Source organism: Brumimicrobium sp. (assembly GCA_023957385.1).
Classification (GTDB): Bacteria; Bacteroidota; Bacteroidia; order Flavobacteriales_D; family Crocinitomicaceae; genus Brumimicrobium.
Map to the genome: position 1 here is coordinate 1,038,086 of JAMLGZ010000001.1, position 230,686 is coordinate 1,268,771.

Sequence of the window (230,686 nt, forward strand, 5' to 3'; positions counted from 1 at the left end):
TTACAACTTATAAAAGGAAACGACGTATTATATTATATCATACCTAAAAATCAATTCATTCGGTATAATGAATAAGGCTGATAAAATAGTGCTATTCTTGGATCGCCATAAATATGGTATCTTAATTACGCTATTCTTACATATTGGATTGTTTATCTATCTACAAGTTACTACATATAAAGAAGGAGTTTTGTATGAACCTTGGAATTTTAGAGAAATGAATGCGGAAGCCCCAGATAATATTGAAATCACTGCTGAGCAAATTCAAACGGAAGCTGAACAGAATATATACCAAGAAAAGGAAGTTACCTCTTTTGTAAAAAATGAAAATGATTCTCGAAATAGAAGCAATGACGCTATGCAGTCATACACATCTTACAGTAACTATAAGAATGTAGAGAAGATGGAAGATGATTATGAGAAAAGTATAAAAGATAGGATAGCAAAAGAGAAGGAGGCAAAGGAACAAAATAAACAAAATTCAGCTACTTCAGATGTAGAAAATAAAAAAGAGGATAAAGGAGTAGATAAAGATAAGTTTAATTTTGGTCAAAACTCCAGTTCTGAGGCTGTTAGTGGGGAAACAATGGTTTCTTATTCTTTGAAAGATAGATATCCTTTAAATCATAATGACTGGTATATTAGAAATCCTGGATATACATGTGGCAATGTAAATGGTACTGTAAAAGTTGCAATTATTGTTGATAAAGGAGGGAAAGTGATATCTGCCACTTATATGGAAGTAGGGAGTCAGAATGCTTCAGAATGTATGCGTCAGAAAGCAGTGGAGTATGCCCTGAAGTCACGTTTCAATTATTCTGGACAGGCTTCGGATAAACAAGAAGGCATTATCACCTATAGATTTGTATTTAGAAACTAAGTAAAATTGTCAAAAATAAAATTAGAAATAGAGAAAGAATCGATGTTGATGGCCTATTTATTTGCCTTCTTCATTCCATTCTATCCTAATATATTGGGTGTATTGGTTTTGATGCTTTGGGTAGAACAATGGATTCGAAGAACCCCAATTAAGAAAGTTTATGTTTATAGTCAGTTGTCTTGGAAGAATCCAAATATTTGGCTATTGCTATTTTATGTGATGCATTTGGTTGGCATGATATACACACAGAATATGTCGTTTGCTATCAAAGATATTGGGATGAAAGCTAGTTTTGCTATCCTTCCTATTTTCTTTTTACTTTATCCCATTAGAATTAAATGGAACGTATTTATAAATGCTTTTATAGTTGGAACTTTCCTGTCTATCATAGTGAATTTCTCACATTCTATTTATTTGTATTCAGAATGGAAAGAATTTAATGCTTTTACGGGAACCCATATATCTACTTTCATGCATCGAGGATATTGGTCTGTCTATTTAATGTTGGCATACTACTTTGTATTGCAAAAGATGATTAGCTCTGGAGATAGAAAAACAACTTTTTGGGGTATCCTAGGAGCAGTAGTTATATTGGTGATGAATGTTTTTACAGAATCTAAAATTGGTATGTTACTGTTTATCACAATTAGTGTTTGGATGGGCATACAACTATTCCTTATGATGAAAAATAAACTAATATTAGGAGGAATTATTAGTGTCTTTGTAGTTGGAATATTTGTGATTTCGTTATTTCTTCCAACCACCTTTGAACGAATTACTAAAGCATTTAATGAATCATCTACCTCCATAGAACAAGTAAATAAAGAAAATCCTTCTAGCACTGAATCGCGTATGATGGTGTGGGATTCTTCTATAGAATTGATTAAAGAGAACCCTGTATTTGGTGTAGGAACAGGAGATATCAAAGATGTTTTAATAGAGCGAAATTATGAAAAAGGATATGTGGCAGTAGCAGAGCAAAAATTAAATTGTCATAATCAGTTTTTCAATACACAATTAGCTTTAGGTATGTTTGGAACGCTTTTTCTTTTGATGTCATTTGTAACAAATCTTTTTAAAAAATCATCGGACACCTATTATAGTTGGCGAGTGATGATATGTGTTTTATTATTTCTAGCAATACTTCCTGAATCCATGCTGGAAACTCAAGCAGGAATTATTCCTTTTGCCTTCTTATTAGGTATTTTGAGTCTGATTAGAGAGGAACCTTTAGTCGAGCACAGCAATATTAAATAAGGCATCTCCTTTATTTACGAGAGGCATTTCATTTACGTTGAAAATAAGCGCCTTACTAGGAGATTTGACTAAACGTTCTGATTTACCGTAAGGATCTGAAATTTTAGCTAGTACATCTCCTTTCTTTACTCTCTTTCCATTCTCTATCATTACATATAACATTCCTGAAATACCAGCTCTAATCCATTTTGAATCTTTGACAATGAAACTTTTCTTATCGGTATCCTTTAAATCAAATTTTCGAATACCTAAATGAGTCATCACTCGTTTCGCACCAAGAATTCCTGATTCAACAATATAATCATCAATGCTATGGGATTTCCCTCCTTCAAAAAGGATATAGCCTTTTCCTAGTTTAGTGCATGCACTACGTATAGATTTGGAAATTAAAGAAGAATTTACCATGAGAGGTGCGTTGAAAACTTTACAAAGCTCTACAGATAGTGGATGATTAAAGTCACAACGAGTTTGAGGGTAATTGTATCTTTGAGCTCCGCCTGTATGGAAATCAATAATCACATCTGCCAAAGGGGCAATCTTTTTCATAAAAATATAGGCGAATTGACTAGCAAGTGAACCATTTTTTGAGCCTGGAAAAACTCTATTTAAGTCTTTTTTGTCAGGAAATTCACGTGACATATTAAGGAAACCAAATATATTGAATACTGGGACACATATCACAGTTCCATATTGTGGTTTATTCCAGCCTTTCTTTATGATGCGTCGGATAGTTTCTACACCATTAATTTCGTCTCCATGCACTCCAGCTAGCAATAGAAGTGTTGGTCCTTTTCGAAGAGCATGACTTACAATTACTGGTATTTGAATAGGAGTGTTCGTGTGTAACTTAGCAATCTCTAGGCTAAGTCGTTCTGTTTTTCCAGGTTGTATGATGTTTCCAAGTAAGGAAAAAGGCTGTTGTTCGGTCATTTCTTTACTTTTCGTTCAATATATTTGACAATTTCACCAGCAATATCAACCTGAGTTGCTCCTTCAATACCTTCCAATCCAGGGGATGAATTCACTTCTAGAATTAAAGGGCCTCGATTAGATTGCAGCATGTCCACTCCAGCAATACCTAAATTTAAGGCTTTGGCGGCACGTATGGCAGTTGATTCTTCTTCTGGAGATAATTCAATTATTGTGGAAGTTCCTCCACGGTGTAAATTCGAACGAAACTCTCCTTCCTTACCTTGTCGCTTCATAGCTCCAACTACTTTCCCATCTACTACAAATGCTCGTAAATCTGCCCCTTTAGATTCTTTGATGAATTCTTGAACAATTACACGCGCTTTCAGTCCATTTAAGGCTTCTAATACCGATGTTGCTCCTTTTTTAGAGTCTGCTAGAATAACTCCTAATCCTTGAGTTCCTTCTAGTAACTTAATAACTGTGGGTACACCGCCGACAGCATCTATAATACCTTCTACATTTTTAGAATAGTTGGTGAAAACAGTTTTAGGTAATCCAATTCCTGATTTGGATAATAATTGAAGAGAACGCAATTTGTCACGCGAGTCAGACAAACCATTTGCATTTACAGCGGTAAAAACACCCATCATCTCAAATTGCCGAACTACAGCAGTCCCATAAAAAGTAACTGAAGCGCCAATACGAGGTATAACCGCATCAAAATCTTCTATATAGTGATCTATATAATGAATACGAGGCAATTCTTTTTCAATCACAATATCACATTTTAAGTGGTCAATAACTTCCACTTGATGTCCACGAGTGTGACAAGCCTCTACTAATCTGCGTGTTGAATATAAATTAGTATCTCGACTTAAAATTCCAATTTTCATTCGGATAATTTCTTTTTGAGTTTATATGATAAGTTTGTTTGAGATGTATTAATCAGGAATCCTTTATTTAATAATTTTCTTCCTAATAAGATGGGGAAGCGCATTAGTTTTCTGCTAGTGAGAGTAAATTCAGTATTAAAATTTTGACCAAATAACGTAATATTTCCCTTAACCACAAATCTTTCTTGTAAAATCCCATTGGAGCTACGCACTTTTTTTATTTGATAGTCTTGGAAATGAATTATCTCTCCTGAGTATCCTTTAGTTTTCTTTTCAAGAAAAATAACTTTTAACCCTTCTTCAGTTTTTTCTACTTTGGAGCAGTGTATTGTAGATGTATAAGCGCCAGAATCTATTTTCACTTTAACATTTTGAAGGTTAAAAGAAGGAAAATCGGCTATGTCATTTTTACCAATAATATGCCTTTCTTTTTTTATAGCCATTTTCTGATTTTAAAGAAAATAATCATACCAATGGTTATGATAACCATGGTGATCCATGTGAATAAATACCCGTAATGATAGGAAAGCTCAGGCATATTATGAAAATTCATTCCATATACTCCAACAATAAAAGTAAGGGGTATGAAAATAGTCGATACGATGGTCAGCAATTTCATAATATTATTCATTCGATTTGCTGTATTGCTATTGTATATATCCAATAAGCTATTTGCATTTTCCCTAAATGAATTCAGCATATCTAATATTTGAACAATATTTTCGCTCATATCTTTTGTGAATAATCGAGTTTCTTCATTCACTAAATTTGATTCTAATTTTGAAAATTGATTAGCCGCATCTAATATTGGAAAAATAGTTTGTCTTGTCTGGAAGATTTGTCTTCTCAAAGCAACTAGTTCAACAAAGAAATCCTGAGGATTCATTTCTTCAATACTGTTCTCTAGTTTATCGATTGTTGTATCAAAGAGTTCCACCGTCTTGAAATAATTATCTATGATAACATCCATCAAAGCGTATGCAAGATAGTCTGTTTTTCTAGTGCGAATATATCCTACAGAATCAAAAAGACGAGTCCGTACTTTTGTGAATATATCTGTTTTCCTTTCTTGAAAAGAGATTAGCACATTTTCTAAGAAGAGAATGGATATTTGTTCCTCGCCAATTTCATTCGGAAGAATTTGGATGTTTTTTAAAATAATATGAATATAGTGATTATAAAAATCGAGTTTGGGGCGTTGTTGTACGCTGACAATATCTTCGCCAGAAAGCTTGTGAAGTTTGAAATGAGAAACAATTTCTTCAATAAGATTTATGTTGTGTAAACCTTCAATATTTAACCAGTAGAATTTTTCGGATTGAGTTATTTTGGAAGTTGCTTCATCCACCGAAGTACAAGTATATTCTGCGATATCCGTTTCATTATATTCAATAAGTTGAATGGAAGTGTTTTCAGTTTTCTGATCCCCAGTAAAAAAGAGAATACCTGGAGGCATACCAAGTTTTTGATTATGTTTGGTGAATGTGGAATGTTTTTTTTTCTTGGGGTGTTTTTTCATACTGTCACTTAATTAGTGTGCAAGATATAAATTAGAAACATAAAAATAAAATGAAGATTCTATATTGCATAATATTCCTTAAAAAATTATACTTTTAACAACTGATTTAGGTATTTTATCGTCTTTGCTATTGAATATATGTATAAAATAATTTATTTATTATTAATTGCACTTACGTGTTCTGTTGCATTCTCTCAACGAGGAAAGGATGGGGATTATATATTAACAGGTAATGTTATTGTAAATACATATACTAACTTAACGGCAACAGTAAGTGCAGGATCTTCTTCTATCCAAGTTGCTAATGCCGCTATGACAGGCGCTAACTTTTCAGGTAGTTTGCAAACAGGAGATTTAATCTTGATTTATCAGGTACAAGGCGGTTTAGTTGATGTAAATACATTACCTTATGAGTGGGGATGGGGAACTTATACTTTTCAAGATTCATGGTTTAGCAATGGAAATGTGAATCAATTCACAGAATATGGTGATGTATATAATTATCAGAATGCAGGAGTTTTTGAGTATGCAGAAGTAAAATCTGTTACAGCAAACACAATCACTGTTATTTGCCCTTTAAAACATAGTTTTTATGTTGTAGATAATTCTAAAACACAAGTAATCCGTGTTCCAAGATATAAGAATCTAACTGTTCCGCTAAATGATACAATTAAAGCTAAAAATTGGGATGGAGTATCAGGAGGAGTTATTGCTATTGAGGTTGAAAAAGACTTAAATTTAGCAGGGGCAATTAGCGCTACTAAAAGTGGATTTCGTGGTGGAAATTCAACAGGAAATGGAAATATAGCAAGCTCTGCAGGTTCTGTCACAGACTATGGGAATAGAGGATTTTTAGGATCAACAGATCAATATGAAGGAGCAGAAAAAGGAGAAAGTATTTATGGAAATAAAGCGGATTATGATATAATATATTCCCGTTATTGTTATGGCTCTATCGCAAATGGTGGAGGAGGTGCAAATTACCACAATGCTGGAGGAGGTGGAGGTTCCAATGTAGGGATTGGAACTTTTTATGGATATGGGGTGCCTGATAGAGGTGCTGGAAATGTCTATGATGCTGCGTGGAACTTAGAAGATGTGAATATGAAGACAACTCCGTCATCAGGAGGAGGTCGAGGAGGGTATGCTCACGCTGAAGAAAATAAAAACCCACTAACCGTAGGCCCTCATAATAGTCAATGGGGTGTTGATTTCCGAAGAATTACAGGAGGAGTCGGAGGGCATCCTTTAACCTATGATGTAGAGAGAGCTTTTATAGGTGGAGGAGGAGGTGGTGGCCATCAAAACAATAACTATGGCGGAAAAGGTGGGGCTGGTGGAGGTGCCGTCTTTTTAAGTGCATATGGGAATATACTTGGAAATGGAACTATTGTTACGAATGGACAAAATGGAGGGAATTCAGAAGGGCCAACTCCTGGTTTTTCATCAAAGACTGGTGATGATGGTGCCGGTGGAGCCGGTGGCGCAGGAGCTATTGTGATAAATAATACAAAACCAATTCCTGCATCGATTAAATTAATTGCAAAAGGAGGAAAAGGAGGTATTCAAAATATTCAATTTGGAGGAAGCCCAACTGTTAAAAAACAAGCAGATGGACCTGGTGGTGGAGGCGCCGGAGGAATGATCTCATATACTATGGGAACTCCTACTGAAGATGTGTCAGGAGGTAAGTCAGGAACGACTAACTCACCCTATATGAATAATTTTCCACAGAATGGAGCTACAGACGGTGCTTCGGGACTAAAAACTTTACCTATACAGTCTATAGATTTTGTTGTGGCTGATGATACTATCTGTAGTGGGAACACTACAACACTCGTTGTAACTTTAGGGGGAAATATTTCATATAACCTGAGCAACCTTCAATGGTTTAATAGTTTGACAGATGTTTCACCTTTTGCTACAGGTAACTCTTATACAACTCCCGCTTTGACTGTAAATACAACTTATTACATAGGTGATTGTAGTGTACTTCCTATTCGAATTCCTGTTAGAGTGGTTGTTAGTCCTCCCATTGTTATTGCAGGACTGCCACCAACTATTTCCAATGAAACATGCGCAGGCAGTGATGGTTCTATCACAGGTATTACCGTGAGTGGTGGAACAGCTCCATATACGTATAGTTGGAACGGAACAACTACACCGGGTATTGATTTGACAGGAGCAACTGCAAACACATATACCCTAACAGTAACCGATGCCAATAGTTGTACAGCAACAGCAGGCCCTTTCACGATAGGATCAAGTTCAGGTATTACAATAAACTCTGCTGGAGTAACTATTTCCAATGAAACATGCGCCGGCAGTGATGGTTCTATCACAGGTATTACCGTGAGTGGTGGAACAGCTCCATATACATATAATTGGAACGGAACAACTACACCAGGTATTGATTTGACAGGAGCAACTGCAAACACATATACCCTAACAGTAACCGATGCCAATAGTTGTACAGCAACAGCAGGCCCTTTCACGATAGGATCAAGTTCAGGTATCACTATAAACTCTGCTGGAGTAACTATTTCCAATGAAACATGCGCCGGCAGTGATGGTTCTATCACAGGTATTACCGTGAGTGGTGGAACAGCTCCATATACGTATAATTGGAACGGAACAACTACACCGGGTATTGATTTGACAGGAGCAACTGCAAACACATATACCCTAACAGTAACCGATGCCAATAGTTGTACAGCAACAGCAGGCCCTTTCACGATAGGGTCAAGTTCAGGTATTACAATAAACTCTGCAGGAGTAACTATTTCCAATGAAACATGCGCCGGCAGTGATGGTTCTATCACAGGTATTACCGTGAGTGGTGGAACAGCTCCATATACGTATAGTTGGAACGGAACAACTACACCGGGTATTGATTTGACAGGAGCAACTGCAAACACATATACCCTAACAGTAACCGATGCCAATAGTTGTACAGCAACAGCAGGCCCTTTCACAGTAGGGTCAAGTTCAGGTATTACAATAAACTCTGCAGGAGTAACTATTTCCAATGAAACATGCGCCGGCAGTGATGGTTCTATCACAGGTATTACCGTGAGTGGTGGAACAGCTCCATATACGTATAATTGGAACGGAACAACTACACCGGGTATTGATTTGACAGGAGCAACCGCAAACACATATACCCTAACAGTAACCGATGCCAATAGTTGTACAGCAACAGCAGGCCCTTTCACGATAGGATCAAGTTCAGGTATCACTATAAACTCTGCTGGAGTAACTATTTCCAATGAAACATGCGCCGGCAGTGATGGTTCTATCACAGGTATTACCGTGAGTGGTGGAACAGCTCCATATACGTATAATTGGAACGGAACAACTACACCGGGTATTGATTTGACAGGAGCAACTGCAAACACATATACCCTAACAGTAACCGATGCCAATAGTTGTACAGCAACAGCAGGCCCTTTCACGATAGGATCAAGTTCAGGTATCACTATAAACTCTGCTGGAGTAACTATTTCCAATGAAACATGCGCCGGCAGTGATGGTTCTATCACAGGTATTACCGTGAGTGGTGGAACAGCTCCATATACGTATAATTGGAACGGAACAACTACACCGGGTATTGATTTGACAGGAGCAACTGCAAACACATATACCCTAACAGTAACCGATGCCAATAGTTGTACAGCAACAGCAGGCCCTTTCACGATAGGGTCAAGTTCAGGTATTACAATAAACTCTGCAGGAGTAACTATTTCCAATGAAACATGCGCCGGCAGTGATGGTTCTATCACAGGTATTACCGTGAGTGGTGGAACAGCTCCATATACGTATAGTTGGAACGGAACAACTACACCGGGTATTGATTTGACAGGAGCAACTGCAAACACATATACCCTAACAGTAACCGATGCCAATAGTTGTACAGCAACAGCAGGCCCTTTCACAGTAGGGTCAAGTTCAGGTATTACAATAAACTCTGCAGGAGTAACTATTTCCAATGAAACATGCGCCGGCAGTGATGGTTCTATCACAGGTATTACCGTGAGTGGTGGAACAGCTCCATATACGTATAGTTGGAACGGAACAACTACACCGGGTATTGATTTGACAGGAGCAACTGCAAACACATATACCCTAACAGTAACCGATGCCAATAGTTGTACAGCAACAGCAGGCCCTTTCACGATAGGGTCAAGTTCAGGTATTACAATAAACTCTGCAGGAGTAACTATTTCCAATGAAACATGCGCCGGCAGTGATGGTTCTATCACAGGTATTACCGTGAGTGGTGGAACAGCTCCATATACGTATAGTTGGAACGGAACAACTACACCGGGTATTGATTTGACAGGAGCGACCGCAAACACATATACCCTAACAGTAACCGATGCCAATAGTTGTACAGCAACAGCAGGCCCTTTCACGATAACTAGTGCACCAGGTATAACTCTAAATTTGACAGATATTATTGTGAGTGATGAAACTTGTATGGGGGATGACGGAATGATTAAAGGTATTATCATAAATGGAGGAACAGCTCCATTTACCTATTCTTGGAATGGGAATACAAGTTCAGATGTTAATTTGACGGGAGCTAATGCTGGAACATATACGTTAACAGTAACCGATGCCAATAGTTGTACTGCAACAGCTGGTCCTTTCACTATTAATGGTGTTGTGAGTTCTGATGTTGAAATTATTACAGGTAACCAAGTTATAACTGAAGGTGAGTCTTCAGATTTGGAAGCTACTGTAACACCAGTTGGTTCAACTATTAGTTGGAGTCCAATTGAATTTGTGAGTTGCGATACCTGTTTACTAACAACAGCGACACCTGCTACATCAGGATGGTATGTAGTGACTGCTATTTCGCCTGATGGTTGTATAGACAAAGATTCTGTTTATATTAAAGTAGAAGATATTTGTGGAACTGTTCAAGTTCCTGATATTTTTACGCCAAACGGGGATGGCTTGAATGATTATTTATGTGTTCTTGGTAAATGTATTTCATCTCTTCAGTTTCAAGTATTTGACAGATGGGGAGAAAAAGTATTTGAAAGTACGGATGTAAATTTCTGTTGGGATGGAACTTACAAAGGAGAAAAATTGAATGCAGGTGTGTTTGTATATAAGTTAAAAGGAGTGAGAACTGATGGCACACCAATTTTAAAATCGGGAAATGTTAATTTAATACGGTAATTAGCAACGTTTTCTTTCTTATCTTCGTCTTTTATATAAGAATACTTAACTAACAATGAAAATATATGTCCAATCAAAGGGAAATATTAGCAACAGACAATGATATTTTTGAAAGCTTATATAAAGACTTCTTAAATGCTAATCAAGGTCGTGTGGTGATGTCACATTTTGGTTCATTTTCCCAAGATTTTGTATATAGTTTAACAGAAGGACTAGAACAACTTATGTTGAATAATGGTACGCCTAAGAATATCATAAAGCGTATCTTTTCTATTATGATAGAAGAACTACAGAATGTTCGAGTTCATGGAGAAAAGAATGAACAAGGAAAGCAGATTGGACATGTTATGATAAAAGAGTATAATGGGATATATTCGATTTCTATAGGCAATCTGATAAAAGTAGAGAATCAAAAGCAATTAGCGGATTATATTCAATATTTGAATAGTCTGAATGAATCCGAAATAAAAAATGTGTATTTGGAGATTCTTGAAAATGGCTACATAAAAAATCATGAAGGAGCAGGTTTGGGTTTTGTTACCATTAAAATGAAATCCAAATGCAATGTTCAAACTCAATTTATAGAATACAGTAAAACGCTATCCTATTTTGAAATGAGACTCAGTATTATGGATTAATTCCTAGTATCATTTTACGCAGTAAATTTACAGCATATAGCGTTGTCACCTCAATGTTTCTCTCTCTATTTCCATTTAATTGAAATTTCTTTGTACTAATTCCATTTGGATGTGCTACAGCTACCCAGACAGTTCCAACTGGTTTTTCTATACTACCACCGTCAGGGCCAGCAATTCCTGTGACAGCAATGGTGTAATCGCAGCCGAGTTGTTTCTTTCCACCTAATGCCATTTCCTTTGCAACTTCTTCAGAAACAGCTCCAAATTCATTTAAGGAAGCAAGAGATACATGAGCTAGATTCATTTTCATTTTGTTTGAATAGGTTACAAGACCACCTACAAGATAATCAGAAGCACCAGGAATTTCAACAAAAGAATTAGCTATTCTGCCCCCTGTACAACTTTCGATAGTGCCTATAGTTTGATTCCTCTTTCGTAATAAATTTCCTACTGTTTCGAAGATGCTTTCCTCACAATCACTATATAAGTATTCGGGGATGAGTTTTTTTATGTCATCTATATAAGCTTTTATCTTTATTTTGTCTTTTTCTCCGTTATATGATGTGATTCTCAATTTTACAAGACCTGGGGAAGGAAGATAAGCTAGTTTAAGCTTATCTTGATACAAACGATTTTCCCAATCTTTGATTTTTTCTGCCAAGAATGATTCACCAATGCCTATAGTCATAATGGTTTCATGATATATTTCTGTAGTTAACCCCATAGAACTGAGTTTAGGAATTACTTGGTTTGCTAACAAACCTTCCAATTCATAAGGCACACCAGGTAGAGAAATTACAATTTTTTCCTCTTTAGTAAACCACATTCCTGGTGCTGTTCCTAATTTATTTTCAAGTACGGTAGCTTTTTTTGGTAGCATAGCTTGATGAATGTTTGATGACAACATCTCTTTGCCTTTTTTTGTAAAGAAACTTTCTACATGTTTAAGTACCTCCTTATTTAGTTCTAGTTCCGTTTTGAAATAAGCAGTTAGAGTTTCTTTGGTAATATCGTCTTTTGTAGGACCTAAACCACCCGAAATAATAACTAAATCAAATTCATGCATAAATAAATCGAGAGCATTAACTATAGCTTGCTTATCATCTTGGATAGTTGTGCTTTGTATGACTTTGATACCAATATTAGTGAGTGCTTTTCCAATACGAGCGATATTTGAATTTATAGTTTGTCCAATAAGTAACTCGTCTCCAATTGTTATAATTCCTGCTTTCATAAAAAGAGTTTGTTTTACTAAAAAAATAAAATTATTCGTAAGTTTGGAGAAAATCAAATAAAATGAAAAAACTTATTTACTTATTTATCGCAGGAGGTTTACTTTTTAGTGTTCAATCTTGTGATGTTTTAGAGGAAGCCGCAGGTGCATTAGGAACGAATTCTAGCTCAGGAACAAGTTCTAGCTCATTGACAAATCAAGAAGTTATCTCTGGACTTAAAGAAGCATTGAATGTAGGAATCAAGAATGCAGTGGATGTTACATCAATTACCGATGGTTTCTTTAAGAATAGTGAAATCAAAATACCTTTTCCAGAAAGTGCAAATGCAGTAAAGGAAAAAGCGATTGAATGGGGAATGAGTGGTCAAGTTGATAAAATCGTATTAACTTTAAATAGAGCTGCAGAAGATGCAGCTAAAGAAGCTACCCCAATCTTCTTAAATGCAATTAAGAATATGACTATTCAAGATGGATTTGCCATTTTAAATGGAGGAGACGGAGCTGCAACTAATTTCTTACGTAAGAATACGACGGATGCTTTAGTTACTGCATTCTCTCCAAAAGTTCAGAATTCGATTGAGAAAGTTAAATTAACTGAATATTGGGAGCCCGTTGCTACTAAATACAATCAAGCAATGATGCTTACAGGCGGTAAGAAAGTAGAGGTGGATCTAAATAAATATGTGACAGAAAAAGCTATTAATGGACTTTTTAATATGGTTGAAAAGGAAGAAAATAAAATCCGTAAAGACCCTGTTGCACGAGTTACTGAGATTTTACAAAAAGTGTTTGGTTCAATAGGAAAGTAATATGTCAAGTCTGTTAGCATCCGAATTAGTATTGACACCCCAAGGTGCAGTTTATCATTTAGGGATTAAGCCGGAAGATTTAGCTCATAAGGTAATTGTTGTAGGCGATCAGGACAGAGTAGCTTTGGTGGCTAGCTTCTTTGATGAAATAACTCACAAAAGTCAACATCGTGAATTTGCTTGTCAAACCGGAATTTATAAAGGGAAAAGGATAACTGCACTTTCAACTGGGATTGGAACAGATAATATTGATATTGTTGTCAATGAGTTAGATGCATTGGTTAATATTGATTTACAAACCCGTGAGGAAAAAGCTCAGCAAACCTCTTTAGATATTGTTCGAATAGGAACCTGTGGTATTTTGCATGCTGATATTCCAGTAGGTAGTTTTATTCTTTCGACTCATGCTTTAGGTATTGATAATGTAGGACATTTTTATAAAAGGAATCAATCTGAGGAAGTAAAGAAGCTTGAGCAAGAAATTGAAAAAAGAGTTAAATTACCTCAATTTGTGAAGCCATATTTAACGGAAGCATCTCCAGCATTATACACAAGATTGAATTCCAATAAGGTAGAGAGTGGAATTACTGTTACTAGTTCAGGGTTTTATGGTCCACAGGGTAGAAGATTGCGTATTCCTTTGGTAGAAGAAGGAATGCTAGATTCTTTTAGCGATTTTTCTTTTGAAGCTTATCGTATGACTAATTTAGAGATGGAATGTTCGGCGTTGTTTTCTATTTCTTCAGCACTGGGGCATCAAGCAATTGGCATTTGTTTAGGTATTGCAAATCGTAGAAGAAAAGAATTTATATCTGATTACTCTACGGAAATGAATGAATTAGTAAAGTATGTATTGGATAGAATTTAGAAGATATATTATAATCTTTTTTATAGTCCTTCTTGTTGTTGGATGTGATTCTAATACAAAAGTAAAGGAAGCCGATAAAGTAATTGTAACTATCGGAGGAGAAGAATATATCCGTCGAAAAATTGAAAGTAAGCTCCAAATTAGTTCAGTAGAAAAATACGATATACAGTTGTTTAGTGAATACCTAAATGAAGATACACTAAAGGATGTACTAATACTTGTGAACCGTAAAGATTTTGCTTTCCAGCATGCAAAAGCAAATAAATCAGAAGTATTTTTTGAAAAAACAATCTTCACAGCTCCATATAATTATGTTTTTGTATTAATGGGAGGAGATAAAGAATTAATTTCAACCACACCTATTGGATCGAATGTGAATTATCCTTTGAACATTCACTTTTTAAAATTGACTTCTGAAGCAAAAACAGATTTTTATATAGAATATCGAGTTCGAAATAGTTTATATCGAAATTATTATACTTTAAAAAAAGACCAATTATATTTAACTTTCAATTGTCCAGTATTTGATGAAATCGGGCGAAACCACCCAAAAGTATATGAAATAGAGCATGCTAAAAGCAAGGTGCGCATTGCAAAAGATATTGCGTTATACCAAGGAGAATTGGAAGGATACAACCCAAAATCAATTTCAGATACAAACTACTATACTCCTCAAGGAATACTAAGAACCGATAGTTTGGTGGCTTATTTTATCTTTAATGAGAAAATCATGAAATATGTCACCCCGATGAAACCTATAGAGAAAATCAATTAACAATACCCACTTTCAATTTTTATTCCGATAGCTATCGGCACTCAATTTTCAATTCTCCACTAATCCCATAGCTTATGTATAAGAAATATTTTTACATTTGTTATATACTATATAAAGCAGCTATTTTATTAAAAAAGTAAATTTTTATAAGATGAAATTCAAATCAGGCAACCATCTGATAAATGAAACGTTTTAAAATTGTAAAAGGAAAGTGGAAAACGATCAACTCAAGGAAATAATAAAGCAATGTGCGGAGCAGAATAGAACAGCTCAGGAGCGATTGTTTAAGATGTTCTACGGGAAGATGATGGCGGTTTGTATGAGATACACGAAAGATCGAGACCAAGCGCAAGAAGTTGTCCAAGAGAGTTTTATAAAGATCTTTGATAAGCTGAAGGATTTTGATTTCTCAGGTTCATTTGAGGGCTGGATGAGAAGAATCATGGTGAATGCTTCCATTGATGCATTGCGAAGAAGAAATAGACAACCTCTTCTTACAGATGAAGATTACGTTTTTGATAGTCACACCACAGAACAAGAACATGACTTTGGGGATGATTTAATGAAAATGAAAGCAGAAACTGCCATGCAAGCAATTCAGGAATTATCACCTGCCTATCGCACGGTTTTTAGCCTGTATGTAATTGAGAACTATTCCCATAAAGAAATTGCTGAAATTTTGGGGATTAGTGAAGGAACATCAAAATCTAATTTAGCAAAAGCAAAGATGAATTTGCAAAAAGTATTGATAGAAAAATTTAATAAGATAGAAAATGAGCGATAAAATTGAAAAAGCATTTAGAGAAAAACTTCAAAATTTTGAAGTTCCTTATGATGCATCTGCATGGCAGGCGGTCAATGCGCGCCTTGACGCGAATAGCGGAGCTCTTTCTTCAGGAAAATCATTTGGAAAAATGGCAAAATGGATTTCTGCTGCAGTTGTCGTAGGTGCAATTGTTGCCGGAGTTTATTATCTAAGTGGTAATAATAAATCTATTGTTGTTAATGATAAACAAGAAGTAAATAAGAACACAATTATTGAGAATGAAACTTCAGAGATAAAAAATGATAATACGGCAGTAGCCATAGAAGATACTCAGAAGTTAGCTAGTACTGAAAATGATAACCAACAAGTTGATAAAACAAATGTAGAAGTTGAAAAATCAGAATTAAATAACACTTCTAATGCAACTACTTCTAAAAATACGTCATCTTCTATACCAGTGCTCGAAGGGAATGATTCAGATGATAATCACTCAAAGGATAATGGAGGAGCAGGAACACTTATTCCTACTGAATTCGTTGTTGGACAATTCATAGAATCCACTGTGTGTGAAGGAGCAAATGTAACTATACAAAATCCAGAAGTAAAGAATGGAAAGGTTCGTTTCAAAATGGATAATAAATGGATAATGTTGAATCCAACTGAAAGCTATTCATTTGTTGCTACTTCTTCTACAACCATTGAATTTGTTAACAAAAATGGTGAAGTAATCGGTAAAGAGTACTTAAGTGTAATGGAGCGACCAACTGTTAACTTTAATTATAAAGCAAATATTTTTGATGAAGGACTTCCAGTAACTATGTGCACCGCTGATGGAAACTTTGTGTCATATACTTGGACTTTTGACAAAGATGTTATCTCAGGGAATGGAAATGCAAAATACTATTTCTTTGAGAAAGGTGATTATACAGTTAATTTAAAAGTAAAAGACATGAATGGTTGTGAAAATGAAATGAGCAAAAACATTCATATTAAAGACAACTATAATTTGATGGCTGTAGATGCATTTAGACCTAACGATGCAGATTTGAGAAATACGACATTTATGCCATATTCTCTAACCCAACGTGATGTGAAATTCCAAATGATTATCATAGACCCGACTGATAATGGAATCATCTTTACTTCTTCCAATGCTGAGAATGCTTGGGATGGAATGGATCAACGAACAGGTAAGATGACTCCTGCTAACAAAGAATTTATCTGGAAAGTTCAGATTTATAATCCAGTTAGAAATGAAAGACCTGTTTATACAGGAACTATTATCCATGATTAAATATTAGTTTTAGTTAAATACAACAACATAAAAAGCTTTAAGAAGTTAAAACCTTAAAGCTTTTTTTGTTTTTACACTCAAAGAAACATATTCCTAATTGGATTGTTTGTGCTAAATACTATCTTTAAGGTGAAATGTTAATACCTAAAAAAATATATATTCAGGAAGAGAATAAAGGAAAGTTTATAGAAGCTCTTGTTTATCCGCTTTTATTGATATTCGTACTTTGGATTGTGTTCTTTTTAGACCGTATCTTCTATTTAGATTTATATAGATTTGGGGTTAAGCCATATACAATAGAAGGATTGAAAGGAGTTCTGTTTATGCCTTTTATCCATAGCCAAAAGGATTATTCCCATATCATTAATAATTCAATTCCAACATTCATTTTGATGGCTACGTTAATCTATTTTTACAAGGAAGTAGCTTTGAAAGTGATTTTAAGTATTTGGCTAGGAACAGGGTTTATGTTGTGGTATATTGCTGTGAATACAGGATCTTATCATATTGGAATTTCAGGAATTATATATGGATTATTTGGATTTCTTTTTTTAAGTGGGTTTGTAATTCATTATCGCCCATTGCAAGCCATATCACTGTTTGTAGCATTTGTTTATGGATCTATGATCTGGGGAGTTTTACCAACAAAAGAGGCTATATCGTGGGAGGGGCATTTATCTGGACTAATAATTGGATTTTTCTTGGCAATTGTTTTTCGTAAAAAAGGACCGCAACCGCCTAAATATAAATATGAAATAGAAGCAGAACAAGACGAAGGAGAAGAGGATTTAGAAGCGTATTGGAAAGAGCCATCTCATGAATCTATAGATGATGAAATGACAATATCTAAACAAAAAAAAGAGCCGCCTTTTAGATCTTCATCCCCTGAAATTCAAGTTGAATACCATTTTGTGGAAAAAGACAAGAGAAAGGAAAGTTAAAAAACTAAAAAGATTCTTAATTGTATCAAAAGTAGCATAAAAAGCATTTGATTTTTTTTATTTTTGTTAGCGATCAAGGAAAATTTAAAAATTAAAGAATAAATATGAGTGATATAGAAAAAATCGACTGCCTGATTATAGGCTCTGGACCAGCAGGATATACTGCTGCAATATATGCTGCAAGAGCAGAAATGAAGCCTGTATTGTATCAAGGGATGCAACCTGGAGGACAATTAACCACAACGAATGAAGTCGAGAATTTTCCTGGGTATCCTGAAGGGATTAACGGACCAGAGATGATGATACAATTGCAGAAGCAAGCAGAGCGTTTTGAAACCGATATTCGATCAGGATTTATTGAAAGAGTAGATTTTTCTGGACAAGTGCACAAGTGTTGGGATGAAACAGGAAAAGAAATTCATGCCAAAACAGTAATTATATCCACAGGAGCTTCTGCCCAATATTTAGGATTAGAATCGGAGCAAAAATATCTTAAAATGGGAGGAGGAGTTTCTGCTTGTGCAGTATGTGATGGATTTTTCTATAGAAATCAGGAAACAATTATTGTGGGAGCCGGGGATTCTGCATGTGAAGAAGCTCATTATTTATCCAAGATTTGCTCTAAGGTTACAATGCTGGTTCGCCGTGATGAATTCAGAGCCTCTAAAATTATGGCAGAACGAGTAATGAAAACTCCAAATATTGAAATTTTATTTAATACAGAAACACTGGAAGTGTTAGGGGATGAACATGGAGTAACTGGAGCGCGTGTTATTAACAACAAAACGAAAGAAGAGAAAGACATTCCGTGTACTGGTTTCTTTGTTGCTATTGGACACAAACCTAATACGGATATTTTCAAAGATTATATCGAATTAGATGAAACAGGATATATTAAATACGCTCAACCAGGAACCTCAAAAACAAATGTTCCAGGAGTGTTTGTAGCAGGTGATGCAGCTGATAAAAATTATAGACAAGCGATTACGGCTGCTGGAACTGGATGTATGGCAGCATTGGATGCAGAAAGATATCTAGCTGCTCAAGAAGGATAAAATTTAAACAATAATAAGCTTACATTAAGAAGATTTATTATTTTTACAACAAACATTAGAATTATGGCTAAGAATAACGGAACTTATTTTGACAATACCACCATTGCATTAGGTACAATCTATACGGTATTTTTACTTGGGTTTATCGCAGCAATGCTAATTTGGGGATAATCCTCAAACTTATTTTGAAATAGAAAACAGTGGAAAATTTTTCAATGAATGTACTCTCTTATAATACTGAAAGAGGGCAATTGCTTATACCTGAATATGGAAGGAATATTCAGAATATGATTGATTATGCTACCAAAATCAAATCACGTGAAGAGCGAAATAAAGCGGCTAAAGCGATTATTGATGTGATGGGGCAAATTAATCCTCATTTGAGAGACGTGGAGGATTATAATCATAAATTATGGACTCATTTGTATATTATGAGTGATTTCAAAATTGATGTAGATTCTCCTTATGAAATTCCGGCTCCAGAGAAATTAAAAGAAAAACCAAAGCGATTACATTATCCTAAAAATAGTGGAAAATACGGACATTTTGGGTATTATTCTGAGAAGATTATTCAGGAGGTTACTAAGATGGAAGACCCTGAGGAAAAAGCATATTTTACGCAATTGATGGGAGACCTGCTGAAAAAGGATTATTTAACTTTCCATACCAATAATGTGGAAGATGTTGCGATTGTAGCTCACTTAAGAGAACTGTCTGGGGGGAAATTACATTTAGCACCTGAAGCTCTAACGGCTACTAACACTATTTTAAAACAAAGTGGCATCCAAATTTCTAATAATCCTAAACGACTTAAAAGAAAGAAATCTAAAAAACGTAAGAAGTAATTTTTATGGCATCATTTGAAATTTACGGAGGAAAGAAACTTAAAGGAGAAGTTTATCCACAAGGTGCAAAAAACGAGGCATTACAAGTTTTATGCGCTGTTCTTTTAACCCCTGAAAAGGTTACTATTTCAAATATTCCAGATATCATTGATGTCAATAAATTAATTGAACTTTTACAAGCGATTGGAGTAAAAACCGAAAAGATTGAAAAAGGAACGTATAGCTTTGAAGCAAAGGAGGTAAATTTAGAATACCTTAAAACAGAGGATTTTAGAAAAAGAGCAGGAGGTCTAAGAGGTTCAGTTATGATTATTGGCTCTTTGTTATCCCGATTTGGAATGGCATATATGCCAAAACCTGGAGGCGATAAAATTGGTAGAAGAAGATTAGACACCCATTTTGAAGGCTTAATTAAACTAGGCGCTAAATTCAATTTTGATTCGGTAGATCATTTTTATACAGTTGAAGCTAAGAAATTACAAGGTTTATACATACACATGGATGAGCCGTCTGTAACGGGAACAGCTAATATTGTAATGGCAGCCGTTTTAGCTAAAGGTAAAACTACTTTGTACAATGCAGCATGTGAGCCTTACTTACAGCAATTATGCACTATGCTAAATAGTATGGGAGCTAAAATTAAAGGTGCAGGAAGTAATCTGTTGGAAATTGAAGGAGTAACAGCATTGAAAGGATGCTCTCATAGAATTCTTCCAGATATGATTGAAATTGGTAGTTTCATTGGGCTTGCCGCTATGACTCAATCTGAAATCACTATAAAAAATGTAGGGTATAAACATTTGGGGATTATCCCAGATGTATTTAAACGTCTTGGAATAAAGATGGAATTAAAAGGGGATGATATTTATATTCCTGCACAAGAGCATTATGAGATTGACACCTTTATTGATGGCTCTATTTTGACCATTTCAGATGCCCCTTGGCCAGGATTTACTCCAGACCTACTAAGTATTGTATTGGTTGTTGCAACTCAAGCTAAAGGTAGTGTCCTTATCCATCAAAAAATGTTTGAATCGCGGTTGTTCTTCGTAGATAAGCTAATTGATATGGGAGCACAGATTATTTTATGTGACCCGCATAGAGCCACTGTTATTGGGCTAAATAGAGCTAATAAATTGCGTGGAATTCAGATGACTTCTCCTGATATCCGTGCAGGTGTAGCACTTCTTATAGCCGCATTATCTGCCGAAGGGAAGAGTGTTATCCACAATATTGATCAGATTGATAGAGGATATCAGAATATTGATATCAGATTAAAGAATTTAGGAGCAGATATTCGAAGAGTTTAACCAATTTCTTTGGATTGGTTTTTGTTATGATATTGTAAATTTTATTCCATGAAAAATATTCTAATTTTATTGTTCTTGTTTCCTGTCATCTCTTTTTCTCAAATTCAGAATGGGATGAAAGCTATAGACTTCACATTGTTAGACCCAAATGGAAAGCAAGTGTCCCTCTCAGATTATAAAGGAAAAGTGGTATTACTTGATTTTTGGGCATCTTGGTGTGGGCCATGTAGGAAAGAGAACCCAAATGTGGTTGAAGCTTATAAAAAATATAAAAATCAAAAATTTAGAAATGCCAAAGGTTTTGTGGTATTAAGTGTTTCTTTAGATAGGTCAGAGCAACCTTGGAAAGATGCAATTAAAGCAGATGGATTGATATGGGATAGTCATGTATGGGATAAAGAAGGAGTTGCTATGAATAAATATGGTGTTCGTTATATACCTCATGGATTTCTAATTGATGGCGAAGGTAATGTTGTGGCTCAAGGAGAAGCTCTGAGAGGTTTAGGACTTCATGTTGAAATCGAGAAATTGATTAAATAATAACTTTCTTTTTATTTCTAAATTTATTTCTATCTTCAAATTTATTATTTGTGAAGCTTGAAATTGAAGAAAAACTATATTCTTTTATTATTACTTTCTTTTGTTTGTGGAATTGTAGTTGATTACACCTTTCAATTTCATTGGATAATCCTTTTTACTATATGGGTTGTTGGATTGATAGGAACTTTACTTCTCTCTAATTTTGGGAAAGATTATTGGTCCTTTCGGAAATGGATTTCTATCGGAATTATTTTTATTACGTTTATGTCGGGTATGTTAGGATATTCGATGGCTACTCCTGATTTTTATGATAATAATTTTGAATCTATATACTTAGAAGACGATTATCTTTCGGGAGTGATAGAGGAGTACCAGCGAGGTCAGGGAGATTATGATAAAGCTATTATCTCATTAGAGAGTGCATATTATTATCAAAATCAACGAAGGGCACAAGGTAAACTTCTCGTTTATATAAAGCATATAGATAACACTTATTCTGTAGGAGACGTTGTGCTGTTTCATCCTACTTTACATCCTATTCAGAATAAAAATAACCCAGGGGAATTTGACGCAGAGGCATATTGGAAATTACGTGGTATTACGTATATGTGTTTTTTACATGACAATGCTGTTGAAGTTATTGGTTATCATGCCCAATTTACTAGGTTTTGGGATAAATCACGATCGGCTATTATACAAATCATAAATAAATATGTAGATGAAGAAAATAGAGGTTTAGCTATAGGTTTAACCCTAGGAGATAAATCTAGTCTAACAACAGAAGAAAAAACGCAATTTTCAAATGCTGGAGCTATGCATGTGTTAGCTGTCTCTGGTATGCATGTGGGTATTTTATTATTATTTATTCAATGGATCTTTAAGCAAATTAGAGTATTAAGGAAACGAAATGTGTATCTCCTTCTGGCTATTGCAATATTATGGTGTTTTGCATTTCTAACAGGAATGTCTGCTTCTGTATTGCGTGCGGTACTCATGTTTTCTATTTTAGCCATCGGTCAAATACGAGGGGAAAAGGTATTTAGTTTAAACTCCATCTTTGCATCAGCTTTATTTCTTTTGATATACAATCCCTTGTATCTCTTTGATATTGGTTTTCAATTATCCTATTTGGCTGTTATTGGAATTTCCTTGTTCTTTCGCCCAATAGCTGGAATATTTACTGTTCGGAATAAAATCATACGTTATTTTTGGGAAGGTACTGCACTTGGTTTTGCAGCTCAAATAGGAACACTCCCTTTTACACTTTATTATTTTCATCAATTTCCAAATTACTTTATTCTTACGAACTTAGGTGTATTAGTGATGGCATCTGCTGCTATGATTAGTGTAGTTATTTTGTGTCTCCTTTTTTGGATTCCCTATCTCAATTCTCTGTTAGGATGGGTAGTGGATATAATTTTTAGTTCTTTTTCCAATTTTATTAAATGGATTAATGAATTACCAGCAGTTGTGAGTACTGGTTTTACGATTAGTGTTTTAGAAACAGCTTTATTGTATTTGGGAGTCTTGTCCTTACTTTTCTTCTGGGATCGAAAAAAACTACATTATTTCCGAATGGCACTTATAGGTACATTTTTATTATGTTGTACCCTAATCTTTCAGCGAGAATATACTAAATTAAAGGAGGAGTTGGTTATTTTTAATAATACGAAGCGTATAATCAGTTATCAGTATAATAAGATGTTGTACGTATTTTATGATGCAAATGAAACAGCATCTGAGCAATTAGACTTTGTGCTAGGAGGTTATAAGACTCAGAGCGGGTGTGAGATAGTGAAGATTGCTATAGATAAAGGTACTTTCATTGAAATTGCTGATAAAATGAAAGTATCCAATAGGGATATTGGTCTAGAAATTCAATTTAATTCACACCGACTGCTACTTCCTACACATAGAAATAAGGAGTTAGGAAATCAAAAATTTCAACTTGTAAAGGGAGAATGGAGTAGGTTTTTAGATGATCAAGAAGCTGATTTTGACACGAAAGAGAAAGCTTTAATTATTTATAGATAATCTTCTCAAAATCATCTTTTTTTCCAATATGACTATTGATTGTAGCTTCTTTGATATTCATATTTTCATCTACTAAAACTATGTGTTCAATATAGTTGTACACATTCGAAGACATTTTGATATTTGCCCAGAAGCTAATTTGATAATAATCTACTTTCTTTCGGTTGAAATTATCTCGATTTTTAATAGCTGTTTCTTTCCTTGTTTCTAACTCACTAATGGATTTTTCAAAATCTTCTTTGCTCCCAGTAAAAGATCCGGAAGCATACATTTTCTTTTGTTCGTTTATTACTTTGTCAATATTCTTTACAGCAATAACTGTTAAGAAGTAATCATCAGTATAATACGGTATGAATTTATTAAATCGAGGCTCTGTATAGTCAGCAAATGTTTGATTAGCCCATTGAGTGACAGCAGCCTCTACCTTTTTCATGTCTGGGTGATTGGTCTCTTTCACCTGAGCGAAAATGTAAAGAGGGAGAAAGAAAATTATGAATAAAATGTTCTTCATTTTTGAGCCTCTTGCGTTATAACTTTTTCAATTTCTAAATAAGGTGATAGAAGATATGTTGATTTTAATAAGCCAGTGCTATTTGCCCGTTCCCATTCTACATCAATCTGATAAGATATGATCTTATCTTCTTCCTTATTGACGAACAATTGTGCTATATTATTAATTTTAATTGTAGAATCAAAACTTTTTATGTGTTGAATAACTAAATATTTTACAATTTCGTTGTAGTTTACTGACTGCATAAATTGTGCCGCTTCTAATAGATTAATCAAATGATTCATAAAGGATTGTAATTCTTTTTCGCCAGCTAATTGATTCTCCCTTGTTTTCATGAACTGTATAAAATCTAATTCTTCACGTGAGATGTAAAGGTCTCTATCTGTGATAAAATGCTGATTAAATTGATATTTATAGAATAAATTTATTTTGTCAGGAGCAAGGTTAAAATTATAAGTTTCGGAAATATTGATTAATTCATTTTTATAATTAAAAAGATAAAAAGCATGGTGTATTTGGATAGAATCTTTATTTCTTGTTTGGTAAATATGCTCAAATTCATACTGTACTTGATTGACTACCTCTTGCGCGGCCGCTTGATATCCCGGTATTAAGTCTTCTAGTCCAGTACGATACCATCCTCGATAATCATTATTTGATAAATAATTCTCTTTTATTGAATAAATGGAATCGAGTTGGTAGAATTGAATGGGTTTATATACCTTCATTTCACTAAATGCCAAAGACTTATATTCTTGATTTGCATATTTTAGAGCTGTAGTATCTTCAATTTGTTTATGAAAATCATTTTCTTGATCATCGATGGTGTTGATGCTCGTATTACGAGGGACAGCGCAACCTACAAGTAAGGTTAAAATAAAAATAAGATACACAAACCTTCTAACCATCTAATTAAGGATAAATTACATGTTTATAAAGGTAATAAATTTTGAGATGACATCAAATTAATTATTGATCATCACGGGCATTACTAGCATTAATATGTTGCCTTCAGAAGTTTTATCGTTTATTGGAACAATAAGACCTGCTCTATTAGGCTGACTCATCATCAATTGAATTTCGTCAGAATCCAAATTCCCCAACATTTCAATTAAAAAACGAGAATTAAATCCGATTTCAATATCTTCTCCGGCATAGTTACATGTAAGTCTTTCTTTTGCCTCATTTGCAAAATCAATATCTTCAGCAGATATTGCTAATTCAGCGCCAGATATTTTGAGAGATACTTGATGCGTAGTCTTGTTTGAGAAAATAGATACTCGTTTAAGGGAGTTGTAGAATTCTGCACGATCAATGGTTAGTACATTTGGGTTCTCTTTTGGAATAACTGCCTCGTAATTTGGGTATTTCCCATCAATTAGACGACAAGTTAGTTCAATGTTTTGAAAACTAAATACAGCGTTATATTCATTGTATGTAATTTTCACTTCAGTACCTTCCCCACTTGTTAAATTATTTTTTAAAATATTTAATGCTTTTTTAGGTAAGATAAAATCAATATTTACAGAAGAAGCAAGGGGTTTTCTAAAACGAACTAATTTATGAGCATCAGTTGCAACGAAAGTCATCTCATCAGATGTGAATTGACAAAATACTCCACTCATTACGGGGCGTAAATCATCATTACCCGCTGCAAAAATGGTTTTGTTAATAGCTTCTGCCAACATGTTTCCAGGCATTGATATAACATCTTTTTGCTTTACTTCTTTTATTTCTGGAAAGTCATTGCCATTATATCCAACCATTTTAGATTTACCATTGGAATAACTAATTTCGATTCCAAAGTTATCATCGTTAATGGTAAAAGTTAATGGTTGATCAGGTAAATTTTTTAAAATTTCTAATAATAACTTAGCAGGAATACATATTTTACCTGCTTCACTGGACTCGACTTCGAATTCAGTTTTCATTGTAGTTTCAATATCTGAGGCAGAGACTCTTAGAGATTGTTTATTAATTTCAAATAAGAAATTATCTAAGATAGGTAATGTACTATTTGTGGTTAATACTCCGCTAATGGTTTGTAATTGCTTTAAAAGAGTTGTGCTTGAAACTACAAAATTCATGTTTAATTTTTTAAATTCGTTATAGTAGCAAATATAGTTTTTTAAGCTAAACTTTTCTTACTGGATTTTAAATTGTTTTCAACAATTTATAGCTAGTTTTCTATAAAAACTAATTTCCCTTCAATCAGCGGTCCGACAGTATAATACTGAATTCTTACAATATCACCATCTTGCTTAATTCCCCATAAATAATTCACATCGTAAATAATTGAGTCACCTGTTTGTGGAGTGTCTGGATCTGGTCTTCTATACATTTTTAGGTGATAAGAAGAGGAAGTCCCTTTTATGTTGAGTTCATAATCTGCTTGATGAGCTTTGATGCTATCTACCTGAAAAGGTGAGAAAGTATAGTTCGCTTGATTGTAATGGATATTTTCAAAACCATTTAGATAATATGTTAGATTATCCTTGTTTACATTATTTAGGATAGTTCCATTAGAACTTACCGTGTAATTATCTTTCCCGATAGTCACTTTATAACTGTCTTGTGGATATACGCGGTTAATAACTTCGATTTCTTTTAATTCAGTCCTTTTATACGAAAATAAGTTAGTGCATTCAAATTTACGTGCATCAGCGAAGAATCGGGGTTCCAAGATTCCATAGAACCCTTTCATACCCATGATTACGGGATTATCGCTTTCCATTTCTGGCGTTTTTAAAAGCATGTGTGTTCCCATGTGGTCACGTGTAGAATGACCTACATACCAAGTTTTAACCCATTTCCCTTTTTGATAAATTTTCACTTCTTTGTGTTGTGCCATGAGTAATTTTTTCATGTTTTTCATAGCAGATTGAGGAACATATCCTTTTAAAGTGATTTTGTACATCGTTTCCAACATCATATTGGGAATTTCTTGTTGTACGCACATGTGGTCTGGACCTTCCCATTTCCCTTGTTTATTCCTAGTCAGCGTAAATTGCTGATTGTAGAAAGAGTCAAAAATCTCGATCTTATCAACTGATGCGGTGTCTTCAACTGCAAAAGCGATTAAACTTATATCGGTCGCTTTGGATTTAGTCTCTAGGTTCATGGCCCAGAAGGTAAGCCCTGCAATGAGTCCAACTCCAATAAATAAATAAATAATTTTTTTCATTTTTTTATTTCCTTACGTATTTATACCTTCTAACAACAGCCACAATGATAGCTAAGAGAATAATGATTGAAGTAGGGATGATAATATTTACAAATTTATAGAAAGAACCTTTTTCTTCAATCTTTAATTTGTCAGTTGGATGTAAATAAATGACCCTACTTCGGATGGCAAGTAGGGTGCTTTCACCTAACATATAGTCCACGCAGTTTTCAAAAAAGTCGAAATTTCCAATGAGGTTTCCTCCAAACAACTCATCTATCTCACGAGTTTTGGGTAGTCTTGGAATATATTTATAGGAATTAGATTCACGTACAAAGATGGAGTCATAATACGTATTTTTTAGAAATGTTCCATTTCCAATCACCAATAATTTCCCAGGTTTTATTGAATTCTCAATAAATTGAGCATCTGGATTATCTTTGTATTCAGTCACAATTCTATTTTTAAAAGCTGATTCAAAATTACCTTCTAGGAGTCCTGCCAGCATTAATTCATTTCGTTTATCTGTTGGATTTTCCTGAAAGACCGGATTTTCTCCAAATTGTTTTTCCATAGCTATGGATAATAATGGAACGTTTCCAAAAGAACGAGAGTTGGAAGAACTCGTCAATATTACGGAAGGTCTTACATCTTGTTTGGTTTGAACGAACTGTAAGCTTGATGCGTAGGGTAATTTCACGGGGTTTACCATACTAGAGATGGGATGGTCAGTCCCTAAGGATCTTACGTAAAAATACCAGTTTACATATCCTTTTGGAATACCAGGAAAGACAAAAGGGTCGTAATTGGCATCAATTACCAGATCTTCGTTAACCTTAATTCCGTAGTCGAAGATGAGCTCAGTTAAGCCAGTTCTTTTTCGCGTACTGTGTGTTTTCCCTGTTCTTCGTATAGTGTCGTTGTTAACTTCTAAAGGGTTGTTAAAAATCATGATATTTCCACCATTCATCAGATATTGATCAATAATGAATTTATCTTTATCGGAATATTTCTGATGAGGATCTGCAATGATGATTCCATCTATTCCATCTAATGCATTTAAAGCGTCTCCGAGTACAATATCTTTGATATTATATGAGTCTTCAATTCTTTTTCTAGCCCCCATTGTATTTGGGATTCTTAATTCTCCATGCCCATGAATAAAAGCTAGATTTTTCTTTGTTTTGCGTGTAGCTTTAGCAAGAATACGCATGAATTTATATTCCAAATCGTTGATACCCATTTGAACCATTTGTTCTAACTTGCTATCAAGATTGAATTGCCCACCTTCTAAAAATCGAATAGATCCTACTTTACCTCCTTGGTATTCTACAACGGCTCCCGGAAAAATTTCAACAATGTTGGAAGCTCCTTTAGTTCGATAGACGATATCCAAAGGGCGAATACCTAAGCCATTATCAAAAAGTTGTTCTTTGAGCGCTTCTTGGTCTTCGTTTGAGCCTTTGTTTGGATTGATAAATTCATATTCAATATTACTTCCCGCATAGTATTTAAATTCATTGAGTTTATCTCGAACTGCGCTTTGTAGGCGTTTGATTTCAGCAGGGAATTCTCCTTCTAAATAAATTTTAAATAATATTTTATCGGTTAATGCTTTATCATCTTTTAAGAATTCAACTGTAGATGGGGTGAGTGAGTAGCGTTGATCTTCTGTGAAGTCCACTCTGAAATCAAAAAATGAAACAATGATATTTAGTAGAATAACAACTGCTAAAGCAATAGCAGATATGATAACGTAGTATGCTTTATTGGAAATATTTTTTAATCTTTTTCTGGCCATACTATTTTCGGATTGAGATAAGAATGTTATGTGCTACAAATAAGAAGAAAATAATAACACTGAAGAAGTAAACAAGATCACTTAAAATAATAACACCTTTTTTAATTGATTCATAGTGGTAGTCTATACTCGCTAAGCGTATTATTTGGTCAAAACCTGCAAAAGTAGCATAGGAGCCTAATAGAGATAAACCGCTATAAGCAAACCAACATAAAAAGAGAGCGATAATAAATGCCACAATTTGGTTATTGGTTATAACACTTGAAAAAATTCCTATTGCTACAAATGAAGCTCCTAATAAAATCAACCCAATAAATGAAGTGATTGCTGCGCCGTCGTCCATAATTCCGACTGGATCGCCTAAATAATGCATGGAGATGTAAAAGGTGAATGTAGGAAGTAGAGAAATTACTACCAATGAAACTCCTGCTAAATATTTGGCAAGAAGGATAGAAATATCAGAAATAGGTCGGGTATACAATAATTCCATGGTTCCTGTTTTTCTTTCTTCAGCAAAGGATCGCATGGTTACGGCTGGGATTAAGATAAGTAGAATCAATGGTGCTAAGTTATAGAATGGAATCAAATCAGCGATTCCGCCATTAAGTAAATTATAATCTCCGTCGATAATCCATAAAAAAAGCCAACTTGTTACTACAAAAATGAGCATAAAGACATAGCCAATTATGGAACTCAAAAAACTTCGTATTTCTTTTAAATAGAGCGCTACCATAGCATTTTTAGAATTATTTTCAAATTTAATGTTTAAGTTGTTATCATACGAGAATAACTGTTAAAGTTTTTAAAACAGTGAATCAATTGTTGTTTTTGAGCCTCTCGGAGTGAATTCAATACGAATGATATCATTCAATTTAAGACCTAATAAAGTATTTGCTCCACCACCATTTTCAGGAGTTCCTTTGTTAATGGCAATTTCTAAAAATCCATTATCATTGAAGAAAGCAAGTTTTTCACCATGAGTAACTTCGTTATATCCCGTTGATATTCGATCTATATAATATTGTTTATCTCTAAAGAATATGGTAAAAGGAACATCTGGCCCAAAGTGGTTAAAATGTTCTTTAGTAATATTAGAAATTACATTACCGTAATGGTCAATATGAATAACAGTCCCTTTTAACATGTTGTTACTCATAATTGGAGATAGAGGTAGCGCTTTACGAATGCCATCTACAGGAGTTCCAATCTCATCTAGGGATTCTCCTGTCAAAATTCTACAGGCCGCAGGGACTAGGATGTTTTTTGCAGGGAATTTCATCATTTCAGGTCTAGATAGGTATTCTTCCAAGCGCCAAATCCCTTCAATATCTTGATCGTTTGTTAATAAACTAAAAAAACCATTGTCAGCGCCTAAGAAATATTGTTTTTTGTATTTTATAATCGTTGGAAAAATACTGTCCTCTGGATTTGAAAAATTAATGAGTGGTTCTGCATCAACACCTATTATGTGCACGGTATTGTCAGGGAAATCTTTTATACAAGCTTTTACTGTATAAGCGGCCTGACTAATTTTAAAAGAAGCAATATGATGTGAAATATCAACAATATGTATATCGGATAAAATCCCTATAATTTTTCCTTTGAGGGCAGCTACATAATAGTCTTTTACACCCATGTCGGTTGTCAAAGTGATGATATTTGCCTTCTTATTACTTGCCATACATATTTCTGTGAGTCAAAAATATTATTAATTTCAAGTGAAAAGATGAGGTATAATAGTTTTTCTCAAAAAGGAATAGTTGAAAACTATGCGTGCAGTAAAAAACGTGAATTCATTTGATTTTGATTATTTTCGCAATGTATAATTTGGTTGAGATGATATTTATGGAACAATACAAAAACAACAAATGGGTTATCTCATATATTTTGCTACTTATATTTTGCTTTTGGCAAGCATCATCTCTCCTGAAAATTGAAAAAGGAGAGGCATTAATGTATTGGATTGCTTTTTCTTCCTTTGTGTTCTACCTATTATTGCTTCAGATTAATGTGAAGTTATATAAAGCATCTTTGATTTTTTCCTTTTTAATAATACTTATTATTTATCCGACTTTAGCCTTGTATGGAGCAGTCACTCAGTCTTTTATTGCAAGCTTGTTATATACAAATCAAGGAGAGGCTACTTCTTATCTGAATGCTATCCCATTATCTGTTTATCTAAATTTATTAGGGGTCTTACTCATGGTTATTCTGCTTATTAAATTACCTTATAAAAGAGTGAGTTCCTCTTATTTTACTGTGGGGATAGCATTTTATTTGTTGTTCTTTCCAACTTTGCGCTTTATTCAGGAAGGTAAGAACGCAATTATCTTGAATAGATATAATCGCGTTTCAATAGTGAAAGTACCTATTCTTGTTGGGTATCTTAGTTATTTAGTGAAGAAAGATTTTGCGGAAATTGAGCGTGACTCTAAGTTGCCGGATAAATGGGAAATATTGAATAAAGATAGCCTTCTATTAAAGGATAATTTTATTATTGTGATAGGGGAAAGCGTTCGCAAAGATTTCTTACAATCTTATGGCTTCCCTATAAACAATACGCCGTTTATGGATAGTTCTGCTAGAATACAATTCGATAATTATCTTTCCGTTGGCTCTCATACGGTTCCTTCCTTGATGCGGACATTGGTGAATTCATCTGAGTTCCCTAAATTTTCATTGAGTGACAATATTGTAAAGCTATCTAACAAGATGGGATTTGAGACTTATTGGGTAACCAATCAAGGGTTTATTGGATTTTATGACACGCCTATTTCTAAAATGGCTATGGCAAGTAAACATACGGATGTATTGAATGGAGGTGGTTATCAATTGTCGAAACGAATGGATGCTATGATGTTACCCATGATTGATTCTATTCTTGCACAGAAAACGGCTAAACCGAAGATGGTGTTTATTAACATGATGGGTTCGCATCCGTTTATTAGTGATAGAACTGGAGGAGTGTATGACCAATTTATTTTGTCGGAAGATTTCTCTAATTATGTGCAAAGTATCAAGATTTTAGATGACTTTATGTCTCATCTTTATACTTCGCTTCAACATACAGGGAAAAGTTTTCAATTAATTTATTTGAGTGATCACGGACAATATATATTTCCAGATTATCACATTCGCCATGCGGAAGGGTATAAGCAATTGTATGATGTTCCTTTAATTGTTTGGGGAGATGATATTACTGATGTCAAACGAATCAAGGCATATAGAAATGGTCGCGATTTCTTAAAGTTATTTAGCGAACTCACTAATTTAAAAACATCGAGTATCTCAGATGACTTTCAATTTATTTCTGAAGAAAACAGGGATGAAAAGTCCTTTATGGTATTAGGAGCGAATTCAGAAATTATTGATTATCGAAAGCTAATTGATAATCCTATCCCAAAATTTCAAGTGAAGAAATAACTTATTTAAAAAATTGATTAATAAAAGTGACCAATTTTAAGGAGAAATCTTGATTATTGGTGCTATTCCAATTACCATGACCTTCACCCGCATACATGGTTTTCTCATTGTAAACTCCCATTTGATCTAATTTATCATGTAAACGATTCATTTGGGAAGAAGGTATTAAAGGGTCACTATCTCCATAAAAGGAAATAGTTGGAGGACAATTGCTATGAACATTGAAAGCAGGACTCACCTCTTGGTACAAGGCTGGATTGTCTTGAAAAGTGATGGGACCCACTAAATTTGCTAAAAAATACTGAGTAACAGGGTTTGTTCCATCTACATAGGCTGGATCTGTAAAGTCAACTGGTCCAACAATATTACAGATAGCTTTTACTTCATGGAGTTCATCAGATTTATAACTATATAAAAGGGAGAGGTGTCCACCAGCGGAAGCTCCCATTAATAGGAATTGGTTGGAGACATTGAATTTAGCTTGTTTGACGAAGGTTAACGCTGCTTTAATATCATTTAATTGCATTGGATAGCCAGGTTTTTGAGGAGAACCCAATCGATAATTAATATTGATGATAGCATGATTTGGATAAACTAATTGCATATTGTTAAACATGTAAGAAAAATCTTGCTTATCTCCGGCATTCCAGCCTCCTCCATGAATTAAAACAAATACCTTGGTAGAATCCAAACTTCGACCAGCAGGAAGGTAAATATCCATTACTTGCTGATTATCTGAACCATATTTCACATTTTTGAGTGTGTATGCCTGATTAGTTTTGTATTCTTGTACAGTTTCTTTCTTTGGATTCACACATCCGGAAAGTATGAATAAAGTGACTATACACGAGAGTAAAATTAAGTTTATACTTTTCATAAGTTCTATAATTTAAAAAACAAACTCTTTTCATAAACGAATAGAGTTTTATAATAGTTTGTTTTTTAGCAATATATTTTACCTATTATACCATCATCATCATAGGATTTTCCATGTATGATTTGAAGGTGTTTAAGAATTCTGCTCCCGTTGCTCCATCCACTACACGATGATCACATGATAAAGTTACCTTCATAACGTTTCCAGGAACAACCTGCCCATTTTTCACTACAGGAACTTGTTTGATTCCACCAATAGCTAAAATACAGCTATCGGGAGAGTTAATAATTGCTGTAAATTCTTCAATATTATACATTCCTAGGTTAGAGATTGTAAATGTATTCCCTTCCCAGTCTTGTGGTTGTAATTTTTTATCTTTTGCTTTGGCGGCAAATTCTTTTACTTCACTTCCAATTTGCATAAGTCCTTTGGTATCTGCAAAACGTACCACAGGAACTAGGAGTCCTTCAGGAACAGCAACTGCAACTCCAATATGAATATGTTGATTTCGTCTTATTTTATCACCTAACCAAGCACTGTTTACAGCAGGATGTTTGCGTAAAGCTACAGCACATGCTTTAATTACTAGATCGTTGAAAGAAATGCGCACGCCTTCATTTGAATTCACAGCTTTACGAGCTGCAATTGCATTATCCATGTCAATATCCATGGTTAAGTAGAAATGAGGGGCAGTGAATTTACTTTCAGACAATCTCTTTGCAATGGTTTTGCGCATTTGAGAAACTGGTTCTTCTGTATATGCTTCTTTTTGTCCTCCCATGTTACTCATCACAGCTGTTCCAGCAGGGCGAACATAAGGAATATAGTTTTCAATATCTCTTCGTACAATTCTACCATTTTCACCAGTTCCGATAACCGTACTTAAATCAATCCCTTTTTCTTGAGCCATCTTTTTAGCTAGCGGAGAAATGAAGATACGACTTCCATCTGCAGCCAATATAATAGTTTCTTCAACATCAGAAGTATGATCTATTACTGGAGTGGATTCTGTTTTGGGAGTTTCTGGAATTGGTTTTACCTCGGCAGGCTTAACTTCTTCTATTGGCTCAGAGGCAGGTTTGCTAGCAGCTTTAGGTGCTGTTTTTTGTTCGGCAAGAATTTTAGAAATATCTTCTCCATCTTTACCTATCACAGCTAAAATTTCGTTTACAGGAGCAGTTCCTCCTTTTTCTACTCCGATAAATAGAAGTTTTCCGTCATAAAATGATTCAAACTCCATGGTAGCTTTATCTGTCTCAATTTCGGCAAGTAACTCGCCTGATTTTACACTATCACCAACTTTTTTATGCCATTCTGCCACAACTCCTTCAGTCATAGTATCAGAAAGTTTGGGCATTAAAATAACTTCAGCCATTGTTTCTAAATTATTTAGTATTCTTTAATATATGGATAATCTTCTTGCATGTATACATCTATATAGAGTTCGCTAGGATCTGGTAGAGGAGATTCCTCAGCAAATTTGATAGCTTCTACAATTTCATTGTCCACCCAAGCTTCATACGCTTCAATTTCTTTATCTGTCATCAAGGAATTTGTGCGAATTATATCTAATGTATAGTTTATAGGGTCTTTTGCTTGATATTCTTGGACTTCCTCTTTGGTTCTATATTTTTGAGGGTCAGAAAGAGAGTGACCTTTATATCTATATGTTTTTATATTGAGAAGGGTAGGTCCATCACCTTTGCGTGCTCTTTCAGCAGCCATGGAAATTGCTTCATGTACTGTTTCCGGTTTCATTCCATCAACAGTAAAAGAGGGCATTTTGTATGAAGCGCCAATTACGGACAAATCATCTACGTTAGTAGTTCTCTCTATAGAAGTACCCATGGCGTAATTATTATTCTCAATAATGAATATAGCAGGAATCTTCCAATTCATTGCCATATTAAATGTTTCGTGAAGTATCCCTTGACGTGCTGCTCCATCTCCAAAGTAAACCAAAGTTACATTGTCGTTCTTTTTATACTTATCTGCAAAAGCAATTCCAGCTCCCATACCAATTTGTGCGCCTACAATTCCGTGCCCTCCCATGAAGTTTACTTCCTTGTCAAAAAAGTGCATAGAGCCACCTTTTCCTTTAACGATACCTGTCTTTTTTCCGTATAATTCGGCCATAAGTGGACGAATATTTGTACCTAAAGATATAGGGTGACCATGTGTTCTATATGCCGAAATGTGTTTATCTCCTTTTTTTGTTGCACTAGCTGCGCCAACCACAACAGCTTCTTGACCAATATATAAGTGGCAAAAACCTCCAAATTTTTGTTGAATATATAACTGACCGACTTTCTCTTCAAACTTGCGAATTAAAAGCATGTCCTTATACCATTTGATATATGTCTCTTTTGAATATTTTAGCTTATTAGGTGTACTAGCTTTTTTGGTTGCTTTTTTAGGAGTGTTTGAAACCTTTGTTGCCATAATTAAAAACTATTAATACAATCTTACAAATATAACGCTTATCTTATTCTAAATACATTTAAAGAGGTAAATTTTAGGTAAAGTGTAGGGTGAGATGAAGAAAACAATCACTTATTTCCAAAAATAAGAGGCAATAAATGATGAATTCCATCAAACAAATAAAAACTTCCATCTTGATTTTCTAATAAAATTTCAAATGGTTCTCCTTGTACATCTGCATATTCTGCCATAACTTGGCGACAAGCGCCACACGGTGAAAATATATCTTCTTTGCGCAATAGTTCTCCGCTACCTGATACAACTAATAATTTGATTTTATAGTGTAAGCTATGAGCTCCATAATTGTATAAAGCTACTCTTTCAGCACACATACTGGAAGGATATGCTTTGTTCTCTTGATTGTTGCCCGTAATTATTTCGTCATTTTCTAACAGTAAAGCAGCGCCTACTTTAAATTGAGAATAGGGAGCGTATGCTTCTGATTTAGCTTCGCGACAAGCGTTTACAGTTTTTTGATATGTAGTTGGAAGTGAATCAAAATTGGAGATGTGTTGATAGGAAAAGCTAAATTCTTTTTTCATATGATATCATTTCTTTAATTCGAGATCTAATAAAATGCCTTCTTCCCAATCATAGCATGATTTATCACAATTCTTGTATGCACCGTTACCTAATTCATCACTATCTATCACCATAATAGTATCTCCATTTACTACATATTTGGCAGTAGCCGTGTAGCGATTATCAATAGGCAATAAATAAGTTTCTTCTGTATTATTTGTAAAAAATTTATCAATCTTTTCTCCTTTGTCATAATATCCTTTATACATGCGTATCTCAACAGGTTTATTTGATTTAGAGATCTTAAGCTTGACATATAAGTCATCTGGTCCTTCCGTATAACAGATTTTATTCTCGTCACAAATTTCCTTTTCTTTTTTCTTAAAGCAAGAACTCAGAGAAATGCAGATAATACAGATAAGTGATATATAATATAGTTTTTTCATATCTTTTCCTTTTCGTTTATTCGTCTCTATTTTTACCTATGGCAAAATTTAGTTTGATTACAGCCATGTGTGGACTAGCACTTGGGATGGTGTTGAAGTACAAATATCCTGCATATATTCGGAATGCTTTTTTGAACTCAGCTTGAAATCCCCCACTTGGATGAATAATGAATTTTTGATTATGTGAATTGTAAAACCCTCGATAGCGTCCCCAAAAGAAGCTAAATTTTCCTAAAGCATACAGACCTAATTTATTCCCGTCGCCAAATTCTAAGAAATTAAATCGCTTTTCTAAATCAATAGAAAATTGATAAACCTTTTCTTTTGTTTGGATGAATAATTTGTCAGATTCTTCAAATAATATAGTTTTCTGATATGGTCTAAAAGCCCCATTGAAAGTCACGGTAAAATCATAACCTAATTCATCATAGCCCACTCCGAAATCTAGGATAAAGTCTTTGTTATGAAAAAAAGTTGCCCCACTAAATCCAAATTTAGGTTGCCAATAGCTTGCTCCAAAAGGGTTTGTTAAAAAAGCTTGTGCTTTTCCTTGTTGTATTGGAAAAATAAGTAGAAATCCTAATATAAATAATAGTAGCCTCATTATTTTATGAATAAAAAATAAAGCAAATATATATAAAACCTATAAAAGAAGTATAAAGTTAATCTATGACATTGTAAACACTCATGATTTCATTCATGATTTGATCCACATCAATCTTTTGGTCGATGATTCTTCCTGTTTTCATGTCAAACACCCAACCGTGTACTTGCACTTCCTTTCTGGATATAGCAAGTTGTACACTTTTGGTCTTAATAACATTGATTACTTGTTCATATACATTCAATTCTACCAGACGATCATAACGTTTTGCTTCATCCTTGATAGCGTTGAGTTCTGTCTTGTGTAAGCGATATACATCACGGATATTTCGCAACCAAGGGTTAAGCAAGCCATTATCTTTTGGCAGCATAGCAGCTTTGATGCCGCCACAGCCATAGTGGCCACACACTATAATGTGGGGAACTTTTAAATATTCAACAGCATAGTAAATAACAGATAGTACATTGAGATCATTATTAGGAGCCATGTTGGATATATTGCGGTGAGAAAATACTTCGCCAGGACCAACACCCATCATAGCTTCGGCAGTTACTCTACTGTCGGAGCATCCTATAAAGAGAAAAGAAGGGGATTGACCTTCAGCCATTTGTTTGAAGAATTCCGAATCTTTTGTTAGTTTTTCATTTACCCATTTCTCATTGTTTCTTAATACATCCGCTATTTCCATATCTTTATTTTTTTTAAAATTAGAAATTATTTCTCCTAATTCCTAAAAATGTGAATAAATAGAAGATAAAAGTTTATATCTTTATTCTCTAAATACATTCTTATGAAATTACGTTTTTTTCTATTCATATCATTCTTAATTCATTATTCCATTGTATATGTTCAGAATATGGACTTTTCCTGTGGAGCAGATGAAGTTAATACACATATTTTTTCAGAACACCCTGAATTACAGTCAGGATACCTGAGAGCTAAGCAACAATTAGATGCTTTTACAAAAGAATATGTACAAAATTATGTATTTGACAAGAGCGGGGCTACTTATATTATTCCAGTAGTTTTTCATGTAATCCATGATTATGGTGCTGGAAATATTTCAGATGAACAAATTTACGATGCAGTTAAACAAGTGAACATTCAGTTGCGCAAACTCAATGCCGACACCACAGAAATAGTTAATGATTTTAAGCATCTGGCGGCTGATGTAGAAGTTGAAATTCGTTTGGCAAAAATTGATCCAGATGGAAATTGCACCAATGGAATCACACGAACCTATTCTCCTTTGACAAACACGGGAGGTCATGTAGTGAAGTCCCTTGTCCACTGGCCACCTGAAAAGTACCTTAATATTTATGTATGTAATAATGTTGGACCAAATTTAGCGGGACATGCTTTGATGCCCGCTGTTGCCGATACTATTCCCGAATGGGACGGCATTGTTATGCAACACAGTTATATCGGTTCTATTGGAACTTCAGATCCTTTTAAGCAGACCGTCTTAACACACGAAATTGGTCATTACCTGAATTTATATCATATCTGGGGTGGAAATAATGTGCCTGAATTCTATTATTTACCTGTAGGGAATGCTGGAAACTGTGCCTATGATGATGAGGTGAGTGATACGCCCAATACAATAGGTTGGAGTAGTTGTAATCTGAGTTCTGTTTCTTGTGGTTCTTTAGATATGGTTCAAAATTATATGGATTATTCATATTGCCATCGTTTATTTACGGAAGGGCAAAAATTACGTATTCATGCTGCGTTAAATTCTTCTGTTGCTAATAGAAATAATCTATGGACCAATGCTAATTTAATCTCAACAGGGGTAATAGATGCGGATAATCTTTGTCACTGTGTATTTGATGCAAACAAGAAAGTGATTTGTGTTGGGGAATCGGTAACCTTTACGGATTTGTCTTATCACGGAATTACGGCAAGAGAATGGACTTTCCAAGGAGGAAACATAACTTCTTCTACGGATTCAACTGTTACGATTGTGTATAGTCAACCGGGTGTTTATGATGTGTCTCTAAAAGTTTATCAGGGAACAGAAACATTAACAGAAACAAAAACTGATTTTATACAGGTATTGGATAAGCTTCCTACATCTAATAAATTAATTGAGAATTTTGAAAGCGAAACAAATTTTGCAAATCGTTGGTGCATTCCAGAGAATGAGTTATTTGCATTTCAACGTACGCCATATGGTAAAGACAGTGATTATTCTCTATATGTAGATAATTTCAATGGTGTTCCCAATAGTGTTTATTCCATCGTGAGTAAACCATTTGATGTTTCTATGTACACAAAATATGTTGTTTCTTTTGATTATGCGTATGCCAAGTCTGGGGGAGGAAATGGTGAAAAACTTTATTTCCAAGTGAGTGAAGATTGCGGTGAGACTTGGGTGAATAAAAATGTCTTTGTTCTTTCAAATACTTGTTTGGGGGATGTAGAAACAGAATTCTTTCCCACTCAGGATGAATGGGAGCATGCCGAAAAACTAGTTGTAGTTGGAACAAATAAATCCAATCATGAAATGATACGTTTTCAATTTGGAAGTAAAAATGGAAATAATTTTTACATGGATAATATCAATATATACAACGAGGCAGAAATGGGGCTAGCACAAGAAAATAGTTCACATAATTTATTTGTATATCCTAATCCGGCATCTACACAGTTTGTACTAGAGTTGGGTGAAGGTTTATTGCTCGGAGAAGTTGAGCTATATGCTATTGATGGCCAGTTGATGTCTGTCACTCACGTTCAGAATCAGTCTGCTGCTAATATTGATGTTTCAATGTATGCAAATGGTACTTATTTTGTCCGATATGTATCTACAAACCAGGAACCTTTAGTACGTCGTATTATTGTTGCAAAATAGTTTATTTCTTAGGATTTATTTTTAAAAATCCTAGCAGAAATAATAGACCTATCCCGATTCCACTGAGCCAATAAGAGTATCCAGCTATTTTTGTGTAAAATGAAGTGGAAACTCGTTTGGGAAGGGGAACTACAAGTGCAGAAAAAGGCTTTCCGGTTTTGTATAGGTATTCAGTATCTCCATTGGGTTTTATAAATGCTGTATAGCCATAATTAGACGAGCGATAAGTTGGGATTCCTACTTGAATGGTGTTTGCTTTATTGATGTTTAAGTATTGATAGGAACATGTGTGACTTGTGTGCCAGTTTTCATTTGCTTGAATTGTTAAAAATGTGCTGCTTTGAGATCTTTCGGTTACAATGTTCGGGAAAATACTTGCATAGCAGAGCAAAATATTGAATCGTTTGTCTTTATATTTAAAATCATCAAATATATCCATTGGATTTACCTTCCGAGCATCTCCTACAGTAGGCACCCATTTGTTGATTTGTTGTGCAACAGCATTGCTAGGTATATATTCCAGAAAAGGAATGAATACTTGTTTGGATTTGATATGGATTCTTTTGTCCTTTAAAAGAGAAATGTTATGTGTGTTGTAGTATCTTCCTTCAAAAACTCTCGATTGAGGAGTTGGATGATTAGTAGGTCTGTAAATCATGGCACCAAGCAAAACTTGTTGATTATTAACTTGATTGAGAGAATCTATATATTGAATAGTCTTGTTTTTGGGAAGATATTCATACCAATCCAAGCGAGTGAAAAAACTCTCAGGTAAAACAATTAATGAATTCTTTGCTGCAACTTTTTGAACTTCATCTACTAGGATATTTGGATTTTCAACGTATTCTATTGTTGAAAAATTAATTTCAGAATGAAGAAGAGAAATCTTTGCTTCTGCGTCCCATTCGATATCTTTAACTGAGTAATACTTGATTATACTATAAGTGGTGAGCAATATAAAAATACTGAAAATAGCATAATTTAATTTACTGATTCTTTTGATGCGAATACATTCGAAAATAGCATAGTTCATTAAGTAGATCATCAAAGAACCACCTTCTACACCTAAGAGAGAATAGTATTGAATCAGTGAGATATGAATAGACCATGCATAACCCATTAAATAGAAAGGGGCAAGCATGAGTGAGTTCTGCATTAAATATTCAAAGAGTATAAAAAGAGGCACAATTATGCTAAAATGAACACGACGGATAAGGGACGGTATGAGTATTAAGGAAACCAAAATAACATCCGTACTAACTAAAATGATCAAAGCACCTACTGATACATCAAAAAGCCAATATAAACCTAGAGAAAGTGCAACTCCTCTAAATACAAAAGTGATGAGTAGCAGATTTAGAATCTTTTTTAAAAAACTCTTAGACGATTTCCTTACAGCTAAAACAGCAAATAAAAATGGAACAAAACCAATAATTTGTAAAGGAAAAAGATAGGTGTTTTGCCATGCTACAGCAGTAAGTATTCCTGCCAAAACAGAAAGTAAAATTATTTTGATATAATATTGTTTCCAAAAAGCCATATTGAGTATCATCTATTTAACTTGAATCAATTTCTTATCTTTGTTAGAATAATAGTATCTCTTATTTATGAACAAAATTAAATTTTTATTTGATATTCCAAGGTTTAATGCACAAAAACATCCTTTAGAGAAACTCCTTCTGCAGAAAGAAAAAAAAGAATGGAAGGCGGTTAGTTCACATGAGTTTATTCGATTAATGGATGCTTATTCTGAAAGGCTTCTTTCCTTAGGTGTGAAAAAGGGAGATAAAATTGCAATTATGTCTTCGGCTTGTATCGAATGGAACTTATTGGATTTAGCCATTCAACAAATAGGCGGAATTGTAATTCCAATTTTTCCTAATATGATAGTTGATGACTATAAGTTTATATTGAAACATTCTGAATCTCGTTTTTGTTTTGTAGAAAATGATGGCTTGCTGCAATCTGTTTCTGAATTGGCAAATGAAATCCCTTCATTAGAAGAAGTCTTTCATATAAAGTTATGGGGATTCCCTTCAGGAGAGATAGAAAATAGTATGGCTATTGCCGAAATAAAGCAAATACTCCAAGAAGATGATATTGCAACGATTATTTATACTTCTGGAACAGGAGGAGATCCCAAAGGAGTAATGCTGACACATCGCAATATGTTAGCTAGTGTTTTTGGCGGGAGTGAGCGAATACCGGGTTTCCCTGGTTGTCGGGTTCTATCCTTTTTACCTATAAGCCATGTGTATGAACGCATGATGATATATCTCTATATGTACATGGGATATTCTGTGTATTATGCGGAGAGTTTGTTGAAAATAGCAGATAATGTGAAGGAAGTTAAACCACATCTATTTTCTGCAGTACCACGTTTTATAGAAAAGGTTTACGAGAAATTTATTGCAACGGGAGGCCAATTAGGTGGATTTAAGAAAATTATATTCTCATGGAGTATACGAGTAGCTGAGCGTTTTGACTTAGCACATAACTCCTTTTGGTATAAAATCAAACTGTTCTTTGCTCGAAAGTTGGTGTTATCTAAATTTAAACAAGCATTAGGAGGAGAAATCATAACTATATCATCTGCTTCAGCAACGCTCCCGATAGAGATAGCACGTGTGTTTTTTGCTGCGGATATCCCGATAATGGAAGGTTATGGATTAACGGAAACCTCTCCTACTATTTCAGTGAGTTATGCTCCTGATGGACTTAAGCTAGGAACTACTGGCCCAGTCTTAAGTAATATTGAAATTAGAATATCTGAAGAGAGTGAGATATGGGTAAAAGGAGATGCTGTCATGAAAGGTTATTATAAGCTTCCTGAATTATCTCAAGAAGTCTTTACACCTGATGGATGGTTTAAAACAGGAGATTTAGGAGAAATAATAGATGAGAAATTTTTGAAGATAGTAGGTAGAAAGAATACATCTTTTAAATTGTCAAATGGAAAATTTATCCATCCAGAAAAAATAGAGTCACTCCTAGCAAATTCTGTATGGATAGATTATGCACTTATCATAGGAGAAAATGAAAAACAACCCTCAGCCGTTGTGTTTATAGCAGAGGATTATGTAATTGATAGGCTAAAGAAAATGGGAGAATTCGTAGATGATATTTATACAAATAGCAAATTATTGGGGGAATTAAGAGCTTTGATAAATAGTGTAAACAAACAACTGAATTCCTGGGAGAAGATAGCTGATTTTAGGCTGTTACCCATTGTTCCAAACATAGAAAATGGTATGCTGACTCCTACTTTGAAGTTAAAGCGAAGTGTGGTAATCAATTATTTGAAAGCTAAATAGCACCGAAGTTAGTTGTCGGGAAAGTGAAATTTAATGAGTGTTCCTGTTCCTTTACTAATTTCTGAAAATGAAGTAAAAGTAGGAAAGTCAATTAAGAGCATACCACAGGTAGGTAGTACTACATTCTCATTTAAAAGATATGATGCAAGCTCAGAAATTCCATTATTATGTCCAATAAATAGCATGTTATTTGGCTGTTTATTCTCCCAGAAGAATGTAAGTAATTGATTCAACGAGGCAAGATATAATTCATCTTTATAAGTTGCTGTGTCAATAGTTTCTCCTTTGATGATATTCCATGTATCTTTCGTTCTTTGAGCATTCGAGCAGTATATGCTTGCATCATGTAGGAAGTTTAGTGCATCTATTTGTTCTTTTACAAGTAAAGCTTGTCGTCTCCCCACTTCTGAAAGTTTTCTATCAAAATCTTTGCCTGTGGTAGATTTGTTTTCAGCATCGCCATGTCGTAATAAAAGAAGCTTCATCTTTAATAATTTATAAAGTAAATTTCTTATTTTTAAGCGAATATCCAACTGTTAAGGTTCCTTTTTCGTATTACTAATGAAAGTATTTGTGAATAAAGTAATAGATAGACTGAGATTACGTTGAAAGGAAAGGTTGACATACGAAGAGTTAATAATTACATGCACGTTGATACGGACTTATTAAAAGCTTGCATAAAGAATAAACGCAAGGCACAAGAGGAACTTTATAAAGCTTGCTTTAGTTTTCTTATGCCTATATGTCGACGCTATCATCGCAATAATGAAGATGCTCGGTCCATGTATAATCTAGCTTTTGTAAAAATCATTGACAACCTTCCTAAGTTGAATATAGATGAGATTCCATTTGCATCTTGGGCGAAACGAGTGATGACAAATACACTTATTGACGAGTATCGAAAAAATAAAAGATATACGGATAAAGTTGGATTACACGAAGATGAACGTATGTTGGAGTATTTCTCTACACCCATAGAGAATAAAGCTGAAACTAATTTTAATGAAAGTAGCGTTTTACGTTTGTTAGATTATCTGAAGCCTGCAACACGTCAGGTTTTTATGCTATATGTGATAGAGGGATATAATCACAAAGAAATTGGAGAAATTATGGATATGTCGGAAGGAACTTCTAAATGGCATTTATCTATAGCAAGAAAAGAATTGAAAGAAATGATTGAGAAACAGCAGGAAGGTGTTTCTAAGAATGTAGCTATATGAGTAAAGAAGAATTAGATATAGACCGTTTGTTTAGCGATGCAGCTCATGCAGAGAAAGCCCCCCAGTATGACACGGCATATTGGAAGGAGATGAAGGCTGTATTGGATGAAAAAGACGCCAAAAGAAGAGGACTTATTTATTGGAGTATCGCAGGTACTTTAGTCGTGATTCTGTTAATAAGCGGAATTTTTCTTCGTAAAAATAATTTAGCATCAACTCCTGTTACAACACTTCCTACACAATCAAATGAATCACTGCAAAAATCTTCTTCTACAAGCACAAATATACTCGTTGATAAAGAACCAACTACAGAGCAAACTACAACTATAGATGATACACAGCAAACTAGGGTTGCAAAATCGGCATCATCTACTGGAAAAGATATGCATAGCACAAATTTAATACAAAGTTCAACAACATCCTCGGTAATGGAAGCTCCTGTAAATGAATCCTCATCTGCAACAACACCGGCTATAACTAAGGAAGTTCGTACAGAACAGCAAGTTTCGACTACTTTGGATGTCTCTCTGCCTTATACTCCGATATCTGCTCTTTCCAACCAAGCTATTGCAGAGATAATTCCTTCTCAAGCAAAAGAAATCCCTGCGGCTAAATATTTAGTGTTTGCCCGATTAAGTGGAGGTGTAATGGAAAATTACAAGTCCAAACGTGCATTCAAATCAGGAATCTTAGATTTCTCTGTACAGACTGAAATGAAGATAAAATCGTTAAGCTTGAAATTTGGTATTGGGACTCAGTATATCAATCACTCTGATTTAATCTTATCTAAAAGAGAAACCATTATGGAATTAGGAGTGCCTGTTACAAAGCAGCATGATTTAAGTTATCAGAATTTCTGGGATTTATATATTCCTGTAGAATTTGGATATCGCATCAAATCCTCTTCCTTTGGAGTTGGCTTGCAAGCAAATTATTTGATGTCAACAAATATGACTCTAAATCAATATAAGAATCATGCACTGATGAGTACCGAAAAATTTTCTGGACGAACAGATGGATTAAAACGATTCTCTATGCAAGGTTATGTTTGGTTTGAACAACGATTTACACCTCGTTTGAGCGCAGGCTTACGCATAGGAACAAATATCGCTGGTAGAATTAATATCAATGAAATGGGTTATTTCAATGAGTCATCTACTACGAATCCAATGTATGGTCAATTCTATCTTCGTTTCGATTTCTTGAAATAAAACGAAACACATTTATTGACTTCTTTCTATTCTAAAATTATTTCTTAATTTTGAAAAATCAATGCTAATCAATAAGTTGTTGATTTTCAATGCATTGATTTTAGAAATAGTATATAAAAAAGAGAAGTACATAACATGGGTAAATATATTCTTGATTTACAGACGATTGAATTAGACGCATTGTTTAATCTTATTCATTCAGGAGATGAAGTAGTATTGGGAGAAAAAGGAAGGGTTGCTGTGCAAAAATGCCGTGATTTCTTAGATCAAAAGATGGCAGCGTCAGATGGTAGTATTTATGGAATAAATACTGGTTTTGGTTCCTTATGTAATGAGTCTATATCTAGTCATGAATTATCACAATTACAAGTAAACCTTGTTCGCTCGCATGCATGTGGTACAGGCGAGGAAGTTCCTACTTCTATAGTAAAAACTATGTTGCTTTTGAAGGCAAAAGGGTTACATTATGGCCATTCAGGGGTGCAAGTAGAAACTGTAGAGAGACTTCTTTTCTTCTATAATCAAAATATTATACCTGTAGTTTATCAACAAGGTAGTTTGGGCGCATCAGGAGATTTAGCTCCTTTGGCACATATAGCTTTGGCGTTAATAGGAGAGGGTGAAGTGTATTATCAAGGGTGTAAAGTAGCTACGCACGAAGTGTTTACCAAATTAGGATTACAGCCTATTCGATTACAATCCAAGGAAGGTTTGGCTTTATTGAATGGAACTCAATTTATGAGTGCATTTTTAGCACACGGAGTGTATGAGGCAAAGAAACTATGGAAGCAAGCCAATATCAATGCTGCACTATCTTTAGAGGCCTATGATGGACGAATGGATCCATTTACTCCTTCAGTAAATGCTATTCGTAATCAGGAGGGGCAAATAAAGACTGCCAAAGAAATGAGAACTCTTTTACAAGGAAGTCAATTGATTCAGCAGGTAAAAGTAAATGTACAAGATCCATACAGCTTTCGATGTGTACCTCAAGTACATGGTGCAAGTTGGGATGTGATAGAACAAGCAGAACGTATTATTATACGAGAGATTAATGCAGTAACCGATAATCCAACGATTTTCCCTGATGAAGACGTGATTGTGTCTGCAGGTAATTTTCATGGTCAACCTTTAGCATTACATCTTGATTTCTTAGCAATCGCACTTGCAGAATTAGGAAGTATTTCCGAAAGAAGAATATATAAACTCATGGGAGGGCAACGTAATTTACCTGCATTTCTGGTAGCAAGACCTGGTTTAAATAGTGGTTTTATGATTGCACAATATACGGCTGCATCTATTGTGAGTCAAAATAAGCAATTATGTACTCCAGCTTCCATAGATACAATTGATTCTTCGAATGGACAAGAAGATCATGTGAGTATGGGGGCTAATGCTGCGACTAAATTATACCGTGTCATTCAGAATACGTGGCAAATATTGGGGATAGAATTAATGGCTGGAAATCAGGCGCTTGAATTTAGAGATGTAGCTAAAACTTCTCCTATTTTACAAGATATACATCAAAGTTACAGAAAAGAAATTCCTTTTATTCAGGAAGATGAATATATGTCTGCACATTTAAGACAGAGTAAGCAATTTATTATGCAACTTAACAAATCTACTTTATGATGAATGAAGAACATTCTGATAAGCATTTCTTAAATGCCAGTGAGCCTCGAAAACGTCCTGTATTCTTGGTAGTACTTTGTATATTGAGCATGCTTTATATTTTCTCTACTACAGTGGGAGTATTAACTTCATTGGCAGATGGTCCACTCACTGAAGATCAAATGATGGTAGAAGAGGCGAAATTTTATGAATCATTGGCTCAAATAGAATCCACCGGAGCGCGTATTTCGGATGATATGCGTAGTATGTTTAAGGTTATGATTGAAAATACAAAGTATATTAATAATGAAAAACATTATATAAATAGTGTTGTAAATTTGATTAGTCTGATTATTGGCGCAGTAGGAGTGATGTTTATGTTCAATTTAAGAAAGATTGGATTTCATTTCTATTTGGTGTATTCACTTCTCCCAGTGGTTATGATGTATGTATTAGTCCCTATGTATCTGGTTTCAACTGTTGTTGTCATCTTATCTTTGAGTGTTGCTACCATTTTTGCCTTGTTATATGGTAGTCAATTGAAGTGTATGAGGTAATTGAAATTGCTTGTACTGTCTCTCAAAACTTAAAACCAGCGGTAAGTACAACGTGATGGACATTTGTTTTGAATTGTGTGCGGTTTTCTATTTTAGAAGGGTCGAAAGCATAATAATCACTATGCGTTTGGAGTAGGCGGTAACTTACATCGATATACACAAATTTGTTTTCCCATCCCAAACCACCGGAATAAGTTAAATCAGGAGTTTTTATGTTTCCAATGCTTTTCTTATATGGCTGAGGTAACAAAGCAAAGCCGGCTCTCAAGTATAGGTCATGAGCAATCATATATTCAATCCCAATACGTGTATTAAAAACTGTTCGGAATTGATTTTTAACTTCTTGATTTTCGATATCGAAATTGTATAAAGGTCCTGTTTGGTTGTTAGAAACAGCCTGTGATCTTAGTTTTCCTCCTGGTAAATGAGACATTTCAACATCTATATTAATGGCACCGCGCATACCAAAAATATACGCAACAGAGCCACGCAGTTTCATAGGAGTTTTGATACGATAACTAAATTTACCAATGGGCACATATTCTGGAAGGATAGATTTTACTCCATCAGCGTGTTCTGCTGTCATATTTGTCGACCATTTATCTTCAAATCGAATGATGGAGGGAGTTTCAAAGGCTAAACCCAAACGAATTTCATTGATTGGTAAATACAAAATCCCGAGTTTTAGATTAAATCCTGTTCCTTTTGTCGTTTGGTCGTATGAATAAGTGAAACTTCGTAGGGAAGTACCAACTGTATCCAATAACCTTTCAGTGTGATCATAACTTTCGTTGTATTTTACCCGACGAATGCCTAAACTAGCGCCATAATATAAAATATTTGCATAATTTTCAGAATATCCAATATGGTATTCACCTATTCCCCCTCCGTTTGTGATTTCTCGATGATGATACATGTCGCCATTGGTGAGTCGAGAATAATATTGTCCGGATATATCATCCCAATCAACAGCATACGTGTCATACGCCAATCCCGTTGTGAAAGGCCTATAATCATAAATCAGAGATGGGTCAATGCCTGCACCATCATTAGCTAATACGTCTAATAACGAATAAAATTCCTGTCCTTCGTAAACGCGATGATTTGAGAAATTCTTCAATCTTGTATAAGCAAGCGTAATCTGGTTATATCTTCTACCGTTGTTTTTGGTGCTTAAATCATTAGTGAATACAACGCCTAGTGTGCTTAAGGCTAATTTATTGTAATTACTATTGGTTGTTGTTTCATTGAATATAGCTTTGTTTTGGAGAAAACTCATGTTTAGACTGGCACTAGCAGTTGACCTTGAGAATCTCCCTATACTAGCTGGATTTATTTGAATCGCACTAATATCTGCACCTAGAGCTCCAAAAGAACCAGCCATCGCTTCAAAACGTGCAGAACCAAATATGTCTGTTGTACTATAGCGAAGCACGTCTTCTTCGTTTTGTGAAAAGACGTGCATGCTGCATAAAATCAGTATTATAAAACCAACTATTTTTTGTGTCATCGTTTTTAGCGATTACCTTCTACCAGGATATGAACTATTACTTGAACCTGAACCAGAAGTACCATAGTTTCTATTGCCTGAGCTTTCACGGGAAACTCCCATTCCTTCATTAGAATATCCCGAACTCATTCTACTTTGATTGATTTCTCTTGTAGAAGTGGTGTTTCTGCTATTATAACGGGTATCGTTTCCACGTGTGGCTTCAGAAGAAACTCGGGTAGAGCTAGGATTTGATCGTTCAAACGAATTACTTGGTATATATCTTGGATTACTAGCTACAGTTTGTGTAGTTCGAGTTGCAGTCGAAGCATTATATTTTTCACGCGTTCCTCTGCTTGCTTCAGGAGCGGAAGAGCTTGAACTATTTACTTTGCTAGTTTGATACGGATTCATACCAGGCTGTTGTGTTTGAGGATAGCTACTGCTTCTATGAGAAGAAGAGGAAACGGAGGTGCGTGGACCATTGTAATATCCATTATTAGTGGATGTATTATTTGGACTTGAAAATCCATAATTTGGATAATACGGATAATAACTATTGCCATAATAATAAGCAGGGTAAGAAGAATATGGATACATTCCCCACATATCATAATAGTTATATCGATTATAATATCCATAAGGTCCCCACATGCTGTTTTGGTAGGCATATAACCAATAATTGCTTCCTCCATACGCCCATGCGTCAAAACCATAATCCCAAGGAGTTTGGCCAACACCTACAAAACCGATAGGACGTACACTATACCAGTAGGGTCCCGCCATTAAGCCATACGAATAGTGCATGGCTCTTGCTTTATTTGTAAAACGAGGATCTACATATTCATCTTGATAATGCCCCCTTTGGCGCGCCATAAATGAGTTGAATGAGGTTAAATCAGTTTCATCTTGATTCAGTACGATTTCTGTTGGTTTTTGCAGATATACATCATTTTCCGAAATATATCCGTAATTGGCACAACCGCTCAAGGTTAGTAAAGACCCTGCGACCCAAAGATATTTATTCAATGTTTTCATGGCGCTATTTTTTATAAAGTTACATACAATAGTGTATAATTCAAAGAGAACGTTTATTTTTGCCCATAAATTATGCCAAATTTGGCAAATTTTAAGAAAAATTTAACAATTCTAATTTTTGAAGTGATTTATGGCAACAACAAGAGCGGAAGATTATTCTAAATGGTATGGTGAAGTGATAGAAAGAGCTGGAATGGCTGAACATTCTGATGTACGTGGATGTATGGTTATCAAGCCTTATGGATATGCTATCTGGGAGAATATTCAAAAGATTTTGGATAAGAAATTTAAAGATACAGGGCATACGAATGCTTATTTTCCTCTTTTTATTCCAAAATCATATTTGAATAAAGAAGCACAGCATGTAGAAGGTTTTGCCAAAGAATGTGCAGTTGTTACACACTATCGTTTGAAGAATAATGAGGGACAATTAATCGTTGACCCCGAAGCAAAATTAGAAGAGGAATTAATTGTTCGTCCAACCTCTGAAACCATTATTTGGAATTCATATAAGAATTGGGTGCAATCATATAGAGATTTACCTATCTTAATTAATCAATGGGCGAATGTGGTGCGTTGGGAGATGCGAACTCGTTTATTTTTACGTACAACTGAATTTTTATGGCAAGAGGGTCATACAGCGCATGCTACACGTCAGGAAGCCATTGAAGAAGCAGAAAGAATGTTGGGTGTGTACACAGATTTTGTACAGAATTATATGGCAATGCCTGTGGTGCAAGGATTTAAAACAGCAAATGAACGTTTTGCAGGCGCAGACGAAACCTATTGTATTGAAGCAATGATGCAAGATGGAAAGGCCTTACAGGCGGGAACATCTCACTTTTTAGGACAAAATTTTGCCAAAGCTTTTGATGTGAAATTTGCCGATAAAAATGGCTCTTTGGATTATGTGTGGGCTACTTCATGGGGAGTTTCTACTCGACTAATTGGAGGATTGATTATGACTCACTCTGACGATGAAGGATTGGTATTACCTCCAGCTATTGCTCCTATTCAAGTGGCTATTGTACCTATTTATAAGAGCACTGAGCAATTGGAAGAAATATCAACTAAAGTAGCCGTATTGAAAGAAGCGCTTCAATCAAAAGGAATAACGGTAGTTTATGACGATGATGATAATCGAAGACCGGGATGGAAATTTGCAGAATATGAAGCAAAAGGAGTTCCTGTACGTGTAGCTATTGGTCCGCGTGACCTAGAGAACGGTCAGGCAGAGGTTGCACGTAGAGATACAAAAACCAAAGAAACGGTAAACTGGGACGGTATTGAAAATCATATAGAGCAATTATTGAACGATATTCAACATTCTCTTTTTGCAAAAGCAAAGGCATATAGAGATTCTCATATTACTGAAGTTAATTCATACGATGAGTTTAAGAAAGTGTTAGAAGAAAAAGGAGGATTTATTTCAGCTCATTGGGACGGCACAAGTGAAACAGAAGTGAGAGTAAAAGAAGAAACAAAAGCGACTATTCGCTGTATTCCGCTGGATGCAAAAGAAGAGGCTGGAACATGTATCTTTACAGGAAAACCTTCTTCCAAGAGAGTACTTTTTGCAAAGGCATATTAGAGATTTTTTCCACTCCCCCTCTGGAGGGGGGCAGGGGGGAGGACACCTCAAAACAATATAGAAGAGGACACCTCAAAACAATGTAGGAGAGGATTCCTTAAAACAACTAAGGAGAAAAACCCTTACCCAACTTTCTACTAATTAATTTTAGTAGTTTTTTAAATAAACAACGGGCTAAACTCTTATATTTGTATGTATGGAGTTCTGTTTTCAAGATAAAGAAACCAGTTGTAGAAGGCAAAAGAAAGTATTTTTTGTGCCTCTACTACAAGTTCAATTAGATATTTTGGAATTACAACATCTCAGTAAATTATATTAATCCATGGCAGAGCAAATTGAAAGAGAATATTTGGAGCAGTTTGGAAATCTCGAACTCCTTGCTAAACAGGTGGTAGAAGGATTTATCACAGGAATGCACAAAAGTCCCTTTCATGGTTTTTCAGTTGAATTTGCTGAACACCGTTTATACAATGCTGGTGAATCAACCAAACATGTTGATTGGAAGTTGTTTGCACGTTCAGATAAACTATTTACCAAGAAATATGAGGAGGAAACGAATTTACGCTGCCAGTTTGTGTTAGATGCCTCTAGTTCCATGTATTTCCAATACGATAAGAATTGGTCTAAACTAAAATACAGTATATATGCCATTGCATCTTTAATGGAAATCTTGAAGAGACAGCGTGATGCAGTTGGCTTATCTGTTTTTACCAATAAATTGGATGTACATACAGAAAACAAATCTTCCAATGTACATCAACGTATGGTTTTGGCAGAATTAGAGAAACGACTTACTAAATATGAACCTAAGGAAGCGAAACCAACTGAAATGGTGCAGGTGCTTCACGATATTGCAGAACTCACGCATCGACGTAGTTTAATTGTGATTTTTTCAGATATGTTGGAAGACCCCAATAATCAGCAGGGTTTATTTGAGGCTTTACAACACTTAAAGTACAATAAACATGAAGTTATTCTATTTCATGTGGTCGACCAACAAAGAGAAGTTGATTTTCAATTAGAAAATAGGCCATATACTCTGATTGATATGGAAACTGGAGAGGAGATGAAATTGATCCCTGAGGAAATTAAGGAGCAATATACAAGCGGTATTCAACAATATTTTACAGAGATTAGACAAAAATGTATTTCTTATCAAATAGATTTTCAAATCATAGATACAAATAAACCATTAAATGACGTGCTAGTCAAGTTTCTAAGTCGTCGACAAAAAATGAAATAACTAGATACTTTTAACTCATTGTGCATTTAGAATAAAATACAGACTAGGCGGTCGGCTTTGCCGACCGATAGTAGCCCCCAACAATTGTCACCCCGAGTAACCAAGGTTGCTCGGAGCCTATTTGTAAGTTATTCTTATTTATTACATCTTTACAAATTAAATATACTCCATATACAGTAGAAGTTATTGATTATATTTATTTTTGTAAATGCACAATGGGTTACTTTTAATAAAATTCACACACATGAAAAACGGGATATTTTTACTTTCTTTTTTCTTTTTTTCACTCTTTCTGCACGCTCAAGATAATCACCATGAAATTGGAGTGGATATTCAAGCAGCATCTATCTCTAATCGAGGAGGCGCATTTGGAGGCGCTGTAAAATATGCGTATGTATTGAGTGAAGATATTGCCTTTGGTCCTAGTTTCCGTTTTCAATATTTATGGTCTAAGGATTTGTACTATGGAACTCAAGGGAAATCATTTACTTGGGGCGGGGGAGCTTTCTTTCATTATCGCTTTTTACAATGGTTATATGTAGGAGCAGAAGTGGAAGTGCTTAAAAACCCCTTCACTTGGGTAAGACCTGACAAGAGATGGTCACTGACAGCCTTTGTAGGTGGTGGATTTTCACATGATTTTGGACCTATTCGACTTAATTTTGGACTTTTGTATGATATTGCTGATGCAGTTCGTGACCCATACACTTCCAACCCTTCTCCGTTGAGTCGCGAGTATTTCATTAAAGTAGTTGATCCTAAAAAGCCTAATTTTGGGAAATATGTTCCGTTGATTTACAGACTAACTTTCTTTATCCCCATTCGACCAAAAGTGAGTGCTAAAGAAACTGATGATTATGAATAAAGATCTTAAATTACAAGAAGGAGATTACTATAAATCTCCTGAAGGATATATTATTTTCACAGCACAGTATCTTTTGCGAAGAGGATATTGCTGTAAAAACGGATGCAAACACTGTCCATACGGATATGATCCAAAGACTGACCGTATAAAGAAAAGGTGAGAATATCTTCCGTTTTTCCTTTATTCGAGAATCATCTGCCTAGTCTTTTCATATAAAACAATCCCGGTAGAAACACCTACGTTATATGAAGCAATAGTACCAAGCATAGGAATTTTAGCACGTTGATGTGAGATTTTCAATAATTCGTCTGAAATCCCATCTTCTTCAGATCCCATGATGATGGCAGTTGGACCAGTGAGTGTGCAATCAAATAGAAATTTATCTGTTTTTTCAGTACACGCAATAATCTTTAATCCAGAATCTTTCAGATAACGCACGGATTGATTTAAGTCACGTGTTTTACACACAGGAATTTTATGCAAAGCTCCTGCTGAAGTTTTGATTGCATCACTTGTGATTAATGCAGAGTTTTTATCTGGGATTAAAATAGCGTGTACTCCGTTACATTCAGCTGTACGAGCAATAGCGCCGAAATTACGCACATCTGTAATGCGGTCTAGTACCAAAATATTTGGAACATCTCCTTTATCAAAAACTTCTGATAGAATATTTTCGATGTCGTAATACTCAACAGGAGAAATAAATGCGATGACACCTTGGTGGTTTTTCTTCGTGAGGCGATTGATTTTCTCTGCTGGAACAAATTGAAGTGTATAATCTTGCCCAGCTAAAGCTTCTTTTAATTCTTTGAAAAGCGCTTTATCCATGCCGCGCTGAATCATGATTTTATTAATCTCTTTTTGGGCGTTCACTGCTTCGATGACAGCTCGTACCCCAAAAATTAAATCGCTAATTTCTCCGTGTCCTTTGTTCATATTCTTTCTAATCTGGCAGCAAAGGTATGACTACTTTTAGGAAAATGAGTAAACTTATTTTTATTTATTAGCTTTATTATGTAAAATATTTCTTAAAAAGTGGAAAATACCAATATCCACGCTATTTTTGCATCACGTATGTCAGAAAGGAAGAAGATACTCGATTTTTATATCTTGAAAAGATTGTTTGTTTATACAAAACCGTATAAAATTTATCTGTTTCTGGCATTCATCTTTACCATTGGACTCGCTATAGTGCAACCTTTGCGTCCAAGTGTAATGGGAGATATTGTCGATAAATATGTCGTAAAATCTCAAGATGGAAAATCTTTGTTGTTTTGGACTATTATCATCATAGGTATGTTGCTTGGTGAAGCTATTTTTCAATTCTTTACAACGTATTATGCCAATTTATTAGGACAATCAGTTATCAAAGATATCCGAATAAAACTCTTTAAACATATTATGTCGTTTAAGATGAGTTATTTCGATAAAACACCAATTGGTTCTGTTGTTACCCGTATAGTTTCTGATTTAGAAGCCATATCGGAAGTGTTTACGCAAGGTCTGATTAATATGTTTAAGGATATTTTGGTGCTGGTAACTATTGTGATTTGGATGTTTATTGAAAACCCCATTCTTTCCTTGTATATTTTACTTCCCATACCTTTATTAATTATTGCTACACGTATTTTTGCGCGAGCAATGAAAGATGCTTATCAAAAAGAAAGTGTGGAAGTGAATAAGCTCAACACGTTTGTGCAAGAACGTATTGTGGGAATGTCTATTCTTCAAGTATTTAGCCGAGAAGAAATTGAAAAAAAGCGTTTTGCAGAAATCAATGCACGTCATAAACAAGCACATATAGATACCATTTGGGCAAACTCCATCTTTTTCCCTGTGGTAGAATTTTTGACTTCTTTGTCTATTACGTCTTTGATTGTATTTAGCGCTTGGTCACTAGCTAATGGTTCGGTGGTATCGGTTGATTCTACAGGAATTATTGTGAAATATACCTTGTGGGTGCACATGTTATATCGCCCGATTCGACAATTAGCAGATAAGTTTAACGTGTTACAGCGTGGTGTAGTACGTGCAGAGCGTGTATTTAAAGCTTTGGATTATCATGAGGTGATACAAAATGATGGCACAAAAACTAGCTTAGATTTTCAACAGGATATTCGGTTTGACCATCTTTGGTTTGCTTATACAGATGAAGATTGGGTACTCAAGGATATCAATCTGACTATAGAAACAGGGAAAACAATTGCCTTTGTAGGTGCTACGGGAGCAGGAAAATCCTCAATTGTAAACATGGTTTCCCGATTTTATGAATATCAAAAAGGAAATATCTTTATTGGGGATACAGAAATCCGAGCATTGGAATTGAGTTATTTGCGTAAGAATATTTCTGTTGTATTACAAGATGTGTTTTTATTTTCCGATACTGTGCATAATAATATTACACTAGGAGATGAATCTATTAGTCGAGAAACTATTATAGAAGCAGCCAAAATTGTTGGTGCTCATCATTTTATATCTAAACTCCCAGGTGGATATGATTACCATATTGGAGAACGAGGAGGTGTACTGTCTGTGGGACAAAGGCAACTACTGGCCTTTATTCGTGCGTATGTATTTAACCCTCATATTTTGATTCTGGATGAAGCCACCTCAAGTGTAGATAATGAAAGCGAAGAGTTAATTCAAAAAGCTACTGAAAAATTGACACACGGTCGAACCTCCATTGTTATTGCCCATAGATTATCCACCATTCAGCGTGCCGATAAAATCATTGTAATGGATCATGGAAAAGTGATGGAACAAGGGAATCATCAGGAACTATTGGCGAAAAATGGTTTCTATAAAAACCTCTATGAAAAGCAATTCTTAGGAGAAAAGAAAGAGGTAAGTTAATAATGTATAGCATGAAATAAAGCAATATGCAGAAAGGAAGTGATAAAAAAGGAGTAATTCAATTGGCGGAAATCTTACATCGTCAGGGGGTGAAATATGTTGTGTTTTCTCCTGGCTCGCGCAATGCTCCTTTGATGATTACTTTTGATAATGACGAACGTTTTACATGTTTTGTTATTCCTGATGAACGAAGTGCCGCTTTTTATGGTTTAGGATTGGCTGAGCAGTCTAAAACACCTGTTGCTATTATGTGTACTTCAGGTTCTGCTTTGCTGAATTATTATCCTGCGATAAGCGAGGCATTTTATCGTAACATTCCGCTGGTGATAGTTTCCGCGGATAGACCCAAAGAATGGATAGATCAAGGTGACGGGCAAACCATTCGCCAAGAAAATGTTTTTAGCAACCATATTTGTGGTTATGCCGAGTTGCTAGAACATCCAAAGGACTCTCAAGAAATACAGCAAAATGAAAGGGCAATTATGAACCTAATGACTCAAGCAAAACAAGCAAATGGAGGTCCTGTTCATATCAATTTCCCTTTTGAAGAACCTTTGTATAATCAAGTAGAAATTACACAATCTGAATTGCAAACCCAAGTTGATACAAGAGATGTGAAGCAATTTACCAAAGAGGAGCTTGCTGAACTTAAAGCGATTTGGGGAAATGCATCCAAGAAACTGATTCTATGTGGGCAAATGCCTAAGAATGACCGATTAAATGAGCAATTAAAAAGGTTGGCAGCTGAAGATAAGAGTGTGGCAATTGTAGTAGAAAATACAAGTAATCTACAAGATCGTAATTTTATTCATTGCATAGATCGAACGATTGAGAGCTTTTTAGAAGATAACCCAGAATTGTATCGCCCTGATTTACTGATAACCATCGGAGGGGCGGTAATTTCTAAGAAAGTTAAATCCTATTTTAGAAAGTATAAACCAATACACAATTGGAAGGTGGGAGAAGCATTCCTGGAAATGGATACCTATAGATCTTTGACCAAATCATTACCCGTATCTGGAAATTACTTCTTTGATTGTGTATTAGATCAATTTGAAGGTAATCAGTCACGTTTTGGAGAACAGTGGAAACAATTGGACTATTTGGTGAGAGAGAAACATGACAATTTCTTGATGCAAGCACCCTATAGTGATTTATCTGTATATAATTTACTCTTAGATAGTGTGCCGGATTTTTCCAATTTACATATATCAAATAGCTCTACTATTCGTTATACACAACTGTTTGATTCTGTATCGACTATATCTTATTTCTGTAACCGGGGTACTAGTGGAATTGATGGATCTGTTAGCACAGCCATAGGAAATGCTTTAGCTTCTTCTGCTAAGTTGAATATTTTAATCACAGGAGATATGAGCTTCTTTTATGACAGCAATGCCTTGTGGAATTTGCACCTTCCTACAAATGTGCGTATTTTTTTAATTAATAACAGTGGAGGAGGGATTTTTGACATCATACCTGGACCAAAAGATACACTTCAGCTAGATGCTTACTTTGTAATGAATCATCATTTTTCTGCAGAGCATCTTTGCAAAACTTTTGATGTAAATTACTTCAAAGCTTCTTCGCTAGATGAAATTGATACACAATTAGATGTGTTCTTAGAAGTAGCCGAAAATGAGCGACCTGGAGTAATGGAAATTTTTACACCACGGGAAACCAATGCACAGGTATTGGCTAAATATTTCGAAGCTATAAAAGTAAAGGAAGCGCCTGTTCTTACGCTTTAAACCAAAAAAAACTCCCAATTACTGGCGCAATTGGGAGACTAAAAAAAAACGTTGGTTTATGTAGCTTATTTTCAGCTAAAGCAAATGTATAAATAAAATAAAGCTACTATTTTAATTAATATTTATATGGCTTATATTAATGATAAACGGCATTTGGTTGATTTAAGGTGATCCCAACTCCCCCTTTGGAGGGGGGCAGGGGGGAGGACACTACATAAAAAAATAAGGGGAAGACCCTGATAACACTAATAGCTGAACTCCATAAGCACTAAAGAAAGATACGGAAAAACAGATGGGAGGAGCATTTCCCACTCCCCCTTTGGAGGGGGCAGGGGGGAGGACACTACATAAAAAAATAAGGGGAAGACCCTGATAACACTAATAGCTGAACTCCATAAATACTAAAGAAAGATACGGAAAAACAAATGGGAGGAGCATTTCCCACTCCCCCTTTGGAGGGGGTAGGGGGGAGGACACAGTAAAACAGTAATAGCTGAACTCCATAAGCACTAAAGAAAGATACGGGAAAACAGATGGGAGGAGCATTTCCCACTCCCCCTTTGGAGGGGGGAGGGGGGAGGATACTACATAAAAAATAATGGGGGAGGACACTACATAAAAAATGAGAGAAGACACCACAATACACTAGAAACACACCTCTCCTCTCAAGAAATATTTCCTTTTATTTTAATAAGTTCTGATGCTGTCAAATCGCGCCATTTCCCAACAGGAATATCTAATTGGATATTCATTATCCGAATTCGTTTCAAGTTCTTCACCTGATAATCGAAATACTCGCACATACGACGAATTTGACGATTTAGACCTTGTGTCAGAATAATTCTAAAGGAATACGTATCTATTTGTTCAACTTCGCATTTTCGCGTGATTGTATCTAAAATGGGAACACCATTGCGCATACCTTGTAGAAACTTTTCGGTGATTGGCTGATCAACTTCAACAATATATTCTTTTTCATGAAAATTACGTGCACGCATCAATTGATTCACCCATTCTCCATCCGTTGTCAAAAGTATCAGTCCTTCACTCATTTTATCCAATCTTCCCGCATAGATAAGTCGTTCAGGATGATTGATAAATTCAATGATATTATTCTTTTCTCTTTTAGTGTCAGCGGTACATACTATTCCTACTGGTTTATTGAAGGCAATATAAATCTGTTCTTTTCGTGTAAGAGATACTACTTTTCCATCTACTTCTACAGAATCGTTTTCTTTTACCTTGGTTCCTAGCGCTGGAATCTGTCCGTTGATGGTCACACGTTGTTCCTCAATCAATTTATCAGCTTGTCTGCGAGAACAATACCCAATTTCACTAAGATATTTATTAATACGTGTACCTTCCATGCAACAAAGGTATTGAAAACTTGTTTATAATCGGTTAAAAACCTATGAATAGTGTGTGGATAGGTTGTTTATTACTTTAATTTCTTGTATTTTTAGAATAAAACACAGATTATAATCTTAGACCCCGACACTCCTTCGTCCGTCGGGGTGACAATACATTGGGAGGGATAAGGCGGTCGGCAAAGCCGACCGATAATAGCCCCTGTAAATTGTCACCCCGAGAACCTTGGTTGCTCGGGGTCTATTTGTAAATTATTACTATTTCTAACATCTTAACAAATTAAATGCAATCCATATTCAGTAGAAATTAGTGATTTTATTTGTTTTTTATAAATATATAACGGGTTTACTTTAATTTATGGTTATTATGATGCCGCTCGTGATCACGGTTAGTCTTCTTATCTAAATTTCTTTGAATGGCTTCGGTTAAATTGATTCCTGTTTGATTTGCTATACAAGTTAAAACGAAAAGGACATCGGCCAACTCATCACCAAGGTCTTTATTTTTATCAGATTCTTTTTCACTTTGCTCACCATATCTTCGAGCCATTATACGTGCAACTTCACCAACTTCTTCCATCAGAACTGCGGTATTAGTGAGTTCGTTAAAATAGCGAACACCATGTTTCTGGATCCATTGATCGATAGTTTCTTGTAAGTTTTCTATAGTCATTATTCTTTCATTTTGGTGTCTATAATAATTGTAACCGGGCCATCGTTGATGAGAGAAACTTTCATGTCACCTCCAAATTCACCACTGGCTACATTTCGCCCACTGATTACAGCTAATTTCTTTTTGAATTGTTCATAAAGTGGTATAGCCACGTCTGGTTTGGCAGCATGTATGAAGCTTGGTCGATTTCCTTTTTTGGTTTTTGCATGCAAAGTAAATTGGGAAACAACTAAAAAATCTCCTTGAATATCTTGGATGTCGAGATTCATTTTACCTTCTTCATCAGAAAAAATGCGTAAACCACTAATTTTGTTGCATAACCAATCGATATCTTCCTCTGTATCTTCTGTTTCTATACCTAATAAAATCATTAATCCATGCTGGATGGCTCCTACAATTTGTTGGTCAATAGATACGCTTGCTTCAGAAACTCTTTGTATAACTACCCTCATTATCTATACGTTTCATTACGATCCTCCATAATTAAATCTACATAGGTCTGGTAGCGTGATTCGGAAATTTCACCATTTTCGACGGCTTCTTTTACTACGCAATTGGGTTCATTTATGTGCTGACAATTATGAAATTTACATTTGTTGAGAAGTTTTCTCATTTCTGGAAAATAATGACCTATAACTTCTTTCTCTAAGTCAATAATTCCAAATGCTTTAATACCCGGTGTGTCGATGATATATCCACCGCTTGCTAATTGGTGCATTTCAGCAAAAGTTGTTGTGTGTTGACCTTGTAAATGCGTTTTTGAAATCTCTGAAGTTTTTAATTTAAGCGTTGGGTCTAAGGCATTAACAAGGGTGCTTTTCCCTGTACCGCTATGTCCTGCAATCATCACTTGTTTGCCATCTATTTCTTTTCGAAGAAAATCGATATTAGTTTGGTTGAGTGCTGATATCTCGTGGCAGGGATATCCAATTTTCTCATAAATTGACATCATATCATGAACTACCTCTATGTCTTCCTCCGTATATAAATCAATTTTATTGAATAATAAAGTTGTTGGGATACGATAGGCCTCAGCAGCGACTAAGAAACGATCAATAAAAGCGGTAAACGTTGTTGGTGCAACTAATGTCACTAATAAATAGGCTCTGTCAATGTTGGCGGCTAAGACATGAGTTTGCTTAGATAGATTAATGGAGCGACGAACTATATGATTCTTTCGTGGTAAAATCTCAGTAATTCGATACGTTCCGTCTTCTATATTTTCAATCAATACTTCATCTCCTACAGCCACTGGATTTGTAGATTTACTGCCTTCCAAACGAATCTTTCCACGTATGCGTGCATCCACGATTTGCCCGTCTTCCATTTCGAGAAGATACCAAACCCCAGTTGACTTTAAAACCCTTCCTTTTTTCAAAATCTATGATTGAATTCCAAATGTAAAGAAAAATATTTAACTGCGATGATTTAGTTTGAACAGGGATATTGTCGGTTGACTTTGAGACCACTTCATTCTTTCTTTGTAACCAAATGGTAAACTTTTCACTCTAATTGTTAAATCTGATTTGCAAAAAGGTTTTTTAACAAAATATGGCATTTCATTTACTAGAAACTCTTATTTTTGCAAGTCTTTAGAACGAAAATTGAATGAAAAATATACTTCTTGTTTTCCTTTTGGCAATTTTGTCTTTCTTGAGTTTTGGACAAGAAATGAAATTTACAGGAACAGTAAATGACACCACCAATCAAACTCCACTTTCGGATGCAGTTATTATGGCTGTTCGGTTAAAAGATGGGTTATTGTTAGGATTTACACGTTCTAATGCAGATGGATCCTTTGAATTAAGAGGTGTTCCAATTGATACGATGGAATTAGTAATTTCTCATTATTCATTTGATGAAAAACGCTTTTACATTATTGGCTCAGCAGATAATTATGAAATAAATATCCCTAATATTATTTTACCAGAGCAAGCAACAGAACTTGAAGAGGTGATTGTTTATGCCAATAAAGAACCTATTTACTTTAGAGGAGACACCTTAGTCTATGTCGCAGATTCTTTTGCTGTAAAAGAAAATGCAGTGGTGGAAGATTTATTAAAAAATCTACCCGGAATTTCAGTAGATGAAAATGGAAATGTCAGTTCACAAGGACGGCAAGTGACTAAAGTGTTAGTAGATGGGGATGAGTTCTTTGGTTCTGACCCAACAATTGCTACCCGGAATTTGCGCGCCGATGGCGTAGATAAAGTTGAAATATACGAAACTGAAGATGATAGATCCGGTGGAAATACAGAAGAGAAAATTCAGGTCTTGGATGTCAAACTGAAAGACGACGCAAAAAAAGGTTACTTTGGAAAAGTGGCTGGAGCAGGTGGATTCAATACCGAATATTTTGATAAGAAACCGAATGGCCGCATCTTTTATCAGGGTGAATTATTGGCAAATTATTTCAATAAAGATTTGAAAGTTTCCGTATTTGGATTGGGTTCAAATACACCCAATACCGGTTTTAGTTATCGAGACGCTTCTCGCTTTGGTTTAACCAATGAAATGAAAGGAGGATGGATGTCCACGTTAACTCCAACACGTGTAAATGGTTTGCCTGAAAACTACAAAGCAGGTTTTTATTTTTCGAATAAACTCGGTAAAAAGGTGAAATTAGGTGTCAATTATACGTATAACGATAGTAGAATAATCACTGAAGATATACGAGATGGTCAATATTTCTTTAAAGGTTTTGAGGGAATCACAAAAGATTCTACCTATAATAAAGTTGATTCTACCTACAATTCTCAAATGCAGCAATCACATACAGTAAATCTTCAATTAGACTATGATATCAATGATAAAACAACGCTTACACTTAAGTCTAATTTCGTGTATAGAGATGAAAAGCAAGAAAAGAATAGCTTTACAAATTTTATAGATTCTAAAGATAACCGTTTTAGTGCCAACGATATTCATAACAAAAATAAGGCAGATGGAATGGATGCTAATATTGAGCTAAACTTTAATCGAAAATTTGAAAAGAAATACCGTGAATTCAATGCAACTTACCAATTTGGATATACACAGATGGAAAGAGAAACAGAATTAAATTCTAATTTGTATTTTATTCAGTTTGTTACGCCAGATTCTACTTTTGATCAACAACGCCAAATGAGAAATAAAACGACTGGACATCGTTTGTTATTAGACTATACAGAACCTATTTCACGTCAGTTCCGTTTGAAATTTCAGTATCGTTTGGATTATTTCTATGGTAATCAAATTACGGAAACTTTTGATAGAACACCAACTGGTTATGATGGTTTCTCACCTATGTATAGCGCAGACTTTACCAATGACCGTATTGAAAATAGAGGATCTGCTGGAATCTATTTTGCGAACACCAAACAAACGTTAGAAGTAGGTGCCCGTATTCGAAATGTATTGATTAATAATTTGAATAATACCCTGGAGGTGAATATTAATCAGAATGTAACTGATGTGTTACCTTATTTAGAATATCAATATAAGTTTTCCAATGCACAACGTTTGCGGTTAACATATACCACAAGTTCTGACCAACCAAGTTTAGATCAGTTACAACCAATCCGAGACAATACCGATCCGAACAGTTTGGTAATAGGTAATCCTGATTTGAAACCTAATTACAATCATAGTCTGCAATTATTCTATAATAAGTGGAATGCTATTAACCAAAGTTTTATCTATGCAGGAGGTTATTATACGTATATGAATAATGCATTTTCAAATGCTATCTTTTACCTTCCAACAGGTCACTCAGTTTCTACTGCAATTAACGTAGATGGGAATATGCTTGGAGGATTCTATGCGGGTACTGGATTCCCTGTGTTTAAGAAAATATTACGTATTCGTCCACAAGCATCTGGAGGATACTCCAATTTTAAAACTGAAATTAACAAACAATTAAACATTATTCAAAATTATAACTTGGATGGTAGCTTGACTTTAGAAGTAAGAAGTGATACCATGGAGGTGAGTTTGAGTGCCAGTTACAGTTATAATTATCCGATGAGTAATTTATCTATGGGCTTAAACGAACCGTATTTGGTGCAACGATATAAGGCTTCCATTTATTTTGATTTACCATTCCGATTTATTATTGAAAGTGATGCAACTTACGAAATTAATTCACGCCGAGCTGAAGGATACAATTTAAAACCTTTCATTTGGAATGCTAAGTTGAGTCGCCGCTTTTTAAAAACAGGAAACTTAGTTATTCACTTTGAAGTGAACGATATCTTTAATAAGAATGTAGGCATTTCAAGAAATGTAGGAACTAATGTGATAACTGATATGAGAAGTAGAGTAATTGCTCGTTACTTTATGATTGGGGCAACATGGAGATTTAATAATTCTAAAACCAAAGAAGATGAGGGAAAGAATATGTGGTTCTAAGAAAATTTTGGTTGTGTTGGTGTTATTTCTAACATCATGGGCCTACGGACAAGTGATTACTTCTGGAGAGATAAGCTATACCCGGAGAACCAACCTTGAAAAGCGATACAAAGGAAACAAACGTATGGCTGGGCAATCTAAAAAATGGTTGCAAGAACCTAAAGTTGATAAATATACACTGTACTTTGATGAAAATGCTTCATTGTTTATGCCAATGCCTGTGATAGCAGGGGAAGAGGACAGAGAATGGACTACTACTAAAACAACTACCCTTACAGATTTGCGTAAGGGCACTGTAGAAAGGCAGTTTAACTTTATGGGCTCAGAAATTTATTTGAATGATACGATTACCAAGCGTGATTGGATTATTACAGGTGGAACACGTGACATTGCTGGATACAAAACAAAACAAGCTATGTGGATAGCGAATGATTCTACTAAAATTTATGCTTGGTATTCTGAGCAGATACGACCTTCTGTAGGACCTGAGACTTATTCCGGACTACCTGGGGCTATCTTAGGTTTAGCTATTGAAGATGGGGGAGTAGTGTATTTTGCTGAAAAAGTTACCCCTCTAAAATTGAAGGATTTTAGGAATAAAATGCCAAAAGGAAAAGATAAAAACACTTATACCAAAAAAAGCCTCTATGATTTTATCATCTCTCGTTTTACTAAGGAAGATTACGGTGGAAGAATTTTGGATGATATTCTAATTTGGTAAAAAAAGTATTTACAAAAAAAAATGGGACAAGCGTCCCATTTTTTTGATTTTTATTTATTTCTCGTTCATCTTTTTTAATTCATCTCGAATCTCGGCAAGTAAATCCTCTTGACTTGGCGCAGCCGGTGCTTCTGGTTCAGCCGGTGCATCTTCTTGTTTTTTCTTGGCGATTTCCTTAACGCGTGAATTTAACTTCACAATTAAGAAAAGGATAAAACCAACGATGGTTAAATCAATTAATACATTGATCCATTTTCCATACATGATGGCATTTTCTGGTTTCACTACTTCACCTCCAGCACCTATTACAGCATCATCCAGAATAATTTTGAGATCTGAAAAATCGACACCTCCTGTGAAATGTCCTACAATAGGCATCATAATACCATTGGTGAAATTAGAAATTACAGCTCCTACTGCTGTGGCAAGGATTACGGCAACTGAAAGGTCAATTACGTTTCCGGTCATAATGAAATCACGGAATTCTATCAAAAGTTTTTTCATTGTTTTTTTAAAATTTAAGCGTTAAAACTGCAAATCTAAAGAAATATTAAAAGAATTACTTCAAAAACTCACATTGATTTTTTCTAATTTCTTATTTTTTTCGACTTAAAAAACAAAAGTTTCTCTTATATTTGAGACGTTTGCTAACTAAAAAACAAATATACTATGTCAACTAACGAAGAATCGTGGGGATCGAGAGTCGGTTTAATCTTGGCTATGGCTGGAAATGCAGTTGGATTAGGAAATTTCCTACGATTCCCTGCGCAAGCAGTACAAAATGGAGGAGGAGCTTTCATTATTCCCTATCTTGTATGTTTTCTTTTAATGGGAATTCCCCTGTTATTTGTAGAATGGTCAACCGGACGTTTTGGTGGGAAATTTGGACACCATAGCACTCCGTTTATCCTGGATTCTATGGACAAACGCCGCTTTTGGAAATATGTCGGTGTTTTCGGTATATTCACCAATATCGCAGTAGCCTCTTATTATTGTTATTTAGAATCTTGGACACTTTCATGGGTATGGCATTCAATTGGTGGGAGTTTTGCTGGAAAAACACAAGCTGAAGTTGCTGGCTTTTTCGGTGAATATGTTGGACTATCAAGCGTTGAACCGATTATTTTTTGGTTAATCTGTTTGTTTATCAATACATGGATTTTATCTAGAGGTTTAAGTGGAGGAGTAGAAAAAGCTGCTAAAATTGGTATGCCTCTACTTTTGATTTTTGGCGCTTTCTTAGCTATTAAAGCTATAACTATTAAAGCAGGAGAAAGTGGGGCGCTTTTTTCAGGAACGGAAGGACTTAATTTCTTATGGACGCCACAATTAGATTCGATTTGGTCCACCAAGGTATGGTTAGCAGCTGCGGGACAAGTATTCTTTACTTTGTCATTAGGAATGGGGTCTATCCAGTGTTATGCTTCCTATATAAAAAGAAAGGATGACATTGCACTTAATTCCATGAGTGCAGGTTGGATGAATTCCTTTGTCGAAATTGTTTTGGGTTCTTCTATCCTAATTCCTATTTCAATAGGCTACTTAGGAGTGGATCAGGTGGTTGAAATGACAAAAAACGGTGGTTTAAGTTTAGGATTTAAAACCTTACCTTATCTATTTGAACAGTGGGGAAGAGTGCTGGCAGCTTTGGCTGGTTTAGCTTGGTTCGGACTCTTGTTTTTTGCAGGTATTACTTCTTCTTTGGCTATGGGAACACCTGTGATGGGATTCTTACAAGATGAATTTAATTGGAAGCGAAAAAATGCAGCTTATGCTTTGGGTGCAATTGTATTGTTACTCGGCCTTCCAACCGTTATATTCTTTGATTACGGTGTGTTTGATGAATATGATTATTGGGCAGGAACTGTTTCATTAGTCGTATTCGCTCTCCTAGAATTGATTCTATTTGCATGGGTATTTGGAATGGATAAGGGATGGAATGAAATCAACACAGGAGCAGATATTAAAGTTCCAACTTTATTTAAATATGTGATTAAGTATATTACACCTATCATTCTTGGGTTTGTGTTCTTTGCAAGTATCCCTGAAATTTGGGGTAAAATCACCAATAAAGAAATATATGCTGCAATTGCTGCAGCAACTTCACAAGGGGAAATTGATGCCTTGGAAACAAAAATGTTATTTGTGAATATCTCTCGTGCAGGACTTCTTCTTGTCTGGTTGGGTATTGCATATTTTGTACATGTTGCCTACCGTAAGCGTATTAGAGAAGGCAGGTTTACATCCTAATTAAATAGAATTGAAATGAATACAAGTGCTTTAATAATGATGATTACGACAGAAGTGATAGTGACCACTGTTACTATTTATTTCTTTATTCGCGTGTTGAGAACTCCTCCTAAATCAGAGCCAGATTCTTATTCCGAAAATGATGAGGTGGAGAGATAATGAACCTATTTGTATTATCTTTGTTAGTATTAAAAAGTAGTTTAATCGTTTAACATATAACTGATGAAAAGAAAAGTATTTTATATCCTAGGCGCTCTTTTGTTTGGCGGATTGAGTATGAGCGTGGCATTTAACACCAAATCTTCAAATAATGTAACTGCTGTACAAGAAGGAGAACCTACTAATTTACAGGTGTTACCTAAAGAAACATCTATGAAAGATGTGAAAAAGATCATGTGGGGCTTCAATCAAGCATTGGGTGTAAAATGTAGCCATTGCCACGCACCAAAAGCAGATGGAAAAGGACTTGATTTCGCAAGTGATGATAACCATAAGAAATTAATTGCTCGTGGTATGATGCACATGACAAAAGGAATCAATGAAAACTATTTCTATAAATACCAAAGTAGCGATGTAAAAGTGGATAAAGTAAGTTGTGTGACTTGTCACAATAAAAAAGCACATCCAAAAGTATAATAAGCTTAACATAATAGTTAGAAAATGGGGAGAGTCCAGACTTTCCCTATTTTGTTTTAAATAAAACTCGCATGCAAGATCAATTTAAATACGACGATGAGGTTACCAAAGATTTGATGGTTTCCTATGAAAATATTCTATCAAAAATTGGGGAAGATACCAAACGTGAAGGTTTGCTAAAAACTCCAGAGCGAATTGCAAAAGCGATTCAATATCTCACTAAGGGATATAAACAAGATCCAGATGCCATTATGAAAAGTGCCATCTTCCACGAAGATTATTCAGAAATGGTGATTGTGAAAGATATTGAAGTATATTCTCAATGCGAACATCACATGCTACCTTTTTTTGGCAAAGCACATGTCGCTTATATTCCTGATGGAAAGATTGTTGGATTGAGCAAAATTCCACGTATTGTGGATGCATATTCACATCGCTTGCAGGTACAGGAAAGATTAACCTTGGAAATACGTGATTGTATTCAACGGACACTTAAACCTAAAGGAGTAGCAGTGGTTTTGGAATGCCATCACATGTGCATGCAAATGCGTGGAGTTGAAAAACAAAATTCAACAACTACCACTTCCGCATTTAAAGGTTTATTTATTACCAATGATAGCACGCGTAAAGAATTTATTCAGTTGGTAAATGCGAATCTGCATTAAAGCAAGGCCTGACAATCAATTGTGCTAATTCCTTAATCAAAGAAAATATTGATTCCTCCGCTTAACGCATAGTTAAAAGTCTTGCGGTTATAATTTCCGTAAACCTCTGTAAAGCTTTGATCGAAACGCATGAATCCTTCTATGTGACGGAAGAAATAAAGTCCCATTGCAAAAGAATAACCCAAATCTAAGGCTTTAAAGTTTGTATGAGCCAACTGAACACTCTCTCTTTCTTTGCTTAAATCAGCTTGTCCATATTGCACAACACACCCTCCAATCTTTGGACCTCCCATAATCATAAAACGTTTTACAGGAGAAGTTGATTTAAAACTGAAATAGTATTTTATGTATAAAGGCAAATTGATGTAATCATTAAAATATTTATTGATAGTTCCATCCTTTAATTTGGTTCTTTCTCCTTGCATGCTGTACTCTAATTGAGCTACAAAAAATATTTGAGCAGGTTTTAATGCTATAGGATATACTTTTTTACGAGGCTCTATCTTGATTTGCGCAAAGACTCCAATGGCTGTTCCGTAACGACCAATGGATGCATTATGTATGTTTCGAATTCTAGAATGAATAGCCGTTTGACTAAGTCCGAATCGCGTAATTTTATCAATGCTTAATGTCTGTGCTGTACTAGCTGTAGGTCCAATTAGGAAAAAGATGCTAATAAATAGAAGTAGTAATTTATTCATTTTAAGTTATTTTGATTAGGGCAAATGTAATAAAAAAATGTTTTAACCACAAAGAGAGCGCAAAGTTTTTATGCAAAGAACACAAAGCTTCGTGCCTCTACATCATCTATGTTCCCTATGTACCTATGTGTTTAACGAACAGCGAATAATTAATATCAAACACATAGAAACTAGAACACATAGAAAAAGGACTATGTTCCCTATGTACCTATGTGTTTAACGAACAGCGAATAATTAATATCAAACACATAGAAACATAGAACAGATAGAAAAAGGACTATGTTCCCTATGTGCCTATGTGTTTCAAAAAAAACCTTCGCGGCCTTTGCGGTTAAAGCTACGGTTATCTCTTAATATACTTATCAATAAACCTCCTCACATACCCCTTCTTAGTTTCGTCTCCGTACACATACCCATACCCATATCCATATCCGTAACCATATCCATACCCGTATCCATATCCATACCCAAACTTCTTCATGTCTATATCGTTCACCACAATACCTACATTTTTTAATTTACCTTGACGTATTAAATCCATTGGAATTTTTAACATACGCTTATCAGTTTTGTTGGCACGGACAGTATAAATAGTAGCATCAGCTAAATGATTAATTAAGATGGTGTCAGTAACTAAACTTACAGGCGCTGTATCGATCAAAACAAAATCATATTCATTTCTTAGTTCTGTAATGAGTTGGGTTGACTCCGGACGCATCAACAACTCTGAAGGGTTAGGAGGAATTGGACCGGTAGATAAAACATCCAATCCATCTATTCCACAATCTTTGTGTAAGAGTGTATGCCAATCCGTATCTTCTCCTATCAAATAATTAGAAGCTCCTTTATTTTCAGTGAAATTAAAAATACGACCTAGTTTAGGGTTTCGCAAGTCTAAGCCCAGTACAACCACCTTCTTTCCAGAAAGTGCAATGGTATAGCCTAAATGGGAAGAAACGTGGGTTTTTCCTTCTCCCGAAATAGAAGAGGTAATCATGATGACATGCCCTTTCTCGCTTTTAGGAAGCATAAAGGAAAGGTTAGTACGTAAAATACGGAAGGCCTCCGAAACTGAAGTACGCTTGGCTAAATTCCTTACATCAATCTCTTTATTTCTGTCTCTTGGTATGGAACCTACACATGGGATCTTGGTATCCTCTATATCTTTTGAACTCTTAATTAAGGTATCTAGTAAATTCTTCAAATATATTCCACCTACAGGAAGTAAGATTCCTAAGATAAATGCAGCTAAATAGATAATTTGTCGCTTAGGAGATACAGGAATAGGATTGGTAAAGGCATAATCTACTACTTTAATATTGGAAATGGTAGCGGCAGATGCAATCTCATTTTCTTCTCGCTTTTGAAGTAAATACAGGTATAAAGTTTCTTTAATTTGTTGCTGACGCTGAATGTCTACATATTCCTTTTCGTAGTCTGGGATTTGGGAAAGTTTACCCTTGTATAGGTCCAACTTAGCTTGTAAAGATTTTAGCTCCATTTGGTAGGAAGTCAGCATGTTGCTCAAACTTGTAGTGATGTTGGCTCGTAGTTGCTCTATCTGTTCTTCCAATTCTAATACCATGGGGTTCTTCTCCGTAGAGTTGTAAATTAACTTACTACGATTAAGTACTAACTCATTGTATTTCCCAATCAAAGCAGCAATGGAGTTGTCTTCAAAGCCTAAATTAGCAGGGAGTACCTCGTACTTGTTTGGATTTTGTTGGAGGTAGTCATTGACAAAATGTGCTAATTCAAGTTGAATACTTACCTCGATCACTCGGGATTCATACGTACTCTCTTTTCCAATCGAGCTTTGAACATCTGTTTGAATGTCTATCAGTTTATTATCCTTCTTAAAACTCAAATTCAAGAAATCTACATCCGATAATTCCTTAGAGATAATACCTATACGCTCGTTGATAAATTCGCTAGTTTTGACAGCAATTTCATTTTTATCAACTTTTTTATCTAAATCGTGTTGACGAATTAACTCGTTGAGTATGTCTTCATTTTTTTTAGGAGTAATATCTTTATAGGTGAGTGCTAAAACCGATGATTCTTTATTAGCTGTAGAGACATCTAATTTCCCCTGTAAACTCTTAACAATGCTATTATCCGTAAAATAGAAGATGTTGTATTCTTTGCCTTTGCATTTTTCAGTAAAGAAATCAGTTTTACTAATTAGGATGTCTCCGAAAGGGAAGGAAAGTTTTTCTCCAATTTTTACCGAGCTGGTTTTAGATTCTTTTTTACCTATGGTATAGTTTAGTGCCAGAGTGTTTTCATCTTTTACAACTACTGTAAAGGCAATGTTGTGTCGAATCGAATCTTTGTGAAAGAGAGTTAACTCCAACGGAGAATTGAGGTATAACTCCGATTGACGAATTTGTGTAAAGGAATTGTTATCGAAATAGGCAGTATTCAGATTGAGTTCTTGCACTACTTTTCCCAGTAATCGTCTGGATTTAAGAATTTCTATTTCATTCTGTACGTTAGAACCGCTTTTAAAAAGCCCTAAATCACTAAAAATATCCAAATCAGGCATCCCTGCCCCTGATTTCTTATCGTCTTGCAATAAGATTTTTCCTTCTGTTTGATATACAGGAGTTGTATAGCGAATGTATAAATAAGCAGCTGCAAGCGTAATAACTAAGGAAAATATAAACCACCTCCAATGAAAGAGGTATTCTTCCAGTATTTCTTTGATATTTATATTTTCTTGGTCTTCGTTGGCCAAGTGATTATTGTAGTCTTCCATGTTTATTTGACACGTATTAAAATACTAATGGTAGATAGGATTACTGCTGCTATCGAGGTAAATATCGTAGCGGTAGATCTCCAAAATGTACCATTCACTTTTTCATTTAGGTTAGGTTCTACGTAAACGACGTCATTTTGTTGTAAATAATAGGCAGGAGATGCAAAAACTTCTTCTGTTTTGGTTAAATCAATGCGGTATTGTGTCTTTTTTCCGTCTATATCTCGAATGACCAATATGTTTTTTCTCATCCCTGTAATCTTTAAGTCACCGGCTAAGCCAATGGCTTCCAGTACAGTTAAACGCTCATTGGGTATCTTGAATGTCCCTGGATTTTTCACGTCTCCTAATACGGTTACCTTATAATTCATGATTTGTAAGTTCACCACAGGGTTCTTTAAATAATCTTCTAAGGTTTTAGATAATTGATCGACTGCTTCCATACGTGTCAATCCAGCTACGTGTACTTTGCCAACCACAGGAATATGGATATTCCCATTTCCATCAACCAAGTAGCCATTTCTTTCTGGGTTACCTGTGGTATATCCATTGGCACTGTTAATATTATTGGTGATTGGGAAATTAAAAGGAATAGCTGTTTCAGGGTTATCAGCACTTATCACAACTGACAAAATATCATCTACTTTGATCGTAGGGGTGAAGTTGGATGCTGTGCTATCTGTCACATCCGTTTGGAAATACACCATACGCTTACGAAGATTACAAGATGTGCTTGTGAGTAGAAAGCAAAAAGCTAGGATGAAAAGTATGTTTTTCATATACTGAAAATTTGAAGAGGCAAAGGTAAGGAAAAAGTTTTAATTTAACCGCAAAGGTCGCTAAGGTTGCGCAGAGAACGCGGAGGTTTTTTTTGAAACACATAGGTACATAGGGAACATAGATGATGCAGAGGACGCGAAGTTTTGTGTTTTCTTTGCGTGAAAAAACTTTGTGTTCTTTTGCGGTTAAATTAAATTTTATTCGTAACTTAATATTTTAACCACTGAATTATGAATGAAAACGAATTATTGACTATGGCCGCCTTCAGTAACAGCCGCCTTCGGCTACGCTCAGTCGGCGGTGTTAACCCGATCGGTCGCCTTCGACTACGCTCAGTCGGCGGGATAAATCGGAGGTCGACGGTGTTAACCCGATCGGTCGCCTTCGGCTACGCTCAGTCGACGGGATAAATCGGAGGTCGACGGTGTTACCCCGATCGGTCGCCTTCGGCTACGCTCAGTCGACGGGATAAATCGGAGGTCGACGGTGTTACCCCGATCGGTCGCCTTCGGCTACGCTCAGTCGACGGGATAAATCGGAGGTCGATATCTAAGTAAAATCAATCAACAACCATTAAAACTATGATAGGATATATTTACATACTAGAATGTTCAGACGGAAGTTACTACACAGGTAGTACTAAAGATCTAAAACGAAGATTGGCTCAACATCAATTAGGGGAAGGAGCAAATCATACAAAAAAACGTCTTCCTGTAAAATTGGTATATTATGAAGAATATAATCGAATAGATACCGCATTCTATAGAGAGAAGCAAATCCAAGGATGGAGTCGAGCTAAGAAAGAAGCTCTAATCAATGGACAAACCAATTTACTTAACGAACTCTCGGAATGTCAAAATGATACACATTTTAAAAATTATATAGAATATAAAGAGGAGTGACGATCGCCTTTGGCTTTGTATATCGCCGCCTTCGACTACGCTCAGTCGACGGGGGAACCCGATCAGTCGCCTTCGACTACGCTCAGTCGACGGGGGAACCCGATCAGTCGCCTTCGACTACGCTCAGTCGACGGGGGAACCCGATCAGTCGCCTTCGACTACGCTCAGTCGGCGGGGGAACCCGATCAGTCGCCTTCGACTACGCTCAGTCGACGGGGGAACCCGATCAGTCGCCTTCGACTACGCTCAGTCGGCGGGGGAACCCGATCAGTCGCCTTCGACTACGCTCAGTCGACGGGGGAACCCGATCAGTCGCCTTCGACTACGCTCAGTCGACGGGGGAACCCGATCAGTCGCCTTCGACTACGCTCAGTCGACGGGGGAACCCGATCAGTCGCCTTCGACTACGCTCAGTCGACGGGGGAACCCGATCAGTCGCCTTCGACTACGCTCAGTCGACGGGGGAAATCAAACGGATAATCAACGGATAAATCGGAGGTCGACGGGATAAATCGGAGGTCGAGCGGAGTCGAGACCGGAGTCGAGACCAAAGTCCCCAAACCTTTGCTGTTAGTTAAAGAACCAGTTCAACCCAGCTGCTAAGAAATACTTATACGTATTATGCTTATCGTAATTTCCATACACCTTCGTAAATCCATGATCATATCGGAAATACCCCTCCAATTGAGGAATAAAACGATAGCCTATCCCCACAGAAGCACCAAAGCTAAATTTCTTAAAGTTACTATGTGCAATCTGAACCACCTCTCTCTCTAATGTTTTATCTCCTACATAATTTTGATATACAGAGAAACTAGCCATAGGACCACCCATAATCATAAAGTTTGGTTTTGCCCCTTGCCCAAATCCGAAGTTATACTTGATATACATCGGAATATTGATGTAATCGTATATATATTTGTTAATTTCCCCTGTTTTGAATTTAGTTTTTTCTCCTTCCATGCTGTATTCAACTTGTGCTACAAAATAAATTTTTGCAGTACTAATCCCTTGCATGGTTTTATTGGGAATTAAATTGATTTGCGTATAGATACCAAAAGCAGGGGCGTAACGTCCTAAGGATTGATTATGAATACCACGAATGTGCGAATTATGTCCGCTTATAGCTAAACCAAAACGTACGTTATTTTCCAAATTTAAAACCCCTTGTGCATGGGAACCAGTCATTCCAAGGATTATCGCAGTAAATATAAGGTATAATGCTCTCATTTTCATAATCTTAGTTTGTTGTAAAGAACAAATATATAGTTATCTTTTTAAATTTTTGCTGTTTTTTTATAGTTTTTTATAAATAGTTTTACATCTTCTGAAGTATTTCTATGATTCTCTCTGAAGTTTTTCCATCCCATAAGTGTGGAATACCTCCTTTTTTCCAATTCCCAGAGAATAGCTTTTCCATAGCTGGTGCAATGGCTTTAGGATCAGTTCCCAAAAGCTCGTTGGTCCCTTCTGTGATTGTTTCGGGTCTTTCGGTATTGTCTCGTAAGGTCATGCAAGGAACTCCCATAACGGTTGTTTCTTCGGTGATTCCTCCGGAGTCGGTGACAACCACTTTTGCATGTTGCGATAAATAATTAAATTCCAAATACCCCATAGGCTCCACATAGTGCATTTTAGGATCTTCAATCCCTAAATTCTGTAGTATTTTAGCTGTTCTGGGGTGCACAGGGAAAATCAATGGTAAATCGTGTGTATTCTTTACAATTTCACTAATTAATTCGCGTAGTTTATCTTCCTCATCCACATTGGCTGGACGGTGAAGTGTCATTAATACATATCCTTTTTCTTTTAGGTTTAAGGTATCCCAAATAGCAGGTTTTGTAAAACGTGGTTGCTGTTTAAGTAGCGTATCAATCATCACATTTCCAACGTAGAAAATACGTTCTTCTTCTATGCCACTTTTGCGTAAGTTTTCATTGGCTACTTCTGAAGTGGTAAAGAAGTAATTGGTCACGGCATCAGTTGCCAATCTATTGATTTCTTCGGGCATGGTCCAGTCGTTGGAACGAATACCTGCCTCTACGTGTGCTACTTTAGTGTGTAACTTTTGTGCAGTGATAGCACATGCCATCGTAGAGGTTACGTCTCCCACAACTAATACTAAATCGGCAGGATTTTCCATCAGTTCCTTTTCAAAACGCATCATGATGTTCGCAGTTTGCTCAGCTTGAGAGCCACTTCCTGATTCCAAATTAGCATGTGGTTCTGGAATTTCCAACTCTTCAAAAAAACTACCTGACATATTTTTATCGTAGTGCTGACCCGTATGCACTAAACGATAGTCTATATCCTTTCCTTCTTTTTGTGCTTTTTGAATGGCATGAATTAAGGGAGCTATTTTTACAAAATTGGGTCGCGCTCCGGCGATGAGGGTTATTTTTTTCATGATTGTTTGTTTTTAATGTTAATGAGACTCCGCTCTCGACTCCGCTCGATCTCCGTTTGGATTATCCTGCCGACTGAGCGTAGTCGAAGGCGGCGATTACTGAAGGTAACTGCACTCCGCTCTCGACTCCGCTCGATCTCCGTTTGGATTATCCTGCCGACTGAGCGTAGCCGAAGGCGGCTATCCCCTCCAACATCTCAATCGCTATCTTCTTTCGATCAAAATCTTGAGCAAGTTTTTTACATCCAACTTGAAATTGTTTGTAATTTGATTCTTCTAAAATAGAAATAGCTTGTTGGATAAATTCTTCTTTATTTTCTGGTTCAAAGCACAATCCTGCGTTGAATTGTTCTATAATCCCTTTGGATTCTCCTTCTAAGCCTAATAAAATAGGTTTTTCCATTGCGGCTGCTTCAAAAATTTTAGAAGGTATAACTGTTAGAAATGTATCACTTTTGCGTAAATTCACTAAGGCTACATCCATTAAACTTAAATACTTGATAACCTCTTGTTTAGAAACAGAAGCTAAAAATGTAGTATTCTTTAACTGTAATTTTTCATTTAATTCTAATAGATTCTTTCGTTCTGCTCCGTCTCCTATGAATAAAAAATGAAAGTTAGGATGGGAATCTTGAAAGTCACCAATACTATTTAGGATAAAGTCTAAACCATGAGCCATTCCATGTGTACCGATGTAGGCAAATACTTTTTTCCCTTCTAGATTCAATTCTTTTAATAACTTTTGATTTTTTTCTTGGGGTACAAACAGTTCTAAATTAGCTCCGTTTTTATGAACGAGTATTTTATCTTCATGGATTCCTTTTTCAATAATCTTCTTTTTAAAAGCATCTGTAACAACTACAATTTTAGTAGCACTCTTATACAATCTTTTTTCTACCCATTCAAAAAATCGAATAAAAGCATTCTTCTTCATTGCACCAACTGCAACTATGGATTCTGGCCATAAATCACGTACTTCCATTATCCAAGGCTTACGTTTAAAGAATGAAAGCCAACGTCCAGATATAGCCGTAAAAAATTGGGGGGAAGTAGCGATGATGATATCTGTTTTTATAAATAAACCAGCAAAGAAAGCCATCATGGCATAACTGATATAATCCAATATACGTTTGATAAATCCTTCATTCGCTGTGATATACGACCATACACGTATGACTTTAATGCCATCTATTTCTTCTCTTTGATAGAATTTGTTTTTGTATCCATCATATACCTTTCCTTTTGGAAAATTAGGTGCGCATGTGATTACGGTAACATCCACCCCTTGTTTCACCCATTCTTTGCAATGTTCATACGTTCTATTGGCAGGAGCATTAACTTCTGGAGGGAAATTATCGGTAAGAAAAAGGAGTTTCATTTATTGTTTAGTACTTTTATAGTTCATTTTTTACTTTAATTTATTCAATTCTTGTGTGAAATCGATTTAAATTCTATCTCTTTCACTCATTACATCTTCGATTATCATATCATCCGTTAACAATAGAGCATTATAACAAATTAGCATATAAAATCTCTGTAATTTTCTTTTGTGACTACAAGTTTTTCTGCTGGGTTGTAAGTGTTTACAAAATCGTTTGGAAATTTTACTTTTGATGGACTCCACTTAAATTCAAAAGCATCTAATTTTCCATTGTTTTCTTCTACATAATCAATTTCCTGTTGGTTATTATTTCTCCAAAAATATATGTTGGTATGATAATTAGAATAAGCATTTCGTTTCATACGCTCTACAATCATAAAATTTTCCCACAAAGCACCAACATCGTTTCGCAAACCTATAGGATTAAATTGATTGATTATTGCATTACGAAGACCATTGTCATAAAAGTAAATCTTTCGAGACTTTTTCAGTTCATTTCGTAAATTCCTGCTGTATGCACCTAAACGAAAAACAATAAATGCTTTTTCGAGTAAGTTGATATAATGCTCAACGGTTTGATTATCCAATCCACTCATATTGCCTAACTCATTGTATGACACTAAATTTCCCACTTGAAAAGCAATCGCTTGGACTAATTTCTCCATTCTATCGGGCTTTTGGATTCGCTCCCAAGTCAAAATATCTTTATAGAGATAACTGTTTGCTAGTTGCTTTAGGATATCTTCGGCTTTATTTGGATGATTAATAACATCCGGATAATAACCATAAACAAGTCGATGTTCAAGCAATCGATTTTCTTCCAAAATACTTGTGTGATTTGCCATTTCTGAAAAGCTAAGCGGAAACATACGATACTCCCACTTACGACCTGTGAGAGGTTCATTGATTTTGTTTGCCAATTCAAAAGCAGAAGAGCCTGTAGCTAAGACTTTTACATCTTTGATTTGATCATATATGATTTTTAAACATAAACCAATGTTTTCGATTCTTTGCGCCTCATCAATTACTAAAATTTTATTATTACCAATTAAATTTTTAATTTTTGTAGCATTCGGGTTGGCAAAATATTCGCGTGTATCCGTATCGTCTCCATAAAGCCACAAAACTTTGCTTTTATCTTCGGTGAGTTTGGCTAAAAGTGAAGTTTTACCAACTTGCCTTGCTCCTAATAGTACTATAACTTTGTTATCTTCAAAGTTCTTTTTTATTTCATTTTCTAATTGTCGTATAATCATCTTAATGAATCTTGCGAACATAATCGCAAATATAATATTAATTTTGAGAATATAATCGCAAAATTAATGTTTTATATAAATGCTTCTCATAATATCAAAGGCAATCTATACTTCATATAAAATCTTGATAATTATTTTTTTATTCATTTCTATCTTTATCTTTTCTGCTCTTCTTAATATGTTATACCCTTCCGCAAAGTTGTATTCCTCCAAGGTAATAGCATGTGCATTTTCTATCGTTAATTGTAAAACGTCATTTATAATAAAACCTTGCTCTATTTGCTGTATAGAAGCATCAGGATGGAAATGAAGGATTCCAACACTTCCCCTTTGGAGGGGGCTGGGGGGAGGATTCGTCATCTTTTCAGCTAAAGGTTGAGGATTCTTCGTCTTTCCAATATTATTGATTAAATCATCAATTATAACTTCTGTTTCATTCAAAGTAAACGTACGTTGATGAATGATGTTCTGATGTTTATATCCATCGTGTGAAGCTATAACTTGATTGTTGTTTTCCAGTAGAACATTTGTTTTTGCTCGTTTCCCTACTCTGAAACCACTCCATACGTCCGAAGAATTAATGTTATTTACAACAACTGTATTATGAGCAGAAGTAGCACGCTCTGATTGTCGTTGTGAATTCTTTTCATAGGTAGAGATTCCGGTATCTACTATGATTGGTTTTCCCTGAAAATTGAGAATAAAATTCAAACTGTCTGCATGAGAATGACCGGGTTGATAGCTTGGTGAAATTTGCCCTACATCTATAAGTAATTCAAAGTATTCATTAGAAAAGTGACGATACCCAGAATCAGTCAATGATAATTCTTTTGGTTTAATCTCCAATTTTGCAGCATATTCAAACAATTCTTTAGTAGTAGGCGCAACACCTTTTGCAGCATCATTCACCATGGGGATATCCCCGTTGGAAAAGGTCATGTTTTTTAGCCATGCAAGCATTTTGGCTGCTTTTTCTCTTAGGAAATGTTCAAATTGTTTTTCTTTTTTCTCGTATGTTGAGTACCAATCAATGAGTTCTAATACACGATTCAACATGATTTGGTGATACATAGGGCTGAGCTCAAAATGAGCTCCATCATTTAAAATCTGTTCATCCAATTGCTCTATGAGTAGTGCGTGCGCTTTTTGTATCCATTTTTCTTCTTGGAAAAATACGCCTCCCATCATTAAGGCGAATAGATTTTCTAGTAAATGATTCCCTAAAATATGAAATTCTAAACGTTTGGAGAGAAAGTTGAGTTCACCATACAAGTTTTCAATAAGCGAGCTATCTTGTATTTCCTCGCGTAAAATAAAGCGAATAGTATTTATAGAACGTAGGGAAATAGGGTAGGGCTCTAAAACTACATTGCTCTGATAAAAATCCTTCAGTAAGCATAGCTTTTCTTCTTTCGTAATATTTTCTTGTGCGAGGTAATTGAAATATTGAAGGTTGTAATTCCATAAAGCACCATATTCTTTATAACTCCAATCGATTTGTTGACTAAAATCCTTTTCTTGGTTTAGAAAGGTGAATTTATTATTTCCTAAGTAGGAGGAGTAGTGGTAGGGTGATTGGATGAATTTTAATGGAGTTGTTTCTAGGGGATTTATGCTATTTTTATAATGAGATAGCGGTTTTGCCTTGAATAAACGGTAAAGTAGCTGATACTTAATTTGTATCGGTTTGAGATATTTGAGAGTATGGTAATATGTGGAGATATGTTTCATGTGTTTAACTGAAATTTAACCGCAAGGAGGGCGCTAAGGTTGCGCAGAGGTCGCGAAGCTTTGTGTTCGCGGTTAATCAAACAGACATGTTTTAAATATTTTCACTTAATAAAAAATCTTTAATATGTAAATGCTCAATACCTTCAATATTATCTTTCCAAAATTCATCCAGACTTACCACATATTTCGGAAATTGATCTTTGATTGCTAATAAATTTCCGTATTCTCTATTAATAGTGTCTTCCTTTTCTAATTTGTAAGCCACCTGAACATATACCTTTCTCCCCTGTTTTTCGGCTACAAAATCAATTTCGGTGGTATCTAATTTCCCAACATATACGTTGTAGCCTCTTCTTTTTAATTCCAGAAAAACAATATTTTCTAATATTCCAGCTATCATGCGGTCTCGATTTCCTAATAAAGCATAGATAATTGAAATATCACTCACATAAAATTTTTCTTGTGTTTTTAAAATTTCTTTACCTTTGATATCATAACGAGGTACTCTATATAGAATAAAAGCACCCTCCAAAGCGGTTAAATAATTATATACTGTATTGACGTCGATTTTTCGCTGTTGACTTTTGAAGTAATCTGCTACATTTTTCCCTGAAAAGGTATTGCCTATATTGTCAAAAGCATATTTAATTACACGTTCCAATAACTCAATATCCCTAATTTTATAACGCTGAACAGTATCTCTTAAAATAACTGATGAATAAATATCATGAACCACCTTATATGCTGTCTCTTCTGGATAATCCAATGTGTGAATCACAGGAAATCCACCAAGTCTTAGATATTTATCAAAAACATGTTCTATCTCTTCATCAAAATAATATGCCCTAAAAGATAAGAACTCACGATAGGAAAGCGTAAAAATAGGAATCTCTACATATCTTCCTGCCAAATAAGTAGCTAATTCAGAAGATAGCAAATGAGAATTTGAGCCTGTTATATAGATATCTACATTAAAATCTACCAAAAAAGAATTAACTGATTTTTCCCAATCTTCTACTTCCTGGATTTCATCTAACAAAAGATAATATTTTTGAGATGTCTTTATTTCTTCCTTAATGTATTTATATAATTTCTCTGCTTTAGTCAATTCGATATAAGATAAACTCTCGAAGTTCAATTTTATAATTTGATTTTCTTTCACTCCTCTTTGTTGCAGTTCCTTCTTGAGTAAATCCAATATTACCGACTTGCCAGAACGTCTAATTCCAGTAATTACCTTAATTTGAGGTTTATCAATAAAAGGTAACAATGCCTGTATGTATGTCGGTCTTAAAATCACACTATTTGTATTATAAGCACAAAAATAAGTATAATTAATAAGTTTTTATAGGTATAAGCATAAAAAATGTTTGCTTTTTCACGCGGTGTTCGGGGTTTTTTCACGCAGAGTTCGCGGCGTTTTATCGCGGAGCTCGCAGCGGTTTTTCACGCGGCGCTCGCAGCGTTTTATCGCGGCGCTCGCTACGTGAACACACTTACAAATTATTTACTACCCGATGAATTCCTTCTTTCATTAATTTCACATTGAAGTTCAGTAATAGTCCTAATTTTAAATCTGTCATTTTTAAATAGGTCAATGTTTGGGCATAGTGTACTGGTGCAAGTTTTTCAACTGCTTTTAATTCTATAATAACTTTGTTTTCTACTAATAGATCCATTCGGAATCCTTGGTCGAATATTATTTCCTTATAATTCATTCTTACTGGAACTTGGGTTTGAACATCTAAACCTGCTTCTATTAATTCATATTCTAAACAACGTTCATATACAGATTCTAATAGCCCAGGGCCTAATTCACGATGTATTTTGAAAGCTTGATCGAGAATAATTGTAGCGATTTCGTTTTCTATCTTTTCCATGGTGTGTTTTTTAATTCGCTTTGCTCATTGGTTGTTTCACGCGGTGTTCGGGTTTTTTTCACGCGGAGATCGCGGCGGTTTTTCTCGCGGAGTTCGCAGCGTTTTTTTCACGCGGAGCTAGCAGAGGTTTTTTTCACGCGGAGCTCGTAGCGTTTTTTTTGCGGCATTCGTGGTTTTTTTTTGCGGCGTTCGCTACGTGATCCCCTCACATATCCTCCATCGAAAGACCCTGATACTCCAATTGGTAATCTTTGAATTTCTGGGTTAGAAGTTTCGATTTTTCTTTTAATTTCTCAAGGCTGATTTTATTTTTATTTCTTTTTACTTCGACAAATAAAACAGTTTTATCTAAATCATTAATTGCTACGATATCAATTTCATTTTGATTCTTTTTCTCCCAATAAGTGCCGATATTATTATATTTTTTTTGAGTTTTTAAATGCTCCGTGAAATATTTTTCTAATATTCTTCCGCTGAAAGTTGCATAATCTCTTCGAATAATTTCTTTAAGGTAATCCAAGTTTCCAATTTCTACTGCACTACGGAATTTATAAATGAAACGGAACCAGAATTTTAAAAAATTGTCTTCTATCGTGTATTTCACATTCCGACTGTTGGATTTAGCCAAAATTGGACGAACTTTCTTTATCAATCCATATTCTTTTTCTAGACGTGTTAAAAAACCACCAGTTTGCATTTCCATAATGGATTCTATCTCAACTCTTGACGTTTTCCCAGAGGCAATGAGTGTTAAGATGGAAAAATAATTTCCGTAATCTTTACCAAATTCATCAATCAACACGTTTTTACCTTCTTCTAAAAATAGAGAATTTTCGGTTAATAAGGTATTCAATATTGCCTCAAAAGTAAAAGCATTATTTTGTACTAATAACTCTACATATTTTGCAACACCTCCTGTGAATAGATAGAAAGCAAGTAAGTCTTCATTACTATAATTAGGAGAATAATCAGTTAAAATTTGTTTGATGGTTGCGATATCAAATGTTTTTAGATGAATTCTTTGTGTGGCCCTACCGAATAGTGGCTCTTTGGTATTTTCAAAGATCTTGGTCATCATAGAATACACTGAACCGCAAAGTATTAAATTGATTTTACTTTCTTCTTTATAACTGTCCCAACTATTTTGCATTTCAGAATATATGGCAGGATTAACCGTAGTAAATTCTTGAAACTCATCGATTATCAAGGTAAAATGATGCATTTTGGAATGATTCATTAGAAAACCGAATAACTCTTTAAACGTTTTGATTTCGCCAAAGATAGGTAGATTTAACTTTTGTTTAATTTCCTCCATCCATTCTGCACAAAGCAAAGATTCATTTTTTTTTGCTACAAAGAAATAGAGAGTAGGTCCATTTTCCGTTGCTTTCACCAAAAGACTTGTTTTACCAATACGTCTTCTTCCCACTACAAATGTCATTTGTGCAGATTTATAGGAAAGTTTTTCAATCCTACGCAATAAAGCTAATTCATTCTCTCTATTATAAAACTTCATATTTTATCGTAACGCAGATTACCGTAACACAGGTTGCGATAGCAAATGTACGCAAATATTTTAATAATACATTATCTTAGTATGGGTTTCACTCCACTCATCTTAGTTTCACGTGGTGTTCGGGTTTTCTTTCACGCGGTGTTCGGGTTTTCTTTCACGCGGAGCTCGCGGTGGTTTTTCACGCGGAGATCGCGGCGGTTTTTCACGCGGAGATCGCGGCGGTTTTTCACGCGGAGCTCGCGGCGGTTTTTCACGCGGAGTTCGCGGCGGTTTTTCACGCGGAGATCGCGGCGGTTTTTTTGCGGCGTTTGCGGCGTTTTATCGCGGCGCTCGCTACGTGAAACATCCCTACACTTCCACCCATCTACCTGTTTTTAAGCTTTCTATCGCTGCAAAACTGGCTTGGGTTGTATTGATGATATAAATAGAGATAATAACTTTGTTTTAATTCGTTGAAACTATTGAAGTATGTCTATTTTAATGTAATAAATTAATAGTTTCATATTGGAAAATCCTGTTAATTTGAAAAGTTCTTTAACCAATAAGACAAATATAAAAGTTGATAAATTTTGTAGGTATTATTTCTTTTATGAGAGAAATGTTCGAATATGACACTTTCAACAGCACTTTGATTTATAAATTTGAAAAGACCGTTTTTTAAAAGAATATCTAGGATTTTATCTGAATCTAACCGATTTATAAAATCATCAAGAGGCGCGTTAAAACCTGCTTTTTTACGATCAACTATTGATCTCGATATTTTTTTTAAGAGAATATTGCGTAATGGTTTTTTATTTCGCCTTATACTTAATAATTGTTGATCTTTCAAGTTCCATGCAAATTCAAATAATTTTTTTGTTGCCAAGGGAACTCTTAATTCAAGGCTAGCGAGCATACTCGATTTGTCTGCTACTAAAAAATTATGAGATAAAAAACCTGTGAGATCTAAATACATAGCTTTTTTTAGATTCGTTTGATTCTTAACTTCACATAACTTTTTTTGTATTTTCTGTTCGTAACGAAATATTCCATCTTGGGATTTTAATTTATCTGTCAGATTTTGAACTTCATTTTTACTAAATACCCCAATAAGTGAAGTATATTTTAGACCAAAGTCTCTTTCTTTAAAAAAGGAGTTAAATCGTTCTATTTTCTTTGAAAACCATTTATTCTTTTGTAAAAGGAAAACAAAAGGTTTGCTTAGTCTAAAAAAGGATTCATATCTTACAAGTTTATAGCGAGGATATCCTGCAAACAATTCATCGGCTCCCATTCCACTTAGCATAACTTTGTACCCTTTAGATTGGGCATATAATGAAAGTGTTTTTGAACTTTGAAAAGTAAAGTCGGACATCATTTCCTCATTACCAGTGGCAACTTCATTAATTAATGATAAAAAGTCATCATTGGATAACGTAACCAAATCTAATCTCACTTCATCCAATTGTATATTCACTAGGTCGGCAATCTGTTTAGCATAGGAATAATCATTTGACATCCCGGAGTTTTTATATTGAATATCTGAAGATTTAATTGTAATTGGCTTAATCGTTCTATTTATTTTAGTTAAAATTATGGATGAATCAATTCCGCCACTAAAAAATAATCCAACAGGTACATCTGCTACTAAATGCTCTGCTATAGTTTGGTCAATTAGTTCTTCTAATTTATTTATATCACTTGGAAGAGATTTTACTGAATTAATATTCCAATATTCTACGCGTTCAATCAGATTAGAATGAGAATCATAGATTTCGTAACTTCCGGGTTTTACTTTAAAAATATTTTTAAACCCAGTATCCGGCTCATATAAAAAGCCATTTAATAAAAACTCTGTTATTTGACTTTCATCAATTTCTTTTATATCTGGTTTTACTTCAAACATTGCTTTTATTTCGGAACAAAAAAGCAGATCTGTTTTCGAATGATAAGTATATAGCGGTTTTATCCCTAGTTGGTCTCGACATAATATTAGTCTATTGGTATCTTCTGAATACCAAGCAAAGGCAAACATACCTTCAACATCTGAGATTCCTTCAATACCTTGATTGATTAGCCACTGTAAAAGAACTTCAGTATCACTGCTTGTTTTAAATTTGATTCCTTTTTTTTCTAAACGAGTTTTTAGTAACTGATAATTGTAGATTTCGCCATTGAAAACAATTATTTCATTATTAATTCTAAATGGTTGATTAGCTCCTTCATTTAAATCGCGAATACTAAGTCTCACATGACCTAGGACAACTTGTTCACAAGTATATATATTCTGTGCATCAGGCCCTCGGTGATGAAGTTTATTCAATCCCGTTACAATTTTATATTTTTCAATATTTATTGAACCAATAATACCACACATAAGGTCTAACCAATTTTTAGTGTTTCAGGAATTATTTCTTTGAATAGTTTTCCATGAACAATAGATGAATCAAAATTATTAAATGCAAACAATGCATTTTGAGAAAATTCAGAATAGTTGTCATCATTAAATAAAAGAATGGCATTCAGTAATTCATCTGAATTTTTTGGAGAAATTAAAATTCCTGTCTTGCCATTTTCAACTATTTCAGGAATAGATTTCCAATTTGTCGAAATTACAGGCAAACCTTCCCTATAAGCCTCAATAATTACACCTGGATATCCTTCTCCATCATAATAGGTTGGTAATATGAGGACATCGTATAGGCTTAATATAGGTATTACCTCTTGAGGTTTGAGTTTACCTTTATAATTTTCATTATTTATTAAGAAACTTAGTCTTTCATCTATTATTTCACCATAAATTGATAATTTATATTCATCTGGCAATTTAGCGAACGTATCTAGGAGTTCGATAATACCTTTATCTGTTTTTATATGCCCTAAAAAGATGAATCTCTTTTTAAAATCTTTTCCTCTTTTCAAATCTTCTAATTCTTCTATGGATCTAGATTTTCTAGTATTTGGAAACCATATAGTATTAGGGTTTATTTTTTGAAACTTATCTACTAAAAATTGAGTTTCTAAAAGTAATATATCAACTTTCGGGATAATTAGTTTTAATATTGGTTTGAAAATTTTAGATTCAATATCGCTATCAAAATGAGAACCAAAAACACGTAATACTAGCTTTAATTTTAAAATTTTTGCCATTACAAAAAAGGTAGGCCATAAAACTTTGACTCCAAAAGAATTAACATTTAATATAACAATATCTTTTCTTTTGATTTTAAGGAATGAAATTAATATCAAATAAAAAAAAGAAAGAATGCGGCTTTGATATCTATTTGACGGAATTACTGTAGAAATTATCTTTTCATCATTTTGCAGAAATGTTACCATTTCCTGAAATAAAATCGTAGCACCACCTATTGATTTTTTTCGGTTAAAATAAGGCAAGGGACCTATCAGGATTAGATTTCTTTTATTTAAAGGCATTTTGTTATATGATAAAAATATTTTTCAAAGCTTTCGCAAAAGATTTCATATACTACACCTCTCTATTAATATACCCTTCTGTTGCATTCTCTCTTGGAATTATCTTTGCAGGGTTACCAATAACAATTGAATTATCGGGCACATCAAAATTCACATAGGTCAACGGAGCAATTAAAACATTATTTCCAATATTTATACCTCCAACAATAACTGCACCCGTTCCTATCCAAACTTGGTTACCAATAATAGGTTTTCCTTTTAACTTACCTCTATTTGCTTGACCGATAGTAACATTATGTGCAATATTACAATTATCGCCGATTTTTGACTTTATATTTACGACAATTGTTCCAAAATGACCTATATAAAATCCTTTTCCGATTTGAGTCCCTGCAGGTATTTGTATTCCATATTTGAATTGGTAATGTCGGAGGATAACACGATATACCCCCCCCCCCGCAAAGAGGAGCGTTTACAAGTACTTGCTTTTCTAAAGAAATACATATACCGGAAGCCTGGAATTAAAATAAATGCTTTTATGAAAGCTTTAATTCCTGTTTGGCCGAAGTAGCGGTATAAATCGGATCGGATGAGTTGATTTGTGGTCATTTGGATAAAAGGATTAAACATATTCAGATTTCAAAATCCCCGTTTTAATCACCTTTGCGGGAACACCAACTACTAAACAATTATCAGGAATATCCTTAACCACAACTGCATTTGCCCCAATAACTACATTATTACCAATTTTAATTGGTCCTAAAATTTTGGCGCCGGCACCAATATAAACATGATTGCCTATAGTTGGAACTTCTGTTTTCTTGGATGTTCCACCTATGGTGACATTCTGGTCTATATGTACGTCATTCCCAATTTTGGTAGCACCATGAATAACAACACCCAGACCACCATAACCTAAAATAAAATTATTTCCAATTTCGACCGTATGTGGCAGGTAACAGCTGAAAAAAAAACGAATAAAATAAGTTATCATCTTAGGTATGAATGGAATACTCCTCAGTTTATATGAAAGACGATATAATTTAATGGGATTTTTCATTTCAGCAATCTTAAATAATCATTTATTACAATTTCTTTATTAAAATTCTTAAATGCGGTATCGTGATTTATAATACCCATTTTATTCCGTTCATTCTCTGTAGAATTAATCGCTTTAATTATTGCTCTGGCAATAGATGCTGAATCATTAGCTTCGCATAAAAACCCGTTCACATCTTCTTTGATAAACATAGGTATGTCTGAAACTTTAGTACAAATAACTGGCTTTCCAATTGCCATAGCTTCACATATAACATTTGGAAAGCCTTCGAACGTACTGAAAAGTCCTACTAAATCACATTCGTAATACTTCTGTTTAATATTAAGTGTGCTCTCATTCAATTTAATAATTCTCTCCAAACCATGCTTAGTAATTTGATCTACTATAGTTTCAAAATAATCAGGTAAAACTTTTTCGCCATACCAATTAATTATCAATCTATTTTTATAACTTTCAGAAAGTGATATAATTGCCTTAACTAAATTGTCAAAATTCTTCAAAGGGTGATACCTTCCAATAATTATCAAATTCAATTTATCACTAATTACCTTCTGACCTTGGTTTAATTTCCATATCGAAAAGTCAATACTATTATAAATTACCTTACCCTTTTTCTTACTTAGAAAAGGATTGATTTTATAAACCATATCAAGGTTAGTTTTTGAGTTTGCTACTACATAATCTGCAAAACAATGAAACCATCTAAATATGATTTTTTTTGGACTCTTGTATATCATGGGGTTAGCGCTTCTTTCACCAACTACCAATTTCCATTTTCGAAACGGTAATCCGGCCAATGTCGCCATAAAATTAGCCGGCTCTAAAAAGGACAAAACAGCATCGGGTTTTTCTTTTCGAATCACTTTTCTTATTTTAAAGATTCGCTTGAGATAATTTGGTTCGGAAACTATTTTAATAGGAATATTTACCGCATCTAAGTCAGGTTTAAAAAAGGGTTCATCATGATAAACCAGAAATATAACTTCATGTCCTTTTTCTTTAAAGCCTTTGCCGAGCTCGACGAGTTGGCGTTGGGCACCACCAGAACCGAGGGAGTCTATGAAGAGGAGAAGTTTCATTTCAACAATTATTTACGTCCAATAAGGTAAGCTATTAGCATGGATTGAAAAATAAAAGATTCAGTATATATTCCCATAGAAAATAATGTTTTTATAATCCAAGTGATTATCAAAGTGTATCCCAACATCTTAAGCATAAAAGAACCTTTATAGAGTATTATAAATTTAAATAAATAAATAAATAAGAATAGATAGATAGATACCCCCAATAATCCAAAGTTAGATAACAATTCAAGCCAATCATTATGTGCCAGCCCCATTCCACTAAGAATTGTTGAACCAGCAAACCCAAATCCTAATAATAGATGTAGAAAATTGTCACTATTCAGCCAGCCATTCCAAATATTGTAATAAATGATATTTCTTTGGCTAGAATCCCCTTCTTTAGTTTGTTCAATTCTTTGAAGTAAAAAACTATCATTTTCTATTAAATTAGAAAGGAAATAATATATGCTAATAATACCAATAAGAATGAGAATATAACTAAAGAAATTATTTTTTCTCTGGCTCCTTATCAAATAATAGAGATAAAGCAATGCTGAAATTATACCTATAAGAATAGCACCTCTCTTTGTGCTCTCTACAATAAAATACAAACAAATTAATAGAATTAAAAGTGGGATTATCTTAGATTTTTTATGAAAGAAAAGAAATGGAATGATGGAAACAAAACTATATCCAACATTATTTACGACATTCTCTTTTCCAAAACGTTCTAAAACTAAATCATGGTTAAAATAAAACTCTAGAACAATAACAGGTAACATAACGAGCCCAAAAATTAAAATATATCGTTCACTAATCAAATTCCTACTTGAAAAGTAATAAAATGGATAAAATGAAAGAAGTGCCATCATAACGACTTTTAACATGGAAAAGTGGACTTTGTTCATAATATCTCCTGTGAATAAAAAACCAATCAGGTTTAAAAAAACAAGAGAAGACCAGAGAATAAAAATATTATTCTTTTTTTCATTAGAAAAGAGTAACCGTATAAAATAATAGAGGGAAATGAATAGAATTACTAATAAAGAAACTTGAGATATTATTGACCCGCTTTCATACACAGATCCTTGCAAAAAATATGCAACAATTAGAATAAACAGTGTATTACGAGCAAATATGTTTTTATTTATTTGCATTCAAAAGTTTTATTAAGTCCTCGACCATCCACTCCTGTGGATTAAATTTTCCTTCGTGCCAGTTCAAATTGAAATCCCAATATCCAGGACAAGCATCATAAGCTTCAACTGAAAATCCGTAGCTGAGTTCTACTATTAATGGTTTGTTGTTTTCATCAAACACAAAATCATAAGCAATAGATTGGGACTGAATTTTTTTATTCATTTCAAATGCTATTTTCACACATTCAGTGGGAATTTCTTCCTTTTCATAAACAATTCTGCCACTACCTGAAGCTCTAAAATCATTTTCACGTGTCATTCTTTTTAAGGCAAAGGCTTTGTCATCAATAACAATCACACGTATATCAAAGTTATTATTTGGAATAAATTCCTGAAAATACGCATAACCTTTTTCGTTAGGTTGGAGTTTCCCAAATTCAGTAGTCAAAAACAAACGGTAAATTCCTTTTGCAATTCCCTTTATTCCTTCTTTTCCTTGTTTTACTCTTTGAATTCTTTCCATGAAGTAACCCCATTTGTCAAAAGCAGGAAATCCCTTGCCAAAAGCTTTATGAATTAGGTGTTTTGCTTCAGATTTCGTTCGTACTAATTTTACATTTGCAGACCCAGCTCCACCTCGTAATTTCCATACTTTAGGAAAAGTTGTTTTCTCCACCCATTGCATTGCTTCTTGTTTGTCATAAAAGACATAGGATGGAACTAGGGGTGCGTCAACTGCTTCCAATAAATATTTTTGAGCCACTTTGTCATCGAAATGCCAATCGGTGTTAAAGTCAGGAAACACTTTGATTCCAGCATGTTCCAAGGCAAAAAGGGTTCTCTTCGCAACCAAAACATCTTTAAAATGCCCGTGATGATGATGCCACATTAAAGCATCGCAATCTTTTAATTGTTCAATGATATTCGTATCAAAACAATTCACAATTTTAAACGGAATTTCTTCACGTTTGCAATATGCTATCCAGCGATCTGAAAAACTACTGGGTCGGTGATGAATGGCGAGTTTCATTTTTCTAAATATTTTCTCAATACCTCCTTAGACAAATCTCTATGCGCTTCACATCTTGTCAGATTAAGATATAAAGCGCTTGCTTTCTTATTGGGCTTAGCAAATCCCAAAAGAGAAAACATTTTTCTAAAATATTTATTGCTTATAAAACTTAATATTGACCAATAGTTTAGATATTGCTTTTCCTTTTGTTTTATAAATCTCTGCCAAGCGCCTTGCAAAAGGCTATTGTCAATTATTGTTTTATTAAATACCTCAATGCGTTTTTCAACTTCCACAATATTTTTACTTAACGAAAGAGAAAACGTTTCTTTTTCTTGTTGGATGGCTATAAATTTAGCACCCAATTCTCCTGATATTATTTCTACTTGTAATATTAAACCATTATACCAATCATCGATTTGACTGTTGTGCGTAAATAAAAAATTACCTAAACTATAATAAATAGGAACATCTTTCCATGTTTCAAATCCACTAATACAATGTGTATGATGTCCCACAATTAAATCAGCACCTTCTTCTGCATAAAAACGATATTGTTTTTGTATTCTTGGACTTGGTAAGTTATAATATTCATGTCCGCCATGTATAATAACAATCACATTCTTTGCATTCTTTTTTGCTTCTCTAATTTGTTTTATATTTTCGATAACATCCATTGGATTTGCTCCAGCATAAATAGACGTAGCACTTGCCCATTCATTTTCAGCAAAATTCACAATGGCTATTCTCCCCTCATCTGATTCAATATATAAAGTTTTGGATGCCTCTAGTAAGTTTTTACCTGCACCAACCGTTTGAATATTATTTTCTTTACAGAATTCTAAAGTATTTTTTACACCTTTTTCATCATAATCTAAAATGTGATTATTAGCTAAAGTAACTGCATTTATCTCTAATGTTTTTAAAACATCTAAAGTGCTTTCTCTTTCCGCCTTTAGATTAGGGCCTGTTTTTGTGATTTTGGACATTGAATTTGTTACAGGAGCCTCTAGATTTACGATATTATAGTCTGAAGACTGAAATAAATCTATTAGAGAAGAATCTATCCTTTCTTTTGTATTGTATACTCGATCAATAACTAAATCACCTGTTATTAAAATTCTCATTTTCTACCATTTAAATAAAAGTGATATAAGGTTCTTAAAATAAATATTGAATCTTTAAAAATATTATGCTTTTTAAGAATAGCCTTTTTATATGCTTCAATATACTTATTTGACACCCTCTCAATATCAAAATAATGTTCAAAAAAATTCTGTGCTTGAAAAGCTTGTTCACGATACCTAATTTCATCAGAGATAATTCTTATTATTAAATCCAAACTTTTTTGCACCTCCTTTTCCTCAAAGACATTCCTTTCAGAGAAATTTGTTTCAAAAGCTACTTTAAAATTATCCTTATCCAATAAAACCGGTAATTCCCCTTGGCTATTAATAGCGAGTATAGGTATAGAAAGTGACGCTGCTTCCATTAATCCCCTCCCAGTTCCGATTACAGCATCAGCTAAATATAACATTTTTGATGCTTCTTTCGTCGAATATTCATCGAATACAAAAATTATCTTACCCTCTTTAACGAATCTATTTTCTTGAAATTTATCAAATATCTCATAATCCTCTATTGTACCTATTATTAAAAGTCTTATATTAGAAATATTTTTGTTTAGTAAAACTGAAATAAGATTTATCGAATCAATGATACTCTTTAAATAGGCTTTCCCAACTCTACATATTCGAACAAATGTGAATAGATCGTTATTTCTTTCGAGTTTTTGTTCTTCCCCTTTATAAGGTGAAACTGCAACAACTCTGTTGGGAATTAAGTTTATATTTGAATTTCTAAATTTATATTGATTTTGAAACCAGTTTAGATTTTCAAGACTAAACAAAACAAGATTTGGGATATATGGATAGCTCGCAGGATTCGGCCCCCCACATTTATTTACAAAGACATTATATTTCTTAAGTGAAAAAAAAAGTCTAATCAAAAGGTATGAACCTAAATCAAAACAATGTATAATATCAAATTCTTCCCCTTTCTTTATTTGGATTAATTCTTTACGAAGTTTAATGATATTCGTTCCATGAAAAGGTAGATGTTTCCGAAAGTTAGCATTATCTCGAATGACATCACTTTTTCCCGGACCTATCGTATATATCTCAATCACATTCGATTTGGCTAAGGAATTAGAAATATGATTTAGTGAGTGAAAATGTCCACCTCTTCCGTGTCCCATAACCGAAATAAAAAAAATAATTTTCATATCACTCTTTGTTCTACTTCTAAGTCAATATTGAATTTTTCTTTTACCTGTCTTTTTACTTCAACAATAATATCTAGTATATCTTTACCAGAAGCATTGTTAAAATTTATAATAAATCCCCCATGTTTTTCTGATATTTTCGCTCCACCTACTGTATATCCTTTTAAGTTTAACTCATCCATCAGAGCACCTACATAATGTCCTTTTGGTCGTTTAAAAACACTTCCGCAATTAGGATAGTTCCGTGGTTGCTTTGCCCAGCGTTTTTCCTTAATCGTTTCCATCTTTTCTACAATATCATTGCGCAACCCCTTGGTTAATTGAAGCCAACATCTCAGAATAATCTTGTCAGTATTTTTCTGAAAGAAACTATTCCGATATTCAAAACAAATATCTTTATTAAGCATTTCTTTGACCTGCATATCCAATAGGTCTAAATATTTAACCTTAATTAAAATATCCTTAATTTCTTCTCCACTCGAACCTGCATTCATAATCACCGCTCCCCCTATGGAGCTTGGTATATCATAAAACATTTCTAAACCTGACAATTCTTTATCCAAAGCAAATTCACAGACTTGTTTTGTAAAAGCTCCAGCTTCAACTTCGATTACATCGTTTTCTAATAATCTTATTTCACTATAATTCCCGTTAAAAATAATAATAGGCTTTTCATAATACTCTTTTGATAAAATTAGATTATGCCCACTCCCAAAAAGTAAATAATCTTTTCTTTCCTGATAAAGATTTATAATCTCTTGTTTGTTGTCCGGGAAAAACACCTCTTTCCCAATAGCCTGTATTCTATAGGCATTGAAGTTGGTCAAATCAAAATCTTTATACTGTTTCATTATCGTTTGATGATTTTCTTGATAATTCCTTTTATAGGGGCAAAATCCTCTCTTCTAAATTTTAAAATTTCTTTAATTGGTATTTTAGTCTCCTTACTGTAAAAATATAAGAAAAGGACTCCTGCTACACCGTAACTAATTGTTGACGAATAAGCAGCACCGTTTGCTCCATATTTTGGGATGAAAAAATAATTTAAAATAATATTTACACCCAATGCTGGCAGCATTGCCCACATAGCTATCCAAGGTTTTCCTCGTCCGGCTAAATCCATATTTATTACTTTAAAAATAGTTAGGGCCAATATTCCAGGTAATAAATAATTTAAGACAGAGACACTTCCATAAAATTCCTTCCCGTACATCAATGGAATAATATATTCAGAAAGAAAAAGGAGCACCAAAGCTCCCAGTCCCACACCGATAAATGAAACTCTTAATAATCGGATTACTTTATATGAAAATTCTTTTTGCTTTTTTGAAACAGCCGACCGCGCAAAAACTATTGAACTAAATAACATTGGAATTTCCCATAAATATTCTGCAAAACCTGCTCCTTTCGAATAAATTCCTAATTCGAATGCAGTGCTGAGCTTGTCAATCATAATCACATCAACTCTATAATTCAACCCTATAACCAACAATGATAGGGCATATATCATACCTAAAGAAAGCATGGACTGAATCACTCTCCATTCAAATTTTAAGCTAAAAGATTTTAGAAATTTATTTTTAAAAAGTAAAACAATAGACATAAATAATCCACCTAAAATAGTGGCTAACATTGCTCCAGCGATATCCCAATGAAGCAAAATGACAAATATAACAGCACCCAATAATACAATAAGAGTTGGAATCCAGTTAATCCTATTATACGTTTTAATATCATTTCTACCTAAAAACAAACCTGAATTATACTTATTAAACAAAGTAAATGGAATAGGCAATAAAGCCAAACTAACTAATAGTAAATTATCTCCAGAGTTACTAAAGTATCTCATCAATAAGTAACAAGTTACTAAAGAAATAATAACTGTTATCATCCAAATTTGCGTTATCGCAGTTTTAATTTGTTCTTCAGAAAATATTTTCTTTCCAGTATAAAAAGTAGTTGCTTGGCTTATTCCAAGAGATCCAAAGGATAGAAATAATGAAGGATAGACCGTTAGTGCAGCTATTGTTCCATTTCCTGATGGTCCTATATATCGTGCAATAATGATAGAACTACCTAAACCAAAGCTTATGATTAATATTTTTGAAAAACCAATCGATAAAAAATCTTTAAAAAATGATGCCATTTATTTATTGATAATTTTACAAGGTATTCCGACAGCAGTTGCTTTTTCTGGAACATTAATATTCACGACTGCATTAGCGCCAATAACTGCATTTTGTCCTATAATTATGCCTCCGATTAATTTTGCACCAACGAAAATTTTTGCTCCTTTCTTAACAATGGGATAATTAAACTCTACCCCCTTTCTCCCATGACTTCCAAAAGTAACGTATTGAAAAATAGTCACATTATCCTCAATTACTGTTTTGTCACCAATTACAATTCCAATAGGATGTGCCAATCTAATATTTTTACCCAAAATAGAATTGTATGATATTTCACAGCCTCTTTTAGAAATCATTTTGTACCTTAATCTTGAGGCAACAAGATGTAGAATCTTAAACTTACTTTGATAGCAATACTTTCCAATTCTATGATTTAATAAAACTCTAAAACTTGGATTAAAATAAAAAGCTTTTAAAAATACTATAAATCCATGCTTTTTACCCAAATCTCCTTTTATTTCATTAAGTAATTTTTTTATAGTCATAATTTCACTCCTAAATTATTTAGTTTCTTTTCTAGACTCTCATATCCCCTTTGAATTTGCCATGCATTATCAATAATTGTTTCGCCTTCTGCAGTTAAACCTGCTAATAATAATGCAATTCCTGCTCGTAAATCTAATGCTGTAACTTGTGTTCCTTTTAATTGTTCTCCACCGTCTATTACTAACAAATCACCTTTCACTTGATATTTCAACCCCATCTTTGCTAATTCTTCCGCGTAACCATACCTACCAGGAAATCTTAAATCGATAATTTTAGATATTCCTTTGGACATCGCTCCATAAACCGCAAATAAAGGCTGCATGTCTGAGTTTATCCCAGGATAAGGACCAGTACTGATTTCAACTGGATATGTATCACTTCCTTTGACAATTATGCTATTATTTCCTTTGTATAATATCATTCCACTTTCTCGCAAAAACACCATAGGAACCTCAAGATGCTCAAATGGAAAATCTTCAATTTCTATTTCTCCTCCAGTAATAGAAGCGCCTATTGCCCAAGTTAAAGCTTCCATGTTATCAGGAATAACAGAATGTTTAACTCCATTTAGTTTATCCACTCCTTCAACTACGATGCATTTCTGACCATAAACTTTTATTTTTGCTCCCATTTTATTGAGCATGGTTATTAAATCAATTATTTCAGGTCGGATGTGTGGTCCCCAAATAGTGGTTGTTCCATGTGCTAATGTTGCACAAAGGATACTATTTTCTGTTGCACCTGTGGAACGCATAGGTAGAAAAATATCTGTCGCTTTCAATTGCTCCTCAACTTTGGTACATAAGTATCCTTCCTCCTCCCATACTTTAGCCCCCATTCTTTCCCATATCATCACATGCAAATCATACTTTCTATCACCTAATTTACATCCACCTGGTAGTGGAACTTTACCTCCTCCAAATCGAGTTGTTAGACATCCGAGGATTAATAACGAATTCCTAATAGAACGCTCATCCCAAATTAAATCGGTATCAACATTGTTTTCCGTTATCTTTATAAAATCATTGAAAACTTGGCAGGGCTTTCCCATCTTTTCCAACATTTTTATATGCACCTGCATATCTAATAATCCATTTGGTGCATTAAAAAGCTCAACTGGTTCGTCTGTTAGTAATGAAGCTGTTAATAGTTTAAGCCCTGAATTTTTCGCACCGCTTACTTTAATTTTACCTTCAAGTTTAGATTTTGATACTTTTATAATAGTTTTCTTTTCCATGTTAATACATCATTCTATATTTTAAACGTGAACATACTGATGATATAATCTTTGATATGTTCGTCTCAAATTATCTTCAAAATTCCCAATCCTCTCAATACATCAACCCAAAATGCCATAACGGAATAGTATTTAAAAATCCGCTTTCTATGTCGGCTTTAACGACAAAGCCATTTTCTGCATTTTTAATTTGCTTCAGTCCTTTATTTTTCCGCCTACCTCAAAAACGATGTTATCTATTTTAAAATCTGCTATTGATGAAGAAAAAATGGCGTGTTGTACTTTCAATTGATTCAAAAAGAATGTTTCTCGAATGTTTCCAATATTCTGATTTTCTTTGGCTAGACCATACATCAGGTTAGTGTTGTCTAAATAGATTTTTTCAACCTTTCCTAAACTTCGTATGCCTTCCGTTTCAGTTCGTAATTGTGCGAGCATGCCCGCCTCTTCCATGAAAAGAAGATAATCGGGAATATTGTTTCGACTAACGCTAATCATTTCTACAATTTTGCTCATATTTGGTTTAAACGGAACACTTTCTGCAACAATGGCCAACAATTGTTTCAATTTCCTGCCCGTCGATACATTCATATCTGCATAGGTTGGAATATCGCTTTCTAAGGTTTGATTAATCACCTGTTGCAATCGCAAATCAAAATCATCTTCTAAAGCAAATGGATAATATCCATTCTTGAGGTAAGCATCAAACAACGGCAGAGGATGTTGAATTTGTTCCACTTTTATTTGATGATTCAGTATTTCTTCTAGCGTAAAGGTTGGGGTTTTTATTTGGTGAAAAAGTTGTAAATACTCCCGGAAAGACAAACCTTGCATGTTATAGATTATCGCTCTTCGACTTAAATCAGAACTTCCTTTTTTAATATCCAATACCGAGGACCCCGTAAAGACGACTTTTAATTCTTTGTGGTAATCAGAAATTAATTTTAATTCTTTAGACCAATTCGAATATTTATGGATTTCATCTATGAAGAGATATTTTCCGCCATATTTCACAAAGATATCCGCTAAATCAATCAAACGATTTTTAACAAAATAAAAATCTTCAGCGTTAACATATAATGTTTGACGGGTATTAAGATGATTTTTGATGTATTGTAACACCAGCGTTGTTTTTCCCACACCTCTTGGTCCAATGAGTCCAATTAATCTATTTTCCCAATTAATCTGCCGATAAGCATATCGAACGAACGTGGTATCCGTCTTAGCTATTAATCGATTTGAAGATTCAAATAAGGCGTCCATTTTATATATTTTCTACTAATGTAGCTAATCTTGCACTATTATAGTGCGATTTTCTAAATATTTTGCACTACATAAATGCATTTCACTTCAAATTCTCCCAATACCACCCCGTCGCCTCCTTCAATCCCTCTGCAATTTTGTGGCTTGGTTCATATCCCATCAAGTTTTTTGCTTTTTCTACACTTGCCAGCGAATGCGGGATATCCCCCACACGGTTTGGTCCATGTACTGCTTCTATATGCGCAATTTCTGGGTCGTAAGCGCTCAAATTTTCTTTGAGGTACCTCACTAAATCGTTGAGCGTCGTTCTATCTCCAACAGCTGTATTATATATTTGGTTGATAGCTACAGGGTTTTCTGTGAGCATCGCCAGTTCGTTCATCTGTATTACATTATCAATATAGGTGAAGTCACGGGAGTAAATCATTTTCAATTTATTACTCTTTCTGCTTAACAATTTTCCAAATTCCCGTTTTATCAGCACCCACTCTTGTAATTAGTTTTAGTTTTCTTATCCTCTGTAAGGATTTTTCGATAGTACTTATGGATACGCCTACTATTTTTGCCATTTCTTGTCTGGTAATGCTTGGGAATAATGCTATGAGTAATAATACATTACCCTCTCTTTCCGATAAAGATTCATTTATAATTTTGTCATTTACCCCGTAAATACCCCGTAAATACCCCGTAAATACCCCGTAAATACCCCGTAATCTATCTAAGTTGAATTCGGGAGTTGAGTTTAATAACTCGGTTATATTTTCAAAACCTTTTTTCCAATCGATAGAAGAATGAACATCAGCATCTTTGGTAGTATTTGTTTTTAGCTGCATACTTACTATTACGGAATCAAAACTCATATCGTATTCAGGTGTTGTTTGGTTATAATCCTTCCAATTTTGCTCCATTTTATCAAACCCAAAACCTGCATTTTCTGCCAACTTAACCATTCTAAAAAGTTTTGCAAGAATTGGATTTCTTGGAATGGAAAGGTCTTTTTCTTTTAATTCTGATAATAGTTTGGGTAACCCACCTGGATTATAAAACTCAATTCTATTGGAAAAGATGCGAACCCTCGGACAACTTTGAGCATAATAATCAGCATGCATCAACATGTTAACCAATGCTTCCCTTACCGCTTTAAGACCTGTAGAAAGTTCTTCCCCAAATCCCTCATTAGATAGTTGAAATTGGATATCAACTACCTTTCTAATACGCTTAAAACATTCAAAATATGCTTCCCACAGATTTTCATAATCATCCTCCGTAAGCCGGAAAGTATATCTTGATAAGGAATCCCCATAATTGGTTCCTGGAATTTCTAATAAATCTATCCGAAAATCAGGAAAGAATTTCTCAATCTGATTGCGCTGACCAAAAAATAGCAAACCTGCCACTGTACATTCTTTTGAGGAAGAATCGATTACACGCATACTTGTTAAAAAATCGTCTAATTCTTTCTGATTGTATCCTACGGTCGGATTAAACCTACTCATATAGTCGCGATACTCTCGAATAGATTTTGATTTTAAGTTAGTTACAGAAGTGTTTTTAACAGCTTCGGATGTTTTTACACCAAAGGATTGATCCCGAAACATAGCGTCTATTTCTTCGGAGCTTGCTCTTAAATCACCACTTCCTTTACGAATAAAAGTATTTGCTTGATTGTTGTAATAGACAGGTTTTTTAGAAGAGGGAGGAATATAAAAACCCAACACCTTTTTATCCCCTATTTTGTAAAATTTACAGTTGGGAAGGATTGGAATGTTAAACTTCTGCCCTCCACGAAGGGTCGCTAGGAAATCTTGTTCTAATTTTTCAGCATTATTCACTCCTTCAATAAGAAAATCTTTGCCTTTCTGTTGAATTCCTAAAATAATCCATCCTCCAAAAGAATTAGAGAAAGAACTTACAGTTTCCCATACATCTTTTGGAATGGTTGATTTTGCAGCCTTTACTTCAAAATCCTCCCATTCAAGATCTGATAATTTTTTAAGTAATTCCTTTTTAGTCATTATTCCTACCTCAAATTCTCCCAATACCACCCCGTCGCCTCCTTCAATCCCTCCGCAATTTTGTGGCTTGGCTCATATCCCATCAAGTTTTTTGCTTTTTCTACACTTGCTAAGGAATGCGGGATATCCCCCACACGGTTTGGTCCATGTACTGCTTCTATATGCGCAATTTCTGGGTCGTAAGCGCTCAAATTTTCTTTGAGGTATTTCACTAAATCGTTGAGCGTTGTTCTATCTCCAACAGCTGTATTATATATTTGGTTAATAGCTTCGGGATTATCCGTGAGCATTGCCAGTTCGTTCATCTGTATCACATTATCAATATAGGTGAAGTCACGGGAGTAATCGCCAGAACCGTTAATGGTAGGAGCTTCGTGCGCCATGAGTTGTTTTACAAATAAAGGAATTACCGCTGCATACGCTCCATTGGGGTCTTGTCGCCTTCCAAATACGTTAAAGTAGCGCAATCCAATAAATTCCAGTCCGTAGGTGCGTGCAAAGATCTCTGCATAGAGCTCGTTTACGTATTTTGTAATCGCATAGGGAGAAAGCGGTTTACCAATCACCTCTTCTACCTTAGGAAGACCTTGGGAGTCACCATAGGTGGAAGAACTTGCCGCAAAGACAAAGCGTTTAACTTTTTCATCACGAGCTGCTACGAGCATATTTAAAAAGCCAGAGATATTGACCTCGTTGGTGGTAATAGGGTCGTTGATGGAACGCGGTACAGAACCCAGTGCTGCTTGGTGTAAGACGTAATCGCAACCGGCTACGGCTTTTTTACAGGTATCGAGGTCACGGATATCGCCTTCGATTAATTTGAAATTATTATTGGTTAAAAAAACCTCAATATTAACACGGTGTCCTGTGGAAAAATTATCTAAACAAATTACTTCGTGACCTTTGTTTAAGAAATGTTCTACTAGATTGGAGCCGATGAAGCCGGCTCCGCCGGTTATTAAGATTTTATTCATTTTTTGTATTCTATTTGTTTATGTGTTGATCAGGGGATAAACGTAGCCCCACACGACCGGTTATTAAGATTTTATTCATTTTGATTTTGGATCGATCATTCTGGGGATAAATGTAGCCTCACACGGCCGTGTGTGGCTACATATACCCCAATGACACATACATCCCCAAAACCGAATTAGCAAATTTACAACCTTCCATCCGCATTTTTGGTTACCCCCTTCACATCGAAGACAACTGCCTTATCTTTTTTGAGTTTTTCTAAGTTTAATTCTGCGAATTCTTTATGTGCTACAGCGACGATGATGGCATCGTATGTATCTCCGTTTATTTGGGGTAAGATATCGATGTTATATTCATGTTTTACTGCAGCTGCTTCTGCCCATGGATCGTAGATATCTACGTTTACTCCGTACTCTATGAGTCCTTCGTAAATATCAATGGTTCGTGTATTTCGTATATCGGGACAATTTTCTTTAAAGGTGATTCCCAGCATCAGCACTTTGGCGTTGTTTACGTTAATTCCTTTCTTAATCATCAATTTCACGGTTTGGCTAGCTACGTATCCACCCATGGAATCGTTCAATCTTCTACCAGCCAAGATAATTTCAGGATGATAACCCATTTCTTGCGCTTTTTGAGCTAAATAGTATGGGTCCACACCAATACAGTGACCACCGACTAGCCCCGGTTGGAAGGGGAGGAAGTTCCATTTCGTACTCGCAGCCGCTAATACCGCTTGTGTGTCAATTCCTAGCGTATTAAAAATCTTAGACAATTCATTCACAAATGCGATATTGATATCCCGTTGAGAGTTTTCAATAACCTTTGCAGCCTCAGCTACTTTGATGGAAGGAGCCAGGTGAGTTCCAGCTTCTAGTACACTGTTGTATGTATTGTCAATTATTTTGGCTATTTCAGGTGTTGAACCCGAAGTAATTTTTAAGATTTTCTCAACGGTATGTTTTTTATCTCCCGGGTTGATACGTTCAGGGGAATATCCTGCGAAGAAATCCACGTTGAATTTAAGTCCGCTCACCTTTTCGAGAATGGGAACACATATTTCCTCTGTAACTCCAGGGTAAACTGTAGATTCATATACAACGATATCGCCTTTTTGCAGCACTTTCCCTACAGTTTCACTCGCTTTTTCCAGCGGTGTTAAGTCAGGACGTTTGTACTCATCGATAGGAGTAGGGACAGTAACCACGTAGAAATTACTATCTCGGATATCCTCCAATTGATTGGTACAATAGAGTCCGGTCTCGTCGTTATTCGAAGATTTCAGTACAGCCTTTAGAACGTCGTTATCCACCTCTAGGGTAGAGTCAACCCCACTTCTTAGTTCATCAATACGATGTTGGTTAATATCAAAACCAGTAACCTTGTACTTAGTAGCAAATAGGCGAGCAAGCGGTAAACCCACGTAGCCTAATCCTATAATTGTTATTTTCATTTAATATATTTTTAATTTCCTACTCCTCACCCTGAGCCTGTCGAAGGGTGAGCCTGTCGAAGGGTGAGCCTGTCAAAGGGTTAACTCACCCCACGGCTTCGCCGCTCTCAGTCCCATCTTGGACTACAGTAATTTTAGGTATTATATCTCGGTTTTCGCAATGAAAACCATTGTTTGTAGTGGTGTTTCTAATTTTTAGTCACCTTTACAATTTTATTTTTAGGTATGCTCACGTTGTATCCAATTCCCAATGATGGAATTTCGATTAACACACGGAAGTTACCAGTTTCTTCTACTGCATTAGCAAAGAGTCCACGGAATGGACCGCTAATAATTTGTACCTCTTCACCTTTTTTATAGGAATCGAGTTTCACTGCATCGAAATCGAGTTCTTCAGAGGTCAAGATGCGCAGATGTTCAATTTCTTGCGGCGTCACCTTTCCCAGTTCTCCGTTTAATTTCAGAAAATTACAAAACCCAGGGATGGTATAGATCAGGTCTTTGCTAACGTTTGGATTTTGTATAAAAACGAAAGAGGGGATAAGGGGCGTTTGAATTTTTTTCTTTCGATCGCTCCAGATACGTATTTTAGTTTCCAGAGGCAGGTATGTTTGATACCCGAGTTCAGTTAATTGTTGAGCCACCTTCTTTTCGAAGCGAGCTTTTGTTCGAACAATAAACCATTGTTGATCAAGTTGTTTATTTGGTTGGTTATCAATTTGTTGATTAGTTAGAATTTCCATTCCTATATAGTCTCTTTATTTGTAGGTTTTGTTAAAAATAAATTATGCGCATAAATATATGATATCTTTATCTCTATTACTACGTAAATGGTCGGGAAAAGTTATTTTTATTTTGAAATGACTTATTCCATTTTCAATATTTGTTAGAATAAGGAGTGTCACGTTCTATTGTTTTTGCAGTGTTTGTAATGTCCTCCCCCCAGCCCCCTCCAGAGGGGGAGTTTGGGTTTTTTATGCCTTTGCTCCGATAGCTTTTAGGTGTTTCAAATGCGAAAAGAAAGCTCCTTTGAAGTTGGCATATTCATGGTAAGAAATATCGTATTTTACGCATACTTCTTTCACAATTTTGTTGATTTCAGGGTAGTGAATATGGCTAATTCGTGGAAATAGGTGATGTTCCACTTGAAAATTAAGACCTCCGATCATCCATGACAGCACTTTATTTTTAGTGGCAAGATTGGCAGTTGTTTGTAATTGGTGAACGAACCAGTTTTCTTTAATTTTAAGGGAATCAGTTTCGGGGATAGGAAAATTGACCTCTTCTACCACGTGTGCCAATTGAAATATTACGCTAATTACAATTCCCGTTACACCCGCCATGATAAAATAGCCAACTAAGGCATGCTTCCAGCCAACCATGTATAGTGGAATCAAAATAAAGAGGGTAACATATACTAATTTTGTAGCCCAAAAACCGATATGATTTTTCAATTTCATTTTTGCCACTTTCTTTTGTGCGATTTTTCCAGTAAAATACTTTGTGAAATCGTTGTATGCAACCCAGAAAAGGTAGGTAATGGAATATAGGATTAAGGCATAAACATGTTGAAATTTGTGAAAGAAATAGCGCTTTTGTTCGTGGTTTGTACGTATAAACGGTTTGATATCAATATCATCATCAAAGCCTTCAATGTTTGTGAAAGTATGATGTATGATGTTGTGTTTAATCTTCCAATAATAAGTACTTCCTCCCATGAGGTTTAAAGAATATCCCATGATACTATTTAGCCATTTTTTATTAGAATAGCAGTCGTGTCCGCCGTCGTGCATCATGTTAAATCCTATGAAGGCAAAAACAAAACCTAGAACGACACATAAGATGATATTCACCCAAGTAGGAAGGGTTCCGAAAATAAGGGTAAAATAAATAGCAATCAGAGCGCACATTAGCACGATCGATTTATGGAATAGTCTCCAGTCTCCTGATTTCTTTTTATTATTCAGTTTGAAATATGCATTTACTCTTTCTATGAGTTCATTGGAGAAATTCGTATGTATATCGTTGGAGAAAGAAATCTTTTGTGCCATGAGCTTTAAATTTTGTCAAAGGTAGAAGTAAAAAGAAGAAATAAGTAGATAATCAGTATAAAATTGAAAAAAAATCCCCTTTGTAATTTTAAAGACTGAAACTTAAAATAGCAGATGCATTTTACTTTTTTCTTTCCATTCAGCATCGTATTTACTCTTTACAAAATAAATTTTCAGATCTGCATCGTATTTATTGTCGGTAAAATAAATAATTTTATCAGCGTCGTATTTGCTTTCCACAAAGTACCAGAATCCTTTATTTCCGTCAGCATCATATTTACTACTTACCTTATATACTAATAAATCTGCATCGTATTTGCTATCCACTACAAACACTTTCACTTGTGCATCGTATTTGCTGCTGGCAGAATAGATTTTTTGACTAAATACAGAAGTGTTGACAATAAGAACAATAGTTAGTAATATTCCAATCTTCATGGTTTTTCACTTTTTAAAATATTTTCTAAAACCACTCTTTTTTCTTGAGAAACCCACCCGGCCTCCTCACGAGAATATACAGGAAACACGTTTACATCGGCTTCTTCTTGATTAAACACAAATGTGGCTATTATGGGCATTTTCTTCTCTTCTTTTTTATTCTTAGGAAAGTACCAGATTCCCTCTATCCAATTCACGTCCTCTTTGTTAAAAGTCAGGTACACTTTCAGGTTTGCATCTTTTTCCTTTTCTACCCTGTATATATGAATGACGGTTTGATTCATAGATGTTTTTTTTATTTTTTTCTGAGCAGCCGCAAATGTTGTTATCAGTAAGAAAACACAAAGAATGAGTGGGGTTGCTAATTTCATTATTTATTTGTTAGAGATGTAAAAATACAAAAAAAACCTCGTAGTGTATGTATAAAGAACTAATAATTAATCAAAACAGTCAACCCTTTTTAGGGAAGCTCATCGTTCAACTTTCATGCTGATAGATATCAGTATTCCGCTTCTCCTATCGATGACTTCCGACATAATCTGTATCTTATTCTAAAGTAAGTATCAGAGCTGCTCCCGCTATTGGAAATATTTTTTTTAAAAACCTTTGAATACTCCAATTTATTACTATTTTTGCAAACTCAATTTGAGATAATGTTTAAACGAAAGCATTAAAATTTGACATTAGGAGGGATGGGTGAGTGGCTGAAACCAACAGTTTGCTAAACTGTCGAACCAGTAATGGTTCCGGGGGTTCGAATCCCCCTTCCTCCGCAGGTAAAACGGAAATAAGGTGAAGAAGTGAAAAACTTTGCAAAATCTTCTTATAGAATCCGGGGATGAGAACCCGGGGTTCGAACCGTAGCGGAATGCAATGGAGCGGAGCTCACGAAATCCTGGAACAGGATGAGTAATCCCCCTTCCTCCGCAGGTAAAACGGAAATAAGAAAATTTTATAAAAAATAACTTCACTTTTGTTACTTTTAAAAAGAGTTATTATCTTTGCCTCCGTTTTGAAAAACATTCAATATAAACGATATTGAATTTTGAAAATTTTAAATGACCCGTTCGGGGTGTAGCGTAGCCCGGTCATCGCGCCTGGTTTGGGACCAGGAGGTCGCAGGTTCGAATCCTGCCACCCCGACAAGGGGATGATTTATTTCATCCCCTTTTTTATTCTAACTTGGGAAACCAAGGGATGGTCGCGTAGCTCAGCTGGATAGAGCAACTGCCTTCTAAGCAGTAGGTCACTGGTTCGAATCCAGTCGTGATCACAACAAATGAAAGCCTTTCATTCAGAAAGGCTTTTTTGTTTATAAATAAGTGATATTTCTAAAAAAAAACTAGTTATTCATTGATTACGGACTTCTCATAATCTGAAATCTGGAAACTTATTTAGTTGAATGCTGGTATTTTACTTTAGCTATTTAGTTCATTGATTATTGCTACTTGTCTAAATAATGTCCTATTGCAGAAAGAACTTCAACAGTTACAATTTTATCTTTTACTTCATAGATCATCCTGTCTTTATTGTTTATCCGTCTTGACCATTTGCCGGATAATTGATATTTCAAAGCTTCAGGTTGCCCAGTTCCAGTGTAAGGATGTTCTTTTAGTTCTTCTAATATTTTCTTAATTTTCTTTTCAGAAGATTTATTTCCTGACTTTTTATGTAAAGCAATATCTTTTAGAGCTTTTTCGGTTAATTCTACTATAAACTTTCCCATAGTTTGTCCACATCATTAACCCTATATCTTTTTTTACTCGAAACTGATTTATTTATCATTTTTACAAATTCTGGATTATAAGGACTTTCTTCACGAATAACCTGAACTCCAGGTTTATCGGAAAACATTTCTAATAAATCTTTAAGCATTTTTCCTGCTTTACTGTTTGAATTAATTTTTATTGTTATCGTTTCCATAATCCCAATCTTTATACAAAGATAACGTATTTTGATGAGAAAAGTTGTTATTGGAGGTTTACTAATTAATACCCCTTTTCTACAATGTAATATCCTCAACAAGGATATTTATATTCTTCTGAATAATTAAATATTTGCTATGTCTCGTTGTGCATTTAGCATAAAATATTGATTGTGGTATCGAGGAGTGACAAACAGTACCAAGGGATGGTCGCGTAGCTCAGCTGGATAGAGCAACTGCCTTCTAAGCAGTAGGTCACTGGTTCGAATCCAGTCGTGATCACAACAAATGAAAGCCTTTCATTCAGAAAGGCTTTTTTGTTTATAAATAAGTGATATTTCATGGTTGAAGAATAGATTCCGTTCGCTTCGCGTATGCTACAAACGATAATCATAGTTGAAGAATAGATTCCGTTCGCTTCGCGTATGCTACAAACGATAATCATGGTTGAAGAATAGATTCCGTTCGCTTTGTGTATGCTACAAACGATAATCATGGTTGAAGAATAGATTCCGTTCGCTTCGTGTATGCTACAAACGATAATCATGGTTGAAGAATAGATTCCGTTCGCTTCGCTCCGGAATGACACTTAATCCTTAAATAATAAGGGAGAGGGGGCGGCGAAGCCGCCCTCTCCCTCTGACTACCTTGACGGTTGTCATTCCGGAGCAAAGCGAACGGAATCTAAATCCCTTTTCCGTAACGGTGATTGAGAGCCTGCAGCGAACGGAATCTAAATCTCTTTTCCGTAATGGTGATTGAGAGCCGGTATCGAACGGAATCTAAATCCCTTTTCCGTAACGGTGATTGAGAGTCTGTGTCTTGTCCTGAAATAGGTTTACACATTTATTAACCATAAAAAGTGTAAACAATGCAAAAAAGTAAAGTCAATTTAGGACTAAAATCTTCGGGAGAATTTAATTTAGAAGAACGGAGGCAAATCATTGAAGAATATCTTCAATCAGATTGTACTAAAAGAGAAATCTGGTATAAATATACCGGTCAAGAACATGAAAAAGGTTATCTTTTAAATTGGATGCGTCAACTAGGTTACCAAGTTCCAGAGAAAAGAGTTAAATTTGTTTCGACTAAAACACTAGCTATGAGCAACAAAGCCAAAGAATCGGTAGAAGTAACTCAATTAAAGGAAAAAATTAAACAGCTAGAAAAGGCACTAGTCAGCTCTGAACTAAGAGCCACTGCGTATGAAACAATGATTGAAATTGCAGAAAAGGAGCTAAAAATAAGTATTAAAAAAAGTCCAATACCAAACAATCTTTACGATAAAAATGCGTCAACCTAAAATAGGATTAAGCAAATTATGCTGGTTGTTTGGTGTTACTCGTCAGGCATATTATCAGAGTTTTTATAGAGCAGAATTTCAAGAAATTGAACAAGCTTTAGTATTAAAAGAAGTCATTTCTATTAGAAATAATCATCCAAGAATAGGAACTAGGAATTTGTACATTATGTTGGAAAGTTTTCTGCTAGAGCACCAAATAAAAATGGGGAGAGATGCTTTGTTTGACTTGCTTTCCCTACATACTTTATTGATTAGAAGGAGAAAAAGAGTCATCAGAACAACCCAGTCTAATCACTGGATGAGAAAATACCCCAACTTAATAAGAGCATTTATTCCAACTGCTCCTAACCAGTTATGGGTAAGTGATATAACTTATTGGAAAACAGGATTTGGTGTTTTGTATATTTCTTTAATTACAGATGCTTTTAGTCATAAAATAATTGGTTATAACCTAGCTCAATCTCTTGAAGCCATTGAGAGTTTAAAGGCTCTTAAAATGGCATTAAAGCAGGATATATTGTCGCAAAATCTTATTCATCATTCTGACAGAGGGAGTCAGTATTGCAGCTATAAATATGTAAATCTCTTAAATAGTTATGATGTTCAAATAAGTATGACTGAATCTGGAGATCCGTTAGAAAATGCCGTTGCAGAAAGGGTTAATGGAATACTAAAAGAAGAATATTTAGAGTATTATAAAGTAAGAACTTTTAAGCAGGCTAAGGAGTTATTTGACAAGGTGGTTGTTCTGTATAATGAACATAGACCTCACATGAGTATTGGGAATCAAACTCCTAATAAGGTTCATTTAGGAGAGGTGGAAAAGGGCGAAAGGAAATGGAAAACATATTATAGAAAAGTAAATCAAGAACAAAAAAGTGAAGAGTGTGTATAGGTTTTTTTTAGGCATTAAGACCTCTAAAGTATTTAGAAAAGGGCTAACAAAAGTTAGCCCCATAACAAAGTTTAATACTTCGTCGGTCGTCGATTTATCCCTGATAAGTTGCTCCTCAGCAGAGCTTATTTCCGTTTCCATCGATAATGCAAAAATAAATAAAATGTAAATGAATTTTAGGATTAAAATAAAATGTAAATTTATAACAGGATTAAAGAGAAAAAGTGTAAACTTTTTTTAGGACGAGACACTGCATCGAACGGAATCTAAATCCCTTTTTGTAATTGTGTTTGAGAGTCTGCATCGAACGGAATCTAAATCCCTTTTCCGTAACGGTGGTTGAGAGTCTGCATCGAACGGAATCTAAATCCATTTTCATAACGGTGATTGAGAGCCGGTATCGAACGGAATCTAAATCCCTTTTCCGTAACGGTGATTGAGAGTCTGCATCGAATGGAATCTATTCAATAGCCATAACCGTTCTTTGTCTGGTCTGATTAAAATGCTTCCATTGTTTTGGAAGTCTATTCCTTGAAAAAAAACATCCACAAATTTTTTTTATTGCGAAATATATTCGTACATTTCTAACATCAAATAAGAACATACGGTGTTCATCTATTTGAAACCGATCATTCGGTTGCCCATGTAGCGTTGTTTGAAACTTAAAAATATTTATTTAGAGTGACACTTGATTTGTCTATGGCGAGCCTCCCTTCGTTCCTTCTACAGGAAAAAGGATAACCCAGAGGATTACAGAACCAAATAAGAAACTCTAGAAATGCTTAATCAGAGGTTTAAAATTTTTAGCTACATGGGTTTTTTTATGTTTCTGATTCTTTTCTCTTTATATTTTTTCCCAGAGGTGTGCCCAAGGATTCATTCTTAATTTGTAATATTGTCCTCCTAATTAGCGTTGATACTAATTTGAAATTGCACGTGGATTTAAGAAAATCAGTTGTACTCCTTTTGCTTTTGTTGCCTAATCTTTTGTGGGGACAAGAAAAATTCTTTTACCCTAGAGTAGATTCTATTACAATTGATTATCGCTCAGATAATCATTGGCTGGATTCAATTGACGCAGGTTTTATCGGTGATATAAATCTTCGTCCTGCCGCTGGATTTGAGCAGTTGATGGAGCATAATCTTGCAAAAAATATCTTCTCAAATACGGGTGGTTTAGCCTATCTATTTGAAAGTAAAAAAGTGATTCCAAAGTTTTCTGGACTTCCTTATGTGGGTTTCCAATATGCATTTGGCACCAAAGTAACGCAGGACCTAAAAGTTGAATATCAACAATTTTATCGCCCTCAAACGCATTTACATTTTATGTATAACCGCAGAACAAGTAATGGCCTGTTAAGAAATAGCGGCTATACCTTGAATGATTTAAGTTTGCTGTTTTATCATCAGAAGAAACGATATGCAACAAATGTTGATGCTTATTTTGGAGCGTATGATTATGCTGAAAATTTTGGAATTGCTACCGATACTCTTTTGCAAGATTTTGCGATAGAATTTACGCCTATTAATAATGAAACAGCCCAAACAAAAGTTAGAAAATTAGACGTAAAATGGGATAACTATTTTCGGATTATTGGAGATTCTTTAATCGGAACAGGATTGAAAACAAGACATCAATATACTTTGACAAATCGTAAGTTTGAAGACCAGATTTTCAATGACTCTCTCTATGATACCTTGTATATAGATACCCTTGCTACACGAGATCAATATCAAACAGGACGCATTTCAAATGGAGCTGGTTTTTATTTTAGTTCGCCTTATTTTCAGATTGATGCCACGATTAATCATTCCTACTGGAGAAATCAGAATTTAGGTGTAAATAGAGATACAAATGAGTTGTTTGTACATTCCAACCTTTCGGCAACTTTTAAAAACAAATTCTTCTTAGGAAATGAATTCTATTTCAATATACTTGGAGCTATTGGTGAAATCAAAGATTATGTGCGCTTAGATTACCGAATAGTAAAGAATCTTGATTTTCGAGGAAAAGTTAATTTTGAAAATGTTTATCCAGACCCTTATCAACGCTTTCATCAAGCCAATTATTACCAATGGGAAATTGATAAACTGAAAATGCAACAGAAATTACAAGTATCAGGTGGAATTAAGTACGGAGATACCAGTTTTGTGCAAGCCAATGTCTTATGGACCACTATAACAAATGGACGGTACTTTATTGGTAATCAGTGGCGACAAGATACGTTGGATGTAGTTAGTGTAGGTGCTATTCAAGTAAAAGGAGCTATAAGACTCAAGTGGTTCGCTTTTTACCCATCAATTACCTATCGTTTTGGTTCTGCTAATTTTGCTTATCAACCAGTATTTTCTACTATGAACCGTATTTCTTTCTCTTTTAAATTGTTTAAAGCCAAGAAACTAGGAATGGCTGTTGGAACGGATGTAGGCTATGAAACAGCATATCAATATATGGCATACAATAATGTGCTGGATGTGTATGCACCTCTCCAAAATGGAGCAAAAGCTGGAAATATGCTCAAATTGAATGCCTTCTTGGCTTTGTCTATCGATCAATTTCGATTTTTCGTAAAGGCTGAAAACCTTTCGTCACTGTGGAATGATGCTACTACACGCATAGATGTAAATTATCCCATAACGCCCATGATGATACGTATTGGAATTACGTGGGATTTCTTTAATTAATAAGGGTTAATCTCTTCACGTTCTTTGCAGTTAAATGAGTAGCATTTTAAATCATCTACCACTTAAATATTTATTTTTGTAAAAAACAGAATATGCAATTTACATTTGACATTCATAACGCCAACCAACAATATCTGCAAATCACTGCAAAGATTAAAGTAAGTAAAGCACAAACCCAATTATTCTTTCCTGCATGGCGACCAGGAAGGTATGAATTAGGAGATTTTGCAAAAAACGTCAACCATTTCCAGGTTTTAGATGAAAAGAAAAAGCCGTTAAGTTTTGAAAAGACGAGTAAAAATTCTTGGCTCATTCAAACGAAAGGAGTCAAAGAAATGACGGTGAAGTATAGCTATTATGCTGCCGATTTGAATGCAGGTTCCACCTATTTGGATGCTACTCAGTTATACGTAAACCCTGTGAATTGCTGTGTGTTTACCGATGAGACGTTTAATGATCCTATTACCGTTCAACTGAATATTCCTGACAATTGGAAGATTGCCCATTCTTTAAAAGGAAAAGGCAAAAAATTAGAAGCCAAACATTATGATGAACTGGCAGATTCTCCATTTATTTGTTCTGCTGATCTACAACATAATTCATATACTGTAGCAGGAACACAATTTCATGTATGGTTTAACGGTATCATAAAGCCCGACTGGAAGCGTTTACTCCAAGATTTTGAAGGATTTACCAAGGCGCAAATCGATAAATTTGGAGCATTTCCTAGCAAAGAATATCATTTCTTGTTTCAGATTTTACCCATAAATGCCTATCATGGCGTGGAGCATTCTAAATCGACTGTTATAGCGTTTGGACCAAGTTACTCTGTGTTTGAAGAGAATTATAAGGAATTGTTAGGCGTAAGTTCGCACGAATTATATCATACATGGAATATCAAGGCTATTCGTCCGAAAGAAATGTTTCCGTATGACTTTAAAAAGGAGAATTATTCTCGTTTGGGTTACATCGCAGAAGGAGTAACAACCTATATGGGCGATTTAATGCTCTTAAAAGGAGGCGTGTTTACCATCGCCCAATACCTATATGAAATGGATGCACAATTGCAAAAGCATTTTGACAATTTTGGAAGATTGAATTATAGCGTAGCTGAGTCTTCTTTTGATACATGGTTAGATGGCTACGTGCCTGGAGCACCGGGAAGAAAAGTGTCTATTTATACCGAAGGATGTTTACTCGCTTTTATAGCAGATGTTTACATTATGAAGCAATCCAAAAACAAATACTCCTTGGATACTTTGATGCGTGTAATGTATGAGAAATACGCTTTAAAAGGAAAGGGAATTACTGAAAAAGACTACCAAAAAGAGATGGAGAAATTAACAGGCACATCTATGCAGTGGTATTTTGATGATTATGTCAATGGCACTAAAAGTTACCGCGAAATCTTGTTAACTAGCTTTGATTATTTAGGTTTAACGATGAGTGAGTTTCCTTTGAAAAGTGAGTTCGCAAGCTATTACGGTGGAAAATTAAGTGAAAATACCCACCCATTTATCACAGCTATTTATCCAGATAGTCCTTTAGATTTATCAGGAGCGATGTTGGGTGACCAAATCGTTGCAATCAATGGAATCGCAGTGAATAATAATGTAGATCGTTGGTTGAGATATTTTGGAAAAGGGAAAATCAAATTGACAGTTCTTCGAAAAGGAGTTACACTAAGTCTGAACATGACTACTTCCAACAAAAAGGATCAAACAAAAGATGTTTATTATCAAGGTTATAGCGTAACTATGAAACCCGAACTTACCCAAGAAGAGAGGGATGCACTTCAAGTATGGGTAGTAGCATCTGATTGTAAATAACTTATTGAGTAAATCCACGAATAAAAATCATTATATTTGCACCCATTCATTTTGAAAGATTATGGAGAAAATAGAGCCTTATAAACCCACTAACCACATACGAATTGTAACCGCAGCGTCCTTATTTGACGGACACGATGCAGCCATTAATATCATGCGTCGTATTATTCAAGCCTCTGGTTGTGAAGTGATTCACTTAGGTCACGACAGAAGTGTTGAAGAGGTTGTAAACTGTGCCATTCAAGAAGATGTGCAAGCAATTGCTATGACTTCTTATCAAGGCGGACATACAGAATATTTAAAATATATGTATGACCTTTTACAAGAGAAAGGTGCGCCACAAATCAAGATATTTGCAGGAGGTGGGGGAACTATTTTACCCAGTGAAATTGAAGAATTAGAAGCCTATGGAATAGCTCGTATCTACCATCCGGATGATGGAAGATCTATGGGTTTACAAGGAATGATTAATGACTTGATGGAGAAATCAGATTTTCCAGTAGGAAAAGATGTGACCATTGATCCACAAATATTAGTCAATAAAAATGAAACGGATGTTGCACGAGTGATCTCAGCAGCTGAAAATTTCCCAGAAGAATCTAAAAGTCTTTTGGAGGAAATACATGAATTAGCGAATAAATCTAAAACTCCTGTGCTTGGTATTACAGGAACAGGAGGAGCTGGAAAATCTTCCTTAGTAGATGAATTGGTGCGTCGTTTTCTAACAGATTTCGATACGAAAAAAATTGCAATTATTTCGGTGGATCCTTCTAAGAGAAAAACAGGAGGAGCTTTGCTAGGAGATAGAATCCGTATGAATTCTATTGCAAACGACCGTGTATTTATGCGTTCTTTAGCTACTCGTCAGGCTAATCTTTCCCTTTCAAAATATGTAGGAGAATCAGTAGCTGTATTAAAAGCAGCTCAGTACGATTTGATTATCTTAGAAACTTCAGGGATTGGTCAATCGGATACTGAAATCACCAGTTACTCAGATTTGAGTTTATATGTCATGACTCCAGAATATGGGGCTGCTACTCAGTTAGAGAAAATTGACATGTTGGATTTTGCCGATGTGATTGCTTTAAATAAATTCGATAAACGAGGTGCCTTAGATGCCTTGAGAGATGTGCGTAAGCAATACCAGCGTAATCACACTTTATTTGATGAACCAGTGGATAGTATGCCTGTTTTTGGAACGATTGCTTCTCAGTTTAACGACCCGGGAATGAATCAATTGTACAAGGTAATTATCAATAAAGTACATGAGAAAACGGGAGCTGATTTAGTTTCTACTTATCACATCACCGATGAAATGTCGGAAAAGGTATATGTTATCCCGCCAGAAAGAACACGTTATTTGTCAGAAATCTCTGAAAACAATAGAAATTACGACAAATGGGTGAATAAACAAGTGGAGGTAGCTCATAAACTTTTCGGTTTACAGAAATCAATAGATACGATTCAAGCAAGTGAAACAGCAGGTAAAGATGAGTTAGTAGCAAGCTTGATTCAAGTGTTTGAAAAAACCAAAATGGACTTAGATCCGCACAACTGGGAAGCACTTCAAAATTGGGACGCAAAAGTAAAGTGTTATAAAGATCCAGAATTCATATTTAAAGTACGAGATAAAGAAATTAAAATACAAACCCATTCGGAATCGCTTTCTCATTTGCAAATTCCTAAGATAGCACTGCCAAAATATAGTTCTTGGGGTGATATCTTAAAATGGATTTTACAAGAAAACGTACCGGGAGAGTTCCCATATACTGCTGGACTTTTCCCATTCAAGCGTGAAGGAGAAGATCCAACGCGTATGTTTGCCGGAGAAGGGGGTCCAGAAAGAACCAATAAGCGTTTCCACTACGTAAGTTTGGGAATGCCAGCCAAACGACTTTCTACAGCCTTTGACTCGGTTACTTTATATGGTCACGACCCAGCTTATAGACCTGATATTTATGGAAAAGTAGGAAATTCAGGAGTATCTATTTGTTGTTTAGATGATGCTAAAAAACTCTATTCAGGGTTTGATTTGAGCGATCCTAAAACTTCGGTTTCTATGACAATTAATGGTCCTGCGCCTATGATGTTAGGATTCTTTATGAATGCTGCCATTGACCAAAATTGTGAGAAATATATCAAAGCAAATGGAATGGAGGCTGAGGTCAAGGCTAAGATTAAGTCCATTTACCAAGCGAAAGGTCAAGAAGTTCCTACTTACAATGGAGATTTACCAGAAGGAAACGATGGTTTAGGTTTGATGTTGTTAGGTGTTACCGGAGACCAGGTATTACCAGCTGATGTTTACGGACAAATCAAAAAAGACACTTTAGCGACAGTCAGAGGAACCGTACAAGCTGATATTTTGAAAGAAGACCAGGCACAAAACACCTGTATTTTCTCTACTGAATTTGCTTTGCGTTTAATGGGGGACGTGCAAGAATATTTCATTCAAAACAAAGTAAGAAATTTCTACTCTGTTTCTATTTCAGGTTACCACATCGCAGAAGCAGGAGCAAATCCAATTACACAGTTGGCATTGACGCTCTCCAATGGTTTTACCTATGTTGAATACTATTTAAGTAAAGGAATGGATATCAATGAATTTGGTCCGAATTTATCCTTTTTCTTCTCCAATGGAATTGACCCAGAGTATGCGGTTATTGGTCGAGTAGCTCGTAGAATTTGGGCAAAAGCAATGCGTGAGAAATACGGAGCAAATGCACGTTCACAGATGTTAAAATATCACATTCAAACCTCTGGACGTTCACTCCATGCACAAGAAATTGATTTCAACGATATTCGTACTACTTTACAAGCCTTGTATGCGATTTACGACAACTGTAACTCATTACATACCAATGCTTATGACGAGGCGATTACAACGCCAACCGAAGAGTCTGTACGTAGAGCTATGGCAATTCAGTTGATTATTAATAGAGAATTAGGTTTAGCTAAAAACGAAAATCCAATTCAAGGAGCTTTTATCATCGAAGAATTAACAGATTTAGTAGAAGAAGCAGTTTTAGCAGAATTTGATCGCATCAACGAAAGAGGAGGTGTATTGGGAGCTATGGAAACCATGTACCAGCGTTCTAAGATTCAAGAAGAATCCTTGTATTATGAGCGTTTAAAGCATACAGGTGAATTTCCGATAATCGGGGTGAATACCTTTAAGAGTTCCAAAGGTTCTCCTACCATTATCCCGAAAGAAGTCATTCGAGCAACCACAGAAGAAAAAGAATTCCAGATACATACAGTCACTCAATTGAAAGAGCGTTACTCAGAAGAATCTCAGCAATGGTTGAAAAAATTAAAGGAGACTGCTATTCACAATAAAAACATGTTTGAGACTCTGATGGAAGCTACAAAGTATTGTTCTATTGGAGATATTACCACTGCCTTTTTTGAGGTTGGAGGTCAGTACAGAAGGAATATGTAGAAGAGGAGTCAATTTCCAAAGTAAAGAAGTTGAGGAACAGATTGCGTTCGCTTTGTAAGGATCCCAAATAACGATTGAAGTAAGAGCAAAGCCTCGTTCGCTGCGCGTATGCTCAAACGATAAACATGGGAGAAGAATAGATTCCGTTTGCTGCGCGTATGCTCAAATGATAAACATGGGAGAAGAATAGATTCCGTTCGCTCCGCGTATACTCAAACGATAACCATGGGAGAAGAATAGATTCCGTTCGCTACGCGTATGCTCAAATGATAAACATGGGAGAAGAATAGATTCCGTTCGCTTTGCTCCAGAATGACACTTAATCTTTAAATAATAAGGGAGAGGGGGCGGCGAAGCCGCCCCCTCTCCCTCTGACTACCTTGACGGTTGTCATTCCGGAGCAAAGCGAACGGAATCTAAATCCCTTTTTGTAATGGTGGTTGTTAGTCCTTAGCGAACGGAATCTGCATCCTTTCTATTTCGGCGATTGTTAGTCCGTAGCGAACGGAATCTGCATCCTTTCTATAACGGTGATAGACATGGTAAATGTTTCAGAGATAGACTAAAAAAAACATCAAATGTTAGTTTTTAAATATTATTTTTTTATATTAGTCCTGAAAAGGAGGAATCTGAAAATCCTTAAGAGTAAGAACTAACTAAAACTATAACTTATGGAATGGTATTTAAAAGTATTGAAGCAATACGCTGTATTTGAGGGTAGAGCGCGTAGAAAAGAATTCTGGATGTTCTTTTTATTTAATTTAATTTTTTCAACAATAGCTGCTGTTTTGGATAAGGTTTTACACCTAGAAATCACAGAAACTTCTGGGGTAATTCAAACACTTTATGGGCTTGCTGTTTTAATACCAGGTTTAGCTGTATTGATTCGAAGATTACATGATATTGGAAACAGCGGTTGGTGGTTTTTTATCGCGTTTATTCCAGTCATTGGTGCGATTTGGTTAATTGTCTTACTTGCAAAAGATAGCGTGCCTGGAGCCAATGAATACGGGGCTAATCCTAAGGAAGATAACGCCAACGTAGATTTTTAAGATTTACTTTTGTAAAGAATTGATAAAAGCCATGAATTTCATGGCTTTTTTTATTGGTCAGACAACCCCATTCACTCATTATTTAACATCATTTAAAAAACTTTCCATTCTCCATTCTTCACTTTCAACTATTTTACCTATCTTTGTACACATTGTAATTTTATGGAAGAAGTACAACAAGTCATATCACAAATTCAGTTGAAAATAAGTAAGATGCAGGATTCTATGTCACAAGTTAAGACAGAGAATGAAGCGTTAAAATCTGAAGTTCAATTACTTAATGATAAGTTGGTTCAACGTGTAAAAGAGGCAGAAGACTTCCAAGAAAAGTACAATGAATTAGTGCGTCAACAAGTATCAAAACCAGTTGGAGATTCTATTTTCCCAATTGATAGAGATGCTGAAATTGACGCTTTAGTGAGGGAAATTGATGATTGCATAAGCAGATTGAAAGCGTAAAAATGGGTAAAGTATCAATTAAAATCGTAATAGCCGGAAGGAGTTATCCTCTTACAGTAAATGAAGATGAAGAAGTTTTGGTGCAGAAGGCGGTGAATGATATTAATAGCAACATTCAGAAACTTCAAGAAAATTATGCAGTAAAGGATATGCAGGATTTATTAGCAATGACTTCTTTGCAATTGGCAACGCGTTCAAATAATACTAAGACTTCTGTAACTACAGTTGCGGGAGGTTTAGATAAAGCGGATGTTTTAAAAGCATTACAGAATTTGTCTGAGAGTTTAGATTCATAAAATAGATTAGGCTGCATAGGTGATTGTGTTCCCCACTTTTTAAAGGATTCCCCCTTTAAGAATGTGGGATTTTTAATTTTAAAAAGTAATGGAAATAATTATTGGATTAACAATTGGACTAGTAGGAGGAGCGGTTGCCGTATTTGTGATACAGTCCGTCCTTCTGAAAAAAAGAAGAGAACAAATTCTAAAAGAAGCTGAAGTAGAAGGAGAAACTATAAAGAAAGATAAAATCCTTCAGGCAAAAGAAAAGTTCTTGAATTTAAAGGATGAACATGAAAAATCAATTAAAGAAAGAGAGCGTAAACTCCAATCTACCGAAGATAGAGCGAGAAGTAAAGAGCAAATGCTTTCTAAAAAAATTGAAGAAGTAAGTCGTAAGGAGAAGGTAATTGAACATAAGGTGACTGAGTTGGAGCAACAAATTCAGATAAATCATACCAAGCAAGAAGAACTTGATAGATTAAATGAAAAGCGTATTGAGGAACTTTCTGCTCTCTCAGGAATGAATCAAGAAGATGCTAAGAAGCAACTTATGGAAGCTTTAAAAGATGAAGCTAGAACAGATGCTATGGCATATATTAAAGAGATTGTAGATGAAGCGAAACTCAATGCAAATAGAGAGGCAAAAAAGATTATTATCCAATCCATTCAACGTGTTGCGCATGAACAAGCAATTGAGAATGCGGTAACTGTTTTTAATATTGAGTCAGATGAAGTAAAAGGACGAATCATTGGACGTGAAGGAAGAAATATTCGTGCCTTAGAAGCAGCAACAGGAGTTGAAATTATAGTAGATGATACCCCGGAAGCCATCTTATTATCTTGCTTTGATCCAATTAGAAGAGAAATCGCGCGTCTGGCTTTACATCAATTGATTACAGATGGACGTATTCACCCGGCTCGAATCGAAGAAGTTGTAGCCAAAACTACTAAATCACTTGAAGAAGAGATTGTTGAAACGGGAAGAAGAACATGTATAGATTTAGGTATTCACGGGTTGCACCCTGATTTAATTCGCATGGTAGGTAGAATGAAATACCGCTCTTCTTATGGACAAAACTTATTACAGCACAGTAGAGAAACTGCGAATATTAGTGCTATTCTAGCGTCTGAGTTAGGATTGAATGTAAAAGCCGCTAAGAGAGCTGGTTTACTGCACGATATTGGTAAAGTTCCAGAAGATGAACCAGAATTACCACACGCAATTTTGGGTATGAAGATGGCAGAAAAATTTGGTGAAAAACCAGATATCTGTAATGCCATTGGTGCCCACCACGATGAGATTGAAATGGAAACCTTAATTGCTCCGATTGTTCAAGTTGCGGATGCGATTTCTGGGGCTAGACCAGGGGCTCGTCGTGAGGTGGTAGAGGCATACATCAATCGTATTAAAGAATTGGAAAGAACCGCTCTTTCTTATGACGGTGTTGTGAAAGCTTATGCCATCCAAGCGGGTAGAGAATTACGTGTTTTAGTAGAAAGTGAAAAAGTTTCTGATGCAAGAGCAGATGAACTTTCATTCTTAATTTCTCAAAAAATACAAACAGAAATGACCTACCCTGGACAAGTTAAGATAACCTTAATTCGTGAGAAACGTTCTGTAAATTACGCAAAATAAATCTCCATCAATTTTAAAAATAGAAATGAAAGTTTGTAATAACATTTTAGAGACCATCGGGAATACTCCCTTAGTAAGATTAAACAAAATTACTGAAGATATTGAAGCAACTGTATTAGCAAAGGTAGAAACCTTTAATCCGGGAAATTCAGTAAAGGATAGAATGGCCCTCAAAATGATTGAGGATGCAGAAAAGGCTGGAAAGATTAAACCAGGGGGAACTATTATTGAAGGTACTTCTGGAAATACAGGTATGGGATTAGCCTTAGCTTGTATCATCAAAGGATATAAATTAATTTGCGTATTAAGTGATAAACAAAGCAAGGAAAAGATGGATATCTTACGTGCAGTTGGAGCTGAGGTCGTAGTTTGTCCAACAGCTGTTGCACCTGATGATCCTCGTTCTTATTACTCCACCTCTAAAAGACTCGCTCAAGAGACTCCGAATTCATGGTACGTAAATCAATACGATAATTTATCAAACCGCGAGGCACATTATGAATCTACTGCCCCTGAGATTTGGGAGCAAACTGATGGAAAGATTACACACTTTGTGGTAGGTGTTGGAACAGGAGGTACTATTTCTGGAATAGGAAAATATCTGAAAGAGAAAAACCCAGATATCAAGATACTAGGTATTGATACGTACGGTTCAGTATTTAAGAAATATCACGAAACAGGAATCTTTGATGAAAATGAGATTTATCCTTATATCACGGAAGGAATTGGAGAAGATATCTTGCCTCAGAATGTTGATTTTGGCGTAATCGATCATTTCGAAAAGGTAACGGATAAAGATGCCGCTATTTATACACGAAAAATCGCACGTGAAGAAGGAATTTTTGTTGGGAATTCTGCAGGTGCTGCCATTAAAGGATTACTACAGATGAAACACATGTTCAAAAAAGGAGATGTTGTGGTAGTTCTCTTTCACGATCATGGAAGTCGCTACGTTGGAAAGTTCTTTAATGATGATTGGATGCGTGAAAAAGGATTCCTAGAATAGAATTTCTCTTCCATGCTTTTTCAGGATCAAATAGGTAATACGATTGAAATCAATCACCCACCTCAACGTATTATATCCTTGGTGCCATCTCAAACGGAATTACTTTATCATTTAGGATTGGGAGATAGCGTAGTGGGTATTACGAAATTCTGCATACATCCTGAAGAATGGTTTCGCTCCAAAGAAAGGGTAGGAGGTCCTAAGCAACTTGATATTGAAAAAATCAGACGATTAAATCCCGATCTAATTATAGCCAACAAAGAAGAAAATATTCAAGAACAAATAGAAGTTGTAAGTGAATTTTGTCCAGTTTGGATTTCAGATATTTACACTTTGGAGGATAGTTTACAAATGATTCAGAAAATTGGTGCAATATGCGGAGTTTCCCAAAAATCCGATGAAATTAATCTGAAAATTAAACAGAATTTTTTAAAACTGAAACCCATAAAATACTCTTTATCCGTATTATATCTAATATGGAAAGATCCATTTATGGCAGTGGCAAGCAATACTTTTATTCATCATATTATCGAAGAACATCTGGGACTTCAAAACTGTATGCGTGAAGAAGAAAGATATCCTGTTTTGGATGAGTCTAATTTACCCCAACCGGATATTGTGTTTTTGAGTACTGAGCCATATCCATTTAAGGAAAAGCACATTGCAGAAGTACAAGCGTTTTTTCCAAAAGCAAAAATTAGGATAGTGGATGGAGAATATTTTACATGGTATGGTTCTCGACTAATAGACACCCCCAATTATTTAGAAACGGTAAAGAAAATGCTTGCTTTAGTGTAATTTATTCAACTAAATTGAGGATTAATTTAAGCATTTCAATCGTCATTAATTTATGATCTTTTAATGTGAGTTTCCCCTTAAAGGATATTGTTTCGTGATTTGGTTTAGCTTCGAAATCTAAATCTTCTACTTGATTTAAGAATGTTTTGGAGGATTTAACTTGTGGAATAATATTAATAAAACGCGCGATTAATCCTTTTCCTTCAATATTTAAAATAACAGATGGCTCTCCTTGTATCTTAAATAATCGTTGTACCTCTTCTTGTTTAATTTGAGGGGCTTGAGTTACTCCAATATATACTTCTGTATTTGATAGTTGTTTGTAGTAAAAGTATGTATTCCCCATTTGAAGTTTTCCACTTTCAGAATATGTGATAGTTGGAACGTATTTCACTAAAGTATCTATTTGAGATTTTATATCCAATGAGTCTTTAAAATTTAGAATAGCATCAAATTGTGGAATAAATGTGGCATTTCCTTCTATGTTTTCAACGGCTACACCATAAAATTGTATATTCCCAGTAGTAGCCTTTGGTAGTTGTAATCCTATTTCATACAATATAGCATGAATATCTTGATATAAATCATCTGAAATTTCTCCAAATTCAATTTTAAGTAATTGGGATGAAGGAGAACTATCCATGACGTGGTAAAGTGTATTTTGTGAATTATTAATTATTTTATCGCCTTCTCCCTGAATGAACATGTTCTCATTTTTAATTTCAATATGTAAATTGATATTATATTTATTATTAGCTCCTTTATAGGATACATGTACAAGATGATTGTCTTTAAAGACTTCTCCTTTCTGTAAATGATTGTTTAAAATATTTTCGGCAAATTGAGTGTATATTTCTGTATTTGCAGGGTTATCCGTCAATAAAAGTATTCCTATTTCTCCATTGGTTGCTTTAATATAATAAGGTCCATGATTGTAATTTATAAAAGCATTTTTATCTCTTAACTTGAAAAGAAATCCTTGGAATTGAATATTATCTTGTGTCTTAACAAAATAAACAACATCTTTTCTCCAATCTATTCCAATAGAACCAATGTTGTCCATGTTTCCTCTATTTTCAAGAAAAACTAATTCATCACTATTAAAATCAGATTTATAGATGATATCTTCAAACATTTGTTTAATGAGGTTTTCCGTTTTTATATTGACAACCAGATCGGTATCAGGGGGAAGTAAACTAGCTAATGAAGAATCATCTTTCTTATATATAAATAGAAGAACAGCTGTAATCATCCAGAAGAATAAAAGCATGATGATTAGCTTTAGTATATTGTAGTTCTTCGTTTTTTTATCCACAGGCTAAGCTTTCGTTGTTAGTGAAATAAAATTATAGTGTATTCGTTTGAGTAAAAGTAAACAATAATTTTAATATTTGCACTTGCGAATTTGATTTTTACAATCATTTAAAAGGAATACTGCTGAAATGGGAAAATTTCTAATGTTTGTTTTAAAACTTTTTGGATGGAGGATAGATGAACATAGTCCAGAAGGTGTTAAGAAGGCAATTGTGGCGATGGGTCCACATACAAGTAACTTGGATTTTATATTAGGTAAAATAGCTTTTATGTCGTACGGAGTAAAAGCACGTTTTTTAATTAAAAAGGAAGCATTTATCCCTCCTTTTGGTTGGTTGTTAAAGGCTTTGGGTGGAGTTCCTGTTTCTCGAGATAAGCATAATCACTTTACGGATCAGGCAGTGAAGTATTTTGAAGAATCTGAATCCATGTATTTGGTATTTACTCCTGAAGGTACCCGTAAATATAATCCCAATTGGAAAAAAGGTTTTTACTATATTGCTATTAAGGCTCAAGTTCCTATCTATATAGGTTATTTGGATTACAAAAATAAAACAGGAGGTTTTTTAGAATTATTTCTCCCTACAGGAGATATTGAAAAAGACATTGCATATATCAAAGAAAAACTAAGTCAGTTTCAAGGTAAATATCCAAAACAGGGTATTCGTAAGGTAGAAGATGAATAAGGTCTATTTTGCACCTTTTCTCCAAGTATTAATATTGCCACGTATGGTAAGTAGGTTGTGATAGCCAGCCGTTGAGTAGGCATAGAATCCGTAGTCAATTGCAAATCGCTTAAAATTTAAACCAGCCCCGAAGGAGAAACCACCAATCCCAGGTCTGTTTTGGACTAACATTTCCATGCGTTGATTATAGTCAAATGCCACTCGAATACGCACAATCTTTCCAATAAGTGATTCTACTTGGAATATAAAATGGCGGCCTAATTTTTCACCAAATCCTGCACGTTTCACTGGAATGATGGCACCAGTTAATGGGTCTAATGTAGGCATTGCTTTGGGGTCGTTGTAGGATAAATCCCATTTATTAAGTCGTTGAGCAATGATAGAGAATCGGAAAGGTGCGTGACCTAGTCGATGAGAAAATCCTATCATTGGCTCTATAGCTAGCGGAGCTCTTTGTTTAGGAAGATAAGACTTGATTTGGGCGCCAATATTTCGGACAACGGCTGTAACGACTGTTCTTTCATCTGTACTTCGATACATTCCAGCAATATCGGCTGAGATACCAAAAGAGCCGTATGATTCGAGTTGCGACCAAATAATATTGAAAGAAGCACCAATAGACAAATTGGAATTAATAATTCTTCCCATACTTGCGCCCAACACAAAATCTCCTGCGGAAAAAGTTCCTAATTCTTGCCCAAACTCATCCATGCGATTCATTTTGCCATAAGCAACATAGCGTAAGTGAATAGCTCCTGTCCCTATATTAGCGAAGTCTTTTGCATAAGCTAGCATACCGTGATTGATACCACTGGCAAGTAAGGCTTGACTAATGCCAACAGAATTATCCATACTTGGGTTTAACGCTGCGGGATTCTGAATCCCCATGTGTAAATCATCATCAAAAATGGTAATTAGCTTTCTACCAAGAGATCCCGTTCTGGCATCGTATGGCAAGTCTAAGAAAGGAAAAGCATTCTTTCCTCCGGTCTGTGCTACCAAGGTAATTGGGATAAGAAGTATAAAAATGACTAATTGTTTCATCCGAGATTTAACTAACGCCCGAATTTACAAAAAATTATATATGTAGATGAAGGAGTATAAACATTATTCTTCAAAAGGGGAAAAAAGATAAAGAATGGGTTTAGTTTGGGAATAATTTCCAGTAAATTTATTCATAAGGATACGCTATTTCGCTATGTTCCATGGAAACTCCCTTTTATCTCTTTTTAATTTCTATGATTTCCATATTCTCGACATTTCCTTTGTTTAGTTCAAAGCGAAGTAAAGTTTTTACGGAATGAAATCCATGATTACCACAAGCGCCTGGGTTGAGCCATAGCATCTGAAAACGTGGATCGAATTTGATAAGGAGTATATGTGAATGACCGCAAACCAACACTTTAGGAACGCCATTCTTTTTAAGTTCATCTATCAGAGGTTTAGAATATTTCCCTGGTTTCCCTGCAATATGTGTAAGTAAAATCGAAACTCCTTCTCGTTCGATACGCAAAAATTCTGGGAAATAATACTTTACATCTTGCGTATCTATATTACCATATACACCAATGGTAGGTTTAAATTTTTGCAGTTCTTCTATTATTTTTACATCTCCTACATCTCCAGCATGCCAGATTTCATCCACGTCTTTAAAATATTCAAAAACTTTTGGATCTAAAAAGCTGTGTGTATCCGAGAGTAAACCAATTTTCATAAAGCAATAGTCAATAAAAAAACTCCTATTTTCATAGGAGCTTTTTTGATGTAATATATATTCCTTAGTTTCCTAACATTCCTTTTTTAACGTCAGCATCAGCAGGTGTTTTTCCTAACCAAATACCAAAAAGAGCTTTCTTGAATTCAAGTCCTTTTACGCTTCCAAGGTGTTTTCTATTTTTCCATACTTCGATTCCAGAATCTGGTTTGTATGCTAATAGAATATTGTCACCGTCCTTAAATTCTTCAGAGAAATAACCCATTAATTGATCAATTTCAGCTTTAGATGCTTTTCCTTCAGAAGAAGTAGCAAAACCTTCAGTTACAGTTTCTATAAATTTCTCTCTAGTTACCATACTAGAAGTGATAATTAATCGTACCGCACAGAAACCATCTTCATCAATTGCTTTTTGTGCATTATTGGTTTTAGCTGGTAAGTACAAGCCAATAGAATATAATTTAAAGAAGTATTTTTTACGGATGGCTCCACCATTATAAACGGCTTTTTGACCGTATAGCGTCACATCATCATCGAATGTTACCGTTCCTACTTTGTGGGTTGTTTGTGCTTGCGTTTCTAGTATAAATAATAAACTTAGTAGCACAGTTAAAATCATTTTCATTTTCATAATTATTCTTTTTTAATAAATGATATAGTGTTTATACAATTCTTATTCCAAAGATATAAATAATATTGAAAGCATACTTTATTTTAAGAAATGAATTGAGATAGTTAGGTATGAAAGGATGTTTCAAAAAAAACACTAAATTTGTTGCTCAATCATATATAGAAAATCCTCGGATGAAAAGAGTAATAGTTTTTGCTTCTTTAATAATAAGCAGTTTAGCGTTTGGGCAAGTAAGCATTTTAGAAGAAAATTTTGATGGTACAGAAATTCCATCTTCATGGAAGGTAATTAATCAGGATGGATTTACAGTCGCCAATGATGTGCAAGAATATGCAGAAGCATGGATTATCAAAGAAGATCCATTTGATGCTACAAATGGAACCGCTTCAAGTACATCTTATTTCTCACCTTCTAATAGAGCTAGTCGTTGGTTAATTACACCACAGATAACCTTAGGAGCTGAATCTAACTATATTTCTTGGCAAGGGATGTCGTTTGATCCTTCTTTCCCTGATTCGTATAAAGTGTTGGTTTCAACTAATGGAAATGATATTGCTGACTTTACAGATACCTTAGTATTGGTTATAAATGAAACACCAGAGTGGAGTAAACACACAGAATTATTAGATGATTATGCAGGTCAATCTATTTACCTTGCTTTTGTTAATAATACCTACGATGGATTTAAATTATTCCTTGATAGCATCTATGTTCGTGAACAAGACCCTTTAGCTGTTAGTAAGCATGCATTAGATGCGCAAGTTTATCCCAATCCATTTATGAATCAATTATCTATACATACTGGGAATGCTCTAATGCAGACTGTTTCAATTGTAAATATGTTGGGAGAAGTAGTCTATCAGCAAGAAACAACAGGATTTCAAGTTACTATACCTTCAGAAAATTTTAAAAGCGGAATCTATTTTCTATCTATTCAAACCACACAAGGAGAAATTAGAAAGAAGGTGATAAAGAACTAAATTCTCTAAATAAAATACTTCTCGTCACTATTTGTTGAATTTATAATAGAATAAACATAAAAAAACTGCAATCCATGGATTGCAGTTTTTTTATATTTTCATTGCTTTTTTACTAATCTTTCACTAATTGATAACCTGGGAAGTTTTGTGGATTATACACAAACTTTGCATCTTCAACAGCTTTGTTTTTCTCCAATTTAGTAATGGTATATTTCATGATTCCACCATCTTTTGTTTTTAGAATCCCTTGGTATAATTCATTAGAGTCAGATGTCACATAGAGCGTAATGGTATGGTAATTTACTTCACCTGGTTTGATTGGGAATAAACTAATCTGGTGTACTTTTTTTCCATCAATTGTAGTTTCTTTTTCATATTTACTTTTGAAACCACTCTCCCAGATAGTCATAATCTTTTTAGGAGTCAGTGCGTCATCGTTAGAATCCACATCTGCTTGATAAGTTACCTTTTCATCTTTTACAACAGTCCACACTTTTAATCCATTGCAAATAAGTATATTCTTCCCAAAAGAAGTATAATATTTATTTCCTTTCACAAAACCAGTTCCTTTATCATTAGATTTCTCTCCTGTTGCTGGGTTGGAAATATCCATGTTAAACTCAATGTAGAACGAGTTTAGAGCTTTAACGTCAGCTGAAATTTTGTTTAAAATATCTTGTGCTTTCTTGTCGTTCTGTGCGAATAATGTAGTGGACATCAATAAAAGTCCGAAGATTAAATATTTCATTTTTAAAATTTTTATTCTGAATTACCAGAAATTGTGCCAAATATACAGACTTTTCAGCGATAGCAAAAGAAAGAAATTAAAATGTTATTTTTTTTTAGTCATCCAATAATCCTTTTTCACGTAGGTACTCGTTCAATCCTTCTATATTACCAAACTGCACATCTCGTGCTTTACTTCCTCGGAAAGGACCAACTACGCCATGCGCTTCTAATTGGTCTATTAATCTTCCAGCCCTGTTATATCCTAATTTTAGCTTTCGTTGTAATAAACTAGCAGAACCTTGCTGATGGATAACAACAATTTGAGCTGCTTCCACAAATTTATCATCCACTCCATCCTCAGGATCATAATCACTTCCTTCGCCTTCTTCTCCTCCAGTATATTCTGGTAAAAGTAAAGCGCTTGGATATCCCCTCTGATCTCCAATGAAGTTACAGATATCTTCCACTTCAGGAGTATCTACAAATCCACATTGTAAACGTATCATGTCGTTTCCGGTAGAGATTAGCATATCTCCTTTACCGATGAGTTGGTCGGCACCCGCACTATCTAAAATGGTACGTGAGTCAATCTTGGATAATACACGGAATGCGATACGAGCTGGGAAGTTGGCTTTTATCATACCTGTTATTACGTTTACGGAAGGACGCTGAGTAGCAACAATTAAGTGAATACCAATAGCTCGGGCTAGTTGTGCCAAACGGGCAATAGGGTGTTCCACCTCTTTCCCTGCTGTCATGATTAAGTCGGCAAACTCATCAATAACTACAACAATGTATGGTAAATAATGGTGTCCGTGATTTGGATTAAGTTTGCGTGCAATAAATTTCTCGTTGTATTCTATAATATTTCGAGTTTGTGCTTCCTTTAATAATCCATATCTCTCATCCATTTCGATACAAAGTGAGTTGAGCGTATTAACAACCTTAGATGTGTCGGTAATAATCGCCTCGTCAGAATCTGGGAGTTTTGCTAAAAAGTGACGTTCTATTTTATTGTAAAGCGTCAATTCCACCTTTTTGGGGTCAATCAAGACAAATTTTAGCTGAGAAGGATGCTTTTTGTAAAGGAGAGAAACCAGAATAGCATTTAAACCTACTGATTTACCTTGACCTGTAGCTCCTGCTACCAAGAGGTGAGGTGTTTTTGCTAAATCAAAAGCATACGTTTCGTTGGTTATAGTCTTTCCTAATACAACTGGTAGTTCAAATTTTGCATTTTGAAATTTTTCTGAAGCAATCAAAGAACGCATGCTTACCATTTCAGGCGAACTGTTAGGAACTTCAATACCAATAGTTCCCTTTCCAGGAATTGGGGCAATGATACGGATACCTAGTGCGGAAAGACTTAAAGCGATATCGTCTTCTAAGTTTTTGATTTTAGATATGCGGACACCTGGCGCGGGTACGATCTCGTAAAGTGTTACGGTTGGACCAATAGTGGCTTTAATTTTAGCTATTTCAATCTTGTAATTAGAAAGAGTTTCTACAATCTTGTTTTTATTTTCTTCCAATTCTTCCTTGGTTACGCCACTGTGATTACTCTCAAATTTTTTCAATAAGTCAATAGGGGGGAGCACATAATTTGAAAGTTCTAAGGTAGGGTCAAATGGACCAAAGTTATCTACCATTTCATTGAGATCGTTTTCGGATAATTCCTTCTCATTTTCAGCAATTTCAACAGAGAATTCTTCGTCATTAAAATCATTAATATCGATAGACTGAGGAAGTGTTTCTTCAGTTTCATCTTCTTCCAAATCTTCATCTTCGTCCTCATCTTCGTTTGGAAGTGTATTGTCTTTAAAAACAACTTCGAAATCCTCGTCTTCTTCTTCATCTTCATCCGGCTCATCCTCAGAGATATCATCTTCCATAAATTCTTCCTCAATTAACGTGTTTCCAGCTATGTCAACTTCAGGATCTTCTTCGACATCGTTGTTTCTATTAAATAATCGTTGAAAAAGAGCTTTAAAATCTGGGTTGAATAGGACTACCGTTATAATAGCAAAAGTGACTAATAATAGTAAGATAGCTCCAAATAGGCCGAAAATCGAAGAGAGCCAAATTTTTGTTCCGTATCCAAAAGTTCCTCCTAGAAAATTAATATTAGAAGAAACTAACCCTAATACAGAAGATGTCCAGATAATTGCAATAGCCGATATAATATATGTTCTTCGCAGCGGAAAGAGTCGAATATTTAGTAGAAAACGAACACCAGTGATAAAAAATAAAAAGCAAAAGGCAAAGGAAGGTAGCCCAAACCATTTGTACATAAAAACATGCGCTGACCAAGCACCTAGTTTACCAAGCCAATTAGCTACTTCGATATCTGGATTACTAAACAAGAATTCGCTTGCGGAGGTAGAGAGAATAAGATCTTGATCTGTCTTCCAGCTAAAAAGATAGGATATAAAAGAAATGAAGAGGTAGATAGAAAGCAAAAGTAATACAAGTCCAGTGATTGATTTTGTTTTTCTTCTGTCAATTTTCTCTAAAAAGGAAGCGAAAGAAGAAACCTTTTTTTCTCCTTTTTTCTTTTCTTCTTTTTCTTGAGGTTCGTCCTTCTGTTTTAATATATTCCCTTTAGCCATACTATTTCGCTCTACTATATTTTACGAAGATAACTATTGAGAAGGTCTATTTTTTGAAAATTTGAGAATGCTATCCACAATAAATTGTTAGTCTTTTATCATTTCGATAAATTCATCGAGAGAGACTATCTTATATTCGCTTGGAATTCCGAATAAATCGTGGTTTAGAGCTTTCTTTTCCAGTGACACAAGTTGATAATTCACCCAAATTCCTTCTACATATAAATAGTAATTAACGGGTAGTCCAGGAATACCTTTTATGGCGGTACTGTATTTAGGTGAAATATCTTTGTAATAATTCATTATAAAGGTAGTGTCGTATTCATTGTCTTTCACTTTAATATTGTTGGAAATAATGTTGGCAAAATCTCTCTTACCAGGAGCAAATGAGAATTTGTAGCGATGATCATCTAGAGTAGTGTCTGGGATAGTTTGGATTGCAACTTTTTGAAAACCTAAGTCCATAAGAATATATGCTCTATTTTTAGGAATGTGTTTGATGTAGATTTGCTTGCCAATAGGAGTATAACTCTCAATACGAAGCATGTTATTCTGCGCATATACAACTTGGTAATTGATGCTGTCAGACGAATCTGGAGTATTGGCATTGGAGTGAATCATATATACGAATTTCCCTTCAAAGTCAGCTGTATTGATTTTAGGTAATGAGCAACTATAAAGGAATACTAACGAAATAACTATAAGGAACAATGCCTTTTTCATATTCTATATTAAAAGAAAATGCTAATGTAGAAAGAATTTTTTATTTATAAAGTTCCATTGAGTATTTGGGTCGATCTTGGTCATACTCATATTAATTAACTGTATTAGTCATCTACCACTTTCATTCTCACAATGATATTATTTATTGAGTATCCGTAGGAATCATAGAATAACCATTAGAGTTGTTGACAATCGTTCGAAATTTTAATTTTATTTAACTGATTTTGTTAATTTTGTAGCACTAAAAAAAAATAAAACGATGGCGAAGGCTATAACATACATTATTAACGATTCAGAAATTTCAGCAGGTACACGTGGAACGAGTTTGGGACCTGGAGCACTTCGAGTGGTAGATGACACATTAAAGAATTATCTTTTTTCCAAATACCCGATTCATTATATAAAAACGCTCAATTACTATCTAGATTCTCCGACACCTTATAAATTTGCTAAAAGAATTGATGGACTGGTAAAACTATATAAATTCATTGCAGATTCAGTTTGTAAAGAACGTCAGGAAAAGGAGTTTTTAATTATTATGGCAGGAGACCATGGTTCTGCGGGAGGTACTTTAGCAGGGTTGAAAATGGCAAATCCTTCTAATAGAATTGGTGTTCTTTGGATTGATGCGCATGCAGATATGCATTCCCCTTACACGACACCTTCGGGAAATATGCATGGAATGCCCTTGGCAACAGCATTAAATAAAGATAATTTGGAATGTCAACGAAATGAGTTGTCAGAGGATGTAATTCAAATGTGGAATAAGCTAAAAAATATGGGAGGCATTGCTCCAAAGGTACTCCCACAAGATTTAGGCTGTATTGCTTTTCGTGATATGGAAGAGGAGGAAATTAAATTAATGGAGCGCGAAAATATTCCAAATATTACAGTTGATGAATTGCGAAAAATAGGTATAGATAAAGTAATTGAAAGACTCGAAGAAAAATATAAAGATTGCGACGAAATCTATGTTTCTTTTGATGTAGATTCTATGGATCCAGATATCGTTTCTCATGGCACAGGAACTCCTGTTGAACATGGTATTACTCCTGAAGAAGCGAGTGTATTACTAAAACATTTTGCCAAACATCCGAAAGTTAAGTGTATCGAATTTGTCGAAATCAATCCTTGCTTAGATGAAAAGATAAATAGAATGGCTGAGGTGACTTATAAATTAATTAAAGAAGTTGTAGAAACAGTAGAACAAAAATAGGAAAACACAAAAAATGGAAGAGAAAATTAAATCGCTATTGTTGCAGCATAGTAGCGCGCTTTTTGGAAAAGAAATCGAAGAAAAAACAATTCAGTTCCAAAAGACGAGAAAGGATGTGGAGGGAGATATGACGTTGGTGGTTTTTCCATTTGTGAAATTACTTCAAACAAATCCTATAGAGGTTGGAAATAAAATTGGAAATTTTCTAATTGAAAATATTCAGGAAATTGAACGTTTTGAAGTGCTTAGCGGTTTTCTAAATTTAATCTTTTCTAAAGCATATTGGCTGGACAGTTTAAAAAACATGGCTGCTGATACTTCTTATGGATGTTCTTCAAATTCTACGAAAACATTTATGGTGGAGTATTCTTCTCCTAATACCAATAAACCTTTGCATTTAGGGCACATGCGAAATATCTTTTTAGGTTATAGCGTGGCCGAAATTTTAAAGGCAAATGGACATAAAGTAATCAAAACACAAATCATCAATGACAGAGGTATTCATATCTGTAAAAGTATGATTGCGTGGGAACGATATGCTCCGAAAAATGCACAGGGAGAACGAGAAACTCCTCAATCAACGGGCATGAAAGGTGACCATTTTGTAGGGAAATATTATATTGAATTTGATAAACAAGTAACTGCACAAGGTTTTGACCTAGCAACATCTTGGAAAGAAAATAATTATACATCCACTGATATTTCTGAGGAAGCAAAGGAGAAATTACCTGGGTTATTTGAGGCTTATTCTTCTGCTGAAGATGATAAGAAGAAAAATAGTATAGGTCGAAAAATAGCAGCTTATGCAATTCCATTTACGGATTTAACTAAGGGTGCCAAAGAGATGTTGGTGAAGTGGGAAGCAAAAGATACGGAGGTGTATCAGTTGTGGCAACTCATGAATGGTTGGGTGTATAAAGGATTCGATTCTACCTATGACCGAATGACTGTGGATTTTGATAAGATTTATTATGAATCCGATACTTTCTTAATTGGAAAGGAAGTGGTAAATGATGGTTTAGCAAAAGGGATTTTCTATAAAAAAGAAGATGGTTCTGTTTGGATAGATTTATCTGGAGATGGTTTGGATGAAAAATTGCTATTGCGAGGTGACGGTACTGCCGTATATATGACACAAGATATTGGTACAGCAATCGACCGTTTTAAAGATTATCCTGATTTGAATGGAATTGTTTATACCGTTGGAGACGAGCAGAATTATCATTTCAAAGTTCTCTTCTTAATCCTTAAAAAATTAGGATACGAATGGGCAGATAATTGTTTCCATTTATCTTATGGAATGGTTGATTTGCCTGATGGTAAAATGAAATCCCGTGAAGGAAATGTGGTTGATGCGGATGAATTGATGGCTGAGGTGGTGGAAATTGCCAAAGAAAGTACACAAGAGAGAGGGCAGATTGAGGGGATGACTGATGCTGAACGAGAAGAGCTATACGAAACTATTGGTTTGGGTGGATTAAAATATTTCTTGTTAAAAGTAGATCCTCAAAAACGTATGCAATTCAACCCGAATGAATCGATTGAGTTAAATGGAAATACAGGACCTTTCATTCAATATACTTATGCGCGTATCAATTCATTGATAGCGCGTATAGGAGATGTTGTGACAGATAAACTTGCCATTGAACAAGCTGAGATCGATTTAATTAAACAATTGCACGAATTTCCACAAGTGATTCGAGAGGCAGGGGAGAATTATAGTCCGGCCTTGATAGCAAATTACACATACGAGTTGGTGAAGGAATACAATTCATTTTACCAATCAAATAGCATCCTAAAAGAAGAAGATGAATCTTTGCGAAATGCTCGTATTCTGATTAGTCAAACTACGGGAGCGGTAATTAAAACAGCTATGCGTTTGTTGGGAATTAAGGTTCCAAATAGGATGTAGATAGAAATCTGCCAAAGTAAAATATTTCCATTTTATTTTGAGATTCAAATAATATCACTACCTTTGCCGAGCTAAAAAGTTTAGCGTACATAAAAATCATTAAATAATATTGGCATGTATTTATCAGCAGAAAAGAAAAAAGAGATTTTCAAGAAACACGGAAAATCTGAGGCAAACACTGGTTCAGCAGAAGGACAAATTGCGTTGTTTACGTATAGAATTAGTCACTTAACTGAACACTTAAAAAAGAATCATAAAGACTATGGAACACAAAGAGCACTTCAGTTGCTAGTTGGTAAAAGAAGAAGTCTTTTAGATTATTTAAAGCACAAAGACATCAATCGTTATAGAAATATAGTGAAAGAATTAGAATTGAGAAGATAATTCTCAATTTACATTGATTTATTGGAAAAAGGGGGGCGTTCGAGTGAATCGAAGTTCCCCTTTTTTGTTAAATTTTAAAAAGTAAAAGATAAAATATGAATATAGGAATTAAAAAAAGCATCACCATTGGTGGGAAAGAAATTTCTGTAGAGACCGGAAAATTAGCTAAACAAGCAGACGGTTCTGTAGAAGTTAGAATGGGAGGAACAGTTGTTCTGGCAACAGTTGTGTCAGCACCAGATGCTAAAGACGGTGTGGATTTTATGCCACTAACAGTAGATTATAGAGAGAAATTTTCAGGTGCAGGTCGTATCCCAGGAAGCTTTATGCGTAGAGAAGCTAGACCAACAGATCATGAAATATTAGTTATGAGATTGGTGGATAGAGCACTTCGTCCATTATTCCCAGATGATTACCACGCGGATACACAAGTATTTATTCAAATGTATGCGTTTGATGGGGAGAATCACCCAGATGCTCTTGCAGGTTTTGCTGCATCTGCTGCTCTTGCAGTTTCTAACATTCCATTTAATGGACCTATGTCAGAAGTGCGAGTTGCTCGTGTAAACGGTGAATTCATCATCAATCCAACAATTTCTGAAATGGAATCTGCTGATATCGATTTGATGATTGCAGGAAGCATGAAGGATATTGTAATGATCGAGGGAGAATCTCACGAAATTCAAGAATCTGAATTAGTAGAAGCTATTCGATTAGCTCATGAAGCCATTAAAAAGCAATGTCAATTCCAATTAGATTTAGCTGCTGAAATCCCAACATCTTCTCCAAAAAGAGAATATTGTCATGAAACAAATGATGAAGAATTAGAAAAGAAAATTCATGATTTCGCTTATGGAAAATGTAAAGAAGTAGCTTCAAAAGGTTGTGCTGACAAACATAAGCGCTCTGAATATTTTGACGCTATTAAGGAAGAGGTGAAAGCTTTATTTACTGAAGAAGAATTAGAAGAAAAAGCTGAATTAATCAGTAAATACTTTAAAAATACCATGAAGGAAGCGGTGCGAGATGTAATCTTATTTGATCGCATTCGTTTAGATGGAAGACAAACAACTGATATTCGTCCAATTTGGAGTGAAGTAGATTATTTACCAGGTGTTCACGGTTCTGCTGTGTTTACAAGAGGGGAAACGCAATCACTTACTACACTTACATTAGGTGGTAAATTAGATGAGCAGTTATTGGATGAAGGTACTTTCCAAAAAACAGAAAACTTCTTATTACATTATAACTTCCCTCCATTTAGTACAGGAGAAGCTAGACCGGTGAGAGGTGTTTCTCGAAGAGAAATTGGTCACGGAAACTTAGCATTGAGAGCATTGAAATATGTGTTGCCAGAAGGGAATCCATATACTATTCGTTTGGTATCTGATATCCTAGAATCTAACGGTTCTTCATCTATGGCTACAGTTTGTGCTGGTACACTAGCTTTAATGGATGGTGGTATTCAAATTAAAGCACCAGTTTCTGGTATCGCTATGGGACTTATCATGAATAAAGAAGGGAAGTATGCGATTCTTTCTGATATCTTAGGTGATGAGGATCATTTAGGAGATATGGACTTTAAAATTACAGGTACTGCAAATGGTATTACAGCTTGCCAAATGGATATTAAAGTAGATGGTCTTCCTTATGAAGTTTTAGCTGAAGCATTAAATCAAGCAAAAGCAGGACGTTTACATATCTTGGGTAAGATTACTGATACAATTGCTACTCCAAGACCAGAATTGAAGCCAACGGCTCCAAGAATGGAAATGTTTAGAGTTCCAAATGAAGTGATTGGTGCTATTATCGGGCCTGGAGGAAAAATTATCCAACAAATCCAAAAAGATTCTAAAGCTACCATTACCATTGAGGAGGATGAAAAAACAGGAGAAGGAGTGGTGCAAATTTTAGCTACTAACGGTGAGTCTATGGAAATGGCTTCGAAAGCAGTAAAAGCAATTGCTTTCCCTCCAACTGTAGAAGAAGGTGAAATTTACGAAGGAAAAATAAAGTCAGTTCAGGCTTATGGTGTTTTCGTTGAGATTCTTCCAGGTACAGATGGCTTGATTCACGTTTCTGAATTTGCTCCTGAGCGTATTGCAAACATGTCAGATGTTGCAAAAGAAGGAGATGTTGTTAAATTCAAAGTGATTGGTAAAGATGCCAAAACTAAGAAATGGAAGTTGTCCCGTAAAATATTGATGGAACAGCCACAACAATAGATTTTAAAAGCCGCTAACTAAAAATTAGCGGCTTTTTTTAACTTTTATAGCAAAAAAATCGTCTATATTTGGACTTACTTATTTTAAAATAAGTTTATACGGATGAAAGTACATAAAATTGGGATATTGATTGGGTTTGCATGTTTTGCGTTACAAGGCTTTGCACAAGATGTCCATTTTTCTATGATGCGCTTTTCTCCACTTACCGTAAATCCTGGATTAGCGGGTTTAAACGGTAAATATAATGCCGTTGTAAATTTCAAAAATCAATGGAATGCAGTTGCCTCTCCCTATAATACGATTGCAGCGTCTTTTGATATGAAGTTTAAAGAACCTATTAAAAAAAGAGGATTCTTAGCTGCAGGTATTAATCTTTTTTATGATATGGCTGGAGATTTGAAAATGACTTCTACCAATATAGATGCAAATATAGCCTATCATATTCGTTTGGGGAATTTGAGTACACTTGGATTAGGAGTGCAAACAGGATTTAGTCAGCGTGGACTCGGGAGGGTTGATGGTATGTATGCCAGTCAGTACGATGGACAAGATTTTAATTCAGATATTCCAAGCGGAGAGAATTTCCGTCAGATGAGTTTTGGTTTTTTTGATGTAGGTGCTGGATTGGTGTATAACTATAATTCACTATCTAATAAAATTTTTAATTCTTCTGGATTTGATTTAAAAGTAGGTTTCGGAGCCTATCATTTTACAAGACCTAATTATACTTATTTACAAGGAGGAAATGATGATTACAATATTCGCTATTCCGGATTTGTGGATGCAGAAATCCCACTTGGGAAATCGCGTATAGCACTTTTACCATCTGTATATTATCAACGTCAAGGTAAGAATCAAGAAATTCTGGTGGGACTTTATATCAAATATAAAATCATGCGTTCCTCTATTCAAACTGATTTAATGGATGATTTTTCTATATCGTACGCACCTATTTATAGGGTGAACGATGCGTTTGTGAATGCTATCTTGTTAACGTATAAAGAATATACCTTAGGTTTTGCGTATGATGTTAATCTCTCACAGCTAACTTCAGTGAGTAAAGGAAGGGGAGGAGTAGAATTTATTTTTAGATATTCCCTCAAAGAACAGCACATGTCAAGTGCACGTATTCACTAATTTCCAATAAATAAATATTCCTTAAGTTTTTCGAGTGTAGCAGGTCCTATTCCCTTGATGCCTAATAATTCATCCATGGTATTGAAATAACCGTTTTCTTGTCTATACTCCACAATAGAAGTAGCTGTTTTTATTCCAACTCCCTTAATTAACATCAAATCTTCGATGCTGGCATAATTGATGTCTAGTGGGAATAAATTCTTTAGCTTCTCAGCTTCAGGGGTAAGTTTTTTCGTGTTTATTAATTCAGGATGGGCCCAGATACCTATTCCATGTTCTTTAGCATATTTTTCTGCTAAAAGGAAAGATTGGATAGAATCTTCTTGTTGTCTGTTTTTTTTAGAATAAATAGCATTTCCTGTAGCAAGTAACTGGTGATTTACCTGAGTGTTTATACTATCTTTTCTTGCTGTCACGTATGCAAAATAGCGGTTAAAATAATGTTCAGGTTTCTCTTTTCCAGCAGAAAATTTAAGTGAAGCACCTTGCAATAATTCTTTCAGATAAGCATTCGCTTCTGCTGAGTAGTAAAAAGATGAATCTTTATGTCCTGCCCAAATTCTAGGAAGTTCTATACCTAATAAAGAAACGGGATACATAAAAGTTGTATCCAATTCCACATCGATTGTTCCATTGTCATTTATTTTAAAATTGGTGTACCACTTACTAGTATCTATTTCGGGGTATCTATGATAGCTTATCCCTTTCGCTCTATTTTGTACTCCCGAAAAATCTTGATAGAATTGATTCGCAATTTTGTTATCAAAAATCATCAAGATATTTTCGTCATTTGCTAGTTCAGCAGCTTTTGAAAAGTTGTAGGAACCAACAAGAACAACTGATTTATGTTGTTCAGGGTAAGGATATCTTGCATCTATAATAATGGTTTTTTCATGTAGCTTTCTCACTTCTTTACCAGGAAGGATAGAGCGTTTTCCAAAGGACATCTCTGGCTTTGTCCAAATATCTCCCGTATTTCTGTAACGGGCATAAAATGCAGGGTCTATTACCCCATTTAAATAAATTTCACCTCTTCCGGAGCGGTCAATCATTGCCTGACTAAGTGGGATATTGGAGCTTATAGCAAATGCTAAAAAATTCACATCATGTAATGCGTACTTTTCGATGAGTTCTGTAATTCTTGTGGAAATACTTGGTTTTGTATTTCCTCTGTCCATAGGTCCAAAATAGGCTTCTACACGTGTATTCCCAACAAAATGTATATTATTCTTACTCTTATGCTTGTCTTTGTGAAATTTGGCAGAATTGGCATTTGGAATAATCGTTTTGCTTCCCCACATTTGCTCAAATTCTTCCGCATAGGTCTCTGTTATTCTATTGTCTTTGATAACAAGTGTTGCATTGGTGTTCCACGGACCAGTGTATGTTAGGTTCATAGTACCAGTCCATACATATTTATCTTCAGGATCTTCGCTTATGTTGTCAATCACTGCAAATTTATGGTGCATAATAGCTCCAGCATTGGGTAAATTTTGAGCTAAAGACACTATTTTTCCATCTGGAAAATAAACGGTACCCGCATCATCTATGCTGTATATGCCAGCTTTACGTAATGTATCCCAAATAAGAGTATTGTATTTTGGGACTCTGTTTCGAGTACTGTTATCGGTTACCACGCGTACACGGACACCACGTCTTGCTGCATTAGCTAGAGCATGTGCAATACGCATATTTTGAAAATCATAAGCAGCTACATCTACACTGAATTTGGCACTATCAATACGATGGATAAGCGGTAGCATCATGTCGTATAAATCGTGGGAGTAATTGTTGGGAAGTGCTACACTGTGGTCGGAACGTTCGTTAAAATATACTTTAATCCATTCCACTTTACTGGAATCTCTTTTTGTAGCAAAAGAAGTAAAACTTGACAGGATAAAGCAGAATAAAAATAACTTATACATGAACGTTGATTTTTATACGGTTCGATTTACAGCTCTAACTTAACAATTTTATTGCCACGAAGTATAGGGATGACATTCATTTGATTTGGGGTGAGACAATATTTTACATCTTCGTTAAGATTGAGACGCTTTAAACGTCTTCGGTGTGAGCTAGCTTTTAAAAAACCTAGATAGTTAGTTCTTGCTTGATAGTATAAATATTTGGCAGCAATGGAAGAATCTTCATTTGATGAAAAAAGCCCTGTTTTAGTAGCACCTTCAACAATTCCTCCTGCGCAAATGGTATCTTCTAAATTGAAATTATCTTTCCATCCCGAACAAAGACATAATACACTTTTATCTTGCTTTATAACCCAATCGACTACGGTGTCAAGATTTAAAAATGAAGCTATAATAAGAATTTCGGCCTCTTTAGCAGTTTCGATGGCTACTGTTCCATTGGTAGTTGATAGAACGAGGTCTTTTCCTTTCACCTTATCGGTCATATAGCTGTAAGGAGAGTTGCCAAATTCAAAGCCATCTACTATTTCCCCTTGACGTTCTGCGCCTACCAAATAGCCTTTATCTTTATATTTAAGAGCTTCTTCGATTGTAGCAACAGGAATAATGCTATTCACTCCAAAATTGATGGCGGCACAAATAGCAGATGTAGCTCTCAATGCATCAATCACTATTACAATTTCAAATTTCCCTTTGAAATATTCGTAATCTTTTGGAGTAAAACAAACCTCGATTAAATTTTTCTGCATAGTGCGAAGGTAAAAAAAAACTAATTATTCTCAATAACCACGTAATATTTTAACCAATTTAACAAAATTTTCACGATATTTGTATGTTGTGAATGATTCTGTTTTATAAGTGTAACAGAATGAGTGAATTTACGTTAGAAAGGAAGTATGAAATTTTTTGTTTCGCTTGTGGTTTTACTTTTGGTTGCGACCTTCTCGTATGGTCAAATAACCTATGATGGTGTTTTAACTCAAAAGGAAACACAAAAACCATTGGCGGGAGTTACTGTAAAGGTACTTTCTGAAAGCAATGCAGTTATTTCTAGTTCTACAACCGATGCAAAGGGAAAGTATTCTGTCCAATTTCCAGCAGGTAAGAAATATACCATTGAATATTCTAAAGGAGGTTTTGTATCTAAGATTATTTCTGTAGATGTTAATGATGTCTATGAAGAGGATATTCCTCCAGGGGGGAAGATATTTCCTCCTATAAATTTGGATTTATTTGAAGAGATACCGGGTGCTGATCTAAATTTCCTAAAAACAGAGCCAGTTGCCAAATGGTATTTTGATAGAGATCACATGGAGGTTGACATAAAAGCTGTCAATGCTATGAAAAAGAAAATAGAAGATAGAATTGCGCAAGCAGCTTCTGTTAATCAAGCTAATGATGCTAAATATGCTACTCTCATTAAGGAAGCAGATGATTTCTATACTAAAAAAGATTATCAAAATGCTTTAAATAAATATGTAGAAGCAGTTAAAATTTCAGGTAAGCAACAAGAAAAGCACCCTAATGAACGTATCGTTGAAATTGAAGATATACTCCAGAAAATTAAAGAGAAAGAATTAGAAGATAAACAAGCCAATCAAGCTTATTATAATTTAATCGAAGCCGCTGATAATTTAGCAAAGAATAAAGAATACGACAAAGCAATTGCAAAATATAAGGAAGCAATTGGAATGAAGGGAGACGAGCAATATCCTAAAGAGCAAGTAGATAAATTAGAAGCTGAAAAAGAGGTTGCAGCAAAACGTATAGAATATGATGCATATATTCAGAAAGGAGATGGCTTTATGAAACAAAACAGCTTGCAAGCGGCTCGTGATCAATATTTAGCTGCCCAAAAATTGTTTCCTAATGAAGAATACCCTAGAAAGCAATTGGACATTATAAAAGGAAAATTGGAAGCACAGGAAGCTCAAAAAGCAGAGAAGGAAAAATATAATAAGGCGATTGAGTTGGCCGACCAATTATTTAACAGTGAAAAGTATGAGGATGCAATTAAGAGTTACAAAGAAGCTTTAACATACGAGAGCGCAGCTACCTATCCAAACGAACGTATCTCTATGGCAGAAGCTAAAATCGTGGAAAGAGATGAAGCAAATAAAAAGAAAAAACAATTTGATGATTTAGTAGCAGCAGCTGATAAGGATGTTAACATCAGTAAGTTTGAAGATGCCATTGCTAAATATACGGAGGCGTTAACCTTATTTGAGGATCAGGCTGTTAAAACAAAGAAAGATAATGCAGAAAAAGCTTTAGATGCACAAAAGTCAGAGGCAGCTAAGTTGGCACAAATTGCTACTTTATTGACATCGGCTAAACAAAATATGGAGGCCAAAGAATTTGAAAAAGCCTTAGGGAATTATGATGAAATTTTAGGTTTAAATCCACAACACCCTGAAGCGATTGAAGGGAAAGCAAAAGCTACTAAATATTTAAATGATAAAGCCGAATTTGCAAAACAGGAAAAAGCGTTCAATGAATTAGTTGCACAAGCAGACCAAGCCTTTGAAAACGGAAATTATGAGGATGCAAAAAATAAATACTTTGCAGCTAAAAAGATATTTGATGATAATGCACATGTCAACCAACGCATAGACGAAGTAACTAAAGCAATCCGTGACTTAGAAGATAAGGCACGTTTAAATAAAGATATTCAAACCTTACTTGATCAAGCCACTCAACTAAAGAGTCAGAACAAATGGAATGAAGTTATCCAGAAATACACCGAGGCATTGAAACTAGATTCAAAACGTACCGACATTTCTGATTTATTAGAACAAGCTAAGCGAGATAAAGCAGCGTGGGACGATCAACAATCTACGGAACAAAAATTTGCAAGCCTCAAAGGAGAAGGTGTCGTGTTGATGGCACGTAAAGAGTTTGCAAATGCTAAATCAAAATTTGAAGAAGCATTAAAAATCCATGAAGATGCTGAGATTACGGCTCATTTAAAGACAATTGAAGAGAATTTAGCTAAAGAAGCACAAGCCAAGGAGAATGAGAAACTGTATAAGGAAAAAATGACGCTTGGTCAAACACTCGCCACACAGAAGAATTATGAAGATGCCTTAAACGCTTATAAAGAAGCACTTTCATATAAGGAAAATGATGTGGAAGCCACTGCAAAGGTGAAAGAAATGCAAAATAAAATGGCTGAGCTATCCACAAATCAACAAAAACAAGAACGCTATGAAGCTGCTATGAAAAAGGGGAAAGAGAGTATGGATGCTAAAGATTTTGCTTCAGCTGTAAAGTCTTTTGATGACGCTCTTCTAGAAAAACCTTTAGATAAAGATGCAACTGCTTATAAAAATGATGCATTAGCTAAAATTTCCCAACTTAAATCGGAAGAAGCTAAGTACAATGCTTTAATCGAGTCTGCTGCCTCTCTTTTAAGCAAAGGGAAACAACAAGGCAATAATGAAACGCTACTGAATGAGGCTAAAAATAAATATCTTGAAGCGCAAAAGATGCGTCAAGATGCCTCTGAACCACAAAATAGAATCATTGAAATTGATGAGTTATTACGACAAGCTAAAGATAATACTGCACAACAAGAAGATCTTAATCGTAGGTATCAGGAGCAGATTGATAAAGCAACTATTGCAGCTCAAAACACACAATATGAACAAGCTATTGAATATTTAAAGGCAGCTTTGAATATTAAACCGTCAGAGCAATATCCAAAAGATAAGATAGAAGAGTATCAAACTTTGTTAACTCAATTAGCAAATGATAAAGATAGAGATCAAAAATATCAAGATTTGATTCGTCAGGCAGATAGTTATTTCGATAATCAAAATTATAATGCTAGTATAGAAACATATCAGTCTGCAATTAAATTGAAAGATGAAAGTTATCCAAAGGCTCAGATTCAACGTGCTAAAGATGCTCTATTAACTCTATCTGAGCGTAATAGAGATTATCAAAACTTTATAGATAAAGGAGATAAGGCGTTTTCCAATAAAGAATATGAGGAAGCACTCAATCAGTATGAAGCGGCACTAAAGGAAAAGCAAGGAGATAAGTATGCACAAGATAAAATTGATGAAACCAAACAAATTATTTCTCAATTAGCAGAAAAGGAGAAGTTAGATGCTAAAACAAAGGCTGAATTTGATGCTTATATTAAAGAAGCTGATAAATTATTTAATGATGAGAATTATATAAAAGCTAAAGAAAATTATGATAAGGCTTTAGGATTATATCCGAATGATGTGTATGCTATCGAACGTGAAAAGATATGTGTATTAAAAGCTAAAGAATCCACTGATTCTGAGGTGGAACGTAGATATCGTCAAATTATAGATAAAGCAGATGAATATTTTATAGCAGAAAACTATGATAAAGCTACTAATCTTTATAAAAGAGCCTTGAATTTAAGAGCATATGATAGATATCCGCAAGAAAAATTAGATGAAATCCAAGCCATCTTAAATGATAAAATGCGTGAGAATTACGAATTAGAAGATCTAGGTGTTCCTGTGAATATTTCTATCATGGAGGGAGAGGCATTATTACAAGAAGGAGATCGTCAGCGCGATGCATTAAAACAAGAAACAGTTGAACAACATTTAATCAAAAATGAGGAGGTAGCAGCAGATAGATCACAAGGAGATTATGTGGAGCGCGTGAATTACGATAATGAAATTATAGCTGTTAAAGATAGAGCTTCTCAAGTTCATGTAGACGAAATGGATAAACACCGAGGTTTTATTGAAGATGTAAATGATCGCGTAAATAAGATTGAAGCTATCGTACAACAACAAGAAACTTATGAGCAAGGCGATATACAACGTGCTTATAATGAAACTGTCTTTATAGAAGATGATTTAGATAATCAGAAAGCCCAAAAAGATGATGATCATAAAGAACTCATTGAACGTGTTAAAGAAATTGAAAAAGCAAGAGATGAAAAGGATATCGCTGAATATGCCCATCATCATGTTAGGGTTACTTCCAATGAAGAAGAATTAGTAAAAGTAGATAGAATGAATGAGCAAATGAATGAAATCTACCAAGAAGAGCAGCGTTCAAAAGAAGTAAGAATTGATCAAATAGAGCAAGATAGAGAGGCACGTTCTTTTTCTGAGAATGATGATAATTATGCAAAAATTGTGAAACTTCAAGATGATGCTACGCTCGCAGATATTAAAGACGCTGAGTCTAAAAGAGAGAAACTAGCCATTCAGGATCAGTTGAGAGATGATATTGCTGCATTATCAATTAAAATTGAAGAAAAAAATACAGATGAAACCAATGCAGTATATAATGAGCAATTAGATATAGATGCTTTACTAACAGCTGCTACTGATCAATATCAAGCAATTCAAGCAACAAAAGATGATGCACGTCAATTAGCTGTAGAAAAGTTAAAGGATTTAGACCAAGAGCAATCTCAACAAGCAGAATATAGATCCAATACAGAATATCAATCTCTTCAATCGAATAGAGATAATGTTGAGTTAGTTACAGATATGCAATCCGAACAAGCTAGAAAGCAAGAAAAGGATTTGGCGCAAGTGGATAATACGTTAAAAGATTATATGGATGAGTTAGATCGTCAAAGTAATCTGCGAGAACAACAAGAAGTAAATGAAAGAAATTCGACAACAAATGAGTTAAATCGTATTGATACAGAAGAAACTAGAGCGAAAGAAGAAAAAGTGCAGCAAATAAAACAGAATTATGAAGATGTAAAAGGGTTGACTGCTAGTTTAAATCAAATGACACAAGCAAACGGAGAACTTGAACGGGCTGCACTGATCAATTCTCAGGATAGAATTGACAAAGAGGAAGGAAACTCGAGAACTATTCCAACTCCTGTTAAAAATACGTTGGGAGATAAGTATCCAGAAGGTGTTTCCCAAGAAAATTTTGTTCAAAATGATAAGAATGGTATTGCTGAAAAGATAATTACAAGAAGAATTGTTGTTAAAGATGGTAGAGGAGACGTTTATATTCGTACACAATCAAGAAATGGAGTTACATATAGTAAAAATGGAGTGGCAACAACCGAAGAAACTTGGATTTCAGGAACCGAAAATGCAAATCTTACCAAGCATTATTAAAAATATAGTTTTTGTTTTTGTAGGTGTCTTGTTATTCGCCTGTACAGAACAGAAAGAAACTCAAAAAACAGAAATTGATCATCCGAAGGATGCAACTGAAAATGTATGGCGTCAAGATAAAGTGACCATTGCAGGAAATGCATTGGGAACTTCTTTTACTATCAAAACTAGCGAAGATTCTTTGTTAACTAATGCCCATGAAATTGACAGTATTTTTAGTCATTTTAATTCAGAACTTTCTACGTATATTCCTAGCTCTTTAATTAGCCGATTTAATGATTCTGATACTGTCTTAGATTTAAATAAGACGGATTATTTTAAAGAATGTTTTGAATTGAGCCACCAAATTTACCGAATAACAGATGGCGCTTTTGACCCAACAGTATATCCTCTGGTAAGTCTTTGGGGATTTTTTAAAAGTATTGATATAATTCCATCGGATAACGAAATTGATAGCGTGTTGGCTTTTGTAGGAATGAAAGAGAATACACTCTATACGTATGAATATGGAATTTTAAAAAAGATAGATCCTCGTTTGAAATTGGTATTTAATGCAATAGCTAAAGGTCAATCTGTAGATGTTTTAGCTAATTTTTTAGAATCTAAAGGACATCAAAATTATTATATTGAAGTGGGAGGAGAAATACGGGTAAAAGGTATGAATTCTCAAAATGAAGCGTGGAAAATAGGTATTGATGAACCAGTTGAGTCGAATACTGGATTAGGAGGAGATGAGGAGCGTGTGTTAGAGAATATTATAAAGATTACAGATAAAGGAATTGCTACTTCAGGAAATTACCGAGATTATTATGAGTTGAATGGTGTAAAATATAGTCACACTATTAACCCTGTAACTGGTAAACCTATACGTCGCGAGATTTTGAGTGCCACTGTTGTTGCTCCAACAACCGCAATGGCTGACGGCTTTGCAACGGCATTTATGGTTATGGGAGTTGAAAATACTTTAGCACTGATTCAGAATCATCCTGAAATGGAAATCGAAGCCTATCTTTTGTATCAAAATGGAGATAAGATTGCTAGAGCATATAGCCCAGGTATGAAGAAGTATCTAGTAGAAGAATAGTGATTTTAGCACTATGTAAATTGAAAAATAGAATCAATTCCCAAAGAACATGTAAGAAATATAGATAGCAGCAAGAATACCTGCTAAATCTGCTATTAATCCAGCTCCTACTGCATAGCGTGTTTTCTTTATTCCGACAGAACCAAAGTAAACAGCCAAGATATAGAAGGTTGTATCTGTTGCTCCTTGGAATGTAGCTGCCATTCTACCAACAAATGAATCTACACCATGGGTGTTAAATGTTTCTAACATCATTCCTCTAGAGGCACTTCCACTAAAAGGTTTCATAAAAGCGGTAGGGAGTGCTTCAATAAAATCGGTATTTGTTACTCCCATTTGATTGACTGCATATCGAACTCCATCAAACAATAATTCCATTGCACCTGAAGCACGAAAAACACCAACAGCTACCAAGATGGCTACTAAATAAGGGACAATCTTGATGGCTACATCAAAACCTCCCTTGGCTCCTTCAATAAAAACCTCATATACGTTAATCTTTTTACGTATTCCTAAAGCTAGGAAAAGAATAATAATAAAGAATAGAATGAAGTTGCCTCCAATTTCAGATACAGGTTTTACCATTTTAGGATTGTATTGTAGCCAGATAAGCAAACCTAAAATCAATGCGGTTAATGACCCAATATAAGCAAGAACTACTTTGTTAAATAAATTTATTTTCTGTTTAATAGAGACAGCTATCAATCCAACTAATGTTGAGAAGAAAGTTGCAAATAAAATAGGGAGAAATACAGCTGCTGGTGCTTCAGATCCCGCGGCACTTCTATAAGCTAAGATACTGACAGGAATAATTGTTAATCCAGAGGTGTTTAATACCAGAAACATTATCTGCGCATTGGATGCTTTATCTTTTTCGGGATTTATTTCTTGTAATTCTTTCATTGCTTGTAAGCCGAGAGGTGTTGCTGCATTATCTAAACCAAGCATATTGGCACTTATATTCATCATCATGGAACCAACTGCAGGGTGGTTTTTAGGAACTTCAGGGAATAATTTTGAGAATAGGGGAGATACCAATTTGGTTAAACCTTTAATAGCTCCTCCTTCTTTTCCGATTTCCATGATACCCATCCATAGACATAAGGCGCCAGTCAAGAATAATGCAATCTTAAAAGAAGTTTCAGCACTCTCAAAAAGCGCATCTACAATAGATTTAAAAACCTCTAAATCTCCCAAGAAAAAAAGTTTCCCCATGCCCACTAAAAGTGCAGTAAAAAATAGTCCTATCCAAAGTCGATTCATGAGCATGGAGCTAAGTTCAGAAAATATGATGGATTTATGATAATTTTTGTTGGGAAATATTCACAAAGTTATCCATAATGATTCCTCCCTGCATTCCGGATAATTCAATTAGGAATTGCACTCCGTATATTGGTTGATTTATTTTCTTCATAGCTTCATTGATGCTGAAATCTGAACTAGCCAATAATTGGAAGCCGGGAGGTATAGAGATGGAAGATGAATTATTCTTTATCATTTGAATTTCATCGGGTAATTTCTCAAACAAATCCTCCTGCTCAAGAATGGCTATTTCTATCAAATCATTCATGTAAGGAGAATAATTGGGTTGAGCCCCCGAAGCTAATCCTATCAATTGATGCCCTAGCCCGATACCTAGAACTGGAGCATTCAAACTGAGTATTTCACTAACTTTCGCTATATATTTCTCAGGATAATTTTCGTGAATGGAAAGTGGAGCATGTGAAATAATGAATCCATCAGGCAATTGATTGCGTATGTCTTGAGTGAAAAAATCAAAAATAGGAATAGTTCTGTAATCTGTATATTGATTCACCAATTCCTCTAATTGAAATATTGAAGTATATCCACAATCAATTATAAATAACATATCTAGAAGATAAGATTCTTTTCAAGAATGCGCTCATGGATAGCCTTGCTGGCTCTTTCTTTTAGGTCTTTTGTTTTAAATTCACCTACCAAATCACCTATAGCTTCTATAAAATGATACTTACCATCTTTATAGCGTAAAAGCACATCATAGCGATCAAATTTGTCATTTCCTAAATCATCAAATACAGCCACAATTAAATCATCTACTTTATTTTCTTGGGGGATTCTTTTTACCAAATAACCGATAATTCCATTCATGAGCACCAAATTCCCTTTTTCTCTCACAAAAATAAGTAACCTACGGTAAGGATATTTATTTACTCCCGCTCTCACTTGCAAAAGAAAAGCGTCTTCAATCGGACGATTGTGATTGTATGGATAAAATTTAAAGAATTTAGAACTGCAAGGAGAAGAACCATCTGTAACTGTGTCTGAATATTGAGGATTACAAATATTTGTTTCAACGAGTAAATTATAATAAATGGCTTTATCAAAGCCTTGCTTAGCAAAGCGCATTTCCACTTCTACAGTATCACCGACATACTCTATATTCCCTTCTAGATCGGTTTGACTATTGTGTGTATGTTGAGTTTCTTTATCTTTTGGATAGGTTATTTTACCTACATTTTTTGAATCATCTTTACACGAATAAAGAAAAAGTAAAAGTGAAATAAGCAAAAAATATTTTCTCATAATTTATCTATGTTACCACCTAGCGTGACTTTTTTATCTACCAGCTTTGGTTTTCCTATATAATGAATACTCCCTCCACTGGTTACTTGCGCTAATAATGATTCCAGTGGATTACATGTTATTTCTCCTCCCATATTAACTTTAGCGTTAACAAGTTTTGCCTCTAAATCTTTTCCTCCAATAGTACCTCCTGCTACAATTTTAGCAGTGAAAGAATCAGCTTTTCCACTAATACGTATTGAACCTCCTTTTGAAATCTCGGCAGAAACTTCTGAGGCTTCAATATTTTTAATAAGTAGTTTTCCTCCGTTTTCTGCTTTAAAGACGGTTTTTTCTGTAAACTTTCCAGCATTTTCAACTCGAATCTGTACTCCACGCCTTGCCTCAATCTCTTGAATAGTGTTGGCATAATAGATTCTGATTTTGATTTCTATATCTTTAATAAAACTACCTTGGTACTTAATAGCCAATTTTTCAGCAGCGTAGGTAAAAAGAATATTATCCTTTTTTACTTCTTCCTCATTGTTGATATCAACTACGGCTACATTTCGATCGGATTGAATAATCTCTACCTCAAAGTTCCCTATAACAGATAAACTTTTAAAATCAGAAAGATTATAAATAATTTCTTGTGCCGATACATTCAGTGAAAGTATAAGGGTTATAATAAATACACTAATTTTCATGTTAATTAAATATTGGCATACTCATTTGAATAGCTTGTTCTAGTTTTTGTTTGTTAACTCCTGTAGAGACATTGTTTTTTTCAAACCAATGAAGCATCATTTCTGTCGGCATGTTCCCTACTAATTCATCTTCGGCCATAGGGCAACCACCAAAACCTCTAATTGCGCCATCAAATCTTCTACAGCCTGCATTATATGCTGCCTCCACTTTTTCTGAATAAGTTTCAGATGTTGTATGAAGATGTACACCTATCTCTACCTTTGGTAGTGCGGGTAAAATAGATTTTAATATTTCAGTTATAGATGTTGGATTTGCTACACCAATGGTATCGGAAAGAGCCAGTATTTTAATTCCTAATAATGCGTTCAGTCTTTCAGCCCACTGTATGATGATATCCGGATTCCAAGGATCCCCATACGGGTTTCCAAATCCCATAGACAAATAAGTAACAACTTCTTGGTTGGATTTTGACGCAATGTTGCAAATGTTCTCTAATCTTTTTAAACTTCCATCAATGGAAGTATTTGTGTTGCGTTGTTGGAAAGTTTCTGATATAGAAAATGGATAGCCAAAATAGTTGATTTCCTCAAATTTAGAAGCATTTTCTGCACCTCGTTCATTTGCAATTATAGCCAGTAACTTAGTTGATGTATTGGAAAGATTTAATAATTTAAGAACTTCTTCAGTATCTTTAAGTTGTGGTATTGCTTTAGCAGAAACAAAACTACCAAAATCGAGTGTATCAAAACCTACTGTTAATAAATGATTGATATAATCAGCTTTTACCTTAGTTGGAATAAAATCGTGTAAGCCTTGCATGGCATCACGTGGGCATTCGATTATTTTCACTTTTTCCATACTACGAATATACAAAAAGTTATAATTCTAATAGAGCTTTATTAATTTCTCTTACCAAATCAGGTCCTTTGTATATAAAACCACTGAACACTTGAATTAAGCTAGCTCCTGCTTTGATTTTTTCAATTGCATCTTCGGCAGTGTGTATGCCACCAACACCAATAATTACAATATTTCCATTTGATTTTTCATGGATATATCGAATAACTTCTGTAGATCGTTTACTTAAAGGCTTTCCTGATAGTCCTCCTGCGCCAATAGCTTCAACATGAGGTGTTTTTAAACCTTCTCTACTGATGGTTGTATTTGTGGCAATTATCCCATCAATATGAGTAGTCTGAACAATCTCTATAATATCATCTAATTGTTCATTGGTTAAATCAGGAGCTATTTTTAACAAAATAGGTTTAGGTATATCTTTTTGATTGTTTAAGTTTTTCAATGTTTGCAGTAAGTTCGTCAGAGGTTCTTTGTCTTGTAATTCTCGAAGATTAGGTGTATTAGGCGAACTTACATTTACTACAAAATAATCAACGTATGGATGTAGTGCATGAAAACAGATTTCATAATCATCTACTGCATTTTCATTGGGAGTTATTTTATTTTTCCCAATATTTCCTCCAACAATAATTTCTTTATTTCTTTTTTTCAGACGTTTAATAAGCTCCTCAACACCGTCATTATTGAATCCCATTCGGTTAATAATTGCCTCATCTTCAATAAGTCTAAATAAACGTTTTTTAGGATTCCCTTCTTGTGCTTTTGGGGTAATAGTTCCTACTTCTATAAACCCAAATCCAAATGAACTCCAATGGTTTATAAGCAGACCATTTTTATCCATCCCGGCTGCTAATCCTACAGGATTCTTGAAAGTTAGTCCACAGATAGTTCTTTCAAGTTTTTTATCTTTTAGAACAAATTTTTTACGATAGAAAGTAGGAAGCCCTGGAATGAAGAAAGCAAGTCGAATTAACTTAAAAGTAAGATGATGCGCTCTCTCTGCATCAAAAAGAAAAAGTATTCTTTTAATTAATGAGTACATATATTATAGGGTTTTTACAAAAATAAAAAAAAGGCAGACAATTCATCTACCTTTCTCAATTCATTCTTATAATTCAAGCATTAGAACTTAGTTCTTCCTTTCCATCTGATTTTAGCAGATTTCATTTTTGTGTATGTAACGTTACGTGTAACAGTTACGTTTAAGAAAAAATAAGCATCCTTATCTTTTTTGTTACCTCTTTGCATGCCTTCTTGAAACCATGAGTGATTTTCGATAGCAGGATTTGCAGCATATACAGCATTAGCTCCGCCATTTGCATATAATGCAGTAGGACTGTAATATTCTGTGCTTACATCATCTAAGTAATCTGTGAATGTCTTAGTGTAAGAAGCTTCGATACCAATTCTCCACATATCGCTAATACCGATTCTTAAACCAATTCCGAAAGGTATTCCAAAATTGAAATTACTGTATGGTTTTGCACCTCCAGGTAATCCTTGACCTTCAGTTCGTAAAGGACGAAGATTTGTCCATTTACCGTTGATTTTCGTCTGAGGGTTAAAGTAAAAACCTGAGATTCCAGTAAAAACATAGATTAAATCTGCTTTTGCACGAGCGCCCTTTAAACCATGAATACTATATCTAGCTCCTGTTTTTTCGTTTGCATAAATAATGATGTCTAGTTTCTGAGTTAGCTCAAGTAATGGAGATCGAAAAGATAAATTTCTACTTCTACGAATAACTTCTTCTGTAAGCGCATCATTTCCTGCTAAAAGTCCAAAATACAATTGAGTAGTTGTTGCAAAACGCGGATGAAATCTAAAGCGATAACCAAATCCAATACCTCCTCGTGTACTAGGCATATCTATATCAGCCAATGATTTTTTAGTACCAATTCTATTTAACCCTCCTAAGTCTCCTAAAAACTGATTAGCCCCAACAAGAAAGAATATTTCATGTTTATTCATTGACCAGTTTTTAGAATTGTTAAAATTACTCGCCATTTGAGCAATAGAAACATTTACAAGGAAGAATAAACAAATAAAGAAGTAAACTATTTTCATGAACCCGGTTAGTTATTCTTATGTATAATTAATGTACAAAATTATGAAAGATTATCAATTCTGCAAATAAATATCAAAATTAATTGATTTGTAATTCGTTAAGTCTGGCATAAATACCATTTTCTTTTTCAATTAGTTCTATATGATTTCCTTGCTCTACCACAGTTCCTTTTTCTATCACCATGATGGTATCAACTTTTCGAATTGTTGAAAGTCGGTGTGCAATAATAAAAGAAGTTCTATTTTGCATCAATCGTTCTAATGCTTCTTGCACTAACTTCTCTGATTCTGTATCCAGAGCAGAAGTAGCTTCGTCCAGAATAAGAATGATTGGATTTTTTAGAATGGCTCTTGCAATGGCAATACGTTGCTTTTGTCCTCCTGATAATTGTACTCCTCTGTCTCCCACATTAGTGTCAAATCCCTCAGGGAAGGAGTTTATGAAATCGAGTGCATTTGCTTGTCTAGCAGCTTCTGTGATTTCTTCCAAACTTGATCCTTCCTTCCCAAATTCAATATTTTCACGAATAGTTCCACTGAATAAAATGACCTCTTGGGGAACATAAGCTATGTGTTTCCGAAGATGATGTATAGATATTTCATTCACATCTTTCCCATCAATGGTATAAGTTCCTTCTGTTATAGGATAAAATCTAAGTAGAAGCGAAGCTATTGTGGATTTTCCTGCACCGGAAGGCCCAACAAAAGCTACTTTTTCACCGTGTTTCACTGAGAATGAGAGATTATTTAATACGGTAAAGTCACTTCTTTGGGGATAACTAAAAACCACCTGTTTAAACGATACATTTCCTATAATAGGAGCTTCATCTTTCCCGTTAAGTAACTCTGGCTCGGTGGTCTCTGCGATTAAATCCATTAGATGTTCAGTTGATCCAATAGCGCGTTGTATAGTTGCATACATATCGGGGAGCGCACCAATACTTGCACCTAAAAATACAGTAAACATAATAAATGAAAAGAAGTTTCTCTTTTCTAAGGTGGCGTCTGGACCAATTGTCATGTGTAATCCTTGCCATATAATAAACACGATAGCACCTGATAAAAACAGAATCACAAAAGAAATAAAAACGCCTCTCCAGATACCGTTTTGGATATTTAACGAACGAATATCATCTATTGATTTTTTATATTTTTTACTCATGAAGAGTTCGTTGGTAAAGGTCTTTACATTTGTAATCCCCATCATAGCTTCTTCTATAATTGTATTTGAAGAAGCTGAAATGGCTTGCGCTTTTTTACTTAATTTCCGAATAAATCGACCAAATATTACGGCTAATATAGCCATTGCAGGAACTGTAGCAAGCATAATGAGAGAGAGCTTCCAAGAGATAATTACAATAAACACAATGGATCCTAAAATAGTAATTACTTGCCTAAAAAATTCCGCAATAGTAGTTCGTAGTGTATCCTGTATGAGTGTAATATCGGCAGAGATACGGCTTGTTAATTCTCCTACTTTGTTTTGGTTAAAAAACGTCATCGGCATATAAATCAATTTACCGAAGGCATCTTTACGAATATCTCGAATGGCATTTTCTGAAACTTTAGTGAAGATAACTACTCTAAAAAATGAGAAAATACTCTGTAAAACAAACATTCCAAGTAATATTCCAGCTACAACGTTAATATTGGTTAAGCTAATGTTTTCCAATATCTCTGGATTGTTAACTGAAACAGAAGATGTTGATTCTCCTCCTAAAAGCTGACCCAATAAATAGGGAAAGAATAACCCTATAGAAGAAGATAAAACTAGAAAAACCCATCCAATAAAGAACTGCATGCGATAAGGTCTTAGATAGGAGAATATTCTACTTGCTTTTTGAATGGATTGCTTGCTTACCTTAGGTTTGTCATCCTTTTTTTCTTTGGGTTGGAGCATTCTTTTAAATTTATTTGACTACAAAATTAACCTCTTAGAGAGTTTTTAACGAAAAAAATTAAATATTTTTGCAAAAGCATTTTGATACCAATAAAAAAGAACTATCTTTGCCAACCCAAATTGAAAAAGATATATAAAAAATAATAGGTCATGAAAAGAACATTTCAACCATCTCAAAGAAGAAGAAGAAATAAGCACGGTTTCCGTAGTCGTATGGCGACAAAAAATGGACGTAGAGTATTAGCTGCGCGCCGTAAAAGAGGAAGAAAGAGATTGACAGTTTCTAGCGACAAATTAGCAAAGCGTTAATCACTTTGTTTAGAGATAATATTAAGTCCACTCCCTTTTTTTCGGGTGGACTTTTTTTGTTTCTAGTTAAAAGTGAATAAAATTTTCAAGTTTATCTTGAAAATTCTCTAGAATAAAAGTACTTTAGCCCAATTAAAATTTTAGACATGAATTTACACGAGTATCAAGGAAAATCAATATTAAATAAATATGGTGTAGCTACACAAAGAGGAGTAGTTGTAGATAAAGTAGAAGATGCAGTAGCCGCCGCAAAGAAGTTGACAGAAGAAACAGGAACAGGATGGTATGTGGTAAAAGCACAAATTCATGCTGGAGGTAGAGGTAAAGGAATTGTGGAAGAGACAGGTTCTCATGGAGTTGTTTTGGCAAAAGGAATTGATGAGGTAGAAGAGAAGGTAAAAGGAATCTTGGGGGGGCACTTAGTTACTAAACAAACAAATGGAAAAGGGAAAAAAGTAAGTAAGGTATTCATCGCTGAAGATGCTTACTATCCAGGTGAATCAAAACCAGAGGAATTTTATATGTCTGTTCTAATGGATAGAGACAAAGGAAAAAATGTAATCATTTACTCCACAGAAGGAGGTATGGATATCGAAAGTGTTGCAGAAAATACGCCTGAATTAATTTTTAAGGAAGAAATTGATCCACGTGTTGGAATTCAAGGTTTTCAGGCTAGAAAAATTGCATTTGCATTAGGATTAAGCGGAAATGCTTTTAAAGAAATGACCAAGTTTGTAATGGCTTTATATGCAGCTTACGAGGGATGTGATGCCTCTCTATTTGAGATTAATCCAGTATTAAAGACTTCCGATAACAAAATTATAGCGGTTGATGCGAAAGTAACACTTGATAATAGCGCGTTATATCGCCATCAAGATTATGCAGAGATGAGAGATAAGACTGAAGAAGATCCTGCTGAAGTTGAAGCTGGAGAAGCAGGTCTGAATTTTGTAAAGTTAGATGGTAATGTTGGCTGTATGGTGAATGGTGCTGGTCTCGCTATGGCAACCATGGATATTATTAAACAATCTGGTGGTAATCCTGCAAACTTCCTAGATGTTGGAGGAACAGCAGATGCTAAGCGTGTAGAAAAAGCTTTTGAAATTATCTTAAAAGACGAAAACGTAAAGGCAATTTTGATTAATATTTTTGGTGGAATCGTACGTTGTGATCGAGTAGCTCAAGGGGTGGTAGATGCCTATAAAAACATGGGGGGTATTTCTGTTCCAATTATTGTTCGTTTACAAGGAACCAATGCGGCTGAGGCAAAAAAATTAATTGATGATTCAGGCTTAAATGTACATTCTGCAGTGTTGTTACAAGAAGCAGCTGATAAAGTAAGAGAATTATTAGCATAAAATGGAATGCTAAAAATAAATAATAATTAAGGGAGCATTCAATATGTTCCCTTTTCTTTTTAAAATGAAAAGATGATATTTTATAAGACAAAAGAGGAAATTGAGATTATGCGAGAAGCTGCTCAGATAGTCAGTAGAACTCTAGGTAAAATAGCAGAAATTATTGAGCCAGGAATTACTCCTTTGGAGATTGATGCGGTAGCAGAAAGTTATATACGCTCTCAAAATGCTTACCCTGGATTTCTAGGGATGTATGATTTTCCAAATACGTTATGCATTTCAATTAATGAACAAGTAGTGCATGGAATTCCTACTAAAAAGCCTATTCAAGACGGAGATATTGTTTCGGTTGATTGTGGAGCGTATTTCGAAGGATTTTATGGCGACCATGCCTACACATTTGCGGTAGGAAATGTATCTGAAGATAAATTGAAATTACTTAAGGTGACTCAAGAGTGTTTGCAAATTGGAATAGAACATGCGCGAGTGGGGAATCGCATTGGAGATATTGGTTTTTTTATTCAGGAACATGCAGAGAAGCATGGGTATGGTGTTGTCAGAGAATTGGTTGGACATGGTTTAGGAAGAACCATGCACGAAGATCCACAAGTGCCTAATTACGGAAAAAGAGGGAAAGGAAAGAAAATTCAAGAAGGTTTGGTAATTGCTATTGAACCTATGATTAATATGGGCACAGAACGTGTTATACAGTTAGAGGATGGCTGGACTATCTTAACTGCGGATCGTAAGCCAAGTGCACATTTTGAACATGATGTAGCTGTAGTAGATGGAAAGCCTGAGGTTTTATCTACATTTAAGTATGTGGAAGAAGCTTTAGCTAAAAAGAAGAAATAATATATTCTTATGGAGGCACTACAAAAAACGGTTGTACTGGGATCGCTTATTTATTTTCTGTATGGAATATTAAATTTAATTCAAATAGGTGTATATCTCCCTCCTTTTCCTTTACGATCTTTTATATTGTTAGCTATTCTGATTGTTTTTGTGAAAACACAGCAACGCACACAAGATAGATTGTTGTGGGTAGTATTTAGTGTGTGGTTGTCTAGCTATTTATTTGTGTCACCTCTTTTTTTAGAAAACTTTCTGAGTTTTGCTTTTCTTAGCTATTATGTGAATCAAATTATGGATATAGTGATAATATGTAATGCTATTCTATTCTTTCTTACAATAGTTTTCATGTTGAGAAAAGTTATGCTGAATAAAGGATTTCTTATTTTCTTGAGTATTGTATTTCTTGCTGTCATTGTATTTAGCTTGCTGTTATTCTCAAGTCTTATTTTAGGGGTGATAGGATTTGCCGCCTTTTTATATTTGATTATTTTTAAACGAGAAGTTGGAGATGTCCAAAAAACAGAAGAGAGGATAGCATTAATTATCTATGGCTTGGGATTTATGTTAATCATTGATAATATAACTCTTCTTATTTATAGGTGAAAGGTAATTTCAATTTATAAAAAAAACAAAAACATCAATTTTAAGAATAAATTTCTTTATAAATATTCAAGGGGTTATTAACATTCTTTGTTTAGCAATTACTCTCCGAATAAATAATCCGGGTTAAGTATATATGTACATTTGTTTTATGAAAATCTTGAAGAAATTTAAAAATATATACTTGCTGACAACAGTTGTTTTTGTTGTTTACATTTTGTTTTTAGATGATGTGGATGTCTTTACAATTGTGCGCAAAGAGATTAGATTAAATGAATTAAAACAAGAAGTTGAAGATTTAACTATAAAATATAAAGAAGTAAAAACCTCTCTAACCTTATTAGATGATACCAAGGAACTAGAACGTTATGCTCGGGAAAATAAAATGTTTAAAAAAGATGATGAAGACATTTTTGTTATCTCGTATGAAAAATAATTTTCTATCTTGCTACTTAAATTATATAGAGATTTTTTTTAGATGATAATGTTTGTACGTTTGTAATTCGAAATTGAAGAACATGGATACTTTGTTAAAAAGAACTATTGAATACGACCGTTCTGGGTTTGAAGATGCAGAACTTATCGAAATTTATAAACGCCTCTTAAAGCCTAGGTTGATAGAGGAAAGAATGTTGATTCTACTTCGCCAGGGAAAGATTACTAAGTGGTTTTCTGGGTGGGGACAAGAGGCCATAAGTGTTGGTTCTACATACGCAATGAACAGTGAAGAAATCATCTTGCCTATGCATAGAAATTTAGGAGTTTTTACAACAAGAGATATTCCTTTACAGCGTTTATTTTCTCAATTTCAAGGTAAAATGAATGGTTTTACCAAAGGAAGAGACCGTTCTTTTCATTTTGGTTCTATGGAACACAATGTTGTTGGTATGATTTCTCACTTGGGTCCACAGCTTGGAATTGCTGATGGTGTGGCTTTAGCTTCTAATATTAAAGGGAGTAAGCAAGCTACACTTGTTTTTACAGGAGATGGGGGAGCAAGTGAAGGTGATTTTCATGAAGCGCTTAACGTGGCAGCTGTGTGGGATTTACCTGTCATATTTGCTATAGAAAATAATCAATGGGGGTTATCGACCCCAAGTTCGGAACAATTTAGATGCAAACAATTTATTGATAAAGGAATTGGTTATGGGATGGATGCTTACCAAATCGATGGAAACAACATCCTAGAAGTGATTTCTTCCGTGCGTCAAATTGCAGCATCTTTGCGTAAAAAACCGAGACCTTTCTTATTAGAATGTATTACTTTCCGTATGAGAGGTCACGAGGAAGCATCGGGAACAAAATATTATCCAGAAGGGATTCAAGATGAATGGGAGAAGAAAGATCCTGTAAAGAATTTTGAGTTATTTTTGAAGGAAGAAGGTGTCTTAGACGAGGCTACCATGGAAAAATTGCACGCTGAGTTTAAAGAAGAAATCATTCAGGCTTTCAATCACGCCAATGAAGAAGAAAATATCACTGCTGATACTGCTACTGAATTAGCAGATGTGTATAAAGCACATCATCAAGTTGTTGTGACTCCCACAAGTTCTTCTAAAACTGAAAAACGATTTATTGATGCTGTTTCTGATGGTTTGAAACAATCGATGGAGCGCTATTCGGAATTGGTGCTTATGGGACAGGATATTGCTGAATATGGCGGCGCTTTTAAAGTAACGGAAGGTTTCGTTGATTTATTCGGAAAAGATAGGGTACGTAATACACCTTTATGCGAATCTGCAATCGTTGGTGCTAGCTTAGGACTTTCTATTTCGGGAATGAAAGCTATGATGGAGATGCAGTTTGCTGATTTTGTGAGTGTAGGATTTAATCAAATTGTAAATAACCTTGCTAAATTACACTGGCGTTGGGGTGAAAATGCAGATGTTGTAATTCGTATGCCTACAGGAGCCAATACAGCAGCAGGTCCATTTCATTCTCAATCTAATGAGGCTTGGTTTTTCCATACGCCTGGATTAAAGATTGTATATCCCGCTTTTCCTTGTGATGCTAAAGGTTTATTGGCTGCTGCTATTGAAGATCCAAATCCAGTCATGTTTTTTGAACATAAGTATTTGTACAGAAGCATCAAAGAAGAAATTTACGATGATTATTACACAACAGAAATCGGAAAAGCAAATTTAATTAGAGAGGGAGAAGATGTAACCATTGTATCGTATGGTTTGGGCGTTCATTGGGCGATGGAGACATTAGATGAACATCCAGAAATTTCAGCTGATTTAATTGATTTAAGAACCTTAGTTCCAATGGATATAGAAACAGTCTTAGCTTCGGCAAAAAAGACAGGTCGTGTTATTGTCTTCCATGAAGATGTTGAAATAGGAGGAATAGGAGCAGAGATTGTAACTCAAATCAACGAAGCTTGTTTTGAATATTTGGATGCGCCTATTCGTAGAGTTGGTTCCTTAAATACTCCTGTTCCTTTTAATGCAAATTTGGAACGCAATTTCTTACCAAAGGACCGATTTAAAGTGGTTTTACAAGAATTACTTAATTACTAATGGATGGAAAGAGGAGATAAACGAGTTATAAAAGGATGGATCATGTATGATTGGGCAAACTCAGTCTATAACTTGGTCATCGGCTCTACAATCTTCCCAGTTTTCTTTACCAATATCAATGAAAGTCATTATTTAGCAAAAGTTGGGCGAGATGCACTGTTGCCAGGCGAAAGTGTGACGGTTGATTTTTTTGGCACTGCCATTTCTGATAGTGCTTTACTTTCTTATACGCTTTCAGCTTCTTTTTTAGTGGTTAGTATTTTGTCTCCTTTTTTATCTGGAATTGCAGATGTAACAGGAATGAAGAAAGCCTTTATGCGTTTTTTCTGTTATTTAGGCGCTTTTGGATGCGTATCTATGTATTGGTTTAATCCTGAGTATATTGAATTTGGGATGCTCTCTTGCTTTTTAGCTAGTATTGGATTTTGGAATAGCCTTGTTTTCTACAATGCTTTCTTACCAGAAATTGCCTATCCAAAAGATTATGACAGAATATCTGCTAAAGGCTTTTCCATGGGGTACTTTGGTGGAGTGGTGTTGTTAATTATCTGTTTGACTATCATTATGTTGGTGGATAAATCCTATACCAATGTGAGCTTTATCTTAGTTGGTGTTTGGTGGATAGGTTTTGCACAATTTACCTTTAGTCGCTTACCCAAAAACTCACACAATAAACAAGTTGAGCCTGGTTATATCTGGAAAGGGTTTCGAGAATTAAAGCGCGTTATGAACGAATTCATGCAAACCAAGCGTTTAAAGCGTTATTTAATTTCCTTCTTTTTCTTTAATACAGGCGTACAAACAGTGATGTTGATGGCTGTAGTATTCGCTAAGAAAGAAATCAATTGGGGAAAAGGAGGTGGTGATGTCGGTTTAATTTTAGCTGTTTTACTCATTCAAATACTTGGTGCTGGAGGTGCATATATCATGTCGTGGATTTCAAGTCAAATTGGAAATTTAAAAACGCTTATTTTCACAGTAATAGGCTGGATAATCTTGTGTGTTTTTGCTTTTTATATTATCACTCCAATTGAATTTTATATACTTGCTGCAGGAGTTGGTATTGTGATGGGAGGTGTACAATCACTTTCTCGTTCAACCTATTCCAAATTCTTACCTACAACAGAAGAAAATACCTCTTATTTCTCTTTCTATGATGTCTCAGAAAAAGTTGGAATTGTGTTTGGGTTATTTTTCTTTGGATTGATGGAGAGTTTAACCGGAAACCTTCGTTACTCCGTGCTTTCAGTTATTGCGTTCTTCATTGTGGGACTCATATTTCTCTTGATTGTACCTAAAAAGGAATCTCCAGAAGGTCGAAAGGTGTTAGCTGCCAATCGGATTAAAAAAGCTACCGAAAGAGGGGAGGACTAGGCTTGTTGTATGCTTCTATAGTGAAATTATTCTCCGTGGTGACATTCCGTTTCTCGCTGAAATCCATCCTCTGCAACCACTTCTATGACTTCAGGTAAATGTTTCTTTAAGATTTTTTCAATACCATTTTTGAGTGTATTGTTGGAAGCAGGGCATTGATGACAAGCTCCTTTTAAGCGAACGGTTACCACTCCATTTTTAAAATTCAAGAAGATAATTTCTCCTCCATCTTGAGCAACTGTAGGCGTAACATACTGCTTCATTAAGGAACGAATCTGACTATCCAATTCAGAAGGTTCGTTAACGCCTTCTGCTCCATCTACTAATCCATGAGGTTTGTAAGGTTTATTTTCAGGAAGCTCATATACAGCCATGTTACCTTCAGAGATAAAATTTCGAATAAAATCTCGAATTTCAGTTAATACAAAATCCCAGTGAGCACTATTGTTTTTTGTAACAGTTACAAAATTACCCGCAATAAATACTCTGGATACGTATGGGAATTGAAATAATTCTGTGGCTAATTTAGATTTACCAATAGCCTCTTCAGCAGATTCAAATTCAGCAGTTGCCCCTGGATCCATAATGTAATTGTTAACAATAAATTTTATTGCTTCTGGATTTGGAGTGTATGCAGCTTGGACAGTTGTGGGTATTCTTGCCATTTGTTTGAAATTTGGACAAAGATAAAAAGTAATAAATGAAATAATCGTCATTTTTGAGATAAAGGATAGATTTTATAAGAATCATATTCCCTTAAAATTTTGTAAATTCGCATAAGCATGAAGAAAAGAATTTTGGCAATTGATTTTGGATTAAAACGCACGGGATTAGCGATTACAGATGAAAATAATATCATTGCATCTGGACTAACAACAGTTGATACGCGAGAACTCATGTCTTTTTTAAAAAAAATAGTTGTTGAGAAAAATGTAGGCACAATCGTTATTGGAGAACCCAAACGCATGAATATGCAAGATTCACATAGTTCTCAAAATGTTCGTTTATTTAAAGAAGCTTTAGAAAAAGAAATTTTGGGAGTGGAAATCACCATGGTAGATGAGCGTTTCACTTCTAAATTAGCTATGCAATCTATTTTAGATAGTGGTATTTCTAAAAAGAAAAGGCAACAAAAAGGATTGATAGATGAAGTTAGCGCCACAATTATTTTACAATCCTATATGTCACAGAAAGGTATTTAATGGACTTGTTTTATAAAAATTGATAAAAAACAACTGATATTCATCATTTCTTCTTCCTTTCATTCAAATTTATTTTCTCTATTTCAACAATGATTGTATTTTAGTGAAAAATTGTTTTTATGATAGTAAACTTTTCAGACACAAATTCAGTATTTAGTCATTATATAGCTGAAATTCGCGATGCTCAGATACAAAAAGACCGTATGCGTTTTCGTAGGAATATTGAGCGAATAGGTGAAATCATGGCTTATGAGATTTCCAAAACCTTTAAATACACTCCTATAGAGGTTACGACGCCTCTTGGTGAAGCTAATGTCAATGTTTGTCAAGATGAGATTGTCGTAGCTACTATCTTTCGTGCAGGAATCCCTATGCATCATGGATTTTTGAATACTTTGGATAAAGCAAATACGGCTTTTGTGAGTGCTTATAGACACCATATTAACGCCGAGGAATTTGAAATTGTGGTGGAATATTGTGCCTCTCCTAATTTAGATAATAAAATTTTAATTATTTGCGATCCCATGTTGGCAACAGGCAACTCTTTGACCTCTGTATATAAGGTTTTACAAGAATATGGAAAACCTAAGCAGGTACATCTGGCTTTTGCATTGGCAACAGAACAAGCTCTTCAGTTTATTCAATCAAGTATTCCTAAATCTACTAAAATCTGGGTTGGGGCAATTGATTCTGAATTGACAGCACAATCTTATATAGTTCCAGGGTTAGGAGATGCTGGAGATTTGTGTTATGGAGAAAAAATTTAATCTATCATGTGGAAATACCTTAGTTTAATAGGGCTTAGCACATGGAAATTTTTATTTGCTCCTCTAGCTGGTATGGCTGGAGGCCTAAATTTCTGGGAAACACTGCTTTGTAGTTTAATAGGAGCGTATTTGTCGGCTACTGTTATTTATTTTGGTAGTTCTTTGTTTTTAAAGAAATCCGTTAAACGGAAAGGGAAAAAAGAGATTACCGATAAACAAGCAAATGACAGAGTTAAAAAGAAGAAACGTTTTACTAAAAAAAATAGATGGATTATTCGCGCTAAGCAACGACTAGGAAGATATTTTGTCTATTGGGCATTTCCATTATTTTTATCTATACCTATTGGAACTATGATTGTTTCTAAATTCTATAGACATCATAAAGAAACCTATTTCTATATTATGGTATTTTTAACAGTTAGTGGTTTTGTTATTACCAGTCTTGTATTTTTATTCTAATACGTAATAATAATGACAAAATAGATTATATATCATAAAGTCAGTTCTGGTAAAAAGAAAGATTCATTTAAAATTTTATTTTTGTAATTATTCAAAAAAAAAAAAAGAAGTAGTGGGTAATTTAAAGGAAAGATGGGGTTTAAAATCAAATTGGGAAGTTCTTGTTATACTAGTTGTATTTACAATTAATGGAAGCCTTTCTGGTTATCTGATGAAGCCTATTCTTCGTTTTATTGGAATCTCAAAAGAGAATTTAGATTGGTATCTGTATTGGCCTATTGCTATCATCTTAGTTTTACCAGTTTATCTAATTCTGATTGTTATTATTGGTTCTCTTTTCGGGCAACAGAAATTTTTTGTCAACCTAGTTAAAAAGACTGTCAAACACTTAGGGTTAGGGTTTCTTTTTAAGAAGGAAAATTAACTCAATCATTTTTGTGGGGAAAATAAATAATATATTTTTTGATCTAGATAGAACATTGTGGGACTTTGAAAAGAATTCTAGTTTGGCTTTACAAATTATATTTGAAGAACTACATTTAGAAAAATATATTGATGGTTTTGATAATTTCTTAGCAACATATAGAAAAATTAATAGTCAATTATGGCGAGAATATAATAAAGGAAAACTAACCAAAGAAAAATTGCGTCAATCCCGTTTTAGAGACACATTAAAATCGTTTGGTATTGATAATGTTTCACTAGGTAACCTTATTGAAGAAAAATATGTTTCTATTTCACCTCGTCAAACACATTTATTTCCAAATACCCACGAAGTTTTACAAGAATTGTTAGAGGCTGGATATCAGTTGAGCATCATAACGAATGGGTTCACTGAAGTACAGTATGTTAAGTTAAAAAACTGTGGACTAGAGCGTTATTTTTCGAGTATATTGTGTAGTGAAGAGATTGGCTTAAATAAGCCACATCCAAAAGTGTTTTATGAAGCATTAAATCGTGCGAAAGCTAGAATTTCACAATCTGTTATGATTGGTGATGATTTAATTAGTGATGTGAAAGGGGCAGAAAACATAGGGATGAGAGCTGTTCTTTTTGACCCTATGGAAAGATATAAGTCAGAATTCCCCCGTGTTCGTGAGTTACAAGAAGTTCCTGAGTTGATTATAAATTTACGTTGATTTAAGATTTGGATTTTTGCTTCACCATATCGGTAAATTCTTCTCCTGATATTTTAGAGTTTAGCCAAGAAATAATGTCAATATAATCCAATATAATTTGCTCTTGTTCATTTATTAGTAACTCCTCAACTTGTTCTAAAGTTTCTTTAAATATTGAAATTACTTCAAGTTGGGTGGCTACTTTGGCAATTTTTCGGATTTGTTTTACAAATATCTCCTCAATCTGATAATCTGTTTCCGTTTTATTTAAGAAACGAATGGTGGATTTGCTAGAATATTCCATGAAATCATAATTTTCTAATTCAAAATGAATAAGTAAATTCAAGATGCGAGAATAACTATATAAATCTTGTCTTAATTGTTGCTCATTATCATTTAAGATTAAATTAATAAACTGTAAAGATTTTTTATAATCTTTCACAGCATATAAGGTATAAGCAATGATATAATAAAATTTGATACGTTGTTCTTTGTTGGAGTTTTCTATAACTGAAATATCGGATAAATATTCTTTCTCATATACGGAGAGCGCTTCTTCAAATTCTCCTTGAATGTTGAACAAACGAATTTGATCTGTAATGATGATATTGTTAATCTCTTGGGTAAGATGTATGGAATTAAACCCCTTTTTCCCTTTTAATTCTCTTATTTCATTTATTGTTTGTTGAGCTTTTTGGTAGTTCTTCTCATGCATGTAGCAATGAATTAGGTGTGATAGTGTTAAAATATATCGCTCACCTAAATCCAATTTTAAAACAGGATGATCATCTAATATCTTTCGGACACGATTAAATTTCTCATAACTTAATTCAAAGTCACGATGTGTAGCAGCACATAATCCTTGGATGTAATAACAAATAGATGCAGCTCTATATGATAAAGCGGTGTTTTTTCCTTTTATTAAATGATGATTTGCTATTGCATCAACTTCTTCTCTCTGCTGAGTATTTTTTACAAATACATTTCTCCTGAATATTGCATTAATGCGCGAATAGAGAATGTGATATTCTGATAGATTCCTAAGTTTATCAATTACATCACTCTCTTCTTTAATAATATTCCCTAGGTCAACCCCAAAATCTCCTGCTTCATAGAAGGCTTCTATAAGTAATTTCTCTAATGCTAATAGCTCGATGATATAATAGAATTTTTCATTCTCATGTGCGCTAATCTTAGTTCGTTTTAATAATTTGGCTGCTTCTATGTATAGAGCTTTGCCGTATAGTATTTCAATATTTTTAATTTCTTGTGTAATTGCTCCTGAAGCAGATTGGTCTCCATAAAATTGACGTAAGCTCTTTAAGATAAGTTTATATAGGTGATTTTTCTCAGAAGGAAGGTGTTTAATGAAAGTTTCTCCTTCAAAATATTTCTTCACCTGTTCTTCATTATAATCATTCTCTCCATCTATGTAATCAAATAATCGAAAATAATTTTTTTCTCCAGATTGTATAGAAGACGATAGTTTAAAAAACCTTTTCTCAGATTTTGTGAGTGATTTGATAAGATAAAATAATTCTTTACTCGGTTTCATACGGTTTATCTCAAAGTGAGTGCAAGTTAATGTATCGTCCTAAATAAGCGTTACATATTTTAAACAAAAATAATTAAAACTTCTGTGAAGCTAGCTTCACAGAAGTTTTTTTATAAGTTTTTCTTTTTATAGTTCTTTGCATATGCATTTTACTTGGTGTTAACAATTCACATGACAGATGTGGTCTTTGGTTATTATAGATTTCAATAGATTCTTTTACAATTTTTTTCATTGTTTGAATATCAGCTTTATAATTTTCCAATAAAAACTCATCCTTTAATATTCCATTTACTCTTTCAGCTACCGCGTTTGCATACGGATCATAGCTTTCAGTCATACTAGGTCGAATATTTTTCCTTTTAAGACATTCTTGATATTTATTACTACAATATTGTATTCCTCTATCAGAATGATGAATCAAAGGATGATTCTTATATATACGATTTTTACAGGCCATTTTAAGAGCTCTTAAAGCACCTTCTGTTGCAAGGCTATTTGATAAATCATACCCCATTATCCTCTTTGAATAAGCATCCGTTACTAGAGCTAAATAACCATTACCTCTTCCTTCAATATAAGTTATATCTGATACCCATACTTGTTCTGGTTTTGTTATTTCTAAATTCTCTACAATATTTTTATATTTATGAAATCGATGATGAGAATTAGTTGTGATATGATAGTTTTTCCTTGGAATTACTAACATATGATTTGCTCTAAGAATATCAAAAAGTTTATCTCTACCCACATGAAGACCTTTTAATTCTTCTTTTAAAAGAAAATAAAGCTTCTTAGTACCTATTCTAGGCATTTTTATACGTACATTATTAACCATTTCAATAACTTGGCTAGCGACTTCTCGTTTTTCATTTATAAGCCAGAAACTACGATAATAGTATTGTCTATTTATCCCGACCAATCCACAAAGATAGCCTATTGACCTTTGCCTTTCTTTGTTTGTTTCTTTGATTGATCGGGGAAGGAGTTTTTTCTTACAGGAAGCATATATTCTTTTTCTGCTATGTCTATAAGCTTATCCAAAATATAAGCTTTATCCTCGGCTTTCATTAATTGTTCCTCTAAGAAATCATTCTTTGATTCCAATAACCGTAATTTCTGCTCTAACTCTTGGATTCTTTGTTGTGGTGTTTTCATAAATATAGAATTAGAACTGTTTTTTAAATCAAAGATACCAAATTTCCTTCTCCAATTTAAAATTGTACTATGAGATTGTATACCGTACTTTCGCATTACTGCTTCGGTACTAATTTCTCCGCTTTCAACTTCTTTAACTACAGCTAATTTAAAAGACATGCTGTAATCTTTTTGTGTACGTTTAATGTACTGATTTTTAGATTTATCCATAACATTACTTTTTTTAGTGTAACGCTATGTTAGGACAAGACATAATAAAAAAATAAAAAAAAGGCTACTCGCTAGAGTAACCTTTTTTACAAACAACAACAAACTAAATTCCGATTTATAAGTACCGGACAACTATGAAATTTTCACTCTATATTTAATGCGTATTGAGAAATTATAGATTTGTTTTTTTGTATTAATGATTGTAATTGAACTCCGTATTCCTGTGCAATTCTCCATGGTTCAGTGTGGGTGCTTAAATCAATTTCTTTTAATTCTTTAGAAAGGCTCGTTTTCTTTCTCATAATATATATCTTCTCTCCCTCGGTCAATAAATCTTTATCTTTTGGGAAGTCATTCCATTTACGCATTTGATTCACATTGATTCCAAATTCTTTAGCTATCTGATAGAAAGTATCATGTTTATTAGCTTTAACGTATTTAGTTTTATTTTCGTTGGTATATACATTGTGAGAAGAGATGGTTGTTACTCCAACTTCCACCTGAATATTCGAATTTTGTACACTCGATTGTTCCTGTAACTCTTCCTTTTTAATCTCTTCTTTTTTTATCTTTTGATTATTTTCTTTATTTACTTCAGGTGTAGTTACTGTTATTATCTCTTCTTGAGCTATAAGACCCTGTGGTTGATCAAATTGATTCAGTTGATAACGTTCAATCAACTCAATTAATTTCTCTGCGTATATAGGTAAAGTTGCATATCCTGCTTGTTTTAGCCCCTTTGCCCAAGAAATATAATCAGTTTGTTCATAATTGAATAAAAAGGCATAGCGTGAACGATTTACTAGAAAGAGACTATGATCTTCATAAGACTGCATAGCATTGTCATACTTTCTAAAACACTCATCCTTTGCATCATCATCCTGATAGTATTTTTTACCTGTCCATCCATGACATTTGATTCCAAAATGATTATTTGCATTCTTTGCCAAGGGAGAATTTCCTGAACTACTTTCTAATATACCCTGTGCCAAGGTAATACTAGCCGGAATTTTATGCTCTTGCATCTGATATATTGCAACATCCTTCCATTCATTAATATATTCTTCAATAGTTAATGCCTTCACATTAAATGAAAGTATGATTAATAAAAAAAACGATAGTATGAAATGTCTTTTTTGCATGTTGTGTGTTTGTTGTTCAGTTGAACGAGAATTATTAACAAAGGTTTCATAAATTGTTAATAACTAAAAATAATTATGTTGATAAGCTTGTAATTAACACATTTAAAGCAAATTAGGTTGTGTAGTTTTTTTAAGCTAAAATCCCTGGATAGAAAGATAATTAGCTCTTATATTCTTTTAATATATCTTTATTGCCAATAGCTTTAGTAATATAATCAATACTTAGTTTAGGGCTACGGGCAGGAGATTGATTCCTTCCATAATAGATGATTTGAAGGTGTAGCTTATTCCAACTATTTTCTGGAAAGATAGCTTTTGCATCTCTCTCCGTTTGTTCTACATTTTTTCCATTTGAAATACCCCAACGGTGTAGCATTCTGTGAATATGAGTATCCACTGGAAAGGCTGGGAATCCAAAAGCTTGAGACATCACTACGGAGGCAGTTTTGTGTCCTACACCTGGTAATGCCTCTAAGTCTTCAAAGTTTGAGGGTACCTTTCCTTGATGCTTATCAATAAGGATATGTGAGAGTTCAAATATTGCTTGTGATTTACGTGGCGAAAGTCCGCATGGCTTAATAATCTCTCTAATTTCCTCAACAGAAAGTTTAATCATATCATACGGATTATTGGCTTTTTTAAATAGGGTGGGAGTGATTTGGTTTACACGTATGTCGGTGCATTGTGCTGAGAGAAGCACGGCTATTAACAAGGTGTATTCATCTATATGATCTAATGGAATAGGAGGATTTGGATAGAGTTTATCTAATTCTTCCATGATGTAGGCTGCCTTCTCTTTCTTTGTCATAACTATTTATCTTCTTTTAGCCTAAATCCATTTCTTATAAACCCAATAAATTCTTTGAATGTACTTTTTTTAGTAAATAAATCTTTAGATATCTGGGATGCAGTCGGTACTTTCTCTGTTTTTAATTTTTTGGGTTGTACTTGCTCTCCAGTAGGTGCATTGGTATTGATCTTATTTTTGTTAGGTTTTGGTAATGTATTTTCTTGATTGGATAAATCTTCTATTTTTTCTTTTACACCATCTTGATGTAAAATGAGTTTATCAGCATCATCAAAATTCTTTTTTGCTTGAGTAGCATATCCTTTCTTCTCTAGAAGAAGTCCTAAGTTATTATATGCAATGGCATCTTCTGGATCTATTTTTACAGCCTGTTCATATAATTCTATGGCGCTATCTAAATCACCGAAGAAATCTTTAGCATAGGCCAATGATGTGTATCTGTAAGCGTTATCATCTTCTAATGACAATGCTAATTCTAAGTCTGTTAAACAGTTTTTCTTTTGATTAAGATGTAAATAGGTAACACCTCTGAGTGATAATATATCCGGATGTTTTGGATTTGTTTCTAATGCTTTGTTAAAAGCAACAATAGCTTCTTCAAATTTAAACTCATCCATGAGTTCACTTCCTTTTTTATGTTCAGAATTAATATACATTTGCACTTTACTAAAATTAATTTAATGAATTTCCCTCAATATCGTAAAAAATTTGATAGTCAATCTTTCTACAAAATTACATCTTTTACATCATTTGAAGAAATTCAATTAATTGGTAAACGCTTTTTTATTCATAATGTTTTGGTAGATAAATATTTTGAAAAGATTCAAATATTGGATATGTTGAATATATCTTCAGAGTTATATCAATTATCGTCTGAATCTGAATATATGGAACATGCAATAAATGCTGCTAATTATTTATCTTCACAGTAGATTAAAGTATCTCTACAAGTTTTTCTAATCCAATTCCTCGGGAACCTTTTAATAAGATTAAATTCCCTTTAGGAGAGGCTAAAGAAAGAAATTGCTGTGCTTCTTGTGTTGATGGAAAAGCTAAAATATCTTTATCTTCTTGAGCAATTTTGTGATAAATACTTCCCACAAAGATTCCTTGCAGTTTTAATTTTTTACTTTCTGAAATAATATCTTTGTGGTATTGATTTGTATTAGATCCTAATTCTAGCATATCACCGAGTATAAACATTTTATTTTTATCGGTTTCGATATTTGCAAAGTTTTCAAGCGCAGAATGAACACTTGTGGGATTTGCGTTATATGCATCCATAATCAATGTGTTTTTTTCTGTTTCTTTTAACTGTGAACGATTATTGGAAGGGATATAATCTTCAATTGCAGCATTTATAAGTACTGACTCTACATGAAAAAGATGCCCAAATGTTATAGCAGCTAATAAATTATTGAAGTTGTATTTTCCTATGATTTGTGTATGAAGAATAGGTGAGGAGTAACTTTCTCTTTTCCATTGGAAATTAACTTGGGGAGTGAGATTTATAACTTCTCCGGTAATATCTGCATTATCTGAACCATAGGTTGCGTAGGTGCAGTTGGCGGGTAAGTGCTTTAGTAAGATTTGGTCTTTTTTGTTATAAATGATAGTTCCCTTTACCTCTTCAATAGCACGATATAGTTCTGTTTTTGTTTGTATAATATTCTCAACACTTCCAAATCCTTCAATGTGTGCCTGACCTATGTTTGTGATAATACCATAATTTGGGTGAGCAATATCTGTAAGTTCTTTGATGTCACCTAACTTACTGGCTCCCATTTCAATGATTGCAATTTCATGTTTGTTTGTTAAGTTGAGTAGGGTAAGAGGAACTCCAATATGATTATTTAAATTTCCTTGGGTATAAAGAACATTATATTTCTTACTCAATACTGCTGCAATAAATTCCTTTGTGGTGGTTTTACCATTTGTTCCTGTTATTCCAATAACTGGGATTTGAAATTGATTGCGATGATATTCAGCTAATTTTTGTAGAAAAACGAGTGTATTTGGCGTGTATTGAATATTTACATGTTGTAGGGCTATATCTTTATTCTGTACGATAGCATATTTTGCTCCCTCTTCTATGGCTTTTAAAGCAAATTCATTCCCATCAAAATTTTCACCTTTTAGGGCAATGAACAATGAATCTTTTGTGATTTTTCGGGTATCTGTGGAAATACCCGAGCATTTATAGAATAATTGAAATAATTCTTGCATAATGAATAAAAAAAAACTCCGACAATTTTGTCGGAGTTAAATATAAGTAAGAAGTTTTAATATCCTCTCTTTTTATCTTTCTTGTTTTTAGCATTGATACCAACAGGGCTACCTACTCTATCCATTGCACAACGGAATCCAATGTAGTCGGTAGATTTATCTTCATCTAAGAATCTTCTATTACCACCTACAATCCAATATGCTCTATCTCTCCATGAACCTCCTTTGAATACTCTTGATTTATTTGAAACCAAAGTAGTTGGCCATGCTGTTCTATCATTTCCACCAGGTTTAAGTTGCCCTCCTTTTAAATCATATTCTTCAAATTGACTTTGATACATAATCAAGTCTGGGTCTCTTCTGTCTTGGTTAATATCATTTTTACGTTGAGTATCATCGTAGTAAATAGAAGACTCGATATCACCATCTACATAGTCAATATAATCAGCTCTTCTATAGTTTAGACGTCCGATATTTTCTTCTTCTACAACATCTCTATATTTCAATTTACCTGGCGTGTTGATAATATAATCATTGAACCCATCACGAATCATTGATATAATTTCGAAAGCATACTCTTCACCCATAGGACCTACTCTGATTTCATCTGCAAAAATTCCATCATAAAGTTGTTCTTGAATGTACATAGATGCCTCAGTATTGAATTTATCATTTTTGAATTCGATTGCTTTATCTAATACTTTGTTGATTTTAGCAATAATATCTAATTCCATAGAGTCTTTCACAAAGTTGTGTGATACGAAGTATGGATCAGGAGAATACCCCTCTGCTACTGGATTAGCAGATTCATTATGCTTCATGATACCTCTTGAAATTACAGTATCATTAGGATCATGTTTGTCAGCAGAAACACGTTGGTATCTCACACGTTCAAATGCATTTAAATATTCTTTCATGCCGTGTACGTCATATTCCACTTGGAAATTTTTGAAATCTACAGCACCTTCGTTATTTAGAACTTTCGTTTGGAATACATTTCCACGGAAAGGTCTAAATTCATCAAAATCTTCAGATGAAAGTGGACGATATACATCTAGTACCCATTCAGCAACGTTACCTGCCATATTATATAAACCATTGTCATTAGGCCAATAAGAATCTACAGGTACGGTTACATCACCACCATCGTTAAGCGCTCCAGCTACTCCCATGTAGTCACCTCGTCCACGAACAAAGTTAGCTCTGATTTTTCCTTGGAAAGCTTTTAGGTCTTGACGAACATAGTGTCCATCCCAAGGATAATATCTTCTATCAGAAATTACTTCAGAACCATCTCCTCTTAAGTTACCTATCAATCCATAGTATGCAAATTCCCATTCAGCTTCAGTTGGTAGTCTGTAACGTGGTAATAGTATTCCATCTTCCATACGTACGATACGCTTTCCTAAATCTTTTTTCTTTGGACCTGTTGCATTTGTTGGATTTAAGTCGGTTAAAAGTTGTCTAACTTCTTCTTCATATTGTCCGTTTAAATAGGCCTCTGTATTAAAAGTTGCTTCATCTGCTTGGTTAATGTTAAAGTTTAAAATACCTTCTCTAATTAGGATGTATTCATTTACACGGTCTGTTCTCCAATTACAATAATCATTAGCCTGTAGCCATGAAACTCCTACAACAGGATAATCTCTATATGCAGGGTGACGTAGATAGTAATCTACATATTTTTCATTAAATGACAATGGAGATCTCCATACCAATGTATCTGGCAATGCATTCTTATAAATCATTGGATAACTTTGGTAGGCTCTTCTAATCCAATAAAGGTATTCTAACCAATTAAAGTTAGTAACCTCTGTTTGGTCCATATAGAATGAAGATACAGTTACTCTTCTTGGTCTGTTATTCCAATCAAACATAACATCATCATCCACACGTCCCATAGTGAACGTACCTCCTTGAACTAAGATTAGTCCGGGACCAGTTTCTTGATCAACATAAGGAACTTTTTGGAATCCACCCATACCAGGATTATTATAATCCCATCCAGTAGTATTCGATACTTCTCTTGAACAAGAAGCTAAGGCTACTACAGTAATTACTGTGAACCATCGTTTGAATTGTCGCATATTATTGATATTAATTTTCATTCTTACTAAGTCTAATTCGTTACAAATAACGCAATTTTTTAATTAAGTTACAAATTCATTAAAAAGAAGGACAGGAGATTGTTCTAAAGCTAGGGGTTCTTGATTTACAATTCAAGTTAATACCCATAGACACTTCATGTGAACCCCCTGACACCATATTATTTAATTTGGAAACAGTTACGTCGTAGCTATAACCAATCTTAAAAGTTCCTGTATCAATACCAATAGAGGTAATAAATGCATCGCGAGAACGGAACCAAACACCGGCAGTGAATATTCCATATTTAATATAAGTACCTAACATCAACTCCATAAATCCTTGTTGGTATTGGAAGATAATGTTTGGTAAAATAGATGTTTGGTTAGAATACTGAGATTTTCCACCTAAAGCGATGTTAGCACCTAAATGCCCTACAAAACGCATAGGCATAGGACTCTTTCCAACAATCATAGATTCGTTAGGCATATTTAAGTGGTAAGCAGCCACACCAAAATAGATAATATCTGTATATCCCACAATCCCAGCGGAAACATCAAAGAAACCACGAGTTCCTCCTCTTGGCACGTCACCTGTAGCATAGATAAAACCACGACGAGGGTCAATCATATCTCCAAAAGTCAATTTATCCCAATCCAAGAATTTTTGATTCCATGTAGCTTTCCCAGCAAACATTAATGTGAATTTTCTACTTGCCTTTAAATGGTAGTTATAAATAAAGCTTAATGTAGAATGATTAATCGTACCCTTCCCTTGTTGGTCGTGGGTAACAATCACACCGATACCACCTGCAATTGCTTTAAAGAATTGATCGTATGAAGCCGAATAGGTAACAAAGGTTCCTGAAAGTGATGGCCATTGATTTCTATAGTTCAACGCAAATCTCGGACAACCGTGACTACCAGCAAAAGCTGGATTCAAATAAATAGGATTTGCATAAAACTGTGAAAATTGAGGGTCTTGGGCAAACGCTTTACTATTTAATCCGCTAACAATCAATGATATAGCAATAGTCGCAAATATATATAACTTCTTTTTGAGCATAGAGTAGTTTTATATTAAATACAAACAACGCCCAATTTTACGAAAAATATTTCTTATAGTTACAAAAAAATGTAAGTTCTTTTAAAATATACTATTTTTGAATCCGTTTAGAAAAGGTATATCATATCCAAAACGATCATTTTTTTGTAAAGAAATTGTAATGAAACTCAAACTAAGAAATTTTTTATTCTCTTTTACGCTAGTTCTTAATACATTAATAATATGTGCGCAGCAGGAAATCAAAATTGATTTAAAATGGAATGCTGCTCCTGAGAAGTTGGCTTTTCCTCAAGGAGAAATTCTTTGCCCAAATTTGGAGAATTCATTTATTGGAGGTCATGAGTTTCTTTATATACAAGAGTTTAAACGGGGAAATCGCAATGTACAATGGGATTTTAGTCTTGCTACTTATCAAACGACAGAGATTTCCCAGTTAGATAAGGATTTTATTGCTCAGTTTTCAATACCAGTTTATAATCAGTTGACTTATGAGGTAAGCAATATTAGTAAGGAAGGAATTCCTGTTGCTGTTTTATCACTTGTTCCTTATATAAGGATAAATGATGAGGTAAAACGGATTGTAGCTGTGAATTTTAATTTGCAAACGAATACACTTATAAAAAATAAGTCTTATGCATTTGCTGCGAATTCTGTATTGCAAGAAGGAAGTGGTGATTGGTATAAAATAAGTGTAGATGCAGATGGTATTTATAAAATTGATTATATCTTTTTAAAGAGTATTGGAATTGACGTAGACCATATTCACCCGGATGACATTAATATATATGGTAATGGTTTTGGTAGATTACCAGAACAAAATTCCATTTCTAGACCAGACGACTTGTTAAAGAATGATATTCTTGTGGTAGGTGGAGAGGATGGAGTATTTAACACAAATGATTATATTTTGTTTTATGGGAAGGGTCCTAATAAATGGGAGTTAGTTGGTGATAGATTTGAACGAAATCTGAATGTGTATAATACAACGTCGATTTACTTTATTAATGTAAATCCTTCTGGAAGTCCTGCACGTATCCAGAATGCCATATTGAGTAACCAGCCGGCTAATCAGATTGTTACTAGTTATAATTCTTATGCAATTCATGAAAAGGAATTTATAAATATCTTTCGTACAGGAAAGCGTTGGTATGGAGAAGAATTTGATGTGAATTTAACTCAAAACTTCTCACTTAATATTCCCCAACTTAATCCGAATGAACCGGCTGTATTACGTGGATTCATGGCATGTAAGATAGGAAGTACTGGAGGTACAACTAATTTTAAAGTCAGTTATAATAATACAAATTTAGCCACAATAGGAATGCCTTTAGCGAATAAATCGAGTATTACTAGAGGAGGTTTTACTACAACACCTGGACAATTTAACCCAACTTCTAGTACATTTTCTGTAAAAGTCACTTTTAATAGAGTGACTCCATCTGATGTTGGGTATCTCGACTTTCTAGAAGTGAATGCGAGAAGTTATATGAAATATTATGATGGAGTAGAATTTAGAGATTTAAATTCTGTTGGTGTTGGGAATGTGGCAGAAATGCAGCTAACCGATTTCCCTTCTAATGGAGTCATCTGGGAAACTACAAATCCAACACAACCTAAGTTAGTAACTGGAACTGATAATGGTGGAATATACTCTTTTAAAGTTGATGCCGATTCATTGCGAAGTTTTGTTGCTTTTAAATCTAAGTTTGGTACACCAAAATTTGTAAAACGTGTTAGTCACCAAAACTTGCATGGATTAGAACAAGCGGATTATTTAATTGTCACACATCCAAGATTCTTATCACAGGCTAATCGCTTAGCTGATCTACATAGAAGTAATGGATTGAAGGTGCATGTCGTTACTAGCGAAGAAGTTTATAATGAATTTTCTAGTGGCATGCAAGATCCTACTGCTATTAAATTTTTTGCAAAAATGTTTTACGATAGAGCAGGTGGGAATATTACAGATCAACCAAAGTATTTCTTGCTGTTTGGGGATGGAACTTTTGACCCGCTAGATCGTGTGCCTAATAATAACAATATGATTGTAATGTATGAAACGGATGATTCAGAAAATTATACTGGTTCTATTGTTTCAGATGATTATTTTGGATTTTTAGATGATGGAGAAGGTTTTTCTCCAGTTGATGTTTTAGATATTGCTGTAGGAAGATTGATAGCTACTACCGAAAAAGATGCTGTTAATTTTGTAAATAAGATAGAACTATATATGAAGAATGGTTCTAATGCTTTTTCTTCAAATAAATTATGTGGAGAAGATGGCGTTATATCTACTCATGGAAATTGGCGTCTAAATTATGCTGTTATTGCAGACGATGAAGAGAATGGATATTTCTTAAATCCAGATATGGAGCCTATTACAAATTATGTAGAAACAAATCATCCAGAGATGAATGTTAAGAAAATATACCTTGATGCCTATCAACAAATTACTACAGCTGGAGGGGAGAGATATCCAGAAGTAAATAACCAAATTCAAAAAAGTTTTGAAGCAGGCAAGATTGTAATTTGTTATAATGGCCATGGAGGGGCAACAGGAGCTGCATCAGAGAGGGTTATGACTATTGGGGAGATGAGAAGTTTAACAAATATAGATAAACTCACCCTATTTGTGTCGGCTACTTGTGAATTTGCTAGAGTTGACGATAATGAGCGAGTTTCTATAGGGGAGTGGATGATTTTAAATGAAGTAGGTGGCGCTATTGCTATGATGACAACAACTCGAGCAGTTTATTTTTCTACTAACACAGCAACTTCCTCCAATTTATTTAAGAATGTTTTCATGCGTGATGCAAATAATGAACCCTTGACTTTTGGGGAAATTATATTGAAAACAAAAAACGCAGTAACGGGAGGTTCTAATAATAAAAGGTGTTTTATGTTGTTAGGTGATCCAGCATTAAAAATAGCTTTACCTTATAGTAAAGTGGTATTGGACAGTGTGAATGGAAATGATGTGGGCTTAACTATAGATACGCTTTCTGCTTTAGGTGGAGCTAAAATGAAAGGGCATATAGAAGACCAATATGGAAACATCTTAACGAATTTCAATGGTTTTGTACAGCCGACTATATATGATAAACCAGCTCAAAAAAAGACATTAGGGCAGAATGTGGAATCTCCTGTTATTGATTTCTATACCCAAGAGAACGTACTATTTAGTGGTAAATCTACTGTAAAAGATGGTTATTTTAATTTTGAGTTTATAGTTCCTAAAGACATCGATTTTAATTATGGAAAAGGAAAGGCTAGTTTTTATGCGTGGAGTACCGATAATAGGAATGGAGGAGGATATTCAAAATCGCTTTATGTTGGTGGAATAGATACGAATGGAGTTAATGATAGTCAAGGTCCTCAGATTGATTTATATTTGAATTCACCTGATTTTGTAAATGGAGGAATAACGGATGAAACACCTGTTTTAATTGCAAAAATATTTGATGAAAGTGGAATTAATACGGTAGGAAATGGTATAGGTCACGATCTTACATTGATAATTGATAATAAAGCTAGTCAGGCGAAGGTATTAAATGAATTTTATACGACTGATTTAGATACTTATAAGAGTGGACAGTTAAGATATCAATTAGAGAAATTAGCTCCTGGAAGACATACACTCTCTCTTAAGGCATGGGATATTAATAATAATTCTAATGAGAAAGTTTTAGAATTTATTGTGCAAGAGAAAACTGAGATAGCGATGGATCATGTGTTGAATTATCCGAATCCATTTACTACTCATACAGAATTTATGTTTGAGCATAATCAAACTTGCTCTGTTTTAGATACAAAAATTGAAATTTATACTGTTTCTGGAAGATTGGTTAAGACGATTAACCAAGCCGTAGAGACAAGGGGGTATAGAGTTGCAGGTATTCCATGGGATGGACGTGATGAGTATGGAGATCAATTAGCTAGAGGAGTTTATATTTATCGAATTTCCATAAAAAACCCTGATGGAGAGTCAACTCAAGAGATGCAAAAATTATATCTTTTGAAGTAAAAAGTTAAAAATTTTAACTTTTATTTATATTTGTACTCCTTATACGCAATAAAATTGTGTTTTTTGCGATATGGCAATAGGAAAATTTTAAGAAGATTACAGATTTTATGATTAATAGATATTTCATTCTTGGACTGTCAGTTTTTATTTCAGTAGCAAGTTATAGTCAAACAGGTAATAAAAAGAATGCCTCAGATTTACAGCTTAATACAATCACAACTGCGGTTCCTTTTCTACAAATCACTCCAGATTCTCGTTCTGGAGCAATGGGAGATGTGGGTACAGCTTTAAGTGCTTCTTCTAGCTCTTTATTTTGGAATACTTCTATGTTATCTTTTTCAAAGGATAAATCTGAGATTTCGGTTTCCTATTCTCCATGGCTACAAAATCTAGCATCTGATATTCACCTTTCTCATTTAGCTGGATATTATAAAATCAATGGAAGACACTCTATAGGAGCTTCACTTCGTTATTTTAGTTTAGGTGAAATCGTATTTACAGATGATAAAGGAGATGAAATTATGTCACATACTCCAACTGAATTTGAAGTCTTAGCTGGATATGCTTTTAAATTAAATAATAATTTCTCCTTAGGATTAAATGGTAAATTTATTTATTCCAATCTTACGGCTGGGGTTGTAATAGCAGGAGCAGAGAGTACTCCAGGGCTTGCAGGTGCCGCTGATCTTTCTTTTTCATATAACAATACTGAAATTAACTATGGTAAATTACCTGGAGGTATTGCGGTAGGATTAACATTGAATAATATAGGTAATAAAATTTCTTATACGGTAGAGAATGATCGAGATTTCTTACCAACAAACCTTAAATTGGGTACAGCTTTAAATTTCAAGTTTGACTCTTATAACTCGTTGACTTGGGCTACAGATATTTCTAAATTATTGGTTCCGACGCCACCAATTCGTAATAATAAAGGAGAAATTATTTCTGGTAAAAACCCTGAAGTTGGTGTTGTAACAGGTATGTTACATTCTTTTTATGATGCACCAGGGGCTCTTGAGAAGGATGAGGCTGGTAATTTAATTCAAGCAGATGATGGCTCTTATCGTGTTAAAAAAGGTTCAAAGTTTAAAGAGGAGATTAACGAAATAATGATTGGTACTGGTTTGGAGTATTGGTATAATAATCTATTTGCTGTTAGAGCTGGTTATTTTTATGAGAATAGAAACAAAGGTGCTCGTCAGCATCTAACATTTGGTGTGGGATTGAGATATAAAATTTTTGGAATCGACTTTTCTTATTTAACAGCTTTAAAAAGAAATAACCCATTACAGAATACTATCAGATTTACGCTTAGACTACACTTTAATGGTGTTAAAAAAGATGTATCTAAAGAACCTGTAGTAGATTAAACGATAATTTTCTTTAAATAATCGTAGTAACTTCCTTTGTAATCTTTGATTTGAGATAGGAGCATTTCTTTATTTATCCACCCATTTGTCAAAGCAATCTCTTCTAAACATGCAATTTTTAAGCCTGTTCTCTTTTCAATAGTCTTTACAAATTCAGTGGCTTCTGTTAATGCTTCATGTGTTCCTGTATCTAACCATGCAAAACCTCGACTAAGTAGTTCCATTCTTAGATTATTTAGCCCTAAATAGGCTTGGTTCACAGAAGTGATTTCCAATTCTCCTCTGTTAGAAGGCTTTACTTCTTTTGCAATGTTTATAACAGAATTTGGATAGAAATAAAGCCCAACTACAGCAAAGTTAGACTTTGGTTGTGTTGGTTTTTCTTCAATGCTAATGACATTGTTGTTTTTATCGAATTCAGCAACACCATAACGCTCTGGGTCTGAAACATACGTTCCGAAAATAACAGCTTTTTTATCGTCTTTTACAGTATGTACTGCGTCTTGCAGTTTTGTTTTAAGACCTGCTCCGTAGAAGATATTATCTCCTAGAATCAGGCATACATCCTCATCTCCAATAAATTCTTCTCCAAGAATGAATGCTTGCGCCAATCCATCGGGAGAAGGTTGAATTTTATAAGAAAGTTTCATCCCTATTGTGCTTCCATTGCCTAGTAATTTCTCAAAATTGGGAAGATCCTGTGGTGTTGAGATAATTAGAACTTCTCTGATTCCTGCAAGCATCAATACAGATAGTGGATAGTATATCATTGGTTTGTCAAATACAGGAAGTAGTTGTTTGCTTACCACATGCGTTAGTGGATGTAACCGTGTTCCAGAGCCTCCGGCAAGAATAATTCCTTTCATATTGCAAATTTTAGGTTGATAAATGTATGATTTTTTAATTAATCTTCAATAATTCCTTATTCCTTTCCTTTTAATAAATCTGGTCTTCTTTCCTGTGTTCGTTTGATTGCTTGTTCTTCACGATATGCATCTACTTTCTTGGGATCTCCAGAAAGTAATATCTCTGGAACCTTTAACCCGTTATATTCAGTGGGACGTGTATATACGGGAGGTGATAGTAAATTATCTTGAAAACTATCAGTTAAAGCAGATGTTTCATCACTTAGTACACCTGGAATCAAACGGATAATGCTATCTGCTAAAACAGCAGCAGCCAATTCACCACCAGAAAGGACATAGGAGCCAATGGAAATTTCCCGTGTAATATATAAATTTCGAACCCTTTCATCCACACCTTTGTAATGTCCGCATAAAAGCATGATGTTTTCAGCAGAACTCAAATGATTGGCAATAGGCTGATCGTATAACTCTCCATCGGGAGTTAGATAGATGATTTCGTCATACTTTCTTTCCTTTTTTAAACTTTCAATGCAATCTGCAATCGGTTGGATAGTCATCACCATACCTGCTCCCCCTCCATAAGGATAATCATCCACTTTTTTATGTTTATCTAAAGAATAATCACGTATGTTGTGGATATGCACTTCAGCTAAGCCTTTATCTATCGCTCGTTTAATAATAGAATGATCAAATGGCCCTTTGAGTAATTCTGGTAATATGGTCAAGATATCAATCCGCATAGTACAAAGATAAATAAATTTGAGTCTATGACTCCTATTAATCCATGAATTCAGTAGGAAATTAACATTTCTCTTTTTATAAAAAATAAATATCAAAAAGAAACATGCTTTTTGTCACTCTATATTTGTAATGTGAGAACGAAGACTTCTATACGTGCCCTAATTTTATTAATGTCTGATTCGGATGAATTGGTAAGAATTCATGCAAAGGAAACTTTGTGCGAATATGGGTGTAGTATTCTCCCAGATATTGAACAGCTTGAAGAAGAAGCTATATTACATCCGGAGTATCATGAAAATTTAGTAGAAGTACTTAATCATCTTCGTTTGGGAAAGTTGAAATTTGAACTTCAACAATGGCTTAATTCTCGTACCAAAGATTTAAAAGAGGCAGTTTATCTTATTGATACTTATCAATTCCCGGAATTTAGTAAAGAAGATTTTGATGATAAGATATCATCTCTTCAGCACCGATGTTGGCTTCGTATTAATCATAGACAAACCAGTTTTGAACGAGTAAAGATTCTCAATGAATTATTTTTTGAAGAATTTGACTTTTATTGCATCGAACGGCTTCCTTATACGCCATTTGATATTTATGTAAACTCAGTTATGGATACTAAAGAAGGGTCTTCATTTTCTTTAGGGTTAATCTACAGTATTTTAGCTCAATCCATGGATATCCCTATTTATGGAGTAGTCTCTACAAATAATAGAACTCCATTTGTACTAGCATATATGGATAAGAATCATTCATTATCTTTCTTAAATTGGGAGATTAACAACAATGGAGTACTCTTCTATATAAGCGTAGGACGTGAGGGCGCTATCATTGAACCGAGTCGTTTGGTAGATATATATGAAGCAGGTGGTTTGCCAACTGACAAAGCACAATTTGAGCCTTCATCAAACACAACACTCATTAAGAGGTATTTGTTAGAAATTCATAGGAGTTATTCCAATCAACCACATTTTAGATATAAATTAAAAGATATTGAGGAATTACTCGATTTGTTTTAATTATTTTATACCTCTTGCTTTCTTAATATTTTCGTATGCATTCTGGATTTCTTGGAATTTCTCTTTGGCTCCTTTTTGGAAATCTTCTCCCATTTGTGCTACCTTGTCGGGGTGGTAGCGTACAGCCATTTGTCGATAAGCCTTTTTCACCTCATCGTCGGAGGCATTTTTGCTAATCCCTAAAATTTTGTAATCACTTTCAGCATCTTTCTTAAACATGTTCTCAACGCTTGTGAAATCCATGTTTGGAATTCCCAATAATTGAGCAATCTGATTTAAAACACGTATCTCTTGTGGTGAAACTTTTCCATCAGCTTTTGCAATACCAAACAAATAGTGAAGTAATTGAACCCTTACTTCAGGTTGTGTTCGTCGGCGAATATCCATACAGATTTCCTGTAATGGAATCTGAGAAGGATTGTCAATAAAAAACTTGAGTGTATGAAGGTGGCGCTGATTGAACTGATTCCCAAATTGAACCCGTAAAAAAGATTTAACATATTCTAGTTCAACTTTTAGTGCAATCCCATCTGCTTTCATGACAACAGCTGAAAGAGCTAGAAGCATGGTTGGAAAGTCATAACGTTGTGCTTGTTGCCGGTAATAATTGAAAATATCTTGTTGAGAATAATTGTGGTAAGGATTCTTTCTTTGATAAGAACCTTGTCCATTGTTGCTGTGTGTTTCTATGGATAGGCTGTCAATCAAAGCACCTAAAACACCTCCGGCAATAGCCCCAATGAAGTGGAACCCGGAAAAAAAGAATCCGAGTGCCGCTCCAATATATTTATACATTCCTTTCAATAAACTGTATAATGGGTAGAATTATATTGATTCTATACTTCTGTTTACAAAATTAGTCAATTCTTCTCCTTTTAGCATACCTTGAGATAGCATAGCTAAATCTGTCAACTGCTTTGCTTTCGCTTTGCGTTCTTCTCCTTTTTCATTGAGAATCACAGAAATTTTAGGGTGATTGCTATTAATTACCATGTTGTATGTTTCAGGAAAAGCTCCAAAAAATCCTGCTCCACCTAATTTTTGTTGTTCTTGCATCCTGCGAATGAATTCGGGCTGCGTTAAAATAATAGGTGCATCTTTCTCGGAGAGACTTTCAAATTGCACTTTAAATTTATCTTTATTGACTACTTCCTCAAAAAATGATTTAAGTTCTTCTTGCTCTTTTTCGTTTAGTTTGGAAGGAATTTCTTCATCTTTTTTGATGAGTTTTTCTAAGGTATCAGAATCAACACGTGCAAAACCAATATTTTCATTGTCCATTTCAACTTTTTGTATCCAGTGAGATGTGAGTGGACTTTGCAATTCTAGTACTTTATACCCTTTATCAGTAGCTGCTTTTACAAAACTGTATTGCTCGTCTTTATTGTGCGTGTATAAAATGATAGTTTTACCATCTTTATCTGTTTGTGCAGACTTTACGTCCTCTTTAAATTCAGTTACTGTGTAATATTTTCCTTCGGTAGTTTTTACTAAATGAAAATCTTTCGCTTTTTCGTTGAATTTCTCATCGGATAACATCCCATATTCTGAGAACACGCGTAAATCATCCCATTTACCTTCAAAGTCTTTGCGGTCTTTCTTGAACATATCTTTCAATTTGTCTGCAACCTTTTTAGTAATATGCGTAGATATTTTCTTAACGTTGCCATCACTTTGTAAATAAGATCGGGATACGTTTAATGGAATATCTGGAGAATCTATAACACCATGTAATAGCGTTAGAAATTCGGGAACAATCTCGGTTACATCATCCGTGATAAACACTTGATTTGAATACAGATTAATTTTGTTCTTTTGAATTTCTACATTTTCCTTTATACGTGGGAAATATAGAATTCCTGTCAAATTAAAAGGATAATCTACGTTCAAATGGATATGAAATAAAGGGTCTTCAAAAGTCATAGGATATAACTCTCTGTAGAAATCTTTATACTCTTCTTCCTTTAAATCAACTGGTTGTTTTATCCAAGCAGGTACAGTGTTGTTGATTTGATTAGGAATTTCATTTGGAACCTTTTTTATATTTCCTTGTTCATCCTTTTCTCCTTTAGGATCATCTATGTATTCAGTTTTACTTCCGAAAATAATTGGTATAGGCAAGAACTTACAATATTTTTTTAAGATTCCTTCGATTCTTCCTTTTTCTAAAAATTCTTTAGATTCTTTGGTGATATGTAAAACGATATCTGTTCCACGCTCTGTCTTTTCAATCTCCTCAATGGTGTATTCGGTGGTGCCATTACTTTCCCATCTAACGGCTTGTGAATCTGGATATCTTCCTAAAGTTTTTATTTCTACCTTATCGGCAACCATGAATGCGGAATAGAAACCTAACCCAAAGTGCCCAATAATAGATTCTTTGTTTTCAGAATCTTTGTATTTCTGAACGAATTCCTCAGCTCCTGAAAAAGCGATTTGATTGATGTATTTATCAATTTCTTCTGCAGTCATTCCTATACCGTAATCTCTAATAGTGAGTGTTTTTGCCTTTTCATCTAATATAACCTCTACTTTTAAATCTCCAACTTCACCTTTGTATTCACCATTTTTAGAGAGTACTTTCAATTTCTGGGAAGCATCTACTGCATTGGAAACCAATTCTCTCAAAAATATCTCATGATCAGAATAAAGAAACTTCTTAATAATTGGAAAGATATTTTCCGTTTCAACATTAATATGACCTTTTTTCATTTTTTATTATTTTTTTAGATACTTCCCTTTTGTCAATGTCTATGCCAATGACTTATAACTGTCAAAATGGCAAAATGAGTATTTCAATTAATTTCAGAATTGATTTCAAAAGATATGTTTATTTTTGACAGACTAAAATTGAAATATGACAAAACAATCTCCAATTATATTGATTACGAATGATGATGGGATACAAGCTAAGGGTATAAAATGTTTGGTGGAGGTAGCTAAGAATTTTGGTGAAGTTGTGATTGTTGCGCCAGATAAGCCACAGTCGGGTATGGGGCATGCCATTACAGTAAATGAAATATTACGCATGAACAAATCTGATTTGTATCCTGATTATACTGCATATTCTTGCACGGGAACACCAGTGGATTGTGTGAAACTAGCTATCTCTGAGGTTATCCATGGAAAGCCAGATTTGTTATTGTCGGGTATTAATCACGGTGAAAATTGTGCGTCAAATGTATTGTATTCTGGAACCATGTCAGCTGCTGTAGAAGGAGCTATGGAAAATATCCCTTCTATTGGATTTTCATTAATGGATTTTGATAGTGATGCAGATTTTACTGGAGCGAAATGGGCAGTAGAAAAAGTTATTAAACAAGTATTTGCTGGAAATTTTCCATCCAATGTCTGCCTGAATGTAAATATCCCTCAGTTTCCTAAAGATGAAATTAGAGGAATTAAGGTTTGTCGTCAAGCAAAGGCTTATTGGAAAGATACATTTGATAAACGTTTGGATCAGTTTGGTAAACCATACTATTGGATGAAAGGAGATTTTAACCGTGATGACTGGCATGAAGATACAGATATTTGGGCCTTAGATAATGGCTATGTAAGCATTGTACCTACTCAATTTGACATGACAGCTTATCAAGTAATAGAAGAATTATCTAATTGGAAATTTAATAGCTAAGCATGAAAAATTTAAAAAGAAAATTAGACTTTAAATATATTGGAGCCATTGTAGGATTTATACTCCCCTTGATTACTTTATTGATATTGTGGCAATGGAGATTACCAGAAAAAACATTTGGTTTATTTCTCTATTTCTTGAAAATCAGTTCTGATTTACGAGACAATATCCTGATTATGTCTATGCTTCCTAGTTTGGGGGTTTTTTACTTTACAAACTTTAGATTGAGAATGGATAGATTCTCAATGGGTTTTGTGAGTTTAACCGTTATCTATGCCACCATAATAACAATTCTAATGCTTGTTCTGTGAGAAAAATATACATTATAACAGGAGAAGCTTCAGGCGATTTACACGCGTCTAATTTGATGAAAGCAATGCTCCATTCTGATAATCAACTAGATTTTAGATATTGGGGAGGAGATCAAATGAAAGCAGTAGGTGGTACGTTGGTAAAACATATTTCTGATTTAGCTTTTATGGGATTTGTGGAAGTGGTAATGAATCTACGTACTATCCTTGGAAATATTAAATTTTGTAAACAAGATATACTTGAATACAAACCTGATGTACTTGTTTTAGTGGATTATCCAGGGTTTAATCTTCGGATTGCTAAATGGGCAAAATCTCAAGGAATCAAAGTGGTATATTATATCTCACCTCAAATTTGGGCTTGGAAACAAAATCGTGTATATACTATTAAAGAAGTGGTGGATAAGATGTTAGTTATTCTTCCATTTGAAAAAGAATTTTATGCCAAGTTTGGTATGGATGTATGTTATGTGGGACATCCTTTGCTTGATGCTATTGAAGATTATAGGGAGAGATTGGAAAAAACGAATTTACATGAGCAGTACCAATTAGACAATCGCCCTATTATCGCCATTCTTCCAGGAAGTAGAAAGCAAGAAATTTCTAAAAAACTTCCAATAATGCTGGAAAGTACAAAAAATATTACGGCCTATCAATTAGTTATTGCAGGAGCTCCCGCTTTGCCTTCATCTTATTACGATACTTTTCTGACAAATTATAAAAACGTAAAGATTCTTCATGGTCAAACTTATAATTTGTTATCTATTTCAACTGCTGCTTTAGTGACTTCTGGTACTGCTACTTTGGAAGCAGCTCTCTTTGAAGTTCCAGAAGTTGTCTGTTATAAAGGTTCTCCTATTTCCTATCATATAGCCAAAAGATTGATAAAAGTAAATTATATTAGTTTGGCAAACTTAATCATGGATAGGGAAGTGGTGCGAGAATTAATTCAGTCTGAATGTAATGTAAAACAGGTGCGAGAAGAGTTGGAAATGATTTTACCTCTCGGAAAGAAACATGATAAATTAAAAGCAGATTATAAAATATTGATAGAAACATTAGGGAAAGGGGGAGCTAGTCAAAAAGCAGCAAAAGAAATTCTTTCTCTGTTAGCATAATTTCCAATCCTTTTTGTGCATAATTTTTGTTTGTGCGTTGAAAATGAATAAAATTCTGATCTAATTTCGTATTATGTATCGCGTTATTCTAGGGGTATTATTTTTTCTATTTTATTTCCTTAGTTATGGAAAGGATATCCGAATTGGAGTTTATAGAGAAAACAACATCCAACAAATTGAATTTTCCTATTATAAAGAGAGTTATAAAATTTTTGGAGACACTTCTTCATTTGGCAATATTTTACCAAATGAATTTATATCTATCACAAAGGAGGGTAAGAAGGTCAGGCTAAAGAAAGGAGTGCAATCTATTGGTCTTTTTGATTCTATTCGGGTAGTATCTTCTGTAAAAGATTGTGCTCTACGCTTACGTCCTATTTCCCCCACGTTAAAAGAGAAGAAATATCAAGATAATTTTGTGATTTTTTCTAGCACTAAAGGTCTTACAATTGTTAATCAAGTTTCTTTTACGCATTATTTAGAAGGAGTAATAGAGTCAGAAGGAGGAGGAGGAAAACATATTGAATATTATAAAGTCCAAGCAATTATTTCTCGTACGTATGCTTTACGACATTTTCAAAAACATGCAAAAGAAGGATTTAATTTGTGTAATCAAGTACATTGTCAAGCTTACCACAATATGCTTCAATATACCAATGATATCAAAACAGCTGTAGAGGCAACAGAAGGTATATATATGGTTGACACAATAGATAATAAAATTATAGAGGCTTTCTTTCATGCTAATTGTGGAGGAGAAACGAGTACGGCTGATTATGTATGGAAGCAGGATGTTCATTATCTCCAGTCTGTAAAGGATACTTTCTGTATATATACTTCGCAAGCAACTTGGGAAAAGAGAATACCTAAAGTCGCGTGGAGAAACTTTTTGGTTAATAATTATTTCTATCCCATTGAAGATAGTGTATATGCGTCTGTTGTTTATTCTTTTTCACAGGAACATCGAAAGGCTTTCTATTTAACTCCTTCTTTAGGAATACCATTACGGGATTTGAGGCAACAATTTAAATTGAGATCTACCTTTTTTTCGTGCTATCCAGAAGGGAATAATGTTGTATTGAAAGGACGTGGTTATGGACATGGGGTAGGACTGTGTCAAGAAGGAGCAATGAATATGGCAAAAGCGGGTTATTCTTATCAGCAGATACTTTCTTTCTATTACAGCGGTATTGCTTTTCAAAACTCCTATGAAAATTTATTCTTTAGACAGATTCCAGGAGATGTAACTAATTTCTGACTAGACTTTATAGTTTTCTATTTTCAAGCATATTATTATTGAAGTATATCTTATCTTCATCTAGCATCCAGTTGATAATCCCTGAAATAAAAGTCTTATCAGTATGGGTAATTATTGTCATTAATTCATCCAAAGAGCGAGGCTTTTCTTGTAAAAGTTTAAAAATTATTTCCATTAATTCCTGTGCAGTATAGTTGGAATTATTCTCCGATAGACAAATATCACATTTACCACATTTTTCTCCTTTTTGCCCAAAATATTCCAACAAAAGAATAGAACGACAAATTGGAGCCTGTAGAAAATGCAGCATACTATCTAGCTTCATAGTTGCTGTTTGTTTACGATGGTCGTACACATCTTTCTCAATGCGCATATAGTCATCGGGTAGCCTTTCGTGTAGAAAAGTTATTTGTGGTAAATCTGTCTGCCATGTAGCCTCAATTAACCCTTGTTTTTCAAGATATTGTAGTGTTTTCGTTACTTGATCGTGACTTATTTTGAGTTGCTTAGAAAGAAAGTTCTCATCAATTTCTATAAAGTTGGAGAAAATTCCTGCATATTTCCTAGAAAGGAGAGAAATGATAGGGTCGTATTTTTCATTTTTTATTTGGAAATCATAAAGTGTATTGTTGTTAACAGCAAAACGTAACTTGGTAGGATGGTGTGCGGCCTCATTTAATAACAAGGTATCGTTTAACTCTAAGATTTTAAGTGCGTTATATGCTTCTGTTGGCTCTAATTCATATTTTTTAACAAAGGCCTTTATATCCAAATCGTACGTCTCATTTTCTCCTGATCCAATGGCTACGCCTAAATGATTGCAAATGGCACGATAAATCATTTTTATATACTCTATGGGAGGAAATGCTTCTTTTAGCCGTTGTTTCATTTTTATGACATCCATCTGATTGTAAAAGGCTAAATTGCGAGAAGCTTTTCCATCTCGACCAGCCCTACCGGCTTCTTGAAAATATGCTTCGATATTGTTGGGGACTTCATAATGTAATACAAAACGTACATCAGGTTTATCTATCCCCATCCCAAATGCATTTGTTGCTATAACTATACGAATTTGATTATGCATCCAAGCATCTAATGTATTTTTCCTATCTTCATTCGTCATGCCTCCATGATATACCCCTACAGATAAATGATGCGCTAAAAGAAGCTTGGCTATCTCTTTGGTTTCCCTTCTTGTCTGACAATAGATAATACCAGTGTGCCCTTTGAATTTTTCACAAACTTTGAGTATTGCATTTCGTTTGTTTTCTACAGAATAAATTTCATAGGAAATATTATCTCTGGCAAAACTCCCTTCATAATAGTTGGGATTTTTGAGTTTGAGATGTTGGATAATGTCTTCTTTTACTTGGGCTGTTGCGGTGGCTGTAACTGCAATGATAGGAACATTTGGAGCTATTTCGCGAAGCAAATGAATATCTAAATAAGGAGGTCTGAAATCATGTCCCCATTGAGAAATACAATGAGCCTCATCAATAGCAATAAGTCCAACTTGCATTTGTTTAAAGCGAGTGAGAAACAATTCTGTTTTTAATCGTTCAGGAGAAACATATAAAAAATCTAATCCTCCAAATTTAGCATTATCTAGAATGATATCAATTTCTCGTTTACTCATCCCGGAAGTAATAGCAGCGGCTTTTATTCCTTTGGATTGTAAGTTTTTAACCTGATCTTGCATCAGTGCAATTAGTGGTGAAATAACAATGCATATACCATCACGAGCTAGTCCAGGAACTTGAAAACAAATAGATTTTCCACCTCCAGTTGGAAGCAGTGCAAAGGTATCGTTCCCAGTTATAACGCTTTGGACAATATCGCCTTGTTGCGCTCGAAAACTGTCATACCCCCAATATTGTTTTAAAATTTCTTGCGCTGTCACAGTGAACTTTATAATTCAAAAATAAGAATAAATAGGTTATTTCAGAGATGAACCAAATGTGAAAACAATAAAATGCTTATTTTTGTAGGAGACAATTATTATGAGTACACAAAACTATACAATTAAGACCAACAAAATTCAGGAGAGTAGAATCAATGAGGTAGATTGGGATAATATCGTGTTTGGACACGTTTTTTCAGACCACATGTTGGTGATGGATTATACAGATGGAGAATGGCAAGAGCCAGAAATTATGCCTTTTGGAGCATTACCCCTTCACCCTGCTACATCAGCAATACACTATGGTCAATCTATTTTTGAAGGCATGAAAGCTTATCGAAAATCAGATGGGACTCCAGTGGTATTTCGCCCTGAGATGAATGCTACTAGATTTAGAAAATCTGCATATAGAATGTGTATGGCTGATATACCAGAAGATTTGTTCATGTATTGTTTGATGAAGTTGTTGAATTTTGATAAGGATTGGGTTCCGGTTAAACAAACTAACGCTATGTATATTCGCCCGTTCATGTTTGCAACAGATGGATATACAGGAATAAAACCTTCTCAAACTTATCGTTTCATGATTTTTACATGCCCAGTTGGTCCGTATTATACAGAACCCATTGGAATAAAGATTGAAGAAGAATATACAAGAGCTAATATAGGGGGAGTTGGTTTTGCCAAAACAGCAGGAAATTATGCCGCAGCTCTTTATCCTACAAAATTAGCTCAAGAAGCAGGTTATCAGCAGATCATTTGGACAGATGGGCAAACTCACGAATATATAGAAGAAGCTGGAACCATGAATGTCTTGTTTGTAAAAGATGGGAAATTAATTTCTCCAGCAGAGTCAGAGACCATTTTGGCTGGAATCACAAAGAGAAGTTTGATAGAAGTAGCTCAGTCTAAAGGTATTCAAGTTGAAGAACGTAAAATTTCTGTAAAAGAAATAATTGAAGGGATAAAAGATGGCTCTGTGACTGAAGCATTTGGAGCAGGAACAGCTGCTACAGTGGCTCCAATTAAATTAATTGGGTTCAGAGGAGAGAATTATCACTTAGCACCGATTACAGATGGTTCCATGTCACAACAACTAAAAAATACGCTAGATGATATCAAATATGGTAGAGTAGAAGATACCTTTGGTTGGTTGAAAGAAATAAATTAAATTTTCGTAAAATCAGGTTTAGAATTTTCTAAATAACCTACTTGGAGAATAAATACAAAATTTATTTAGCAAAATTATTTATTACTTCCAAGAGTTGTGTATTCTCAATATCGTGTTTTCCTTCGAATGTTAGGAAATGAGTTGAGTACAACTGTTCAGCATAAAAGGCTCGAAGTTCTTCAATATGATCTTTGAAGTATTCGTCATCTTCTCCTACAATGAAATAATTAGTGGAGTTAAAGAGTTCACTTTCATTCTCCTCTATATGGAGGTCGGGTGGGAATACGCTAGCCCATAAAACAAAATGATTAGCATGAAAACTCCCATATTGATGCCAGCGCGCTGCTGTAGCCCCTCCTTGCGAGAATCCAAGTAGAATTTTATTTTTAAATTGTTTTTTATCGAGTAATTGCTTGGCTAGTTGATCGAGATAGTTCATATTATCTTGAATATCATCTAAACGTGCTTCTTTCGTCATCCAAGTTGCTCCGACACGTCCACTAGTACCATTTTTATAAAATCGATTTAATCCTTCCGGTGCTACAACAAAATTTTTGTTTGGATCTAGTCCATGAAATTTATGAATAAAATAATAGGGAAGTTGTGCATAACCATGTAGAACTATCCAAATGTTTTCAGCAGTTTCAAAGTTTCCATAAGTAAAATAGCGTGCTGTTTTCTGTACGGTAAGATGATGTTCCATTATTTGATCTTTAAATCCAATATCTTTTCACCTTCTATGTATCCAACTAAATGGTCTCCAATCTGGACAGGGCCTACACCAGCGGGTGTGCCAGTAAAAATTAAATCTCCTATTTTTAATGTCATAAATTGAGAGATATAAGCAATTAACTTGTCAACAGTAAACAGCATGTCTTTTGTATTTCCTTGTTGTACAACTTCACCATTCTTTTCTAAGTGAAACTGAATATCTTGTATATTCTTTCCTTGAATAGGGATGAATGTATCTCCTATAGGAGCGCTGTGCTCAAAGGATTTTGCAATTTCCCATGGCAGACCTTTAGCCTTACAAATATCTTGTAAGTCACGCGCCGTAAAATCTATACCCAGTGTCATAGAATCATAGTAATCATGGGCAAATTTTTCAGCTATATTTTTTCCTACTCTAGTGATTTTAATAACTATTTCACATTCATGGTGTAAGTTTTGAGTGAATTCAGGATAGTAAAAAGGGTTTTTCTTTGGAAGTAAGGCGGTATCTGGTTTCATAAAAAAGACAGGCGCCTGTGGAACTTCTGCATTCATTTCTTTTGCATGATTCACGTAGTTACGACCAATACAAATGATTTTCATATTACTTATTAAATTTGTTTTTAAGCGCCTCAAGTTTATTTTCCATACGTTGTGTTTCTTTTTCTTTATAGATAGTTTTTTGTTCTTGACGATGGTTTTTGATTCTATCCATTTCTTTTTTTAACACTGCTTTTGTATGTAGAGGAAAATTACCATTTAACATCCATCCATAATAACCCGGTTCAATCTTATCTACTTCTTCAATTGTTTTTCCTTTGTGTTTACCGAAGTTATAGCTAATTTTTCCTTGCTCATTTTTAGCTAATCTTCCAGCAAAATCTACAATTTCAAATTTATTATTTACAGAAAAATCTGACAGGAAATCTACATTATTTTCCAATTCATTATAACGAGAGATTTGTGCCTCTAATACTTCCCATGTAGCAGTCACATCGGCTAAAGCGCTGTGTGCATTTTCTAAATCTTTCTTACAATAGAATTTATATGCTGCTACAAGGGTACGTTGCTCCATCTTATGAAAAATATTCTGCACATCGATGAACTTACGAGCATTCATGTCAAAGACATGTTCAATTCGTAAAAATTCTTCTGCTAGTAACGGAATATCGAATTTATTAGAATTGTATCCAGCTAAATCGGCACTTCCGATAAACTCGGCAATTTGATTTGCTACATCTTTGAAAGTAGGGCAATCCTTTATGTCTTGATTGGTTATGCCATGGATTTCAGAGCTTTCTTTTGGTATTTCTATTTCAGGGTTTATTCGTAAAGTTAAGTTGTCTTTCTCTCCTTTAGGGGAAATCTTCAAAATCGAAATCTCAATAATTCTATCTGTGGAAATATCTAAACCAGTTGATTCGATATCAAAAACACACAGGCTATTTGTTAATTTTATATTCATTTGACTACAATAAAAAGTGGGTCAATTGACCCACTTTATTCATATAACAAATATCGAATCTTTCAATCAAATATACAAGTTGAAAGCAATATTATTAATCCTTTATTTCAGCGTCTTTAGATTGTTGTAGATTAGTTGGCAAATCATTTATATTTGAACCGGATAATTCTATTACCACAAACTGATATGGTATATATTTCTTAACTTCAGTTTGCATACCTCTTTGGTATTCTGGTCCATTTACACTGACATCTCTTATCTTAATTGTCACTTTACCCTTAATGTCACTAAATGTATTTATATGATTATTAAGGATTTTAACGATATTATTAGCTCTTGTTTGTGCTAATTCCATATTGTTTTTAAACTTGGAAGTAGTCACTTTAGAGGCAGATGCATCCACATAAAGAATGAATTCTTTTCTTCCTTTTTTCACTTGGTCATGCATAATATCAAATAATTCTTTCAAGTGACCATTATTTGGATCTACTTCATTGTTATTATAACCAAAGTAGTGTTTAATACCAAATGGAAGGAAATTACCAGCATGGATGAATTCTAAATCAAGGATAAAGTCTTTCTTCACAGTAGGTTCTTCAGGTTCACAGTCTGTTCTGAACGTTTCTTTGTAAAATACTTCTCCTCCTTTATCAAAAGTAACTTCATATTCATGACAAGGTTGAAGTTTAGAAGCATAGTCACCTGAATTTTTATCAAATGGAGTAATAATAGCTTCATTATTATCTTCGCAATCTAAGCAGCGGATTTTAAATACCACATCATCAGGAATATTCTCATTATTTCTAGCAATCACTTTACCATTTATATCTAATTCTCCAATGGCAGTTTCCACTTCTTCAATTTGAATGACGATATCTTTCTTGATTTCTTGATAACCTTTTTCACATTCTGTATTAAACGTCTCTCGTTGAAGCTCTTCTCCTTTTTGTGTTACAATCATTTCGTAATCACGGCAAGGATCGAGTGTAGAGAAAAATCCTCCATCTTCTGGGCGTAAATAAATTTCGCGCGTTTTTAATTGTTCGTCTCCACAATTTTTACAATTTAAAGTAATTAAGAAATCTTCAAATAAAAGAGGTTCTCCATTGGATGTAGATACATTTCCCAATAATACTTTAGCATTTTTTACTTTAAGGTTTTCTGCTTCAACTCTGTAGATGTCTTTTTCTCCTATTCCTCCTTCTCTGTATGAGGTATAGTAGCCCACTGTTCCATCAGCTATTGAGGTGAAATAGATATCATCTCCGGTTGAGTTAAGAGGATACCCTAAGTTAATAGGAGTACTCCATTGTTGTGTATTCGGATCTAAAACTGAAACGAAAATGTCAAAACCTCCCATGCTGTTTTTTCCATTAGAAGCAAAATAAAGTGTAGTATTATCAACAGCTATGAAGGGACCATCCTCATCGTATTCTGTGTTAATTGTTGGACCTAAATTGGATGGTTCACTCCATTTTCCATCAGGAAGTTTAGTGATTCGGTAGATATCTCTACCTCCATAACCACCTTCTCTATCAGAAGTAAAATAACCATATTGACCATCTGCACTAAATGCAATATGAGGTTCCCATGCATCTGTATTTACTCCTTTTATATCAAGAGGTTTTAGTTCTCCATAGCCTTTTTGCTCAAATTTACTAGTGTAGATATCTCCATTTCCTTCATCATCTTTATAGAAGTATACTGTCCGTCCATCAGGAGCCATATAAACGGAAGCTTCGTTTCTATCTAATCTTGAAAAGGTCATCAGTTCAGCCTCTTCCCAGCCGTCAAAATCTGTCCTTAGCGCACGATAAACATCTTCTAAATAGAGAGTTGTACCTGGCTCTTTATAATCTAAATTTAGACTATCTAATCTAAGTCTGCGAGATGTAAAAAATAAGGTAGTCCCATCTAATGAAATAACTGGGGAATAATCGGCGTATTTTGAGTTAATATTATCAGATAGATTATCAATTTTGTAGTTGCTCGGGTTCTTCATGTATTCTTTTGCATTATCGCATTGAACCATATATAAGTTAGTCTGAGCTATTAATTCAGGATCTCTTGATTTAGAATCTAAGAATATTTGGTAGTTTTCCTTTGCTTTATCTATATTATCAGTGAGATGGTAACATCTAGCTAGATAAAAGAATACAACTGTAGGGGATTTCTTTTCAGATGTAGAGAAGAAATCAAAATTCTTTTTAGTTCCTGTTGCTGCCTTTTCAAAATAAGGTATAGCTTCTGATGGGCTATGGAAAATGGAATTAAATAAGCCTAATCCTTTTCTAAATTGGAAATTTAGATTCTCAGGATCCATTCCAAGTAGTTTGTTGGCTATAGTAATACTTTGGTCATATCTATTATTTAATATAGCTTCTGTATTACGTTGAACAAGTTGTTTTTTAGTTGCGGTACTAATGAAATCTTCTGGCAAATCATTATCCTGTGCATACACAAAAGATAGGGGGAAGATAGTAATTAGGAGAAGTGATAAATTTTTCATTTTGCTGATTATGAAGGTAAAAATAATGAACTTATTATTAAGTTCATTATTTTTTTTGATTTTTTCAGTTATATTTTTGTGCTTGGATCAAAAGCTTCCAAATATTTTGCCACTCTTGTAACAAATTGACCTCCTAAAGCACCATCAACAACTCTATGGTCGTATGAGTGAGATAGGAACATTTTGTAACGGATTCCGATAAAATCTCCCTCTGGAGTTTCTATTACTGCAGGAACTTTACGAATAGAGCCTGTTGCTAAAATAGCTACTTGTGGTTGGTTAATAATAGGAGTTCCCATTACATTTCCAAAGGTACCTACATTAGTTAATGTATATGTGCCACCTGAAATTTCATCTGATGATAATTTATTGTTTCTAGCCTTATTAGCTAATTCATTTACTTTTTTAGCTAGTCCTAATAAATTTAATTGATCGGCATCTTTAATAACAGGAACAATCAAATTTCCAGAAGGTAAAGCAGCAGCCATACCAATATTAATATGCTTACGCTGAATAATTTTATCCCCATCAATACTTACGTTAACACCAGGGAAATCTTTAATAGCTTTTGTTACAGCATCAATGAAAATAGGTGTGAACGTAAAGTTTTCGCCTTCACGAGCTTCAAATTCTTTTTTAATTTTATTTCTCCAGTTCCAAATTGTTGTTACATCTGCTTCAACAAAAGAAGTAACGTGAGGAGAAGTATGTTTAGAACGAACCATGTGTTCAGCAATCATCTTTCGCATACGATCCATTTCTATAATTTCATCTCCTTCCATCAATGGAATGCTGACAGATTGCGTAATCTCCTTAACAACTGGAGTGTTGTTTGAAATAGTCACTTGAGGAGTAGCTGGTTTTTCAACAGCAACTGTAGTTTGTCCTCCTCTGTTTTCAATATAATCAAAAATATCTTTTTTAGTAACACGGTCATTTTGTCCGCTTCCCTTAATAGCTTCTAATTCTCCCATGGAAATACCTTCTTTGCTAGCGATACTTCTTACTAAAGGAGAATAGAATCTGCCACTAGGGCTATCCTTTCCAATTTCAATATGGTTATTTATAACTGATGTTGTAGCATCATTTACAGTTTTTTCAATAGTAGCAACTGCAACAGGAGTTTCTTCTATTACAGAAGTTTCAACAGCAGCACTACCATCTGTAGAAATAATAGCGATAACATCACCAACTTGAGCAACCTCATCAACTTTGAAAAGAATTTTAACTAATGTGCCTGTAGCTTCAGAAGGTAGTTCGTTATCTACTTTGTCTGTTGCCACCTCTACAAGTGGTTCGTCCATAGCTACGGTGTCTCCCACATTTTTTAACCAATTTGTAATTGTTGCTTCGGTAACACTTTCTCCCATTTTGGGTAGGCGAATTTCTACTTGTGACATATCTTTATTTATAGGGTTATAATTCTATTTTTTTTTGGTTCACAAAAGTAATTATTTTTTTCTGTCTTTACAAACCTTCTCTCGTTTTATCTATCTAATTTTTTTCGATTTTGCCATAGAATTTTAATGTCTGTAAAGACCTTATAATCTCTAGCATAAATAAGATTTAGCTTTGAATTTAAAGCCATATTTTTTATGAGTAAGGGATTATTGTCTTGATCGATAGGGGTCAAAATACCTGACTTAATATTTGGTAAACCTATATTTGAAACCGTGTTTTCTTCTATAAAATAACCTATCCATGATTTCTTACCAAAAAGGACATTTAAGCAATTTCTCAGGAATTTAATCCTATTAGCATAAAACCAGATAATTATTGGGCTTATTAAAAGAAGAAGGAGAGAAGTTATTATATCGAGTGTCCTCTTGTTTCGTTTATTAGATGACTTAGAAATATTTTCTATTTCCATTAGATAGATATCGCCTGCTGTGTCAACCGAATTACTTCCAATAAGGTACATGCTATTTGGTTGCGCAATCTTAAACTCAACCTTGTCAGCAGTTTTAGACATGAAGTTGATGATAGTTTCTGAAGAAGTATTTTTAGCACAAAATATTACCTCATCAATATTATGTATGTCTATGACTTGATCCAATTGATTTAATGTTCCACTATTAGTTGCATTTTTCTCTTCTGTGGGAGAAACGCTATGTATGGAGTTGATTTTATGCGCGCTATTCTTTAAAATTAACTGAACTCTTTCTACTTCTTCTTCATCCCCTACGATAGCAAAATTTTTATTTTTAATTCCTTGTAGATTGTATCTTTGACCTAATAGAAGATGCATAAAAAAGCGGGAGATAATAAAATAACAGAAAGTAAGAGTTGCTCCTAGCAGAATAAATAAACGAGAAAATTGAACTTCCTTCGGGAGTAGAGCATAAATAACAAGAATAATAATGGTTCCAACCAAAGTACCATAGAAATAGGATTTTAATTTTACAGGAAAATCATAAGAACCAGTATATAAATTGACAATTAACCAAGTGAGTGAGTACCCAGGAAGCGCATATTTTAAAATAGCATAAGGTAATTGAATATGTCCCTGTTTCCATAAGAGAGATAATGAGAATAATATGGATATAATAGCAACAAAATCAAATAGTGGTAAAATAATACGCTTGATAAATCGATTTAAAATAGCTAGTCCTGCCCTAAAGTATATAGCAAGATTGATAAAAAATGAAAAGAGCTTTGCGTTCTTCTTTGAAAAATGCTTCTCGGCAAAGATAACCATGGCGTTGTAGAAGACAAATACATAGTTGATGCTACTTTTCTTAGTGCTTTCTCCTTTGTAATGGATAATTTGAGTTTTTGGAAAATAATAATTTTTATATCCACCTGAGGTAATTCTGTATGATAAATCAATATCTTCTCCATACATAAAGAAATCCTCATCCAGCAGCCCAACTTTATCTAACGTTTCTTTGCGCATTAACATGAAAGCTCCTGCCAAAATCTCAATTTCATTAGTTTCAAATTCGTCAAGATAACCCAAATGATACCTTCCAAATAGTTTGCTCTTAGGAAAAATGCGCGATAAACCAAAGATTTTATAAAAAGCGACAGATGGAGTGGGAAGTCCTCGTTTACTCTCTGGTAGAAACTGTCCTTTTCCATCAATCATTCGAACGCCTAAACCACCAGCGTCTGGGTGCTCATCCATGAATTTGATACATTTAATGAATGTGTCTTCTTCTACAACTGTATCGGGGTTGAGTAAGAGAATATAATCTCCTTTTGCTTGCAGGATGGCTTGATTATTCGCTTTTGAGAATCCAGCATTAAACTTATTTTCAATGAGTTTAGTTTGTGGAAATTTATTCCTTACCATATCAACAGATCCATCTATGGAATTGTTGTCAACAACAAATACTTCTCCAGTAACATCCTTTAAGGCAATATATACTGAATTGAGGCATTGCTCTAGGAAATACTCAACGTTGTAATTTACAATTACAATAGATATACGGACAGCCTGTTCGCTCAAAGTGTGAGGGCTAAAAATAAATTATTTAATGGCTATACAAGAAATTTCAATAGGAACATCCATAGGAAGTTTGGCAACCTGAACAGTTTCTCTAGCAGGAGGCTCACTTGTAAAATAAGAGCCATAAACTTCATTTACCTTTGGGAAATCATCCATTGATTTTAAGAAAATAGTACATTTCACTATGTCAGTCATCTTAAATCCTGCTGTTTCTATGAGTGCTGTAATATTATTCATTACTTGTTTGGTAGCTGATTCTATAGAACTCACTTCTAATTGTCCACTTGAAGGATTTAAAGGGATTTGACCGCTTACGTATAAGGTGTCATTTTTTAGAATCGCAGGACTATATGGTCCTATTGGAGCCGGAGCATTCGGAATCACAATTGCTTTTTTCATGTTTTGAATTTTGTACAAGTTTAGCGATTTTATGATGAATTTTAGATAGAAAATCTAAAAAAAGAAAAGCGACTTGCGTCGCTCTCCCCATATATGTCAAAGTAAATTACTTTACTTCAAATACTTTTGGATCTATCTTCTTGTTGAATACAATACTCTTGATTTTAATATCGAGTCCCATTGATTCGGCCATTTGTGTGATTTGACTTGGGAACATAAATCCTTTGTAATTCTCATACCCACTAATGATAGTAGCTACGCTAGCAGGACCTTCTTCAGAAACCTCTAACTTGTCAATATAAGTTTTTAGATAGTTTTCTGTGTTGTAATAAGTAGTTACAGTCTCATCCCCAATTACATATTTCACTACATAGAACTTTTTTCCCATCCTTTCTTCAATTCCTAATAGGGTAGGAGTATTTAAATTCTTTAGAAGAGCAAATTCGGGAAATAAACCTGCTGTTTTTAATTTGTTGCTCACTTCTTCTGCAGTGTATTTCTTAGTGTCAATTCCGGTCTGACTCATTGTTTTTGTCATACCTTCCTTTCCATTAAAAATTTCTTCTTGAAACACCATACCATTATATTCTAATTTTATAGCGCTATTAGTAGGTGCAGCATAATATTGTGTCATTAGTAATTCAACAGGCATCTGTTGTGGACTGGCCCCACTAACCGTAGTCATTGATTTTACTTTGGATATCTTCTTATTTGCTTTTTTGAAAGTTTTTGTTTGAGTAACAGCCATTAGATATCTTTCATATACTTCTTTTAAAGAGATGTCAGATTTTTCAAATTCTACTTCTTTCACTAGATTTCCAAAAGCATCTAAAATTTCAATTTCTCCGTCAGTGTCAAATTGTTTTAATTTTTCAAGCACCTCCTTATTACCTACAACAAAGATGTATAGATTATCTGTAGAAAAGTATCTCTTTGCCATATCTAGCACATCTTCTTTAGAAACTAAACTTAAATTCTTAAGGTAGTTTTGATAATAATTGTCAGCTAATTTATTTCGGAAGGTATTAAGTGCAAAATTAGCAACTGTTCTTGGACTTTCTAAAGAACGAGCAAATGCACCAGCCATAGAAGCTTTATTAAGTGATAATTCGTTATCTTCCACTAAGCTCTCAGTGATTCGTTTAATCTCGTAAATAAATTGTACAATAGCAGAATCAGTTACGTCGTTTCTGAAATTACCATCTGTACTAAGGTAGCTCCCTTTTCTATTTATATTTAAGGTAGAATATGCTCCATACGTATATGCTTTGTCTTCACGTAAGTTTTGCATTAAACGAGCTCCAAATCCTGTTCCTCCAAAAACTTTGTTTAGAACGCTTAATTTAATCTGGTTGTCATCTCCTGGATACATATCAATAGGGAAAGCCACATCAATTACAGACTGTACTGCTCCGGGTTTTTCTATGAAAATCACACGATTTCCTTTAGAGATCATTCCTTTTCCATAGTTTTTTGTAAACGGAACACCGCCTTCCCAATCTCCGAAGTATTTGTTGGCAATATTTCTTGCTTGGTCTTCAGTGATATCTCCTACAATCGTCAAATAGCTTCCTGCAGGAGTGTATTGTTTTTTATAAAAATTGATAATATCCTCACGGGTAATATTATTTAATGTTTCCTCAGTCATTACTTCTCCGTATGGATGTTCATTTCCAAAAATCACTTTGCTTATAGCATTTTTCATCATGGAATTTGGATCTGTTTTGCTGGAATATAAGCTAGACTCTAGTTGTTTTTTAATACGATCATATTCACTCTCCGGGAAATTGGCATTTTTAACAACATCCGCCATGATAGTTAGTCCTTTATCCATGTGTTTTGTAAGAACACTAAGATACACTGAAGAACTGTTTGCACTTAAATCTGCTCCGATGAAATCTTTTTCTTCATCAATCTGATCTTTTGTTTTATTAGTTGTACCAGAAAGCAGTAAGTTCCCAGCAAAATCAGAAAGACCTGCTTTGTTTCCTTCTAATTGTGGATCTGACCCCATGACTAGATTAAAGGAAACTTTTGGAATTCTGTTATCTTGAGATAGAATTACTTTCATTCCATTGTCCAAATCAAAAACGATTGGTTTTGGGATATGTATTTCTGGAGCAGGAGCAGCAGTTGGTACGATAGAACGATCTATTTGTCCGAAAGAGTATGCAACTGAACAAATTAATATGATTGTTAAAAATAAATTTTTCATATTTTTCATTTTAATATTTTATGAGTCTAATTATTCTGTAGGTTGAGGTAAATAAAACAAAATAACGCGTTGATTCTGTGGAAGGTATTTTTTTGCAGCTTCTTGTATGTCTTCACGTGTTATTCCATCATACATCTTCAATTCTTCATTGATGAGGTTGGTATTATTGAAATATACATAATTATTGGCAAGTGCCTCAGCTTTTCCGGCAACTGAACTATTAGAAGAATAAAAATCATTTTCAAATTGATTCTTGATCTTTTGGAATTCTTCTTCTGTAATTAATTCAGTTTGTACACGTTCAATTTCTGTATCGATTGCAGCTAGCAGGTCTGTAGGATCTACATCTTTAGAGGCTATCCCTGCAAACAATGACATTCCTGGGTCTTCAAGAGGGAAGGTAAATGAAAATGCTGCAACAGCCAACTGTTTATCTTCAACAATTCGTTTGTTCATACGAGAACTAGAACTACCAGATAGAATGGTGTTAAGCATTTGCATAACATACGCATCTCGTGAATTTTCTTTAGGAGCGCGGTATGAAATAAAAACAGCAGGTAGTTGGATATTATCATAAATAGTATCTAATGTTTGTTTAGATAAAGGAGCATCTACAATAGTTGGACGAGGAATTACGGTTTCTTTTTTGCTGTATTCAGATATCATTGCTTTACCTTCTTTAGATGTAGTCTTGAAGAAGTCTTCTTTATTAAATATAGATTTATCTACACCATATCTTGATTTGAAAGCAACATCGTCTATATTGATAAAATCACGGTATAAATTTATGGCTTGCCCTTTTGGTATAGATGCAAAGTATTTATCAATTAACTTCTTTGTTTCAACGATATTAATGTCTCCAGCAATAGAAAGAGTTGCATTAGCAGGAACATAGAACGTCTTATAGAAGTTTACATAATCTTCCTCTTGTGCTGCGTCTAAATCCTCCATAGAACCAATGGGAATCCAGCGGTAAGGATGCTCTTGGAATAATCTTTTAAATGCATTCTCCATAAATGAACCATAAGGTTGGTTATCCATACGTTGTCTTTTTTCTTCTTTTACTACTTCACGTTGTGTTTCAATCCCTGTGTTATCTACTTTCGCATGGAGTAATCTCTCAGATTCCAGCCATAAACCTAGTTCTAGTTGATTTGAAGGAAGAAGTTCATAATAATATGTTCTATCTTGTGAGGTGTTGGCATTTAAAGTTCCACCATTTTTTTCAACAAATTTGGAATATTCACCGCGATCGATATTTTTAGTTCCTTCAAACATTAAATGTTCGAAAAAGTGGGCAAATCCTGTTCTATTTGGATCCTCATTTTTAGAACCAACATGGTATAAAATTGAAACCGCAACAATTGGTGTGGCATGATCTTCATGCAAAATAACGTGTATTCCGTTGTCTAAATCGTATTCTACGAAACTGATTGCATTTTTTTGAGCGCTACTTAAAAAGTTAAGGGCTACAAAAAATACAGTGAGAAAAACTAACTTCATGTGATATTTTTGTTTTTAATTTAATGTTGTAAAAGTATATATTTTTCTGAGATTATCAGAAGATTTAGTGTTGTAAGGCAGAATAAGTGGATAATATAGGGTTATTCTGTTTTATTGGATGGGTTTGATTGTCTTTTGTTCAAACGGTAATTATCAAAATTACTGATGAGCCAAAATAAACTAAAGATAGCTAAAAGGGAAGTGGTGGTAGCTAAAAAGGAAATAGAGCTAAACACACGAAAATCGAGACCATTTGTAAAATAAAATATACTACCTAAAATAATGGCATAGAAAATTCCTAAGTATAGAAATACATTTTCAGTACTGGTTGCTTTCTTCTTGCGAATAGGAGAGAGAGCTTCTTCGGTTGTGATTTGCTGCATAATTCTAACTTTTAATTTATCATCAGCTTTTAGCAAGGAAGAATTTACTAGATTTTTTATATTTTGTTCTTTTGTATCCATGTCATTCAAATTTAAATTATTTTAAGGTGTTTTCCAAGAGTTCAGCTAATCTTTTTCTTGCTCTATAGAGTTTGATTTTAATATTGCTTAAAGATAGACTTGTGATCTTTTCAATTTCTTTGATAGATTTCTCTTCAATATAATATAAGGTGATTATCGTAGCTTCGTCTCCAGGTAGTTGATGAATCGCGTCAAGTATTGCCAAATGTTGATCTTTATTGATTAGAGCACTGTCAGTAGAATCCAAATCTGTATAATTTTCTATTCTTTGTTCTTCAGTAGAAATGTTTACTTCTTTTTGTTGTTGTATATGTGTAAGGGCTGTATTGTAAACAATACGATAAAACCAAGAAGAGAACTTGCTTGTAAAACGAAAGGTGTGTAAATTTTTATAGGCTTTAACAAAAGCATTCTGAGTAATATCTTCTGCATCTTGTCTATTCTTGCATACCCTATATGCGATAGTGAATGCCATATCTTGATATGCATCCACTAAAGCGCCAAAAGCTTGGGTGTTCCCCGTTAAAATGTCTTTTATAAGCTGCTTTTCAGACATGTTTTTCTATTCTATTTCATTTTTAGCATCTTCTTTTTTTGAGATGGCATAGTAAACCAAATATCCGATTGACATAAAAATTAGAATCAAGGTACCAACTAACCACCCAAATTCATCTTCATCTAAACCATTTGCATAAATAATGGTGAAGGACAAACCTAACCCAATTCCAACTCCTCCTAAAAGAAGCCCATTTCTCAATTGTTTTAATCTATTTGGGGGAGTGTTATTTTCATATTCAGGCATAATCCCTTGTTTAATTAACTCCATCCTTTCGATGTGTTTTTGTTTGGAGCTCTTAATTCCTAAATACATACCTAAAGCAATGGGAAGTCCTACTGTTGTAATAATCGCTACGATTCCAACTAAATTTTCAGAAATTTCAAACATAATTTTTATTTTTTTAAGTGAATAATTTATTGTTTGGGGATAAGACAATAGAAAATAGTAGTTGGTTACAAAAAAAATGAAAATAGATAAAAAAAGCCGTCTTTATTGCTAAAAACGGCTTTTCAATTATCTTGTTCAATCTTAGTACTGATCTTGTAGTTTGCCAATTAAAGAAGTTAAACTACTCATCATTTTCTTAGTAGCGCTACTAATAGCTTTTTCTACAGTGTCTTCTGTTGCAGTAACCGCTACGGGTTTTAATCCTTGTGGACGTGCTTCAAGTACACATTTCTTATCATTCCCTCCAGTCTTAGAACCATTTTCATCAGAAATATGAACTTCAACACGCGTCAACCTGTCTTCGAAGCGTGCTAAATCTTCTTTGATGCGTTCTGTAAAATAAGCCTCAATTCTTTCTTTTCCATCAATGTTTTTGTCGGTGTTAAAAAATACTTCCATAGCTTTAAATTTTATGAATATACAAGGATATTCGGGTTAATAAATTTATTCTATAAATCTAACGTTTAAAATTTGATTTTCTTCCAATCGAATTCTTAAATTTTATTAAAAATGTCTGCTTTTTAAAGTTACAGAAAAAAATGAATAAAAAAAATAAAATATAGAAAATATAGCAATAACTCGTTTTGCTTATAAAATAAAATATAAATTAATAGTATTAGACCCCGGCATACCTTCGTCCGTCGGGGTGACAATCTCTAGGGCGAATTAGGCGGTCTGCAAAGCCGACCGATAGTCTCCTCGCACAATTGTCACCACGAGAACCTTAGTGCTCGGAGTCTATTTGTAAATTATTCCTATTTATTTAAAAGTAGATTCAAATGGAAGTCGTTGTAAAATAGATCTTCCCAATGTCAATTCATCGGCATATTGTAATTCTGTTCCAATTGCTACACCTCTGGAAAGGGTGGTGACAGCTATGTTCTTATCTTTAATTTTCTTATAAATATAGAAGTTGGTTGTATCACCTTCCATGGTAGCACTCAGGGCAAAAATGATTTCATCTACTGAATTGTTATCTACTTTCTCTATAAGTGAAGGAATATTCAAATCGTTTGGTCCACGCCCTTCCATAGGGGAAATAATCCCTCCTAGTACATGGTATATGCCTTTGAATGTACCTGTAGCTTCAATCGCCATCACATCACGGATATCTTCTACTACACAAATTGTGCGTTGGTCTCTTAGTGGATTACTGCATATTGTACAGATTTCAGTATCAGAGATATTTCCACAATTTTTACAGTGTTTAATGTGCTCTTTCATGGCTAAAAGTGCATCAGAAAATTGTTCTATTTCCTGGGGTGAACGCTTCAACAATTCCAATACCAAACGCAAGGCACTTCTCTTACCAATACTTGGTAAAGAAGCAAATTGTGTAACGATATCGTTGAGGTGTTTTGAAGGTAAATCCATGTAGCAAAAATAAAGAAATTAATGGGAGTTTATTCTGTTAACCCAAAGAAATCCTTTTCTTTGTAAACAAAACTATCAGAATGAACGATTTGTGTGGTATTTCAGAAGATAAACTCCCTTTTCAACTTTTAGGTCTTTGCTTGCAAGAACCAATGGCTTTGATTTTAGATTGGGTAATGGCATTTATCTGCTTCTTTGTCTTCCTACGCCTTAAAAACCATACTTCTGATTTTCATCGGTATTGGAAGCTGTTTTTTCTATTCTTTGGATTAAGTACCTTCTTCGGTGGTTTAGGACATTTGTTCTTTTATTATACAGGTAATTATGGTAAAATCCCTTCATGGACTTTTGCGATTATTTCTAATTATTATGTAGGAAAAGCTATGTTAAAACTAAATGTGCTATCCATTCAAAAAATACAATTGTTCTCAAAAATACTATCAGTTAAGTTCTTTGTATTTATGTCGCTGATGTTATTTGTAGTTTTGATGTACGGAAAGAATTCATTTGTGTTTTCCATGGTTGATTCTGTGCTAACAACGCTTGCATACTGCTTAGGCTTGGGAATTTATTACAAGAAACAAGGTTTAGAATCATTTAAATATATTGTGTGGGCGGTGGTGCTGCTTTTCCCTTCTATTTTTATCTTTGTGTTTAAGATAAATGTATCACTTTGGTTAAATAAAGACGATTTGAGTCATCTGTTTATGATAGCTTCATTGGTATTCTTTTATATAGGAGTGAAAAATACAGTATCAAAAGTAAATATTTTTTCAACATAAGATGGCAGAACAAAACAAGATAAATATTTTAAATAAACGTGCTCGGTTTGAGTACCATATCTTGGATACGTTTACTGCGGGAATTCAGCTGGGTGGTACAGAAATTAAAAGTATTCGTTTGGGAAAAGCGAGTATCATGGAGGCATATTGTGTAGTCGAAAATAATGAGGTATTTATACGAAACATGCACATTGCAGAATATTCCAATGCTTCTTTCTATCAGCATAAACCTAAAGCTGACCGAAAATTATTATTGAATCGCAAAGAGATTAATAAGATAGATCGAAAACTTCAAACCAAAGGTTTTACATTGATTCCTTTGCGACTGTTTATCAATGAGGATGGAAGGGCTAAATTAGAAATAGCTTTAGCGCAAGGAAAGAAGTTGTACGATAAGCGTCAAGACCTAAAAGAGAAAGATGATAAGCGAACCATGGATAGGGTTCGTAAGAACTACAAATAGATATCATGCAAATCCTATTTGACAATTTATTACCTATAACGATTGCAATCATCATGTTTGGGATAGGATTAAATTTGTCATTCGATGACTTTAAGCGCGTATTTACATTTCCTAAGGCGATTATTTATGGTTTAGTGGGACAATTAGTGGTTTTGCCTTTAATTGGATTTTTGTTGGCCTATCTGGTTCCCTTGGAGCCTGCATATAAAATTGGAATTGTTTTAATCGCTATTTGTCCAGGAGGCACTTCTTCAAATATAGTTACTTATATGTTGAAAGGTAGGGTAGCTCTTTCCGTTTCTATCACAGCTTTTAATAGTTTTTTAATTGTACTTACAATACCAATTTTACTTCGATTAGCTTTTTATCTATTTGAACCAAGTGGCACTTTTGCTGAACTTACTTTGTATCAGACGTTTTTTGAAGTAATATATACAGTCCTTATTCCAGTAGTTGGCGGGATATTAATTGGACACTTCTTTCCTGCATTTGCTAAAAATATACAACCTCTTTTACGCTATATACTGCCTGGGCTTTTGTTTGCAGTATTCCTATTAGCTATCCTCCTTGAGAATGCGAATAGTACCAAATCTCTTCAGGAGTATTGGGATATTTTCGTTCCTGCATTTTTGCTTAATTTTTCGGTTATATTGATTGGTTTTTACTCCTCTCGTTTGATTAATTTACCACATGAGGATCAATATACCATTGCAGTAGAAATGGGTTTACAAAACTCTGCCTTAGCCATATTTTTAGCAAATAATGTACTTCACATGGAAGGAGTATCCCTTGTGGCAGTGGTGTATGGAAGTTTTACTTTCTTTACCACTTTATTTTTTGGCTATGTACTTAAGAACTATGTTCCGAAGGCGAAATAATTGAAAGTCCTTTATTTGAATGCTTCAATAATCTTGTCAGCCATCTCCACACCAATTCTGTCTTGAGCTTCATTGGTAGCAGCCCCAATATGAGGAGTGCAAGCAATCATATCGCAGGTTAACAATTCTGATTTTGGAGTTGGTTCATTTTCAAATACATCGATGGCAGCAGCTGCAACTTTTCCTTCTTGGATAGCTTCTAGTAAATCATCTTCATCGATAACACCTCCTCGAGCTAAATTAATTAAACGAACGCCTTTTTTCATCTGTTGGAATTCATTTTTACCAATTACGGCTTTTCCATCAGCTTGTTTAGGCACATGAATAGAAATGAAATCAGCTTTTCCCCAAACCTCATTTAGGTTGTTGGTAACTTCAATTTTACTCATGACTTCACCAATTCCCTCAATATAAATTGGAATCTCTGCTGTTCCTGTTATCTGATCTATGGCGATTATTTTCATTCCAATTCCAAGTGCATAACTAGCGAGTGAGCGTCCAATTCTTCCAAAGCCAATGATAAGAAGTGTTTTTCCACGTAATTCTACACCTTTTCCGTATTTCTTCTTCAGGGCGTTGAAATTAGTGTTACCATTTACAGTCATTTCTTTGTAGGAATCAAAAGTTGAACGAGCCAAAGAAAATAAAGAAGCCATAGCTAATTCCGCTACTGATTGTGAAGAGGAAGCAGGTGTATTTTCTACTCTAATTCCCTTGCTACGAGCATATTCTACATCGATATTATCCATTCCAACACCACCTCTTCCAATAAATTTTAAATTGGGGCAAGCATCAATTAATTCTTTTCTTGCGGTAGTGGCAGAACGTACTAATAATACAGAGTATCCTTCTTTATTGATTGTTTCAACTAATTTATCTTGTTCTACTTTTTCTGTAGAGATATAGAATCCTGCTGCTTGTAATTTATCTATACCGTCTTGGGAAATCCCGTCGTTTGCTAATATTTTTATCATTTTTTGAATTATAAGGCTTTCATTACATCAACTAGAACTTTAACACTCTCCAGAGGAAGTGCATTATACATGGATGCACGGTATCCTCCTACGGAACGGTGGCCTTTGATGCCAACGACTCCTGCTTCATTCCAAAGCTGGTCAAAGCGTTCCTTTTTGCTTTCATCTGTTAGACGAAAAGATACATTCATAAGGGAACGATCTTTTACAGTTGTTGTTCCTTCGAAATTCGGATTTCTATCTATTTCTCCGTATAGTAAATCAGCTCTTTCTTTACTTAATTTCTCCATTGCAGCAACACCACCGTGTTTCAATAAATAACGTAGATTTAAGTTTGCTACATATACCGAAAAGACAGGAGGTGTATTAAACATACTGTCTTTATCAGCATGAATTTTTAAATCAAGATATGTAGGTATGTTTAAAGATGAATTTCCTAAAACAGAGTCTTTCACTATATATAAGGTAGCTCCTGCAGGACCTAGATTCTTCTGAGCACCCGCATAAATTAAATCAAATTTAGAAACATCAAACTCTTTAGAAAAAATATCAGATGACATATCACATACTAAGGGTACGTTTACATTTGGTATTTCTGTGAACTGTGTTCCTCGGATGGTATTGTTAGAGGTATAGTGTAAAAAGTCAATATTATCAGGAAGAGTAGTTATTTCTGGGATGTACGTAAAATCTTTATCTGCTGAAGTAGCAATTTCAACTACTTCTAGCCCTGCATTTTTTGCTTCTTTTATAGCTCCAGAAGACCAAGTACCTGTATTAATATATGCAGCACGTTTGTGTTTACCGGCCATATTCATAGCAGAAATTAAGAAGCCTAAACTAGCTCCACCTTGGAGATATAAAACAGTATAACCGCTTGGAATATTTAATGCTTTTTTCACATTATTTCTAGCTTCTTCCATAACATCAACATAGTCTTTGCTTCTGTGAGATATTTCTAATATAGATAAACCATTAAAATCTAAAACTGCTTGTGCTGCATCTTTCATTACTTCTTGAGGTAAGATGCATGGACCTGCTCCAAAATTGTGTTTCATATCATTTATATTTTTACAAATGTGTTAAAAATTAAATTGAAAGCATATTAATTCAAGATATAATTTCAAAAAAAAAAGTCGACAACTTGCCGACTTTCTGAATATTGAAATGTTCTTATTTTTTCTTTGGTTCAGCCTTTGCTTTAGCAGCAGTTTTTTTAGCAGGTGTCTTTTTCTCTGCACTTACTTTTTTCTCAGTAGTTGCTTTCTTTGCGGGAGTTTTTTTCTCTGTTGCTGCTTTGGTTGCTGCTTTTTTTACTGGAGCTGCCTTTTTTGCAGGAGTTTTTTTCTCTGCTACAGCTTTAACAGTAGTAGTTTTTGGAGCTTTTTCTTTTTTTGGAGCTACAGAAATGGGAGTATTTTTTTTCTTCTTTCTTGTATTTCCGTAAGAACCTCTAACACGTTTACCTTTTGTTGTTTTTAAATCTCCTTTTCCCATTTTATTTATATTATTTAATTAGTATTAGTATGATGGGGCAATATACAAATAATCCTTTTAAAATGATATCATATTATGGAAAATAATTTCATTTTTTAATGGATAATAATAAGTGATTTATTTTTTTTCTTGAATTCTCCTTAAAAAGTCATTGATAGTTTTCTCGGGGTTATTAATGATTCGTTTGCACCATTCAATCTTTAAGAGTGTTTGCTCTTTTTCGGATAATTTCCAATTGAAATCGGTTTGATTTTCTAACCTTGTTCGGATTGTGTGCATGATTAATGCAGCAGAAACGGAAACGTTAAAACTTTCTGTGAAACCAACCATAGGTATTTTTACAAGATAGTCGGCCATATTAAGTGCTTTTTCTGATAAACCAACTTGTTCTGTTCCAAATACAAAAGCTATTGGTTGATTAATAGGGATATTTTGAACGGTGTATTCTTCAGCATACGGGGATGTGGCAGCTATTTTATATCCTTTATCTTTAAGAGTTTGAATGCATTTAGTGGTAGGGAACAACTGATCCGAATAATGAAAATTATCTACCCATTGACCAGAACCTAGTGCAATATCTTTGTTTACTGTAAATTTATTTGTTTTTTCGATAATGTGTAGGTCTTGAATTCCAAAGCAGTCACAACTACGAGTAACCGCACTAGCATTATGTTCTTGAAAGATATTCTCAACTGCAATGGTAACGTGACGAGTTCTCTCTGATGCTATACGATCAAATTTCTCTTGTTTTGCAGGAGTGATAATAGTATAAAGAGCTTTTAGTAATTCTTCTTCCATGTTAAAATAAAAAAGGGAGCCGTTAAGCTCCCAAAACATAAGTTGAAAACAAAGTTTTAGTTTACTGCGTCAGATAAACCAGCACCAGCCTTAAATCTTACGACATTTTTAGCTTTGATTTTGATTTCTTTTCCAGTTCTTGGGTTTCTTCCAGTTCTAGCTGCACGCTTAGAAGTAGAGAAAGAACCAAATCCGATTAAAGAAATTCTATCACCTTTTTTAAGTGCTTTAGTAGTTACACCAACGAATGCATCTAATGCTCTTTTAGCATCTGCTTTAGAGATCTTTGCTTCTGAAGCCATTGCTTCAATCAATTCTGCTTTGTTCATAGTTATGGTTTTTGTTTGTATTAAAAATTAACTAGAGCAAATGTAGAAGAATATCGCATACATGCAAGGAAATAATGAAAAAAAATAAATAAAATGTTGAAAAAATAGTCATTTTGTTGATAAGTGCCCCTGATAAGCCCTATTTATAGTGTATTTAGATAACGATTAAAATTATTTTTTTTAAATAATAATTTATAATAATTGATGAATATTGATTTTGATTCGATGAATTATTCGATTTCTTCGAATAATTTCAAAGTGGATTAAAAAATTAGATTTGATTTTGATTAGATTTTAATCAAAATCAAATTATGGGATGATATTCCAGTCTTGAGTTTTAAATCCTAATAGAAAAGTAGCAGTATCCATTCGCTTCTTACCTTCTAGCTGAACTTCTTGTAGGGAAAGGGTTCCGGAATATAATTCTAAAAATAATTTTCGATTATCTTCAGTGAGTTTAATATCAGCATTCTCTTTTGTGTTATGAATTGTAGATCTAAAAATCTTGAGTGATTTTCGTTCTTTACTCTCTTTATGTTCCAGCCAAATCCATGCAGTAGGATAGGGAGACATCCCGCGAATAAAATTGTGCAATTCGAAAACTGACATTGAAAAATCAAGTAAACAATCTTGTTTTTGAATCTTAGGAGCAGGCTTGAGTTCTTTTTCTTCTTGAGGTGTAGCGTTGATTTCTCCTTTACGTAATAATTCAATGGTGTTTACAACAACTTCTGCGCCTAATACCATCATGCGGTCGTGAAGTTCTCCTGCTGTTTCCTCCTCTCCAATAGTCATTTTCTCTTTGAGAAGTATTTTACCTGTGTCTATCTTTTCATCTATCATGAATGTAGTTACACCTGTCTCTGTTTCACCATTGATAATCGCCCAGTTAATAGGTGCTGCTCCTCTATATTGAGGTAAGAGAGAACCATGTAAGTTAAAAGTACCCATTGCAGGAATCTCCCATACAATTTTGGGTAACATTCGAAAAGCAACTACAATAAATAAATCTGCTTGTAGATTCTGTAATGTATTCACAAAGTCTTCATCTTTCAAAGAAATAGGTTGAAGAATAGGGATGTTATGGTTTTTGGCACAAATCTTTACAGCACTTTCGCTTAATTTCTGCCCTCTACCTGCAGGTTTGTCTGGAACAGTGACAACACTTACTACCTGATATTCTTCTTGTATTATTTTTTCTAAAATGGTCACGGCAAATTCGGGCGTGCCCATGAATACTATTCTCAAATCCTCTTTGTGCTTCATTTATATTTTCTTTTTCTCCCAGTTAAAATGTCTAAGATACAGTAAAGATAATATTCCTGTCAAAATAAAATATACATATTCGACAGACCATACGGAGGCAATATTCCAATCCCATACTTTTAAAGTAAAGTAACTATAGACCGTATAAATCACAATTGATATAGTTTCAATTAATAAAGTGGTACGTGTATTCCCTGACCCACTAATTGTTTGAAAATAAGGTGTCATCAAACCATATAATAGAATAGAACCAAATACAATACGCAAAATGAAAGCGCTATCTTTTAGATAGATTGGATCAGGGTTGATAACAGAAATCAAAAATTCAGGATAGAGAATTGCTCCGTGAAATAGTGTAAGTAAACTAAGAGTTATTAAAACACTTGTTTTACGAATAATCTCTTTGATGCGATGAAACCCATCTTCATGCATATATTGAGAAACATACGTTTTAATCGTAGCAGCAAATCCAAAAATGGGGATAAAGGCGATCATATATACAGAACGTACACTTTGGGATACGGTGAGTTCATACGTACTTCGCTGCTCAATGAATGTGAAAAATATTGTCCAACTGCCTAATGCGATAAACCCTTGTATTAGCAGAGGGAAGCCTACACTAACTATTCTTCGAACAGATTTAAATGAAAATTGAAGATGTGAAAAAATTTGATACATGATTCTTTCTTTCGATTTGTATAAAAGACTCAATAGCACAATCACTGTAATCCCTTCTGATAATGTAGAAGCTAAGGCAGCACCTTTAATTCCCATAGGTTCAATAGGTCCAACTCCAAATATCAGTAGATAGTCTAGTAATACATTTGAGCAAGCAAAGATGGAGGAACTAACCATGATTACCCATGTTTTTCCCGTAGCTAAAAAGAAACTATTTAATGGTAACAAAATAATTCCAATGAGAAAACCATAAGTTCTGATGGATAAGAAATCAATCTGCTCTTGTGCTAATTCCTTGTTACTTGAGTAATCGTAAAGTAAATTATCGAAACCGAATTGTATAAAGAAGAAAAAGAGTAAAGCAAAGGATGCTAAAACGAAGAAGGAAGATTGTAGAATCTCATTTAATTCTGATTTTCGTTTTTCACCAATCCTACGTGCTAGGATAATCTGAACAGCATCGCTTAAGCCAGTTAATCCCATATAAGCGGTAACATATACCAGTCCAGCATTTCCGGCAGCATCAAAACTAAGCGTGCTGTATCTACTTAAAAATGAAGAGTCAGTTATCATAACAATAGATTGCACAAAAGTCCCAAACATTAAGGGAAGCGCAACCTTTAATATATGTCCATAGGTTATGGGTAGGCGGTGCGAATCTTTATTTTCCATTATTCAGCTCATGAATGTTGTTAACAATTCTTTGTAGCTGAGTTTCTGTAAGATTAGAACCACTAGGTAAGCATAAGCCTATATTAAATAATTCTTCTGCTACCTTTTCGCCATAGTAATCATATTTTTCAAAAACAGGCTGTAAGTGCATAGGCTTCCAAAGTGGGCGCGATTCGATATTTTCTTTTTCTAAAGCTATCCTCAAATCCTCCCTGCTAAAACCCGTTTTTTCTGTATGAATTAATATAGCGGTTAACCAACGATTGCTGTAATGCCCTTCTGGTTCATTACAAAATTCTATTCCTTGTATAGATGATATGTGTTTTTTATAGTATTCGAAGTTAGAACGTCTGGAGTTTACGCGATCATTAAGTACTTCCATCTGACCTCTTCCAATTCCAGCAGTGATGTTTGACATGCGATAATTATACCCCACTTCTACATGTTGGTAATGAACAGCAATTTCTCTTGCTTGGGTAGATAAGTATATAACGCGGTCTTTTTCTTCTTTGGTATTAACGACAAGTGCACCTCCACCTGAAGTTGTAATGATTTTATTACCATTAAATGATAATACGCCAAAATCCCCTAAAGTTCCGCAAAACTGATTGTGATAGTGACTTCCTAAGGCTTCGGCTGCATCTTCAATAATTGGAATGTCATAGCGTAATGCTATTTCCTGAATTTCTTTATGCTTGTATGGCATACCATATAGATGAACAGCAACAATAGCTTTTGGTTTCACCCCATGTTTTTGGATTGTTCCTTCAATAGCGACCTTTAAAGATGCTGGATCCATGTTCCAAGTATCCACTTCACTATCAACAAAAACTGGATTAGCACCTTGGTATAAAATAGGATTGGCCGATGCAGAGAAAGTCAATGATTGACAAATTACAAAATCTCCTGCTTGTACATTAGCCATGATTAATCCTAAATGGATGGCAGCAGTTCCAGCACTTAATGCAGCAACTTTCTTTTCGTTTCCAAGGTAAGTTTCTAAATCCTTCTCAAAGCCGGTAACATTTGGACCTAAAGGAGCAATCCAATTTTCATCAAAAGCTTGTTGGATATACTTCTGTTCATGTCCTCCCATATGTGGAGATGATAACCAAATTTTGTCGTTTGCCATATACTTTGAAAAATCGTTACAAAATTAATGAAATCTTTGTTCCTATTGAATTTTAATAAGATTTATTTAAGATTAAAGCTAGTAATTTACTGAGGTTTTAAAAATTAGAATTCACCGATTTTGGTAATTCTTCCTTTTACAACATCTCCAATTTTCACATTAATTTTGGTATCTAAAGGCAGGAGTAGATCGATGCGAGAACCAAATTTAATGAAACCAAATTCTTCACCTGCTTTCACAGAGTCATTTTCTTTGATATAATAGCAGATGCGTCTTGCTACAGCTCCTGCGATTTGTCGAAATAAGATTTGTTTCCCATTGGAGTGTTCTACTACGAAGGTAGATCTTTCGTTGTCGGTAGAGCTCTTTGGATGCCACGCAACTAAGAATTTACCAGGGTGATATTTCGTATATTTCACATTGCCAGAAATCGGATTGAAATTAGCGTGTACATTAAGTGGTGACATAAAAATTGAAACCTGAATGCGTTTGTCATTAAAATATTCGGTTTCTTGCACTTCCTCGATAACGACAACTTTCCCATCCACAGGGGAAATAATTTCATTTTCTTTTCCTTGAAATTGAATAATAGGAACGCGAAAGAATTGAATGACTAGATATAACATAACAATCACACCAAGTAACAGTGGAATATAAATCCAAAGATATTCAGATAAGAAGAGTTGATTCATTAATTGAATTCCTCCCAAAATAACTAAAGCAAGTAGGATAATTAAGTAGCCTTCTCTGTGTATTTTCATTTCTAAAATTAGTTTTCGCTGTAAAAGTACATTATTTCTTTACATAGAAGTCGGAGAAGAGAAAATTAAAATTGGTGATAGTAAAGAAGTATAAACCAATAAAAGAATGGAGCTACGTACATGGCAGCATCAAAGCGGTCTAGAATACCACCGTGTCCTGGAATGATAGTTCCTGAATCTTTGACATTGGTAATACGTTTGATTTTTGATTCAATTAAATCTCCTAGAATAGCCACTGGAGAGATAATAGCTGCTGCTAACATCCAAAAATAATAATCTCCTCCTACTACAAGCGAATAAAGTAAAGAGAATAGAATAGTGCTGAAAAATCCACCAATAGCTCCTTCCCATGATTTTTTTGGTGATATTCGTTCAAGTAATCTGTGTTTTCCCAACCAAATCCCAAATAAAAAAGCAAAGGTGTCATTAGCCCAAACTAAAATAAACATGCCTAATAAAAACTCCCATTGATAATTATTTGCCATGTGGAAATGATATATCAATAGCATTGAGAAAAATGTAAGGGGAATATACACCCATGAGAATAAGACAGTACTGATATCTAAAAGTGGATTTTTATTTTTACTAAAAATAATAAGTAGCAAAGGGAGAAACAATAAGGGGATAATATGTAAGCCATTTAATGTTACCTCTGTACTTGTTTGAGAATTTAAAGAAAGGATAAAATAGAGGTAGATTCCTCCAAGAATCCCTACTATCTTATTGGGTTTAATTTCTTCAGAGTCTTTAAATAAATTATAAAATTCTATTAAGCCTAATATCATAAATAATCCTAGGACAACGAAAGTGACAAAATGGTGTACAAACAGAGCGGCCATGATGATTGCTACAAACAACCCTCCCCAAACAGTACGTATGCCTATATTATTCATTGGTAGATTCTATAATTTGTTTAGCTAAGATAATATTATTTTGATTTACGTAGAGCATGATACCTCCTTGACTAGAAAAAGAGAGGTTATAAGATGAGTCTTTTTTGTTTACAACAAAGACTTGAATACCTTCTTCCTCTAATTTTAATTTCATGATATTTGCCAGATATTCTTCGTTGGTAGCGAATACTAATTTGTTTTCTTCAAAGAAAGTATCTTGAGCTAACAAATTTTTAAACCATATTTTTATTTTGTTTAATATCATTGAATAGGAAAGCTATCTTCTGAATTCTCAAATGAATCTTTTGACTGATTCTCTTCTGGAGAATTAGCTTTTTCTTCTTTTGTATTTTCCTCTCCCTCTTCTTCTTTTTCAGCATGCACTACTTTGTCTGTAGCTATAATCTGTTCTGCAGGAGTTAATTGATCCCAAGGACGTTCTCCAAAAATTGCTTCTAAATCTTCTTTAAAGATAACCTCTCTATCTAAGAGTAAATTAGCAAGAGCCGTTAATTTATCTTTATTCTCGGAAAGAATCTTTTTTGCTCTTACGTATTGGGATTCGATTAATTTAGAAACTTCATTGTCAATCAATCTACTAGTTTCCTCGGAATAAGGTTTTACAAACTGATTTTGTCCTTGAGGGTCATAGAAAGAGATGTTACCAATTTCTTTGTTTAAACCATAAATAGAAACCATGGCATAGGCTTGCTTAGTGACTTTTTCTAGGTCGCTTAAGGCGCCGGTAGAAATTTCACCAAATATAATTTCTTCTGCAGCTCTTCCCCCTAAGGCAGAACACATTTCATCTAATAATTGGTCGGTTGTGGTGATACTTCTTTCTTCTGGTAAATACCAAGCAGCCCCTAATGATTGTCCACGAGGGACAATAGTTACTTTTACCAAAGGATGCGCATGTTCGGCCAACCAAGAAATAGAAGCATGACCAGCTTCATGGAAAGCAATTTTTCTCTTTTCATCTTTTGTGATGATTTTATTCTTTTTCTCTAAACCACCAATTATTCTGTCAACAGCATCTAAGAAATCTTGCTTTTCTACTTGCTTCTTATCTTTTCTGGCAGCTATCAATGCTGCCTCATTACATAAATTAGCTATATCTGCACCTGAGAATCCTGGAGTCTGTTTAGCCAAGAAATCAATATCTATGTCGTGAGCGATTTTAATAGGTTTTAAATGCACTTGGAAAATTTCTTTACGTTCATTTAAATCGGGCATGTCCACATAAATTTGTCTATCAAAACGACCTGCTCTCATCAAGGCTTTATCCAAAATATCTGCGCGGTTTGTTGCTGCAAGAATGATAACTCCAGAGTTTGTTCCAAAACCATCCATTTCAGTTAACAATTGGTTTAAGGTGTTTTCTCTTTCATCGTTGGAGTTGAAATTGCTATTCTTTCCTCTCGCTCTACCAATAGCATCAATTTCATCAATAAAAATAATGGAAGGTGCTTTTTCTTTGGCTTGTTTAAATAAATCACGCACACGTGAAGCTCCTACACCTACGAACATCTCAACAAAATCAGAGCCTGAGAGTGAGAAGAAAGGAACATCGGCTTCTCCTGCAACAGCTTTTGCTAGTAATGTTTTCCCTGTTCCTGGAGGACCTACTAGTAAGGCACCTTTAGGAATTTTAGCGCCCAATTCTGTGTATTTTTTAGGATTCTTAAGGAATGCAACAATTTCTTGCACCTCTTCTTTAGCTCCTTCTAATCCTGCTACATCTTTAAATGTAACTTCGGTGCCCTTACCTTTTTCGAAAATTTGAGCCTTTGATTTACCAATGTTAAATATTTGACCTCCAGGTCCTCCCCCTGCTCCACGGGACATACGTCTCATAATGAACAGCCAAATTGCAATGATAATAATGATTGGCAATAAGAAACTAAAAATTTGACCGATATAATTGTGTTCTTCATCTACGCGATAAGAGATAGATTCATGTCCTGCTTCTTTTCTTTTTTCGTTGATATCATTAAATTCTTTAATGAATGCATCAGTAGAGGCAATGTCAAATGAAAATTTAGGAGAAGTACTTCCACCTGTCATGGTGTTTTCAGAACTTTCAAAAGCTTTTTTCATTAAATCAAAATCTGCTCCTTCAAAATCTCCTTGCTGGATGGCTACTCTACCTGAATCTGAAACTTTGAAATCTACCCGCCCTACATTCCTCCAAATGGTGATTTTTTCTACATAACCTCTTTCCATTAGAGTTGTGAACGAGTCCTTTGTCTGCAATACTTTATTGGTAGAAGTGCTCATAAATAATTGAATACCAATTATTATAATTCCAATTGCAGCGTAAATCCAATAAATAGAATAAGGATTACTATTTTTATTGTTTTTTGTTGTTTTTTTCTCCTTTGACATTTCTTATCTTAATTTAATTCTATGTGACGTTTTTTTCCGTCTGCCCATAAATCTTCTAATTCATAATACCCTCTAACATCTTTATGAAAGATATGTACGACTACATTAACATAGTCTAACAAAATCCATTGAGAATTGTTTTTCCCTTCTTCATGCCAAGGTTTTTCTTTTAACTGTTTTCTCGTTCCTCTTACAATAGCATCAGCAATACCATCTACTTGTGTAGTAGAGTTACCACTGCCTATGATAAAAAAGTCTGTAATTGCATTTTCAATCTCACGTAAGTCAATAATAACAATATCTTCTGAATTTTTATTTTGCATTTCCTCTACAATAACTTCACAAAGTTTTTGAGAGTCTGTATCTTTGTTTGTTTTTTTTACCATTTTTATATTCTCATTTACAAAGCTAATTAAATTTTAATTTTAGCATATTTTTTTAAACAGTTTAATCATGCTTCATAAAACATACGTTGGAAATCAAATTATTTTTTTAAATAGTGTGGATAGCACCAACAACTATGTTGCCAACCTATATAAAACAGAAGGTATTGAATCGGGAACTGTAATAATGGCAGATTTTCAGACAAAAGGAAGGGGACAAAGAGGTAAAGTATGGCAGTCTGACTCTTCTGCCAATCTTATAATGAGCATTGGAGCAAAATTGACTGATTGGGAAATAGATAGTGTTATATCTTTAAATCATATTGTTTCATTATCGCTTCATGGTTTATTTTCTAATTATCAAGATGATGTGAAAATAAAATGGCCTAATGATATTATGGTTCAGGGTAAAAAAATATCAGGAATTTTAATAGAAAACTATTTGTCATCCAATAGCATATTTTCAATTATTGGAATTGGAGCAAATATAAATCAAACGCAATTTGATATAGAAAGAGCAACCTCTCTTTTTATTGAAACAAATAGTATATTTCAACCTAGAGATATTGCTATGGAATTAATAAGGTATATGAATGAGATTTTAAATTTGTATAATCAGCGTGGAGATGAATATATCAAGGATATGTATAATGCTTTATTGTGGAAAAAAGATGAAAAACATATGTTTTATATAGGTGAAGAGGTAAAAGAAGGAAGAATATTCACCACGGATGCCGATGGTTTGTTGGGAGTATATTTTGAGAATGAAGAACGTTGGTTTCATAATGGGGAAGTTAAATACTAATATATAACCTGTTGTGCATTTAGAATAAAATACCGATTATAACCTTAGACCCCGACACTCCTTCGTCTGTCGGGGTGACAATACAAAGGAAGGGTAAGGCGGTCGGCAAAGCCGACCGAAAGTAGCCGCTCACAATTGTCACCCCGAGAGCCTTGGTTTCTCGGGGTCTATTTTTTAATAAATTCTATTTCTTACATCTTTACAAATTCAATACAATCCATAATACAGTAGAAATTATTGATTTTATTTATTTTTGTAAATGCACAACGGGTTAATATATACTAATATATTATATGTTAAAGTATAAGATTTCATGGGAGTATTGAAATTATAAATAGTTTAGTCGAAGAAATGAAACAAATAATACAGTCTATCGAAGCGGAAATTAAATCCTTATTTGAAAATGAAGGTACAGGACATGATTGGTATCATATAGATCGTGTCCGAAATATGGCTCTTCATATTCAAGAAAAGGAGGGGGGTGATAGGGAGATTGTTGAACTAGCTGCTTTGTTACACGATATTTCTGACCATAAATTTAATGGGGGAGACTTTAGTAAAGGAGGGATAATTGCTAAAGAGATACTTGAGAAATTTCATGTGTCTTCTACAAAAATTCTAGAGATAGTAGAAATAGTTAACAATGTGTCATACAAAGGAAGTGGTGTAGAAGATTCTATGCACAGTTTAGAAGGTAGAATAGTTCAAGATGCAGATAGAATGGATGCAGTTGGAGCAATTGGAATAGCAAGAGCTTTTGCTTATGGAGGATATGCACAACGTCCAATTTTTGACCCTGAAGTATTGCCTCAAAATCATCAATCAACTCAAGAATATGTTGAGAATCGTTCTCATTCTATTAATCATTTTTATGAGAAATTATTACTTCTTAAAGATAGGATGCATACAAATACAGGTAGGAAATTAGCAGAAGAACGTTCTATGTTCTTGGAGAGCTATTTACGTCAGTTTTATTATGAATGGTTTGGGGAGAATGATACAGGTTTCTGGAAAATAAAATAGCGTGGATATCCACGCTATTTTATAACATCATTCAGTTTTTTTTAGAATGCTTTAAAGGAAACTCTTCGATTTTTTGCAGATTTTAAATTGTCTTCGTCACCATCCTTGATGTATTGTGAAGGTGTTCTATCTGAATCATCTTTAACATCAATTCTATTTTTAGCAATTCCTTCTTCCATTAAAATATCCATAATGTAATTTGCTCTTTTTGAAGAGATATCTTGAGTGGCACCATTTGCAGTCTCTTGGCTATCAGCATGACCAATAATTTGAATATTTAAATCTGGATTAGCTTTTAGAAGTTCTAATATTCTGTCGATAGTTTGCTGACCATCTCTTTTTACATCATATCTTCCAGCTGCATAATAAACATTGTATTCAGTTAATTTTTGAGCAGGAGTCATATCTTTTGCGATTTCAGGAGAGCGTTGATATAAAGTCATTGTTTTTACATCTGCTTCATCAGGATAGTTACAATTGCATTGCTCATCAGGTCCAAGTAAACGCACAGAAACATCGTCGATATAATAATACGCAGCAATAATTTGAGTACCTTTAACATCTCTTGGTTTTCTAACTCGATCGTTTATAGATTCCCCATCGTTGGTGAAATTACCGATAGTCATAAATTTCTCACCTCCTTTCGCTGTGAATTCCCCACACACTAAATCCCAACCAAAAAGTCCGTCAAATGCTTCTTGTTTAGGATGTTCCACATCTGTATCTAGAATCATGGCAGGTACTTTTTGTGAAGAACCTGGTGCTTTTTTAGAGAAATGTGCTCCAATTCTATTAGATGAATATTTAGATAATTCTGCTAGAGAAGCATAAAACTGAACCTGATATCTCATACCTTTTTTAAGAGGAGTTGATAATTCTGTAGTAATATAGGTTCTCATTTCTTTTTCTCTATATGAATAAGCTATGATACCTGCATAATTGTATCCATCTTTAGGTTCTTCTGTTCCATAGATGTTAGAAGGTGTTTGAACTTCAGGAGTTTTTGCTTCAGCAGCAAATATATCTGCTTTACTGCCAGTTGGAGAAAACCAATTCTCGGCTAATTCAATATCACCGACTTTGCGGATTTTCTTATTTTGAGCCTTTTCAAAACTTCCGTTCTTAACTAAGTTTTCACCATCTTGTGCTAATGAGGAGAAACTGAATAAAAGTGCAGGAAAAATAAAAGCCCAATAAATGCTTGATTTTGTTTTGTGATTCATAACAATGTATTAAATAATTTTTTAATTCAATAGCTTCAAATTTAGTATATGAAATTAAATATTAAATCCGAAAAGGATGAATTTTAATGTTCCAAATTTAATAAATAAATCAATTGTACGAATTTAAACTTAAATTGTTTCAACTATTTACGTGCTTACAATGGCTATGCCAAAAGTTTGGTATTGTTATATGAGCGTACTTGCATCAAATATGATTGGATAGATTATTTACCAAATTTTAGAGAATTTGGCTAAAATATTGTAAATATTCGTTTTGGCGTGTTTCTTAGACTGATGGTGTGTGTTATTAGAGATTCTCTTATTAAGTAGCGCTACAGATCTTGTGTTTCGTTCTTTTTTAATAGCTGTAATTTCAGGATCTATATTTTCAGAGGCAAAGAATTGTTCTCTATCCTTAGTGATTTTATAAAAATAAAAAGTGAGTAAACCTACTGTGACTATGAGTGTAGTTCCTAAAACAAAAGGATTTGTATAAAGAGAAAGTAAGAACATGACATTGATAAAAAAAACATTAAATCCTCCAATTAGTAAACTGGTTTTTACATGTGAAAAATTATACTTAAATAGTAATAGATGATGTGTATGGCATGTGTCCGCTTTAAAAGGGCTTTGTTTCTTAGCGATTCGAACTATAAAAATACGTGTTGTATCGTATATAGGTATAAATAATACTGCAATTAAAAAGAAAGGAATGTGTTTAAAAGGTATGGGTTGTTCTGTAAATGTATGTATATCATAGCTTAACAGATGTATGACAAGAGCTGCTATGGATACACCAATAATCATCGAGCCTGTATCCCCCAAAAATGTTTTTAGTCCTGATTGATTAATGTTAAATCGCATAAAGGCAATTAAAGAACCTACGAGTAATAAACAAATTCCGAAGAATAGATAATCATGAATAATTAAAAATGGAATACTTAAAGTGGATATAATCGTTATCCCTACTATTGAAGCTAATCCATCTATACCATCTATAAGATTAAAAGAATTAACTACAGCTGGGACTAATAAAAAGATAAGATAAGCCGCATTGAATCCGGGAATGTTAAATACTTGATTTAATAAGTCTAATTGAAAGCCGGGTGTCATCGCTAAAACACCTGCGCAAATAATTTGGGTAATTAACTTGGTTATTGGATTAACTCCTGCAATATCATCCTTTAATCCAACTAAGAATAACAGAGTGAAACAAGTTAATAGACTTATAATTGTAGTACCTGATTCATACCCTTGAAGGACAAACATTCCAACTACTAATGAGAAAAAGATACCAATACCACCTAGTCTTGGTATGGCGTGTTTATGAGAACTTCGATTATTGGGATTGTCCATTAAATTATTACGCGTAGCGATACGAATGACCATGGGGGTTATGCGTGATACACCATAATAACTACCGAAGAGACAGATAAATAATATAATTAGGTTCGTAGGGTTCACTTTTTAGTGGTAATTTTAGTTAAATAAGCATCAAATGTATTAAAAATTCAGACTAATCAAAATATTTATTCGTAAAAAATATGAATTTGTTACAAAACGACTAGAATATTTTACTTAATTAGCTAGAATCCAATTTTATTTTGTACCTTTTTCTCATGCAAATTAAAAAAACTAGAATAGCTATAACAATTGATGGGGGCGGAATTCGTGGAGTTTTCCCATTAATGCTATTAAACCATATTAATTGCTTGCTTCTCAAACAGGGATTTAATAAGAAGGTTAGCGATCTAGTGGATTTTGTTTCTGGAACTTCTGCAGGGGCAATTATTTCTGCAGGAATGGTTATTAGAAAGAATGGAATGCAATTATTTTCTATAGATGATTTGCTCGATTTATATGTTTCCAGAGGACCACAACTATTTAATTTGACTAATCCAGGCAAAGCGCAATCTGAAGGGCTTCGTCTATTGTTAAAAAGAAAATTAAAAGATATTTATCTATCCGATTTGACCTCTGAATTTGCTTTGGTTAGTTTTGATATAAAAACAAATACCCCTTTTATCTTTGAAAAGAGTAATACGAATTTATTGTTAACAGAATTAAGCACTGTTTTAGCAGCATGCAGTGCTATTCCCGGGTATTTTGCACCAGTTAACTTTAAAGATCACATTCTAATTGATGGTATTGCTGCGGCTAAAAATCCTTCAATGATAGGATGGGAATATATTCAAAAGTTGTTTCCCGACGATGAGATATTGTTCTTAAGCTTGGGGACAGGAGAGTTGACTGGGGAATACTTTGATACGATGGAAGAAGAGGTGAACCATGTACACCAATCCATGTTAACAGCAGCAGATAAAAACCCTAAACTTCATTATTATAGGTTGCAACCTACTATTTGTTTTGCAGACCCAAGAATGGATAAT

The 230,686-nt window shown here is 34.4% G+C and carries 206 protein-coding genes, 4 tRNA genes and 2 pseudogenes (2 of these 212 cut by a window edge); 87 read left to right on the plus strand and 125 right to left on the minus strand.

Annotated features, from left to right (window positions below; genetic code table 11):
- The 3 genes in view from M9897_04560 to M9897_04570 are tightly spaced (at most 6 nt apart) and all read left to right on the plus strand, a layout consistent with a single transcriptional unit that may run on beyond the window.
- Window positions 1-75: the end of a WG repeat-containing protein gene (locus M9897_04560; protein MCO5268150.1), read on the plus strand. 2,037 nt of this gene lie to the left of the window's left edge; 75 of the gene's 2,112 nt are visible here — the last part of the coding sequence; its start codon lies off the left edge, out of view; the stop codon is at window positions 73-75.
- Window positions 68-880, plus strand: a complete 813-nt coding sequence (locus tag M9897_04565) for a hypothetical protein (protein MCO5268151.1) — start codon at window positions 68-70, stop codon at window positions 878-880. The genes M9897_04560 and M9897_04565 overlap by 8 nt, the downstream gene beginning before the upstream one ends.
- Before the next feature lie 6 nt (window positions 881-886).
- Window positions 887-2,137 (plus strand): O-antigen ligase family protein, encoded by a 1,251-nt coding sequence (locus tag M9897_04570; GenBank protein MCO5268152.1) that lies wholly within the window; start codon window positions 887-889, stop codon window positions 2,135-2,137.
- On the opposite strand, the gene M9897_04575 is transcribed toward M9897_04570, so the two are convergent.
- The 4 genes from M9897_04575 to corA are packed head-to-tail and all read right to left on the minus strand — an operon-like array spanning window position 2,111 to window position 5,461.
- Entirely contained in the window at window positions 2,111-3,067 is a 957-nt protein-coding gene (locus tag M9897_04575; protein MCO5268153.1) for a succinylglutamate desuccinylase/aspartoacylase family protein, read from the minus strand. The genes M9897_04570 and M9897_04575 overlap by 27 nt on opposite strands.
- Window positions 3,064-3,942 carry a 30S ribosomal protein S6--L-glutamate ligase gene (rimK, locus tag M9897_04580; GenBank protein MCO5268154.1) on the minus strand — a complete coding sequence of 293 codons (879 nt, stop codon included), beginning with the start codon at window positions 3,940-3,942 and terminating at the stop codon, window positions 3,064-3,066. The genes M9897_04575 and rimK overlap by 4 nt, the downstream gene beginning before the upstream one ends.
- Window positions 3,939-4,385, minus strand: a complete 447-nt coding sequence (locus tag M9897_04585; protein ID MCO5268155.1) for a RimK/LysX family protein — start codon at window positions 4,383-4,385, stop codon at window positions 3,939-3,941. The genes rimK and M9897_04585 overlap by 4 nt, the downstream gene beginning before the upstream one ends.
- On the minus strand, window positions 4,376-5,461 hold the full coding sequence (gene corA, locus M9897_04590; protein ID MCO5268156.1) for a magnesium/cobalt transporter CorA: 1,086 nt from the start codon (window positions 5,459-5,461) through the stop codon (window positions 4,376-4,378). The genes M9897_04585 and corA overlap by 10 nt, the downstream gene beginning before the upstream one ends.
- Window positions 5,462-5,599: 138 nt before the next feature.
- On the opposite strand from corA, the gene M9897_04595 reads away from it, so the two are divergent.
- Window positions 5,600-10,651: a gliding motility-associated C-terminal domain-containing protein gene (locus M9897_04595; protein ID MCO5268157.1), complete on the plus strand. Its 5,052-nt coding sequence runs from the start codon at window positions 5,600-5,602 to the stop codon at window positions 10,649-10,651.
- Between the two features lie 65 nt (window positions 10,652-10,716).
- The gene (locus tag M9897_04600; GenBank protein ID MCO5268158.1) at window positions 10,717-11,289 is read left to right on the plus strand and encodes a SiaB family protein kinase; all 573 of its coding nucleotides are present in this window, start codon (window positions 10,717-10,719) and stop codon (window positions 11,287-11,289) included.
- Here M9897_04600 and M9897_04605 read toward each other — a convergent pair.
- Window positions 11,279-12,523 (minus strand): competence/damage-inducible protein A, encoded by a 1,245-nt coding sequence (locus tag M9897_04605; GenBank protein ID MCO5268159.1) that lies wholly within the window; start codon window positions 12,521-12,523, stop codon window positions 11,279-11,281. The genes M9897_04600 and M9897_04605 overlap by 11 nt on opposite strands.
- A 62-nt stretch (window positions 12,524-12,585) precedes the next feature.
- Between M9897_04605 and M9897_04610 the strand changes: the two genes are divergently transcribed.
- The 11 genes from M9897_04610 to M9897_04660 all read left to right on the plus strand — a co-directional run bounded on the left by M9897_04610 (window position 12,586) and on the right by M9897_04660 (window position 23,760).
- Window positions 12,586-13,332, plus strand: coding sequence for a DUF4197 domain-containing protein (locus M9897_04610; protein MCO5268160.1), 747 nt, complete (start codon window positions 12,586-12,588; stop codon window positions 13,330-13,332).
- Between the two features lies 1 nt (window position 13,333).
- The gene (locus M9897_04615) at window positions 13,334-14,200 is read left to right on the plus strand and encodes a nucleoside phosphorylase (protein MCO5268161.1); all 867 of its coding nucleotides are present in this window, start codon (window positions 13,334-13,336) and stop codon (window positions 14,198-14,200) included.
- On the plus strand, window positions 14,181-14,975 hold the full coding sequence (locus M9897_04620) for a hypothetical protein (GenBank protein ID MCO5268162.1): 795 nt from the start codon (window positions 14,181-14,183) through the stop codon (window positions 14,973-14,975). The genes M9897_04615 and M9897_04620 overlap by 20 nt, the downstream gene beginning before the upstream one ends.
- Before the next feature lie 211 nt (window positions 14,976-15,186).
- Complete coding sequence (locus tag M9897_04625; GenBank protein ID MCO5268163.1) at window positions 15,187-15,759, plus strand: RNA polymerase sigma factor; 573 nt, start codon at window positions 15,187-15,189, stop codon at window positions 15,757-15,759.
- Window positions 15,749-17,035 (plus strand): PKD domain-containing protein, encoded by a 1,287-nt coding sequence (locus M9897_04630; GenBank protein MCO5268164.1) that lies wholly within the window; start codon window positions 15,749-15,751, stop codon window positions 17,033-17,035. Before M9897_04625 ends, M9897_04630 begins: the two co-directional genes overlap by 11 nt.
- 134 nt (window positions 17,036-17,169) lie before the next feature.
- Window positions 17,170-17,976 carry a rhomboid family intramembrane serine protease gene (locus M9897_04635; GenBank protein MCO5268165.1) on the plus strand — a complete coding sequence of 269 codons (807 nt, stop codon included), beginning with the start codon at window positions 17,170-17,172 and terminating at the stop codon, window positions 17,974-17,976.
- 104 nt (window positions 17,977-18,080) lie between these two features.
- Complete coding sequence (gene trxB, locus M9897_04640; protein MCO5268166.1) at window positions 18,081-19,031, plus strand: thioredoxin-disulfide reductase; 951 nt, start codon at window positions 18,081-18,083, stop codon at window positions 19,029-19,031.
- 200 nt (window positions 19,032-19,231) lie between these two features.
- A complete protein-coding gene (locus M9897_04645) occupies window positions 19,232-19,876 on the plus strand; it encodes a DUF4290 domain-containing protein (protein ID MCO5268167.1) in 645 nt (214 codons plus the stop codon).
- 5 nt (window positions 19,877-19,881) lie between these two features.
- A complete protein-coding gene (murA, locus tag M9897_04650) occupies window positions 19,882-21,186 on the plus strand; it encodes a UDP-N-acetylglucosamine 1-carboxyvinyltransferase (protein MCO5268168.1) in 1,305 nt (434 codons plus the stop codon).
- A 48-nt stretch (window positions 21,187-21,234) separates the two neighbouring features.
- Entirely contained in the window at window positions 21,235-21,726 is a 492-nt protein-coding gene (locus M9897_04655) for a TlpA family protein disulfide reductase (GenBank protein MCO5268169.1), read from the plus strand.
- Window positions 21,727-21,789: 63 nt separating this feature from the next.
- A complete protein-coding gene (locus M9897_04660; protein MCO5268170.1) occupies window positions 21,790-23,760 on the plus strand; it encodes a competence protein ComEC family protein in 1,971 nt (656 codons plus the stop codon).
- Here M9897_04660 and M9897_04665 read toward each other — a convergent pair.
- The 7 genes from M9897_04665 to M9897_04695 all read right to left on the minus strand — a co-directional run bounded on the left by M9897_04665 (window position 23,747) and on the right by M9897_04695 (window position 30,916).
- Complete coding sequence (locus M9897_04665; protein MCO5268171.1) at window positions 23,747-24,193, minus strand: hypothetical protein; 447 nt, start codon at window positions 24,191-24,193, stop codon at window positions 23,747-23,749. The two genes, M9897_04660 and M9897_04665, sit on opposite strands and share 14 nt — an antisense overlap.
- Before the next feature lie 74 nt (window positions 24,194-24,267).
- Window positions 24,268-25,179 (minus strand): hypothetical protein, encoded by a 912-nt coding sequence (locus tag M9897_04670; protein ID MCO5268172.1) that lies wholly within the window; start codon window positions 25,177-25,179, stop codon window positions 24,268-24,270.
- 57 nt (window positions 25,180-25,236) lie between these two features.
- Window positions 25,237-26,358, minus strand: a complete 1,122-nt coding sequence (dnaN, locus tag M9897_04675; GenBank protein MCO5268173.1) for a DNA polymerase III subunit beta — start codon at window positions 26,356-26,358, stop codon at window positions 25,237-25,239.
- A 92-nt stretch (window positions 26,359-26,450) separates the two neighbouring features.
- Entirely contained in the window at window positions 26,451-27,455 is a 1,005-nt protein-coding gene (locus tag M9897_04680; protein MCO5268174.1) for a hypothetical protein, read from the minus strand.
- Window positions 27,456-27,459: 4 nt separating this feature from the next.
- Entirely contained in the window at window positions 27,460-29,235 is a 1,776-nt protein-coding gene (locus M9897_04685; GenBank protein ID MCO5268175.1) for a Gldg family protein, read from the minus strand.
- 1 nt (window position 29,236) lies between these two features.
- On the minus strand, window positions 29,237-29,932 hold the full coding sequence (locus M9897_04690) for an ABC transporter permease subunit (GenBank protein ID MCO5268176.1): 696 nt from the start codon (window positions 29,930-29,932) through the stop codon (window positions 29,237-29,239).
- Window positions 29,933-30,037: 105 nt separating this feature from the next.
- On the minus strand, window positions 30,038-30,916 hold the full coding sequence (locus tag M9897_04695; protein MCO5268177.1) for an SAM-dependent chlorinase/fluorinase: 879 nt from the start codon (window positions 30,914-30,916) through the stop codon (window positions 30,038-30,040).
- A 164-nt stretch (window positions 30,917-31,080) separates the two neighbouring features.
- On the opposite strand from M9897_04695, the gene M9897_04700 reads away from it, so the two are divergent.
- Window positions 31,081-32,658, plus strand: coding sequence for a phosphoethanolamine transferase (locus M9897_04700; protein MCO5268178.1), 1,578 nt, complete (start codon window positions 31,081-31,083; stop codon window positions 32,656-32,658).
- Window position 32,659: 1 nt separating this feature from the next.
- On the opposite strand, the gene M9897_04705 is transcribed toward M9897_04700, so the two are convergent.
- From M9897_04705 to M9897_04735, 7 genes are all read right to left on the minus strand, one after another.
- Complete coding sequence (locus M9897_04705; GenBank protein ID MCO5268179.1) at window positions 32,660-33,535, minus strand: alpha/beta hydrolase; 876 nt, start codon at window positions 33,533-33,535, stop codon at window positions 32,660-32,662.
- 85 nt (window positions 33,536-33,620) lie between these two features.
- The gene (locus M9897_04710; GenBank protein ID MCO5268180.1) at window positions 33,621-34,910 is read right to left on the minus strand and encodes a pyruvate dehydrogenase complex dihydrolipoamide acetyltransferase; all 1,290 of its coding nucleotides are present in this window, start codon (window positions 34,908-34,910) and stop codon (window positions 33,621-33,623) included.
- Window positions 34,911-34,924: 14 nt separating this feature from the next.
- On the minus strand, window positions 34,925-35,872 hold the full coding sequence (gene pdhA, locus M9897_04715) for a pyruvate dehydrogenase (acetyl-transferring) E1 component subunit alpha (GenBank protein ID MCO5268181.1): 948 nt from the start codon (window positions 35,870-35,872) through the stop codon (window positions 34,925-34,927).
- 212 nt (window positions 35,873-36,084) lie between these two features.
- A complete protein-coding gene (locus tag M9897_04720; protein MCO5268182.1) occupies window positions 36,085-36,558 on the minus strand; it encodes a cytidine deaminase in 474 nt (157 codons plus the stop codon).
- 6 nt (window positions 36,559-36,564) lie between these two features.
- Window positions 36,565-36,984 carry a hypothetical protein gene (locus M9897_04725; GenBank protein ID MCO5268183.1) on the minus strand — a complete coding sequence of 140 codons (420 nt, stop codon included), beginning with the start codon at window positions 36,982-36,984 and terminating at the stop codon, window positions 36,565-36,567.
- 16 nt (window positions 36,985-37,000) lie between these two features.
- Window positions 37,001-37,588, minus strand: coding sequence for a hypothetical protein (locus M9897_04730; protein ID MCO5268184.1), 588 nt, complete (start codon window positions 37,586-37,588; stop codon window positions 37,001-37,003).
- 58 nt (window positions 37,589-37,646) lie between these two features.
- Window positions 37,647-38,276 carry a carbonic anhydrase gene (locus M9897_04735; GenBank protein ID MCO5268185.1) on the minus strand — a complete coding sequence of 210 codons (630 nt, stop codon included), beginning with the start codon at window positions 38,274-38,276 and terminating at the stop codon, window positions 37,647-37,649.
- A 102-nt stretch (window positions 38,277-38,378) separates the two neighbouring features.
- On the opposite strand from M9897_04735, the gene M9897_04740 reads away from it, so the two are divergent.
- Window positions 38,379-40,445: a M43 family zinc metalloprotease gene (locus tag M9897_04740; protein ID MCO5268186.1), complete on the plus strand. Its 2,067-nt coding sequence runs from the start codon at window positions 38,379-38,381 to the stop codon at window positions 40,443-40,445.
- A gap of 1 nt (window position 40,446) precedes the next feature.
- Here the strand turns inward: M9897_04740 and M9897_04745 are convergent, their stop codons facing one another.
- Complete coding sequence (locus tag M9897_04745; GenBank protein ID MCO5268187.1) at window positions 40,447-41,985, minus strand: hypothetical protein; 1,539 nt, start codon at window positions 41,983-41,985, stop codon at window positions 40,447-40,449.
- A gap of 67 nt (window positions 41,986-42,052) precedes the next feature.
- Here M9897_04745 and M9897_04750 point away from each other — a divergent pair, with 67 nt between their 5' ends.
- The gene (locus tag M9897_04750; GenBank protein MCO5268188.1) at window positions 42,053-43,759 is read left to right on the plus strand and encodes a long-chain fatty acid--CoA ligase; all 1,707 of its coding nucleotides are present in this window, start codon (window positions 42,053-42,055) and stop codon (window positions 43,757-43,759) included.
- An 8-nt stretch (window positions 43,760-43,767) separates the two neighbouring features.
- Here M9897_04750 and M9897_04755 read toward each other — a convergent pair whose 3' ends face one another.
- Window positions 43,768-44,244, minus strand: coding sequence for a histidine phosphatase family protein (locus tag M9897_04755; GenBank protein MCO5268189.1), 477 nt, complete (start codon window positions 44,242-44,244; stop codon window positions 43,768-43,770).
- Window positions 44,245-44,403: 159 nt separating this feature from the next.
- Between M9897_04755 and M9897_04760 the strand changes: the two genes are divergently transcribed.
- The 4 genes from M9897_04760 (at window position 44,404) to M9897_04775 (ending at window position 48,358) form a co-directional block, all read left to right on the plus strand.
- On the plus strand, window positions 44,404-44,979 hold the full coding sequence (locus tag M9897_04760; GenBank protein ID MCO5268190.1) for an RNA polymerase sigma factor: 576 nt from the start codon (window positions 44,404-44,406) through the stop codon (window positions 44,977-44,979).
- Window positions 44,976-46,190 (plus strand): hypothetical protein, encoded by a 1,215-nt coding sequence (locus M9897_04765; protein MCO5268191.1) that lies wholly within the window; start codon window positions 44,976-44,978, stop codon window positions 46,188-46,190. Before M9897_04760 ends, M9897_04765 begins: the two co-directional genes overlap by 4 nt.
- Before the next feature lie 135 nt (window positions 46,191-46,325).
- Window positions 46,326-47,822 (plus strand): histidine ammonia-lyase, encoded by a 1,497-nt coding sequence (gene hutH, locus M9897_04770; protein MCO5268192.1) that lies wholly within the window; start codon window positions 46,326-46,328, stop codon window positions 47,820-47,822.
- Entirely contained in the window at window positions 47,819-48,358 is a 540-nt protein-coding gene (locus tag M9897_04775) for a hypothetical protein (protein ID MCO5268193.1), read from the plus strand. The genes hutH and M9897_04775 overlap by 4 nt, the downstream gene beginning before the upstream one ends.
- 22 nt (window positions 48,359-48,380) lie before the next feature.
- Here M9897_04775 and M9897_04780 read toward each other — a convergent pair whose 3' ends face one another.
- Together M9897_04780 and M9897_04785 are read right to left on the minus strand one after the other, a co-directional pair.
- On the minus strand, window positions 48,381-49,868 hold the full coding sequence (locus tag M9897_04780) for a hypothetical protein (protein ID MCO5268194.1): 1,488 nt from the start codon (window positions 49,866-49,868) through the stop codon (window positions 48,381-48,383).
- A gap of 12 nt (window positions 49,869-49,880) precedes the next feature.
- Window positions 49,881-50,885, minus strand: coding sequence for a hypothetical protein (locus tag M9897_04785; GenBank protein MCO5268195.1), 1,005 nt, complete (start codon window positions 50,883-50,885; stop codon window positions 49,881-49,883).
- Between the two features lie 130 nt (window positions 50,886-51,015).
- On the opposite strand from M9897_04785, the gene proS reads away from it, so the two are divergent.
- The 4 genes from proS to M9897_04805 all read left to right on the plus strand — a co-directional run bounded on the left by proS (window position 51,016) and on the right by M9897_04805 (window position 54,744).
- Entirely contained in the window at window positions 51,016-52,476 is a 1,461-nt protein-coding gene (gene proS / locus M9897_04790) for a proline--tRNA ligase (GenBank protein ID MCO5268196.1), read from the plus strand.
- Window positions 52,477-52,798: 322 nt separating this feature from the next.
- Complete coding sequence (locus tag M9897_04795) at window positions 52,799-53,719, plus strand: DUF58 domain-containing protein (GenBank protein ID MCO5268197.1); 921 nt, start codon at window positions 52,799-52,801, stop codon at window positions 53,717-53,719.
- Window positions 53,720-53,963: 244 nt separating this feature from the next.
- Entirely contained in the window at window positions 53,964-54,584 is a 621-nt protein-coding gene (locus M9897_04800) for a hypothetical protein (protein ID MCO5268198.1), read from the plus strand.
- Window positions 54,577-54,744, plus strand: a complete 168-nt coding sequence (locus M9897_04805) for a DUF5522 domain-containing protein (GenBank protein ID MCO5268199.1) — start codon at window positions 54,577-54,579, stop codon at window positions 54,742-54,744. Before M9897_04800 ends, M9897_04805 begins: the two co-directional genes overlap by 8 nt.
- A gap of 20 nt (window positions 54,745-54,764) precedes the next feature.
- Here the strand turns inward: M9897_04805 and rlmB are convergent, their stop codons facing one another.
- Complete coding sequence (gene rlmB / locus M9897_04810) at window positions 54,765-55,520, minus strand: 23S rRNA (guanosine(2251)-2'-O)-methyltransferase RlmB (GenBank protein MCO5268200.1); 756 nt, start codon at window positions 55,518-55,520, stop codon at window positions 54,765-54,767.
- A gap of 99 nt (window positions 55,521-55,619) precedes the next feature.
- Here rlmB and M9897_04815 point away from each other — a divergent pair, with 99 nt between their 5' ends.
- Both M9897_04815 and menD read left to right on the plus strand, forming a co-directional pair.
- Window positions 55,620-57,437, plus strand: a complete 1,818-nt coding sequence (locus M9897_04815; protein ID MCO5268201.1) for an ABC transporter ATP-binding protein/permease — start codon at window positions 55,620-55,622, stop codon at window positions 57,435-57,437.
- 26 nt (window positions 57,438-57,463) lie between these two features.
- Entirely contained in the window at window positions 57,464-59,188 is a 1,725-nt protein-coding gene (menD, locus tag M9897_04820; GenBank protein MCO5268202.1) for a 2-succinyl-5-enolpyruvyl-6-hydroxy-3-cyclohexene-1-carboxylic-acid synthase, read from the plus strand.
- Window positions 59,189-59,853: 665 nt separating this feature from the next.
- On the opposite strand, the gene M9897_04825 is transcribed toward menD, so the two are convergent.
- The 4 genes from M9897_04825 to rsgA form a co-directional block, all read right to left on the minus strand.
- Window positions 59,854-60,555, minus strand: coding sequence for a pseudouridine synthase (locus M9897_04825; GenBank protein MCO5268203.1), 702 nt, complete (start codon window positions 60,553-60,555; stop codon window positions 59,854-59,856).
- Between the two features lie 346 nt (window positions 60,556-60,901).
- Entirely contained in the window at window positions 60,902-61,228 is a 327-nt protein-coding gene (locus tag M9897_04830; protein MCO5268204.1) for a nucleotide pyrophosphohydrolase, read from the minus strand.
- The gene (dtd, locus tag M9897_04835; GenBank protein MCO5268205.1) at window positions 61,228-61,680 is read right to left on the minus strand and encodes a D-aminoacyl-tRNA deacylase; all 453 of its coding nucleotides are present in this window, start codon (window positions 61,678-61,680) and stop codon (window positions 61,228-61,230) included. Before dtd ends, M9897_04830 begins: the two co-directional genes overlap by 1 nt.
- The gene (rsgA, locus tag M9897_04840; GenBank protein MCO5268206.1) at window positions 61,680-62,555 is read right to left on the minus strand and encodes a ribosome small subunit-dependent GTPase A; all 876 of its coding nucleotides are present in this window, start codon (window positions 62,553-62,555) and stop codon (window positions 61,680-61,682) included. The genes dtd and rsgA overlap by 1 nt, the downstream gene beginning before the upstream one ends.
- A gap of 281 nt (window positions 62,556-62,836) precedes the next feature.
- Here rsgA and M9897_04845 point away from each other — a divergent pair, with 281 nt between their 5' ends.
- A complete protein-coding gene (locus tag M9897_04845) occupies window positions 62,837-65,617 on the plus strand; it encodes a TonB-dependent receptor (GenBank protein ID MCO5268207.1) in 2,781 nt (926 codons plus the stop codon).
- Entirely contained in the window at window positions 65,592-66,338 is a 747-nt protein-coding gene (locus M9897_04850; GenBank protein MCO5268208.1) for a GLPGLI family protein, read from the plus strand. Before M9897_04845 ends, M9897_04850 begins: the two co-directional genes overlap by 26 nt.
- A 54-nt stretch (window positions 66,339-66,392) precedes the next feature.
- Here M9897_04850 and mscL read toward each other — a convergent pair whose 3' ends face one another.
- Window positions 66,393-66,842, minus strand: coding sequence for a large conductance mechanosensitive channel protein MscL (mscL, locus tag M9897_04855; protein ID MCO5268209.1), 450 nt, complete (start codon window positions 66,840-66,842; stop codon window positions 66,393-66,395).
- Window positions 66,843-67,007: 165 nt separating this feature from the next.
- Here mscL and M9897_04860 point away from each other — a divergent pair, with 165 nt between their 5' ends.
- The 4 genes from M9897_04860 to folE all read left to right on the plus strand — a co-directional run bounded on the left by M9897_04860 (window position 67,008) and on the right by folE (window position 69,889).
- Window positions 67,008-68,588: a sodium-dependent transporter gene (locus M9897_04860; protein ID MCO5268210.1), complete on the plus strand. Its 1,581-nt coding sequence runs from the start codon at window positions 67,008-67,010 to the stop codon at window positions 68,586-68,588.
- A gap of 15 nt (window positions 68,589-68,603) precedes the next feature.
- A complete protein-coding gene (locus tag M9897_04865) occupies window positions 68,604-68,747 on the plus strand; it encodes a hypothetical protein (GenBank protein ID MCO5268211.1) in 144 nt (47 codons plus the stop codon).
- A gap of 63 nt (window positions 68,748-68,810) precedes the next feature.
- A complete protein-coding gene (locus M9897_04870; GenBank protein ID MCO5268212.1) occupies window positions 68,811-69,224 on the plus strand; it encodes a c-type cytochrome in 414 nt (137 codons plus the stop codon).
- A 71-nt stretch (window positions 69,225-69,295) separates the two neighbouring features.
- Window positions 69,296-69,889, plus strand: a complete 594-nt coding sequence (gene folE / locus M9897_04875) for a GTP cyclohydrolase I FolE (protein ID MCO5268213.1) — start codon at window positions 69,296-69,298, stop codon at window positions 69,887-69,889.
- A gap of 32 nt (window positions 69,890-69,921) precedes the next feature.
- Here folE and M9897_04880 read toward each other — a convergent pair whose 3' ends face one another.
- From M9897_04880 to M9897_04890, 3 genes are all read right to left on the minus strand, one after another.
- Window positions 69,922-70,590: a PorT family protein gene (locus tag M9897_04880; GenBank protein MCO5268214.1), complete on the minus strand. Its 669-nt coding sequence runs from the start codon at window positions 70,588-70,590 to the stop codon at window positions 69,922-69,924.
- A 343-nt stretch (window positions 70,591-70,933) separates the two neighbouring features.
- A complete protein-coding gene (locus M9897_04885; protein MCO5268215.1) occupies window positions 70,934-73,351 on the minus strand; it encodes a polysaccharide biosynthesis tyrosine autokinase in 2,418 nt (805 codons plus the stop codon).
- Window positions 73,352-73,353: 2 nt separating this feature from the next.
- Window positions 73,354-74,130 carry a polysaccharide biosynthesis/export family protein gene (locus M9897_04890; GenBank protein MCO5268216.1) on the minus strand — a complete coding sequence of 259 codons (777 nt, stop codon included), beginning with the start codon at window positions 74,128-74,130 and terminating at the stop codon, window positions 73,354-73,356.
- A 582-nt stretch (window positions 74,131-74,712) separates the two neighbouring features.
- On the opposite strand from M9897_04890, the gene M9897_04895 reads away from it, so the two are divergent.
- Complete coding sequence (locus M9897_04895) at window positions 74,713-75,033, plus strand: GIY-YIG nuclease family protein (protein MCO5268217.1); 321 nt, start codon at window positions 74,713-74,715, stop codon at window positions 75,031-75,033.
- Between the two features lie 570 nt (window positions 75,034-75,603).
- On the opposite strand, the gene M9897_04900 is transcribed toward M9897_04895, so the two are convergent.
- From M9897_04900 to M9897_05045, 30 genes and pseudogenes are all read right to left on the minus strand, one after another.
- A complete protein-coding gene (locus tag M9897_04900; GenBank protein MCO5268218.1) occupies window positions 75,604-76,263 on the minus strand; it encodes a PorT family protein in 660 nt (219 codons plus the stop codon).
- An 88-nt stretch (window positions 76,264-76,351) separates the two neighbouring features.
- Window positions 76,352-77,440, minus strand: a complete 1,089-nt coding sequence (gene wecB, locus M9897_04905) for a UDP-N-acetylglucosamine 2-epimerase (non-hydrolyzing) (GenBank protein MCO5268219.1) — start codon at window positions 77,438-77,440, stop codon at window positions 76,352-76,354.
- 148 nt (window positions 77,441-77,588) lie between these two features.
- The gene (locus M9897_04910) at window positions 77,589-78,818 is read right to left on the minus strand and encodes a glycosyltransferase family 4 protein (protein MCO5268220.1); all 1,230 of its coding nucleotides are present in this window, start codon (window positions 78,816-78,818) and stop codon (window positions 77,589-77,591) included.
- A gap of 140 nt (window positions 78,819-78,958) precedes the next feature.
- The gene (locus M9897_04915) at window positions 78,959-80,098 is read right to left on the minus strand and encodes an ATP-binding protein (GenBank protein ID MCO5268221.1); all 1,140 of its coding nucleotides are present in this window, start codon (window positions 80,096-80,098) and stop codon (window positions 78,959-78,961) included.
- 84 nt (window positions 80,099-80,182) lie between these two features.
- Window positions 80,183-81,808 carry a heparinase II/III family protein gene (locus M9897_04920; GenBank protein MCO5268222.1) on the minus strand — a complete coding sequence of 542 codons (1,626 nt, stop codon included), beginning with the start codon at window positions 81,806-81,808 and terminating at the stop codon, window positions 80,183-80,185.
- A gap of 91 nt (window positions 81,809-81,899) precedes the next feature.
- The gene (locus M9897_04925; protein MCO5268223.1) at window positions 81,900-83,108 is read right to left on the minus strand and encodes an ATP-binding protein; all 1,209 of its coding nucleotides are present in this window, start codon (window positions 83,106-83,108) and stop codon (window positions 81,900-81,902) included.
- A 196-nt stretch (window positions 83,109-83,304) separates the two neighbouring features.
- Window positions 83,305-83,688: a GxxExxY protein gene (locus M9897_04930; GenBank protein MCO5268224.1), complete on the minus strand. Its 384-nt coding sequence runs from the start codon at window positions 83,686-83,688 to the stop codon at window positions 83,305-83,307.
- 205 nt (window positions 83,689-83,893) lie between these two features.
- Entirely contained in the window at window positions 83,894-85,204 is a 1,311-nt protein-coding gene (locus M9897_04935; protein ID MCO5268225.1) for an ATP-binding protein, read from the minus strand.
- A gap of 517 nt (window positions 85,205-85,721) precedes the next feature.
- Window positions 85,722-87,560 carry an asparagine synthase (glutamine-hydrolyzing) gene (gene asnB, locus M9897_04940; protein ID MCO5268226.1) on the minus strand — a complete coding sequence of 613 codons (1,839 nt, stop codon included), beginning with the start codon at window positions 87,558-87,560 and terminating at the stop codon, window positions 85,722-85,724.
- A gap of 5 nt (window positions 87,561-87,565) precedes the next feature.
- On the minus strand, window positions 87,566-88,618 hold the full coding sequence (locus M9897_04945) for a glycosyltransferase family 4 protein (GenBank protein MCO5268227.1): 1,053 nt from the start codon (window positions 88,616-88,618) through the stop codon (window positions 87,566-87,568).
- Between the two features lie 52 nt (window positions 88,619-88,670).
- Window positions 88,671-89,248: pseudogene (locus tag M9897_04950) on the minus strand (serine acetyltransferase).
- Window positions 89,241-89,678, minus strand: coding sequence for a serine O-acetyltransferase (locus tag M9897_04955; protein MCO5268228.1), 438 nt, complete (start codon window positions 89,676-89,678; stop codon window positions 89,241-89,243). Before M9897_04955 ends, M9897_04950 begins: the two are co-directional and overlap by 8 nt.
- Window positions 89,675-90,757 carry a glycosyltransferase gene (locus tag M9897_04960; protein ID MCO5268229.1) on the minus strand — a complete coding sequence of 361 codons (1,083 nt, stop codon included), beginning with the start codon at window positions 90,755-90,757 and terminating at the stop codon, window positions 89,675-89,677. The genes M9897_04955 and M9897_04960 overlap by 4 nt, the downstream gene beginning before the upstream one ends.
- A gap of 8 nt (window positions 90,758-90,765) precedes the next feature.
- A complete protein-coding gene (locus tag M9897_04965; GenBank protein ID MCO5268230.1) occupies window positions 90,766-91,899 on the minus strand; it encodes an O-antigen ligase family protein in 1,134 nt (377 codons plus the stop codon).
- Window positions 91,886-92,911, minus strand: coding sequence for a hypothetical protein (locus tag M9897_04970; protein ID MCO5268231.1), 1,026 nt, complete (start codon window positions 92,909-92,911; stop codon window positions 91,886-91,888). The genes M9897_04965 and M9897_04970 overlap by 14 nt, the downstream gene beginning before the upstream one ends.
- Window positions 92,908-94,020: a CapA family protein gene (locus M9897_04975; protein MCO5268232.1), complete on the minus strand. Its 1,113-nt coding sequence runs from the start codon at window positions 94,018-94,020 to the stop codon at window positions 92,908-92,910. The genes M9897_04970 and M9897_04975 overlap by 4 nt, the downstream gene beginning before the upstream one ends.
- Entirely contained in the window at window positions 94,017-95,177 is a 1,161-nt protein-coding gene (locus M9897_04980) for a glycosyltransferase family 4 protein (protein ID MCO5268233.1), read from the minus strand. The genes M9897_04975 and M9897_04980 overlap by 4 nt, the downstream gene beginning before the upstream one ends.
- Window positions 95,174-96,028 (minus strand): UDP-N-acetylmuramate dehydrogenase, encoded by an 855-nt coding sequence (gene murB, locus M9897_04985; GenBank protein MCO5268234.1) that lies wholly within the window; start codon window positions 96,026-96,028, stop codon window positions 95,174-95,176. The genes M9897_04980 and murB overlap by 4 nt, the downstream gene beginning before the upstream one ends.
- Complete coding sequence (locus tag M9897_04990; protein MCO5268235.1) at window positions 96,028-97,323, minus strand: flippase; 1,296 nt, start codon at window positions 97,321-97,323, stop codon at window positions 96,028-96,030. The genes murB and M9897_04990 overlap by 1 nt, the downstream gene beginning before the upstream one ends.
- Complete coding sequence (locus tag M9897_04995; GenBank protein MCO5268236.1) at window positions 97,324-97,851, minus strand: hypothetical protein; 528 nt, start codon at window positions 97,849-97,851, stop codon at window positions 97,324-97,326.
- Window positions 97,848-99,089, minus strand: a complete 1,242-nt coding sequence (locus M9897_05000; GenBank protein ID MCO5268237.1) for a UDP-N-acetylglucosamine 1-carboxyvinyltransferase — start codon at window positions 99,087-99,089, stop codon at window positions 97,848-97,850. The genes M9897_04995 and M9897_05000 overlap by 4 nt, the downstream gene beginning before the upstream one ends.
- Before the next feature lie 195 nt (window positions 99,090-99,284).
- Window positions 99,285-100,352 carry an AAA family ATPase gene (locus tag M9897_05005; GenBank protein MCO5268238.1) on the minus strand — a complete coding sequence of 356 codons (1,068 nt, stop codon included), beginning with the start codon at window positions 100,350-100,352 and terminating at the stop codon, window positions 99,285-99,287.
- Window positions 100,353-100,434: 82 nt separating this feature from the next.
- Window positions 100,435-100,773, minus strand: a pseudogene (locus tag M9897_05010) (LPS biosynthesis protein WbpP).
- A gap of 16 nt (window positions 100,774-100,789) precedes the next feature.
- On the minus strand, window positions 100,790-102,367 hold the full coding sequence (locus M9897_05015; GenBank protein MCO5268239.1) for a putative DNA binding domain-containing protein: 1,578 nt from the start codon (window positions 102,365-102,367) through the stop codon (window positions 100,790-100,792).
- Window positions 102,368-102,372: 5 nt separating this feature from the next.
- Window positions 102,373-103,341: an SDR family oxidoreductase gene (locus tag M9897_05020; GenBank protein MCO5268240.1), complete on the minus strand. Its 969-nt coding sequence runs from the start codon at window positions 103,339-103,341 to the stop codon at window positions 102,373-102,375.
- 185 nt (window positions 103,342-103,526) lie between these two features.
- On the minus strand, window positions 103,527-104,795 hold the full coding sequence (locus M9897_05025) for a nucleotide sugar dehydrogenase (protein ID MCO5268241.1): 1,269 nt from the start codon (window positions 104,793-104,795) through the stop codon (window positions 103,527-103,529).
- Between the two features lie 188 nt (window positions 104,796-104,983).
- Entirely contained in the window at window positions 104,984-105,538 is a 555-nt protein-coding gene (locus M9897_05030) for a UpxY family transcription antiterminator (GenBank protein ID MCO5268242.1), read from the minus strand.
- A 231-nt stretch (window positions 105,539-105,769) separates the two neighbouring features.
- Window positions 105,770-106,846, minus strand: coding sequence for an acyl-CoA desaturase (locus M9897_05035; protein ID MCO5268243.1), 1,077 nt, complete (start codon window positions 106,844-106,846; stop codon window positions 105,770-105,772).
- Window positions 106,847-106,948: 102 nt separating this feature from the next.
- Entirely contained in the window at window positions 106,949-107,284 is a 336-nt protein-coding gene (locus M9897_05040; protein ID MCO5268244.1) for a DUF6150 family protein, read from the minus strand.
- Entirely contained in the window at window positions 107,281-107,655 is a 375-nt protein-coding gene (locus tag M9897_05045; protein ID MCO5268245.1) for a DUF6150 family protein, read from the minus strand. Before M9897_05045 ends, M9897_05040 begins: the two co-directional genes overlap by 4 nt.
- A gap of 315 nt (window positions 107,656-107,970) precedes the next feature.
- On the opposite strand from M9897_05045, the gene M9897_05050 reads away from it, so the two are divergent.
- The 3 genes from M9897_05050 (at window position 107,971) to M9897_05060 (ending at window position 108,557) form a co-directional block, all read left to right on the plus strand.
- A tRNA-Ser gene (locus M9897_05050) sits at window positions 107,971-108,057 on the plus strand.
- 295 nt (window positions 108,058-108,352) lie between these two features.
- Window positions 108,353-108,427 (plus strand) — tRNA-Pro (locus M9897_05055).
- 56 nt (window positions 108,428-108,483) lie between these two features.
- Window positions 108,484-108,557 (plus strand) — tRNA-Arg (locus tag M9897_05060).
- Window positions 108,558-108,728: 171 nt separating this feature from the next.
- Here M9897_05060 and M9897_05065 read toward each other — a convergent pair.
- Complete coding sequence (locus tag M9897_05065; protein MCO5268246.1) at window positions 108,729-109,010, minus strand: Txe/YoeB family addiction module toxin; 282 nt, start codon at window positions 109,008-109,010, stop codon at window positions 108,729-108,731.
- Window positions 108,995-109,207 (minus strand): hypothetical protein, encoded by a 213-nt coding sequence (locus tag M9897_05070; protein MCO5268247.1) that lies wholly within the window; start codon window positions 109,205-109,207, stop codon window positions 108,995-108,997. The genes M9897_05065 and M9897_05070 overlap by 16 nt, the downstream gene beginning before the upstream one ends.
- Window positions 109,208-109,416: 209 nt before the next feature.
- On the opposite strand from M9897_05070, the gene M9897_05075 reads away from it, so the two are divergent.
- The 12 genes from M9897_05075 to M9897_05130 all read left to right on the plus strand — a co-directional run bounded on the left by M9897_05075 (window position 109,417) and on the right by M9897_05130 (window position 124,594).
- Window positions 109,417-109,490: transfer RNA gene (locus M9897_05075), tRNA-Arg, on the plus strand.
- Window positions 109,491-110,079: 589 nt separating this feature from the next.
- Window positions 110,080-110,511 (plus strand): hypothetical protein, encoded by a 432-nt coding sequence (locus tag M9897_05080; protein MCO5268248.1) that lies wholly within the window; start codon window positions 110,080-110,082, stop codon window positions 110,509-110,511.
- Window positions 110,498-111,406, plus strand: a complete 909-nt coding sequence (locus M9897_05085; GenBank protein ID MCO5268249.1) for an IS3 family transposase — start codon at window positions 110,498-110,500, stop codon at window positions 111,404-111,406. Before M9897_05080 ends, M9897_05085 begins: the two co-directional genes overlap by 14 nt.
- A 936-nt stretch (window positions 111,407-112,342) precedes the next feature.
- Complete coding sequence (locus tag M9897_05090; GenBank protein MCO5268250.1) at window positions 112,343-114,091, plus strand: putative porin; 1,749 nt, start codon at window positions 112,343-112,345, stop codon at window positions 114,089-114,091.
- Between the two features lie 92 nt (window positions 114,092-114,183).
- On the plus strand, window positions 114,184-115,920 hold the full coding sequence (locus M9897_05095; protein ID MCO5268251.1) for a hypothetical protein: 1,737 nt from the start codon (window positions 114,184-114,186) through the stop codon (window positions 115,918-115,920).
- 61 nt (window positions 115,921-115,981) lie between these two features.
- Window positions 115,982-119,362, plus strand: a complete 3,381-nt coding sequence (locus M9897_05100) for a methylmalonyl-CoA mutase family protein (GenBank protein ID MCO5268252.1) — start codon at window positions 115,982-115,984, stop codon at window positions 119,360-119,362.
- 671 nt (window positions 119,363-120,033) lie between these two features.
- Entirely contained in the window at window positions 120,034-120,414 is a 381-nt protein-coding gene (locus tag M9897_05105; protein ID MCO5268253.1) for a DUF805 domain-containing protein, read from the plus strand.
- Window positions 120,415-120,576: 162 nt separating this feature from the next.
- Window positions 120,577-120,873, plus strand: a complete 297-nt coding sequence (locus tag M9897_05110) for a hypothetical protein (GenBank protein ID MCO5268254.1) — start codon at window positions 120,577-120,579, stop codon at window positions 120,871-120,873.
- A 2-nt stretch (window positions 120,874-120,875) separates the two neighbouring features.
- Entirely contained in the window at window positions 120,876-121,169 is a 294-nt protein-coding gene (locus M9897_05115) for a cell division protein ZapA (protein ID MCO5268255.1), read from the plus strand.
- A gap of 88 nt (window positions 121,170-121,257) precedes the next feature.
- Window positions 121,258-122,790, plus strand: coding sequence for a ribonuclease Y (rny, locus tag M9897_05120; GenBank protein ID MCO5268256.1), 1,533 nt, complete (start codon window positions 121,258-121,260; stop codon window positions 122,788-122,790).
- 25 nt (window positions 122,791-122,815) lie between these two features.
- The gene (locus M9897_05125) at window positions 122,816-123,796 is read left to right on the plus strand and encodes a pyridoxal-phosphate dependent enzyme (GenBank protein ID MCO5268257.1); all 981 of its coding nucleotides are present in this window, start codon (window positions 122,816-122,818) and stop codon (window positions 123,794-123,796) included.
- Between the two features lie 12 nt (window positions 123,797-123,808).
- The gene (locus M9897_05130; protein MCO5268258.1) at window positions 123,809-124,594 is read left to right on the plus strand and encodes a helical backbone metal receptor; all 786 of its coding nucleotides are present in this window, start codon (window positions 123,809-123,811) and stop codon (window positions 124,592-124,594) included.
- A 1-nt stretch (window position 124,595) separates the two neighbouring features.
- On the opposite strand, the gene M9897_05135 is transcribed toward M9897_05130, so the two are convergent.
- Window positions 124,596-125,909: a hypothetical protein gene (locus M9897_05135; protein MCO5268259.1), complete on the minus strand. Its 1,314-nt coding sequence runs from the start codon at window positions 125,907-125,909 to the stop codon at window positions 124,596-124,598.
- A gap of 127 nt (window positions 125,910-126,036) precedes the next feature.
- Between M9897_05135 and M9897_05140 the strand changes: the two genes are divergently transcribed.
- On the plus strand, window positions 126,037-126,594 hold the full coding sequence (locus M9897_05140) for a 1-acyl-sn-glycerol-3-phosphate acyltransferase (GenBank protein MCO5268260.1): 558 nt from the start codon (window positions 126,037-126,039) through the stop codon (window positions 126,592-126,594).
- A gap of 3 nt (window positions 126,595-126,597) precedes the next feature.
- Here M9897_05140 and porQ read toward each other — a convergent pair whose 3' ends face one another.
- The 3 genes from porQ to M9897_05155 form a co-directional block, all read right to left on the minus strand.
- The gene (gene porQ, locus M9897_05145) at window positions 126,598-127,638 is read right to left on the minus strand and encodes a type IX secretion system protein PorQ (protein ID MCO5268261.1); all 1,041 of its coding nucleotides are present in this window, start codon (window positions 127,636-127,638) and stop codon (window positions 126,598-126,600) included.
- Window positions 127,639-127,813: 175 nt separating this feature from the next.
- Entirely contained in the window at window positions 127,814-128,308 is a 495-nt protein-coding gene (locus tag M9897_05150) for a metallophosphatase family protein (GenBank protein ID MCO5268262.1), read from the minus strand.
- A gap of 64 nt (window positions 128,309-128,372) precedes the next feature.
- Window positions 128,373-128,939, minus strand: coding sequence for a chalcone isomerase family protein (locus tag M9897_05155; protein MCO5268263.1), 567 nt, complete (start codon window positions 128,937-128,939; stop codon window positions 128,373-128,375).
- 173 nt (window positions 128,940-129,112) lie between these two features.
- Here M9897_05155 and M9897_05160 point away from each other — a divergent pair, with 173 nt between their 5' ends.
- Window positions 129,113-129,919 carry a choice-of-anchor J domain-containing protein gene (locus tag M9897_05160; protein ID MCO5268264.1) on the plus strand — a complete coding sequence of 269 codons (807 nt, stop codon included), beginning with the start codon at window positions 129,113-129,115 and terminating at the stop codon, window positions 129,917-129,919.
- 112 nt (window positions 129,920-130,031) lie between these two features.
- Here M9897_05160 and M9897_05165 read toward each other — a convergent pair whose 3' ends face one another.
- The 3 genes from M9897_05165 to M9897_05175 all read right to left on the minus strand — a co-directional run bounded on the left by M9897_05165 (window position 130,032) and on the right by M9897_05175 (window position 133,980).
- Entirely contained in the window at window positions 130,032-130,667 is a 636-nt protein-coding gene (locus M9897_05165; protein ID MCO5268265.1) for an outer membrane lipoprotein carrier protein LolA, read from the minus strand.
- 94 nt (window positions 130,668-130,761) lie between these two features.
- On the minus strand, window positions 130,762-133,257 hold the full coding sequence (locus M9897_05170; GenBank protein MCO5268266.1) for a DNA translocase FtsK: 2,496 nt from the start codon (window positions 133,255-133,257) through the stop codon (window positions 130,762-130,764).
- A gap of 87 nt (window positions 133,258-133,344) precedes the next feature.
- Entirely contained in the window at window positions 133,345-133,980 is a 636-nt protein-coding gene (locus M9897_05175) for a DUF4412 domain-containing protein (GenBank protein MCO5268267.1), read from the minus strand.
- Window positions 133,981-134,239: 259 nt separating this feature from the next.
- Between M9897_05175 and M9897_05180 the strand changes: the two genes are divergently transcribed.
- From M9897_05180 to M9897_05200, 5 genes are all read left to right on the plus strand, one after another.
- On the plus strand, window positions 134,240-135,196 hold the full coding sequence (locus tag M9897_05180; protein MCO5268268.1) for an arginase: 957 nt from the start codon (window positions 134,240-134,242) through the stop codon (window positions 135,194-135,196).
- Window positions 135,197-135,209: 13 nt separating this feature from the next.
- Window positions 135,210-137,108: an arginine--tRNA ligase gene (gene argS, locus M9897_05185; protein MCO5268269.1), complete on the plus strand. Its 1,899-nt coding sequence runs from the start codon at window positions 135,210-135,212 to the stop codon at window positions 137,106-137,108.
- A 114-nt stretch (window positions 137,109-137,222) separates the two neighbouring features.
- Window positions 137,223-137,492, plus strand: coding sequence for a 30S ribosomal protein S15 (rpsO, locus tag M9897_05190; protein MCO5268270.1), 270 nt, complete (start codon window positions 137,223-137,225; stop codon window positions 137,490-137,492).
- Window positions 137,493-137,587: 95 nt separating this feature from the next.
- Window positions 137,588-139,717 carry a polyribonucleotide nucleotidyltransferase gene (locus tag M9897_05195; protein MCO5268271.1) on the plus strand — a complete coding sequence of 710 codons (2,130 nt, stop codon included), beginning with the start codon at window positions 137,588-137,590 and terminating at the stop codon, window positions 139,715-139,717.
- A 102-nt stretch (window positions 139,718-139,819) separates the two neighbouring features.
- A complete protein-coding gene (locus M9897_05200; GenBank protein ID MCO5268272.1) occupies window positions 139,820-140,854 on the plus strand; it encodes a PorP/SprF family type IX secretion system membrane protein in 1,035 nt (344 codons plus the stop codon).
- Here the strand turns inward: M9897_05200 and M9897_05205 are convergent.
- Both M9897_05205 and M9897_05210 read right to left on the minus strand, forming a co-directional pair.
- Complete coding sequence (locus tag M9897_05205) at window positions 140,851-142,779, minus strand: phospholipase D-like domain-containing protein (protein ID MCO5268273.1); 1,929 nt, start codon at window positions 142,777-142,779, stop codon at window positions 140,851-140,853. The two genes, M9897_05200 and M9897_05205, sit on opposite strands and share 4 nt — an antisense overlap.
- 26 nt (window positions 142,780-142,805) lie before the next feature.
- Window positions 142,806-143,528: a 2-phosphosulfolactate phosphatase gene (locus M9897_05210; GenBank protein ID MCO5268274.1), complete on the minus strand. Its 723-nt coding sequence runs from the start codon at window positions 143,526-143,528 to the stop codon at window positions 142,806-142,808.
- Between the two features lie 147 nt (window positions 143,529-143,675).
- On the opposite strand from M9897_05210, the gene M9897_05215 reads away from it, so the two are divergent.
- Window positions 143,676-148,868 carry a tetratricopeptide repeat protein gene (locus M9897_05215; GenBank protein MCO5268275.1) on the plus strand — a complete coding sequence of 1,731 codons (5,193 nt, stop codon included), beginning with the start codon at window positions 143,676-143,678 and terminating at the stop codon, window positions 148,866-148,868.
- Window positions 148,777-149,952 (plus strand): FAD:protein FMN transferase, encoded by a 1,176-nt coding sequence (locus tag M9897_05220; protein ID MCO5268276.1) that lies wholly within the window; start codon window positions 148,777-148,779, stop codon window positions 149,950-149,952. Before M9897_05215 ends, M9897_05220 begins: the two co-directional genes overlap by 92 nt.
- A gap of 33 nt (window positions 149,953-149,985) precedes the next feature.
- Here M9897_05220 and M9897_05225 read toward each other — a convergent pair whose 3' ends face one another.
- The 8 genes from M9897_05225 to M9897_05260 all read right to left on the minus strand — a co-directional run bounded on the left by M9897_05225 (window position 149,986) and on the right by M9897_05260 (window position 158,029).
- Window positions 149,986-151,221 (minus strand): spore maturation protein, encoded by a 1,236-nt coding sequence (locus tag M9897_05225; protein ID MCO5268277.1) that lies wholly within the window; start codon window positions 151,219-151,221, stop codon window positions 149,986-149,988.
- A gap of 28 nt (window positions 151,222-151,249) precedes the next feature.
- On the minus strand, window positions 151,250-151,822 hold the full coding sequence (locus M9897_05230; protein ID MCO5268278.1) for a hypothetical protein: 573 nt from the start codon (window positions 151,820-151,822) through the stop codon (window positions 151,250-151,252).
- 2 nt (window positions 151,823-151,824) lie between these two features.
- Window positions 151,825-152,517, minus strand: a complete 693-nt coding sequence (locus tag M9897_05235; protein MCO5268279.1) for a hypothetical protein — start codon at window positions 152,515-152,517, stop codon at window positions 151,825-151,827.
- Window positions 152,514-153,203 carry a DUF2807 domain-containing protein gene (locus M9897_05240; GenBank protein MCO5268280.1) on the minus strand — a complete coding sequence of 230 codons (690 nt, stop codon included), beginning with the start codon at window positions 153,201-153,203 and terminating at the stop codon, window positions 152,514-152,516. The genes M9897_05235 and M9897_05240 overlap by 4 nt, the downstream gene beginning before the upstream one ends.
- A gap of 1 nt (window position 153,204) precedes the next feature.
- A complete protein-coding gene (locus M9897_05245; GenBank protein MCO5268281.1) occupies window positions 153,205-154,062 on the minus strand; it encodes a hydroxymethylglutaryl-CoA lyase in 858 nt (285 codons plus the stop codon).
- A 19-nt stretch (window positions 154,063-154,081) separates the two neighbouring features.
- Window positions 154,082-155,104, minus strand: a complete 1,023-nt coding sequence (locus tag M9897_05250) for a quinone-dependent dihydroorotate dehydrogenase (GenBank protein ID MCO5268282.1) — start codon at window positions 155,102-155,104, stop codon at window positions 154,082-154,084.
- An 80-nt stretch (window positions 155,105-155,184) separates the two neighbouring features.
- Window positions 155,185-156,033 (minus strand): DUF6089 family protein, encoded by an 849-nt coding sequence (locus M9897_05255; protein ID MCO5268283.1) that lies wholly within the window; start codon window positions 156,031-156,033, stop codon window positions 155,185-155,187.
- Window positions 156,034-156,208: 175 nt separating this feature from the next.
- Entirely contained in the window at window positions 156,209-158,029 is a 1,821-nt protein-coding gene (locus tag M9897_05260; protein MCO5268284.1) for an ABC transporter ATP-binding protein/permease, read from the minus strand.
- Between the two features lie 150 nt (window positions 158,030-158,179).
- Between M9897_05260 and rpmH the strand changes: the two genes are divergently transcribed.
- The 7 genes from rpmH to M9897_05295 all read left to right on the plus strand — a co-directional run bounded on the left by rpmH (window position 158,180) and on the right by M9897_05295 (window position 165,047).
- Window positions 158,180-158,338 (plus strand): 50S ribosomal protein L34, encoded by a 159-nt coding sequence (gene rpmH / locus M9897_05265; GenBank protein MCO5268285.1) that lies wholly within the window; start codon window positions 158,180-158,182, stop codon window positions 158,336-158,338.
- A 146-nt stretch (window positions 158,339-158,484) separates the two neighbouring features.
- The gene (sucC, locus tag M9897_05270) at window positions 158,485-159,696 is read left to right on the plus strand and encodes an ADP-forming succinate--CoA ligase subunit beta (GenBank protein MCO5268286.1); all 1,212 of its coding nucleotides are present in this window, start codon (window positions 158,485-158,487) and stop codon (window positions 159,694-159,696) included.
- Window positions 159,697-159,768: 72 nt separating this feature from the next.
- Window positions 159,769-160,551, plus strand: coding sequence for a type I methionyl aminopeptidase (map, locus tag M9897_05275; protein MCO5268287.1), 783 nt, complete (start codon window positions 159,769-159,771; stop codon window positions 160,549-160,551).
- Window positions 160,552-160,560: 9 nt separating this feature from the next.
- Window positions 160,561-161,154 (plus strand): hypothetical protein, encoded by a 594-nt coding sequence (locus M9897_05280; protein MCO5268288.1) that lies wholly within the window; start codon window positions 160,561-160,563, stop codon window positions 161,152-161,154.
- A 181-nt stretch (window positions 161,155-161,335) separates the two neighbouring features.
- On the plus strand, window positions 161,336-161,587 hold the full coding sequence (locus tag M9897_05285) for a hypothetical protein (protein ID MCO5268289.1): 252 nt from the start codon (window positions 161,336-161,338) through the stop codon (window positions 161,585-161,587).
- A gap of 82 nt (window positions 161,588-161,669) precedes the next feature.
- Complete coding sequence (locus tag M9897_05290) at window positions 161,670-163,673, plus strand: dehydrogenase E1 component subunit alpha/beta (GenBank protein MCO5268290.1); 2,004 nt, start codon at window positions 161,670-161,672, stop codon at window positions 163,671-163,673.
- A 3-nt stretch (window positions 163,674-163,676) separates the two neighbouring features.
- Window positions 163,677-165,047 (plus strand): MFS transporter, encoded by a 1,371-nt coding sequence (locus tag M9897_05295; GenBank protein ID MCO5268291.1) that lies wholly within the window; start codon window positions 163,677-163,679, stop codon window positions 165,045-165,047.
- 26 nt (window positions 165,048-165,073) lie between these two features.
- Here the strand turns inward: M9897_05295 and M9897_05300 are convergent, their stop codons facing one another.
- Window positions 165,074-165,712 carry a NifU family protein gene (locus M9897_05300; GenBank protein ID MCO5268292.1) on the minus strand — a complete coding sequence of 213 codons (639 nt, stop codon included), beginning with the start codon at window positions 165,710-165,712 and terminating at the stop codon, window positions 165,074-165,076.
- Between the two features lie 117 nt (window positions 165,713-165,829).
- Here M9897_05300 and ruvX point away from each other — a divergent pair, with 117 nt between their 5' ends.
- The 5 genes from ruvX to M9897_05325 all read left to right on the plus strand — a co-directional run bounded on the left by ruvX (window position 165,830) and on the right by M9897_05325 (window position 168,614).
- Window positions 165,830-166,249: a Holliday junction resolvase RuvX gene (gene ruvX, locus M9897_05305; GenBank protein ID MCO5268293.1), complete on the plus strand. Its 420-nt coding sequence runs from the start codon at window positions 165,830-165,832 to the stop codon at window positions 166,247-166,249.
- A 119-nt stretch (window positions 166,250-166,368) separates the two neighbouring features.
- Window positions 166,369-167,016 carry a uracil phosphoribosyltransferase gene (gene upp, locus M9897_05310; protein MCO5268294.1) on the plus strand — a complete coding sequence of 216 codons (648 nt, stop codon included), beginning with the start codon at window positions 166,369-166,371 and terminating at the stop codon, window positions 167,014-167,016.
- 6 nt (window positions 167,017-167,022) lie between these two features.
- Window positions 167,023-167,475: a hypothetical protein gene (locus M9897_05315; GenBank protein ID MCO5268295.1), complete on the plus strand. Its 453-nt coding sequence runs from the start codon at window positions 167,023-167,025 to the stop codon at window positions 167,473-167,475.
- Window positions 167,476-167,587: 112 nt separating this feature from the next.
- On the plus strand, window positions 167,588-167,899 hold the full coding sequence (locus M9897_05320) for a diacylglyceryl transferase (protein MCO5268296.1): 312 nt from the start codon (window positions 167,588-167,590) through the stop codon (window positions 167,897-167,899).
- Window positions 167,900-167,981: 82 nt separating this feature from the next.
- Window positions 167,982-168,614: a YjjG family noncanonical pyrimidine nucleotidase gene (locus M9897_05325; protein MCO5268297.1), complete on the plus strand. Its 633-nt coding sequence runs from the start codon at window positions 167,982-167,984 to the stop codon at window positions 168,612-168,614.
- Window position 168,615: 1 nt separating this feature from the next.
- Here the strand turns inward: M9897_05325 and M9897_05330 are convergent, their stop codons facing one another.
- From M9897_05330 to M9897_05355, 6 genes are all read right to left on the minus strand, one after another.
- A complete protein-coding gene (locus M9897_05330; protein MCO5268298.1) occupies window positions 168,616-170,148 on the minus strand; it encodes a hypothetical protein in 1,533 nt (510 codons plus the stop codon).
- A gap of 73 nt (window positions 170,149-170,221) precedes the next feature.
- Window positions 170,222-171,067, minus strand: a complete 846-nt coding sequence (locus M9897_05335) for an IS3 family transposase (protein ID MCO5268299.1) — start codon at window positions 171,065-171,067, stop codon at window positions 170,222-170,224.
- Between the two features lie 14 nt (window positions 171,068-171,081).
- Complete coding sequence (locus M9897_05340) at window positions 171,082-171,513, minus strand: transposase (protein ID MCO5268300.1); 432 nt, start codon at window positions 171,511-171,513, stop codon at window positions 171,082-171,084.
- Between the two features lie 143 nt (window positions 171,514-171,656).
- A complete protein-coding gene (locus M9897_05345; GenBank protein MCO5268301.1) occupies window positions 171,657-172,655 on the minus strand; it encodes a glucosaminidase domain-containing protein in 999 nt (332 codons plus the stop codon).
- A 160-nt stretch (window positions 172,656-172,815) separates the two neighbouring features.
- Entirely contained in the window at window positions 172,816-173,463 is a 648-nt protein-coding gene (nth, locus tag M9897_05350; protein MCO5268302.1) for an endonuclease III, read from the minus strand.
- A 2-nt stretch (window positions 173,464-173,465) separates the two neighbouring features.
- Window positions 173,466-174,119: a tetratricopeptide repeat protein gene (locus M9897_05355; protein ID MCO5268303.1), complete on the minus strand. Its 654-nt coding sequence runs from the start codon at window positions 174,117-174,119 to the stop codon at window positions 173,466-173,468.
- A gap of 24 nt (window positions 174,120-174,143) precedes the next feature.
- On the opposite strand from M9897_05355, the gene M9897_05360 reads away from it, so the two are divergent.
- The gene (locus M9897_05360) at window positions 174,144-174,395 is read left to right on the plus strand and encodes a hypothetical protein (protein ID MCO5268304.1); all 252 of its coding nucleotides are present in this window, start codon (window positions 174,144-174,146) and stop codon (window positions 174,393-174,395) included.
- Window position 174,396: 1 nt separating this feature from the next.
- Here M9897_05360 and M9897_05365 read toward each other — a convergent pair whose 3' ends face one another.
- The 3 genes from M9897_05365 to M9897_05375 are packed head-to-tail and all read right to left on the minus strand — an operon-like array spanning window position 174,397 to window position 178,839.
- Window positions 174,397-175,689, minus strand: coding sequence for a UDP-N-acetylmuramoyl-tripeptide--D-alanyl-D-alanine ligase (locus M9897_05365; GenBank protein ID MCO5268305.1), 1,293 nt, complete (start codon window positions 175,687-175,689; stop codon window positions 174,397-174,399).
- Window positions 175,690-175,745: 56 nt separating this feature from the next.
- Window positions 175,746-177,797, minus strand: coding sequence for an SUMF1/EgtB/PvdO family nonheme iron enzyme (locus M9897_05370; protein MCO5268306.1), 2,052 nt, complete (start codon window positions 177,795-177,797; stop codon window positions 175,746-175,748).
- A 58-nt stretch (window positions 177,798-177,855) separates the two neighbouring features.
- Window positions 177,856-178,839: a PorP/SprF family type IX secretion system membrane protein gene (locus M9897_05375; GenBank protein MCO5268307.1), complete on the minus strand. Its 984-nt coding sequence runs from the start codon at window positions 178,837-178,839 to the stop codon at window positions 177,856-177,858.
- 160 nt (window positions 178,840-178,999) lie between these two features.
- Here M9897_05375 and porU point away from each other — a divergent pair, with 160 nt between their 5' ends.
- Together porU and porV are read left to right on the plus strand one after the other, a co-directional pair.
- Window positions 179,000-182,863 carry a type IX secretion system sortase PorU gene (gene porU / locus M9897_05380; GenBank protein ID MCO5268308.1) on the plus strand — a complete coding sequence of 1,288 codons (3,864 nt, stop codon included), beginning with the start codon at window positions 179,000-179,002 and terminating at the stop codon, window positions 182,861-182,863.
- A 107-nt stretch (window positions 182,864-182,970) separates the two neighbouring features.
- Entirely contained in the window at window positions 182,971-184,236 is a 1,266-nt protein-coding gene (gene porV / locus M9897_05385; protein MCO5268309.1) for a type IX secretion system outer membrane channel protein PorV, read from the plus strand.
- Here the strand turns inward: porV and rfbA are convergent.
- On the minus strand, window positions 184,233-185,102 hold the full coding sequence (gene rfbA, locus M9897_05390) for a glucose-1-phosphate thymidylyltransferase RfbA (protein MCO5268310.1): 870 nt from the start codon (window positions 185,100-185,102) through the stop codon (window positions 184,233-184,235). The two genes, porV and rfbA, sit on opposite strands and share 4 nt — an antisense overlap.
- A 56-nt stretch (window positions 185,103-185,158) precedes the next feature.
- Window positions 185,159-185,842, minus strand: coding sequence for a tRNA (guanosine(37)-N1)-methyltransferase TrmD (gene trmD / locus M9897_05395; protein MCO5268311.1), 684 nt, complete (start codon window positions 185,840-185,842; stop codon window positions 185,159-185,161).
- A 132-nt stretch (window positions 185,843-185,974) separates the two neighbouring features.
- Between trmD and M9897_05400 the strand changes: the two genes are divergently transcribed.
- Entirely contained in the window at window positions 185,975-186,862 is an 888-nt protein-coding gene (locus tag M9897_05400) for a hypothetical protein (GenBank protein MCO5268312.1), read from the plus strand.
- Here M9897_05400 and M9897_05405 read toward each other — a convergent pair whose 3' ends face one another.
- Together M9897_05405 and htpG are read right to left on the minus strand one after the other, a co-directional pair.
- The gene (locus tag M9897_05405; GenBank protein ID MCO5268313.1) at window positions 186,863-187,657 is read right to left on the minus strand and encodes a TerB family tellurite resistance protein; all 795 of its coding nucleotides are present in this window, start codon (window positions 187,655-187,657) and stop codon (window positions 186,863-186,865) included.
- A gap of 30 nt (window positions 187,658-187,687) precedes the next feature.
- Window positions 187,688-189,574, minus strand: a complete 1,887-nt coding sequence (gene htpG, locus M9897_05410) for a molecular chaperone HtpG (GenBank protein ID MCO5268314.1) — start codon at window positions 189,572-189,574, stop codon at window positions 187,688-187,690.
- A 145-nt stretch (window positions 189,575-189,719) separates the two neighbouring features.
- Between htpG and surE the strand changes: the two genes are divergently transcribed.
- The 4 genes from surE to M9897_05430 all read left to right on the plus strand — a co-directional run bounded on the left by surE (window position 189,720) and on the right by M9897_05430 (window position 193,183).
- A complete protein-coding gene (gene surE, locus M9897_05415) occupies window positions 189,720-190,496 on the plus strand; it encodes a 5'/3'-nucleotidase SurE (GenBank protein ID MCO5268315.1) in 777 nt (258 codons plus the stop codon).
- 2 nt (window positions 190,497-190,498) lie between these two features.
- Window positions 190,499-190,807 (plus strand): hypothetical protein, encoded by a 309-nt coding sequence (locus tag M9897_05420; GenBank protein MCO5268316.1) that lies wholly within the window; start codon window positions 190,499-190,501, stop codon window positions 190,805-190,807.
- 56 nt (window positions 190,808-190,863) lie between these two features.
- Window positions 190,864-191,925, plus strand: a complete 1,062-nt coding sequence (lpxB, locus tag M9897_05425) for a lipid-A-disaccharide synthase (protein ID MCO5268317.1) — start codon at window positions 190,864-190,866, stop codon at window positions 191,923-191,925.
- A 73-nt stretch (window positions 191,926-191,998) separates the two neighbouring features.
- Window positions 191,999-193,183, plus strand: a complete 1,185-nt coding sequence (locus M9897_05430) for a SpoIID/LytB domain-containing protein (GenBank protein MCO5268318.1) — start codon at window positions 191,999-192,001, stop codon at window positions 193,181-193,183.
- 7 nt (window positions 193,184-193,190) lie between these two features.
- Here M9897_05430 and M9897_05435 read toward each other — a convergent pair whose 3' ends face one another.
- Window positions 193,191-195,083: a RecQ family ATP-dependent DNA helicase gene (locus tag M9897_05435; GenBank protein MCO5268319.1), complete on the minus strand. Its 1,893-nt coding sequence runs from the start codon at window positions 195,081-195,083 to the stop codon at window positions 193,191-193,193.
- Between the two features lie 100 nt (window positions 195,084-195,183).
- On the opposite strand from M9897_05435, the gene M9897_05440 reads away from it, so the two are divergent.
- A complete protein-coding gene (locus M9897_05440; GenBank protein ID MCO5268320.1) occupies window positions 195,184-196,254 on the plus strand; it encodes a branched-chain amino acid aminotransferase in 1,071 nt (356 codons plus the stop codon).
- Between the two features lie 61 nt (window positions 196,255-196,315).
- Here the strand turns inward: M9897_05440 and M9897_05445 are convergent, their stop codons facing one another.
- The 14 genes from M9897_05445 to recR form a co-directional block, all read right to left on the minus strand.
- Window positions 196,316-196,957 (minus strand): hypothetical protein, encoded by a 642-nt coding sequence (locus M9897_05445; GenBank protein ID MCO5268321.1) that lies wholly within the window; start codon window positions 196,955-196,957, stop codon window positions 196,316-196,318.
- Window positions 196,957-197,568, minus strand: coding sequence for a fumarylacetoacetate hydrolase family protein (locus M9897_05450; GenBank protein MCO5268322.1), 612 nt, complete (start codon window positions 197,566-197,568; stop codon window positions 196,957-196,959). The genes M9897_05445 and M9897_05450 overlap by 1 nt, the downstream gene beginning before the upstream one ends.
- A gap of 1 nt (window position 197,569) precedes the next feature.
- Window positions 197,570-198,430: a 3'-5' exonuclease gene (locus M9897_05455; GenBank protein MCO5268323.1), complete on the minus strand. Its 861-nt coding sequence runs from the start codon at window positions 198,428-198,430 to the stop codon at window positions 197,570-197,572.
- A 94-nt stretch (window positions 198,431-198,524) separates the two neighbouring features.
- Window positions 198,525-200,939 carry a hypothetical protein gene (locus M9897_05460; GenBank protein MCO5268324.1) on the minus strand — a complete coding sequence of 805 codons (2,415 nt, stop codon included), beginning with the start codon at window positions 200,937-200,939 and terminating at the stop codon, window positions 198,525-198,527.
- A 68-nt stretch (window positions 200,940-201,007) separates the two neighbouring features.
- Window positions 201,008-202,339 carry a 2-oxo acid dehydrogenase subunit E2 gene (locus tag M9897_05465; GenBank protein ID MCO5268325.1) on the minus strand — a complete coding sequence of 444 codons (1,332 nt, stop codon included), beginning with the start codon at window positions 202,337-202,339 and terminating at the stop codon, window positions 201,008-201,010.
- An 86-nt stretch (window positions 202,340-202,425) separates the two neighbouring features.
- Entirely contained in the window at window positions 202,426-204,390 is a 1,965-nt protein-coding gene (locus M9897_05470; protein ID MCO5268326.1) for a glycosyltransferase family 2 protein, read from the minus strand.
- A gap of 21 nt (window positions 204,391-204,411) precedes the next feature.
- Window positions 204,412-204,789 carry a Rid family detoxifying hydrolase gene (locus M9897_05475; protein MCO5268327.1) on the minus strand — a complete coding sequence of 126 codons (378 nt, stop codon included), beginning with the start codon at window positions 204,787-204,789 and terminating at the stop codon, window positions 204,412-204,414.
- 106 nt (window positions 204,790-204,895) lie between these two features.
- Complete coding sequence (locus tag M9897_05480) at window positions 204,896-207,004, minus strand: insulinase family protein (GenBank protein MCO5268328.1); 2,109 nt, start codon at window positions 207,002-207,004, stop codon at window positions 204,896-204,898.
- A gap of 30 nt (window positions 207,005-207,034) precedes the next feature.
- Window positions 207,035-208,507, minus strand: coding sequence for an insulinase family protein (locus tag M9897_05485; GenBank protein ID MCO5268329.1), 1,473 nt, complete (start codon window positions 208,505-208,507; stop codon window positions 207,035-207,037).
- Window positions 208,508-208,608: 101 nt separating this feature from the next.
- On the minus strand, window positions 208,609-208,971 hold the full coding sequence (locus tag M9897_05490; GenBank protein ID MCO5268330.1) for a hypothetical protein: 363 nt from the start codon (window positions 208,969-208,971) through the stop codon (window positions 208,609-208,611).
- Between the two features lie 16 nt (window positions 208,972-208,987).
- Window positions 208,988-209,527 (minus strand): sigma-70 family RNA polymerase sigma factor, encoded by a 540-nt coding sequence (locus M9897_05495; GenBank protein ID MCO5268331.1) that lies wholly within the window; start codon window positions 209,525-209,527, stop codon window positions 208,988-208,990.
- Window positions 209,528-209,533: 6 nt separating this feature from the next.
- Entirely contained in the window at window positions 209,534-209,917 is a 384-nt protein-coding gene (locus tag M9897_05500) for a hypothetical protein (protein MCO5268332.1), read from the minus strand.
- 141 nt (window positions 209,918-210,058) lie between these two features.
- Window positions 210,059-210,376 carry an HPF/RaiA family ribosome-associated protein gene (locus tag M9897_05505; protein ID MCO5268333.1) on the minus strand — a complete coding sequence of 106 codons (318 nt, stop codon included), beginning with the start codon at window positions 210,374-210,376 and terminating at the stop codon, window positions 210,059-210,061.
- A gap of 360 nt (window positions 210,377-210,736) precedes the next feature.
- A complete protein-coding gene (recR, locus tag M9897_05510) occupies window positions 210,737-211,351 on the minus strand; it encodes a recombination mediator RecR (GenBank protein MCO5268334.1) in 615 nt (204 codons plus the stop codon).
- An 80-nt stretch (window positions 211,352-211,431) separates the two neighbouring features.
- Between recR and M9897_05515 the strand changes: the two genes are divergently transcribed.
- Genes M9897_05515 through M9897_05525 form a run of 3 tightly spaced genes read left to right on the plus strand, consistent with a single transcriptional unit; the run spans window position 211,432 to window position 213,474 of the window.
- Entirely contained in the window at window positions 211,432-212,133 is a 702-nt protein-coding gene (locus M9897_05515) for a hypothetical protein (GenBank protein ID MCO5268335.1), read from the plus strand.
- Window position 212,134: 1 nt separating this feature from the next.
- Window positions 212,135-212,596 (plus strand): SsrA-binding protein SmpB, encoded by a 462-nt coding sequence (gene smpB / locus M9897_05520; GenBank protein ID MCO5268336.1) that lies wholly within the window; start codon window positions 212,135-212,137, stop codon window positions 212,594-212,596.
- Window positions 212,597-212,601: 5 nt separating this feature from the next.
- A complete protein-coding gene (locus M9897_05525; GenBank protein ID MCO5268337.1) occupies window positions 212,602-213,474 on the plus strand; it encodes a bile acid:sodium symporter family protein in 873 nt (290 codons plus the stop codon).
- An 11-nt stretch (window positions 213,475-213,485) separates the two neighbouring features.
- Here the strand turns inward: M9897_05525 and M9897_05530 are convergent, their stop codons facing one another.
- From M9897_05530 to rsfS, 13 genes are all read right to left on the minus strand, one after another.
- Window positions 213,486-214,445, minus strand: a complete 960-nt coding sequence (locus M9897_05530; GenBank protein ID MCO5268338.1) for a D-2-hydroxyacid dehydrogenase — start codon at window positions 214,443-214,445, stop codon at window positions 213,486-213,488.
- An 11-nt stretch (window positions 214,446-214,456) separates the two neighbouring features.
- A complete protein-coding gene (gene serC, locus M9897_05535) occupies window positions 214,457-215,506 on the minus strand; it encodes a 3-phosphoserine/phosphohydroxythreonine transaminase (GenBank protein ID MCO5268339.1) in 1,050 nt (349 codons plus the stop codon).
- A 115-nt stretch (window positions 215,507-215,621) separates the two neighbouring features.
- Window positions 215,622-215,945: a 30S ribosomal protein THX gene (locus tag M9897_05540; protein MCO5268340.1), complete on the minus strand. Its 324-nt coding sequence runs from the start codon at window positions 215,943-215,945 to the stop codon at window positions 215,622-215,624.
- 117 nt (window positions 215,946-216,062) lie between these two features.
- The gene (locus tag M9897_05545) at window positions 216,063-216,743 is read right to left on the minus strand and encodes an RNA methyltransferase (GenBank protein MCO5268341.1); all 681 of its coding nucleotides are present in this window, start codon (window positions 216,741-216,743) and stop codon (window positions 216,063-216,065) included.
- A gap of 56 nt (window positions 216,744-216,799) precedes the next feature.
- Window positions 216,800-217,072 (minus strand): HU family DNA-binding protein, encoded by a 273-nt coding sequence (locus M9897_05550; protein MCO5268342.1) that lies wholly within the window; start codon window positions 217,070-217,072, stop codon window positions 216,800-216,802.
- Between the two features lie 309 nt (window positions 217,073-217,381).
- The gene (gene fmt, locus M9897_05555) at window positions 217,382-218,338 is read right to left on the minus strand and encodes a methionyl-tRNA formyltransferase (protein ID MCO5268343.1); all 957 of its coding nucleotides are present in this window, start codon (window positions 218,336-218,338) and stop codon (window positions 217,382-217,384) included.
- Window positions 218,339-219,688 (minus strand): MATE family efflux transporter, encoded by a 1,350-nt coding sequence (locus M9897_05560; GenBank protein MCO5268344.1) that lies wholly within the window; start codon window positions 219,686-219,688, stop codon window positions 218,339-218,341.
- Window positions 219,678-220,820: a DegT/DnrJ/EryC1/StrS family aminotransferase gene (locus tag M9897_05565; GenBank protein MCO5268345.1), complete on the minus strand. Its 1,143-nt coding sequence runs from the start codon at window positions 220,818-220,820 to the stop codon at window positions 219,678-219,680. Before M9897_05565 ends, M9897_05560 begins: the two co-directional genes overlap by 11 nt.
- Window positions 220,821-220,924: 104 nt before the next feature.
- Window positions 220,925-221,581, minus strand: coding sequence for a phosphatidylserine decarboxylase family protein (locus M9897_05570; GenBank protein ID MCO5268346.1), 657 nt, complete (start codon window positions 221,579-221,581; stop codon window positions 220,925-220,927).
- Between the two features lie 65 nt (window positions 221,582-221,646).
- On the minus strand, window positions 221,647-222,474 hold the full coding sequence (locus M9897_05575; protein MCO5268347.1) for a phosphatidate cytidylyltransferase: 828 nt from the start codon (window positions 222,472-222,474) through the stop codon (window positions 221,647-221,649).
- The gene (locus M9897_05580; protein MCO5268348.1) at window positions 222,467-222,703 is read right to left on the minus strand and encodes a DUF2007 domain-containing protein; all 237 of its coding nucleotides are present in this window, start codon (window positions 222,701-222,703) and stop codon (window positions 222,467-222,469) included. Before M9897_05580 ends, M9897_05575 begins: the two co-directional genes overlap by 8 nt.
- A gap of 32 nt (window positions 222,704-222,735) precedes the next feature.
- On the minus strand, window positions 222,736-224,862 hold the full coding sequence (gene ftsH / locus M9897_05585; protein MCO5268349.1) for an ATP-dependent zinc metalloprotease FtsH: 2,127 nt from the start codon (window positions 224,860-224,862) through the stop codon (window positions 222,736-222,738).
- A gap of 8 nt (window positions 224,863-224,870) precedes the next feature.
- Window positions 224,871-225,248 carry a ribosome silencing factor gene (gene rsfS, locus M9897_05590; GenBank protein MCO5268350.1) on the minus strand — a complete coding sequence of 126 codons (378 nt, stop codon included), beginning with the start codon at window positions 225,246-225,248 and terminating at the stop codon, window positions 224,871-224,873.
- A 67-nt stretch (window positions 225,249-225,315) separates the two neighbouring features.
- Between rsfS and M9897_05595 the strand changes: the two genes are divergently transcribed.
- Window positions 225,316-226,050, plus strand: a complete 735-nt coding sequence (locus M9897_05595) for a biotin--[acetyl-CoA-carboxylase] ligase (protein MCO5268351.1) — start codon at window positions 225,316-225,318, stop codon at window positions 226,048-226,050.
- Window positions 226,051-226,401: 351 nt separating this feature from the next.
- On the plus strand, window positions 226,402-227,073 hold the full coding sequence (locus M9897_05600) for an HD domain-containing protein (protein ID MCO5268352.1): 672 nt from the start codon (window positions 226,402-226,404) through the stop codon (window positions 227,071-227,073).
- A 41-nt stretch (window positions 227,074-227,114) separates the two neighbouring features.
- Here M9897_05600 and M9897_05605 read toward each other — a convergent pair whose 3' ends face one another.
- Together M9897_05605 and M9897_05610 are read right to left on the minus strand one after the other, a co-directional pair.
- Entirely contained in the window at window positions 227,115-228,296 is a 1,182-nt protein-coding gene (locus M9897_05605) for an OmpA family protein (protein MCO5268353.1), read from the minus strand.
- 228 nt (window positions 228,297-228,524) lie between these two features.
- Window positions 228,525-229,685 (minus strand): undecaprenyl/decaprenyl-phosphate alpha-N-acetylglucosaminyl 1-phosphate transferase, encoded by a 1,161-nt coding sequence (locus M9897_05610; GenBank protein ID MCO5268354.1) that lies wholly within the window; start codon window positions 229,683-229,685, stop codon window positions 228,525-228,527.
- A 230-nt stretch (window positions 229,686-229,915) separates the two neighbouring features.
- On the opposite strand from M9897_05610, the gene M9897_05615 reads away from it, so the two are divergent.
- On the plus strand, window positions 229,916-230,686 hold the 5' portion of the coding sequence (locus M9897_05615) for a patatin-like phospholipase family protein (GenBank protein ID MCO5268355.1). Its footprint extends 99 nt past the window's final position; only the first 771 of its 870 coding nucleotides appear in the window; the start codon lies at window positions 229,916-229,918; the stop codon falls past the right edge of the window.

Bases quoted from the DNA above. Each gene is read 5' to 3' on its own strand.
- M9897_04565 (MCO5268151.1), top strand. From the start codon at position 68: ATGAATAAGGCTGATAAAATAGTGCTATTCTTGGATCGCCATAAATAT.
- M9897_04575 (MCO5268153.1), bottom strand. From the start codon at position 3,067: ATGACCGAACAACAGCCTTTTTCCTTACTTGGAAACATCATACAACCT.
- rimK (MCO5268154.1), bottom strand. From the start codon at position 3,942: ATGAAAATTGGAATTTTAAGTCGAGATACTAATTTATATTCAACACGC.
- M9897_04585 (MCO5268155.1), bottom strand. From the start codon at position 4,385: ATGGCTATAAAAAAAGAAAGGCATATTATTGGTAAAAATGACATAGCC.
- corA (MCO5268156.1), bottom strand. From the start codon at position 5,461: ATGAAAAAACACCCCAAGAAAAAAAAACATTCCACATTCACCAAACAT.
- M9897_04595 (MCO5268157.1), top strand. From the start codon at position 5,600: ATGTATAAAATAATTTATTTATTATTAATTGCACTTACGTGTTCTGTT.
- M9897_04600 (MCO5268158.1), top strand. From the start codon at position 10,717: ATGTCCAATCAAAGGGAAATATTAGCAACAGACAATGATATTTTTGAA.
- M9897_04605 (MCO5268159.1), bottom strand. From the start codon at position 12,523: ATGAAAGCAGGAATTATAACAATTGGAGACGAGTTACTTATTGGACAA.
- M9897_04610 (MCO5268160.1), top strand. From the start codon at position 12,586: ATGAAAAAACTTATTTACTTATTTATCGCAGGAGGTTTACTTTTTAGT.
- M9897_04615 (MCO5268161.1), top strand. From the start codon at position 13,334: ATGTCAAGTCTGTTAGCATCCGAATTAGTATTGACACCCCAAGGTGCA.
- M9897_04620 (MCO5268162.1), top strand. From the start codon at position 14,181: ATGTATTGGATAGAATTTAGAAGATATATTATAATCTTTTTTATAGTC.
- M9897_04630 (MCO5268164.1), top strand. From the start codon at position 15,749: ATGAGCGATAAAATTGAAAAAGCATTTAGAGAAAAACTTCAAAATTTT.
- M9897_04635 (MCO5268165.1), top strand. From the start codon at position 17,170: ATGTTAATACCTAAAAAAATATATATTCAGGAAGAGAATAAAGGAAAG.
- trxB (MCO5268166.1), top strand. From the start codon at position 18,081: ATGAGTGATATAGAAAAAATCGACTGCCTGATTATAGGCTCTGGACCA.
- murA (MCO5268168.1), top strand. From the start codon at position 19,882: ATGGCATCATTTGAAATTTACGGAGGAAAGAAACTTAAAGGAGAAGTT.
- M9897_04655 (MCO5268169.1), top strand. From the start codon at position 21,235: ATGAAAAATATTCTAATTTTATTGTTCTTGTTTCCTGTCATCTCTTTT.
- M9897_04665 (MCO5268171.1), bottom strand. From the start codon at position 24,193: ATGAAAAAGGTAGAGGCTGCTGTCACTCAATGGGCTAATCAAACATTT.
- M9897_04670 (MCO5268172.1), bottom strand. From the start codon at position 25,179: ATGGTTAGAAGGTTTGTGTATCTTATTTTTATTTTAACCTTACTTGTA.
- dnaN (MCO5268173.1), bottom strand. From the start codon at position 26,358: ATGAATTTTGTAGTTTCAAGCACAACTCTTTTAAAGCAATTACAAACC.
- M9897_04680 (MCO5268174.1), bottom strand. From the start codon at position 27,455: ATGAAAAAAATTATTTATTTATTTATTGGAGTTGGACTCATTGCAGGG.
- M9897_04685 (MCO5268175.1), bottom strand. From the start codon at position 29,235: ATGGCCAGAAAAAGATTAAAAAATATTTCCAATAAAGCATACTACGTT.
- M9897_04695 (MCO5268177.1), bottom strand. From the start codon at position 30,916: ATGGCAAGTAATAAGAAGGCAAATATCATCACTTTGACAACCGACATG.
- M9897_04700 (MCO5268178.1), top strand. From the start codon at position 31,081: ATGGAACAATACAAAAACAACAAATGGGTTATCTCATATATTTTGCTA.
- M9897_04705 (MCO5268179.1), bottom strand. From the start codon at position 33,535: ATGAAAAGTATAAACTTAATTTTACTCTCGTGTATAGTCACTTTATTC.
- M9897_04710 (MCO5268180.1), bottom strand. From the start codon at position 34,910: ATGGCTGAAGTTATTTTAATGCCCAAACTTTCTGATACTATGACTGAA.
- pdhA (MCO5268181.1), bottom strand. From the start codon at position 35,872: ATGCTTTTAATTCGCAAGTTTGAAGAGAAAGTCGGTCAGTTATATATT.
- M9897_04720 (MCO5268182.1), bottom strand. From the start codon at position 36,558: ATGAAAAAAGAATTTAGCTTTTCCTATCAACACATCTCCAATTTTGAT.
- M9897_04725 (MCO5268183.1), bottom strand. From the start codon at position 36,984: ATGAAAAAACTATATTATATATCACTTATCTGTATTATCTGCATTTCT.
- M9897_04730 (MCO5268184.1), bottom strand. From the start codon at position 37,588: ATGAGGCTACTATTATTTATATTAGGATTTCTACTTATTTTTCCAATA.
- M9897_04735 (MCO5268185.1), bottom strand. From the start codon at position 38,276: ATGGAAATAGCGGATGTATTAAGAAACAATGAGAAATGGGTAAATGAA.
- M9897_04740 (MCO5268186.1), top strand. From the start codon at position 38,379: ATGAAATTACGTTTTTTTCTATTCATATCATTCTTAATTCATTATTCC.
- M9897_04745 (MCO5268187.1), bottom strand. From the start codon at position 41,985: ATGGCTTTTTGGAAACAATATTATATCAAAATAATTTTACTTTCTGTT.
- M9897_04750 (MCO5268188.1), top strand. From the start codon at position 42,053: ATGAACAAAATTAAATTTTTATTTGATATTCCAAGGTTTAATGCACAA.
- M9897_04755 (MCO5268189.1), bottom strand. From the start codon at position 44,244: ATGAAGCTTCTTTTATTACGACATGGCGATGCTGAAAACAAATCTACC.
- M9897_04760 (MCO5268190.1), top strand. From the start codon at position 44,404: ATGCACGTTGATACGGACTTATTAAAAGCTTGCATAAAGAATAAACGC.
- M9897_04765 (MCO5268191.1), top strand. From the start codon at position 44,976: ATGAGTAAAGAAGAATTAGATATAGACCGTTTGTTTAGCGATGCAGCT.
- hutH (MCO5268192.1), top strand. From the start codon at position 46,326: ATGGGTAAATATATTCTTGATTTACAGACGATTGAATTAGACGCATTG.
- M9897_04775 (MCO5268193.1), top strand. From the start codon at position 47,819: ATGATGAATGAAGAACATTCTGATAAGCATTTCTTAAATGCCAGTGAG.
- M9897_04780 (MCO5268194.1), bottom strand. From the start codon at position 49,868: ATGACACAAAAAATAGTTGGTTTTATAATACTGATTTTATGCAGCATG.
- M9897_04785 (MCO5268195.1), bottom strand. From the start codon at position 50,885: ATGAAAACATTGAATAAATATCTTTGGGTCGCAGGGTCTTTACTAACC.
- proS (MCO5268196.1), top strand. From the start codon at position 51,016: ATGGCAACAACAAGAGCGGAAGATTATTCTAAATGGTATGGTGAAGTG.
- M9897_04795 (MCO5268197.1), top strand. From the start codon at position 52,799: ATGGCAGAGCAAATTGAAAGAGAATATTTGGAGCAGTTTGGAAATCTC.
- M9897_04800 (MCO5268198.1), top strand. From the start codon at position 53,964: ATGAAAAACGGGATATTTTTACTTTCTTTTTTCTTTTTTTCACTCTTT.
- M9897_04805 (MCO5268199.1), top strand. From the start codon at position 54,577: ATGAATAAAGATCTTAAATTACAAGAAGGAGATTACTATAAATCTCCT.
- rlmB (MCO5268200.1), bottom strand. From the start codon at position 55,520: ATGAACAAAGGACACGGAGAAATTAGCGATTTAATTTTTGGGGTACGA.
- menD (MCO5268202.1), top strand. From the start codon at position 57,464: ATGCAGAAAGGAAGTGATAAAAAAGGAGTAATTCAATTGGCGGAAATC.
- M9897_04825 (MCO5268203.1), bottom strand. From the start codon at position 60,555: ATGGAAGGTACACGTATTAATAAATATCTTAGTGAAATTGGGTATTGT.
- M9897_04830 (MCO5268204.1), bottom strand. From the start codon at position 61,228: ATGACTATAGAAAACTTACAAGAAACTATCGATCAATGGATCCAGAAA.
- dtd (MCO5268205.1), bottom strand. From the start codon at position 61,680: ATGAGGGTAGTTATACAAAGAGTTTCTGAAGCAAGCGTATCTATTGAC.
- rsgA (MCO5268206.1), bottom strand. From the start codon at position 62,555: ATGGAAGACGGGCAAATCGTGGATGCACGCATACGTGGAAAGATTCGT.
- M9897_04845 (MCO5268207.1), top strand. From the start codon at position 62,837: ATGAAAAATATACTTCTTGTTTTCCTTTTGGCAATTTTGTCTTTCTTG.
- M9897_04850 (MCO5268208.1), top strand. From the start codon at position 65,592: ATGAGGGAAAGAATATGTGGTTCTAAGAAAATTTTGGTTGTGTTGGTG.
- mscL (MCO5268209.1), bottom strand. From the start codon at position 66,842: ATGAAAAAACTTTTGATAGAATTCCGTGATTTCATTATGACCGGAAAC.
- M9897_04860 (MCO5268210.1), top strand. From the start codon at position 67,008: ATGTCAACTAACGAAGAATCGTGGGGATCGAGAGTCGGTTTAATCTTG.
- M9897_04865 (MCO5268211.1), top strand. From the start codon at position 68,604: ATGAATACAAGTGCTTTAATAATGATGATTACGACAGAAGTGATAGTG.
- M9897_04870 (MCO5268212.1), top strand. From the start codon at position 68,811: ATGAAAAGAAAAGTATTTTATATCCTAGGCGCTCTTTTGTTTGGCGGA.
- folE (MCO5268213.1), top strand. From the start codon at position 69,296: ATGCAAGATCAATTTAAATACGACGATGAGGTTACCAAAGATTTGATG.
- M9897_04880 (MCO5268214.1), bottom strand. From the start codon at position 70,590: ATGAATAAATTACTACTTCTATTTATTAGCATCTTTTTCCTAATTGGA.
- M9897_04885 (MCO5268215.1), bottom strand. From the start codon at position 73,351: ATGGAAGACTACAATAATCACTTGGCCAACGAAGACCAAGAAAATATA.
- M9897_04890 (MCO5268216.1), bottom strand. From the start codon at position 74,130: ATGAAAAACATACTTTTCATCCTAGCTTTTTGCTTTCTACTCACAAGC.
- M9897_04895 (MCO5268217.1), top strand. From the start codon at position 74,713: ATGATAGGATATATTTACATACTAGAATGTTCAGACGGAAGTTACTAC.
- M9897_04900 (MCO5268218.1), bottom strand. From the start codon at position 76,263: ATGAGAGCATTATACCTTATATTTACTGCGATAATCCTTGGAATGACT.
- wecB (MCO5268219.1), bottom strand. From the start codon at position 77,440: ATGAAAAAAATAACCCTCATCGCCGGAGCGCGACCCAATTTTGTAAAA.
- M9897_04910 (MCO5268220.1), bottom strand. From the start codon at position 78,818: ATGAAACTCCTTTTTCTTACCGATAATTTCCCTCCAGAAGTTAATGCT.
- M9897_04915 (MCO5268221.1), bottom strand. From the start codon at position 80,098: ATGTTCGCAAGATTCATTAAGATGATTATACGACAATTAGAAAATGAA.
- M9897_04920 (MCO5268222.1), bottom strand. From the start codon at position 81,808: ATGAAACATATCTCCACATATTACCATACTCTCAAATATCTCAAACCG.
- M9897_04930 (MCO5268224.1), bottom strand. From the start codon at position 83,688: ATGGAAAAGATAGAAAACGAAATCGCTACAATTATTCTCGATCAAGCT.
- M9897_04935 (MCO5268225.1), bottom strand. From the start codon at position 85,204: ATGAAGTTTTATAATAGAGAGAATGAATTAGCTTTATTGCGTAGGATT.
- asnB (MCO5268226.1), bottom strand. From the start codon at position 87,560: ATGTGTGGTATTATTGGTTCAATAAATATTGAAAAATATAAAATTGTA.
- M9897_04945 (MCO5268227.1), bottom strand. From the start codon at position 88,618: ATGCCTTTAAATAAAAGAAATCTAATCCTGATAGGTCCCTTGCCTTAT.
- M9897_04955 (MCO5268228.1), bottom strand. From the start codon at position 89,678: ATGAAAAATCCCATTAAATTATATCGTCTTTCATATAAACTGAGGAGT.
- M9897_04960 (MCO5268229.1), bottom strand. From the start codon at position 90,757: ATGAAACTTCTCCTCTTCATAGACTCCCTCGGTTCTGGTGGTGCCCAA.
- M9897_04965 (MCO5268230.1), bottom strand. From the start codon at position 91,899: ATGCAAATAAATAAAAACATATTTGCTCGTAATACACTGTTTATTCTA.
- M9897_04970 (MCO5268231.1), bottom strand. From the start codon at position 92,911: ATGAAACTCGCCATTCATCACCGACCCAGTAGTTTTTCAGATCGCTGG.
- M9897_04975 (MCO5268232.1), bottom strand. From the start codon at position 94,020: ATGAGAATTTTAATAACAGGTGATTTAGTTATTGATCGAGTATACAAT.
- M9897_04980 (MCO5268233.1), bottom strand. From the start codon at position 95,177: ATGAAAATTATTTTTTTTATTTCGGTTATGGGACACGGAAGAGGTGGA.
- murB (MCO5268234.1), bottom strand. From the start codon at position 96,028: ATGAAACAGTATAAAGATTTTGATTTGACCAACTTCAATGCCTATAGA.
- M9897_04990 (MCO5268235.1), bottom strand. From the start codon at position 97,323: ATGGCATCATTTTTTAAAGATTTTTTATCGATTGGTTTTTCAAAAATA.
- M9897_04995 (MCO5268236.1), bottom strand. From the start codon at position 97,851: ATGACTATAAAAAAATTACTTAATGAAATAAAAGGAGATTTGGGTAAA.
- M9897_05000 (MCO5268237.1), bottom strand. From the start codon at position 99,089: ATGGAAAAGAAAACTATTATAAAAGTATCAAAATCTAAACTTGAAGGT.
- M9897_05005 (MCO5268238.1), bottom strand. From the start codon at position 100,352: ATGGACGCCTTATTTGAATCTTCAAATCGATTAATAGCTAAGACGGAT.
- M9897_05015 (MCO5268239.1), bottom strand. From the start codon at position 102,367: ATGACTAAAAAGGAATTACTTAAAAAATTATCAGATCTTGAATGGGAG.
- M9897_05020 (MCO5268240.1), bottom strand. From the start codon at position 103,341: ATGAATAAAATCTTAATAACCGGCGGAGCCGGCTTCATCGGCTCCAAT.
- M9897_05025 (MCO5268241.1), bottom strand. From the start codon at position 104,795: ATGAAAATAACAATTATAGGATTAGGCTACGTGGGTTTACCGCTTGCT.
- M9897_05030 (MCO5268242.1), bottom strand. From the start codon at position 105,538: ATGGAAATTCTAACTAATCAACAAATTGATAACCAACCAAATAAACAA.
- M9897_05035 (MCO5268243.1), bottom strand. From the start codon at position 106,846: ATGGCACAAAAGATTTCTTTCTCCAACGATATACATACGAATTTCTCC.
- M9897_05040 (MCO5268244.1), bottom strand. From the start codon at position 107,284: ATGAAGATTGGAATATTACTAACTATTGTTCTTATTGTCAACACTTCT.
- M9897_05045 (MCO5268245.1), bottom strand. From the start codon at position 107,655: ATGAAATTAGCAACCCCACTCATTCTTTGTGTTTTCTTACTGATAACA.
- M9897_05065 (MCO5268246.1), bottom strand. From the start codon at position 109,010: ATGGGAAAGTTTATAGTAGAATTAACCGAAAAAGCTCTAAAAGATATT.
- M9897_05070 (MCO5268247.1), bottom strand. From the start codon at position 109,207: ATGGAAACGATAACAATAAAAATTAATTCAAACAGTAAAGCAGGAAAA.
- M9897_05080 (MCO5268248.1), top strand. From the start codon at position 110,080: ATGCAAAAAAGTAAAGTCAATTTAGGACTAAAATCTTCGGGAGAATTT.
- M9897_05085 (MCO5268249.1), top strand. From the start codon at position 110,498: ATGCGTCAACCTAAAATAGGATTAAGCAAATTATGCTGGTTGTTTGGT.
- M9897_05095 (MCO5268251.1), top strand. From the start codon at position 114,184: ATGCAATTTACATTTGACATTCATAACGCCAACCAACAATATCTGCAA.
- M9897_05100 (MCO5268252.1), top strand. From the start codon at position 115,982: ATGGAGAAAATAGAGCCTTATAAACCCACTAACCACATACGAATTGTA.
- M9897_05105 (MCO5268253.1), top strand. From the start codon at position 120,034: ATGGAATGGTATTTAAAAGTATTGAAGCAATACGCTGTATTTGAGGGT.
- M9897_05110 (MCO5268254.1), top strand. From the start codon at position 120,577: ATGGAAGAAGTACAACAAGTCATATCACAAATTCAGTTGAAAATAAGT.
- M9897_05115 (MCO5268255.1), top strand. From the start codon at position 120,876: ATGGGTAAAGTATCAATTAAAATCGTAATAGCCGGAAGGAGTTATCCT.
- rny (MCO5268256.1), top strand. From the start codon at position 121,258: ATGGAAATAATTATTGGATTAACAATTGGACTAGTAGGAGGAGCGGTT.
- M9897_05125 (MCO5268257.1), top strand. From the start codon at position 122,816: ATGAAAGTTTGTAATAACATTTTAGAGACCATCGGGAATACTCCCTTA.
- M9897_05130 (MCO5268258.1), top strand. From the start codon at position 123,809: ATGCTTTTTCAGGATCAAATAGGTAATACGATTGAAATCAATCACCCA.
- M9897_05140 (MCO5268260.1), top strand. From the start codon at position 126,037: ATGGGAAAATTTCTAATGTTTGTTTTAAAACTTTTTGGATGGAGGATA.
- porQ (MCO5268261.1), bottom strand. From the start codon at position 127,638: ATGAAACAATTAGTCATTTTTATACTTCTTATCCCAATTACCTTGGTA.
- M9897_05150 (MCO5268262.1), bottom strand. From the start codon at position 128,308: ATGAAAATTGGTTTACTCTCGGATACACACAGCTTTTTAGATCCAAAA.
- M9897_05155 (MCO5268263.1), bottom strand. From the start codon at position 128,939: ATGAAAATGAAAATGATTTTAACTGTGCTACTAAGTTTATTATTTATA.
- M9897_05160 (MCO5268264.1), top strand. From the start codon at position 129,113: ATGAAAAGAGTAATAGTTTTTGCTTCTTTAATAATAAGCAGTTTAGCG.
- M9897_05165 (MCO5268265.1), bottom strand. From the start codon at position 130,667: ATGAAATATTTAATCTTCGGACTTTTATTGATGTCCACTACATTATTC.
- M9897_05170 (MCO5268266.1), bottom strand. From the start codon at position 133,257: ATGGCTAAAGGGAATATATTAAAACAGAAGGACGAACCTCAAGAAAAA.
- M9897_05175 (MCO5268267.1), bottom strand. From the start codon at position 133,980: ATGAAAAAGGCATTGTTCCTTATAGTTATTTCGTTAGTATTCCTTTAT.
- M9897_05180 (MCO5268268.1), top strand. From the start codon at position 134,240: ATGGCGAAGGCTATAACATACATTATTAACGATTCAGAAATTTCAGCA.
- argS (MCO5268269.1), top strand. From the start codon at position 135,210: ATGGAAGAGAAAATTAAATCGCTATTGTTGCAGCATAGTAGCGCGCTT.
- rpsO (MCO5268270.1), top strand. From the start codon at position 137,223: ATGTATTTATCAGCAGAAAAGAAAAAAGAGATTTTCAAGAAACACGGA.
- M9897_05195 (MCO5268271.1), top strand. From the start codon at position 137,588: ATGAATATAGGAATTAAAAAAAGCATCACCATTGGTGGGAAAGAAATT.
- M9897_05200 (MCO5268272.1), top strand. From the start codon at position 139,820: ATGAAAGTACATAAAATTGGGATATTGATTGGGTTTGCATGTTTTGCG.
- M9897_05205 (MCO5268273.1), bottom strand. From the start codon at position 142,779: ATGTATAAGTTATTTTTATTCTGCTTTATCCTGTCAAGTTTTACTTCT.
- M9897_05210 (MCO5268274.1), bottom strand. From the start codon at position 143,528: ATGCAGAAAAATTTAATCGAGGTTTGTTTTACTCCAAAAGATTACGAA.
- M9897_05215 (MCO5268275.1), top strand. From the start codon at position 143,676: ATGAAATTTTTTGTTTCGCTTGTGGTTTTACTTTTGGTTGCGACCTTC.
- M9897_05220 (MCO5268276.1), top strand. From the start codon at position 148,777: ATGGAGTTACATATAGTAAAAATGGAGTGGCAACAACCGAAGAAACTT.
- M9897_05225 (MCO5268277.1), bottom strand. From the start codon at position 151,221: ATGCTCATGAATCGACTTTGGATAGGACTATTTTTTACTGCACTTTTA.
- M9897_05230 (MCO5268278.1), bottom strand. From the start codon at position 151,822: ATGTTATTTATAATTGATTGTGGATATACTTCAATATTTCAATTAGAG.
- M9897_05235 (MCO5268279.1), bottom strand. From the start codon at position 152,517: ATGAGAAAATATTTTTTGCTTATTTCACTTTTACTTTTTCTTTATTCG.
- M9897_05240 (MCO5268280.1), bottom strand. From the start codon at position 153,203: ATGAAAATTAGTGTATTTATTATAACCCTTATACTTTCACTGAATGTA.
- M9897_05245 (MCO5268281.1), bottom strand. From the start codon at position 154,062: ATGGAAAAAGTGAAAATAATCGAATGCCCACGTGATGCCATGCAAGGC.
- M9897_05250 (MCO5268282.1), bottom strand. From the start codon at position 155,104: ATGTACTCATTAATTAAAAGAATACTTTTTCTTTTTGATGCAGAGAGA.
- M9897_05255 (MCO5268283.1), bottom strand. From the start codon at position 156,033: ATGAATAAACATGAAATATTCTTTCTTGTTGGGGCTAATCAGTTTTTA.
- M9897_05260 (MCO5268284.1), bottom strand. From the start codon at position 158,029: ATGCTCCAACCCAAAGAAAAAAAGGATGACAAACCTAAGGTAAGCAAG.
- rpmH (MCO5268285.1), top strand. From the start codon at position 158,180: ATGAAAAGAACATTTCAACCATCTCAAAGAAGAAGAAGAAATAAGCAC.
- sucC (MCO5268286.1), top strand. From the start codon at position 158,485: ATGAATTTACACGAGTATCAAGGAAAATCAATATTAAATAAATATGGT.
- map (MCO5268287.1), top strand. From the start codon at position 159,769: ATGATATTTTATAAGACAAAAGAGGAAATTGAGATTATGCGAGAAGCT.
- M9897_05280 (MCO5268288.1), top strand. From the start codon at position 160,561: ATGGAGGCACTACAAAAAACGGTTGTACTGGGATCGCTTATTTATTTT.
- M9897_05290 (MCO5268290.1), top strand. From the start codon at position 161,670: ATGGATACTTTGTTAAAAAGAACTATTGAATACGACCGTTCTGGGTTT.
- M9897_05295 (MCO5268291.1), top strand. From the start codon at position 163,677: ATGGAAAGAGGAGATAAACGAGTTATAAAAGGATGGATCATGTATGAT.
- M9897_05300 (MCO5268292.1), bottom strand. From the start codon at position 165,712: ATGGCAAGAATACCCACAACTGTCCAAGCTGCATACACTCCAAATCCA.
- ruvX (MCO5268293.1), top strand. From the start codon at position 165,830: ATGAAGAAAAGAATTTTGGCAATTGATTTTGGATTAAAACGCACGGGA.
- upp (MCO5268294.1), top strand. From the start codon at position 166,369: ATGATAGTAAACTTTTCAGACACAAATTCAGTATTTAGTCATTATATA.
- M9897_05315 (MCO5268295.1), top strand. From the start codon at position 167,023: ATGTGGAAATACCTTAGTTTAATAGGGCTTAGCACATGGAAATTTTTA.
- M9897_05330 (MCO5268298.1), bottom strand. From the start codon at position 170,148: ATGAAACCGAGTAAAGAATTATTTTATCTTATCAAATCACTCACAAAA.
- M9897_05340 (MCO5268300.1), bottom strand. From the start codon at position 171,513: ATGGATAAATCTAAAAATCAGTACATTAAACGTACACAAAAAGATTAC.
- M9897_05345 (MCO5268301.1), bottom strand. From the start codon at position 172,655: ATGCAAAAAAGACATTTCATACTATCGTTTTTTTTATTAATCATACTT.
- nth (MCO5268302.1), bottom strand. From the start codon at position 173,463: ATGACAAAGAAAGAGAAGGCAGCCTACATCATGGAAGAATTAGATAAA.
- M9897_05355 (MCO5268303.1), bottom strand. From the start codon at position 174,119: ATGTATATTAATTCTGAACATAAAAAAGGAAGTGAACTCATGGATGAG.
- M9897_05360 (MCO5268304.1), top strand. From the start codon at position 174,144: ATGAATTTCCCTCAATATCGTAAAAAATTTGATAGTCAATCTTTCTAC.
- M9897_05365 (MCO5268305.1), bottom strand. From the start codon at position 175,689: ATGCAAGAATTATTTCAATTATTCTATAAATGCTCGGGTATTTCCACA.
- M9897_05370 (MCO5268306.1), bottom strand. From the start codon at position 177,797: ATGAAAATTAATATCAATAATATGCGACAATTCAAACGATGGTTCACA.
- M9897_05375 (MCO5268307.1), bottom strand. From the start codon at position 178,839: ATGCTCAAAAAGAAGTTATATATATTTGCGACTATTGCTATATCATTG.
- porU (MCO5268308.1), top strand. From the start codon at position 179,000: ATGAAACTCAAACTAAGAAATTTTTTATTCTCTTTTACGCTAGTTCTT.
- porV (MCO5268309.1), top strand. From the start codon at position 182,971: ATGATTAATAGATATTTCATTCTTGGACTGTCAGTTTTTATTTCAGTA.
- rfbA (MCO5268310.1), bottom strand. From the start codon at position 185,102: ATGAAAGGAATTATTCTTGCCGGAGGCTCTGGAACACGGTTACATCCA.
- trmD (MCO5268311.1), bottom strand. From the start codon at position 185,842: ATGCGGATTGATATCTTGACCATATTACCAGAATTACTCAAAGGGCCA.
- M9897_05405 (MCO5268313.1), bottom strand. From the start codon at position 187,657: ATGTATAAATATATTGGAGCGGCACTCGGATTCTTTTTTTCCGGGTTC.
- htpG (MCO5268314.1), bottom strand. From the start codon at position 189,574: ATGAAAAAAGGTCATATTAATGTTGAAACGGAAAATATCTTTCCAATT.
- surE (MCO5268315.1), top strand. From the start codon at position 189,720: ATGACAAAACAATCTCCAATTATATTGATTACGAATGATGATGGGATA.
- M9897_05420 (MCO5268316.1), top strand. From the start codon at position 190,499: ATGAAAAATTTAAAAAGAAAATTAGACTTTAAATATATTGGAGCCATT.
- lpxB (MCO5268317.1), top strand. From the start codon at position 190,864: ATGAAAGCAATGCTCCATTCTGATAATCAACTAGATTTTAGATATTGG.
- M9897_05430 (MCO5268318.1), top strand. From the start codon at position 191,999: ATGTATCGCGTTATTCTAGGGGTATTATTTTTTCTATTTTATTTCCTT.
- M9897_05440 (MCO5268320.1), top strand. From the start codon at position 195,184: ATGAGTACACAAAACTATACAATTAAGACCAACAAAATTCAGGAGAGT.
- M9897_05445 (MCO5268321.1), bottom strand. From the start codon at position 196,957: ATGGAACATCATCTTACCGTACAGAAAACAGCACGCTATTTTACTTAT.
- M9897_05450 (MCO5268322.1), bottom strand. From the start codon at position 197,568: ATGAAAATCATTTGTATTGGTCGTAACTACGTGAATCATGCAAAAGAA.
- M9897_05455 (MCO5268323.1), bottom strand. From the start codon at position 198,430: ATGAATATAAAATTAACAAATAGCCTGTGTGTTTTTGATATCGAATCA.
- M9897_05460 (MCO5268324.1), bottom strand. From the start codon at position 200,939: ATGAAAAATTTATCACTTCTCCTAATTACTATCTTCCCCCTATCTTTT.
- M9897_05465 (MCO5268325.1), bottom strand. From the start codon at position 202,339: ATGTCACAAGTAGAAATTCGCCTACCCAAAATGGGAGAAAGTGTTACC.
- M9897_05475 (MCO5268327.1), bottom strand. From the start codon at position 204,789: ATGAAAAAAGCAATTGTGATTCCGAATGCTCCGGCTCCAATAGGACCA.
- M9897_05480 (MCO5268328.1), bottom strand. From the start codon at position 207,004: ATGAAAAATTTATTTTTAACAATCATATTAATTTGTTCAGTTGCATAC.
- M9897_05485 (MCO5268329.1), bottom strand. From the start codon at position 208,507: ATGAAGTTAGTTTTTCTCACTGTATTTTTTGTAGCCCTTAACTTTTTA.
- M9897_05490 (MCO5268330.1), bottom strand. From the start codon at position 208,971: ATGGATACAAAAGAACAAAATATAAAAAATCTAGTAAATTCTTCCTTG.
- M9897_05495 (MCO5268331.1), bottom strand. From the start codon at position 209,527: ATGTCTGAAAAGCAGCTTATAAAAGACATTTTAACGGGGAACACCCAA.
- M9897_05500 (MCO5268332.1), bottom strand. From the start codon at position 209,917: ATGTTTGAAATTTCTGAAAATTTAGTTGGAATCGTAGCGATTATTACA.
- M9897_05505 (MCO5268333.1), bottom strand. From the start codon at position 210,376: ATGGAAGTATTTTTTAACACCGACAAAAACATTGATGGAAAAGAAAGA.
- recR (MCO5268334.1), bottom strand. From the start codon at position 211,351: ATGGATTTACCTTCAAAACACCTCAACGATATCGTTACACAATTTGCT.
- M9897_05515 (MCO5268335.1), top strand. From the start codon at position 211,432: ATGAACGATTTGTGTGGTATTTCAGAAGATAAACTCCCTTTTCAACTT.
- smpB (MCO5268336.1), top strand. From the start codon at position 212,135: ATGGCAGAACAAAACAAGATAAATATTTTAAATAAACGTGCTCGGTTT.
- M9897_05525 (MCO5268337.1), top strand. From the start codon at position 212,602: ATGCAAATCCTATTTGACAATTTATTACCTATAACGATTGCAATCATC.
- serC (MCO5268339.1), bottom strand. From the start codon at position 215,506: ATGAAACACAATTTTGGAGCAGGTCCATGCATCTTACCTCAAGAAGTA.
- M9897_05540 (MCO5268340.1), bottom strand. From the start codon at position 215,945: ATGGGAAAAGGAGATTTAAAAACAACAAAAGGTAAACGTGTTAGAGGT.
- M9897_05545 (MCO5268341.1), bottom strand. From the start codon at position 216,743: ATGGAAGAAGAATTACTAAAAGCTCTTTATACTATTATCACTCCTGCA.
- M9897_05550 (MCO5268342.1), bottom strand. From the start codon at position 217,072: ATGAACAAAGCAGAATTGATTGAAGCAATGGCTTCAGAAGCAAAGATC.
- fmt (MCO5268343.1), bottom strand. From the start codon at position 218,338: ATGAAGCACAAAGAGGATTTGAGAATAGTATTCATGGGCACGCCCGAA.
- M9897_05560 (MCO5268344.1), bottom strand. From the start codon at position 219,688: ATGGAAAATAAAGATTCGCACCGCCTACCCATAACCTATGGACATATA.
- M9897_05565 (MCO5268345.1), bottom strand. From the start codon at position 220,820: ATGGCAAACGACAAAATTTGGTTATCATCTCCACATATGGGAGGACAT.
- M9897_05570 (MCO5268346.1), bottom strand. From the start codon at position 221,581: ATGAAAATACACAGAGAAGGCTACTTAATTATCCTACTTGCTTTAGTT.
- M9897_05575 (MCO5268347.1), bottom strand. From the start codon at position 222,474: ATGAATAATATAGGCATACGTACTGTTTGGGGAGGGTTGTTTGTAGCA.
- ftsH (MCO5268349.1), bottom strand. From the start codon at position 224,862: ATGTCAAAGGAGAAAAAAACAACAAAAAACAATAAAAATAGTAATCCT.
- rsfS (MCO5268350.1), bottom strand. From the start codon at position 225,248: ATGGTAAAAAAAACAAACAAAGATACAGACTCTCAAAAACTTTGTGAA.
- M9897_05595 (MCO5268351.1), top strand. From the start codon at position 225,316: ATGCTTCATAAAACATACGTTGGAAATCAAATTATTTTTTTAAATAGT.
- M9897_05600 (MCO5268352.1), top strand. From the start codon at position 226,402: ATGAAACAAATAATACAGTCTATCGAAGCGGAAATTAAATCCTTATTT.
- M9897_05605 (MCO5268353.1), bottom strand. From the start codon at position 228,296: ATGAATCACAAAACAAAATCAAGCATTTATTGGGCTTTTATTTTTCCT.
- M9897_05610 (MCO5268354.1), bottom strand. From the start codon at position 229,685: ATGGTCATTCGTATCGCTACGCGTAATAATTTAATGGACAATCCCAAT.